Annotated in this window: 197 protein-coding genes, 3 pseudogenes and 3 riboswitches; of the genes and pseudogenes, 59 read left to right on the forward strand and 141 right to left on the reverse strand. The window is 73.7% G+C overall.

What is annotated here, in order from left to right; translation table 11 throughout:
• From ftsZ to mraZ, 13 genes are all read right to left on the reverse strand, one after another.
• A partial coding sequence (gene ftsZ / locus ABFX46_RS26725) for a cell division protein FtsZ (protein ID WP_346046209.1) occupies window positions 1–1,136 on the reverse strand: 1,136 nt, incomplete at its 3' end.
• Window positions 1,137–1,530: 394 nt separating this feature from the next.
• A complete protein-coding gene (locus ABFX46_RS26730; RefSeq protein ID WP_346046210.1) occupies window positions 1,531–2,274 on the reverse strand; it encodes a cell division protein FtsQ/DivIB in 744 nt (247 codons plus the stop codon).
• A gap of 61 nt (window positions 2,275–2,335) precedes the next feature.
• Window positions 2,336–3,745, reverse strand: a complete 1,410-nt coding sequence (gene murC, locus ABFX46_RS26735; RefSeq protein WP_346046211.1) for a UDP-N-acetylmuramate--L-alanine ligase — start codon at window positions 3,743–3,745, stop codon at window positions 2,336–2,338.
• A complete protein-coding gene (gene murG, locus ABFX46_RS26740; protein WP_346046212.1) occupies window positions 3,742–4,836 on the reverse strand; it encodes an undecaprenyldiphospho-muramoylpentapeptide beta-N-acetylglucosaminyltransferase in 1,095 nt (364 codons plus the stop codon). Before murG ends, murC begins: the two co-directional genes overlap by 4 nt.
• A gap of 40 nt (window positions 4,837–4,876) precedes the next feature.
• On the reverse strand, window positions 4,877–6,130 hold the full coding sequence (ftsW, locus tag ABFX46_RS26745) for a putative lipid II flippase FtsW (protein ID WP_346046214.1): 1,254 nt from the start codon (window positions 6,128–6,130) through the stop codon (window positions 4,877–4,879).
• A gap of 2 nt (window positions 6,131–6,132) precedes the next feature.
• The gene (gene murD, locus ABFX46_RS26750) at window positions 6,133–7,599 is read right to left on the reverse strand and encodes a UDP-N-acetylmuramoyl-L-alanine--D-glutamate ligase (protein WP_346046215.1); all 1,467 of its coding nucleotides are present in this window, start codon (window positions 7,597–7,599) and stop codon (window positions 6,133–6,135) included.
• Window positions 7,581–8,639, reverse strand: coding sequence for a phospho-N-acetylmuramoyl-pentapeptide-transferase (gene mraY / locus ABFX46_RS26755; RefSeq protein WP_346046217.1), 1,059 nt, complete (start codon window positions 8,637–8,639; stop codon window positions 7,581–7,583). The genes murD and mraY overlap by 19 nt, the downstream gene beginning before the upstream one ends.
• Window positions 8,636–10,018, reverse strand: coding sequence for a UDP-N-acetylmuramoyl-tripeptide--D-alanyl-D-alanine ligase (locus tag ABFX46_RS26760; protein ID WP_346046219.1), 1,383 nt, complete (start codon window positions 10,016–10,018; stop codon window positions 8,636–8,638). Before ABFX46_RS26760 ends, mraY begins: the two co-directional genes overlap by 4 nt.
• Window positions 10,015–11,565, reverse strand: coding sequence for a UDP-N-acetylmuramoyl-L-alanyl-D-glutamate--2,6-diaminopimelate ligase (locus tag ABFX46_RS26765; RefSeq protein ID WP_346046221.1), 1,551 nt, complete (start codon window positions 11,563–11,565; stop codon window positions 10,015–10,017). Before ABFX46_RS26765 ends, ABFX46_RS26760 begins: the two co-directional genes overlap by 4 nt.
• 81 nt (window positions 11,566–11,646) lie before the next feature.
• Window positions 11,647–13,365 carry a peptidoglycan D,D-transpeptidase FtsI family protein gene (locus ABFX46_RS26770; RefSeq protein WP_487046971.1) on the reverse strand — a complete coding sequence of 573 codons (1,719 nt, stop codon included), beginning with the start codon at window positions 13,363–13,365 and terminating at the stop codon, window positions 11,647–11,649.
• A gap of 828 nt (window positions 13,366–14,193) precedes the next feature.
• Complete coding sequence (gene ftsL, locus ABFX46_RS26775; protein WP_346046225.1) at window positions 14,194–14,856, reverse strand: cell division protein FtsL; 663 nt, start codon at window positions 14,854–14,856, stop codon at window positions 14,194–14,196.
• A complete protein-coding gene (rsmH, locus tag ABFX46_RS26780; RefSeq protein WP_346046227.1) occupies window positions 14,853–15,887 on the reverse strand; it encodes a 16S rRNA (cytosine(1402)-N(4))-methyltransferase RsmH in 1,035 nt (344 codons plus the stop codon). The genes ftsL and rsmH overlap by 4 nt, the downstream gene beginning before the upstream one ends.
• 244 nt (window positions 15,888–16,131) lie before the next feature.
• Window positions 16,132–16,563 (reverse strand): division/cell wall cluster transcriptional repressor MraZ, encoded by a 432-nt coding sequence (gene mraZ / locus ABFX46_RS26785; RefSeq protein ID WP_346046544.1) that lies wholly within the window; start codon window positions 16,561–16,563, stop codon window positions 16,132–16,134.
• 373 nt (window positions 16,564–16,936) lie between these two features.
• Here mraZ and ABFX46_RS26790 point away from each other — a divergent pair, with 373 nt between their 5' ends.
• From ABFX46_RS26790 to ABFX46_RS26800, 3 genes are read left to right on the forward strand one after another with little or no spacing between them, the layout of a single operon-like run.
• A complete protein-coding gene (locus ABFX46_RS26790) occupies window positions 16,937–17,983 on the forward strand; it encodes an AAA family ATPase (protein WP_338071188.1) in 1,047 nt (348 codons plus the stop codon).
• Between the two features lie 3 nt (window positions 17,984–17,986).
• A complete protein-coding gene (locus ABFX46_RS26795) occupies window positions 17,987–19,285 on the forward strand; it encodes a DUF58 domain-containing protein (protein WP_346046229.1) in 1,299 nt (432 codons plus the stop codon).
• A complete protein-coding gene (locus ABFX46_RS26800) occupies window positions 19,282–21,843 on the forward strand; it encodes a transglutaminase TgpA family protein (protein WP_346046231.1) in 2,562 nt (853 codons plus the stop codon). The genes ABFX46_RS26795 and ABFX46_RS26800 overlap by 4 nt, the downstream gene beginning before the upstream one ends.
• Before the next feature lie 106 nt (window positions 21,844–21,949).
• Here the strand turns inward: ABFX46_RS26800 and ABFX46_RS26805 are convergent, their stop codons facing one another.
• From ABFX46_RS26805 to ABFX46_RS26830, 6 genes are all read right to left on the reverse strand, one after another.
• Window positions 21,950–22,342, reverse strand: a complete 393-nt coding sequence (locus tag ABFX46_RS26805; RefSeq protein WP_346046233.1) for a DUF3040 domain-containing protein — start codon at window positions 22,340–22,342, stop codon at window positions 21,950–21,952.
• Window positions 22,343–22,489: 147 nt separating this feature from the next.
• Window positions 22,490–23,755 (reverse strand): DNA polymerase IV, encoded by a 1,266-nt coding sequence (locus ABFX46_RS26810; protein ID WP_346046235.1) that lies wholly within the window; start codon window positions 23,753–23,755, stop codon window positions 22,490–22,492.
• Between the two features lie 4 nt (window positions 23,756–23,759).
• Window positions 23,760–24,545, reverse strand: coding sequence for a methyltransferase domain-containing protein (locus ABFX46_RS26815; RefSeq protein ID WP_346046236.1), 786 nt, complete (start codon window positions 24,543–24,545; stop codon window positions 23,760–23,762).
• A gap of 42 nt (window positions 24,546–24,587) precedes the next feature.
• Window positions 24,588–25,004: a transcription antitermination factor NusB gene (gene nusB, locus ABFX46_RS26820; protein WP_131942914.1), complete on the reverse strand. Its 417-nt coding sequence runs from the start codon at window positions 25,002–25,004 to the stop codon at window positions 24,588–24,590.
• 1 nt (window position 25,005) lies between these two features.
• Window positions 25,006–25,563 carry an elongation factor P gene (gene efp, locus ABFX46_RS26825; protein ID WP_131942915.1) on the reverse strand — a complete coding sequence of 186 codons (558 nt, stop codon included), beginning with the start codon at window positions 25,561–25,563 and terminating at the stop codon, window positions 25,006–25,008.
• 31 nt (window positions 25,564–25,594) lie between these two features.
• A complete protein-coding gene (locus ABFX46_RS26830) occupies window positions 25,595–26,686 on the reverse strand; it encodes a M24 family metallopeptidase (protein ID WP_346046239.1) in 1,092 nt (363 codons plus the stop codon).
• A gap of 159 nt (window positions 26,687–26,845) precedes the next feature.
• On the opposite strand from ABFX46_RS26830, the gene ABFX46_RS26835 reads away from it, so the two are divergent.
• A complete protein-coding gene (locus tag ABFX46_RS26835) occupies window positions 26,846–28,324 on the forward strand; it encodes a flavin monoamine oxidase family protein (RefSeq protein ID WP_346046241.1) in 1,479 nt (492 codons plus the stop codon).
• A gap of 73 nt (window positions 28,325–28,397) precedes the next feature.
• On the opposite strand, the gene ABFX46_RS26840 is transcribed toward ABFX46_RS26835, so the two are convergent.
• Window positions 28,398–29,444, reverse strand: a complete 1,047-nt coding sequence (locus ABFX46_RS26840) for an LLM class F420-dependent oxidoreductase (RefSeq protein ID WP_346046242.1) — start codon at window positions 29,442–29,444, stop codon at window positions 28,398–28,400.
• Between the two features lie 62 nt (window positions 29,445–29,506).
• Window positions 29,507–30,172 (reverse strand): enoyl-CoA hydratase-related protein, encoded by a 666-nt coding sequence (locus ABFX46_RS26845; protein WP_346046244.1) that lies wholly within the window; start codon window positions 30,170–30,172, stop codon window positions 29,507–29,509.
• A 90-nt stretch (window positions 30,173–30,262) separates the two neighbouring features.
• Between ABFX46_RS26845 and ABFX46_RS26850 the strand changes: the two genes are divergently transcribed.
• Window positions 30,263–30,838 (forward strand): TetR/AcrR family transcriptional regulator, encoded by a 576-nt coding sequence (locus ABFX46_RS26850; RefSeq protein WP_346046246.1) that lies wholly within the window; start codon window positions 30,263–30,265, stop codon window positions 30,836–30,838.
• A gap of 35 nt (window positions 30,839–30,873) precedes the next feature.
• On the opposite strand, the gene aroQ is transcribed toward ABFX46_RS26850, so the two are convergent.
• From aroQ to aroC, 4 genes are read right to left on the reverse strand one after another with little or no spacing between them, the layout of a single operon-like run.
• A complete protein-coding gene (gene aroQ / locus ABFX46_RS26855) occupies window positions 30,874–31,326 on the reverse strand; it encodes a type II 3-dehydroquinate dehydratase (RefSeq protein ID WP_346046248.1) in 453 nt (150 codons plus the stop codon).
• Window positions 31,323–32,396 (reverse strand): 3-dehydroquinate synthase, encoded by a 1,074-nt coding sequence (gene aroB / locus ABFX46_RS26860; RefSeq protein WP_346046250.1) that lies wholly within the window; start codon window positions 32,394–32,396, stop codon window positions 31,323–31,325. Before aroB ends, aroQ begins: the two co-directional genes overlap by 4 nt.
• On the reverse strand, window positions 32,393–32,902 hold the full coding sequence (locus tag ABFX46_RS26865; protein WP_346046252.1) for a shikimate kinase: 510 nt from the start codon (window positions 32,900–32,902) through the stop codon (window positions 32,393–32,395). The genes aroB and ABFX46_RS26865 overlap by 4 nt, the downstream gene beginning before the upstream one ends.
• Window positions 32,903–32,910: 8 nt before the next feature.
• Entirely contained in the window at window positions 32,911–34,089 is a 1,179-nt protein-coding gene (aroC, locus tag ABFX46_RS26870) for a chorismate synthase (protein ID WP_346046254.1), read from the reverse strand.
• Between the two features lie 98 nt (window positions 34,090–34,187).
• Between aroC and ABFX46_RS26875 the strand changes: the two genes are divergently transcribed.
• The gene (locus ABFX46_RS26875) at window positions 34,188–35,195 is read left to right on the forward strand and encodes a DUF2332 domain-containing protein (RefSeq protein WP_346046256.1); all 1,008 of its coding nucleotides are present in this window, start codon (window positions 34,188–34,190) and stop codon (window positions 35,193–35,195) included.
• Here the strand turns inward: ABFX46_RS26875 and ABFX46_RS26880 are convergent.
• The 6 genes from ABFX46_RS26880 to ABFX46_RS26905 are packed head-to-tail and all read right to left on the reverse strand — an operon-like array spanning window position 35,192 to window position 41,694.
• Window positions 35,192–35,791, reverse strand: coding sequence for a nitroreductase family protein (locus ABFX46_RS26880; RefSeq protein ID WP_346046258.1), 600 nt, complete (start codon window positions 35,789–35,791; stop codon window positions 35,192–35,194). The genes ABFX46_RS26875 and ABFX46_RS26880 overlap by 4 nt on opposite strands.
• A gap of 14 nt (window positions 35,792–35,805) precedes the next feature.
• Window positions 35,806–36,573, reverse strand: a complete 768-nt coding sequence (locus tag ABFX46_RS26885) for an SDR family NAD(P)-dependent oxidoreductase (RefSeq protein WP_346046260.1) — start codon at window positions 36,571–36,573, stop codon at window positions 35,806–35,808.
• Window positions 36,573–37,502, reverse strand: coding sequence for a sulfotransferase family protein (locus ABFX46_RS26890; protein ID WP_346046262.1), 930 nt, complete (start codon window positions 37,500–37,502; stop codon window positions 36,573–36,575). The genes ABFX46_RS26885 and ABFX46_RS26890 overlap by 1 nt, the downstream gene beginning before the upstream one ends.
• Window positions 37,502–38,761 (reverse strand): DegT/DnrJ/EryC1/StrS family aminotransferase, encoded by a 1,260-nt coding sequence (locus ABFX46_RS26895; protein WP_346046264.1) that lies wholly within the window; start codon window positions 38,759–38,761, stop codon window positions 37,502–37,504. Before ABFX46_RS26895 ends, ABFX46_RS26890 begins: the two co-directional genes overlap by 1 nt.
• 33 nt (window positions 38,762–38,794) lie before the next feature.
• On the reverse strand, window positions 38,795–41,524 hold the full coding sequence (locus tag ABFX46_RS26900) for a type 2 lanthipeptide synthetase LanM family protein (RefSeq protein ID WP_346046266.1): 2,730 nt from the start codon (window positions 41,522–41,524) through the stop codon (window positions 38,795–38,797).
• On the reverse strand, window positions 41,521–41,694 hold the full coding sequence (locus ABFX46_RS26905; RefSeq protein WP_346046268.1) for a hypothetical protein: 174 nt from the start codon (window positions 41,692–41,694) through the stop codon (window positions 41,521–41,523). The genes ABFX46_RS26900 and ABFX46_RS26905 overlap by 4 nt, the downstream gene beginning before the upstream one ends.
• Window positions 41,695–41,889: 195 nt before the next feature.
• On the opposite strand from ABFX46_RS26905, the gene ABFX46_RS26910 reads away from it, so the two are divergent.
• Complete coding sequence (locus tag ABFX46_RS26910; protein ID WP_346046270.1) at window positions 41,890–42,786, forward strand: family 3 encapsulin nanocompartment shell protein; 897 nt, start codon at window positions 41,890–41,892, stop codon at window positions 42,784–42,786.
• Window positions 42,787–43,207: 421 nt separating this feature from the next.
• Here the strand turns inward: ABFX46_RS26910 and ABFX46_RS26915 are convergent, their stop codons facing one another.
• From ABFX46_RS26915 to ABFX46_RS26985, 15 genes are all read right to left on the reverse strand, one after another.
• The gene (locus tag ABFX46_RS26915) at window positions 43,208–44,647 is read right to left on the reverse strand and encodes an MFS transporter (RefSeq protein WP_346046271.1); all 1,440 of its coding nucleotides are present in this window, start codon (window positions 44,645–44,647) and stop codon (window positions 43,208–43,210) included.
• On the reverse strand, window positions 44,644–46,278 hold the full coding sequence (locus tag ABFX46_RS26920) for an AMP-binding protein (protein ID WP_346046273.1): 1,635 nt from the start codon (window positions 46,276–46,278) through the stop codon (window positions 44,644–44,646). Before ABFX46_RS26920 ends, ABFX46_RS26915 begins: the two co-directional genes overlap by 4 nt.
• 104 nt (window positions 46,279–46,382) lie before the next feature.
• On the reverse strand, window positions 46,383–49,379 hold the full coding sequence (locus ABFX46_RS26925) for a glycine--tRNA ligase (protein ID WP_346046546.1): 2,997 nt from the start codon (window positions 49,377–49,379) through the stop codon (window positions 46,383–46,385).
• Window positions 49,380–49,419: 40 nt separating this feature from the next.
• Window positions 49,420–50,172, reverse strand: coding sequence for a phytanoyl-CoA dioxygenase family protein (locus ABFX46_RS26930; protein WP_346046275.1), 753 nt, complete (start codon window positions 50,170–50,172; stop codon window positions 49,420–49,422).
• 41 nt (window positions 50,173–50,213) lie between these two features.
• Window positions 50,214–50,909 carry an SseB family protein gene (locus ABFX46_RS26935; protein WP_163064519.1) on the reverse strand — a complete coding sequence of 232 codons (696 nt, stop codon included), beginning with the start codon at window positions 50,907–50,909 and terminating at the stop codon, window positions 50,214–50,216.
• Window positions 50,910–50,977: 68 nt separating this feature from the next.
• Window positions 50,978–52,084, reverse strand: a complete 1,107-nt coding sequence (gene bar / locus ABFX46_RS26940) for a barbiturase (protein ID WP_346046277.1) — start codon at window positions 52,082–52,084, stop codon at window positions 50,978–50,980.
• 57 nt (window positions 52,085–52,141) lie between these two features.
• The gene (locus ABFX46_RS26945) at window positions 52,142–53,104 is read right to left on the reverse strand and encodes a carbamate kinase (protein ID WP_346046279.1); all 963 of its coding nucleotides are present in this window, start codon (window positions 53,102–53,104) and stop codon (window positions 52,142–52,144) included.
• Between the two features lie 78 nt (window positions 53,105–53,182).
• Complete coding sequence (locus tag ABFX46_RS26950) at window positions 53,183–54,307, reverse strand: CU044_5270 family protein (protein WP_346046281.1); 1,125 nt, start codon at window positions 54,305–54,307, stop codon at window positions 53,183–53,185.
• Window positions 54,304–54,855, reverse strand: a complete 552-nt coding sequence (locus ABFX46_RS26955; protein WP_346046282.1) for an RNA polymerase sigma factor — start codon at window positions 54,853–54,855, stop codon at window positions 54,304–54,306. The genes ABFX46_RS26950 and ABFX46_RS26955 overlap by 4 nt, the downstream gene beginning before the upstream one ends.
• A gap of 112 nt (window positions 54,856–54,967) precedes the next feature.
• Complete coding sequence (locus ABFX46_RS26960) at window positions 54,968–56,131, reverse strand: pyridoxal phosphate-dependent aminotransferase (protein ID WP_346046283.1); 1,164 nt, start codon at window positions 56,129–56,131, stop codon at window positions 54,968–54,970.
• 76 nt (window positions 56,132–56,207) lie between these two features.
• On the reverse strand, window positions 56,208–56,813 hold the full coding sequence (locus ABFX46_RS26965; protein WP_346046284.1) for a response regulator: 606 nt from the start codon (window positions 56,811–56,813) through the stop codon (window positions 56,208–56,210).
• The gene (locus tag ABFX46_RS26970) at window positions 56,810–58,075 is read right to left on the reverse strand and encodes a sensor histidine kinase (protein ID WP_346046286.1); all 1,266 of its coding nucleotides are present in this window, start codon (window positions 58,073–58,075) and stop codon (window positions 56,810–56,812) included. The genes ABFX46_RS26965 and ABFX46_RS26970 overlap by 4 nt, the downstream gene beginning before the upstream one ends.
• Window positions 58,076–58,275: 200 nt before the next feature.
• Window positions 58,276–59,070, reverse strand: coding sequence for an ABC transporter permease (locus tag ABFX46_RS26975; protein WP_346046287.1), 795 nt, complete (start codon window positions 59,068–59,070; stop codon window positions 58,276–58,278).
• Complete coding sequence (locus ABFX46_RS26980; RefSeq protein ID WP_346046289.1) at window positions 59,067–59,999, reverse strand: ABC transporter ATP-binding protein; 933 nt, start codon at window positions 59,997–59,999, stop codon at window positions 59,067–59,069. Before ABFX46_RS26980 ends, ABFX46_RS26975 begins: the two co-directional genes overlap by 4 nt.
• A 182-nt stretch (window positions 60,000–60,181) precedes the next feature.
• The gene (locus ABFX46_RS26985; protein WP_346046291.1) at window positions 60,182–60,823 is read right to left on the reverse strand and encodes an NAD(P)-dependent oxidoreductase; all 642 of its coding nucleotides are present in this window, start codon (window positions 60,821–60,823) and stop codon (window positions 60,182–60,184) included.
• 93 nt (window positions 60,824–60,916) lie between these two features.
• Between ABFX46_RS26985 and ABFX46_RS26990 the strand changes: the two genes are divergently transcribed.
• Window positions 60,917–61,492 carry a TetR/AcrR family transcriptional regulator gene (locus ABFX46_RS26990; RefSeq protein ID WP_346046293.1) on the forward strand — a complete coding sequence of 192 codons (576 nt, stop codon included), beginning with the start codon at window positions 60,917–60,919 and terminating at the stop codon, window positions 61,490–61,492.
• A gap of 89 nt (window positions 61,493–61,581) precedes the next feature.
• On the opposite strand, the gene ABFX46_RS26995 is transcribed toward ABFX46_RS26990, so the two are convergent.
• Both ABFX46_RS26995 and ABFX46_RS27000 read right to left on the reverse strand, forming a co-directional pair.
• Window positions 61,582–62,994 carry an acyl-CoA synthetase gene (locus tag ABFX46_RS26995; RefSeq protein ID WP_346046295.1) on the reverse strand — a complete coding sequence of 471 codons (1,413 nt, stop codon included), beginning with the start codon at window positions 62,992–62,994 and terminating at the stop codon, window positions 61,582–61,584.
• On the reverse strand, window positions 62,994–64,190 hold the full coding sequence (locus ABFX46_RS27000; RefSeq protein WP_346046297.1) for a CaiB/BaiF CoA transferase family protein: 1,197 nt from the start codon (window positions 64,188–64,190) through the stop codon (window positions 62,994–62,996). Before ABFX46_RS27000 ends, ABFX46_RS26995 begins: the two co-directional genes overlap by 1 nt.
• A 76-nt stretch (window positions 64,191–64,266) precedes the next feature.
• Between ABFX46_RS27000 and ABFX46_RS27005 the strand changes: the two genes are divergently transcribed.
• The 4 genes and pseudogenes from ABFX46_RS27005 to ABFX46_RS43585 form a co-directional block, all read left to right on the forward strand.
• Window positions 64,267–64,863 (forward strand): uridine kinase family protein, encoded by a 597-nt coding sequence (locus ABFX46_RS27005; protein ID WP_428831316.1) that lies wholly within the window; start codon window positions 64,267–64,269, stop codon window positions 64,861–64,863.
• 484 nt (window positions 64,864–65,347) lie between these two features.
• Window positions 65,348–66,595, forward strand: a complete 1,248-nt coding sequence (locus tag ABFX46_RS27010) for an HNH endonuclease signature motif containing protein (protein WP_346046303.1) — start codon at window positions 65,348–65,350, stop codon at window positions 66,593–66,595.
• Between the two features lie 40 nt (window positions 66,596–66,635).
• Window positions 66,636–67,451 carry a class I SAM-dependent methyltransferase gene (locus ABFX46_RS27015; RefSeq protein WP_346046304.1) on the forward strand — a complete coding sequence of 272 codons (816 nt, stop codon included), beginning with the start codon at window positions 66,636–66,638 and terminating at the stop codon, window positions 67,449–67,451.
• A gap of 310 nt (window positions 67,452–67,761) precedes the next feature.
• A pseudogene (locus ABFX46_RS43585) lies at window positions 67,762–67,887 on the forward strand (transposase); the annotation flags it as partial.
• A gap of 75 nt (window positions 67,888–67,962) precedes the next feature.
• On the opposite strand, the gene ABFX46_RS27025 reads toward ABFX46_RS43585, so the two are convergent.
• The 4 genes and pseudogenes from ABFX46_RS27025 to ABFX46_RS27040 all read right to left on the reverse strand — a co-directional run bounded on the left by ABFX46_RS27025 (window position 67,963) and on the right by ABFX46_RS27040 (window position 73,554).
• Complete coding sequence (locus ABFX46_RS27025) at window positions 67,963–69,081, reverse strand: ribonuclease H family protein (protein WP_346046305.1); 1,119 nt, start codon at window positions 69,079–69,081, stop codon at window positions 67,963–67,965.
• A gap of 258 nt (window positions 69,082–69,339) precedes the next feature.
• Window positions 69,340–69,551: pseudogene (locus tag ABFX46_RS27030) on the reverse strand (IS5/IS1182 family transposase); the annotation flags it as partial.
• 134 nt (window positions 69,552–69,685) lie between these two features.
• Window positions 69,686–71,518, reverse strand: coding sequence for a hydantoinase B/oxoprolinase family protein (locus ABFX46_RS27035; protein ID WP_346046306.1), 1,833 nt, complete (start codon window positions 71,516–71,518; stop codon window positions 69,686–69,688).
• Complete coding sequence (locus tag ABFX46_RS27040; protein ID WP_346046308.1) at window positions 71,515–73,554, reverse strand: hydantoinase/oxoprolinase family protein; 2,040 nt, start codon at window positions 73,552–73,554, stop codon at window positions 71,515–71,517. The genes ABFX46_RS27035 and ABFX46_RS27040 overlap by 4 nt, the downstream gene beginning before the upstream one ends.
• A 146-nt stretch (window positions 73,555–73,700) precedes the next feature.
• On the opposite strand from ABFX46_RS27040, the gene ABFX46_RS27045 reads away from it, so the two are divergent.
• On the forward strand, window positions 73,701–74,075 hold the full coding sequence (locus ABFX46_RS27045; protein ID WP_346046310.1) for an FKBP-type peptidyl-prolyl cis-trans isomerase: 375 nt from the start codon (window positions 73,701–73,703) through the stop codon (window positions 74,073–74,075).
• Window positions 74,076–74,217: 142 nt separating this feature from the next.
• Window positions 74,218–74,841 carry a Pr6Pr family membrane protein gene (locus ABFX46_RS27050; RefSeq protein WP_346046312.1) on the forward strand — a complete coding sequence of 208 codons (624 nt, stop codon included), beginning with the start codon at window positions 74,218–74,220 and terminating at the stop codon, window positions 74,839–74,841.
• 1 nt (window position 74,842) lies between these two features.
• Here the strand turns inward: ABFX46_RS27050 and ABFX46_RS27055 are convergent, their stop codons facing one another.
• Window positions 74,843–75,496, reverse strand: coding sequence for an SRPBCC family protein (locus tag ABFX46_RS27055; RefSeq protein WP_346046314.1), 654 nt, complete (start codon window positions 75,494–75,496; stop codon window positions 74,843–74,845).
• A gap of 204 nt (window positions 75,497–75,700) precedes the next feature.
• Between ABFX46_RS27055 and ABFX46_RS27060 the strand changes: the two genes are divergently transcribed.
• Window positions 75,701–76,543, forward strand: coding sequence for a polysaccharide deacetylase family protein (locus ABFX46_RS27060; RefSeq protein WP_346046316.1), 843 nt, complete (start codon window positions 75,701–75,703; stop codon window positions 76,541–76,543).
• Window positions 76,544–76,689: 146 nt separating this feature from the next.
• Here the strand turns inward: ABFX46_RS27060 and cutA are convergent, their stop codons facing one another.
• From cutA to ABFX46_RS27085, 5 genes are all read right to left on the reverse strand, one after another.
• Window positions 76,690–79,104, reverse strand: a complete 2,415-nt coding sequence (cutA, locus tag ABFX46_RS27065) for an aerobic carbon-monoxide dehydrogenase large subunit (RefSeq protein ID WP_346046318.1) — start codon at window positions 79,102–79,104, stop codon at window positions 76,690–76,692.
• On the reverse strand, window positions 79,105–79,590 hold the full coding sequence (locus ABFX46_RS27070) for a (2Fe-2S)-binding protein (protein WP_346046320.1): 486 nt from the start codon (window positions 79,588–79,590) through the stop codon (window positions 79,105–79,107). It lies immediately after the preceding gene.
• Window positions 79,590–80,453 (reverse strand): FAD binding domain-containing protein, encoded by an 864-nt coding sequence (locus tag ABFX46_RS27075; RefSeq protein WP_346046321.1) that lies wholly within the window; start codon window positions 80,451–80,453, stop codon window positions 79,590–79,592. Before ABFX46_RS27075 ends, ABFX46_RS27070 begins: the two co-directional genes overlap by 1 nt.
• A gap of 3 nt (window positions 80,454–80,456) precedes the next feature.
• On the reverse strand, window positions 80,457–81,932 hold the full coding sequence (locus tag ABFX46_RS27080; RefSeq protein ID WP_346046323.1) for a uracil-xanthine permease family protein: 1,476 nt from the start codon (window positions 81,930–81,932) through the stop codon (window positions 80,457–80,459).
• Between the two features lie 139 nt (window positions 81,933–82,071).
• A complete protein-coding gene (locus ABFX46_RS27085; protein WP_346046324.1) occupies window positions 82,072–83,817 on the reverse strand; it encodes a PucR family transcriptional regulator in 1,746 nt (581 codons plus the stop codon).
• Between the two features lie 213 nt (window positions 83,818–84,030).
• Between ABFX46_RS27085 and ABFX46_RS27090 the strand changes: the two genes are divergently transcribed.
• From ABFX46_RS27090 to ABFX46_RS27115, 6 genes are all read left to right on the forward strand, one after another.
• Entirely contained in the window at window positions 84,031–84,999 is a 969-nt protein-coding gene (locus tag ABFX46_RS27090) for an oxamate carbamoyltransferase subunit AllH family protein (RefSeq protein WP_346046326.1), read from the forward strand.
• Between the two features lie 102 nt (window positions 85,000–85,101).
• Window positions 85,102–86,556, forward strand: coding sequence for an AllF/FdrA family protein (locus ABFX46_RS27095; RefSeq protein ID WP_346046328.1), 1,455 nt, complete (start codon window positions 85,102–85,104; stop codon window positions 86,554–86,556).
• The gene (locus ABFX46_RS27100) at window positions 86,553–87,959 is read left to right on the forward strand and encodes a YlbE family protein (RefSeq protein ID WP_346046330.1); all 1,407 of its coding nucleotides are present in this window, start codon (window positions 86,553–86,555) and stop codon (window positions 87,957–87,959) included. The genes ABFX46_RS27095 and ABFX46_RS27100 overlap by 4 nt, the downstream gene beginning before the upstream one ends.
• A 29-nt stretch (window positions 87,960–87,988) precedes the next feature.
• Window positions 87,989–88,897: an aldose 1-epimerase family protein gene (locus tag ABFX46_RS27105; RefSeq protein WP_346046332.1), complete on the forward strand. Its 909-nt coding sequence runs from the start codon at window positions 87,989–87,991 to the stop codon at window positions 88,895–88,897.
• A gap of 55 nt (window positions 88,898–88,952) precedes the next feature.
• On the forward strand, window positions 88,953–90,173 hold the full coding sequence (locus tag ABFX46_RS27110; protein WP_346046334.1) for a DUF6986 family protein: 1,221 nt from the start codon (window positions 88,953–88,955) through the stop codon (window positions 90,171–90,173).
• Window positions 90,174–90,313: 140 nt separating this feature from the next.
• Window positions 90,314–90,721 (forward strand): MarR family transcriptional regulator, encoded by a 408-nt coding sequence (locus tag ABFX46_RS27115; protein ID WP_346046336.1) that lies wholly within the window; start codon window positions 90,314–90,316, stop codon window positions 90,719–90,721.
• Here ABFX46_RS27115 and ABFX46_RS27120 read toward each other — a convergent pair.
• The 4 genes from ABFX46_RS27120 to ABFX46_RS27135 are packed head-to-tail and all read right to left on the reverse strand — an operon-like array spanning window position 90,699 to window position 94,471.
• Entirely contained in the window at window positions 90,699–91,292 is a 594-nt protein-coding gene (locus ABFX46_RS27120; RefSeq protein WP_346046338.1) for a nucleotidyltransferase family protein, read from the reverse strand. The two genes, ABFX46_RS27115 and ABFX46_RS27120, sit on opposite strands and share 23 nt — an antisense overlap.
• Before the next feature lie 40 nt (window positions 91,293–91,332).
• A complete protein-coding gene (locus ABFX46_RS27125; RefSeq protein WP_346046340.1) occupies window positions 91,333–92,457 on the reverse strand; it encodes an XdhC family protein in 1,125 nt (374 codons plus the stop codon).
• A complete protein-coding gene (locus ABFX46_RS27130; RefSeq protein ID WP_346046342.1) occupies window positions 92,450–93,571 on the reverse strand; it encodes a vWA domain-containing protein in 1,122 nt (373 codons plus the stop codon). Before ABFX46_RS27130 ends, ABFX46_RS27125 begins: the two co-directional genes overlap by 8 nt.
• 3 nt (window positions 93,572–93,574) lie before the next feature.
• Window positions 93,575–94,471, reverse strand: coding sequence for an AAA family ATPase (locus tag ABFX46_RS27135; protein WP_346046344.1), 897 nt, complete (start codon window positions 94,469–94,471; stop codon window positions 93,575–93,577).
• A 159-nt stretch (window positions 94,472–94,630) separates the two neighbouring features.
• Between ABFX46_RS27135 and ABFX46_RS27140 the strand changes: the two genes are divergently transcribed.
• The 3 genes from ABFX46_RS27140 to ABFX46_RS27150 are packed head-to-tail and all read left to right on the forward strand — an operon-like array spanning window position 94,631 to window position 97,951.
• Window positions 94,631–95,905 carry a sulfite oxidase gene (locus ABFX46_RS27140; RefSeq protein ID WP_346046346.1) on the forward strand — a complete coding sequence of 425 codons (1,275 nt, stop codon included), beginning with the start codon at window positions 94,631–94,633 and terminating at the stop codon, window positions 95,903–95,905.
• A 10-nt stretch (window positions 95,906–95,915) separates the two neighbouring features.
• A complete protein-coding gene (locus ABFX46_RS27145; RefSeq protein WP_346046348.1) occupies window positions 95,916–97,316 on the forward strand; it encodes a selenium-binding protein SBP56-related protein in 1,401 nt (466 codons plus the stop codon).
• A complete protein-coding gene (locus ABFX46_RS27150) occupies window positions 97,313–97,951 on the forward strand; it encodes a hypothetical protein (protein WP_346046350.1) in 639 nt (212 codons plus the stop codon). The genes ABFX46_RS27145 and ABFX46_RS27150 overlap by 4 nt, the downstream gene beginning before the upstream one ends.
• Before the next feature lie 10 nt (window positions 97,952–97,961).
• Here the strand turns inward: ABFX46_RS27150 and ABFX46_RS27155 are convergent, their stop codons facing one another.
• The 6 genes from ABFX46_RS27155 to ABFX46_RS27180 all read right to left on the reverse strand — a co-directional run bounded on the left by ABFX46_RS27155 (window position 97,962) and on the right by ABFX46_RS27180 (window position 102,337).
• Complete coding sequence (locus ABFX46_RS27155; RefSeq protein WP_346046352.1) at window positions 97,962–98,408, reverse strand: PH domain-containing protein; 447 nt, start codon at window positions 98,406–98,408, stop codon at window positions 97,962–97,964.
• Entirely contained in the window at window positions 98,401–99,276 is an 876-nt protein-coding gene (gene hisG, locus ABFX46_RS27160; RefSeq protein ID WP_346046354.1) for an ATP phosphoribosyltransferase, read from the reverse strand. Before hisG ends, ABFX46_RS27155 begins: the two co-directional genes overlap by 8 nt.
• Window positions 99,277–99,367: 91 nt before the next feature.
• Window positions 99,368–99,874 carry a 6,7-dimethyl-8-ribityllumazine synthase gene (gene ribH / locus ABFX46_RS27165; RefSeq protein WP_346046355.1) on the reverse strand — a complete coding sequence of 169 codons (507 nt, stop codon included), beginning with the start codon at window positions 99,872–99,874 and terminating at the stop codon, window positions 99,368–99,370.
• Window positions 99,874–101,106 carry a bifunctional 3,4-dihydroxy-2-butanone-4-phosphate synthase/GTP cyclohydrolase II gene (locus ABFX46_RS27170; protein ID WP_346046357.1) on the reverse strand — a complete coding sequence of 411 codons (1,233 nt, stop codon included), beginning with the start codon at window positions 101,104–101,106 and terminating at the stop codon, window positions 99,874–99,876. Before ABFX46_RS27170 ends, ribH begins: the two co-directional genes overlap by 1 nt.
• A complete protein-coding gene (gene pnuC, locus ABFX46_RS27175; RefSeq protein ID WP_346046359.1) occupies window positions 101,103–101,747 on the reverse strand; it encodes a nicotinamide riboside transporter PnuC in 645 nt (214 codons plus the stop codon). The genes ABFX46_RS27170 and pnuC overlap by 4 nt, the downstream gene beginning before the upstream one ends.
• Entirely contained in the window at window positions 101,744–102,337 is a 594-nt protein-coding gene (locus tag ABFX46_RS27180) for a riboflavin synthase (RefSeq protein WP_346046361.1), read from the reverse strand. The genes pnuC and ABFX46_RS27180 overlap by 4 nt, the downstream gene beginning before the upstream one ends.
• Before the next feature lie 71 nt (window positions 102,338–102,408).
• A riboswitch (FMN riboswitch) is annotated at window positions 102,409–102,539 on the reverse strand.
• 155 nt (window positions 102,540–102,694) lie between these two features.
• Between ABFX46_RS27180 and ABFX46_RS27185 the strand changes: the two genes are divergently transcribed.
• Window positions 102,695–103,105, forward strand: coding sequence for a DoxX family protein (locus ABFX46_RS27185; protein WP_346046363.1), 411 nt, complete (start codon window positions 102,695–102,697; stop codon window positions 103,103–103,105).
• Window positions 103,106–103,191: 86 nt separating this feature from the next.
• On the opposite strand, the gene ABFX46_RS27190 is transcribed toward ABFX46_RS27185, so the two are convergent.
• Together ABFX46_RS27190 and ABFX46_RS27195 are read right to left on the reverse strand one after the other, a co-directional pair.
• The gene (locus ABFX46_RS27190; RefSeq protein ID WP_346046365.1) at window positions 103,192–103,836 is read right to left on the reverse strand and encodes a hypothetical protein; all 645 of its coding nucleotides are present in this window, start codon (window positions 103,834–103,836) and stop codon (window positions 103,192–103,194) included.
• Window positions 103,833–104,612: an ATP-binding protein gene (locus ABFX46_RS27195; RefSeq protein WP_346046367.1), complete on the reverse strand. Its 780-nt coding sequence runs from the start codon at window positions 104,610–104,612 to the stop codon at window positions 103,833–103,835. Before ABFX46_RS27195 ends, ABFX46_RS27190 begins: the two co-directional genes overlap by 4 nt.
• Before the next feature lie 179 nt (window positions 104,613–104,791).
• Here ABFX46_RS27195 and ABFX46_RS27200 point away from each other — a divergent pair, with 179 nt between their 5' ends.
• A complete protein-coding gene (locus ABFX46_RS27200; RefSeq protein ID WP_346046369.1) occupies window positions 104,792–105,649 on the forward strand; it encodes a helix-turn-helix domain-containing protein in 858 nt (285 codons plus the stop codon).
• A 6-nt stretch (window positions 105,650–105,655) separates the two neighbouring features.
• Window positions 105,656–105,853 carry a DUF397 domain-containing protein gene (locus tag ABFX46_RS27205; RefSeq protein WP_346046371.1) on the forward strand — a complete coding sequence of 66 codons (198 nt, stop codon included), beginning with the start codon at window positions 105,656–105,658 and terminating at the stop codon, window positions 105,851–105,853.
• Between the two features lie 155 nt (window positions 105,854–106,008).
• On the opposite strand, the gene ABFX46_RS27210 is transcribed toward ABFX46_RS27205, so the two are convergent.
• The 3 genes from ABFX46_RS27210 to ABFX46_RS27220 all read right to left on the reverse strand — a co-directional run bounded on the left by ABFX46_RS27210 (window position 106,009) and on the right by ABFX46_RS27220 (window position 107,921).
• Window positions 106,009–106,518, reverse strand: coding sequence for a GNAT family N-acetyltransferase (locus ABFX46_RS27210; RefSeq protein WP_346046373.1), 510 nt, complete (start codon window positions 106,516–106,518; stop codon window positions 106,009–106,011).
• A gap of 438 nt (window positions 106,519–106,956) precedes the next feature.
• Window positions 106,957–107,439 (reverse strand): hypothetical protein, encoded by a 483-nt coding sequence (locus ABFX46_RS27215; protein WP_346046375.1) that lies wholly within the window; start codon window positions 107,437–107,439, stop codon window positions 106,957–106,959.
• A gap of 8 nt (window positions 107,440–107,447) precedes the next feature.
• Window positions 107,448–107,921, reverse strand: a complete 474-nt coding sequence (locus ABFX46_RS27220) for a hypothetical protein (protein ID WP_346046377.1) — start codon at window positions 107,919–107,921, stop codon at window positions 107,448–107,450.
• Between the two features lie 543 nt (window positions 107,922–108,464).
• Between ABFX46_RS27220 and ABFX46_RS27225 the strand changes: the two genes are divergently transcribed.
• The 3 genes from ABFX46_RS27225 (at window position 108,465) to ABFX46_RS27235 (ending at window position 110,995) form a co-directional block, all read left to right on the forward strand.
• Complete coding sequence (locus ABFX46_RS27225) at window positions 108,465–109,322, forward strand: GntR family transcriptional regulator (protein WP_346046379.1); 858 nt, start codon at window positions 108,465–108,467, stop codon at window positions 109,320–109,322.
• A 439-nt stretch (window positions 109,323–109,761) separates the two neighbouring features.
• Window positions 109,762–110,064: a hypothetical protein gene (locus ABFX46_RS27230; RefSeq protein ID WP_346046381.1), complete on the forward strand. Its 303-nt coding sequence runs from the start codon at window positions 109,762–109,764 to the stop codon at window positions 110,062–110,064.
• Window positions 110,065–110,695: 631 nt separating this feature from the next.
• Window positions 110,696–110,995, forward strand: a complete 300-nt coding sequence (locus tag ABFX46_RS27235) for a hypothetical protein (protein WP_346046383.1) — start codon at window positions 110,696–110,698, stop codon at window positions 110,993–110,995.
• Between the two features lie 461 nt (window positions 110,996–111,456).
• Here the strand turns inward: ABFX46_RS27235 and ABFX46_RS43590 are convergent.
• Window positions 111,457–111,738: pseudogene (locus ABFX46_RS43590) on the reverse strand (NUDIX hydrolase); the annotation flags it as partial.
• 206 nt (window positions 111,739–111,944) lie between these two features.
• On the opposite strand from ABFX46_RS43590, the gene ABFX46_RS27240 reads away from it, so the two are divergent.
• Window positions 111,945–113,435, forward strand: coding sequence for a P-loop ATPase, Sll1717 family (locus ABFX46_RS27240; RefSeq protein WP_346046385.1), 1,491 nt, complete (start codon window positions 111,945–111,947; stop codon window positions 113,433–113,435).
• 15 nt (window positions 113,436–113,450) lie between these two features.
• Here the strand turns inward: ABFX46_RS27240 and ABFX46_RS27245 are convergent, their stop codons facing one another.
• The 8 genes from ABFX46_RS27245 to ABFX46_RS27280 all read right to left on the reverse strand — a co-directional run bounded on the left by ABFX46_RS27245 (window position 113,451) and on the right by ABFX46_RS27280 (window position 122,645).
• Window positions 113,451–114,086: an HAD-IA family hydrolase gene (locus ABFX46_RS27245; protein WP_346046386.1), complete on the reverse strand. Its 636-nt coding sequence runs from the start codon at window positions 114,084–114,086 to the stop codon at window positions 113,451–113,453.
• A complete protein-coding gene (gene rpe, locus ABFX46_RS27250; RefSeq protein WP_346046388.1) occupies window positions 114,083–114,760 on the reverse strand; it encodes a ribulose-phosphate 3-epimerase in 678 nt (225 codons plus the stop codon). The genes ABFX46_RS27245 and rpe overlap by 4 nt, the downstream gene beginning before the upstream one ends.
• A gap of 12 nt (window positions 114,761–114,772) precedes the next feature.
• Window positions 114,773–115,723, reverse strand: coding sequence for a phosphatase PAP2 family protein (locus ABFX46_RS27255; protein WP_346046390.1), 951 nt, complete (start codon window positions 115,721–115,723; stop codon window positions 114,773–114,775).
• 15 nt (window positions 115,724–115,738) lie between these two features.
• Window positions 115,739–117,145, reverse strand: coding sequence for an RsmB/NOP family class I SAM-dependent RNA methyltransferase (locus tag ABFX46_RS27260; RefSeq protein ID WP_346046392.1), 1,407 nt, complete (start codon window positions 117,143–117,145; stop codon window positions 115,739–115,741).
• On the reverse strand, window positions 117,145–118,071 hold the full coding sequence (fmt, locus tag ABFX46_RS27265) for a methionyl-tRNA formyltransferase (RefSeq protein WP_346046393.1): 927 nt from the start codon (window positions 118,069–118,071) through the stop codon (window positions 117,145–117,147). Before fmt ends, ABFX46_RS27260 begins: the two co-directional genes overlap by 1 nt.
• Window positions 118,072–118,617 carry a peptide deformylase gene (def, locus tag ABFX46_RS27270; protein WP_346046395.1) on the reverse strand — a complete coding sequence of 182 codons (546 nt, stop codon included), beginning with the start codon at window positions 118,615–118,617 and terminating at the stop codon, window positions 118,072–118,074.
• Window positions 118,618–118,705: 88 nt separating this feature from the next.
• Complete coding sequence (locus ABFX46_RS27275) at window positions 118,706–120,514, reverse strand: hypothetical protein (RefSeq protein ID WP_346046397.1); 1,809 nt, start codon at window positions 120,512–120,514, stop codon at window positions 118,706–118,708.
• A 16-nt stretch (window positions 120,515–120,530) separates the two neighbouring features.
• A complete protein-coding gene (locus ABFX46_RS27280) occupies window positions 120,531–122,645 on the reverse strand; it encodes a primosomal protein N' (RefSeq protein ID WP_346046399.1) in 2,115 nt (704 codons plus the stop codon).
• Between the two features lie 158 nt (window positions 122,646–122,803).
• On the opposite strand from ABFX46_RS27280, the gene ABFX46_RS27285 reads away from it, so the two are divergent.
• Window positions 122,804–124,474 carry an MFS transporter gene (locus tag ABFX46_RS27285; protein WP_346046401.1) on the forward strand — a complete coding sequence of 557 codons (1,671 nt, stop codon included), beginning with the start codon at window positions 122,804–122,806 and terminating at the stop codon, window positions 124,472–124,474.
• A gap of 55 nt (window positions 124,475–124,529) precedes the next feature.
• On the opposite strand, the gene metK is transcribed toward ABFX46_RS27285, so the two are convergent.
• The 13 genes from metK to pyrR all read right to left on the reverse strand — a co-directional run bounded on the left by metK (window position 124,530) and on the right by pyrR (window position 139,267).
• A complete protein-coding gene (gene metK, locus ABFX46_RS27290) occupies window positions 124,530–125,723 on the reverse strand; it encodes a methionine adenosyltransferase (protein WP_346046403.1) in 1,194 nt (397 codons plus the stop codon).
• 188 nt (window positions 125,724–125,911) lie between these two features.
• Window positions 125,912–127,132 (reverse strand): bifunctional phosphopantothenoylcysteine decarboxylase/phosphopantothenate--cysteine ligase CoaBC, encoded by a 1,221-nt coding sequence (gene coaBC / locus ABFX46_RS27295; protein WP_346046405.1) that lies wholly within the window; start codon window positions 127,130–127,132, stop codon window positions 125,912–125,914.
• Window positions 127,133–127,266: 134 nt separating this feature from the next.
• Window positions 127,267–127,521 carry a DNA-directed RNA polymerase subunit omega gene (rpoZ, locus tag ABFX46_RS27300; RefSeq protein ID WP_021597645.1) on the reverse strand — a complete coding sequence of 85 codons (255 nt, stop codon included), beginning with the start codon at window positions 127,519–127,521 and terminating at the stop codon, window positions 127,267–127,269.
• A gap of 26 nt (window positions 127,522–127,547) precedes the next feature.
• Complete coding sequence (gene gmk / locus ABFX46_RS27305) at window positions 127,548–128,135, reverse strand: guanylate kinase (protein ID WP_163056034.1); 588 nt, start codon at window positions 128,133–128,135, stop codon at window positions 127,548–127,550.
• Between the two features lie 94 nt (window positions 128,136–128,229).
• A complete protein-coding gene (gene mihF / locus ABFX46_RS27310) occupies window positions 128,230–128,556 on the reverse strand; it encodes an integration host factor, actinobacterial type (RefSeq protein WP_346046407.1) in 327 nt (108 codons plus the stop codon).
• An 807-nt stretch (window positions 128,557–129,363) separates the two neighbouring features.
• Window positions 129,364–130,068 (reverse strand): orotidine-5'-phosphate decarboxylase, encoded by a 705-nt coding sequence (gene pyrF / locus ABFX46_RS27315; protein ID WP_346046409.1) that lies wholly within the window; start codon window positions 130,066–130,068, stop codon window positions 129,364–129,366.
• Window positions 130,065–131,057, reverse strand: coding sequence for a dihydroorotate dehydrogenase (locus ABFX46_RS27320; protein WP_346046411.1), 993 nt, complete (start codon window positions 131,055–131,057; stop codon window positions 130,065–130,067). Before ABFX46_RS27320 ends, pyrF begins: the two co-directional genes overlap by 4 nt.
• The gene (locus ABFX46_RS27325; protein ID WP_346046413.1) at window positions 131,054–131,941 is read right to left on the reverse strand and encodes a dihydroorotate dehydrogenase electron transfer subunit; all 888 of its coding nucleotides are present in this window, start codon (window positions 131,939–131,941) and stop codon (window positions 131,054–131,056) included. The genes ABFX46_RS27320 and ABFX46_RS27325 overlap by 4 nt, the downstream gene beginning before the upstream one ends.
• Before the next feature lie 82 nt (window positions 131,942–132,023).
• Entirely contained in the window at window positions 132,024–135,371 is a 3,348-nt protein-coding gene (gene carB / locus ABFX46_RS27330; RefSeq protein WP_346046415.1) for a carbamoyl-phosphate synthase large subunit, read from the reverse strand.
• Window positions 135,371–136,489: a glutamine-hydrolyzing carbamoyl-phosphate synthase small subunit gene (carA, locus tag ABFX46_RS27335; protein WP_346046417.1), complete on the reverse strand. Its 1,119-nt coding sequence runs from the start codon at window positions 136,487–136,489 to the stop codon at window positions 135,371–135,373. Before carA ends, carB begins: the two co-directional genes overlap by 1 nt.
• Window positions 136,486–137,772 (reverse strand): dihydroorotase, encoded by a 1,287-nt coding sequence (locus tag ABFX46_RS27340; RefSeq protein WP_346046419.1) that lies wholly within the window; start codon window positions 137,770–137,772, stop codon window positions 136,486–136,488. The genes carA and ABFX46_RS27340 overlap by 4 nt, the downstream gene beginning before the upstream one ends.
• Window positions 137,769–138,710, reverse strand: a complete 942-nt coding sequence (locus ABFX46_RS27345) for an aspartate carbamoyltransferase catalytic subunit (RefSeq protein ID WP_346046421.1) — start codon at window positions 138,708–138,710, stop codon at window positions 137,769–137,771. Before ABFX46_RS27345 ends, ABFX46_RS27340 begins: the two co-directional genes overlap by 4 nt.
• A complete protein-coding gene (gene pyrR / locus ABFX46_RS27350; RefSeq protein WP_346046423.1) occupies window positions 138,707–139,267 on the reverse strand; it encodes a bifunctional pyr operon transcriptional regulator/uracil phosphoribosyltransferase PyrR in 561 nt (186 codons plus the stop codon). The genes ABFX46_RS27345 and pyrR overlap by 4 nt, the downstream gene beginning before the upstream one ends.
• A gap of 426 nt (window positions 139,268–139,693) precedes the next feature.
• Between pyrR and bldD the strand changes: the two genes are divergently transcribed.
• A complete protein-coding gene (gene bldD, locus ABFX46_RS27355; RefSeq protein ID WP_021597992.1) occupies window positions 139,694–140,188 on the forward strand; it encodes a transcriptional regulator BldD in 495 nt (164 codons plus the stop codon).
• Window positions 140,189–140,223: 35 nt separating this feature from the next.
• Here the strand turns inward: bldD and ABFX46_RS27360 are convergent, their stop codons facing one another.
• From ABFX46_RS27360 to ABFX46_RS27375, 4 genes are all read right to left on the reverse strand, one after another.
• Window positions 140,224–141,636 (reverse strand): MFS transporter, encoded by a 1,413-nt coding sequence (locus tag ABFX46_RS27360; protein ID WP_346046425.1) that lies wholly within the window; start codon window positions 141,634–141,636, stop codon window positions 140,224–140,226.
• A gap of 105 nt (window positions 141,637–141,741) precedes the next feature.
• Window positions 141,742–142,929, reverse strand: a complete 1,188-nt coding sequence (locus tag ABFX46_RS27365) for a CoA transferase (protein WP_346046427.1) — start codon at window positions 142,927–142,929, stop codon at window positions 141,742–141,744.
• Between the two features lie 227 nt (window positions 142,930–143,156).
• Entirely contained in the window at window positions 143,157–143,654 is a 498-nt protein-coding gene (locus ABFX46_RS27370) for an SAV_6107 family HEPN domain-containing protein (protein WP_346046429.1), read from the reverse strand.
• A 314-nt stretch (window positions 143,655–143,968) separates the two neighbouring features.
• Window positions 143,969–144,760 (reverse strand): L,D-transpeptidase family protein, encoded by a 792-nt coding sequence (locus tag ABFX46_RS27375; protein WP_346046431.1) that lies wholly within the window; start codon window positions 144,758–144,760, stop codon window positions 143,969–143,971.
• Between the two features lie 23 nt (window positions 144,761–144,783).
• Between ABFX46_RS27375 and ABFX46_RS27380 the strand changes: the two genes are divergently transcribed.
• Genes ABFX46_RS27380 through ABFX46_RS27400 form a run of 5 tightly spaced genes read left to right on the forward strand, consistent with a single transcriptional unit; the run spans window position 144,784 to window position 147,491 of the window.
• Complete coding sequence (locus ABFX46_RS27380) at window positions 144,784–145,248, forward strand: YbaK/EbsC family protein (RefSeq protein WP_346046433.1); 465 nt, start codon at window positions 144,784–144,786, stop codon at window positions 145,246–145,248.
• Window positions 145,249–145,599 (forward strand): arsenate reductase family protein, encoded by a 351-nt coding sequence (locus ABFX46_RS27385; protein ID WP_346046435.1) that lies wholly within the window; start codon window positions 145,249–145,251, stop codon window positions 145,597–145,599.
• Window positions 145,600–145,655: 56 nt separating this feature from the next.
• On the forward strand, window positions 145,656–146,528 hold the full coding sequence (locus ABFX46_RS27390; protein ID WP_346046437.1) for a hypothetical protein: 873 nt from the start codon (window positions 145,656–145,658) through the stop codon (window positions 146,526–146,528).
• Between the two features lie 17 nt (window positions 146,529–146,545).
• On the forward strand, window positions 146,546–146,878 hold the full coding sequence (locus tag ABFX46_RS27395) for a hypothetical protein (protein WP_346046438.1): 333 nt from the start codon (window positions 146,546–146,548) through the stop codon (window positions 146,876–146,878).
• Between the two features lie 10 nt (window positions 146,879–146,888).
• A complete protein-coding gene (locus ABFX46_RS27400) occupies window positions 146,889–147,491 on the forward strand; it encodes a GNAT family N-acetyltransferase (protein WP_346046440.1) in 603 nt (200 codons plus the stop codon).
• Here ABFX46_RS27400 and metF read toward each other — a convergent pair.
• Entirely contained in the window at window positions 147,428–148,363 is a 936-nt protein-coding gene (gene metF, locus ABFX46_RS27405) for a methylenetetrahydrofolate reductase [NAD(P)H] (protein WP_346046442.1), read from the reverse strand. The genes ABFX46_RS27400 and metF overlap by 64 nt on opposite strands.
• Window positions 148,364–148,545: 182 nt before the next feature.
• Here metF and ABFX46_RS27410 point away from each other — a divergent pair, with 182 nt between their 5' ends.
• From ABFX46_RS27410 to ABFX46_RS27425, 4 genes are all read left to right on the forward strand, one after another.
• Complete coding sequence (locus tag ABFX46_RS27410) at window positions 148,546–149,598, forward strand: polyprenyl synthetase family protein (protein WP_346046444.1); 1,053 nt, start codon at window positions 148,546–148,548, stop codon at window positions 149,596–149,598.
• Window positions 149,599–149,675: 77 nt separating this feature from the next.
• Complete coding sequence (locus ABFX46_RS27415) at window positions 149,676–150,239, forward strand: carboxymuconolactone decarboxylase family protein (protein WP_346046446.1); 564 nt, start codon at window positions 149,676–149,678, stop codon at window positions 150,237–150,239.
• Window positions 150,236–152,377, forward strand: coding sequence for a glycoside hydrolase family 3 C-terminal domain-containing protein (locus tag ABFX46_RS27420; RefSeq protein WP_346046448.1), 2,142 nt, complete (start codon window positions 150,236–150,238; stop codon window positions 152,375–152,377). The genes ABFX46_RS27415 and ABFX46_RS27420 overlap by 4 nt, the downstream gene beginning before the upstream one ends.
• Before the next feature lie 92 nt (window positions 152,378–152,469).
• Window positions 152,470–153,549: a serine/threonine-protein kinase gene (locus ABFX46_RS27425; RefSeq protein ID WP_346046450.1), complete on the forward strand. Its 1,080-nt coding sequence runs from the start codon at window positions 152,470–152,472 to the stop codon at window positions 153,547–153,549.
• A 14-nt stretch (window positions 153,550–153,563) separates the two neighbouring features.
• Here ABFX46_RS27425 and ABFX46_RS27430 read toward each other — a convergent pair whose 3' ends face one another.
• From ABFX46_RS27430 to ABFX46_RS27445, 4 genes are all read right to left on the reverse strand, one after another.
• Window positions 153,564–153,728 (reverse strand): hypothetical protein, encoded by a 165-nt coding sequence (locus tag ABFX46_RS27430; RefSeq protein ID WP_346046452.1) that lies wholly within the window; start codon window positions 153,726–153,728, stop codon window positions 153,564–153,566.
• A gap of 72 nt (window positions 153,729–153,800) precedes the next feature.
• Entirely contained in the window at window positions 153,801–154,469 is a 669-nt protein-coding gene (thiE, locus tag ABFX46_RS27435; RefSeq protein WP_346046454.1) for a thiamine phosphate synthase, read from the reverse strand.
• Window positions 154,470–154,635: 166 nt separating this feature from the next.
• Window positions 154,636–155,010 carry an Rv2175c family DNA-binding protein gene (locus tag ABFX46_RS27440; RefSeq protein WP_131943630.1) on the reverse strand — a complete coding sequence of 125 codons (375 nt, stop codon included), beginning with the start codon at window positions 155,008–155,010 and terminating at the stop codon, window positions 154,636–154,638.
• Window positions 155,011–155,091: 81 nt separating this feature from the next.
• On the reverse strand, window positions 155,092–156,306 hold the full coding sequence (locus ABFX46_RS27445; protein WP_346046457.1) for an NAD(P)/FAD-dependent oxidoreductase: 1,215 nt from the start codon (window positions 156,304–156,306) through the stop codon (window positions 155,092–155,094).
• Window positions 156,307–156,502: 196 nt separating this feature from the next.
• Between ABFX46_RS27445 and thiO the strand changes: the two genes are divergently transcribed.
• The 6 genes from thiO to ABFX46_RS27475 all read left to right on the forward strand — a co-directional run bounded on the left by thiO (window position 156,503) and on the right by ABFX46_RS27475 (window position 162,684).
• Window positions 156,503–157,627 (forward strand): glycine oxidase ThiO, encoded by a 1,125-nt coding sequence (thiO, locus tag ABFX46_RS27450; protein ID WP_346046459.1) that lies wholly within the window; start codon window positions 156,503–156,505, stop codon window positions 157,625–157,627.
• Window positions 157,624–157,824 (forward strand): sulfur carrier protein ThiS, encoded by a 201-nt coding sequence (gene thiS, locus ABFX46_RS27455; protein WP_346046460.1) that lies wholly within the window; start codon window positions 157,624–157,626, stop codon window positions 157,822–157,824. Before thiO ends, thiS begins: the two co-directional genes overlap by 4 nt.
• Window positions 157,825–157,946: 122 nt before the next feature.
• On the forward strand, window positions 157,947–158,717 hold the full coding sequence (locus ABFX46_RS27460; RefSeq protein WP_346046462.1) for a thiazole synthase: 771 nt from the start codon (window positions 157,947–157,949) through the stop codon (window positions 158,715–158,717).
• Window positions 158,718–158,863: 146 nt separating this feature from the next.
• Complete coding sequence (locus tag ABFX46_RS27465) at window positions 158,864–159,835, forward strand: DMT family transporter (RefSeq protein ID WP_346046463.1); 972 nt, start codon at window positions 158,864–158,866, stop codon at window positions 159,833–159,835.
• Window positions 159,836–159,871: 36 nt separating this feature from the next.
• Window positions 159,872–161,794: a Stk1 family PASTA domain-containing Ser/Thr kinase gene (gene pknB, locus ABFX46_RS27470; protein WP_346046465.1), complete on the forward strand. Its 1,923-nt coding sequence runs from the start codon at window positions 159,872–159,874 to the stop codon at window positions 161,792–161,794.
• 20 nt (window positions 161,795–161,814) lie between these two features.
• The gene (locus tag ABFX46_RS27475) at window positions 161,815–162,684 is read left to right on the forward strand and encodes a deoxyribonuclease IV (RefSeq protein WP_346046467.1); all 870 of its coding nucleotides are present in this window, start codon (window positions 161,815–161,817) and stop codon (window positions 162,682–162,684) included.
• A 647-nt stretch (window positions 162,685–163,331) separates the two neighbouring features.
• Here ABFX46_RS27475 and ABFX46_RS27480 read toward each other — a convergent pair.
• The 5 genes from ABFX46_RS27480 to ABFX46_RS27500 form a co-directional block, all read right to left on the reverse strand.
• The gene (locus ABFX46_RS27480) at window positions 163,332–165,044 is read right to left on the reverse strand and encodes a sodium:solute symporter family transporter (RefSeq protein WP_346046469.1); all 1,713 of its coding nucleotides are present in this window, start codon (window positions 165,042–165,044) and stop codon (window positions 163,332–163,334) included.
• Window positions 165,041–165,484 (reverse strand): hypothetical protein, encoded by a 444-nt coding sequence (locus tag ABFX46_RS27485; protein ID WP_346046470.1) that lies wholly within the window; start codon window positions 165,482–165,484, stop codon window positions 165,041–165,043. Before ABFX46_RS27485 ends, ABFX46_RS27480 begins: the two co-directional genes overlap by 4 nt.
• Window positions 165,474–166,268 (reverse strand): LytR/AlgR family response regulator transcription factor, encoded by a 795-nt coding sequence (locus ABFX46_RS27490; protein ID WP_346046472.1) that lies wholly within the window; start codon window positions 166,266–166,268, stop codon window positions 165,474–165,476. The genes ABFX46_RS27485 and ABFX46_RS27490 overlap by 11 nt, the downstream gene beginning before the upstream one ends.
• A gap of 76 nt (window positions 166,269–166,344) precedes the next feature.
• Window positions 166,345–167,712, reverse strand: a complete 1,368-nt coding sequence (locus ABFX46_RS27495) for a histidine kinase (protein WP_346046474.1) — start codon at window positions 167,710–167,712, stop codon at window positions 166,345–166,347.
• Between the two features lie 113 nt (window positions 167,713–167,825).
• Entirely contained in the window at window positions 167,826–168,449 is a 624-nt protein-coding gene (locus ABFX46_RS27500; RefSeq protein WP_346046476.1) for a sulfite oxidase-like oxidoreductase, read from the reverse strand.
• Between the two features lie 270 nt (window positions 168,450–168,719).
• Between ABFX46_RS27500 and aroF the strand changes: the two genes are divergently transcribed.
• Both aroF and ABFX46_RS27510 read left to right on the forward strand, forming a co-directional pair.
• A complete protein-coding gene (gene aroF, locus ABFX46_RS27505) occupies window positions 168,720–169,769 on the forward strand; it encodes a 3-deoxy-7-phosphoheptulonate synthase (protein WP_346046478.1) in 1,050 nt (349 codons plus the stop codon).
• 400 nt (window positions 169,770–170,169) lie between these two features.
• Window positions 170,170–171,054 carry a DUF5954 family protein gene (locus tag ABFX46_RS27510; protein ID WP_346046480.1) on the forward strand — a complete coding sequence of 295 codons (885 nt, stop codon included), beginning with the start codon at window positions 170,170–170,172 and terminating at the stop codon, window positions 171,052–171,054.
• Between the two features lie 36 nt (window positions 171,055–171,090).
• Here the strand turns inward: ABFX46_RS27510 and thiI are convergent, their stop codons facing one another.
• From thiI to ABFX46_RS27545, 7 genes are all read right to left on the reverse strand, one after another.
• A complete protein-coding gene (thiI, locus tag ABFX46_RS27515) occupies window positions 171,091–172,323 on the reverse strand; it encodes a tRNA uracil 4-sulfurtransferase ThiI (protein ID WP_346046482.1) in 1,233 nt (410 codons plus the stop codon).
• Between the two features lie 103 nt (window positions 172,324–172,426).
• Window positions 172,427–173,452 (reverse strand): 6-phosphofructokinase, encoded by a 1,026-nt coding sequence (locus ABFX46_RS27520; RefSeq protein WP_131940349.1) that lies wholly within the window; start codon window positions 173,450–173,452, stop codon window positions 172,427–172,429.
• Window positions 173,453–173,599: 147 nt separating this feature from the next.
• Window positions 173,600–174,034 (reverse strand): SCO6045 C-terminal-like domain-containing protein, encoded by a 435-nt coding sequence (locus ABFX46_RS27525; RefSeq protein ID WP_346046484.1) that lies wholly within the window; start codon window positions 174,032–174,034, stop codon window positions 173,600–173,602.
• Window positions 174,035–174,382: 348 nt separating this feature from the next.
• A complete protein-coding gene (locus ABFX46_RS27530; protein ID WP_346046486.1) occupies window positions 174,383–174,838 on the reverse strand; it encodes a TIGR04222 domain-containing membrane protein in 456 nt (151 codons plus the stop codon).
• Window positions 174,839–174,920: 82 nt separating this feature from the next.
• Window positions 174,921–175,559 (reverse strand): response regulator, encoded by a 639-nt coding sequence (locus ABFX46_RS27535; protein ID WP_346046548.1) that lies wholly within the window; start codon window positions 175,557–175,559, stop codon window positions 174,921–174,923.
• Window positions 175,560–175,583: 24 nt separating this feature from the next.
• Window positions 175,584–176,732: a MacS family sensor histidine kinase gene (gene macS, locus ABFX46_RS27540; protein WP_346046488.1), complete on the reverse strand. Its 1,149-nt coding sequence runs from the start codon at window positions 176,730–176,732 to the stop codon at window positions 175,584–175,586.
• Between the two features lie 2 nt (window positions 176,733–176,734).
• Entirely contained in the window at window positions 176,735–177,469 is a 735-nt protein-coding gene (locus tag ABFX46_RS27545; RefSeq protein WP_346046490.1) for a lysophospholipid acyltransferase family protein, read from the reverse strand.
• Window positions 177,470–177,836: 367 nt separating this feature from the next.
• Here ABFX46_RS27545 and ABFX46_RS27550 point away from each other — a divergent pair, with 367 nt between their 5' ends.
• Window positions 177,837–178,688 carry an ICP22 family protein gene (locus ABFX46_RS27550; protein WP_346046492.1) on the forward strand — a complete coding sequence of 284 codons (852 nt, stop codon included), beginning with the start codon at window positions 177,837–177,839 and terminating at the stop codon, window positions 178,686–178,688.
• Window positions 178,689–178,691: 3 nt separating this feature from the next.
• Here the strand turns inward: ABFX46_RS27550 and ABFX46_RS27555 are convergent, their stop codons facing one another.
• The 5 genes from ABFX46_RS27555 to ABFX46_RS27575 all read right to left on the reverse strand — a co-directional run bounded on the left by ABFX46_RS27555 (window position 178,692) and on the right by ABFX46_RS27575 (window position 182,532).
• Window positions 178,692–179,396: an endonuclease/exonuclease/phosphatase family protein gene (locus ABFX46_RS27555; protein WP_346046493.1), complete on the reverse strand. Its 705-nt coding sequence runs from the start codon at window positions 179,394–179,396 to the stop codon at window positions 178,692–178,694.
• A gap of 2 nt (window positions 179,397–179,398) precedes the next feature.
• Complete coding sequence (locus tag ABFX46_RS27560; protein WP_067631426.1) at window positions 179,399–180,367, reverse strand: ROK family glucokinase; 969 nt, start codon at window positions 180,365–180,367, stop codon at window positions 179,399–179,401.
• 158 nt (window positions 180,368–180,525) lie between these two features.
• Window positions 180,526–180,960 carry an SRPBCC family protein gene (locus ABFX46_RS27565; RefSeq protein ID WP_346046494.1) on the reverse strand — a complete coding sequence of 145 codons (435 nt, stop codon included), beginning with the start codon at window positions 180,958–180,960 and terminating at the stop codon, window positions 180,526–180,528.
• 65 nt (window positions 180,961–181,025) lie between these two features.
• Complete coding sequence (locus ABFX46_RS27570; protein WP_346046496.1) at window positions 181,026–181,793, reverse strand: metallophosphoesterase family protein; 768 nt, start codon at window positions 181,791–181,793, stop codon at window positions 181,026–181,028.
• A gap of 43 nt (window positions 181,794–181,836) precedes the next feature.
• Window positions 181,837–182,532: a copper homeostasis protein CutC gene (locus ABFX46_RS27575; RefSeq protein ID WP_346046498.1), complete on the reverse strand. Its 696-nt coding sequence runs from the start codon at window positions 182,530–182,532 to the stop codon at window positions 181,837–181,839.
• Between the two features lie 238 nt (window positions 182,533–182,770).
• Here ABFX46_RS27575 and ABFX46_RS27580 point away from each other — a divergent pair, with 238 nt between their 5' ends.
• On the forward strand, window positions 182,771–184,573 hold the full coding sequence (locus ABFX46_RS27580) for an AMP-dependent synthetase/ligase (protein WP_346046500.1): 1,803 nt from the start codon (window positions 182,771–182,773) through the stop codon (window positions 184,571–184,573).
• A 31-nt stretch (window positions 184,574–184,604) separates the two neighbouring features.
• On the opposite strand, the gene ABFX46_RS27585 is transcribed toward ABFX46_RS27580, so the two are convergent.
• The 13 genes from ABFX46_RS27585 to ctaE form a co-directional block, all read right to left on the reverse strand.
• On the reverse strand, window positions 184,605–185,264 hold the full coding sequence (locus ABFX46_RS27585; protein ID WP_346046502.1) for an NAD(P)H-binding protein: 660 nt from the start codon (window positions 185,262–185,264) through the stop codon (window positions 184,605–184,607).
• A 124-nt stretch (window positions 185,265–185,388) separates the two neighbouring features.
• Complete coding sequence (locus ABFX46_RS27590; RefSeq protein ID WP_346046504.1) at window positions 185,389–186,810, reverse strand: DUF1996 domain-containing protein; 1,422 nt, start codon at window positions 186,808–186,810, stop codon at window positions 185,389–185,391.
• Window positions 186,811–186,846: 36 nt separating this feature from the next.
• Window positions 186,847–187,452, reverse strand: a complete 606-nt coding sequence (locus tag ABFX46_RS27595; RefSeq protein WP_346046506.1) for a DUF4142 domain-containing protein — start codon at window positions 187,450–187,452, stop codon at window positions 186,847–186,849.
• A gap of 151 nt (window positions 187,453–187,603) precedes the next feature.
• Window positions 187,604–189,115 carry a ferredoxin gene (locus ABFX46_RS27600; RefSeq protein ID WP_346046507.1) on the reverse strand — a complete coding sequence of 504 codons (1,512 nt, stop codon included), beginning with the start codon at window positions 189,113–189,115 and terminating at the stop codon, window positions 187,604–187,606.
• On the reverse strand, window positions 189,112–189,969 hold the full coding sequence (locus tag ABFX46_RS27605) for a hypothetical protein (RefSeq protein ID WP_346046509.1): 858 nt from the start codon (window positions 189,967–189,969) through the stop codon (window positions 189,112–189,114). The genes ABFX46_RS27600 and ABFX46_RS27605 overlap by 4 nt, the downstream gene beginning before the upstream one ends.
• Before the next feature lie 50 nt (window positions 189,970–190,019).
• Window positions 190,020–192,026 (reverse strand): hypothetical protein, encoded by a 2,007-nt coding sequence (locus ABFX46_RS27610; protein ID WP_346046511.1) that lies wholly within the window; start codon window positions 192,024–192,026, stop codon window positions 190,020–190,022.
• 338 nt (window positions 192,027–192,364) lie between these two features.
• Complete coding sequence (locus ABFX46_RS27615; protein ID WP_346046513.1) at window positions 192,365–193,900, reverse strand: penicillin-binding transpeptidase domain-containing protein; 1,536 nt, start codon at window positions 193,898–193,900, stop codon at window positions 192,365–192,367.
• A gap of 549 nt (window positions 193,901–194,449) precedes the next feature.
• Window positions 194,450–195,226: a hypothetical protein gene (locus tag ABFX46_RS27620; protein WP_131943162.1), complete on the reverse strand. Its 777-nt coding sequence runs from the start codon at window positions 195,224–195,226 to the stop codon at window positions 194,450–194,452.
• A gap of 17 nt (window positions 195,227–195,243) precedes the next feature.
• Entirely contained in the window at window positions 195,244–196,371 is a 1,128-nt protein-coding gene (locus tag ABFX46_RS27625) for a glycosyltransferase family 4 protein (RefSeq protein ID WP_346046515.1), read from the reverse strand.
• Window positions 196,372–196,494: 123 nt separating this feature from the next.
• Window positions 196,495–198,123, reverse strand: coding sequence for a cytochrome bc1 complex cytochrome b subunit (gene qcrB / locus ABFX46_RS27630; protein WP_346046517.1), 1,629 nt, complete (start codon window positions 198,121–198,123; stop codon window positions 196,495–196,497).
• On the reverse strand, window positions 198,120–199,235 hold the full coding sequence (gene qcrA / locus ABFX46_RS27635; protein WP_346046519.1) for a cytochrome bc1 complex Rieske iron-sulfur subunit: 1,116 nt from the start codon (window positions 199,233–199,235) through the stop codon (window positions 198,120–198,122). The genes qcrB and qcrA overlap by 4 nt, the downstream gene beginning before the upstream one ends.
• Window positions 199,232–200,143, reverse strand: a complete 912-nt coding sequence (qcrC, locus tag ABFX46_RS27640) for a cytochrome bc1 complex diheme cytochrome c subunit (RefSeq protein ID WP_346046521.1) — start codon at window positions 200,141–200,143, stop codon at window positions 199,232–199,234. The genes qcrA and qcrC overlap by 4 nt, the downstream gene beginning before the upstream one ends.
• 36 nt (window positions 200,144–200,179) lie before the next feature.
• Window positions 200,180–200,866, reverse strand: coding sequence for an aa3-type cytochrome oxidase subunit III (gene ctaE, locus ABFX46_RS27645; RefSeq protein ID WP_428831317.1), 687 nt, complete (start codon window positions 200,864–200,866; stop codon window positions 200,180–200,182).
• 63 nt (window positions 200,867–200,929) lie between these two features.
• Here ctaE and ABFX46_RS27650 point away from each other — a divergent pair, with 63 nt between their 5' ends.
• Window positions 200,930–201,352, forward strand: a complete 423-nt coding sequence (locus ABFX46_RS27650; RefSeq protein ID WP_346046523.1) for a hypothetical protein — start codon at window positions 200,930–200,932, stop codon at window positions 201,350–201,352.
• A gap of 108 nt (window positions 201,353–201,460) precedes the next feature.
• Window positions 201,461–202,510, forward strand: coding sequence for an anthranilate phosphoribosyltransferase (gene trpD / locus ABFX46_RS27655; protein WP_346046524.1), 1,050 nt, complete (start codon window positions 201,461–201,463; stop codon window positions 202,508–202,510).
• Between the two features lie 3 nt (window positions 202,511–202,513).
• Here trpD and ABFX46_RS27660 read toward each other — a convergent pair whose 3' ends face one another.
• Genes ABFX46_RS27660 through ABFX46_RS27675 form a run of 4 tightly spaced genes read right to left on the reverse strand, consistent with a single transcriptional unit; the run spans window position 202,514 to window position 206,523 of the window.
• On the reverse strand, window positions 202,514–203,323 hold the full coding sequence (locus ABFX46_RS27660; RefSeq protein ID WP_346046525.1) for an ABC transporter permease: 810 nt from the start codon (window positions 203,321–203,323) through the stop codon (window positions 202,514–202,516).
• A complete protein-coding gene (locus ABFX46_RS27665; RefSeq protein WP_346046526.1) occupies window positions 203,323–204,255 on the reverse strand; it encodes an ABC transporter permease in 933 nt (310 codons plus the stop codon). Before ABFX46_RS27665 ends, ABFX46_RS27660 begins: the two co-directional genes overlap by 1 nt.
• Window positions 204,234–205,442, reverse strand: coding sequence for an ABC transporter substrate-binding protein (locus tag ABFX46_RS27670; protein ID WP_346046528.1), 1,209 nt, complete (start codon window positions 205,440–205,442; stop codon window positions 204,234–204,236). The genes ABFX46_RS27665 and ABFX46_RS27670 overlap by 22 nt, the downstream gene beginning before the upstream one ends.
• Before the next feature lie 34 nt (window positions 205,443–205,476).
• The gene (locus tag ABFX46_RS27675) at window positions 205,477–206,523 is read right to left on the reverse strand and encodes an ABC transporter ATP-binding protein (protein WP_346046529.1); all 1,047 of its coding nucleotides are present in this window, start codon (window positions 206,521–206,523) and stop codon (window positions 205,477–205,479) included.
• Window positions 206,524–206,602: 79 nt separating this feature from the next.
• Here ABFX46_RS27675 and ABFX46_RS27680 point away from each other — a divergent pair, with 79 nt between their 5' ends.
• A complete protein-coding gene (locus ABFX46_RS27680) occupies window positions 206,603–207,313 on the forward strand; it encodes a FadR/GntR family transcriptional regulator (RefSeq protein WP_346046531.1) in 711 nt (236 codons plus the stop codon).
• 9 nt (window positions 207,314–207,322) lie between these two features.
• Window positions 207,323–208,018 (forward strand): PDC sensor domain-containing protein, encoded by a 696-nt coding sequence (locus ABFX46_RS27685; RefSeq protein WP_346046533.1) that lies wholly within the window; start codon window positions 207,323–207,325, stop codon window positions 208,016–208,018.
• A 39-nt stretch (window positions 208,019–208,057) separates the two neighbouring features.
• Here the strand turns inward: ABFX46_RS27685 and ABFX46_RS27690 are convergent, their stop codons facing one another.
• From ABFX46_RS27690 to ABFX46_RS27700, 3 genes are read right to left on the reverse strand one after another with little or no spacing between them, the layout of a single operon-like run.
• Window positions 208,058–208,345 carry an Lrp/AsnC family transcriptional regulator gene (locus tag ABFX46_RS27690; RefSeq protein WP_346046534.1) on the reverse strand — a complete coding sequence of 96 codons (288 nt, stop codon included), beginning with the start codon at window positions 208,343–208,345 and terminating at the stop codon, window positions 208,058–208,060.
• A gap of 46 nt (window positions 208,346–208,391) precedes the next feature.
• Window positions 208,392–209,141 carry a rhomboid family intramembrane serine protease gene (locus ABFX46_RS27695; protein ID WP_346046535.1) on the reverse strand — a complete coding sequence of 250 codons (750 nt, stop codon included), beginning with the start codon at window positions 209,139–209,141 and terminating at the stop codon, window positions 208,392–208,394.
• Window positions 209,142–209,145: 4 nt separating this feature from the next.
• Window positions 209,146–210,939, reverse strand: coding sequence for a DEDD exonuclease domain-containing protein (locus tag ABFX46_RS27700; RefSeq protein WP_346046537.1), 1,794 nt, complete (start codon window positions 210,937–210,939; stop codon window positions 209,146–209,148).
• A gap of 348 nt (window positions 210,940–211,287) precedes the next feature.
• On the opposite strand from ABFX46_RS27700, the gene ABFX46_RS27705 reads away from it, so the two are divergent.
• From ABFX46_RS27705 to ABFX46_RS27715, 3 genes are all read left to right on the forward strand, one after another.
• Window positions 211,288–212,538: an NYN domain-containing protein gene (locus ABFX46_RS27705; RefSeq protein WP_346046539.1), complete on the forward strand. Its 1,251-nt coding sequence runs from the start codon at window positions 211,288–211,290 to the stop codon at window positions 212,536–212,538.
• A gap of 303 nt (window positions 212,539–212,841) precedes the next feature.
• Complete coding sequence (locus ABFX46_RS27710; RefSeq protein ID WP_346046540.1) at window positions 212,842–213,750, forward strand: C40 family peptidase; 909 nt, start codon at window positions 212,842–212,844, stop codon at window positions 213,748–213,750.
• Window positions 213,751–214,244: 494 nt separating this feature from the next.
• Window positions 214,245–214,444: riboswitch (cyclic di-AMP (ydaO/yuaA leader) on the forward strand.
• A gap of 150 nt (window positions 214,445–214,594) precedes the next feature.
• Window positions 214,595–214,740, forward strand: a riboswitch (cyclic di-AMP (ydaO/yuaA leader).
• A gap of 11 nt (window positions 214,741–214,751) precedes the next feature.
• Window positions 214,752–215,579, forward strand: coding sequence for a CHAP domain-containing protein (locus ABFX46_RS27715; protein WP_346046542.1), 828 nt, complete (start codon window positions 214,752–214,754; stop codon window positions 215,577–215,579).
• Window positions 215,580–215,715: the final 136 nt, after the last annotated feature.

Raw genomic sequence — 215,715 nt, forward strand, 5'->3', positions numbered from 1 at the left:
GACGGCTGCGCGCCCTGCTGGCCCGCGGGCCGGCCCGGCTGCTGGCCGCTCGCCGGCTCGGCCCGCCCGACCCGGCTCGGGATCGGGTTGGCCGGGGCCGCGGGCGGCGCGGACGCCGGCGGCGGCACCGGGCGGGGCGGGGGCGGCGGCAGCCGCTTGCTCTCCGGTTCGGGGACGGGCTTGGCGGGACGGCCCTCGTCAAAACCCGCCGCGATCACCGTGACCCGGACCTCGTCGCCGAGCGCGTCGTCGATGACCGCGCCGAAGATGATGTTGGCGTCCGGCGCGGCGGCGTTCGACACCAGCTGCGCGGCCTCGTTGATCTCGAACAGCCCGAGGTCGGAGCCGCCGGAGATGGACAGCAGCACGCCGTGCGCGCCGTCGATGCTGGCCTCCAGCAGCGGGCTGGAGATCGCCATCTCGGCGGCGGCGACGCTGCGGTCGTCGCCGCGCGCGGAGCCGATGCCCATCAGCGCCGAGCCGGCGCCGGACATGACCGACTTGACGTCGGCGAAGTCCAGGTTGATCAGGCCCGGGGTGGTGATGAGGTCGGTGATGCCCTGGACACCGGACAGCAGCACCTGGTCGGCGGCCTTGAAGGCGTCCAGCACGCTGACCTGCCGATCGGAGATCGACAGCAGCCGGTCGTTGGGGATGACGATGAGGGTGTCGACCTCGTCGCGCAGCGTCTCGATGCCGGCCTCGGCCTGCATGGCGCGGCGCTTGCCCTCGAAGCTGAACGGGCGGGTGACGACGCCTATGGTGAGCGCGCCGAGGGTGCGGGCGATGTTGGCGACCACGGGCGCGCCGCCGGTGCCGGTGCCGCCGCCCTCCCCGGCGGTGACGAACACCATGTCGGCGCCCTTGAGGACCTCCTCGATCTCCTCCCGGTGGTCCTCGGCGGCCTTGCGGCCGACGTCCGGGTTGGCCCCGGCGCCGAGGCCGCGGGTGAGCTCGCGGCCCACGTCCAGTTTCACGTCGGCGTCACTCATCAGCAGCGCCTGGGCGTCCGTGTTGATCGCGATGAACTCGACGCCCTTGAGACCCTCTTCGATCATCCGGTTGACGGCGTTGACGCCGCCGCCGCCGATGCCGACGACCTTGATGACCGCGAGGTAGTTCTGCGGTGCTGCCACGACGAGGGGCCTTTCCGCTCTCTCCGACCGCCCTGCCCGGTCCGACCGACCGTGCCGCCGCGGTGTTCCCGACCTGTGCACTGGGGCGGGGCCGAAACCCTCACCCTCAACTTGAGGCTTACAGTTATGTCAACCTGAAGACTGATACGGACAGTAGGGCGGCCTTACCGCCAGGGTCAACTAACCTCCCCCGAACTCCACCGGCGTGTCGCACCTGGCACAGGTTTGCCCTGGTTGTCGTCGGACGGCCGCCCGTCCGGCGGCCCGCGTGCACCGGCATGCCCCTCCCTCGTCCGCCTCGATCCGGCATGACCGTTCCAGCGTGCCCCATCGGACGGCCGGAAGCGCCGCGACACACGCACCCGGCCCACTTCCCCGGACCACTTCGCCGGAATCAGCTGGTCTTCAGGACCCCGGGGGAACTGATGTCGACGGTGCGGATGGCGCGGCCGGACGCGGTGCGCCGCACCGCGTCCAGCAGCCTGATCTTCTCTCCTGCCCGCTCGGCGGCGCCCCACACCACCGTCTGCCCGTCCTTCATGTGCAGGGTGACCGCCTCGGGGCCGGTGGCCTCCACCTCGCCCAGCCCGGCGCGCAGCCGCTCCGGCAGCCCGGCCAGCACGGACAGCGCCGCGCGGGTCGCCTGGTCGGACGGCCCCGGCGAGGCGGCCGTCAGCGTCGGCAGCCCGGACGGGCGGGACTCCCCGTCGGCCACGACCACCCCGTGCCGGTCGAGCAGGTGGTAGCGGCCGTCGCGCTGGAAGACCGCGACCGGCACCCGCTCGCGCACCACGATCCGGACCGTGCCCGGCCAGTGCCGCTCGATCTCCGCCGACTCGACCTCGCGGAGCCGCTCCACCCGCTGCGCGACCGCGCCGGTGCGCAGCCGCGCCATCGGCGTGCCGAGGTCGATCGCGGCGGCGGCGACGATCCGGTCGCGCGGCGCGAGGCCCGCGCCGGACACCTCCACGTGCCGCACCACCAGCAGCCGGGAGCCGAGCAGCACCCAGGTCACCAGGCCGAGCGCGCCGACGACCAGCAGCGTGACGAAGATCGCCTTCCACCGGTTCGGGCGGCCGCGCCCGTCCCCCGGCTCCCGCGGCGGGGCCGCGCGCCGGTCCGTCCGCGCCTCGGTCATGACCCAAGCTTGGCAGTCGCGTGCCCCGTCGCCGCCGACCGCGCGGGCGGCGGCGTGTCACTCACGGCGCGGCGAGGCGGTCCAGGACGAGCGGCCCGAGCTGCGTCACGTCGCCCGCGCCCAGCGTGATCACGACGTCGCCGGGCCGGGCCAGGGACGCCGCGATGCCGGGCACCTCGTCCCGGACGGGCGCGTACACGGTCTCGGTGCCGGCCGGGACGGCGTCGGCGACCAGCGCGCCGGTCACGCCGGGCTCCGGGTCCTCGCGGGCGCCGTACACGTCCAGCACGACGGCGACGTCGGCGAGGCCGAGCGCCGCGCCGAACTCGGCGGCGAAGAACCGGGTGCGGCTGTACAGGTGCGGCTGGAAGACCGCGATGATCCGCCCGCCCCGCGCCTGCTCGCCCAGGTAGTCGCGGGTGGCCTCCAGGTCGGCGGTCAGCTCGGTCGGGTGGTGGGCGTAGCTGTCGAACACCTCGACGCCGCCCGCCGCGCCCTTGCGCTCCAGCCGCCGCATCGCGCCGCCGAACGCGGCGAGTCCCGCCCGCACGGCCGCGCCGTCCACCCCGAGGGCCTGCGCGACCGCGACGACGGCGGCGGCGTTGAGGGCGTTGTGCCGCCCCGGCACCGCCAGCGCCACCTCGCCGGCCCCCGCGATCTCGAACCGGGACCCGAGGCCGCGCGGGGTGAACCCGGTCACCCGCAGGTCGGCGCCCTCGGCCTCGCCGTAGGTGCGGACGGTCAGCCCGCGGGCCCGGGCGAGGCCGGCGAGCTCCATCGCGACCGGGTCGTCGGCGCCCGCGACGAGCGTCCCGCCCGGCTCGACCCGGTCGACGAACCGGGCGAAGTTCTCCTTCACCATCTCGAAGCCGCCGTAGTTGTCGAGGTGGTCGGCCTCGACGTTGGTGACGACCGCGATGTGCGGCGTGTACATGAGGAACGAGCCGTCGCTCTCGTCGGCCTCGGCGACGAACACGTCGCCGGACCCCTCGTCCGCGCCGAGACCGGTGGTGACCAGCTGGCCCCCGATGCAGTAGGACGGGTCGGCGCCCGCGTGCTGGAGCGCGACCGTCAGCATCGAGGTGGTGGTGGTCTTGCCGTGCGTCCCGGCGACGGCGACGGCGCGCCGCCCCGCCATGAGGGACGCGAGCGCCGCGGACCGGTGCAGGACGCGCAGCCCCCGCTCGCGGGCGGCGACCAGCTCGGGGTTGGTCTCCCGGATCGCCGTGGAGACCACCACCGTGTCGGCGTCGCCCACGTACGCGGCGTCGTGCCCGACGAACACCTTGGCGCCGAGGTCGCCGAGCTGGGCGAGCAGCTCGGAGTCGCGGGCGTCGCTGCCGGACACGGCCATGCCGCGCCGCAGCATGATGCGGGCGATGCCGGACATCCCGGCGCCGCCGATCGCGATGAAGTGGACCCTGCCGAGCTCGCCGGCCGGCACGACCTCCCCCGGGTCGATCAGGCTCATCGCGCGGCGCCCGCCTGGCGGACCACGTCGTACACCATCCGGGCGAGCGCGACGTCGGCGTCCCGGCGGCCCATCCGGCCCGCGGCCTCGGACATGTGCGCGACCCGGGCCGGGTCGGCCAGGACCGGCAGCAGGTTCCGGGCGATCCAGTCGGGCGACAGCTCGGCGTTGTCGACGAGCATGCCGCCGCCCGCCGCGACGATCGGCTCGGCGTTGAGGCGCTGCTCGCCGTTGCCGATCGGGAGCGGCACGTACACCGCGGGCAGCGCGACCGCGGCCAGCTCGGCGCAGGTCATCGCGCCCGCGCGGCACATGGCCATGTCGGCGGCGGCGTAGGCGAGGTCCATCCGGTCGCAGTAGGGGATCGTGACGTACTGCGGGCCGCCGGTCGCGGGCTCGGGCTCCTCGGTGTTCTTCGGCCCGACGATGTGCAGCACCTGGATGCCGGCCTGCCGGAAGTACGGCGCGGAGGCCACCGCGGCCTGGTTCAGCGAGCGGGCGCCCTGCGAGCCGCCGAAGATCAGCAGCGTGGGCAGGTCGGGCAGCAGCCCGAAGTAGGAGCGGGCCTTGTCGCCCATGGCGAGCCGGTCCAGCGTCGCGATCTCGCGGCGCAGCGGGATGCCGACGAACGTGGGGTTCGGCAGCGGCGAGTCGGCGTGCGAGACGGCGACGTGCTCGGTGAAGCGGGCGCCGAGCTTGTTGGCGAGGCCGGGCTTCGGGTTGGCCTCGTGCACGATGATCGGCACCTTGCGCTTGCGGGCCGCGAGGTAGCCGGGGGTGGCGACGTAGCCGCCGAAGCCGACCAGGATGTCGGCCTGCGCCTGGTCGAGGACGGCCGCCGCCGCGTTGATCGCGCCGCGCAGCCGGCCGGGCACCGACAGCAGCTGCGGGGTCAGCGTGCGCGGCAGCGGCACCGGCGGGATCAGCGCGAGCTCGTAGCCCCGCTGCGGGACGAGACGGGTCTCCAGCCCCCGCTCGGTCCCGAGGCAGACGATCCCGGTGTTCGGGTCGTTGCGGCGCAGCGCGTCGGCGAGGGCCAGGGCGGGCTCGATGTGTCCGGCGGTGCCCCCGCCGGCCAGGACAACCCTCATGCTCGTTGACAACTCCTCAGCGTGTTCGAAAGGGGGGATTTCAACGCCGTGCCAGACCCAGCCAGCTTAGAGCCCTCACGACGGGTCCGGGGCCACGTGCGGAGAGTGCCTGCCGCGCGCCGGGCTCGCGCTTGGCGAACGACAGCAGCATCCCGAGCGCGAACAGCGTCGGGATGAGCGCCGACCCGCCGTAGGACACCAGCGGCAGCGGGATCCCCGTGATGGGTAGGACGGCGATGACGGCGCCGATGTTCACGACCGCCTGCACCACGATCCAGGCGGTGGCGCCCGCGGCGGCGAGCCGGGTGAACGGGTCCTTCACCCGCCGCGCGATCCGCAGCCCGGCGTAGGTGAGCATCCCGAACATGCCGAGGACGACGAGGGTGCCGACCAGCCCGAACTCCTCCCCCACGATCGCGAAGATGAAGTCGGTGTCGGCGTGCGGCAGGTAGTCCCACTTGGCGCGGCCCTCGCCGAGCCCGGTGCCGAACAGGCCCCCGGACGCGAGCGCGTACAGCCCCTGGGTGCCCTGGTAGTTGGTGCTGAGCTTGTTGCCGGACGGGTCGAGGTAGCCGGTGAGGCGCTGCAGCCGGTACGGCTCGACGATGATGAGGATCGACAGCAGCAGCGCGACCAGCCCGGCGATGCCGACGAACAGCCGTCCGGGCGCGCCGACGACCCACAGCAGCGCGAGGAAGATGGTGAGGAGCACCAGCGTGGTGCCGAGGTCGCTGCCGAGCATCACCAGCAGGACCAGGACGCCGGCGCCCGGCATCAGCGGGACGAGCAGCGGCCGCCACTCGGTGAGCTGGCCGAGCCGGTCCTTGCGGGCCAGCAGGTCGGCGCCCCACAGCACGAGGGCGAGCTTGGCGAGCTCGGACGGCTGGATCTGCACCGGCCCGAGGTCGACCCAGCGGGTGGCGCCGCCCGCGCTGCGGCCGAGCCCCGGGACGAGCACCAGCGCCAGGCACACGATCGACAGCAGCAGCATCGGGTAGGCGAGGGCGCGGAAGGTCTTCACCGGCAGCCGGGACGCCAGCCACATGCCCGGCAGCCCGATGGCGACCCACACGGCCTGCTTCTGGAACAGCGTGTACGCCGACCCGGTCGCCTGGAGCTGCTTCACGCTGGAGGCCGACAGCACCATCGTCAGGCCCAGCGCGAGCAGCATCATCGAGCAGCCCAGCACCAGGTAGTAGGAGGTGAGGGGCCGGTCGAGCAGCCCGACGGCGGCGACCACCTGCTCCCGTGGCCCCGGCCGCCCGCCGCCCTCCTCCTCGGCCGCGGCGGTCATGCCTATCCCGGGTTCCGGGGGTCGCTGCCCGGGCCGGCGGGGCGGGCGCCACCGGAGCCGGGCGCCCCGGCGAGGCGCTCGACGGCCGCGATGAAGGCGTCCCCGCGGGCCGGGTAGTTGGCGAACATGTCGAAGGACGCCCCGACGGGCGCGAGGAGCACGGTGTCTCCCGGGCGGGCGAGGGCTGCGGCTTCGCTGACGACGCGTTCCATGGCCCCAGTGTCGGTGTCGGGCACGTCGATGACCGGGACATCCGGCGCGTGTCGCGCGAGTGCCTCCGCGAGCCGGTGCCGGTCGCGGCCCATCAGCACGGCGCCGCGCAGCCGCCCGGCGCACGAACGCACCAGGTCGTCGACGTCCAGCCCCTTGAGGAGCCCGCCGGCGATCCACACAACGGACTCGTAGGCGGCGAGGGACGCGGCGGCGGCGTGCGGCTGGGTCGCCTTGGAGTCGTTGACGTAGGCGACCCCGGCGACGTCCGCGACGTGCTGGATGCGGTGCGGGTCGGGGACGAACGAGCGCAGCCCCTCCCGGACGGCCTCGGGCGGCGCCCCGAACGCGCGGGCCAGCGCGGCGGCGGCCAGCGCGTTCGCGACGTTGTGCGGCGCGTACGGGCGGACGTCGGCGAGCGCGGCCAGTTCGGCGGCGCTGCTCGCCGGGTCGTCGGTGAAGGCGCGGTCGACGAGGAGGTCCTCGACGACGCCGAGCTCGCCGGGCCGCGGGACGCGCAGGGTGAACCCGGCCCGCCGGCCGGCGCCCTCCGCGCGTTCGGCGAGCGCGGCGGAGGTGTCGTCGTCGGCGTTGTAGACCGCGGTGCCGCAGGCCGCGTAGATCTTGCCCTTGGCGCCGACGTAGGCGTCCATGGAGCCGTGCCAGTCGAGGTGGTCGGGCGCGACGTTCAGGACGACCGCCGCCTCCGGGGCGAGCGAGCTGGACCAGTGCAGCTGGTAGCTCGACAGCTCCACCGCCAGCACGTCGTACGGCTCGCCGACGGCCTCGACGATCGGCGTACCCACGTTGCCCACCGCGAGGGCCTTGTGGCCCGCGGCGGTGAGCATGCAGGCCAGCATCCGGACGACGGTCGTCTTGCCGTCCGTCCCCGTGATGGCGAGCCACGGCGCCGCGTCCGGTCCGCGCAGCCGCCAGGCGAGCTCCACCTCGCCGATGATCTCGATGCCGGCGGCGGCGGCCGCGGCGAGCAGCGGCGTGTCCGGCCGCCAGCCCGGCGAGGTCACGACCAGGCCGGTGCCCTCGGGGAGGCTCTCGCCGTCGCCGAGCCGGACGGCGACCCCGCGGGCCTCCAGCTCGGCCGCGTGGCCGCGCTGCTCGTCGCCGTCGCGGGCGTCCACGGCGATGACGCGGGCGCCGCGGCCGGCGAGGACGCGGGCGGCGGCGCGCCCGGACACGCCGAGCCCGGCCACGCACACGGTCGGGCCGTCCCAGGGCTGGTTCACTTCTTCGGCATCCATTCCAGATAGAACAGGCCGAGCCCGGCCGCGGTGAACAGCGCGGACATCAGCCAGAACCGCACGACGATCGTGGTCTCGGCCCAGCCGGACAGCTCGAAGTGGTGCTGCAGCGGGGCCATCTTGAACACCCGTTTCCCGGTCATCTTGAACCCGCCGACCTGGATCATCACCGACAGGGTGATCATCACGATCAGCCCGCACAGGATGGCGAGCAGGAACTGGGTGCGGGTGAGGATCGCCAGGCCGACCAGCACGCCGCCGAGGGCCAGCGAGCCGGTGTCGCCCATGAAGATCTTCGCGGGCGGGGCGTTCCACCACAGGAATCCGAACACGCCGCCGAGCACGGCCGCGGCGACCACCGCGAGGTCGAGGGGGTCGCGGACGCTGTAGCAGTTGGGGGCGAGGGCGGCAGCGCAGCTGTTGCGCAGCTGCCAGTTCCCGATGATCACGTAGGCGGCCAGCACCATGCCGGCCGGGCCCGCGGCGAGGCCGTCCAGCCCGTCGGTGAGGTTCACGCCGTTGGACATGGCCGCGATGAGCAGCAGCGCCCAGATGACGAACAGGTAGGGGCCGATCGAGGGGCCGAAGTCGCGCAGGAAGGACAGGTGGGGGTCGGCGGGGGTGATGTCGTAGCCGTTGGGGAAGTTCAGCGACGCGACGGCGAACACGACGCCGACGAGGATGATGCCGATCATCTTGGCGCCGCTGCGCAGGCCGAGGCTGCGCTGCTTGAACACCTTGATGTAGTCGTCCACGAACCCGACGAGGCCGAGGCCCGTCATCAGGAACAGCACCAGGACGCCGGAGATCGTCGGTTCCTCCCCGGTGAACAGGTGCGCCGCCGCGTAGCCGACGAGCGCGCCGACGATGAAGACCGTCCCGCCCATCGAGGGGGTGCCGCGCTTCTTCAGGTGCGCCTCCGGGCCGTCGTCCCGGATCATCTGGCCGTAGCCGAGCCGGTTGACGATCCGGATCCACACCGGTGTGCCGACCACCACGAAGACGAGCGCGACGCCCGCGGCGATGATGATGTTGGTCATCGGGCGTCCTCCGCGAGGAGCGCCTCGGCCGCCCGTTCCAGTCCCGCCACGCGAGAGCCCTTCACCAGTACGACGTCCCGCGGCGCGAGCCGCTCGCTGAGCGCGGCCACCGCCGCGCCGACGTCATCCACCTGCACGCACTCTCCCGTCCATGACGCCACCTGCCCGGCCCCTTCGGCCATCGCCGCCGCGTTCGCGCCGACGACGATGAGCCCGGCGATCCCGCTGCGCGCGACATGCTGCCCGATCTTGGCATGTTCCGCCACGGCGGAGTCGCCGAGTTCGGCCATCTCCCCCAGCACCGCGTAGGCGCGGCGCCCGCGCGCCATGTGCACGAGCACGTCGAGGGCGGCGCGCATCGAGTCGGGGTTGGCGTTGTAGGCGTCGTTCACCACGGTCACCCCGTCGGCCCGCTCGGTGACCTCCATCCGCCACCGGCTCTCCGGCACCGCCTCCGCCAGCGCGGCGGCGACCGCCTCGACCGGCAGGCCCGCAGCGCGGGCGGCGGCGGCCGCGGCGAGCGCGTTCGGGACGGCGTGCGCCCCGTGCAGGCGCAGCGCCACCGGCGCCGAGCCCTCCGGGGTGACGAGGGTGAACCTGCCCCGGCCCTGCTCGTCGAGGGTCTCCTCCACCGCCCGGACCACCGCGTCCGGCCCGCGGCCGAACGTCACGACCTCGCCGCGGGTGCGGGACGCCATCGCGGCGACCAGCGGGTCGTCGGCGTTGAGGACGGCGGTCCCGCCCGGCGGCACGGCCTCCACGATCTCGCCTTTGGCGCGGGCGATGTTCTCCCGGCCGCCGAACTCCCCGACGTGCGCGGTGCCGACGTTCAGCACCACGCCGACGTCGGGCCGCGCGATGCCGGTCAGGTAGGCGATGTGGCCGATCCCGCGCGCGCCCATCTCCAGGACGAGGTGGCGGGTCGCGGCGTCCGCGCGCAGCACGGTGAGCGGCAGCCCGATCTCGTTGTTGAACGAGCCCGGCGGGTGCACGGTCGGCCCGGCGCGGCTCACCAGGTGCGCGATGAGGTCCTTGGTGGACGTCTTGCCCGCCGACCCGGTCACCGCGAAGACGGTCGCGTCCGGCAGCCGCTCCAGCAGGCCGCGGGCCAGCCGGCCGAGCGCCTCCTGGACGTCGGGCACGACCACGCACGGCCCTTCGACGGCGCGCTGGGACAGCACCGCCGCCGCACCGGCGGCCAGCGCCCCGGCCGCGAAGTCGTGCCCGTCCGCGCGCTCGCCCTTGAACGCCGCGAACAGCGCCCCGGGCCGCACGGCGCGCGAGTCGATGACGACGGGGCCGCTCACCACGACGTCCGGAGGCCCCTGCGCGGTGCCTCCCGTGATCTCCGCGATCGTCGCCAGCGGAAGTGGGATCACGCCTGCGTCCCGTCCCCTCTAATCCCTTGTGTCGCGGCGCCGGGTGCCCGGCGCCGCAGCGCCGCGCGGACGACCTCGCGGTCGTCGAACGGATGCACCTCGCCCGCCACGTTCTGCCCCTGCTCGTGGCCCTTGCCCGCGACGACGAGCACGTCGCCGCGGCGGGCCCGGCCGACGGCCAGCCCGATCGCGGCGGCGCGGTCGGGTTCCACGACGATGTGCGCACGCTCGGGCTGCGGCACCTTGAGCCCGCCCTCGACCATAGCGGCGAGGATCGCGAGCGGATCTTCCGACCTCGGGTTGTCGTTGGTGAAGTAGGCGGTGTCGGCCAGCCGGGCGGCGGCCTCGCCCATCAGCGGCCGCTTGCCGCGGTCGCGGTCGCCGCCGCAGCCGAGCACCACCGTGAGCCGCCCCTCGGTGACGGGCCGCAGCGCGTTCAGCACGGCCTCGACCGCGCCCGGCTTGTGGGAGTAGTCGACCAGCGTGACGAAGTCCTGGCCCTCGTCGACGCGCTCCAGCCGGCCCGGGACGCCGGGCAGCGAGGCGACCCCGCGGACGGCGGCCTGCAGCGTGATGCCCGCCTCGACCAGCGCGACGATCGCGGCGAGCGCGTTCGCGACGTTGAACGGGCCGGCGAGCCGGACCTCGGCGTCGGCCTCGATGCCGCCCGGGCCGACGACGCGGAACACGCTGCCGTCGGCGCCGACGCGCACGTCCTCGGCCCGCCAGTCGGCCGCCGGGTCCCCGGACGCCGAGAACGTCGTCGTCGGCACCGCGGCGATCTCCAGCAGCTCCCGGCCGTAGTGGTCGTCCAGGTTGACCACGCCGACGCGCGAGTACTCCGGCGTGAACAGCCGCGCCTTCGCCAGGAAGTAGTCCTGCATGGTCGGGTGGTAGTCGAGGTGGTCCTGCGAGAGGTTGGTGAACACCGCGACCTCGTAGCGGGCGCCGCCGACGCGGCCCTGCACGAGCGCGTGGCTGGACACCTCCATCGCGGCGGCGCCGACGCCGCGCTCGCGCATCATCGCCAGCAGCGCGTGCAGGTCGGTCGCCTCCGGGGTGGTGAGCGCGCTCGGCACCCGCTCGCCGCCCACCCGGATCTCGACGCCGCCGACCAGGCCCGTCTCGATCCCGGCCGCGCGCAGCCCCGCGTCGATCAGGAACACGGTCGTGGTCTTGCCGCTGGTGCCGGTGACGCCGATGAGCGTGATGTCGCGCCCCGGGTCGCCGTACGCCCACGACGCGGCGTCGCCCAGCCGGGCGCGGACGTCCGGCACCACCAGCACCGGCAGGCCCGTCGCCGCCGCCCGGTCGTACCCGTCGGGGTCGGTGAGGATCGCGGCCGCGCCCGCGTCGGCGGCCTGGACGGAGAACTGGGCGCCGTGGGCGCGCGCGCCGGGCAGCGCCGCGTAGACGTCGCCGGGCCGCACCGCCCGCGAGTCGTGCGTGATCCCCGTGGCCGACGCGCCGTCCCGCCCGTCCCCTTCGATCCCGAGTAGCTCCGCGAGCCCGCTCAGCGGGCGGGCCGGATTGGTGGTCGGACGCATGGCTGTTCTTTCGGTGTGGGCGTAACGGGACTGGTGGGACGCGGGTGGTGGACCCACAGGCGAGGAGGGTACTCGCTGCGGTCAGTCTCCGGCGTGGATCTGGGCGATCGGCGGTCGGCTCCCCGTCGGCGGGATCTTCTCGGACTGAAGGGCGAAGCTCATCACGTCCTTGAAGACCGGTGCGGCCACATCGCCACCATAGTGGCTGCCCCGCTTCGGATCCTGCAGGACGACCTGCACGACGAGCCGCGGATCGTCCGCCGGGGCGAACCCGGCGAACGAGGCGGTGTAGCCGCCGCCGTCGTAGCAGCCGCAGCGCGGGTTGACGATCTCGGCGGTGCCGGTCTTGCCGGCGACGCGGTAGCCCTTGATCTGGGCCTTCGGGGCGGTGCCCTCGGCGGTGGCGACGCTCTCCAGCATGTCGCTGATCTGCCGCGCCGTCTTCGCGCTGATCACCTGCTTGCGCGGCGGCGCGGGCGCCGCGGTGAACCGGTCGTCCTCGCCGACCGTCCCGGCGACCAGGGACGGCGCGACGCGGACGCCGCCGTTGGCGATGGTCGCGTACACGCTCGCCATCTGCACCGCGTTCACCGACACGGTCTGCCCGAACGCGATCGGGTAGCGGTCGGTGCCCGACCACTTGTTCGGCGGGGTGAGCAGCCCGGGCGTCTCGCCGGGCAGCGGCAGGCCGGTCTTCTGCCCGAACCCGAAGTCGCGCAGGGTCCGGTAGAGCTGCTGCGAGGTGATGCTCTCGCTGGCCATGATGGTGCCGACGTTGCTGGACTTGGCCAGCACCCCGGTGAAGGTGAGCCGCTCCGGCGCGTGCGGGTGCGAGTCATGGAACACGACGTCGTATTTCTTGATCTTGTCGGGGACGGTGTAGGGCGTCTGCGGGGTGACGCCGCCGTACTCCATGACGGCGGCGGCCGTGACGACCTTGCCGGTGCTGCCCGGCTCGTAGGCGTCCTGCACCAGCGGGCTGCCCCAGCGGGACCGGTCGGAGTCGGCGTAGTGGTTCGGGTCGAACCCGGGCGCCGACGCCATCGCGAGCAGCTTCCCGGTGCGCGGGTCCATGACGATCACGCTGCCGCCGGCCGCCTTGCTGGCCTTCACCTGCTTCTCGATGGCCTCCTGCGCCATGAACTGCAGGTCGCGCTGGAGCGTGAGCCGGACGCCGCGGCCGGGCACGGACGGGCGCTTCTGGTCCTCGCCCATGGGGATGTGCTGGCCCTCCAGGCTGATCTCCACCCGCTGCCAGCCGGCGCGCCCGGCGAGCACGTCGTTCAGCGAGCTCTCCAGGCCCGCGGCGCCCTTCCCCGTGTCGTTCACGAAACCTATGACGCTGGCGGCCAGCGAATCGTTGGGGTATTCGCGGCGGTATTCCGGAAGTGTTCCGATACCGGGCAGGTCCCAGGACATGATGAGCCGGGCCTGGTCGGGCCGGACGCCGTGCGCGAGGTCGACGAACTGGGTGTCGGGCCTGCTGATCTGCTTCAGCAGCGTCGCCGGGTTCAGGCCGAGCGTCGGGGCGAGCGCGTTCACGACCTTCTGCCGCTTCGCCGGCTCGATCAGCGACGGGTCGGCGTAGATCTTGCGCGCCTCCAGCGTCATCGCGAGCGGGTGGCCCTGCGCGTCGGTGATGTCGCCGCGGACGGCGGGCAGCTCGATCTTGTGCATCCGCTGCCGCATCGCCTCCTCGGTGTACTTCCCGGACTCGATCGTCTGCAGCTGGACGAGGCGCCCGGCGAACAGCGACAGCACGAAGGCGACGGCGAGCAGGCCCACGTTGAGGCGCTTCATCGGGTCGCGGCGGTTGAACGGCACGCGGGCGAGCGGCCCCCGGCCCGGCGGACGCGGCCCCGAGCCGCCGGGGCGCGGCCCCGAGCCGGCCGGGCGGCCGCCCCGGGGCGTGCGCGGGCCGTCGGCGGGCGGCTTCGTGCGCGCGGGCCCGGTGGCCGTCGCCCGCGCCGCCCCCATCCGCGACGCGGTCGTGCGCTCGCCCGCCTTGCGCCCGCCGGCCTTGCCGCCGGACGCCTTGGCACCGGCGCCCTTGCGCCCGGCGCCGCCGCGAGAAGTCTCCTTGCGCAGGCCCTCCCTGCTCGGGCTCTCCTTGCGCGGGCTCTCCTTGCGCGCGGACCCCTTGCGCGCCGAGTCCTTGCGCACGGAATCCTCGTGCGCGGGCTTTTTGCGCACGGAGTCCTTACGCGTGGAGTCCTTACGCATCGAGTCCTTGCGCTTCGAGTCCTTGCGCGGGGAATCCTCGCGCGCGGGCTCCTTGCGCGCAGAGTCCTGACGCGCCGTCTCTTTGCGGGCCGTCTCCTTGCGCGGGGCGGGGGTCGTCCCGCCGCGCGCGGGACGGCGGGGCGCGCTGCCCTTCTTGCCCGGCCGTCCCGCGCCGTCCGCCCTCCCGCCCGGGGAGCGCGGACCGCCACCGGTCTGGTGCCCGGACGCGCGCGCCGCGCCCGGGCCGCTCTTGTCGTCCCGCCCGGCCGAGCCCCGGGGGGCCCGCCCGTCCGGTCCGCGGCGCCGGCCGGGCGGCGGGCCGGCGGTCCCGGGCCCCGGCCGCTTCGTCACCGTGCCCCCCGCTCCTTCGTCACCGTGCGCCCCGCTTCCGGGCGCGGCGCCCCGTCACCGCGTCCCGCCTCCCGGCCGCGCGCCGGCCGCGGAGCCGGCGGCGGGCCGGACGCCGTCGCCGGGCACCACGGTGCCGGGGACGCCGACGACGCCCGCGGCACCGGCCGACGCGGCGGCCGCGTGCGGCACGGGACGGATCTTCCCGCCGCTCGCCCGGCCGGTCTCGGTGTCGAAGAAGGCCGGGTCCTCGGCCTCCTTCATGCCGAGCGCCTTGGCCTTGCGCGACAGCCCCGCCGGGGAGCCCTCGCGCGCGTTCTCCTCCTCCAGCGCCTGGCGCTGCTGCTGGAGCTGCTTGTTGCTCTGCTGGAGCCGCGTCAGCGTGAACGCGTCCTTGGCGAGGACGGTGTTGAGCAGCAGCAGGCTCACCAGGGCGCCGCCGAGCAGCCCGATGATGAGCAGCACGAACGGCGCGCGCGGCGCGGCGCGGTGGGCCGCCGCCGGACGGGGCCGGACGGCCGCCGGCTTCGCGTTCCCGGCCGTGCCCTTGGCCGTGCCCTTGGGCGCGGCCTTGGCCGGCGCCTTCGGCGGGCTCTTGGGCGGCGCCTTCGGCGGGCTCGCGGGCGGGGCCTTCACGGCCGTCGCCGTCCCGCCCGCCGCCGCGGCCGTCCTCTTCTTCTTGGGCGCCCTAACCGGCGGGCGCCTGCTCGTCGTCGTCATGTCGCCTCCCGGACCCGCTCCGCGGCGCGCAGCCGCACCGATCCGGCCCGTGGGTTGGTCGTGGTCTCCGCACCGGACGGCAGCTCGGCCCCGCGCGTCAGGAGCCGGAACCTCGGCTCGTGCTCGGGCAGCGGGACGGGCAGGTCCGGCGGGGTGGTGTCGGCCGCCTGGGCGGCGAGGACGCGCTTGGTGATGCGGTCCTCGAGGGAGTGGTAGGACAGGACGGCGACCCGGCCGCCGACCGGGAGCGCGTCCAGGGCGGCGGGCAGCGCCCGGCGCCAGATGTCGAGTTCGCCGTTCACCTCGATGCGCAGCGCCTGGAAGGTGCGCTTGGCCGGGTTGCCGCCGGTGCGGCGGGTCGCGGCCGGGATGGAGGTGCGCACGAGGTCGGCGAGCCGGCGGGTGGTCTCCAGCGGCTCGCGCTCGCGCTCGCGGACGATGGCCGCGGCGATCCGCTGGGCGAACCGCTCCTCGCCGTACTCGCGCAGGATGCGGGCGAGCTCGGCGGGCGGGTAGCCGTTGACCACCTCGGCGGCGGTGAGCCGCTGGGTGCGGTCCATCCGCATGTCGAGCGGGGCGTCGTAGGAGTAGGCGAAGCCGCGGCCCGCCTCGTCGAGCTGCGGGGAGGACACCCCGAGGTCGAACAGGACGGCGTCCACCGCGGGCGCGCCGAGCCGGCGCAGCACCTCGGGGATGCGGTCGTAGACGGCGTGCTCCAGCGCCACCCGGTCGCCGAACGGGGCGAGCCGGCGCGCGGAGCGCTCCAGCGCGACGGTGTCGCGGTCGAGGCCGATGAGCCGGAGCCGCGGGACGGCCCGCAGCATCGCCTCGGCGTGGCCGCCCATGCCGAGCGTGGCGTCGAGGTAGACGGGGTCGCGGCCGGTGACGGCCTCCGCGGCGGGGACGAGGATCTCCAGGACGCGGTCGAGCATGACCGGCACATGGCCGGCGTCCGGCCCGGGACCCGCGGCCCGGCGGCCGGCGTCCTCGGACGCGTGGTCACCCGCGTCTGCGTGGTCGCCCACGTGCATGCTCCACCCCCTGTACTGCCACCTCGCTCGCGGACTTGTGGCATCGCCGGACCGGACCGTCCCGTGCCCCCGGCGGCGGCCTCGCCCGGCCAGGTCCCCATCCGCTGCCCTAGAGGAAGATCACCGCGTTTCCGCGGGGGGTCGCCGTCTGGCACCGGGGAAGCTGCGCCAGCTGGCTCGGAGAGCGGCTGGAGACCTGGCCGAACGTGGGCCATAGCCGGTCAACGGACCGACGAGTCTTCGCTCAGAGGATCCCTGGCAACACCTCCTCCGAGACGTCGGAGAACGTCTGCTCCTCCTGCTCCAGGTAGGTCTCCCAGGCCTGGGCGTCCCAGATCTCCAGACGCGTGTTGGCCCCGATCACCGCGCAGTCGCGGGTGAGCCCCGCGTACTTGCGCAGCGGCGGGGGAATCGTGACGCGGCCCTGCTTGTCCGGTACCTCGTCGGAGGCGCTGGCGAAGAAGACCCGGCTGTAGCCCCGGACCGCCTTCTCGGTGACCGGCGCGGCACGCAGAGCCTCGGTAATCCGCTGGAACTCCGCCATGGGGAAGACGTACAGGCAGCGTTCCTGGCCCTTCGTGATCACCAATCCCCCCGACAGCTCCTCGCGGTACTTCGCCGGCAGGAACAGTCGTCCCTTGTCGTCGAGGCGCGGTGAATGGGTGCCGAGGAACACCGGCCCCACCTCCCCGCGCCGCATGGGGTGCTACCGCCCCCACGGCGCCCCACTCTACTCCACTCTTCCCCACCGTCAACAAGAAAAACACCCTCCGTGCGCGAATTCGGGCCGCGAAACCGCAGGTCAGGAGGGGTGGTGCGGAGTGGGGCCCAGCGGCCGCCGGTCCGCGCGCCGAACCGCCCCCCGGCGTTCCGGGACGCGTTTCCGCGGGTTCTCGCGCGTCCTGGATGATCGTGGTGGAGCGGAGCGGGGCCCCGCGGGCGGCGTTTGCCGTCCTTCCCGTGGAGCACAATGGGCTCGCGTTCCCCATGAACATCGCGGCGGGCGTTGCGACGACGTACTGTCGGGTGGAACGGCTGAGGAGGGTTTGGTGGCAGTAGGCACGCACGGCGAGTCGTTCATGGAGACCGACCCCCCTGCATCCCGCCCTTCCCGGCGCCGCGCCGCTGGGGGCGAGGGGGCGGGCCGCGGGCTCGACGGCCTCGCCCACATCGCGAACAAGATCCGGGACGCGGTGGAGTCGGTCATCGAGGGCAAGCCCTCGGTGGTGCGGCTGGCGCTGACGGTGCTGCTGGCCGAGGGCCACCTGCTGATCGAGGACGTGCCCGGCGTCGGCAAGACGATGCTCGCGAAAGCGCTCGCACGCTCGGTCGACTGCTCGGTGCGGCGCGTCCAGTTCACCCCGGACCTGCTGCCGAGCGACATCACCGGGGTCAGCGCCTACAACCAGGAGCTGCGCGAGTTCGAGTTCAAGCCGGGCCCGGTGTTCGCCAACATCGTGGTCGGCGACGAGATCAACCGCGCGTCCCCGAAGACCCAGTCGGCGCTGCTGGAGTGCATGGAGGAGCGCCAGGTCACGGTGGACGGCACCACCTACGCGCTGGAGCCGCCGTTCATGGTGATCTCCACCCAGAACCCGGTGGAGATGGAGGGCACCTACCCGCTGCCGGAGGCGCAGCGCGACCGGTTCACCGCCCGCATCTCGATGGGCTACCCGGACGCGGCCGCCGAACTGGAGATGCTCGACACGCACGGGCAGACGTCCCCGCTCGACCGGCTCACCCCCGTCGCGCACGCCGCCGACGTCCGCGACCTCATCGAGGTGGTGCGGCGCCAGCACGTCGCGCAGCCGGTGCGGCAGTACGCGGTCGACCTCGTCGCCGCCACCCGCAAGCACCCCGAGCTGCGGCTCGGCGCGTCCCCGCGCGCGACGCTGCACCTGGTGCGGGCCGCGCGGGCGTACGCGGCGCTCGACGACCGCGACTACGTCGTCCCCGACGACGTCCAGGACCTCGCCGTCCCCGTCCTCGCGCACCGGCTGCTGCCGACCGCGGAGGCGCAGGTCGAGCGGCGCCGTCCCGAGCAGGTCGTCGCCGACCTGGTGAAGCGGCTGCCGGTGCCCTCCCCCGGCCGGTGACCGGTGCGACGCGCGCTGGCCGGCCTCACCACGCGCGGGCGGTCCTTCGTGGCCGCCGGCGCGACCGCGATCGTGTGCGCGGTCGTCCTCGGCGAGCGGGACCTGCTGCGGGCCGGGGTGCTCGTGCTGGTGCTGCCGCTGCTGTGCATGCTCGCGGTGTCGCGGACCCGGTACCGGCTGGCGTGCGCGCGGCGGCTCGACCCCGCGCGGCTGCCGGTCGGCCATGAGGCCCGCGTCGACCTGCGGCTGGAGAACGTGTCGCGGCTGCCGAGCGGGCTGCTCATGGTGGAGGACCGGGTCCCCTACGCGCTCGGCGGCCGGGCCCGGTTCGTGCTGGAGCGGATCGAGCCGCACGGCTCCCGCCGGCTCGGCTACCGGATCCGCTCGGACGTGCGCGGGCGCTACCGCGTCGGGCCGCTGACGGTCCGGCTCGCCGACCCGTTCGGGATGGTGGAGCTGGTGCGCTCGTTCAGCCTGTCCGACACGCTGACCGTGACGCCCGCGATCGTGCCGCTGCCGCACAGCCGGCTGTCGGGCGCGTGGACGGGCGGCGGCGACAGCGTCGCCCGCGCCGTGTCGGCGGCGGGCGAGGACGACGCCGCCCCCCGCGAGTACCGGCACGGCGACGACCTGCGCCGCGTGCACTGGCGGTCCACCGCCCGGCACGGGGAGCTGATGGTGCGGCGCGAGGAGCAGCACTTCCAGAGCAGCGGGACGCTGTTCCTCGACACCCGGCGCGCCGCGCACTGGGGCGAGGGGACGAGCGGCTCGTTCGAGCAGGCCGTGTCGGCGACCGCGTCGATCGGGGTGCACCTCGTCCGGACGGGGATGAGCCTGCGGTACGTCACCGACGCCGGGGAGGCGCTGCCGGCGGCGCGGTCCGAGGGCGCGTTCGAGGGGCTGCTGCTCGACGCGCTCGCCGTGGCGCGCAGGTCCAAGGGCGGCACGCTGGCGGCCGGGCTGGCCGCGCTGCGCGGCGCGTCCGGCGGGCACGGCGGCGGCCGGGAGGGCGACGGGCTGGTGGTCGCGGTGTTCGGCACCCTGTCCGCCGAGGAGGCCCGGTCGGTCGCGGCGGCGCGGCGCGGCGCCGGCACCCGCGTCGCGGTGCTGGTCGAGGGCGGCCCCGGCCGGGGCGCGCCGGCCGGCGGCGCGGAGACGGCCGAGCCCGGCGCCGGGACGGCCGCGGAGCTGCTGCTCGCGGCCGGGTGGCGGGTGCTGTCCGTCCGGTCCGCCGCGGATCTCGCGCATGCGTGGACGACCGCCGGGAAGGCCGGCGAGGACTTCGTCAGGGACGGTTCATGAGGATCCGGATGACGGTCATGGCCGGGCTGGCGACGCTCGCCGGCTCGCTCGGCCTCTACCCGCTGTTCGAGCGGGCCGGCTGGTTCTGGGCGGGGCTCGGCGCGGTGCTCGCGGTCGCCTGCGGCGGGCTGCTGGCCCGGCGGCTGCGGCTGCCCGCGCCGCTGAACCCGGTGTTCGGGCTGGCCGCGCTGCTGCTCTACCTCAACTTCGTCTACGCCGCCGACCGTGCCTGGCTGGGCGTCGTCCCGTCGCCGGAGTCGGTGCGGCACCTCGGCGACCTCGCCGGGGAGGGCTGGCGGGCCGCGAACCGGTACGCGGCGCCGGTCCCGCTGCTGCCCGGCATCGCGATGCTGACCGCCACCGGGATCGGCCTGGTCGCGGTCATGGTCGACCTGCTCGCCGTGCGGCTGCACCGCACCGCGCCCGCCGGGCTGCCGCTGCTCGCGATGTACAGCGTGCCCGCGGCCGTCCGGGAGGACGGCGTCGGCTGGCTGGCGTTCGGCGTCGGCGCGCTCGGCTTCCTCGGCCTGCTGATGGCCGACTCGCGGGAGAAGGTCGGCGGCTGGGGCCGCTCCGTCGGCACGCACCACCGGCCCCGGGAGGTCCCGCTCGCCGGGGCGGAGCCGCGTCCCGGCGAGGAGGCGGCGCGGCCCGACGCGGCGGCGCTCGCGGTGACCGGCCGCCGGATCGCGGTCGGCGCGATCGCCGTCGCGGTGGTGCTGCCCGCCGCTGTGCCGGGGCTGGAGCCGCGCGGGGTGTTCGACCTCGGCGGCGGCAGCGGCCAGAGCACCCGGACCGTGACCACGCCCGACCCGCTCGTCAGCCTGAAGCGGGAGCTGACCCGGCTGGACGACTCGGTCGTCCTCACCTACCGCACCGACGACCCCGAGGGCCCCGACTACCTGCGGCTCTACGCGCTCGACCGGTTCGACGGCGACCGGTGGACCTACAGCCCGCTGAAGAGCAGCGGCAAGGACCGGCTGGTCGCCGGGCAGACGCTCCCGCCGCCGCCGGGGCTGTCCATCGGACGCGTGCACAAGGTGACCACCAGGGTCCACGTGCGGCCCGAGGTCAGGAACATGACGTTCCTGCCGGTGCCGTACGCCCCGACCAGCGTGTCGATCAAAGGCGACTGGCGGGTGCACGCCTCGTCGCTGATGCTCTACTCGCTGCGCGACTCGGCGAGCGGACGCTCCTACACCGTGGAGAGCGTGCACGCCGACCCGACCGCCGCGCAGCTCGCCGCCGCGGGCGGCTACCCGGCCGACGTCGTCGCGCACTACACGGCGGTGCCCAAGAACGTCCCGCAGGAGGTCAGGAGGCTCGCCGAGCAGGTCACCGCCGGGTCGGCGACCGCGCTCACGCAGGCCGTGCGGCTGCAGCGCTGGTTCACCGTCGGCGGCGGGTTCAGCTACGACCTGTCCGCGCCGGCGCCGCAGAAGGGCAGCGACCTCGTCGACTTCCTGCTGCACAGCAAGCGCGGCTACTGCGAGCAGTACGCCGCGTCGATGGCGCTGATGGCGCGGATCCTCGGCATCCCGTCCCGGGTGGCGATGGGCTACACGCCGGGCAGCGAGGTCAGGCCCGGCGAGTGGGTCGTCCGGTCGCGGGACGCGCACGCCTGGCCGGAGCTGTACTTCCAGGGCACCGGCTGGGTGCGGTTCGAGCCGACGCCGTCCGGCGCGGGCGGGCAGGGCACCGCGGTCACGCCGTCCTACAGCCGTCCCGAGATCAGCACCGGCGGCGGGAGCGACTCCTCGTCCGCGCAGGCGCCGGACTCCTCGGCCGGCGGCGACGAGAGCACCGCCGCGCCGAGCCCCGGCGCCCGGCACCGCGACGACGAGGGCCCCGGCGCCGCCGCCGCGGCGCAGGGCGACGAGGAGAGCGGCACCGGCGCGGCGCCGTGGGTGGCGGGCGGGGTGCTGATCCTGCTGCTGCTGGCCGTGCCGATGGGGCTGCGGATGTTCACCCGCCGCCGCCGCTGGGCCGCCCTCGTACCGGCGCCCGCGCCGCCGGGGCCGCCGGCGTCCGACCTCCTGTCCCGCACCCTGTCCCGCAGGCGCGCACGCCGGTCGCGCAAGCCGGTGCCCGGCGCCCGGCGCCCTGCGGACGACCGGTCCGCACCGAGCCCGGCGGACGGGGCCGATCCGGCGCGGGCGGCGCACACCGCGTGGCGGGAGATGCGCGCCGACGCGCTCGACCACGGGCTCGAATGGCGGGCCAGCGACTCCCCGCGCGCCGCCGCGCGCCGACTCGGCGAGCAGCTCGACCTGGACGGCGCGAGCTCGCAGGCGCTCACCCGCATCGCGCGCGCCGAGGAGCTGGCCCGGTACGCGCGGTCCCGCTCCCCCGAGCCGGTGGAGCGGCTGCGCGCCGACGTCAAGACCGTCCGGGAGGCGTTCGCCGCGTCGGTGGGCCGCGGTGCCCGCTGGCGCGCCCGGCTGCTGCCGCCGTCGACGATGGCGCAGGTCGGCACCGCGGTCCGCACCGCCACCGACCGCACCCTGGACGCCGCCGCCCGGCTGAACGACCTTCCCGCCCGCCTCCGCCGCCGCTAGGGCGTCCGGCGCCGGGGAGGGCGCCCGCTCGAAGGGACCCCGGATACGCGTTCGTCCCGGCCCGCGTGGACGGCCCACGCACGGCCGGGACGATCACGAACGCCGGTCAGTCGCCCTCGGTGCGGCGGCGCCAGCGCTCCTCCATGCGTTCCATGAAGCCCGCCTTGGCCGGGCGGGACGAGCGGCCGCCGCTTCGGGCGGGCTCGTTCCCGATGCCGGTCATCCGCTTCCAGCTCGTCAACGCCCAGACGCAGCACGCCACCATGAGCAGGAAACCGGTCACGCTGATGGCGATGGTGACGGTGCCCTCGTTGATCACGAGACCGGCCATCAGCGCGCAGACGCCCACGACGAAGCCGAGGGCGGCCTTGATGATCCGGCGCTTGTAGTGGACCTGGGGGTTGGTCGAGCGAACCGCGTGAGCGAACTTCGGATCCTCGGCGTACAGAGCCGATTCGATCTGTTCGAGCATGCGCTGCTCGTGCTCAGAGAGCGGCACGGCACCTCCCAACGACAGCTCCGCGACGGGGTCTCCGATGCGGGACGCGAACGTCAACGGTGATATGCCCAGAATACGAGCACTGTCGAGCGTACGAAAGCGAACGGCCCGTCGAGGGCCCGGTGCCGGTCACCCCACCGCCTTCTTTCATTGTCTTCCGTCCCTGCCGTCACGTCCGTCACCATCGGTCGCACGCCGCACCAGCGCGGCGGGGCGGACCGCGCCGCGGCCGAACCGGTGCGCGACCTGGTCCATGGCTCGCTCGGCCTCACGCCAACCGCGTTCCGGCTCGTCGAAGGCGAGCTGACGGGGGGCCTCGCCGGCCGGGCCCAGGTTCTCCACCCGTACCCCGACCAGACGGAGTCGTACCCGTTCCAGCCCGGCCGCCTCATACAGCTCGCAGGCTGTGACATAGATCACACGGGCGAGATCGGTCGGCTCGCTCAGCGTCCGCGACCGGGTGATCGTCTTGAAGTTCGCCATCCGGAGTTTGACGCTGACCGTCCGGCCCGCGTTCCCGCTCGCGCGCAGGCGCTCGCCGGTCTTCTCCGCCAGCCGCAGCAGCGACCGGCGGATCACCTCGGGGTCGTCGACGTCGGTGTCGAACGTCTCCTCGGCGCCGATGCTCTTGTCGGGGGTGTGCGGGACGACCTCGCGCGGGTCGCGGCCCCACGCCAGCTCGTGCAGGTGCGCGCCCATCGCGGTGCCCAGCTCGCGCTGGAGCGTGGCGAGGGGCACACGGGCGAGCTGCCCGACCGTCCGCAGGCCGAGCCGGGTGAGGTGCTCCTCGGTCCGCTCCCCGACGCCCCACAGGGACGCGACGGGCAGCGGGTGCAGGAAGTCGACCGCGCCGCCGGCGGGCACCACGAGCAGCCCGTCGGGCTTGCACCGGGTCGAGGCCAGCTTGGCGATGAACTTGGTGCTCGCGACGCCGACGGAGCAGGTGATGCCCTGCTGGTCGCGCACCTGCTCGCGGATCAGCTGCGCGATCCGGGCGGGCCGGCCGAGCCGGCGCCGGGCGCCCGCCACGTCCAGGAACGCCTCGTCCAGCGACAGGCCCTCGACCAGCGGCGTGATGGAGCGGAAGATCTCGAACACCGCGGCGGACACCCGCGCGTACTTGCCGTGGCTCACCGGCAGCACCACCGCCCGCGGGCACAGCCGCCGCGCCCGCGTCATCGGCATCGCCGAGTGCACGCCGAACGTCCGGGCCTCGTAGGACGCCGCGGACACCACGCCGCGCGGCCCGGCGCCGCCCACGATCACCGGGCGCCCCCGCAGCTCGGGCCGCTCCAGCAGCTCGACGCTGACGAAGAACGCGTCCATGTCGACGTGCAGGATGTGGCAGCCGGTGTCGTCGGCGGGCGGCCCCGGCTGCGGCCCCGGCCGGTGCAGCTGCTGCTTGCGGCTCACGGCGCTACTCGGCCGGTTTGTCGGCCACCAGGTGCAGCTGGGCGGCCAGGTCCCGCAGGACGGGGTGGACGGCCGCGACCGACTCCAGCGCGATCAGCGCCTCGGCGGAGTCGGAGTCGCCGTCCAGCAGGCCGCTCGGCACCAGGTCGGCGAAGATCCGCACGCCCTGCAGCTCGGCGACCCGCAGGCCGGCGCCGCGGGCCAGCGCCGACAGCGTCTCCCGGGTGAACCGGCGCGGCATCCGGTCGCCCTCGCCCCAGCGCCCCGACGGGTCGGTCAGCACCCGCCGCGCGTCGTCGAAATGCCCGGACACGGCGCGGTGCAGCGCGGCGGCGACCTGCCCGGCGACCAGCACGCTGACCGAGCCGCCCGGCCGGACCACCGAGGTCAGCGCGGCCATCGCCGCGCCCGGCTCGTCGACGAACTCCAGGACGCTGTGGCACAGCACCAGGTCGGCGGCGTCCGGGCCCAGCAGGTCGGGCAGGTCGACGGCGTCGCCCTGGACCGCGCGGACCCGCACCCCCGACTCGGCGGCGCGGCGCTCCAGCGCGGCGAGGGCGTCCGGGTTGGCGTCGACCACGGTGACCCGGTGCCCGAGCTCGGCGAGCGGGACCGCGAACCCGCCGGTGCCGCCGCCGACGTCCACGACGTCGTGCGGGCCGGCCTCGGGGGTGATGCGGGCGAGCACGGTCCGCAGGGCGTCCCACAGGACCGCGCTGCGCACCCTGGTGCCGCCCCGCACCCGCTTCTGCTGCCGGCCGGTCACGGCCACTCCCCTAACGTTGGTCATCCCCGCCCAGCCTAGCCGCCCGGTGCCCCACGCCCCGCCCGTTTACAGCGTGAGGGAGGGCTTGAGCTGCTGGAGGCGGGCGAGGAGGCCGTTGACGAACCGGGGGGACTCGTCGGTGGACAGCTCGGTCGCGAGGCCGACCGCCTCGCTGACCGCGACGCCGTCCGGGACGTCGTCCACCCACAGCAGCTCGAACGCGCCCATCCGCAGGATGTTGCGGTCGACGGCCGGCATCCGCTCCAACGTCCAGCCGGTCGCGTAGGTGGAGATCAGCTCGTCGATGCGCTCCCGGTGCTCCTGGACGCCCTCGATCAGCCGGACGGCGTGCGGGAACTCGGCCAGCTCGTCCTGGTTCGGACGGCCCCGCGCCGCGAGCACCGCCGCCGGCTCCTCCTCCCGCAGCTCGGCCGCGAACAGGATGTCGAGCGCGAGTTTCCTGGCCTTGGTGCGTGCCGCCATCTCAGGCGCGGCCGAGGTACTCGCCGGAGCGGGTGTCGACCTTGACCTTCTCGCCGGTGGTGATGAACAGCGGCACCTGGATCTGGGCGCCGGTCTCCACGGTGGCGGGCTTGCTGCCGCCGGTGGAGCGGTCGCCCTGCAGGCCGGGCTCGGTCTCGGTGATCTCCAGCACGACGGCGGCGGGCAGCTCGACGTACAGCGGGTTGTCGTTGTTGAAGGCGATCACCGCGTTCTGCTCGGGGAGCAGGTAGTCGGCGGCGTCGCCGACGACGGCCGCGGGGATGTGCGGCTGGTCGTAGGTCTCGGTGTCCATGAAGACGAAGTCCTCGCCCTCGCGGTAGAGGTACTGCATCTCGCGCTTGTCGACGCTCGCCACTTCGACCTTGGTGCCGGCGTTGAAGGTCTTGTCGACGACCTTCCCGGACAGCACGTTCTTGATCTTGGTGCGGACGAACGCGCCGCCCTTGCCTGGCTTGACGTGCTGGAACTCCAGGACGGTCCACAGCTGGCCGTCGAGGTTCAGCGTCATGCCGTTCTTCAGGTCGTTCGTCGTCGCCACTGGCTGTTCTCCCGGTCGCGGGCCCGCGCGCCTACAGGACGAGCAGGTCCTTGGTCGTTGTGGTGAGGAGCTCCGGGCCGTCCGCGCGGACCACGAACGTGTCCTCGATGCGGACGCCGCCCCGGCCGGTGAGGTAGACCCCAGGCTCCGCTGTGATCGGAACTCGATCCATCAGCTTACCGGTCTCCTCGTACCCCATGAGCGGCGCTTCGTGGATCTCCAGCCCGACGCCGTGCCCGAGCCCGTGCGGGAACGCCTCGCCGTGCCCCGCCGCCTTGATGATCTCGCGGGCGGCGGCGTCGACGGCCGTGGTGTCCGCGCCGGGGACGGCGGCCTCCAGCGCGGCCCGCTGCGCCCGGTGGACGAGGCCGTACAGGTCGCGCTGCCAGCCGGCGGGCTCGCCGATCGCGACGGTGCGGGTCATGTCGGCGTGGTAGCCGCCGTACAGGGCGCCGAAGTCCATGGTGACGAGGTCGCCGGCCTGGAGCTCCCGGCCGCCGGGGTGGTGGTGCGGGACGGCGCCGTTCGGGCCGGACGCGATGATCGACTCGAACGCGGGCCGCTCGGCGCCGAAGTCCACCATGGCGCGTTCGAGCGCGATCGCGACGGCCCGCTCGGTGACGCCGGCGCGGATCTCGGGGAGGACGGCCTCGAACGCCCGGTCGGTGATCGCGCACGCCTCCCGCAGGAGCGCGATCTCCGCCTCGTCCTTGACCATGCGCAGTTCCTCGACGGGCCGGCCGAGCGGCACCAGCTCGACCGGGCGGTCGAGGCCGGCGGCCTGCTCGGTGAGCGCGGTGTGCTGCTCGACGGTCAGGTCGTGGGCCTCGAAGCCGAGCCGGGCGCGGCCGTCCTCGGCGGCCCGGGCCAGCAGCGCGGCCGCGACCCGCCGGTCGACGGTGACGGGCAGCTCCGGGCAGACCTCGGCGGCCATGCCGGCGTACCGGCCGTCGGTCGCGAGGACGGCCGGGCCGTCGGCCGGGACGAGCAGCGCCGCGCGGGAGCTGTCCAGGCCGGTCAGGTAGCGGACGTTGACGAGCCGGGTCACCAGCAGCGCGCCGGCGTCCCGCTCGGCGACGAGCGCGGCGAGCCGGGCGCGCCGCGCGGAATGCGTCTCCCCCATGTCCAGGACTCTAGATGATCGCCGGGACGGGCCGGGAGGCCGTCTCGACGCGGTCACGAAACATGAAGAACCCTCGACTTCGGCTTGAGGGCGGGCCTAGCGTGAGCTGCCGTGTGATCTTTCGTCCCCCGCACGGACGTCCCCCAGGAGGGATCCCCCTTGACCCGAGTCAGCCGCCGCAGACTGCTCGGCACGGGCGCGCTCACCGCCGCCGGAGCCGTCGCCTCCGCCGCCGCGGCGCCGTCCGCCGCCGCCCGCACCGCGCCGCTCAGCACCGACGTGGTGATCGTCGGGGCCGGCCTGTCCGGCCTGGCCGCCGCCCGCGACCTGGTCGCCGCCGGCCGGTCCGTGCTCGTCCTGGAGGCCCGGGAGCGGCCCGGCGGGCGCGTGTACGGGCTGCCGCTCGGCGACGGCACCACCAGCGAGGGCGGCGCCGAGTTCATCGGCCCGACGCAGGACCGGATCGCGGCCCTCGCGAAGGACATGGGCGTCGAGACCTTCACGACCTACAACGAGGGCAAGAACGTCTACTACCGCAACGGCAAGCGATCCCTGTACGCCACCGACGGACTGCTCGGCGCGGTCCCGCCGGACTGGGGCGTGATCGACCTGGAGCTGGCGCTGCTCAAGCTCGGGAACATGATCAAGGAGGTGCCGGTCGGCGAGCCGTGGAAGGCGGCGAAGGCCGACGAGTGGGACGCCCAGACGTTCTACACCTGGTCGCGGTCCAACTCGCTGAGCGGCGGCGCGCGGTTCCTGATGGACGCCTTCGCCTCCTCGACGCTGTCGATGCGCTCGCAGGAGGTCTCGCTGCTGTACCTGCTGAACTACGCGGCCTCGGCGGGCAACGAGAGCACCCCGGGGACGATCGACCGGCTGATCAACACCAAGGACGGCGCGCAGGAGTCCCGGTTCGTGGGCGGCTCGCAGGAGGTGCCCGTCCGGCTGGCGGCGCGGCTCGGCGACATCGTCCGCTACAACACGCCCGTGCGGTCGATCGAGACCGGCTCGGGCGGCGTCACCGTCACCGCGGACGGGCTCACCGTGACGGCCAGGCGGGTCGTCGTCGCGATGTCCCCCGCGATCGCCAACAAGATCGACTACTCGCCGGCGCTGCCGGCGAACCGGGCGCAGCTGATGCAGCGCTACCCGATGGGCTCGATCGCCAAGTTCGTCGGCGTCTACGACACCCCGTTCTGGCGGGCGGACGGCCTGACCGGGCAGGCGGTCGCCGACAGCGGCGCGATCGACGCGACGTTCGACAACAGCCCGCCGGACGGGTCGCGCGGCATCCTGATGGGCTTCATGAACCAGGCGAACATCCGCAGGCTGGACGGCGCGTCGGCGGAGGAGGTCAGGGCCGCGGGCCTCGCCTCGTTCACCACACTGTTCGGCGACAAGGCCGCCGACCCGAGGATCACGGCGTTCCAGCGCTGGGACAACGAGATGTGGAGCGGCGGCGGCCCGGTCGGCATCGCCCCGCCCGGCGCGCTCACCGCGTTCGGCCCGGCGCTGCGGGCCCCGTGCGGGCCGATCCACTGGGCGGGCACCGAGACGTCCGACTACTGGACGGGCTACATGGACGGCGCCGTCCGCTCCGGCGAGCGCGTCGCGAAGGAAGTCCACGCCGCCCTCTGACCGTTGACCTGCGGCGTGTTGTTGTTTTGGCAGCCTGCATAACAACAACACGCCGCAGGTCAACGAGAATCGGTCACAGGTCGGCGGCCATCTCCTTGACCTTCTCGATCAGGGCCAGGCGGCTCTTGTGGTCGCCGGCGATCGGGGCGACGTTCAGCGTCGTGACGCCGGACTCCTTCATCGCGGCGAGCCGCTCGCGGACGTGCCCCTCGGAGCCGATGAGGGACATCTTCTCCAGCAGCTCCTGCGGGACCTTCGCGGCGGCCTCGTCCTTCTTGCCGTCCAGGTACAGGTCCTGGATCTCCTCGGCCTCCTTCTCGAAGCCGTAGCGGCGGGCGAGGTCGTTGTAGAAGTTCTTGCCCTTGGCTCCCATGCCGCCGATGTAGAGCGCGGCCATGGGGCGGCCGAACTCCAGGAAGCCCCGCACGTCGTCGCCGATGGCGAGCGGCGCCTGGCCGACCACGTCCAGCTCGCCGAGGGCGGGGTCGCGCTTGGCCTTGCCCGCGGCGAGGGAGGCGCCCCACACGTCCGCGGCCTTCTCCGGCATGTAGAAGATCGGCTCCCAGCCGTTGGCGATCTCGGCGGTCTGCTCGACGTTCTTCGGGCCGATCGCGGCCACCAGGATCGGGATGTCGGCGCGCACGGGGTGGTTGATCAGCTTCAGCGGCTTGCCGAGGCCCGTGCCCTGGTCGGCGGGCAGCGGCAGCGTGTAGTACTTGCCGTCGTACTGGAGCCGCTCGCGGCGCCACACCTTGCGGCAGATCTCGATGACCTCGCGGGTGCGGCCGAGCGGCGCCGTGTACGGGACGCCGTGGAAGCCCTCGATGACCTGGGGGCCGGACGCGCCGATGCCGAGCGTGAACCGCCCGTCCGACACGTAGTCGAGGCCGGCGGCGGTCTGCGCCGTCGCGGTGGGCGTGCGGGAGTAGATGTTGAGGATGCCGGAGGCGATCTCCAGCCGCTCGGTCTTCGCCGCGATGTACCCCATCTGGCTCACCGCGTCGAAGCTGTAGGCCTCCGCGATGTAGACGATGTCGAGCCCGGCCTTCTCGTAGTCGGCGAGCTCCTCGACGGTCTCCTTGAAACCGCCCGAGTAGCTGAGCGCCATCCCGATGCGCATCGGCGTCCTCTCCCTAACCGAATCCGATTCCAGTCGAACGTAACCTACCCGCCGCCCCGGCGTCAGGGCAGCGCGGGACCGTGCAGCGCGTCCAGCACCGGCCGGTACAGGTCGCCGCGGATCTTGGCGACCGTCGCGCCGTTCTTGCCCGCCAGCGAGGCGGCCAGTTCGACGGCGGCCGGCAGCACCTCGTCCTCGGACGCGGTCCGCTGGACGATCCCCGCCTCCAGCGCCTGCTCGGCCGTGTACCGGCGGCCGGTGAGCACGGCCTCATGCGCGGTCGCCCTCGGCAGCCGCTCCTTGATCAGCAGGTTCATCCCGGGCGTGAAGCTCATGCCGAGGTCGACCTCGGGCAGGCAGAAGTAGCCGCGGCCGGTCCGCATGACGGCGTGGTCGTGGCAGAGCGCGAGCATCCCGCCGCCCGCGAACGCGTGCCCGTTCAGCGCCGCGACCGTGGGCATCGGCAGTTCCAGGACGCGCGCGAACAGGCCGTGGACGCGCCGCAGGTACTCCTCGAACCTGTCCTGGTTCGCTCCGAGCCAGTCGAGGTCGAGGCCGTTGGAGTAGAACTTGCCGGTGCCGACGGTGACGAGCGCGCCCGGCCCGTCGTTCTTCGCGACGCCGTCGAGCGCGCCCTCGACCGCGCCGAGGAAGTCGGGGCTGAACCGGTTCTCACCGGCGTCGTACCGCAGGACGTACACGTCTCCGTCGCGCTGGAGGTCGATCACGTGGCTCTCCTTCATCCGTGCCCTCACCCTCCTCTATGACGCCCGTCATGGGCAACGCGAGCACCCTATGATGAATGTCATAATCGAGCCATGGGGACGGACAGCCGGGAACGCATGGTGCGCAGCGCCGCCTACCTCTTCCGGGAGCGCGGCTACAGCGGCACCGGGTTCCGCGACGTCATCGCGCACAGCGGCGCCCCGCGCGGGTCGATCTACCACCATTTCCCCGGCGGCAAGGTGCAACTCGCGGAGGAGGCCGTCCGCTACGCCGGCGACTTCCTCAACGCGGGCATCCTCGCCGCCACCGAGGGCGGCGACGCCGCCTCCGCGGTGGACGCGTTCGTCGGCTGGTGGCGGCAGGTTCTGATCAAGAGCGAGTTCCGGGCGGGCTGCCCGGTCCTCGCCGTCACCGTCGAGTCCCAGGAGGACGCCCCGCAGCTCGCGGCGGCCGCCGCGGCGGTGTTCGGCCGCTGGCAGGACACCCTCGCCACCGGGCTCGGCAACGCCGGCGTCCCCGACGACCGCGCCGCGCGCCTGGCCCGCCTCATCGTCGCCGCCGTCGAGGGCGCGACCGTCCTGTGCCGCGCCCACCGCGACGTGGCCCCCCTGGACGACGTCGTCGCCGAGCTGAAGGACATCACCCGCCGGGCGGTCGAGAACGCCTGAGACCCGCGCCTAGGACCCGCGTATAGGACCTGCGGCTAGGACGCGGACTCCTCGGCGAGGAGTTCGGCGATCGCCTGGAGCGCCAGGACGTACGACATGGGGCCGAAGCCGGCGATGGTGCCGGTCGCGACGCCGGCGACGACGGAGGTGTGGCGGAACTCCTCGCGCGTCGCGGGGTTGGTGATGTGGACCTCGACGAGCGGGGCGGTCCGCTGGGCGAGCGCGTCGCGGAGGCTGTAGGAGTAGTGGGTGAACGCGGCCGGGTTCAGCACGATCGGGACGCGCTCGTCGGCGGCCTCGTGCACCCAGTGCACCAGCTCGGCCTCGTCGTCGGTCTGCCGGACCTCCACGCTCAGGTCGAGGCGGCGGCCCGTGTCGCGGCAGAGGGCGGCGAGGTCGTCGAAGCTGGTCGTCCCGTAGGTGTCGGGCTCCCGGACGCCGAGGCGCCGCAGGTTGGGCCCGTTGAGGACGAGCACGCGGTGCGTCATGGGGTGAGCTCCCGGTAGGCGGCGGCGAGCAGGGCCTCGTCCGGGCCTTCGAGGCGGCCCGGTGACGCGATGCCGTCCAGGACGACGAAGCGCAGCGTAGCGCCGCGCGACTTCTTGTCGATGGCCATCGTGGCGCGCAGGCCGGGCCAGTCGGCGGCGTAGGAGACCGGCAGGCCGACCGAGGTGAGGACGTCGCGGTGCCGCTGGACGATCTCGGCGGGCAGCCGCCCGGCGAGGCGGGCCAGCTCGGCCGCGTACACCATGCCGATCGCCACGGCGTGGCCGTGCCGGAACTTGTAGTCCTCGGCCTTCTCGATGGCGTGCGCGAGGGTGTGGCCGTAGTTGAGGATCTCGCGGAGGCCGCTCTCCTTGAGGTCGGCGGAGACGACGCGGGCCTTGACCCGGATCGCGCGCTCGACCAGCTCCCGGGTGTGCGGGCCGTCCGGGGACGCGGCGCCCTTCGGGTCGTCCTCGACCAGGTCCAGGATGGCGGGGTCGGCGATGAAGCCGGCCTTGATGATCTCGGCGAGGCCGCTGATGTAGTCCTCGTGCGGCATCGTCACCAGCGCGGTGAGGTCGCACAGGACGCCGGCGGGCGGGTGGAACGCGCCGACGAGGTTCTTGCCCTCGGGGACGTTGATGCCGGTCTTGCCGCCGACCGCCGCGTCCACCATGCCGAGCAGCGTCGTCGGGACGAGCACCGCGCGGACGCCGCGCAGCCACGACGCCGCCGCGAACCCGGCGAGGTCGGTGGTGGCGCCGCCGCCGACGCCGACGACGACGTCCGTGCGGGTCATGCCGGACCGGGCGAACGACGACCAGAGCCCGGCGAGCACGCCGACCTCCTTGGCGGCCTCGCCGTCGGGGACGGGCAGCGCGCGGACGGTGTACCCGGCCTGTTCGAGCGCACCGCAGACGGGGCGGGCGATCTCCGGGAGGCCCTCGGCGTGGACGACGGCGACGGTGCGGGCGCGGTCGCCGACCATGGCGGGCAGCTCGCCGAGGACGCCCGCGCCGATGACGACGTCGTACGGGTCGGCCCCGCCCACCCGGACCCTGGCGTGCGTCACGCGGCGCCGTCCAGGGCCTTGACGATCTCCTCCACGATGTCGGCGGGGTCGCGGCCGTCGGTGTCGACGCCGATCGTGCCGAGGCGCTCGTAGATCGGCAGCCGCTCCGCCAGGAGCGTGCGCATCTGGCTGCGCGGGTTCAGCACGAGCAGCGGCCGCGCGGAGTTGAGGCCGACCCGCTTGATCGCCTCGGCGAGGCCGGCCTTCAGGTAGACGACCGTGTGGCCGGCGAGGAGCTCCTGCGTCTCGGCGGCGAGGACGGCGCCGCCGCCGAGGGCGACGACGCCCCCGTGCTCGGCGAGGGCCGCGGCGACGGCGGCGCGCTCCAGCTCGCGGAAGCGCTCCTCGCCGTCGTCGATGAAGATCTCGCCGATCGGCTTGCCCGCGGCGGCCTCGACGTCGGCGTCGGTGTCGCGCAGCGCGACGCCGAGGCGCTCGGCGAGCGCGCCGCCGACGGTGGTCTTGCCCGAGCCGGGCGGGCCGATGATGACTGCCTTCGGTCGCATGGTCCCCTTCACTTGATCGTCAGGGAGGACAGGTATCCGCGCAGGTTGCGCGCGGTCTCCTCGGCGGAGTCGCCACCGAACTTCTCCAGCGCGGCGTCGGCGAGGACGAGCGCGGCCATCGCCTCGGCGACGACCCCGGCGGCGGGCACGGCGGTGACGTCGCTGCGCTGGTTGATCGCCTTGGCGGGCTCGCCGGTCTTCACGTCGATGGTGTCGAGCCGGCGCGGGACGGTCGAGATCGGCTTCATCGCGGCGCGCACCCGCAGCACCTCGCCGGTCGTCATGCCGCCCTCGACGCCGCCGGCCCGGTTCGTCCGGCGGCGGACGCCCTCGGGCGTGCCGTCGATCTCGTCGTGCGCCCGCGAGCCGGGCCGCCGCGCGGTGGTGAACCCGTCGCCGAGCTCGACGCCCTTGATCGCCTGGATGCCCATGAGGACGCCGGCGAGCCGCGCGTCGAGCCGCCGGTCCCAGTGGACGTGGCTGCCGAGGCCGGGCGGGAGCCCGTAGGCGAGGACCTCCACGACGCCGCCGAGCGTGTCGCCGGCCTTCTTGGTCTCGTCGATGTGGGCGACCATCGCGGCGGACGCCGCCTCGTCGAAGCAGCGGACGGGGCTCTCGTCCACCCGCGCGAGGTCGCCGGGCCCGGGCAGGACGCCGTCGGGCGCCGCCACCTCGCCGAGCGCGATCACGTGGCTGAGGACGTCCACGCCGAGGGCCTGGCCGAGGAACGCCTTGGCGACGGTGCCGAGCGCGACCCGCGCGGCGGTCTCCCGGGCGCTGGCCCGCTCCAGCACGGGGCGGGCGTCGTCGAAGCCGTACTTCTGCATGCCGACGAGGTCGGCGTGGCCGGGCCGGGGCTGCGACAGCGGCGCGTTGCGCGCCTGGGCGGCGAGGACGTCGGCGTCGACGGGGTCGGCCGACATGACCGTCTCCCATTTGGGCCACTCGGTGTTGCCGACCTCGATCGCGACCGGCCCGCCGAGCGTCACCCCGTGCCGGACGCCGCCGAGGATCCGCACCTCGTCCTGCTCGAACTTCATCCGGGCGCCCCGCCCGTGCCCGAGCCGGCGGCGGCGCAGTTCCTCGGCGATGTCCCCCGAGGTCACGCGCACGCCGGCCGGCAGCCCCTCCACGATCGCGGTCAGGGCCGGGCCGTGGGACTCCCCAGCGGTCAACCAGCGCAGCATGCCCACGATCCTATTGACTCCGCGCGCCCGCCCGTGACCGCGTCCACCATCTGAGAGGCTCGTCGCCGGAGTCGGGGGCGAGTCACCGGAGGTGCGCGATGAGGAGGGCGCTGCTGGCGCAGGCGCGGGCGTCCGCGGAGCTGGGGTCGCTGATGTACGCGGAGCTGCTCCTGCGGGCGGCGGACGACCCCGGCGAGGCGGTCGCCGATGTGCTCGGGGAGCACACCCGCCCGGGCTACATCCTGGGCATGCTCGGGACCGTGCACCGCATCGTCCTGGAGGGGCGGGCCCCCGAACTGGCCGCGTACTACCCGACGGCGGGCGGGACGCAGGATCCGCTGCGGGCCTGGCCCGCGTTCCGGGACGTCCTGGCCGAGCACGCGGCGGAGATCCGCGCGGGGCTCACCGCTCCGCCGCAGACCAACGAGGTCGGGCGGGCCGCACCGCTCGTCGGCGGCCTCCTCGCGGTCGCCGAGGCCACCGGGCTCCCGATCCGGCTGCTGGAGATCGGCGCGAGCGCGGGCCTGAACCTGCGCGCCGACCGCTTCCGGTTCCTGTACGAGGGCGGCGCGTACGGGCCCGAGTCGCCGGTCGTCCTGCCGGACGCCTGGCGGGGCCTCCCGCCGGTGGACGCGCCGCTCACGATCATCGAGCGCACCGGATGCGATCCGAGCCCCCTGGACCCGGCGTCGCCGGAGGCGCAGCGGCGGCTCCTGTCGTACGTGTGGCCCGACCAGGCCGACCGGGTCGCGCGGCTGCGCGCGGCGTTCGAGGTGGCGGCGCGGGTCCCGGCGGAGGTCGTCCGGGCGGGCGCGGCCGGTTTCCTGGAGGGCCTGGCCCCGGAGCCGGGCGCCGCCACCGTGGTGTGGCACTCGACGATGCGCGCCTACCTGTCGGAGGACGAGGCGGCGCGCGTCGACCGGCACATCGAGGACGCCGGCGCGGCGGCCACCGCGGACGCGCCCGTGGCGCACCTGTCGTTCGAGGGCCCGGACGCCTCCCGCCTCAGCACCGCGCACGTCGTGGCGCTGCGGCTGTGGCCGGGCGGGGAGCGCCGCGTCCTCGGCGAGGGCCCGTCGCACGGCCTGCCGACGACCTGGTCCTAGCGCGGGTCCGCCCACGACTCGCGGCGGACGAGGTCGCCGTAGGGCTTCGCCATCGACCGCAGCCGGGCGGTGTCGGCCGGCGGGACGGCGTCCTCCCGGGCGTGGCCGATCGTGACGACGCCGACGACGGCGATGTCGTCCGGGAGGCCGAGCAGCTTCTTGAGCCCGTCCTTGTGCCGGACGGTCGCGAACCCCGTCGCGAGGCCCTCGTTGATCGCGGCGAGCTGGATCAGCATGAGGAACGCCCCGGAGTCGACCCACCAGTAGGGGGCGGGCCACTCCATCTCCCTGCCGTCGATGAGCTTGTCGGGGCGGGTGTAGCGGTCGTGGTAGTCGTCCTCGCGGATGCCGAGCACCATCAGCACCGGCGCGACCGACAGCCACTCCTCCGGGTAGCGGGACTCCTCGGCGAGTTCGGCGACGCGCTCGCGGGTGGCGCGCTCGGTGACGACGACGAGGCGGTGGCCCTGGCTGAACCCGGCGCTCGGCGCCCGGCGCACCGTCCGGGCGATCTTCTCCACGGTCTCCGGCGGGACGGGGTCGGTGCGGTAGCGGCGCACCATCCGCCGCGCCGCGAGCACGTCGTCGAACTCCACTCGTGCCTCCGTTCTCAGATGCCCTGGGTGAGGCCGCCGTCGACCAGCAGCGTCGTCCCGGTGATGAAGCCGGCCCGCTCGCTCGCGAGGAACGCGGCGGCGGCGCCGAAGTCGGCGGGCGAGCCGAGCCGGCCGAGCGGGATGCCGGCGGCGATCCCGGCGAGGCCCGCCTCCCGGTCGTCGCCGAGCAGCGCCTCGACGGCGGGGGTGAGGTGGTAGCCGGGCGCCAGCACGTTGACGGTGATACCGGCCGGGCCCAGCTCGCGGACGAGCGCCTTGGCGAACCCGGCGAGCGCGGGCCGCGCGGTGCCGGACAGGGCGAGCTCCGGCGCCGGCTGCCGCATCGTCTCCGAGGCGATCATGAGGACGCGGCCCCAGCCGGCACCGCGCATGTGCGGGACGGCGGCCTGGACGAGCGCGATGTGCGACAGCACGCACAGCTCGACGGCGTCGCGGTAGGCGTCGAGGCCGAACCCGAGGGCGGGGCCGGCCGGCGGCCCGCCCGCGTTGGTGACCAGGACGTGGAGCCCGCCGAGGTCGGCGGCGGTGCGGTCGACCCAGGCGGCCGCCGCGTCGTGGTCGCGGACGTCGAGCCGGGTCGCGACGGCGCGTCCCGGCCCGGCCGCGTCGATCTCCTCGCGCGCCGCCTCCAGCCGCGCGCCGTCGCGCCCGCAGAACGCGACGTCGGCGCCGGCGGCGGCGAGCTCGCGGGCGGTGGCCAGGCCGAGGCCGCTGGTCGCGGCGGCGACCAGCGCGACCCGGCCGCGCAGTCCGAGATCCATCAGACCTCCGCGGGGGTGCGGGCGGCCGGCGTCGGCCGCAGCGGGTAGCGGTAGCGGGCCAGGAGCGGCAGGGCGAGGGCGGTGGCGACGGCGCGGGCGGGCGCGGGCTGGGCGCGCACCCACGCGTCGTCCTCCCGGATCCGGACCGGCCCGTGCCGCAGCCGGTCGGGGTTGCCGGTCACGGTGTGGTTGACGCCGAGCCGGGCGGTGCCGCCGCCGTCCACGGGCGGGTCGCCGGCGAGGCCGGCGTGCGCCATCACCCGCGCCAGTTCGGCGCGCGGGTCGGCGGTGAAGTCCTCGTAGCGCAGCCGCAGGCAGCGCTCGGGGAACGCGCGGGCGATCCGCTCGGACGCGAGGTTGAAGCCCGTCCAGTAGGCGGTGCTGCGGGCGGGGCCCATCGCCGGGATGTAGTCCTTCGCGCGGCGCCACGACTCGGCGGTGGCGCGCGGGTCCCGGACGACGTGCAGCACGCGGGCGTCCACGCCGGGCGCGCCGCACAGCGCGGCGGCCTCGGCGGGGAACTTGCCGGTGTCGACGATCAGCCCGGCGCCGGACTCCGCCGCGATGGCCTCGTACAGCCGGACCAGGTCGGCGACGGCCGGGTGCGCGGCGCGGGCGTGCCGCGCCTCGGCGAGCCTGCGGCCGGTGTGCCGGGTCCGCAGCGCGGCCTGCTGCCGGGCGACGGCGCGTTCGGCGTGCCCGGCGGGGTCGGCGCCGGCGAGCCGGGCGATGACAGCCCTCCACAGCGGGCATTCCGGGACGTCCCGCCCGCAGCCGCACAGGGTGTTGGTGCCGCGGCCGAGGACGCCGTTGGTCCACAGGTAGCGCAGCTCGCCGACGTGGACGGCGCCGGGCAGCTCGCCGAGCAGGTTGCCGAGCAGGGTGGTGCCGCTGCGGCACCAGCCCGTCACGTACAGGACGCGGACCATCAGCGGCGCCCGGCGCCGGAGCCGACGACCTTCCGGACGGCCTCGACGACGTGGTCGCGGTCGCGCGCGGTGAGGTTCGCCGACAGCGGGATGTCGACCGCCTCGTCGAGCCGCGCCGCCGTGGCGGGGTACTCGGCGCGGGCGCGCCCCGGGTCGGGGAACAGGAACCGCCAGTTCCAGAACGCGCGGACGTTGGTGTCGCCGGGGTCGCCGAGCGCGCGGGCGCCGATGCCCTCGGCGCGCAGCGCGGCGGCTGTCCAGGCGGTCCCGGCGGCGCCCGCGCCGGGCAGCCGGAACACCAGCGCCTCGCCGAGGTAGGCGCCGTCGGCGACGGGGCGGCGCAGCGCGAGGCCGGGCACGTCCGCGAGCCGTCCCGCGACGTCGTCGTAGTTGCGGCGGTGGGCGGCGAGCCGCTCGGGCAGGCGGCGCAGCATGGGGCGGGCGAGCGCGGCGCGGATCTCGTCCATCCGCAGCCCGTAGATCGGCAGGGCGAGGTCGTCGACGGGCGGCGGCGCGCCGTCGAAGTGCCGCGCCATCCGGCCCTCGTAGGCGCCGGAGTAGACGACCGCGCGGGCGTGCACGGCCGGGTCGCGGGCGAGCAGGAACCCGCCCTCGCCGGTGTTGAGCGACTTGTCGGACTGGGTGCTGAACGCGCCCGCGTCGCCGATCGTGCCGAGGAGGCGGCCGTTCAGCCGGGCGCCGAGCGCGGGCACGGCGTCCTCGACGACGGGGACGCCGCGCTCGCGGGCGAGCGCGCAGATCGCGTCCATGTCGGAGGCGAACCCGCGCATGTGCACGACGACGACCGCGCGGACGTCGCCGGTGAGGCGGCGGCGCAGGTCGGCGGCGTCCATGTGCAGGTCGTCGTCGCATTCGACGAGGACGGGCCGGTGCCCGGCGAGCAGGATCGCGCTGGGCGTCGCGGCGAAGGTGAAGGCGGGGCAGGCGACGCGGGAGCCGGGCGGCAGGTCCAGCGCGAGCAGCGCGAGCGCGATCGCGGCGGTGCCGCTGGCGCAGGCCAGCGCGTGCGGGACGCCGAAGTAGCCGCACAGGTCCCGTTCGAGCAGGCCGGTGCGGGTCTCGGCGTAGGGGCGGTGGTCGTAGCGGAAGTAGAGCCGGTCGCGGATCGAGTCGAGCGCGTCGCGCAGGTCGTCCTCGTCGATGAAGACGTCGCCCTTGTCGTAGGTCGGCCAAGGGTCGGTGCGCACCGGCGCGGCGCCGTCGATGGCGAGTACGCCGGGCTGGACGTCCACGGTCATGTTCGTCTCCTCCACGGGGAACGGGAGCTTCGCTCAGGAGTGCGGGGGCGCCAGGGCGAGCACGGCGGGCACGTCGGCGGAGCGGGCGCGGCGCAGCAGCCCGTAGCCGATGCCGGACAGGCCGGCGAGCAGGCCGGGGGCGGGGGCGGGCAGGGCGGTGCGCCACGGTCCCCCGGGCGGGTCGGGGGCGTCCTCGCCGAGGGCGGCGAGCAGTTCGCGGGGCCCGGACGTGCCGTGGCAGAGCGAGTCGTCGGGCGGGGCGGCGGGCGGGGCGGTCGCGGGCAGGGCGGCGGAGCGGGCCGCCGCGGCGGCGGCGTCGAGGGAACGCTCCAGTTCGGGAGCGGCGCATTCGGGCCTGGTCAGGAGGTCGATGAGGGCGAGGCCGGTGCCGGCGGCGCCCTGGCACCAGCCGGGCTCGGGGTCCTCCGGCGGGACGGCGAGCGCTTTCGCGCGGGCGGCGAGGCGGGGGCCGCCGAGCAGGCCGTGCAGGCGGGCGAGGGCGAGCGCCGCGCCGGGCGCGCCGTAGCCGAGGCCGGGCCCGGCGGGCTCCATGGCCATGAGCCGCTCCCCGGACGCCCGCGCCGCGTCGCGCACCCGCTCGCCGGGCAGGACGGCGTGCAGGGCGAGCGCGGACAGGAGCAGCCCCGCCTCGCCGTCCAGGACGTCCGGGCCGGGCGGGGCGGGGGCGGTGAGCAGCGCGTCGCGCGCCGCTTCGGCGAGGTCGGGGCGGCGGTGGACGGCGGCGGCGTGGGCCAGGTGGTAGACGGGGCCGAGCGCGGGGACGTCCGCGCCGGCGCGCAGGCGCACGGCGACCTCGTCGGCGACCCGTTCGGCGAGGCGGGCGGCCCGGGGCTCGTCGGTCACGGCGGACAGGTAGGTCAGGAACAGGCCGATGCCGGGCAGCCCGCCGTAGAGGTCGAGGCCGGCGGGCGCGACCCGGCGGGACGCGGCGTCGACGACCTCGATGGTCGGCCAGCCGACGCGGTCGCCGTCCCGGACGGCGGTCTCGTCCAGCCGCCGGGCGATGGCGAGGGCGCCGCGCACCGGGTCGCCGCCCGGCGGCGCGGGGACGCGGTGCCCGGCACGGGGACGGGTGTCCAGCGCGGCCAGGCTCGCGTCGATGATCTCCAGTTGGGCGGCGGCGCCCTCCTCGCGCAGCGCGGCGAGGCGGGCCGCGGTCTCCTCCAGCGGCGCGGCGGGCAGGACGCCGGGGAGGCGCGTGCCGTCCTCCAGCCACAGGTCGCGGTGCCCCGGGCGGATCTCGAACACGGGCACCTCGCCGCGCCGCAGCGCCGCCTTCTCCGCGGCGATGAGCGCGTCGCGGTGCGGGACGCCGGGCCAGCCCGCGTCGAGCCGGGCGAGGCCGCGCTCGTGGGCGGCGGGGTCGCGCGCCGCCTCCGGCCGCCAGCCCTCCAGCAGCAGCCGGACGTACAGGAACGTCGACAGCTGGATCAGCCGCACCGGGACGTCCGCGCAGCCGTCCAGGGGCCCGCCCGGCGCGAGCAGGCCGGTTCCCGCCTCGGCCAGCAGCCGGTGCGCGCGGGCGTACCCGGCGGTGAGCGCGTCGCGGTGCGCGCGGGGGTCGGGGGTGCCGCCGCCCGGCAGGCGCAGCCGCCCGGCGGGCGCGGGGACGTCCCGGTAGCCGAGCCCGGCGCGCATCCGGTCGGTGCCCGCGTGCTCGACGACCGGCGTCGGGATGAGGGAGCGGCGGCCGGGGGCGATGCCGAGCGGGCTGATGTCGGCGCCGAAGGGCAGTTCGGTGCCGGTGTCCGGCATGACGAGCGGGCCGGGGAGCAGGCCGGTGCGGAGCACCGATGCGGCCAGCCGCTCGGCGGCCGGGTCGCCGAGCCGCGCGCGGCGCGCCATCGGCTGCGTCCCCTCGGTGTGGAACAGGGCCTCCAGGTCGATCACCACGGGGTCGGCGCCGGCGGCGATCACGTTGTCGGCGTGCAGGTCGTAGCCGTGCACGGCGTGGGTGAGCGCGAGCAGCGCGCCCATCCGCCAGAAGAACTCCGGGAGCCGCGCGGGCGTGCAGGGGGCGGGCTCGACGTACTCGCTCCAGCCGCGGTCGCCGCGGTCCAGGAGCCGGATCCGGCGCAGCGGGTGCGGCACGCCGCCCGAGGCGTTGAACCAGTCGAGGAGGCGGTCGAAGCACTGGTCGACGGCCAGGCTGCGGGGCTTGTAGACGAGCGTGCCGCGCTCGAACCGGACGAGTGCGACCGTGCGTCCGCCCCGGTGCGTCTCCTCGGACCCGAAGCGGACGCCGGCGACGGCTCCGAGGTCGCCGAACACCGCGGTGAGGGCGGGCAGGTCGGCGGCGAGGTCGCGGGCGAACGCGGCGCGGGCGGCGGTCCAGGCGTCCAGGAGGCGGGCGGCCTGCCGGGCGAGGACGGGGTACTCCGCCCAGATCCGCCGGGCTTCCGCCGGGTCGCGCAGGGATTCGGTGAACGCGTCGTAGCGCCGCTCGGGCGTGTCGCCGGGGAGGCCGCGGCGGCGCGCGGCGGCGAGCTCCCGGGCCAGTGCCGGCTGGAGCGCCATCGTGAGCCAGCCGAGCGGCGGGTCGCGCAGCAGCAGGCCGTCCAGGCGGTCCAGGCCGTCCGGGAGCGGCGGGCCGGCGGTGAGGCGGTCCCGCAGGTCGTGCCGGGCGGCGTCGATCAGGGGCCGCGCGATCTCCAGCAGGCCGAGTCCGCCCAGGTCGGCAAGGTCGGTCAGGTCGGTCAGGTCGGTCAGGGCGCCGGGGCGGGACGCGGCCGGGATGCTCATCCGCCGTCACCCGGCGGATCGCCGTCCTTCTCCCGGGTGGCGCGGGCGGCGCGCAGCGGGCAGCCGGGGGCGGGCCGCGCGGCGGGCCGGGGGCCGGTCCCGCGCCGCGGATCGAGCACGGGGTCGGTGAATGCCGCCGCTCCCCCGGCCGCATTATCCGGCTCCGCCATGGCACCTCCCCAACCAATCCGTTACGAAGTTCTACCATGACCGATTTTTCGGAACAAGATCGAAGGAGGCCCTTTTAATTTCCGCGATCCCGTGCTTACTCTCTGGGTTGGCACGGTGCAGGATCGGCACCGCGCATTTGCCGGCCGAACCGAGATCCGGACGGCCGCGAAAGGTACGTCTGATGGGAGTTCTGCGTGCTGGACTACCTCATCGATGACCCCGGGCTGCGCGAGCGCGGCCCCGGCGAGGAACTGGCGGTCGCGGTCGCCAGGGCGGCCGGGGGCGACGCCGCGGTCCGGATCCGGGCGCCGCTGACGGCGCTGTTCCCGCTGGCCTCCACCCGGCCGCGCCCGACCGTCCGCGAGCAGACCAAGGGCGGCACGGTCACCGACCGGACCCTGCGCTACGTGCGGGAACTCCGCGACACCGGGCCCGGCGGCGAGGACGGCCGCTCCGGGACCCGCTACGGCGCGACGCCGGAGGCGGTGTTCCGCCCGGCGCTCGCCAAGGCCGAGCTGACCGAGATCTCCGTCTCCGTCCCGGTGCCCGCCGAGCTGTGCGCCGACCCCGCGCTGCTGGCGCGGTTCGTCGACCACCGCGTCATCGTCCGCCTGTGCACCGTGGAGAACGAGGTCCTGCTGCGCGGCAGCGACGACGGCGCGATCACCGGGCTGCTGCGCCTGGACGGGCTGCGCCGCCTCGAGGCCCCCCGGGCGGACGCCGCCGGCGCGGTGCTGGAGGCGCTGATGGCCGGCTGCGCCGAGGTGGAGGAGATGGGCGGCTCCTGCGACGGGATGGTCATGCACCCCTCCCTGTACTGGCGGCTCGTCGGCGGCGGGGCGCTGCCCGCGCTGGACGCCGCCGGGCTGCGCCTCACCCGCACCCGCATGATCGAGCCGGACCGGGTGCTGCTCGGCGACTTCCGCGCCGGCATCACGCTGCTGGACGGCGAGGAGTCCACCCTCGCCCTGCGCCGACCCGCCGGCGGGAACGGCGCCGGGGACGGCGCCGGCGAGGCCGCCATCACCGCCTCGATGCGCCTCGGCCTGGCCGTCCACCTCCCCCAGCACTTCCTGCTGCTGTCCCTCTGACCTGCTCGGACGCGGTCGTCCCGGCGCCCTCGGGCGCCCCGGCGGCCGCCCGCTCCCCCGGGCCCGGACGTCCGGGCCCGTGTCCGCCGAGAAGTGGAGGTGCCCCATGCGCACGCCCCCGTGGTGACCGTCCGCGACCGTCCGTCCCGTCCCGGCGAGAGCAGGAGGTGAACCGCATGCGCACGCCCCCGTGGTGATGTTCCGCGCTCCCGTCCCGCCCCATCGGACCAGGAGGTGAATCGCATGCGCACGACGCCGTGGTGATTTGCAGCGAAGAAAAGCGCACGACCCCGGGGTAAACCGGCGTGCGCGCTCCGTGAAGGGCCGGAAGGCGGCACAACAATGGCCGGTGCCAGTACCGCCCATGGCATTTGCGCCCAGGTAATTCGGTCGCACTAATTCACGGATGCGGGCGCCGAATTCACCGGTGGCGGCGCAGCGGCGCCCGCGGCGCCCTCCGGGGCCGCGGGCGCCCCCCGTCCCGGGCGGCGGCGCCGGCGAGCGCCGCCGCCGCGCCGCCCGCCGCGAGCCCCGCCCACGCGCCCCGGAACGCGACCCCGGACGGCTCGTGCAGCACCGCGGCCAGCCCGCCGATGCCGGCCGCCGCGCCGGCCGACCGGGCCAGCATGATCAGCGCGCTGCCGCTGCCGAACCGGGCGGGCGGGACGGCGGCCATCGCGATCGTCTCGATGGCCACGGCCGCGGCGGCCGCCCCGGCCGTCCCGACGACGAGGGCGGGCAGCACCACCACCGGGTAGCCGCGCCCGGCGCCGAGCGCCTCCGCGGCCAGCGGCCAGCACCAGCCCACCGCGCCCACCGCGCCGCCCGCGACCGTGACCGTCCGCGCACCGGCCCACCGCACCAGCGGCCCGCTCAGCCAGGACACGGCGGCCGAGGTCAGCGGTCCGGGCGTGAGCGCGAGCGCGGCGGCGAGCACCGAGTAGCCCCACCGCTCGGTGAGGAACAGCGCCACGCACAGCGCCACCGCGAACTGGGTGACGCTCAGCAGGACCATCGCCGCGTTGCCCACGGCGGTCGTCGCGGCGCGCAGCAGCGTGAAGTCGGCGGCCGGGCGCGGGTGCCGCAGCGACCGGCGGACCCCGAGGCAGGTCAGCGCGAGGCCGGCGGCGAGCGCGCCGAGGGTCGGCGCGGCCGTCCAGCCCCAGCCGGGGCCCTGCACGACGCCGAGCACCAGCGCGGCGACCCCGGCGGCGAGCAGCGCGGTGCCGAGCAGGTCGGGCAGGCCGCGCCCCGCGGCGGGCCGGGCCGGGACGCCCGCCGCCGCGCAGGCCAGCGCGAGCGCGCCGACCGGCAGGTTCACCAGGAAGATCCAGCGCCAGCCGCCGGCCGCGAGCAGCGCCCCGCCGAGCGCGGGCCCGCTCGCGCCGGCGATCCCGGACACGGCGCCGAGCAGCCCGAACGCGTGCCCGGCCCGGCCGGGGAACTCGCTCAGCCCGACCGAGATCGACAGCGCGACGACGGCGCCGCCGCCGGTCGCCTGGAGCATCCGCGCGAGCACCAGCGTCACCGGCCCGGCCGCGAGCGCGCAGGCGGCCGAGCCGAGCGTGAACACCGCGAGCCCCGCGAGGAAGATCCGCTTGGGCCCGAGCCGGTCGGCCATCCCCCCGGCGGGCAGCAGGACGGCCGCGAACACCACCGTGTAGGCGGTGATCGTCCAGGACAGCCCGGCGAGGGTGCTGCCGGGGAAGGCGCGCAGCAGCTGCGGGATCGCGACGCTGACGATGTTGTAGTCGACCACCGCCATGACGTTGGCGAGGACGACCGCGGTCAGTGCCAGCGCCCGGCGCCGGGACGGGCTGAGCGGCGCGGCGCGGCGGCGGGCGAGCGACCCGGCGCTCACTGCGCGGCGGCAGCGCGCGCCCTCCGGGCGAACTCCTCCTCGAGGACCCGTTTGCGGACCTTCCCCGTCGGTGTCCTGGGCAGCTCGGCGACGACCTCCAGCCGGTCGGGCTCGTAGCCGGGCGTCATGCCCGCGTCCGCGACGCGCTCGCGCAGGTCCTCCAGCGTCGGCGGCGGGCCGCCCGGCGCGGGCACGACGACGGCCACGACCGTCTCGCCGAGCAGCGGCTCCGGCTCCCCGACGACCGCGACCTCCGCGATCCGCGGGTCGGCGCGCAGGACGCCCTCGACGGCGGCGCCGGGGACGTGCAGCCCGCCCTTGTTGATCATGTCCTTGGTGCGGCCGATGATCTTGATGCCGCCGCGGCCGTCCGGCCGGGCGAGGTCGCCGGTGGCGAACCAGCCGTCGTGCAGCGCGGCGGCGAACACCTCGTCGGCGCCCTCGTAGCCCAGGCACATGTTCGCGCCGCGGATCTCCAGCCGCCCCGGGCCGTCGGCGACGACGGCGCCGTCCTCGCCGACGAGCCGCAGCGACATCCACTCGACGGGGCGGCCGTCGCTGCGGGCCGCCCAGTCGGGCGGGTCGCCCGGGCGGCCGATCGTGACGCCGCCGTTCTCGGTCATCCCCCACAGCGGCCGGACCGGGAACCCGAACGCCTCCAGGAACCGCCCCGGCAGGTCCGGCGGGATCGGCGTGGAGCCGGTGACCATGTGCCGCAGCGCGACCTTCCGCGGGTCCGCGCGCTGCTCGGCGACCAGTTCGTCCAGGACGAGCGGGGTGAAGTAGGCCGCGGTGATCCCGTACTCGACGGCGAGGTCGAGGAAGTCCCCGGGCTTGAACGCGTCCGCCCACACGGCGGTGGCGCCCGCGACGAGCGGCGCCAGCATCCCGTAGAGCCAGCCGCCCTGCCCGCCGACGATGCACGGCGTGGACAGCACGTCGTCCTCGCCGAGCCCCAGCGGGACGGTGTAGGAGCGCGCCATCGCGTACAGCGTGTTGTGCGAGTGCCGGACGCCCTTCGGCCGCCCGGTCGTGCCCGACGTGTACATGATCTGGAAGAGGTCGTCGCCGGACGGCCGGTGCCGGGGCGGCGGGCCGCCCGCCGCGAGCAGGCCGCTGTCGAAGCCGATCGCGCCGTCCGGCACGCCGTCCCCCACCACGATCTGGTGGCGCAGGCCGGGGAGCCGGTCCCGCATGCCCGCGATGGTGCCGGCGACGTCGAGGCCGCGCACCCCGTCCAGCGACACGACGGCGCGGGCGCCGGACTCGCGCAGGATCCACTCGGTGTCGGCGGCGCCCGTCGCGATGTAGTACGGGACGACGACGGCGCCCGCGCGCCCGCAGCCGAGCGCGAGGACGGTCGCCTGCCACTGGTTGACCAGCTGCATCGCGACCCGGTCGCCGGGCCCGATGCCGAGCGCGGCGAGCCCGGCCGCGCAGCGGTCCACCCGCTCGGCCAGCTGCGCGTAGGTGAGGACGGTGTCGGGCCCGCTCCCGGTCTCCCAGACGTGCCCGGCCACCGCCGGGCGGTCGGGGGCGGCGGCCGCCCACCGGTCGAGGTCGTCGAGGAACGTGCCGTCCCGCCACCAGCCCCGCCGCCGGAACTCGTGCGCGTCGTGGACGTCGGTCACGATCTGCCCCTTCCATGCCGGGATGACTTGATCATGACCACGGCGGGGCGCGCGCTGCAACGGCCACTGTTGACGAAGACCGGACGGGCCGGTCGGCATCCGCGTCAGGCGATCTCGCGCCAGTCGAGGACGGGGGCGGCCACGTCCCTGATGGCGGCGAGGAGGCCGAGGCGGTTGGCGCGGACGTCCGGGTCCTCGTCCATGACCATCACGTCGTCGAAGAACGCGTCGATGGGCGCGACGAGGGCGGACGCGGTCCCGGCGAACTCCGGCAGCGACGGCCGGGCGGTCAGCTCGGCCGTGACGCGGGTGAACGCCTCGTGCAGGTTCCGCTCGGCGGGCTCGGTGAAGCGGGCGGGGTCGTACCCGGCCTCGGCGGTGCCGGGCACGATGCGCAGGACGCGCTGCAGCGCCGTCGTGAGCCGCCCGAACGCCGCCGACCCGAGCAGCTCCGCCAGGTCGTCGGCGGCCCGCGCGGCGTGCGCGGGCGTTCCCGCGAGCGGCAGGACGGCCCGGACGATGTGCACCGGCCGCCCCTCGTCCAGCAGGTTCTGCTCCAGGCGCCGCGCGATGAACCGCTCGGCCTCGGCGAGCGCGCCGGGGGCGACGGCGACGGGCTGGTGGCGGGCGGCGAGGGCGAGTCCGTCCCCGACCGTGACCGGCGCGAGGCGCGGGACGTCCCGCAGGATCGCGGTCAGCGCGAGCGCGGCGCGGCGCAGACCGAACGGGTCGGAGCTGCCCGTCGGCGCCGATCCGACGGCGAACAGCCCGGCGAGCAGGTCGAGCCGGTCGGCGGCGGCGAGCACGGCTCCGGCGGCCGTCGCGGGCGGCGCGTCCCCGGCCGAGCGGGGCAGCTCCATCTCGTACAGGGCGCGGGCGACGGCCTCGTCCTCGCCGGCGCGGCGGGCGTACTCGCGGGCCATCGTCCCGGCGAGGCTCGGCAGTTCGATGACCATGGACGAGGCGAGGTCGAACTTCGCCAGCGCGGCGGCGCGGGCCAGCGCGGCCCGCTCCCCGGCCGCCAGGTCGAGGCGGCCGGCCAGGTCGGCGGCGATCGCGGCGATGCGGGACGACCGGTCGGCCATCGACCCGAGGCGCTCGGTGAACGTGAGCCTGCCGAGCCCCTCCTTGATCTGCTCGGGCGTGGTCCGGAGGTCTTGCCGGAAGAAGAACGAGGCGTCCTCGTAGCGCGCGCGGAGCACGGCCTCGTTCCCGGCCCGGACGGCGTCGTGGTCGCACTCTCCGTTGGCGACCGTGACGAAGTGGGGCAGCAGCCGCCCGGTCCCCCGCCGCACTGGCAGGTAGCGCTGGTGCTTGCGCATGACCGTGGTGAGGATCTCCTCGGGCAGCTCCAGGTACTTCGCGTCGAAGGAGCCGAGGATGGCGACCGGTTCCTCGACGAGGTCGACGATCTCCTCGACCAGGGCGTGCTCGGCGGCGGTGTCGACCGTCCCGTCGCGGTCCCGCGCGAGGGCCCCGGCGTCCTCGACGATGCGGGATCGGCGGCGGGCCCGCACGGGTTCGATCCCGTGCTCGCGCAGGACGCCGACGAGCGACGCGGCGTCCGGCACGTCGACCCTCGGCGACGCCGCCGTCCGGTGGACGCGCGTGGAGCGCCCGGCGGTCAGGTCCGCCGCGGTGAACGGGATCTCCCGGTCGTCCAGCAGGGCGAGCAGCCAGCGGATCGGGCGGGCGAACGACAGGCCGGGCGCCCTCCACCGCATGTTCTTCCCGGCGCGGAGCCCGGTGACGATCTCCGGGAGCAGCGCGGCGAGGACCTCGGCGGCGGAGCGCCCCACCACCGTCCGGGTGTATCCGGCGTACTCGCCGCCCGCGACGGCGACCCTCCCGACGTCCGAGACGTCGATGCCGTGCCCGCGCGCGAAGCCGAGCAGCGCCCGCGTCGGCTCGCCGGACGCGTCGTAGGCGGCGGCGATCCGGGGCCCCTTCACGACCTGCTCGGTGTCGGGCTCGCGGGCCTCCAGGCCGCGGGCGAGCATGATGATCCGTCGGGGCGTCGCACCCGTGTCGAGCGAGGACGCGTCCGTGAACAGCCCGGCCTCCTCCAGCCCGTCGCGCAGCCTTTCCGCGACGTGCTCGGCCGTCCGCGCGACCTCGTGCGGCGGCAGCTCCTCCACGCCGATCTCCAGCGCGAACGTCCCCGCCGAGGCGGCGTCCGGCAAGGCCGTCGGCTCGGCGCCCGGCTCGCCGCCCGGCTCGGCAGGGGCGGGCCGCACCGCCGCGTCGCCGAGCGGGTGTCCCAGTTCGGCGCGGCGCTCCACCCACAGGGCGGCGACCTCGTGCGCGAGGCCGCGCATCCGGGCGAACGCGCGGGCCCGTTCGGTGGTGCCGATCGCGCCGCGCGCGTCCAGCACATTGAACGCGTGCGAGCACTTCAGCACGTAGGTGTGGGCGGGGACGGGCAGCCGCGCGTCCAGCATCCGGCGGGCCTCGGCCGCGTACGCCTCGAACAGCTCCCGGTTCGCCGCGATGTCGGCGTCGTCCAGGTAGTAGCGGCTCATCTCGTACTCGGCCTGCCCGAACGCCTCCCCGTAGGTGATGCCGGGCGCGTACGCGATGTCCTTGAAGTGGGAGACGCCCTGCAGCGCCATCAGGATGCGCTCCATCCCGTAGGTGATCTCGACCGACACGGGGTCGAGGGTCAGCCCGCCGGACTGCTGGAAGTAGGTGAACTGGGTGATCTCCAGGCCGTCCAGCCACACCTCCCAGCCGAGCCCCCACGCGCCGAGCGCGGGCGACGCCCAGTCGTCCTCCACGAACCGGACGTCGTGGGCGCGCAGGTCGATGCCGAGCGCGGCGAGGCTGCCGAGGTACTGCTCCTGCGCGTCGCCCGGCTCCGGCTTGAGGATCACCTGGAACTGGGTGTGGGTCTGCAGCCGGTTCGGGTTGTCGCCGTAGCGGGAGTCGTCGGGGCGGACGCTCGGCTCGGCGTAGGCGACCCGCCACGGCTCCGGGCCGAGGACGCGCAGCGCCGTGGCCGGGTTCAGCGTCCCCGCCCCCACCTCGGTGTTCATCGGCTGCGCGACGAGGCAGCCGCGCCCCGCCCAGTAGTCGGTGAGCCTGATCAGGGCGTCCTGCATCGTCAGCACGGGAATCTCCAATGGGCGCGAAAGGACAAGCCTAGAAGCGCCCGAGACCTCGCTCGATCGCGACGCGCACGGGAGAGTCCGCCGGGAGCGGGCCGGACGGCGCGAGCGGCGGCTGCGCCATGAACCGGGGACGCGTCCCGCGGTGCTCCTGCGCCGCGTGGACGAGGAACGGGTGGCACAGGTACACGTCGCCGGCGCGTCCCGTCGCGAGGGCGAGCGGCCGGTGCTCGGTCGCCGGGACGGCCTTCCGCGCCAGGTCCATGAACGCCAGCCCGCCCTCCCCGGCGGGTTCCAGGATCGGCGGGACGTCCAGGTGGGAGCCCGTGCGGATCCGGGTCGGCCCGTCGTCGTCGCCGACGTCGGAGAACAGGAACAGCATCAGCAGCGCGCGGCCCTTCGACGCCGCGTTCACCCGGTAGGACATGAAATCGGCCGGGTCGTCGCCGGGGAAGCTCGCGTCGATGTGCCAGCCGTCGTCGCCGGGCGCGTCGTCGCTGGGGAACCGCACCGGGAACGTGCCGAGGCTGCCGCGCGCCAGCCAGGCGCCCTTCCCGACGACCGCGTCGAACGCCTCGTGCAGGCGCGGCGTGTTCGCGGCGGCCCGGAACGGCTCCTGGGCGTAGTCGCCGAGCCGCACGACCGGCCGCGTCCAGGTGGCGGGGTCGCCGGGGTCGCAGCCGGTGTCCCGCCACAGGATCGCCCGGCACTCGTCCGCCAGCTCCCGGGAGAACGCCCCCTCGACGCGGACGAACCCGTCGGTGATGAAGGAGTCAACGTCGATCATGGGCCCAGCCTGCCAAGGCGCCCCCGGCGGAAGCGAACGATTTACCGGCGCAGGACGTTCAGCTCCACGCCGCCGACGATGCGGCCGCGGAGCACCTCGGCGAGCCGGTCGGACACCCGCTGCACGGTGCCGCGCTCGTCGTGGCCCGGCACGACCGCGAACCGGACCGCGACCTCGGCGGACGTCCCCTCGGTCACCCGGACGCCGGTCACGGACGGGTCGGAGCCGAACGCGGCCTCGACGGCGGCGAGGACGTCCGGGTCCTCGTGCGGCGGCGGGACGGGGCGGCCCTCGGCGAGCAGGTGCAGGCGCAGCCCGTCCACGGCGAACGGGACCGGGCCCGCCACGTCCACGACCAGCGCGTCGGCGCCCTCGTCGAGGGTGGCGCGGCACGCGTCGCCGCCGCGCACCGTCACCGGGCGGGCGTCGGCGCGCCACGCCTTCATCGTCTCGGTGCAGGTGAAGCCGAGCACGCCGCGGCGGCCGTCGTCCCCGATCAGCGTCGGCAGCGCCATCTCGCTGTTCTTCTCGCGCCGCAGCTCGCCGGGCGCGACCTCCTCCTCCTCGGTGAGGACGGCGACGATCGGCACGAGCAGCCGGGCGCCCTGCAGCCGCCGCAGCACCGTGTGCGCGCCGACCCGCCCGGCCGCGTACCCGGCCAGCGCTTCGCACAGCCGGGGGTCGGCGCTCCCGTCGTCCCCGGGGATCAGTGGTTCGGGAATCGTCAGTCCGGACACGGCAGGAAGGCTATAGCCTCCGGCGACCGCCGCGCGTATCGATTCGGATACTGTCCGCGGTCGATCGGTCACCCGAGGTCGGCGATGGCGGCGACGGTGCCGCCGCCGGACGGGCCCTGGTGGACGGCGGCGACCGACACGAACACCGCCGGGTCGCCGGTGACGGACGCGGCGACGCCGCCGACGCACGCCTTGATCTGCCGGTGCCAGTGCACGTCGGAGTCGTCCAGCATGATGTTGCGGCGCCCCCGGACCGAGCCGCTCGGGTCGGCCTCGCACTTGATGAACACGTTGACGAGGCGGTCGCCGAGGTCGGAGGTGCGGGGCCGATCGGGCAGGTCGAGGCCGGCCGACCTGATCGCGTCCCAGACGCCGTCGGCGTCCAGTGCGTCCTTCATCACACCGTGGCCGGCCCGGTACCGGCCGCCGATGCCGCGCACGTTCCCGACGACGACGATCTGCGCCCGGTCGAGTTCGACGCCGGACGAGCACGACGCCACCGACGAGTACAGCGACAGGTCCCGGTGGATGTGCCCGGCGGACGGCATCGCGATCTCGCCGAGCGCGACGGCGATGCCGAGCGCGGTGGTCGAGTTGGAGATGTCCATCGACTTCAGCGTGTCCTCGGTGACGACGTCGCGGCCGCGCGACTTGGCGTCGTTGATGGTGTCGAGGGTGAGCAGCGGCGTCTTGGTCTGGACGTAGTGGACGTCGGCCGGGTCGTCGATCCCGGCGGTCTTCATCGCCTCGCGGACGCCGGCGGCGACGGTCTCGACCATCGCGGGCCGGCCGATGTCCTCGGGCAGGACGACGTCGCTCATCGCGACGCCGACCGACAGGCGGGGCTCGTCCGAGGCGGGCGCCTGCGCCGGGTCGAGGGTGGCGAACACGGTGGCGTGCGGGCTGAGGACGCCGTCGGTGCCGCCCGACCACACCAGCGGGACGCGCGCCACCTCGTCCGCGCTCCGGGTGCCCTTGGCGAGGAGCACCTCGCGGAACGCCCGGTCGGCCAGCAGCCGGGTGTAGTCGTTCACGCCGCCGTTGCCCTCGGTCTTGCCGACGACGGCGAGGACCCGGTCGGCCTCCAGGACGCCGTCGTCGATCAGCCGGGCCAGCCCGGACGCGTCGGTCACGGACTCGATGGGGATCTTGCGGACTTCGATCGGATCGGGCACGTCATCGCTCCTCAGCTGCTCGGTCGCATCGGTCTCTACCCTGCCGGGGTCCGTGGGTCACGCCTCGACGACCGTCCCGGCCCTGCCGCGGGCGGCGTCGCCGAGCCGGGCCAGCGACGCGATCGCGGCGCGGCGCCCGCCGGCCGCGACGAACCGCCGCACCGCCTCCACCTTCGGGCCCATGCTGCCGGCGGCGAAGTGCCCGGCGGCGGCCAGGCCGGCCAGCTCGGCGACCGTGGTGCGGCGCAGGGGGCGGGCCGCGGGCGTCCCGAACCCGGTCATCGCGTTCTCCACGTCCGTGGCGATGACCAGCGTCGCGGCGCCGAGGCGGCGGGCCAGCAGCTGCGCGGCCAGGTCCTTGTCGACCACGGCCTCGACGCCGCGCAGCGCCCCGTCCGCCCGGACGACGGGTGCTCCCCCGCCGCCCGCGGCGACGACGACGTGCCCGGCGTCCAGCAGCGCCGCCGCGGCGTCCGCGTCCAGGATCTCCAGCGGCTCGGGCGAGGCGACGACGCGCCGCCAGCCCCGCTCCCCGAACGGCCGCCACCTCTCCCCGCGCGCCATGGACAGGCGCGCCTGCTCCTCGGGGAAGTACCGGCCTATCGGCTTGGCGGGGGCGGTGAAGCCGGGGTCGGCGGCGTCCACGAGCGTCCGCGTCACCACCGTGGACACCGGGCGGGCGGCGCCCCGCGCGCACAGCGCCCGCTCCAGCGCATTCATGATCATCACGCCGACGGTGGCCTGGGTCTGCGCGCCGCACCAGTCCAGCGGGACGGGCGGCACCACGCCCGCCGCCAGCTGGTTCTTGATCAGCAGGTTGCCGACCTGCGGGCCGTTGCCGTGGGTGAGCGCGACCCGCGCGCCCGCCGCGACCAGGTCCGCGACGGGCGCCATCGCGGCCTCGATCGCCGCCGCCTGCGCGTCCGGCGCCGCGCTGCCGTCCGGCGCGGTCATGGCGTTGCCGCCGAGCGCGATCAGGATCCGCTCGCCGCTGAGCGATCCCCCGCCGTTCCAGGTCACGGGACGGACGCTAACCCGCGCGAAGGGCGGCGCTCACGGGCGAAATCCGCCCAACGAGCGCCGCTTCTTCGGCAACTTCTAGGGGCGCGCGCCGAGCGAGCCGACCCAGCCCATCTCCTCGTAGGTGGTCGCGACCGTCCCCTCCCCCTGCTCCCGCATCCGGTATTCGAGGAGGTCGGCGGTCGTCGCCGAGATGACCAGGCGGGACTCGGTCGCGCCCGCGCCGCCGTCCGGGGCGGACGTCGCGGCGACGGCCATGCCGGGGCGGCCGAGCCGGTCCGCGGTCTTCCCGATCAGCCGGATCCCGGGCTGCCCGGCGAGGACCTTGAACAGCGCCGACTTGGTGCCCGGCGTGATCGGCCCGCCGAGCAGGTCGTGCGCGATCCCCCACACGTAGGCGGTGAAGGTCCCCCTGTACGGGTTCTCCGGCGCCTTCAGGTCGCGCGCGTAGCGGGCGCGGAGCAGGGCCGACAGGCGCCCCGGGTCCGCGGGCAGGGCCGCGAGCTGCCCGGCGGTCATCTCCCCGTTGCCGAGGCTCAGCCGCGTCGGCCCCTCCCAGACCCGCTTCCCGTTCGAGCCGGACACGAGGCGGGGCGAGCCGTCCTTCTTCCAGAGGGCCCTGTCGGCGGCGGTCGGGAAGACGAGCTTCTCGGGGCCGCCGACCTTGCGTCCCTTGCCGCCGTCGCGCGCGAGCCAGACCTCCCCGGGGGTCTCGATGGACGCCTTGTAGGGGATCTTCTTGTCCACCTTGCGGGCGTCCGGCCCGGTGCCGGCGACGACCCTGCGGTGCCCGCCGACGTCCATCGTCGTCAGTTGCCGGTTGTACCAGTAGCGGCCGGTCGCGGCCGGCGCCTTCGCCGCCCTCGTGGCGCTGGCCAGCAGGAACGTCCGCGCATCGGCGGGCCCCTGTTCCGCCGTGGGCGGGTGCGGTGCCCCATCGCCGCCCGCGAGGACAACGGCCCCGGCCGCGGCGCAGGCGGCGGCCGCCACCCCCGCGGCGAGCAGCACGGGACGGCGGACGCGCGGGCGCGGGCGGGGCTCGGCGGCGGCGCTCATGGCGCGGGCCAGGTCGGTGTCGCGGCGGCGCGCGTGGCCGTCCTCGGCCAGCTCGTCGAGCACGGCCGGCCTCAGCGCGCGGAAGACCGTGTCGGGCCTGCTCTCTCCGGGCATCGTCTCTCCGGGCATCGTCTCTCCGGTGGTCATCGGGCCGCCTCCCGGGCGGCCGGGGCGGCGGGTACGGGGCGGGCCGGCGCGGGCCCGGCGGCGTCGAGGGCGCGGGCGAGGCGCCTGCGGGCCCGGTGCAGCCGGACGGCGAACGCGGGCGCCGAGCAGCCCATGACCGTCGCCGCCTGCCGCGCGTCCAGGCCGTGCCAGTTGACGAGCGCGAGGATCTCCAGGTCGCGGCCGGGCAGCGCGGCGATCGCCGCCAGCGCGGCCTCGCGTTCGACGACGTGCTCGGCGACGTCCCAGGCGGCGAGGTCGGCGGGTGTCGTCAGCGCGCGGATCCGCGCGGCGAGGACGTGGTCGCGGCGGCCCCGGTCCCGCTGCTTGTACAGCAGGTTGCGGGCGACGCCGAGCAGCCACGGCAGCGGCGGGTCGGCGACGGCGTCCAGGCGCCGCCAGGCGATCAGGAACGTCTCGCCGGCGATGTCCTCGGCCGTGTGCGGCTCGGCATGGGTGAGCGCGTAGGCGAGGACGCGGCGGTGGTTCTCGTCGTACAGGCGGGTGAACCGTGATTCGGGATCATCCACGAAGACCTCCCGTCGGGGTCGGTTGTCGTGTGGTAATCCCGCGGGGGCGGCGGCGTTTACAGGCCCGTCCGCGATTTCTCACCCGGACGGGCCTACCCGGCGGGCGGGCCGCTCAGCGGAGGCGGGCGAGGCGTTCCACGGCCTCGTCGATGACCTCGTCCTTCTTGCAGAACGCGAACCGGACGAAGTGGGCGCCGGCCTCGGCGTGGTCGTAGAACACCTGCGTCGGGATCGCGACGACGCCCGCCTTCTCCGGCAGGGCGCGGGCCAGCTCCATGCCGTCGGTGAACCCGAGCGGCCGGATGTCGGCCTGCACGAAGTAGGTGCCCTGCGGCCGGTACGTCGTGAACCCGGCGGCCTCCAGGCCGGTGATGAGCCGGTCGCGCTTGCCCTGGAGCGACTTGCGCAGCTCCTCCACCCACGGGATCTCGTTGCGCAGCGCGTACGCGGCGGCCAGCTGGTAGGGGGCGCCGACCGCGTAGGTGAGGAACTGCTTCACGGTCTGGACGGCCCGGACGTAGGGCGCGGGCGCGGTGACCCAGCCGGTCTTCCACCCGGTGACCGAGAAGGACTTGCCGGCGGACGACACCGACACCGTCCGCTCGCGCATCCCGTCGAGGGTGGCGAGGGGGATGTGCTCGGCCTCGTCGAACGTGAGGTACTCGTACACCTCGTCGGTGATCGCGACGAGGTCGTGCTCGCGGCAGACGCCGGCGATCGCCTCCAGCTCGTCCCGTGTGAAGACGGTGCCGGCCGGGTTGTGCGGCGAGTTCACCAGGACCGCCTTCGTGCGCGGCCCGACGGCGGCGCGCAGCTCGTCCGGGTCGAAGGTGAACCGGCCCTCCACCGGGCGCAGCATCACGGGCCGGCGCACCGCCCCGGCCAGCGCGATCACGGCCGCGTAGGAGTCGTAGTACGGCTCGAAGACGATGACCTCGTCGCCCGGCCCCGCCAGCGCGAGCACGGACGCGGCGATGCCCTCGGTGGCGCCGACCGTCACGTACACCTCGGTCGCCGGGTCGTACGACAGCCCGTACCGCCCCAGCCGCTGCACCGCCACCGCCTCGCGCAGCTCGGCCGTCCCCGGACCGGGCGGATACTGGTTCGCGCCCGACCGGATCGCGTCCACGGCGGCGTCCAGCACGCCCTGCGGGCCGTCGGTGTCCGGAAAGCCCTGCCCCAGGTTGATGGCCCCGGTCCGGAGTGCAAGGGCCGACATCTCGGCGAAGATCGTCTCGCCGTATCCCCGCATGCGCTCGACCAGTGGCTCACTCACGCCACAAGATTAAACGCCTCATCCCCGCGTGCGCGCGGAGCACGGCGATGGGAAGCGCATCAGTCGCTCACCGCGGTCAGAGCCAGCCCATCTGCTCGGCGGCGCGGACGGCGGCGAGGCGGGTGGGCTCGCCGAGTTTGGCCATGGCGGACGACAGGTAGTTGCGGACGGTCCCCTCGGACAGGTGCAGGGCGGCGGCGACGCGGGCGGTCTCGGCGCCGGCCCCGGTGAGGCGGAGGATCTCGCGCTCGCGCTCGGTGAGCGGGTTGTCCCCCGCGGCCATCGCGCCGGCGGCGAGTTCGGCGTCCAGGTAGCGGCCGCCGGCGTGGATCTTGCGGATGGCGGCGGCGAGCTCCTGGGTCGGGGCGTCCTTGGCGACGAAGCCGCGGACGCCGGCGGCCATCGCGCGGCGCAGGTAGCCGGGGCGGCCGAAGCTCGTCAGGATGCACACCGCGCAGCGGGCCCCGGCGGCGGTCAGCCGCTCGGCGGCGGTCAGCCCGTCCAGGCCCGGCATCTCGATGTCGAGGACGGCCACGTCCGGGTCGTGCGCGGCGACCGCGGCGGCGACCTCGTCGCCCCGCCCGACCTCGGCGACGACCTCCAGATCGGCCTCCAGGCCGAGCAGCGCGGCGACGGCGCCGCGGATGAGGTGCTCGTCGTCGGCGAGCAGGACGCGGATCACGCGCCGCTCCCCGCCGCTCCGGCCGGCTCGGGGGCGGCGCCCTCCCCCGGGGCGCGGAGCGGGACGGCGGCGCGCAGCAGGAAGCCGTCCCGCCCGTGCCGTCCGGCGGTGACCTCGCCGCCGAGGACGGCGGCGCGCTCGGCGAGCCCGGTGAGGCCCGAGCCGCCCGGGCCGCCCGGGCCGGCGTCGTCGCGGACTCCGTCGCCGCGGACCCCGTCGTTGCGCATCTCCAGCACCACGGAGCCACCGTAGACGGCGATCGCGATCGCGCAGTGCCGGGCCTCGCTGTGCTTGATCACGTTGGTGGCGCCCTCGCGGATCACCCAGGCCAGCACCGAGCGGACCTCCGGCGGCAGCGTCCCCGGCGGGTCGCCGGTCTCGCAGCGGACGCCGGCGGCCTCCAGCACCGCCCGGACCCCCGCCAGCTCGGTGTCCAGCTCCACGGCGCGGTACCCGCTGACGGCGGCGCGCACCTCGCGCAGCGCCTCCCGCGCGGCCCGCTGGACGTCCGCCATCTCGGCGCCGGCGCGCTCGGGGTCGGTGCCCGACATCCGGATGGCGAGCTCGCTCTTCACCGCGATCAGCGACAGGCTGTGGCCGAGCAGGTCGTGCAGGTCGCGGGAGAAGCGGAGCCGCTCCTCGGTGACGGCGAGCCGGGCGAGCGCGTCGCGGGCGGCGTGGGTCTCCCGGTGCATGTCCCACATGCGGCGCTGGTAGACGTTGACGAACGCGACCAGCCCGCACACGCCGGAGAAGATCACGAACACGAGCGGGAAGACCCCGTACCACGGCATGGTCCCGCTGGTGCCGAGCCGGCCCGCGCCGACCGTGGCGACCGCGGCGCAGTACGCGCCGGTGCCCGCGCAGAGGGCGGCCATGCGCTTGCGGCGGAGCGGCGACAGCACCACGGCCGAGAGCCAGAAGACGGGGACGACGGAGAACCAGGGGCTGATCAGCAGCAGGAGGCTGAGCACGGCGGCGACGGCGCCGCTGCCCACCAGGTCGCGCCGCGACGCGCCGCCCTCCAGGCCCGCGCGGACGAGCCGCGAGTAGTACCAGGTGAGCAGGCCCAGCCCCGCGATGGCCGCGACGATGAGGGGAATGCCGACGTCGCCCTCCGAGTAGGCCGCGGCGAGGCCCATGGGGACCGGCCCGACGAAGCCCGCGGCGGCGAACATGAACGAGCGGTAGGTGACCCGCCGGTAGCGCTCCAGCCGGCGGGCGTCCTGCTCCTCGAGATCCGCCGTGGTGGCGACCGTCATGTCCCGTTCCTCCTCTCGACGCACTGTAATACCGGGTTCACGCCGGCGGGTTCACACCGGCGGGGTCAGGCGTGGCGGGGTCAGGCGTGGCGGGGTCAGGCGTGGCGGGGTCAGGCGTGGCGGGGTCAGGCGTGGCGGGGTCAGGCGTGGCGGGGTCAGGCGTGGCGGGGTCACGCGTGGCGGGGTCAGGCGTGGCGGGGTCAGGCGTGGCGGGGTTCCCAGCGGAACCAGCGGGTGGCGAGCCCGCGGCCGAGCGCGGCCCAGAAGAGCAGGACGCAGAACGAGCGCAGGCACGTCCACCAGCCTTCCAGGACGCCCACGGGCGGGTGCGCGGCGTGGTCGTAGAAGTCCTGCCCGAAGTACCCGGTGCGGGCGATCTCCACGACGGGGCTGAGCGGGGTGAACCGGCAGAGCTGCCGGAGCCAGTCGGGCAGGCCGTCCAGGGGGAACATCACGCCGGCCCCCAGCATGCAGGCGAACATGATCGGCAGGACGGTGAGCTGCGCCATCTCCGCGTTCGGGGTGATGCCGGAGACCGCGAAGGCGAGGGCCGCGAACACGGCGGCGCCGCCCGCGAGGCCGGCGAGCAGGAGCAGCGGGTCGGCGGGGAACCGGCCGCCGAACGCGAGGCCGAGGACGGCCAGCAGCGCCAGCGCCTGGACCGCGTACATCGCGGTCGCGGTGAGGACGCTGCCGCCGGTGATCTCGGCGTCCGACAGCGCGGTGCCGCGCAGCCGCTTGAGCGTGCGGTCCTCGCGGCGGGCGGTGAAGACGGTGACGAGGTGCATGAACACGGCGAAGACCAGGAAGAAGCCGAGGTGGCCGGTGCCCTGCAGGAGGGCGCCGTCCACGCCGCCGATGTCCTGGCCCTTCATCGGCACGAGCATCGCGGCGAACAGGATCGGCAGGCCGAACACGGTGAACAGGGCCGTCCGGTTGCGCCAGAGCAGGGCGAGGTCGAGACGCGCGACGCGGAGCAGGGCGGAGAGGGTCATCGGGTCGCTCCTTCGGCGGCGGCGGTGCGGAGGAAGACGTCTTCGAGGGACGCGCTGCGCGCCTGCAGGCCGTCCAGCGCGATCCGCCGGTCGTCGGCCCAGCGCAGCAGGTCGTACAGGCAGGCCTGGAGCCCCTGCTCGTTGACGGTGTAGGTGGCGACGGTGCGGCCGCCGTCCACGGAGATGTCGGCGCGAGCGCCGCGCAGGCCGGGGAGCTCGGGGATCGGCACGTTCCCCGGCACCTGGAAGCTGATGCGGTCGCCGTGCCCGGCGACGACCTCGCCGACGGTCCCGGACATCTCGATCCGGCCGCGGTGCAGGATCGCCAGCCGGTCGGCGAGGTGCTCGGCCTCCTCCAGGTAGTGGGTGGTCAGCAGGACGGTCGTGCCGTCCGCCACCAGGTCCCGGACGATCGTCCAGGTGGCGTGCCTGGCCTCCGGGTCCATGCCGCTCGTCGGCTCGTCCAGGAAGAGCACCGCCGGGCGGCCGAGCAGCGCGAGCGCGAGGTCGAGGCGGCGCTTCTGCCCGCCGGACAGCTGCCGGACGCGGACCCCGGCGCGGTCCGCGAGCCCGGCGATGCCGATGGCCTCGTCGCGGTCGCGCGCGGCCGGGGTGAAGCCGCGCCAGTGGTCGACGGTCTCGGCGACGGTGAGGTCGGCGAAGAAGCCGCCGTCCTGCAGCATGATGCCGATCCGGGGGCGGACCTCGCGCCGCTCCCGGTGCGGGTCGCGCCCGAGGACCCGGACCGTGCCCTCGTGGACGGGCCGGTGCCCCTCCAGGGTTTCGAGGGTGGTCGTCTTGCCGGCGCCGTTCGTGCCGAGCAGCGCGAACAGCTCGCCCGGCCCGACGTCGAAGGAGATGCCGGCGACGGCCTCGAAGTCCCCGTAGCGCTGGCGGAGGCCGTCGACGCGGATGGCTGCGTTGTCCATGCCTCCAGCCTGGTGATCACGCGCGGGCGGCGGTAGAAGCGCGTGTCACCGGTTCCGGCGGCGCCTGTCAGGCGATCGGCATGACAGATGTCATGTGCCGCGATGCCGCCGCCGCAGCCGGAGACGCCGTCTCGGCCGAAGACGCCGTCTCGGCCGAAGACGCTGCAGCCGGAGACGCTGTCTCAGCCGGAGACGCTGACGACGTGCTCGACGGTGGACGGGTCGTCCACGGTGTCGAGGAGCGCGATGGCGAGGTCGGCGCGGGCGATCGAGGCGCCGCCGAGGACGTTGCGGTCCACGGCCCTGCGGTAGCGGCCGTTGCCGGCGCCGTTGGTGAGCCGGGGCGGGCGGACGATCGTCCAGCGCAGCCCGGAGGTGCGGGTCAGCTCCTCGGCGGCGCGCATGTCGGCGAACGCGTGCTTGAGGAGCCGTCCGAGGATCAGCGGCTTGACGACGAACCTGGTGAACGGGTCGTCGCCCGGCCCGGCGTGCAGCCCGGAGGCGCTGACCAGGACGAACCGGTCGGTGCCGGTCGCGGCCATGGCGGTGAGGACGCTGCGCGCGCCGTCCGCGCAGACGCTCGTCGGGGCGCGGCCCTCGCGGGTGCCGAGGGCGGACAGGACGGCGTCGCGGCCCTTCACCGCCTCCTCGATCGCGGCCGGGTCCATGACGTCGGCCTGGACGACGTCGGCGCAGGCGCGCAGGTCGGACGGCAGGCCCGCCGGGTCGCGGACGACCGCGGTCACCTCGTGCCCGGCGTCCAGCGCCCGCCGGACGGCCAGCACGCCGGTCCCGCCGGTCGCCCCGAAGATCGTGAGCCTCATCGGATTCCCCCCGTGTCGGTCGTAGAGTGAGTGAGTATTTACTAACCCCTATCTGGCATGGTAAGCGTTCACTCACCTGTCAAGGGGGCCTCATTGAGCGCGCGGGAACGGATCCTGGACGCCGCGGCGGACGTCATGCGGCGGCACGGCGTCGCCCGCGCCACGACGAAGGAGATCGCGAAGGCGGCGGGCTACTCCGAGGCGCTGCTCTACAAGCACTTCCGCGACAAGGAGGAGCTGATGCTGAGCGTGCTGAAGGAGCGGATGCCGCCGTTCGTCTCGATGGGCGCGCCCGGCGAGGAGACGGTGGAGGCGAACCTCGTCGCGGCCGTCCACGGCGGCCTGCGCTTCTACCGGCTGGCGTTCCCGATGATGGCGTCGATGGCGGCGCAGCCGCGGCTGCTCAACGCGACCCGCGAGTCGCTGCGCAAGTACGGCGCGGGCCCGCAGGAGCCGGTGCGGGCCCTCGCCCGGTACCTGGACGCCGAGCGCGACCTCGGCCGCGTCGCCGCCGGGGCCGACACCGCGGCGGTGGCCGCCCTGCTCATGGGGGCGTGCTTCCAGCAGGGCTTCCTGCTGTACTTCGCGGAGGGCGAGGACGGCCCGGATCTTCCCGAGTCCTTCGCACGGGAGCTGGTCCGGCCCGTCCTTGCGGAGTTGCTCCCCTGACCGTGGTCACTGAAGCTTGATCGTGGGCTCTGGAGCTTGATCGCGGGCTCTGAAGCTTGATCGCGGGCTCTGAAGTTCGATCGCGGGCTCTAGAGTTCGTTGAGGCGGGTCTTGACGACCTTGCCCATGGCGTTGCGCGGCAGCGAGTCGACCAGGTGGACGACGCGGGGCCGCTTGTGCACCGACAGGCGCTCGGCGACGAAGTCGATGAGCTGGGTCTCCGCGACGCCGTCGGCGACGACGTAGGCGGTCACCTGCTCGCCGAGGTCGTCGTGCGGGGTGCCGACGACGGCCGCCTCCCGGACCGCGGGGTGGGCGAGCAGCGCGTTCTCGATCTCGCCGGCGCCGATGCGGTAGCCGCCGCTCTTGATCAGGTCGGTGGACGCGCGGCCGACGATGCGGTGCCAGCCGTCCGGGCCGATGGTGGCGATGTCGCCGGTGCGGAACCAGCCGTCCTCCGCGAACGACTTCGCGGTCGCCTCCGGGCGGTTGAGGTAGCCCTTGAACAGCAGCGGCGCGCGGACGTGCAGCTCGCCGGGCGTCTCCCCGTCCGGCGGGACGGGCGTGCCGTCCTCGGCGACGAGGCGGGTCTCGACACCGGGCAGCGGGGTGCCGACGTACCCGGGGCGCCTGTCGCCGTCGGCGCGCGCGCTGAGCGTGATGAGGGTCTCGGTCATGCCGTAGCGCTCGACCGGGCGGTGGCCGGTCAGGTCGGAGAGCCGCTCGAAGACCGGGACGGGGAGCGGTGCGCTGCCGGAGACGAGCAGCCGGGCGGTCCGGAGGGCCTGCGCGGTGTCCGGATCCGCCGCCGTCCTCGACCAGACGGTGGGGACGCCGAAGAACAGGCTGCCGCGGTCGTTCCGCGCGGCCGCCGCGTACAGCTCGGGCTTGGGGCGTCCGGTGTGGATGAGCGGCGACCCGGTTCGGAGCGCCCCGAGCACGCCGAGGACGAGCCCGTGCACGTGGAAGAGGGGCAGGCCGTGCACGAGCACGTCGTCGGGTGTCCACGCCCAGGCTTCGGCGAGGGCGTCCAGGCCGGCGGCGATCGCGCTCCGGGAGATGAGCACGCCCTTCGGTGCGCCCGTGGTACCGCTCGTGTAGAGGATCAGCGCGGTAGCGTCGGCGGTCGCGTCGGCCGGGACGGCGGTCGTGGCGCTCGTGGTGCGCGGCAGCGCGTCGACCGGGAGGAGGGGCGGCTCGCCCTCCGCGAGCTTCGTGCCGGCGGCGGCGAGGATCATGGCCGCGCCCGAGTCGCCGAGGATGTGGGCGCGCTCCGCCGGGCCCGAGTCGGGCGGCAGCGGCACCACGGGGACGCCCGCGAGGACGCCGCCGACGACCGCCGCGACCGTCTCCGGCGACGCGGTGGCGTGCACGGCGACGGCGTCCGCGCCGGCGATCTCCGCGGCGACGGCGGACGCCCAGCCGAGCAGCTCGTCGCGCGGCAGCTCCCGGCCCGCGATCCGGATCGGGCCGCCGGCGTTCTCGTCGCCGAGGAGGTCCATCACTCGTCCCTCTCCTTCTGGTGTTCCTTCATGGCTTCCTGGTCTTCCTCATCCAGTTCGTCCAGCCAGGCCAGGACGGTGTCGTTGTGCTCGCCGAGCAGCGGGGGCGCGGCGTGGTCGCGCGGCGGGGCGCCGTCGAAGCGCAGCGGCGGGCCCGGCAGCTCGATGCGGCCGAGCTGCGGGTGGTCGACCTCGATGACGAGGCCCTGCGATCTCGTCTGCTCCCACTCGTACACCTCGTCGATCGACCGGATCGCGCCCGCCGGGACGCCCGCCTCGTCCAGGCGGGCGAGCCACGCGTCCCGTGTGTCCGTGGTGAGGACGCGCTCGATGTCGGCGGTCAGTTCGGCGCGGCGTGCCGCGCGGTCCGGGATCGTCGCGTAGCGGGCGTCGGCGGCGTCGAGGCCGACGAGCGGCGCGAACCGGCGCCACAGGTTCTGGTTGGCGACGCCGATCTGGATCTGCCCGTCCTTGCAGCGGAACGTCCCGTACGGGGCGATGGACGGATGGTCGTTGCCGACCGATTCGGGGGCGTCGCGGGCGACCGTCCAGCGCGTCCCCTGGAACATGTGCGCGCCGACGACCGACGCCAGCAGCGAGGTGCGGACGACCGTTCCGCGTCCGGTGCGTGTTCTCTCGTAGAGGGCGGCCAGCACCCCGGCGACGCCGTTGCCCGCCGCGAGGATGTCGGCGATGGACAGCCCGACCTTGCTCGGTGTGCCGGGCGGGCCGGTCACGCTCATGATCCCCGCCTCGCCCTGCACGATGGCGTCGTAGCCGGGACGTCCTCCCTCCGGCCCGTCGTGCCCGAACCCGGTGATGGACAGGACGATCAGTGCGGGGTTCAGGTCGTGCAACCGCTCGACCGGGAAGCCGAGCCGGTCGAGCACGCCCGGTCGGAAGTTCTCCACGAGCACGTCGGCATGGCGGACGAGCCGGGTGAGGGTCTCCTTGCCCTCGTCCGACTTCAGGTCGAGGGTGATCGACTCCTTGTTGCGGTTGATCGACAGGTAGTAGGTGCTGACCTGGTCGTCGCCCGCGAACGGCGGACCCCAGCCGCGTGTCTCGTCCCCGCCGCCGGGCTGCTCGACCTTGATCACCCTGGCGCCGAGATCGGCGAGCGTCATCGTGGCCTGCGGGCCCGCCACCACGCGGCTGAGGTCGACGATCACGATGCCTTCGAGCGGTCCGGGCAAGGACGTCCTCCTTCGCGCTTCGCACATCGCGCGTTGCGGCCGGTGGGTGCGGTTAGGGCGTGCGGCACCTGGAAGTATGCCGTTCGTGCCGGATTCCACCATGACCTACCCCGCGCTCGCGGCGCGGCTGCTCACTCTGCGGCCGTCCTGCGGGCCGGCGCGCCTGGTCGCGGTGGACGGTCCGAGCGGCGCGGGCAAGTCGACGTTCGCCGATCACCTGGCCGAGGTGCTGGTCGGTGCGCCCGTCATCCGGTCGGACGACTTCCGGGTTCCCTGGGATGCGGACCCGCTCACCTGGTGGGAGCCTCTGCGCAGGTCTGTTCTGAGCCCGCTCTGCGACGGACGGCCGGCCGTCCTGCGCCGCTATGACTGGCGCCATGACGCTTACGGGCCCGAGGAGGAGATTCCGCCGCCGCCCGTCCTCATCATCGAAGGCGTCGGCTCCGCTTGGGGCGGTTCGCCCGCGGCCTACCGCATATGGCTGGACGCCCCCTACGACCTGCGGCGTGCCCGAGCCTTGGACCGCGACGGCCCCGAGCATGCCGACGCCTGGGAGCGCTGGGCCGACCATGAGTCCGCTTTGTTCGCCGTGGACGGGACGCGGTTCCGCTGCGATCTCCACGTCGACGGAACCGCCTTCACGCCGTACCGCTTCACCCTTGCTGATCCATAACGGATACGGGTCTGGTGCTCGGGTTTGGCGTTCGGGTTTGGCGTTCGGGGCCTGACGTTCTGGGTTGGCGCTGGGGTTTGGCGCTGGGGTTTGGACTTGAGTTCGGCTTCGGAATTCGGAGTTCGGTCAATTGTGGTGGGGGCGGCGCTGCGTACGGGGCCGCCCCTCCAAAGTCAAGGGCGCTTCGCGTCGCTTCGCGATGGCCTTCGGCCACCCTTGACTTTGGAGCCTCTGCGGCCCCTGAGTGCAGCTTTTCGTCGGGCAGGCTCCGCCTGCCCTCTGCCCGACGCGCCGCCCCCACCCGTCCAAGAGAGCGTCAGGAGCCATCGCACCCTTGATATTCGCCGACGGATGCCTCCAGAGTCCAATCTGGGGAATACGGGAAATATGAGAGCTTTATGGTAACTGTCGCCGGGGCAATAATTCAGGGCTTGAATTTTGGGCGTTCGCTCGCACTGTGTGGGCGGTGAGGTACAATTCTTATATGGGTTCAGTTGCGGTCGATCTTGACGGGGCGTCCACCGTTGAATTGGTGAACGCCGTGTCCGCGATCGCCGCTGAACTCGCCCGTCGGGCCGCGCCCGAATCGGCGGCTGCGTGCATGGAGCTCGCCGAAACCCTCGCCGCCGCAGGCGATATGAGCGAAGCGGCCCTGTCCGGCTTGATCGATGTGGTCGACCGTCACAAGGAAGTCCAGCGGTGGGGCTTCCCGTCCACCAGGTCATGGTTGCGGTCGCGGCTGGGCATGCGCGAATCCCGCGCCAAGGAACGTCTGACCCTGGCGCGCCAACGGCACCGCCTCACCCAGGTCACCGGCCGCTGGTCCACCGGCGGTCTCTCCTTCGGCTACGCGTCCACCATCGCCGACGCCGTCGCTCGGCTCGACGCCGCCGACTGCCGGGAAGCGGAGCAGATTCTGCTCGAGATGGTCGACAAGGACTGCTCCGCCGGAAAGGTCGCCTCCTTCGGCAAGCGGATCCGTGACGTCATCGCCGAGCGCGACGGCAGCGAGCGCGCCGACGACGACACACGGCGCGGCTACGAGCGGTCCTGGATCGACTCCACCCGTTCCCTGGACGGGGGCCGCTACATCAAGGGCTGGCTGAACGCCGAGGACGCCGCCATCTGGGACGGCACCCTCGGGCCGCTGGCCAAGCCCGCAGGCGCCGACGACCACCGCGACCTGTCCGAACGCACGGCGGCCGCGCTCAGTTCCGTCCTCTCGGGCGGCCACGGAGCCACCAAGGTCACCGTCATCTGCGACCTCGACACCCTCACCGGTGGCCGGGCCCCCGCGCGCCTCACCGACGGCACCCCGATCCCCGCCGCGCAGGCCCGCCGCATCGCCCTCAACGCAGGTGTTTCGCCCCTGCTGCTGGGGCGCGGCCATACGCCCCTCTACCTCGGCCACAAGGTCCGGTTCGCCACCGGCCCCCAACGCCAAGTCCTGGAAACCCGCTACCCGACATGTGCGGTGCAGGGCTGCGAGGTCCCCGGGACGTTGTGCGAGGTCGACCACGTGGACGGCTGGGCACTCGGCCGCAGCCCCACCGACATCGACAAACTCTCGCTGTGCTGCGGCTGGCACAACCGCTACAAACACGCCAACCCGGATCGGCTCCGCATCACAACGGACGAAGAAGGCCGCTATATCTACCGCCTGCATCCGCCCGGGGCCGTCCAACCTGCGGAACCTGCCCACCACCCGCCACCGTGGCTCCAAGCCGCCTGAACATACACTCGCCCTACCCGGCGGGTTTACGCTCGCAGCCATGACTGGCGCAGACTACGTCGCGGTGAACAAGGCGCTCTGGGACGAACGAGTACCGATACACGTTGCCAGCGACTTCTACGACGTCGCCGGATTCAAGGCCGGGGGCCAGACCCTGCGTGACTTCGAGTTGGCCGAAGTCGGGGACGTCACCGGCCTCCACCTAGTCCACCTGCAGTGCCATTTCGGCCTCGACACACTCTCCTGGGCCCGCCGAGGCGCCCACGTCACCGGCTTGGACTTCTCCGAAAAGGCCATAGAGGCCGCCCGCGCGGTGGCGGACGAGACCGGATTGGAAGCCCGCTTCGTCGCCTCCGACGTCTACGAAGCGCCAACGGCCCTCGGCGACACCTACGACATCGTCTACACGGGCCTCGGCGCCCTGTGCTGGCTGCCCGACATCAACCGCTGGTCCCAGGTCGTCGCGTCCCTCCTGCGTCCGGGCGGGTTCGTCTACCTCGCGGAATTCCACCCCTTCGCCGACACTCTCGACGAGGACGAAGGCCGGACGGTCGCCTACGACTACTTCGCCGAAGGCCCCCAGATCTGGGACGAGCCCGACGCCGGCAGTTACGCCGACCCGCAGGCCTCCGTCCAGCACACCCGCTCGGTCGAGTTCGTCCACGGCCTGGGCGAAGTGGTAACGGCCCTGGCCAACTCGGGGCTGCGCATCGACTCCCTACACGAACACGACTACACCCTCTGGCAGCGGTACTCGACCCTGGAGCGGCACGGCACCGCCTACCGACTCCCCAACGGCCGCCCCCGCATCCCCCTGATGTACTCCCTCCGCGCCACCAAACCCGAAACCGCCTAAGCCAACCGCACTCCACCCAAAGGCTGTCCCGTAACATCGGCCGATCAAGATTGTTGATCTTGATGTGGAGCGGGTGATGAGTGCTGATCGGGACGAGTGCGTGCCGATGTTCACCACCCTGACGCTGTGGCAGTTCCGCCGCCTGGTAGGGATCGTTGCAGGTCGTGGCGGCGAGCAGACCGGTACTGAGCGGCGCTGGAGCCTGCCACTGGCCGACCGGTGGTCGCGGTGGGACGTCCGGTGCCGGGCGACCACAACGACCGCACGGCCTACCGCGACTCGGGCGCGAACCAGGCTTGCCGAGGTGCACATCGAGCACGTGTTCGCGCGCATGAAGTGGTGGAACATCCTGCGCAACCGCCGCCGCAAACGCGACGGCGTCCAGCACGCCACCCGCGGCATCGCCCTCATGCACAATCTTGCGCTGGCCAGCTGACCTGGCCCCAGAGGCGGCAGATCACCGTCAGCACACCCGGCCACTCTTCTCCACCATTACGGGACAGCGTTCAGGTCACGGATCACCGTTGACGACCTGACACAAGACCCATCGGCCTTCAAACCGAACGGCCGTCAGGAGGACCTCCCACCCACTCTCCGCCATTGCACACACGTCAGGCGGCAGCGGGACCGGGCCGATCGTGTGCTCATCCGTGTCCCGAAAAGTGATCGATGATGCCGTGACCTCGGTGATGGTCACGTAATCCTCGACGACCCGATCTTCCGGATCCAAGCTGAAAAGATCGAGATCCGGAAGATCGTCCTCGACACACCCACGGAGAGCGTTGACGAATCTCCGGACGGCGATGTAGTCGCCAATCCTCTCGGCAACATCGTCCGCGAGGGACGTCGCAGTCTCGGCATCGATCTGACCACTGTCCCGGAGGTGGCTCAGGAAATCCCGCATCACCCTCCCGGTGGTCTCCAACTCCTCCGGGTCCGCGAAGTTCTTGTGGACGACCACGTAGTAGAAGTCCGGAAGGTGATCGGCGATGTCGGCCGCGCGAACGGCACTCACCTTCTTGTCCGAGTACCAGCCGATGCTCCAGCGCAGTGTGTCGAGGACACTCTCGACCTCCTGGAACTCACGCCGCGAAAGGTGAGCGCGCTCGTCGGCAAGGAAACGCTTCAACGCGGTGTTGAGGGACGTCTTCCCAGACCGCCTCCTCCGTCCCTCCCCAATACGAGCCTCGGCCTTGACCAGCGACTCATAGGCAAGGTCGCCGACACGCTCGTACGGATGATCCGCATCCGGCTCCTCGAACTCGTCAAGGAAGTACTCGTCGTCCTCTTCCTCACCGACCAACTCGTTGAAATCGTCGACCCATTCGACCCGATGGGTCTCGACCATCGCCAGAAGCCGCCGGTACAGCTCCGCATCCGGGATATCCGACGGCACCGGCGCCCCATGCGCCGGCCTCGGCACCTCTGCACCCCCGCACCAGACCATGACCCGCACCGGCCGAGTCAAAGCCTCCAGCCCCTCGACAACCGCCGTTAACCCCATGAGCTCCGCAGTGGTCTCCACCCCGAAACCGCTGAGCTCCCTGGCATGTTCGCCGTACCTCAGCAAAACACCCCACCCGCCCGGCCCGGAGGCACTCTCCCCCATGACCCCCGCAATGAGCCGCACGATTCCGCTTCCCGCCCCCCGCCGCCCATCAACCACCCTGCACCCCTCCCACTACACCTCGCCGACACCGCCCACCATCATGGCGCCCCACCCCAACACCCGCCAGCAAAAGCAATAAACAGCTGCTCCCCCACTGCTACCACAACTGCTCCCACCAAATGGCCGAGGACGACAGTAAGCCTTTTCAGCCTGATCTGCCGTCGCGGAGCTACAGGGGCTTGACGGCCTTGGCATTCCGGGCACCGCGGCCGGGGGCAACAGCCTCCGCAGGATTCTCCATGATTTGAGCTGCGGATTTGCGCATTCGCCGGGCCCGCCAAACTCGGCGTATGCGCGGTTGGCGTCCCTTTGCGGCTCAGGCGGCCGCCAGATCGTGGACGGGGCCGCGCAGTAGCCTCGAAACCCACAGCAGGGCACCTTTCGGGGGCGGCAAGGACCTGGAGGTTCATGCCGCGACGGCGGTGTTGCCCGCGTAGCGACCCGGCCGATCGAGGCTGGGGGCGTTCGGACGCGGCCCCGGTCTCGGACGAGTCGGAATGGTGGGCGCGGTCGACGGTCGGCCCGCCCCGGGACTGGCTCGCGGCCGAGCTTGGTTGATGGGCGTCTACGGGGCTTTCGGGCTCCGTTCGATGGTGTCTACGTCGGCGGACGGGCGGCCGCCGGAGAGTTCCGGGTAGCCGGGGCCTCGGTCGAAGAAGGGAACGGGACCGCGCTCGGCGCGCAGGCGTGCGCGCAAGGTCGTCGTCGCCTCCTCGTCCACCGCGCCTTCTTCGAGGACTACGCCGTAGTCTTCGCGGGCGCCGTCCAGGGAGACCTTGCCGTCGCGGACGTCGGCGGCCACCCGGGACGGGTCGCGGTTCAGCGGGTCGCCCCAGCCGCCGCCGCCCGTGGTGCGGATGCGGATGGTCTGGCCGGCCTTGACCGGGTGGTCGTCCACCAGGCCGTCCATCTCATCGCCGTCGATGTCCACGCGGAACGGCCGCCCCGCACGGCCGCCGTTGACGCCCCAGCAGGACAGGATCGAGCGGTCGGCGATCGACATGTAGCGGGCGTCGCGGAGCATGCGGATGTGCTTGTCGTAGCCGAGGCCGCCGCGGTACTCCCCCGGGCCGCCGGAGTCCTCGGCGAGGCCGAGGCGCTCGACGATGAACGGCCAGCGGGCCTCCGCGAACTCGGCGGGGATGTTGCGGGAGTCGGGGACGACGTGGATGGTGTCCTCGCCGTCGGCGTAGTAGCGGCCGCCCGAGCCGCCGCCGAGGACCTCGCGCATCAGGTACGGGCCCCGGTCGTCCTCGCCGTAGACGCCGGTGTAGCGGATCGTCTCCTGGTCGGCGGGCATCCGGCCGTTCGTGGCCTTGGCCAGGACGCCCGCCAGGACGCCGAGGAGCCGCAGGATGACGAAGGTCCGGGCGTTGGTCGGGGCCGGGAAGACCGGGGTGAGCAGGGTGCCCTTCTCCGGGAAGCGCATCTCGATGAGGGGGACGACGCCCTCGTTCACGTCCAGTTCGGCGGCGCGTTCCGGGGTGTCGGCCAGGTTGCGCAGGACGGGTGCCAGCCACTTCTTCAGGAAGACGCCGCCCGAGTAGTCGCCCGCGTGGTTGATGGGGCCCTTGGCCTGGGGCGACGTGCCGGTGAAGTCGATGACGAGGGGGACGGCGGCCGCCTTGTCGACGGTGAGGGTGATGCGCTGGGCGTGCAGGCGGGGCGGGTCCACGCCGTCGTGCTCGGCGTAGTCCTCCCACACGAAGGTGCCGTCGGGGATCTTGGCGATCAGTTCGCGGCGGAACGTCTCGGTGGTGCGGTCGATGATCGCGTCGAAGCACGCCTCGACGTCCGCGCGGCCGTAGCGGGCGAACAGGTCGCCGAGGCGGCGGGCGCCCATCAGGCAGGCGGAGCACTCGGCGTCGAGGTCGCCGGCGAGGGAGTCGGGCATCCGGGAGTTGCGGGTCATGATCGTCAGCGCGGCCTCGTTCGGGACGCCCCGGTCCCAGAGTCTGATCGGGGGGACCATCAGGCCCTCCTCGAAGGCGCTGCGGGCGTGGCTCGGCATCGAGCCGGGGACGGCGCCGCCGATGTCGTCGTGGTGGCCGAACGCCTGGACGAACGCGACCACCTCGTCCTCGTGGAACACCGGGACGGTGACGCACAGGTCGGGGAGGTGCCCGATGCCGCCCTCCGACAGGTACACGTCGTTGTGGAAGAACACGTCGCCGGGACGCATCGTCTCCACGGGGAAGTCGCGTGCGACCGGCTGGACGAGCGCCGAGTAGGAGCGGCCGGTGAGCTTGCGGAGGCGGCGGTCGTGGATGCCGGCGCGGAAGTCGTGCGCGTCCCGGATCATCGGGGAGCGGGCAGTGCGGGCGATGGCCGTCTCGACCTCGCGCTCCACGGACGCGAGCGTCCCCTCGACGATCTCCAGCAGGATCGGGTCGATCACCGGGTCACCACCAGGTTTCCGTAGCCGTCGAGGGCGGCGGTGAAGCCGGGGTGGAGCGGGAGCGTCGAGCCGAACTCCTCGATGACCGCCGGGCCCTCGATAGTGTCGCCGGGGGCGAGCTTCTCGCGCCGGTAGATCGCCGTCTCCTCCCACGCGTCGAAGTAGACCGGGCGGGTGCCGGTCCGGGCGCGGGACGGGTCGCCGTCGCCCGGTGGACGTTCGGCCAGGCGCGGCCGGTCGATCGGGCCGATCCCCGAGACGCGCAGGTTCACCCATTCGACCGGATGGCGCGGATCGTCCCGGTAGCAGTAGCCGTAGAGGGCCTCGTGGGCGTCGTGGAACCGGCGGACGACCTCGGCGCGGAAGGCCCCGTCCGGCGGTCCGGCGGGCGCGGGCACCCGCACCTCGAACGCCTGGCCGTAGTAGCGCAGGTCGGCGGAGCGGGCGAAGCGGCGTCGATCGGCGGGGAAGCCCTCGCGGGCCAGGGCGCCGGCCGCCTCGGTCTCGAGGTCGGCGTAGACGGCGTCCAGGAGGGCGGGGTCCAGTTCGGCGTCGCGGACGACCCGCGTCCGGACGTAGTCGTTCTTCACGTCCACCGTGAGCAGGCCGAACGCCGAGAGGTTGCCGGGGTTCTCCGGGACGACGGCGGCGGGCAGCCCGAGGACGTCGAGCAGCCGGCACGCCAGCAGCGGCCCCGAGCCGCCGAACGCGACCAGCGGGTAGTCGCGGACGTCCAGGCCCCGCTTCACCGTGATCTGCCGGATCGCGTTGGCCTGGTTCCACGCGGAGATCTCCAGGATCCCGGCGGCGGCCCGTTCGAGCGGCAGGCCGAGGTCGCCGGCGAGGGCCGCGAGGCCGCGCCGGGCGGCGTCCACGTCCAGGGGGACTTCGCCGCCGAGCAGGTGCGGCGGGATCCGGCCGAGGACGGCGTGCGCGTCGGTCACCGTGGCCTCGGTGCCGCCGCGCCCGTAGCAGAGCGGGCCGGGGTCGGCGCCGGCGCTGCGCGGCCCGACCTTCAGCGCGCCCTCCGGCGACCGCCACGCGACCGAGCCGCCGCCCGCGCCGACCGTCACGATGTCGATCATCGGGATCTTGACGGGGTGGCGGCCGATCGAGCCCTCGGTCGTCAGGGTCGGCTCGCCGTCCAGGACGACCGCGACGTCCGTGGACGTCCCGCCGCCGTCGAGGGTGACGACCGAGCCGCGGCCGCTGTGCGCGACGACGAACGCGGCGCCGAGCGCGCCCGCCGCCGGGCCCGACAGGACGGTCGTGATCGGCTGCCGCGCGACCTCGTCCGCCGACAGGACGCCGCCGTTGCTCTTCATCACCAGCAGCGGGGCCGCGACCCGCTCGGCGATGCGCGCCAGGTAGCCGTTCATGGCGGGTTTCACGGCGGCGTCCACGAGCGTGGTCACCGACCGCTCGTACTCGCGGTACTCGCGCAGCACCTCGCAGGACAGCGACACGACGGCGTCCGGGTGCTCGCGGCGCAGCACCTCCCGCATCGCCAGCTCGTGCGACGGGTCGGCGTAGGAGTGCAGGAGGCACACCCCGATCGCGAGGACGCCCCGGTCGCGGAACCAGCGGGCCGCCGCGACCGCCGACTCCTCGTCGAACGGGCGGATCTCGGCGCCGGTGTGGTCGAGCCGCCCGCCGACCGCCCGCACCCGGTGCACGGGGACGATCCGGGGCGGCTTCACCCAGAAGTAGCTGTTGCCGTAGCCGTCCGGGACGCTCTGCCGCGCGATCTCCAGGATCGACTCGAAGCCCTCGGTCGTGACGAGGCCGAGGTCGTCGATCCGGTCTTCGAGGAGCCGGTTCGTCGCGACGGTCGTGCCGTGCGACAGCGCCGCGACGTCCTCCGGTCCGGCGCCGAGCAGGCCGAGGACCTTGCGGGCGCCGGTCGCGAAGCCCTCCGCCGGGTCGGCGGGGGTCGAGGGCGTCTTGGTGGTGACGAGCGCGCCGCGCTCGTCCAGCGCGACGACGTCGGTGAACGTCCCGCCCGTGTCGATCCCGATCCGCAGCCGCCTCGCCATACGCAAGGGTCTACCGGACGGCGGCCACCTGCGAAACCGTCGCAATCTGCCAACGGGCGGGTCGTTCTTTCGTGCAGGCGCGTGGGGCTAGGCTGGTCCCTTTCCCATCGCACGCCCCATCACGACGACATAGCTGGAGCCCTTCCATGGCGCTTGAACGCCCCGAGATCGACTTCCCCGAGGGACAGCCGCCGGAGTACCTCGACATCACCGACATCACCGAGGGCGACGGCCCCGAGGCCGCCAAGGGCTCGAACGTGTCGATGCACTACGTGGGCGTGTCGTGGTCCACCGGCGAGGAGTTCGACGCGTCCTGGAACCGCGGCTCCACGCTCGACTTCCAGCTCGGCGCCGGCCGCGTCATCAAGGGCTGGGACATGGGCATCGCCGGCATGAAGGTCGGCGGCCGCCGCAAGCTCGTCATCCCGCCGCACCTGGCCTACGGCGACCGCAGCCCGAGCCCGGCGATCAAGCCGGGCGAGACGCTCATCTTCGTCGTCGACCTCGTCGCGGTCGGCTGACCCGGCGGGCTCACCGAGCACAACGGCGGGCAATCCGGGGGTGAAAATCGGCCCGGATGCCCGCCGCAGCCGTGTCCGGGGCCGGTCCGTCCGGTAGTCAGGGCTTCATGATCGCTTCCCTGCCGGCCGGGCGGCGCGCGGCGTGAGCCGGGCCGGCGCCCCGAAGTCCGCGTGGCGGGCCGGCCTCGCGGTGTTCGCGCTGGCGGCCGTCGTCGCGGGGTACCGGGCCCGGCCGTCGCTCGGCGCCGTCGACTTCCTCAGCTACTTCACGACGCTGAGCAACCTCATCGGCGCCGCCGCGCTGCTCGCCGGCGCCGTCCCCGGCCTGCACGGGCGGCGCGCGGTCGACTGGCTGCGCGGCGCCGCCGCCCTCTACCTGGCGATCACCGGCACCGTGTACGCGCTGCTGATGGGCGGCGGGGTCGGCGGCTGGGCGGACTGGGCGCAGCACCGGATCATGCCCGTCGCCGTCCCGCTCGACTGGCTGCTGTTCGCGACCGCGCACCCGCTGCGCGTCTGGCGGACGCTGCTCGGCTGGCTCGCCTTCCCGCTCGCCTACCTCGGCTACACGATCGCGTACGGGAGCCTCACGTCCTGGTACCCGTACCCGTTCCTGGACGCGGCGCGGTACGGGTACGGCCTGTTCACCTCGTGCACGTCCCTCATCGCGGCGATGTCCGTGGCGCTCGCGGCGATGCTGATCGGCTGGGCCGACCTGTACCGGCGGCGCCGCCCGGCGGCGGTGGTGCTGGAGGCGCGGACGTGACTCAGCGCGGCCGGCGGGAGCGGCGGCCGAGCAGGTGGCCGAGGGCGACGCCGGCGAGCGCGACCGCGCCGCCGGAGGCGAACGCCGCCACCATCGGCCACGCCGCGGACGCCCGGGCCGGTGCCGCGGCGGCGGGTCCGGCCGACACCGCGCCGCCGCCCGCCCGCACGGCGGGTGCGGCCGCCGCGGGTTCCGCGGCCGGCGCCGGTCCGGCGGCGGGCGCGCACAGGTCGCGTTCGACGGCGGCGAAGAACTCGCCCGCGGTGCGCTTGGCGACGCTGCCGAGCATCCGCTGCCCGACCCCGCCGACCATGCCGCCGACGACCGCCTCCGCGTCGTAGTCGATGCGGGTCGCGCCGCCGCCGTCCGACAGCCGGACGCGGACGGTCGCGTCGACCGTGCCCGGCGCGCCCTGCCCGCGCGCCCTCAGCACGAACGAGCGCGGCGGGTCGGGCTCGGCGAGCTCCACCCGGCCCACATAGGTCCCCTGGATCGAGGCGACGCCCGCGGTGACCGTCATGCGGTACGTGCCCGGCCCCGTCTCCTCCAGGGAGCGGCATCCCGGGATCGTCCTGGCGAGGACGGCCGGGTCCTGGAGCGCGTCCCAGACGCGGTCGAGCGGCGCGGCGACGCCGGCACTGCCGTTCAGCTGCATGACCCGACTGTAGAGAACGCCGCCGCCGCGCCGAACGGCAACATCTGCCGAGTACACGCCGAGGATTGGGCAGATGCTCCCCGGAGACCCCGATGAAATGATCAGATATGTCCGGAGGTTCCGGTCGAGTGCGAACCCCGGCCCCGGCCGGTGCGTCAACCGATGCGGAACACGGAGACCCCCACCGAACGGAGTACGCGGCCGATGCGAGGGAAGACGCCCTGGATCGCCATGGTTGCCGCCGGCGTGTTCGGCGCGGCGGCGGGCGGCTGGCCCGTCGTGACGGCGCAGGCCGGCGATTCGGGCCCGTCCATGCGGACGCAGCTCGCCTCGGTGCTCGGCGACCAGAAGTGGGCGACGCCGAAGCCCGGCTCCTGGACGATGCCGAAGCCGGCCGCCAATGGCCTGCCCGCGGTCATCAGCCGCATCGAGACCCAGGACCGCGTCGTGTTCCTCACCATCGACGACGGCTACACCTACGACTCGGAGTTCGTGGACCTGGTCCGCAAGGAGAAGGTCCCGATCCTGACGTTCCTGACCTCGACCTACATCAAGGGCCAGGGGCAGTACTTCTGGGCGATGCGCAACGCGGGCTCGCCGATGGAGAACCACACCATCGACCACCCCAACATGGCGACGCTCCCCGCCGAGGCGCAGAAGAAGCAGATCTGCGGGGCCTCGGACGCCATCCAGACCCAGTACGGCCGCCGGCCCGAGATCTTCCGGCCGCCGTTCGGCAGCTACAACCAGACGACCCTGCAGGTCGCCAAGGAGTGCGGCATCAAGTCGGTGCTGCTGTGGTCGGCGGAGTTCTACAACGGCACGTCCGGGCCCGGCGTCGGCTACAACGGGTTCGCGCGCGGCGACGGCGGCAAGGGCTTCAAGCCCGGCGACATCATCCTGATGCACTACCGCAAGGGGCTCGCCGGGGAGCTGAAGATGATCCTCGGCTGGATCAGGCAGGCCGGGTTCCGGCCCGCGGCCGTGGAGAACTACCTGCCGAAGTCCCTCGGCGGCAACGCCCCCGACACCCCCTCCCACGGCTGATTCCCGACCTTCCCGGAGGAATCCCGGTTACGGCCAGGGCCAGGGCAGGGCTCGACTAGGGTCAACTCGCTGGCGGGGTTGAGGTCCCCCGCAACCCGAGCCGACCCCGCCAGCATCAGACCTCTCCGGCCCTCCGCCGGGCCGCCTCAGCCGGTGCGGGCGTCCTCCCGCACCCGCAGGGACGGGTCGCCCGCCGCCCGCTCCCGGAGCGTGTAGAGCGCGTCCGGGGAGAGCGGCATCGCGTCGACGCGGACGCCCTCCGCGTCCTCCACGGCCGACGCGATCACCGCCGACACCGGGATGACGCCCGCCTCCCCCGCGCCCTTGATGCCGAGCGGGTTCAGCGGCGACGGCGTCTCCAGGTGGTCGGTCTCGATGCGCGGGATCTCCGTCGCGTACGGCATGAGGAAGTCCATGAACGACGCGTTCAGCAACTGCCCCGACTCGTCGTAGACCATCCGCTCGTACAGGGCGCCGCCGACGCCCTGCGCGACGCCGCCGTGGATCTGCCCCTCCACGACCATCGGGTTGATGAGCCGCCCGCAGTCGTGGACGACGGCGTAGCGGAGGATCGCGATCTCGGCGGTGTCCGGGTCGACCTCGACGATCGCGGCGTGCGCGCCGGCGGCGAACGTCGACCGGACCGGCGAGTAGTAGTCGCGTCCCTCCAGGCCCGGCTCGTCGCCGGAGGCGACCGGCGGCTCGGTCACCGGCCCGCCCACCGCGAACTGCGTCGCCGCCGCGGCCTCCGCGTCGAACGCGTACCGCAGCGGGTTCGACAGGACCGCGACCGTCCGCAGCGGGACGGCCGCCGACCGGTCGCCGCGCACGTGGACGACGCCGTCGGTGATGTCCAGGTCGTCCGGGTCGGCCTCCAGGGCCTCCCCGGCGATGCGCAGCGCCTTGGCGCGGACCTTCCGGCTGGCGAGCGCGATCGCGTTGCCGCTCATCACGGCGGCGCGGGACGCGAACGTCCCGACCGCGTAGCCGAACCTGCGGGTGTCGCCGGTCGTGACGTGGACGTCCTCGATCGGGACGCCGAGCTCGGCGGCGGCGATCTGCGCGAACACCGTCTCGTGGCCCTGGCCCTGCGAGGTCAGCCCGGTCGACACGTGCACGCGCCCGGCGGTGTCGATCTCGACGTGCCCGCCCTCGTACGGGCCGACGCCCGTGCCCTCGACGTAGACGCCGAGGCCGATGCCGATGCGGCGGCCCCTGGACGCGGCGGCGGCGCGCTCGGCCTCGAACCCGTCCCAGCCGATCAGCTCCCTGGCCTTCCCGAGCAGCTCGGGGTAGTCGCCCGAGTCGTAGATGAGCGGGCGGCCGTCCTGGAACGTGAGGCCCTGGTCGTAGGGGAACTCGTCGGGCTGGATGAAGTTCGCGGCGCGGACGCCGGCGCGGTCGAGGCCGAGGTGGCGGGCGATGCGGTCCATCGTCCGCTCCATGCAGAACACGCCCTGCGGGCGGCCCGCGCCCCGGTACGGGGTGACGATGAGCGTGTTGGTGTAGAGGCTCGTCACCTCCGCCCGGTACGCGCCGATCTTGTACGGGCCGAGGAGCTGGGTGGACGTGACGATCGGGATGATGATCCCGTACGGGGTGTAGGCGCCGTGGTCGTGCCGGATCCGGACGTCGAGGCCGAGGACGCGGCCGTCGCCGTCGAACCCGACCCGGACGTCCTGGAGCTGGCCGCGCTCGTGGGCGGCGGACACGAAGTGCTCGCGGCGGTCCTCGGTCCACTTGATCTCGCGGTCCAGCAGCCGCGCCGCCCACGGGACGAGGATCTCCTCCGGCCACGGGTGGACGATCTTCACGCCGAACCCGCCGCCGACGTCCGGCGCGATCACCTCGACCTTGCCGTTCGGCAGCCCGAGCCGCGCGGCGATCGCGGCGCGCACGCTGGTGGACGCCTGCGTCGAGGAGTACACGCGCAGCGACCCGTCGTCGGCGTCCCAGCGGGCGTAGACGCCGCGGCCCTCCAGCGGCATGGACGCGCTGCGCTCGATGGACAGGCCGAACTCCAGCACGTGCGGCGCCGCCTCGATCGCGGCGCGCGCGTCCCCGTTCTCCTGGACGAGGACGGCCCCGACGTTGCCGGGCACGTCGCCGTGGACGAGGTGGTCCGCGCGCGCCGCCGCCTCGATGCCGACGACGGCGGGCAGCGGCTCGTACTCGACGCGGATGCGCTCGGCGGCGTCCTCGGCGAGGTAGCGGTCGCGGGCGACGACCATCGCGACGGGCTCGCCGACGTGCCGGACGACGTCGCGGGCCAGCGGGTACCCGGTGCGGCCGTGCGTCAGCGCGGGGTGCGGGATGAGCAGCGGCAGCGGCTCCCCGATCCGGCCGGGGAGGTCCTCGTGGGTGTAGATGGCGACGAGGCCGTCCACGTCGAGCGCCCCGGACACGTCGATGTCGGCGATCCGGGCGTGCGCGTGCGGGGACCGGACGAACGCGGCCGCGAGCGCGTTCTGCCCGAGGTCGTCGAGGTAGCGGCCGCGGCCGGTGATGAGCCGCTCGTCCTCCCGCCGCTCGACCCGTTCACCGAACACGCGCGTGCCCATCTACGACTCCTCGGCGAGCAGGTCGGCGGCGCGGTGCACCGATGTGACGATGTTCTGGTAGCCGGTGCAGCGGCACAGGTTCCCGGAGATGCCCTCCAGGACCTGGTCCTCGGTCGGGTGCGGCGTCTCGCGCAGCAGGGCCGTGACCGTGCAGAGGAAACCGGGCGTGCAGAACCCGCATTGCAGGCCGTGGCATTCGCGGAAGGCGCGCTGCACCGGCGACGGCGTGCCGTCCTCGGCGGCGAGCCCCTCGACGGTGGTGACCTCGCGCCCGGCGGCGGTGACGGCGAACATCAGGCACGAGCGCACCGGCTCCCCGTCCAGCAGGACGGTGCAGCAGCCGCAGACGCCGTGCTCGCAGCCGACGTGCGTGCCGGTGAGCCCGAGGTCGTGCCGGAGCAGGTCCGACAGCAGCCGCCTGGCCGGGACGCGGGCGGTGCGGTGCGTCCCGTTGACGGTCAGCGCGACCTCGAAGCCCTCCTCCATCAGTCCTCCGCCTTCCGCAGCGCCTCGGCCGCCGCCGTGCGCAGCGCGCGCTCGGTGAGCACGCCGGTCAGGTGCCGCCGGTACGCGACGCCGGCGTGGATGTCGGGTTCGGGGTCGATCCGGTCGCGGACGTGCGCGGCGGCGGCCGCCCAGTCGCCGTTCGGGCCGGCGGCGCCGGAGAGGTCGAGGACGAGCGGGGTCGCGGCGATGCCCAGGTACCCGGCGCGGGCCGCCGCCACCCGCAGGTCCTCGTCGAGGGTGACGACGGCGGCGACCCCGGCGAGCGCGTAGTCGCCGTGCCGCCGGGCCGTCTCGGTGAACGCGGTGCCGGTGCGCGGCGGCGCCGCCGGGAAGAACGCGGACACGGCCAGCTCGCCGGGCGCCAGCGCCGACTCCAGGGGGCCGGTGAAGAACGCGGCGGCCGGGATCGTGCGGCGCCCCGCCGCCGACGCGGCCTCGACCGTCCCGCCGAGGACGGCGAGCACGGCGGGCAGCTCGGCGGCGGGGTCGGCGTGCGCGAGGCTGCCGACGACCGTCCCCCGGTTCCGGATGACGGGGTGCGCGACGTGCCGCAGCGCCCGCCCGAGCAGCGGCTGGACGGCCGCCGCCTCCGCCGACCGCTCGACCCGCGCGTGCCGGGCGAGCGCGCCGACCCGCACGCCCTCGTCCCCGACGTGGAGGGTGTCCAGTTCGCCGATCCGGTTGATGTCGACCAGGTCGGACGGCGCGGCGAGCCGCATGTTCAGCAGCGGGATGAGGCTCTGCCCGCCCGCGAGGACCTTGCCGCCCGGCGCGGCGGCGAGCGCGTCGAGCGCCTCGCCGACCGTGCCGGGGGCGTGGTAGCCGAACGGAGGCGGCTTCACGCGTCAGCCCGCATCCGTGTTCGGGGCCGTGCCGGGGGCCGCGTTCGGGGCCGGGCGGACCGGCCCGCCGATCTCCTCCTCGGCCGGGGCGATGACGCCGCCGCCGTAGTCCTCCGGTCTGCGCATCACGTTCAGGACGTGGTAGCCGAGCAGGACGGCGATGGTGCCGAGCGCGATGCCCTGCAGCGGGAAGTCGTCGGTGATCTGGAGCGTCACGTTCCCGATCGCCAGGATGATCGCGGCGGCGACCGGGACGAGGTTGACCGGATCGGCGAAGTCGACCCGGTTCTCGATCCAGATCTTCGCGCCGAGCAGCCCGATCATCCCGTAGAGGACGACGGTGATACCGCCGAGCACGCCGCCCGGCGTCGCGGCGACGAGCGCGCCGAACTTCGGGCACAGCCCGAACAGGATCGCCACGACCGCGGCGACGTAGTAGGCGGCGGTGGAGTAGATCCGGGTGGCGGCCATGACGCCGATGTTCTCGGCGTAGGTGGTGGTCGGCGAGCCGCCGACCGCGCTGGCGAGGGTGGTGCCGATGCCGTCGGCGGTGATCGCGCGGCCGAGGACGGGGTTCAGGTCCTCCCCGGTCATCGCCGAGACGGCCTTGACGTGCCCGGTGTTCTCCGCGATCAGCGCGATGACCGCGGGCAGCGCCAGCAGGATCGCCGAGGTCTTGAAGTCGGGCCCGTGCAGGCTGGGGAACCCGAACCAGTCGGCGGCCTTCACGCCCGCGAAGTCGACCCGGTCGTGCGGGAACGCGGTGGCGACGCAGTAGGCGCCCTCCGCCGCGCAGGACTTGCCCGCGCCGTCCAGCAGGTTCTGGCCGGGGAGGACTGACGTGATCCGGCCGGCGGTGTTGTCGAGAATCCACGAAAGGACGAAGCCGAAGACCAGCGCCAGCAGGATCGTGATGCGCGCCCAGAACCCGCGCAGCAGCACCGCGCAGAGCACGGCGAAGCCGAGCGTGGCGAGCGCGACCCACTGGTCCTGCGGCCAGTAGACGGTCGCGACGACGGGCGCGAGGTTGAACCCGATGAGCATGACCACCGCGCCGGTCACCACGGGCGGGAACACCCGGTGGATGACCTCGGCGCCGGCGAAGTGGATGAGCACGCCGATCAGCGCGAGCACGGCGCCGGACACGAGGATCGCGCCGGTCACGGTCGCGCTGTCGCCGCCCGCCGCGCGGATCGCCGCGACCGCGCCGACGAAGGAGGCGCTGGTGCCCAGGTAGCTCGGCACCCGGCCGCCGACGATCAGCAGGAACAGGATCGTCGCGACCCCGGACATCATGATCGCGAGGTTCGGGTCCAGGCCCATGACGATCGGGAACACGAACGTCGCGCCGAACATCGCCACCACGTGCTGGGCGCCGATCCCGGCGGTGCGCGGCCACGACAGCCGCTCGTCCGGGCGGACGACCTCCCCTGGCGGCGGCGTCCGTCCGTCACCGTGCAGCTTCCAGCCGATCGCCATAGGGGTTCCTCCTGCTCAGCCGACCGCGTTCATGCGGGCAAGGTAGATCTACCCTGGCAGGCGGGCATCGGCGACATCTGCCAAACCCCCGCCGCGCCGATTGGGAGCACCGGCCGGTGTGACCCATCGTGCACTACGCTCAGATACCGCGCATGCGCAGTACGTGAAGGGCGAGGGTGAGGTTGAGCCGGAGATGCGCGTCCTCGGTGAAGGCGCCGAGCATCCGCTCCAGCTTCCCGATGCGGTAGCGGAGCGTGTTGTAGTGGAAGTGGAGCCGGCGGGCCGTCTCGGCGACGTTGAGGTTGGTCTCCAGCAGCACCTGCAGCGTGCGGCGCAGGTCGACCAGCTCCGGCTCGTCGTCGGCGGCGAGGTCGCCGAGCGTCTCCCGGACGAACGCGTGCAGCTCCCCCGGATCCGACACCAGGCTGAGCAGCCGGTACACGCCGAGCTGGTCGAAGTGGGCGCGCGCGCCGGCGCCGTTGAGCTGGCGGCCGACCCGGACGGCCTTCACCGCCTGCTCGTACGCCTCGGGCAGCGCCGCGGGGGACGCCACCGTCCGGCTGACGCCGGTGGAGAACGTCCGCCGCACCGGCAGGTGCTCGGCGAAGATCGACGACGCCTCCTTCATCATCGCCTGCACCGGCCCGGCCGCCCACTCGGCGGGGTCGTCGCCGTCGGCGCCGACGACCGCGACGACCTCGTGCGCGAAGCTCGCGACCGCCGCGCCCCGGTCGTGCCGGCGGACGGCCGTCGTCCACGCCGCGGCGAGCCGCTCCTGCGCGGTCCTCTCCTCCGCGCCGCGGCCCCGCCCGTCGGGGTCGGCGGCCTTCGCGCGGCCCTTGCCGTCGGGGTCGGCGCCGCGCTGGCGGCCGTCCAGCTCGGCGACGACCACCATCATCGGGCGGTCCAGGTCCCAGCCGAACCCGCCGCAGTGCGCGACGACGCGGTCGTCGCCGCCGGCGCGCCCCGCGAGGATGTCGCGCAGGAAGTCGGCGCGGTACTTGCTCTCCACCGCCGCGACCGCCTGCTGCTTGGTCACCACGAGCGCGGCGACGGTCGCGGCGCGCTCCAGGATGCCGAGGTCGGTGCCGCGCAGCGTGCCCGCGGGGCTGAACGCGACGATCCGGCCGTGGTCGAATCCGCCCGCCATCACCGGCACGACCAGGTGGTCGCCGGTGCCGTGCGCGCCGATGATGCCGCAGCCGCCGCGCCCGCAGGCCGCGTGCCGGCCCGCGTCGAACGCGCGCATCGCCTGGACGTGCTCGTCGGGCCCGGCGCCGGCGAGCACGCGCTGCTCGCCGTCCAGCACCACGACCGCGACGTCCAGCAGGGTCGCGACCTCGTCCACGACCTCCTGGAGGCCGCCGCCGCACAGCACGATCTGCACGAGCGCCCGGTGCACCTCCTCGGTGCGGGCGAGGACGGCCGCCTGCCGGTTCAGGATGTCGGTGAGGACCTGGTTCAGGATGTCGTCGAAGCCGACGTCGTTCGGGAGCAGGATCAGGGGGAAGCCGCGCCGGTCCGCCTGCGCGATCATCTCGGCGGGCAGGACGTCCAGGTAGCGGCCGAGCTTGATGGCGAGCGCCGCGAGGCCGCGCTCGTCGAGGTCGGCGACCAGGTTGTCGAGGGACTGGGGGGTGTTGCGCAGGGGGTAGCCGGTGGTGAGGAGCAGCTCGTTCGGTTTGACCCACGACAGGATGTCGGGGACCTCCATCACGTTGAGCCGCTGGACGACGCGCTCGAGTCCGGCGCGGCCGGCGATGAGGCGGGCGCCGTTCAGGGTGCTGACGCCGAGGACCTCGCCCACCGACAGGCCGTAGGTCAGTGTTCCGGTACTCGCGAGCCGGAGGGCCGGTGGGCCCGGGTCCGCAGTGGTGTAGCTCATGCCAGGGGTCACCTCGCTTTTGGTGCGTACATCGTCCGTGACGATGTGATCGCTACCGGTTCCTGATCAAAAATGACAACAAAGACGAACGATGACAACCATCCTTGGCAGCTTTCTCCATACGTCCGGTGCGGGGGCCGTTCTACCGTCGTCGCGGAGGCCGGGCCTTCCGCGCGCCGCGGGCGGCCACCGACACCGGTCTCGGGAGGATCCGTGACCGCACTCGTCCGCGACCCGATCCCGCTCCAGGCCCGGCCGAGGCGGCGGCCGCCCGCCGCCGGGGCCGCGAGCCTCGCGCTGCGGCCGCTGCTGGACCCGCCGCGCCGCGCGGCCCGCGTCATCGCCGTGTTCCCGTCGGCGCTGTACCTGGAGATGCGGGGCGGCCCCGAGCCGCGCGTGCTCGCCGTCGTCACCTCCGACGCCGGGCGGCTGCCCAACGCGGTGGTGGTCGTCGCGACGCGCCGCGAGCACCCGTTCCGGCCGGTCCGGGAGGGCGGGGACGCCCTCGTCGGCGAGGGGCGGGTGGAGGCGGACGGGCTGGCCGTGCGCGTCCGCCGCTGGTGGGACCCGTCCCCGGCGCTCGGCGTGATGCAGGCCGCCGCGCTCGCCCGCGGCGTCCGCGCGCTGGAGGACGAGCTGACCGCGGCCGGCGCGCTCACCGCCACCGGACCGGCGGGCGGCGGCCTGGCCGGGCACCCGGACCCGGGCGGTCTCGCCGCCGCCTGCGCGGCCGGCGACCTCGCGGGCGCGGTGGAGGCGGCCGAGCGGATCGTGGGGCTCGGGCCGGGGCTGACGCCGTCCGGCGACGACATCCTGTGCGGCCTGCTGGTGTCGCTGCGGCTGATCGGCGGCGCCGTCCGGCACGGCGACGCGGCGGTGCGGCTGGCCGACTGGCTCGGCGCCGCCGTCACCGCCGACGCCGGCACCCGCACGACGGCGCTGGCCGCGACGCTGCTGCACTGCGCGGCGGCGGGCGGCGCGGGCGCCGAGGTCGCGGCCGTGCTGCGCTTCGTCGCGGGCCATGAACCGCCCGGCCGGACGGGGCAGGGCGCCGTCCGGCGGCTGCTGTCGGTCGGGCACACCTCGGGCGCCGACCTCGCGCACGGCGTCCTCGCCGGCTGCCGCGCCGCCCTGGCCCTGACGGCGCCGGGTGTGCTTTCCGCTCCAAGGGCGACCGCATGAGCGCAGCGAACCGGGGGGTGTGGGGGGTCGCCCCCCACAGGAGGCACGCATGAGCGCAGCGAACCAGGGGGTGTGGGGGGCCGCCCCCCACAGGAGGCACGCATGAGCGATTGGGTCGAGGTCCGGCGGGGGGGCTACCACGATTCGGTCACGCTCATGCGGGTCAGCCGGCAGCTGGCGGAGCGGCCCGGCGTCGCGGGGGCGATGGTGGCGATGGCCACCGAGCTGAACCGGGAGATGTTCGCGCGGATGGGGTTCGGCGTCCCGGACGGCGCGGGCCCCGACGACCTCGTCGTGGCGATCCGGGTGGACGGCGGCGGGCTCGACGAGGCGCGCGAGGCCGTCGACGGGCTGCTGCGCGACGCGTCCCGCCCGCCGGCGGGCGGCGGTCCGCTCGGCGCGCCGGAGCCGCCGCGCACGACCCGGTCGGCGGCGGCGCGGGCGGACGCGACCGTCGCGCTGCTGTCGGTGCCGGGCCCGCACGTGTTCCCGGAGGCGATGGACGCGCTGGACGCCGGCCTCAACGTGATGATCTTCAGCGACAACGTGCCGCTCGGCCAGGAGATCGCGCTGAAGGAGGCGGCGGCGCGGCGCGGCCTGATCGTGATGGGCCCCGACTGCGGGACGGCGGTCGTCGGCGGCGCGGGCCTCGGGTTCGCGAACGCGGTCCGGCCGGGGCCGGTCGGCATCGTCGCGGCGTCCGGGACGGGCGCGCAGCAGCTGATGTGCCTGCTCGACGCGGCGGGCGCCGGGGTGAGCCATGTGCTGGGCGTCGGCGGGCGCGACCTGTCGCCGGAGGTGAGCGGCCGGTCGGCGCTGTCCGCGCTCGCCGCGCTGGACGCCGACCCGGGCACCGAGCTGATCGTTCTGGTGTCGAAGCCGCCCGCGCCGCAGGTGCTCGACCTGATCCGGGAGGCGGCCCGCCGGCTGGACACGCCGGTCGTGTTCGCGCTGCCGATGCCGGGCGAGGACGACCTGACGCGGGCGGCGGAGAAGGTGCTCACGGCGCTCGGGCGGACCGTCCCCGAGTGGCCGCGATGGACGGCGACGCGGCGGCCGGCCCCGGTGCCGGGGCGGGCACTGCGCGGGCTGTTCGCGGGCGGCACGCTGCGGGACGAGGCCGAGATGATCGTCCGCGACGCGCTCGGCTGGGACGTGTTCGTCCGCGACGGGGAGGCGCGCGGCCACCGGCTCACCGACTTCGGCGACGACGCCTACACGCGGGGCCGCGCGCACCCGATGATCGATCCGACGCTGCGGCTGGCGGCGCTGCGGGAGGAGGCCGCCGACCCCGGCTGCGGCGTCCTGCTCCTGGACGTGGTCCTCGGCCACGGCGCCGAACCGGACCCGGCCGCGGCGCTGGCCCCGGCCATCGCCGGCGCGGTGCGCGACCGCCCGGACCTCGCGGTCGTCGTGTCCCTGTGCGGGACGCCCGCCGACCCGCAGGACCGGGACCGGCAGGCCGCGGCGCTGTGCGCGGCGGGCGCCGACGTGTTCTGCTCCAACGCGCAGGCGACGCGGCACGCCCTGCGGATGGCGGAAGGGGCTTCGGCATGACCGATCAGCGGCTGGGCGGGCTGCTGTCCCGCGAACCGAGGGTGGTCACCGCCGGGGTGGAGGTGCTGGCCGAGGCGCTCACCGACCAGGCCGTCCCGGTGGAGGCCGTCGACTGGCGGCCGCCACCGGCCGGGACGGAGGCGGCGCTCGCGGCGGTCCTCGGCGACCCCGGCCACGCCGACGCCAACGCCCGCGCCGTGCGGCGCATGCTGACGGCCCACCCCCACCTGGTAGACGTCCGCCCGGCGCGGGACGTCCTCGGCCTGGAGCCCGGGACGTTCCTGCACGCGGGCCCGCCGCTGGAGTGGGACCGCGCGTCCGGCCCGATGCAGGGCGCGCTCATCGGCGCGATGCTCCTGGAGGGGCTCGCGGAGACGCCGCTCGGCGCCCGGCACGCGCTGGAGCGCGGGGCGGCGGTGCTGGAGCCGTGCCACCACCACGCGACCGTCGGCCCGATGGCGGGCGTCGTCAGCCCGTCGATGTGGATGTTCGTGGTCGAGGACGCCGAGCACGGCGGCACGTCGTACTGCTCCCTCAACGAGGGGCTCGGGAAGGTGCTGCGGTACGGGGCGTACGGGCCGGAGGTGATCGAGCGGCTGACGTGGATGGGCGAGGTGCTCGGCCCGGCGCTGCGAGCGGCCGTCCGGCGGCACGGGCCCCTCGACCTGATGTCGGTCATCGCGCAGGCGCTGCAGATGGGCGACGAGCTGCACAACCGGAACCGGGCCGCGACGTCGCTGCTGCTGCGCGAGCTGGCGCCCGACCTGGCCGCCGCCGAGGACGTCCCCCGCGACCAGGCCGCCGAGGCGCTGCGGTTCGCGGCGGGCAACGACCACTTCTTCCTGAACGCGGGCATGGCGGCGGCGAAGGCGTGCGCGGACGCGGCCCGGAACGTCCCCGGGTCGAGCCTCGTCGTGGCGATGGCCCGCAACGGCACCGACTTCGGCATCCAGGTGTCGGGCACGGGCGACCGCTGGTTCACCGCCCCCGCCGGCGTCCCGGACGGCCTCTACCTCGGCGACTACGGCCCGGACGACGCCAACCCCGACATCGGCGACTCGGCGATCACCGAGACGGCCGGGACGGGCGGGTTCGCGCTCGCCGCCGCGCCCGCGATCGTCCGGTTCGTCGGCGGCGAGGTCCCCGACGCGGTCGCCGCGACGCAGCGCATGTACGAGATCACCCTCGCCGAGCACCCGTCCCTGCAGATCCCGCTGCTGTCGTTCCGGGGCACCCCGGTCGGCGTCGACGTGACCCGCGTCGTCCGCACCGGGATCCTGCCCGTCATCGACACCGGCATCGCGGGCCGCGAGGCGGGCACCGGCCAGGTCGGCGCCGGCCTCGTCGAACCCCCGCCGACCGTGTTCACCGACGCCCTGCACGCCCTCGCGGAGATCGCGTAGCGGTGCCGCCAGGGGGTAGCGTCCCGGGCATGAGCGAGTCGATCACCGGGGAGCAGTACGCCCTGAGCGCCGGGCCGTACCAGGCCGTCGTCACCGAGTCGGGCGCGAGCCTGCGCGAGCTGACCCACGAGGGCCGCCCGCTGGTGCTGTCGCACGGCGCGGACGAGCCCGCGCCGGCCGCGTTCGGGCACCTGCTGATCCCGTGGCCGAACCGCGTCGACCGCGGCCGCTACTCCTACGGCGGCGCCGAGCACCAGCTGGACGTGTCCGAGCCCGCCCGCGACTGCGCGATCCACGGCCTGGTCCGGTGGGCCTCGTGGAAGGCCGCCGAGCATGAGCCGGACCGGGTGCGGCTCACCCACCGCCTGCTCGCGACGGGCGGCTACCCGTTCCGCCTCGACCTGGAGGCCGAGTACTCCCTCGACGCGTCCGAGGGCCTGCGGGTGCGGATGAGCGTCCGCAACCCCGGGTCGAGGACGGCGCCCTACGGGCACGGCGCGCACCCGTACCTGACGGTCGGGGAGCCCATCGACGCCTGCACGGTCCACCTGCTCGCCGACCGGTACGTCCCGGTGAACGACCGGATGGTCCCGTCCGGGCCGTCCGAGGACGTCACGGGCACCAAGTACGACCTGCGCACGGGCCCGCTGCTCAGCGACCGGCAGATCGACAACGCGTTCGCCGACCTGAACCGCGACGGCGACGGCCGCGTCTGGGTGGTCCTGTCCGGCGGCGGCCGGACGGTCCGCCTCTGGGCCGACGAGGCGCACCCGTGGATGGAGATCTACACCGCCGACGCCACCCCCGTCCCGCGCGAGGGGCTGGGGGTCGAGCCGATGACCTGCCCGCCGAACGCCTTCGTCTCCGGTGAGGGCCTCGTCCATCTGGAACCCGGCGCCGAGTTCACCGGGACGTGGGGCATCGTCGCGGGCGCCTGATCCGGTCGGTCCGGACCGGTTCCCCGACGGGCGGCGGTTGGGGGATCATTGCCGGGTGAACCTCAGTGTGTCCTCGTTCGACGACCTGTCCGCGCGCATCGCCGCCGCCCGTGACGCGCACGGCGAGCGCTTCCCCGGCGGCGCGGAGGGCCGGCAGCCGGTGCACACCGTGTACGTGCCCGCCGACCGGTTCTCCCGCTCGACGCCCGCCGAGTTCGGGGCCGAGGCGCTGCGGCTGCTGAACACCCACACGCCGGGCGCGGGGTCGTTCGGCGCCGCGTTCGGGCTCGACCCGGAGCTGGCCGAGCCGGTGCGCGCGCGGGTCGCGGGGAAGCTCGCGAACGAGCCGGTCGAGGACGTCCGGATCGACTTCGAGGACGGCTACGGCGTGCGCGGCGACGCCGAGGAGGACGCGCACGTCGAGCAGGTCGTCGAGGCCGTCGCCGCCGCCTACCGGGTGAAGGGCCTCCCCCACTACTGGGGGCTGCGGGTGAAGTCGTTCGCCGACGGCGGGCACGAGCGCGCCATGCGGACCCTCGACGGCTTCCTGACCGCGCTCCGCGACCGGCTCGGGCGGCTGCCCGGCGGGTTCACGATCACCTTCCCGAAGGTGGTGAGCGTCGAGCACGTCCGGCTGTTCACCGAGTTCCTCGACCGCCTGGAGACCTCGCTGGGGCTGCCGCAGGGCATCCTGCGGTTCGAGATCCAGGTCGAGACGCCGCAGTCGCTGATCGACCACGCCGAGCAGCGGGTCGGGCTCGGCCCGCTGGTGGACGCCGCGCAGGGCCGCATCACCGCCGCCCACTTCGGCGTGTTCGACTACACCGCCGCGCTGGGGCTGCCGCCGCACGAGCAGCGGCTCGACCACCCGGCGTGCGACTTCGCCCGGCACCTCATGCAGGTGTCCCTCGCCGGGACCGGCGTGCGGCTGTCGGACGGCTCCACCAACGTCATCCCGCGCAACGACGGCCCCGACGAGGTCAACGCGGCGTGGGCGGTGCACGCGGCGCACGTCCGCCACTCCCTCGCGCACGGCTTCTACCAGGGCTGGGACCTGCACCCCGCGCACCTGCCGAGCCGGTACGCCGCCGTGTACGCGTTCCACCTGACCGGCGCCGACGAGGTCATCGGGCGGGTCCGGGCGTGGCACGAGCAGGCGGCGGGCGACGCGAGCGGCTTCCTCGACGAGCCCGCCACCGTGAAGGCGCTCACGGCCCGGCTCCGCCGCGCGGTCGACTGCGGCGCCCTGGACGAGAGCGTCCTGCCCGCGTCCTAACCCTTCCGCCACAGCGGGACGACCACGTCGAGGACGGCGCCGAGCTGCTCCTCCTCGTAGGCGAAGTGCGCGTCGAGATCGGCGGTCATCCGGTCGAGCCCAGCGCGGACGCCGTCCGCCATGGAGCCGAGCGGTGTGGTGTGCCGCGGCTGGTCTCCGCCGCGAAGAAGATCAGGGTGCCCGCCGAGCTGGCGTCCTTCGACCTCGCGCCGCGGCACCTGTCGCTGCTGGCCTACCTGCTGTTCGACGGGCCGATGACCGTGAACGCGCTGGCCGGGCGGCTGGAGGTCGCGCCCGCCACGGTCGGCCTGATGGTCGGCGACCTCAGCCGGCAGGGCATCCTCGAACGCCGCGAGGACCCGGACGACCGGCGCCGCACGATCGTCAGCGTCGCGGACGCGCACCTGCCCGCCGTCAACGGCCGGCTCGGCCAGGGCGCGGGCGCCTGGCGGGCCGCCCTGGAACCGCTCGCGCCGGATCAGCGCAAGATGTTCATCGACACGCTGCTCGCCTACGAGCGCGCCGTCACCGAGGCTCGCGGCGGTTGAAGGCGTCCAGGTCGCCGGGGGTGTCGATGTCGTCCGGCGCGGCGACGTCGTCGCACGGGACCGGTGTGACCAGGTCGGGGTGGGCGCGCAGGTAGCCGCGTGCTCCCTGGTCGCCGGTCGCGGCCTCGGCGACGCCCGCGAAGTGCTCGGCGCGCAGGAGAACGGGGTTGCGGCGCGCTCTCCCGTAGGTGGCGACGGCGATGCCCGCGCCCGCCCCGTAGGCGGCGATCAGGCGCGCCACGGCGGCCGGGGTGACCAGCGGCTGGTCGACGAGCGCGATCACCACGGCGGGGCAGGCGGGCGGCAGCGCGGCCAGGCCGGCGCGCAGCGAGGAGCCCATGCCGTCCCGCCAGCCGGGGTTCGGGACGACGACGGCGCCGATGACCTCGATCTGCGCGGCGCCCGCCACCACCAGGACCGGCGAGCAGCCGCCGTCCCGCAGGGTCCGGACGCCCCGGTCGACGAGGCGCTCACCGTCCAGCTCCAGGGTCGCCTTCGGGCGCCCGAGCCGGCTGCCCTCGCCCGCCGCGAGCAGCAGGCCGGCCGGGGCCACCGCACCGTGCAACGTCATCCCGCGAGGGTAGTGCGGCCGGGCGCCCCGGCGTGGAAGGTCAGGGCGCTTCGGCGTGGATCCTGCCGCTGGTGTCGGTGAGCGGGCGCCCCGACCCGCCCCAGCGGAGCTGCACGAGCTCCGCCGCGATCGACACCGCGGTCTCCTCCGGCGTCCGGGCGCCGAGGTCGAGGCCGATCGGGGAGCGCAGCCGGCCCAGCTCGGCGGCCGTCAGGCCCGCCTCGCGCAGCCGGGCGAGCCGGTCGTCGTGGGTGCGGCGCGACCCCATCGCGCCGATGTAGCCGGCGTCGGTGCGCAGCGCCACCTCCAGCAGCGGCACGTCGAACTTCGGATCGTGGGTCAGCACGCAGATCGCGGTGCGCTCGTCGATGGCGCCGCGCTCCTCCTCCAGGAACTTGTGCGGCCACTTCACCACGACCTCGTCGGCCTCGGGGAACCGCTTCGGCGTCGCGAACACCGGCCGCGCGTCGCACACCGTCACGCGGTAGCCGAGGAACTTGCCGACGCGGGCGACGGCGGCGGCGAAGTCGATGGCGCCGAACACCAGCAGCTTCGGCGGCGGCGCGAACGAGTGGACGAACACGGTCAGGTCGTCCAGGCGCCGCTCCCCCTCGGGCCCGTAGTGGCGCTGGCCGGTGATGCCCTGCGCGAGCATGCCGCGCGCGTCGTCGTCGACGGCGGCGTCGAGGCGCTCGGCGTGCGGCTCGCCGGGGGCGAGGGAGCCGGAGGCGCGGTCGGCCCAGACCACGCGGCGGGCGCCGATCCGGCCGGGGCCGGCGATGACGGTGGCGACGGCGACCGGCTCGTGCCGCCCGATCGCGTCCGCGACCTCGGCGAACTCGGGGAACGTCGCGGGGCCGACCGGCTCCACCAGGACGTCCAGGATGCCGCCGCAGGTGAGGCCGACGGAGAACGCGTCGTCGTCGCTCACCCCGTACCGCTGGACGACCGGCTCGCCCGTCTCCAGCACCGACTGCGCCAGCTCGTAGACGGCGCCCTCCACGCAGCCGCCCGACACGCTGCCCGACACCTCCCCGCCGGCCGACACCGCCATCGCCGCGCCCGGCGGCCGCGGCGCGCTCCGGAAGGTGTGCACGACGGTCGCGAGCCCGAAGGTCTCCCCGGACGCGTACCAGCCGGCGATGTCGCCGAGGACGTCACGCATGAGCGCTCCCCTTTCCAGCGGTGCCCGCGACGATGCGGGCCAGCTCCTCCAGTGCCGCGAGGCTGTGGCCGGAGGTGAAGTCGTCGACGTGCGGCAGCGCCGCCGCCATCCCGGCGGTGAGCGGCTCGTAGCCGGGCCGCGCCTTGTGCGGGTTCGCCCACACGACCCGGTGCGCGAGCCGGTGCAGCCGCGCCATCTGCTCGCCGAGCAGGGCCGCGTCGCCGCGCTCCCAGCCGTCCGAGGCGATCACGACGATCGCGCCGCGGGCGAGGCCGCGCTGCCCGAACCGGTCGAGGAACTCCTTCAGCTCCTCGCCGAGGCGGGTGCCGCCGCTCCAGTCGGGGATGGCGGCGGTCGCCGCGGCCATCGCCGCGTCCGGGTCGCGGTGCCGCAGCTCGCGGGTGAGGCGGGTGAGGCGCGTCCCGGCGCTGAAGACCTCCACGTCGCGCCCGCCCGACCGGGCGGCGGCGTGCGCGAACCGCAGCAGCGCGTCGGCGTACGGGCTCATCGACCCGCTGACGTCCACGATCAGGACGGCGCGGCGGGGCCGGGTGCGGTGCGCGCGGTGCCGCAGCAGGGACATCTCGCCGCCGCGCCGCAGCGTCTCGCGGACCGTCCGCGCGGGATCGAGCCGGCCCGCCGACGCCGGGGTGAACCGGCGCGACCGGCGCTGCTCCGCGCTCGCGTCGAGCACGGCGATCAGCCGGGCGACCTCGGCGCGCTCGGCGGCGGTCAGCCGCGCCAGGTCGCGGTCGCGCAGCACCTCGACCTCGCTGGCGGTGGCCGCCTTCAGCTCCCCGGCCTCCTCGCTCCCGGCCTGCGCGCCCGGGTCGGGCATGGTGATCCGGCGGACGACGACGGGCGGCGGCCTGCGTCCCGTCCGCGCGGTCGCGCCGGAGAAGTACGCGGCGAAGCACCGGTCATAGCGGGCGAGGTCGTCGGGGTCGGCGCACAGTGTCAGCCGCCCGGCCCAGTACACGTCGTTCGGGTCGAGGACGTCGAGGTGGTCGAGCGCCGCCAGCAGCGCCTGGACGCGCTCGGGATCGGCGGCGCCGCCCGCCGCGCGCAGCGTCCGGGCGAACCCGACCATCGTCTCGGTGACGTCCCGCTCCACCGCTCATCCCCCGTTGAGCAGGGCTTCCAGCCCGGCGCCGAGGACGCGCTGCTGGTCCTCGCGGTACTTGAGCACGGCGCCGAGCGTCAGCGCGGCGGCCGCCGGGTCGAGCTCGCGGAGGCCGAGGGCGACCAGCGCCTCGGTCCAGTCGAGGGTCTCGGCGACGCCGGGCGGCTTCAGCAGGTCGGTCTCGCGCATCCGCTGCGCGGCGCGGGCGACCTGCCCGGCGAGCCGCTCGGCCGCGCCGGGCAGCCGCCGCCGGATGATCGCGACCTCCCGGTCGAACGACGGGTGCTCCAGCCAGTGGTACAGGCAGCGCCGCTTGAGCGCGTCGTGGACCTCGCGGGTGCGGTTGGAGGTGACCACGACGACCGGCGGGCGCTCCGCCCGGATCGTGCCGAGCTCCGGCACGGTGATCGTGAAGTCGCTGAGGACCTCCAGCAGGAACGCCTCGAACTCGTCGTCGGCGCGGTCGAGCTCGTCCACCAGCAGGACGCTCGGCGAGGTCTCCAGCGCCCGGAGCAGCGGCCGGGCCAGCAGGAACCGCCGGTCGTACAGCTCGCCCTCCAGGCGGGACACGTCGTTCACCCCGGCCGCCTCGGCGGCGCGCAGGTGCAGCAGCTGGCGCGGGAAGTCCCAGTCGTAGAGGGCCTGGGACGCGTCGAGGCCCTCGTAGCACTGCAGCCGGATCAGCGGCGCGCCGAGCCCGCGCGCGAGCGTTTTGGCGAGCTCGGTCTTGCCGACGCCGGCCTCGCCCTCCAGGAACAACGGCCTGCCCATGCGCAGCGCGAGGAAGCACGCCGTCGCGAGGCCCTCGTCGCACAGGTAGGCGTGCCGGTCGAGCAGGCCCGCGAGGTCCGCGGGCGATCCGAGCTGGTCCGTGGTCGTCTCCGTGGTCATCGGCGCCGTCTCCCCCACGGCTCTGAGGCTACTCGGCGCGAGACGCAACTCACATGCCCGGTCCCCCTTGCGTTTTCGCGGTTCCTCCGGGCCGCGAAAAAATATGCTAAACAGGTAGGGAAAGGTGACTTTTTGATCGTGACTGAGGAGCATCGGAGCATGCGACCCGGTGACCGCGAGGACCCCGACCTGACCGACGAGGCGACCTACCAGCGCGTCCGCTCACTGTCCCGGCGGGCCATGCTACGCCTGTCGGCGGGCGCCGGACTCGGTGCGGGGCTCGGAACCGGGCTCGGCGCGGGCCTCGGCACCGCCGCTGCCGGCGCCGCGGCCGACGCCGCCTCGGGCATCGTCAAGCCGCTGCCGCCCGAACTGCTCATCCCGCACGGCACCAACGCCGAGATGCGGTGGGAGGCCATGCGCGGCCAGGGCCTCCTCACCCCGGCCGACCGGTTCTTCGTCCGCAACCACGTCGCCACTCCGCTCATCGACGCCCGCACGTGGCGGCTCAGGATCTGGGGCAGCGGGCTGCGCGGCTCCCCCGGAGAGGACCGCGCGGTCGAGTTCACCTACGACCGCCTGCGCCGGCTCCCCGCCGAAACGGTCACGGCGTTCATCGAGTGCACCGGCAACGGGCGCGGGTTCTACACGTCCCAGCAGGGGCAGCAGGTCTCCGGCACGCCGTGGAGGCTGGGCGCGGTGGGCGTCGCGCGGTGGCGCGGCGTCCGGCTGTCGACCGTGCTGAGGCTCGCAGGTGTAACCCGTTCGGCCGTGGACATCCTGCCGCGCGGGCTGGACGCTGAGTACGTGGACAAGGGAGAGAACCTCGGCCGCGTGCGGCGCCCCCTTCCCGTCGCCAAGGCGATGAAGGACGTCCTGCTCGCCTACGAGATGAACGGCGCTCCCCTGCCGCCCGACCACGGGCATCCCGTCCGGCTGGTCGTGCCGTCGTGGACGGGCATCGCGTCCATCAAGTGGCTCGGCGACATCCAGGTGGCGGCCGAACCGCTGTACTCGCCGTGGAACACCCGCTTCTACCGGCTCTTCGGGCCCGGCTATCCGGACGAAGGCTCGGCTCCGCTGACGCGGACGAACGTCAAGTCCGCCTTCGAACTGGCGTGGGACGCGGCGCTGCCGGCCCGTCCGCACGTCCTGCACGGCCGGTCGTGGTCGGGCGGCGGCCGGATCCGGCGCGTCGAGGTCAGCGTGGACGGCGGCGGAACCTGGCGACCCGCCCGGCTGCTGGACCGCCACCCGAACCCGCGCGGCTGGGTCCGCTGGGAGTTCCCGTGGGCGCCGCGGGCGGCCGGACGCCACGAGCTGCTGGCGCGGGCGACCGACGAGACCGGCGCGTCCCAGCCCCTCACCGCCCCCTACAACACCCTCGGCTACCTGTTCGGCGCCGTCGTACGGCACCCGGTCACCCTCACCTGAAAGGACGATCATGGCATTGTGGAAGCCGGACCCGACCTTCTACGCGTCCCCGCGCGACGCGGCCTCCGCCCCGGCGGAGAAGCTCGCGTACGTGGCGGCGTTCGACCGCGCGGCCGAGAAGCCGGACGCGATCGCGGTCTTAGACGTGGACCCGGGCTCCGGCTCCTACGGCTCGGTCGTGGGCTGGACCGACCTGCCCTACCTCGGCGACGAGCTGCACCACTTCGGGTGGAACGCGTGCAGCAGCGCGCTGTGCCCCGGCTCGCCGCACCCGCACGTCGAGCGCCGGTACCTGATCGTGCCGGGGCTGCGGTCGTCGCGGGTGTACGTGATCGACACCAAGGACGACCCGACCGCGCCCAAGATCGTCAAGGTGCTGGAGCCGGACGAGCTGGCCAAGCGCGCCGGGTACTCGCGGCCGCACACCGTCCACTGCGGGCCCGAGGGGCTCTACCTGACGGCGCTCGGCGGGGCCGGCGGTGAGGACGGGCCGGGCGGCATCGCGCTGCTCGACCACACCTCGTTCGACGTCCTCGGGCGCTGGGAGGTCGACCGGGGGCCGCAGTACTTCGCCTACGACGCGTGGTGGCACATCGCACACGACGTCCTCATCACGTCGGAGTGGGGCACGCCCTCCATGGTGGAGGACGGCGTCGTCGGCGAACTCCTCCTCGGACGCAAGTACGGGCACTCGCTGAACTTCTTCGACCTGCGCAAGCGCAAGCACGTCCAGACCGTCGACCTCGGCGACGAGCACCAGATGGTCCTGGAACTGCGCCCGGCGCACGACCCGACCAAGCTGTACGGGTTCGCCGGCGTGGTCGTCAGCGTCGAGGATCTGTCGGCGTCCGTCTGGGTGTGGCACCGCGACGGCGACGCGTGGGCGGCGACGAAGGTCATCACCATTCCCGCCGAGCCCGCCGACGCCTCCGCCCTGCCCCCGGTGATCCGGCCGTTCGGCGCGGTGCCGCCGCTCGTCACCGACATCGACCTGTCGGTGGACGACCAGTGGCTGTACGTGTCGTGCTGGGGCACCGGCGAGCTGAAGCGCTACAACGTCAGCGACCCGTTCAACCCGGTCGAGGCGGGCTCGGTCCGCATCGGCGGCATCGTCGACAAGACGCCGCACCCCGCCGCACCCGACCGTCCGCTCGCGGGCGGCCCGCAGATGGTGGAGATCAGCCGCGACGGGAAGCGCGTCTACGTCACCAACTCGCTCTACGGCTCCTGGGACGACCAGTTCTACCCGGACGGCGTCGGCGCGTGGATGGCGAAGCTCGACTCCACCCCCGGCGGCTTCTCCGTCGACGAGCGCTTCTTCCCCAACGGCGACGCCTTCCGCGGCCGCCGCCCGCACCAGACCCGCCTGCAGGGCGGCGACGCCTCCTCTGACTCCTACTGCTACCCGTGAACGACGGCTCGCTCGCCGCTCTGGTGGCGCTCGGGGCCTTCCACGGCCTCAACCCCGCGATGGGGTGGCTGTTCGCGGTGGCCCGCGGCCTCCAGGAGCGCAGCAGGAAACTCGTCCTGCAGTCGCTCCCGGCGATCGCCGCGGGCCATGCGGCGTCGGTCGGCGCCGTCGCGGTCCTCATCGCGCTCACCCGCTCGGTGGTCGCGACGCAGGCGGTCGCGATCGGCGGCGGCGCCGTGCTCGTCGGGTTCGGCTTCTGGCACCTGCTGGCGCAGCGGCACTTCCGCTGGGTCGGCATGCGGATCTCGCTGTGGCAGCTCGCCGGCTGGTCGTTCCTGATGTCGTCGATGCACGGCGCCGGGCTGATGCTGCTGCCCGTGCTCACGGCCTCGGGGACGGCCCCGGCGCACCACGACCACGGGCTGACGTCGTCGTCCGGCAGCGCCCTGTCGACCGGCATCTTCGTCACCGCGGTGCACACCCTCGCGATGTTCGTCGTCGCGGGCGTCATCGCGGTGCTCGTCTACGAGATCGTCGGCCTGGCGATCCTGCGCCGCGCCTGGTTCAACCTCGACCGCGTCTGGGCCGTCGCCCTCATCGGCGCCGGCACCTTCACCCTCTTCACCGCCCTGTGAGATCCGGGGGTCAGACGGGGTCGGGGGCTTCGCCTCGGGTGCGCAGGAGGGCTTGGAGCTCGGACAGCTGGCGGGCGGCGAGGGCCTTCTCGGCGCCGTTGATGCCCATGGCGCCGATGGACGTGCCGTCCGACAGGTCGAGGGTGGGCCAGGGGTCGCCGACCGTCATGCTGACGTCCAGGATCTCCGGCCATTCGAGGCGGCGGGTCTTGAAGGCGTTCACGACGGTGACGCCGGACTCGTCGGCGGTGACGCGGCAGCGGGCGAGCATGTGCAGGATCCACGCCACGGCCGCGCCGAAGCCGACCATCAGCACCCGGTCGAACGTCTTGTACTGCTCCGGCACCACCACGGCGAGCGCGATCAGGCCGAGGACGACCACGCCCGCCGTGGTGTAGGCCACGATCCGGGTGGTGCGGGGACGCCACACGGTCGGCAGGGCCGGTGTCTCAGCCAACGATCTTCGTGATGGGGATCTCGAGGATGTCGTGGGCGCCGGCCGCCTTCAGGGCCGGGATCAGCGTGTTGACGCCGCGCTTGGCGACGACGGACTCGACGGCGTTCGACTCGCCGCCGGCGAGCGAGGTGACCGTCGGGGACGCCATCGCGGGCATGATGTCGAGGACCTTCCGCAGGTCGGCCTGCGCGACGTTCAGCTTCAGCAGCACCTTGCCGCGCGCGCGGATCACGCCCTGCAGCAGGAGGGAGATGTCCTCCATGGCGGCGCGCTTCTCGGCGTTCTCGTAGGCGTCCCGGTTCGCGACCAGCTCGGTGTAGCTGGTCAGGAGCGTGTCGAGGATGCGCAGGCCGTTCTTGCGCAGCGACGAGCCGGTCTCGGTGAGGTCGACGATCGCGTCCACGATGTCGGGCACCTTCGCCTCGGTCGCGCCGTAGGACGGGACGACCGTGGCCTTCACGCCGTGCTGGTCGAGGAACCGCTTGGTCAGCGCCGGGAACTCGGTGGAGATCCGGACGCCCTCCGGCAGGTCGGCCACCGACTGCCACGGCGCGCCGTCCGGCACCGCCATGATCACGCGGACCGGGTTGGCGGTCGCCTTGGAGTACTTCAGCTCGCCGAGGCTGACGACGTCGGCGTCGGTCTCGGTGATCCAGTCGCGGCCGGTGATGCCGAGGTCGAACAGCCCCTGCTCCAGGTAGGTCGGGATCTCCTGCGGGCGCAGGACCCGGACCCGGTCGATGCGCGGGTCGTCGATGGAGGCGCGGTAGTCGCGGTCCGACGAGCGCTGGACGGTGAGGTCGGCGGCGTCGAACAGCTGCATGGTCGCCTTCTCCAGCGACCCCTTGGGCAGGACGAGTGACAGCACGGAATTGCCTTTCGGTGAGGATGCGTACGGGATACCGGGTGCTCAGGAGCCCTGATGCGCGAGTCCTTCAGGGGCGGAACCCCTGTACTCGCTACAGATGCTCAGGGCCGTGCCCGGCGTGACCGTGATGCCGCAGACCTCGCAGGGTCAGTGCCGTGTCGAGTGCGGCCACAGTCGCCTCCCATCCCTTGTCCTCGGAGCTGCCCGGCAGCCCGCTGCGTTCCAGTGCCTGCTCAATGGTGTCACATGTGAGGACCCCGTTGCCCACCGGAGTCGACTCGTCGAGCGCGACACGGGTCACACCCGTGGTCACGGAGTCGCAGACATAGTCGAAATGGGCGGTGGCGCCCCGGATGACCGCGCCGAGGCAGACGACGGCGTCGAGGTCGCGGGCCATCTGCTGGGCGACCACGGACAGTTCGAGCGCGCCGGCGACGCGGGCCACGACGGGCTCGTCCACGCCGCACGCCTTCGCCGCGGCGAGCGCGCGGTCGAGCAGCTGGTCGGTGATGTGGCCGTGCCAGCGGGTGCAGACGATGCCGAGCGTCAGCCCGGCCGCGTCGACGGTGATGTCCTCGGGGCGTCCCGCGCCGCTCATCAGAGTCCCTCGATCCGGTGTCCGAGACGGTCGCGCTTGACCGTCAGGTAGCGCCGGTTGTGCTCGGTGACGACGACGGGCATGGACTCGCGTCCGCGCACGTCCACGCCGAAGCCGTCCAGGCCCTTGAGCTTGTCCGGGTTGTTGGTGAGCACCCGCACCGACCGTACGCCCAGGTCACGCAGCATATGCGCCGCGTTGGAGTACTCGCGCGCGTCGGCGGGGAGCCCGAGCTCCAGGTTCGCGTCGACGGTGTCGGAGCCGTTGTCCTGGAGCGCGTACGCCTTCAGCTTGGCCAGCAGGCCGATGCCGCGCCCCTCGTGCCCGCGCAGGTAGAGGACGATGCCGCGGCCCTCCTGCGCGATGCGCTCCATGGCGGCGTCGAGCTGGGTGCCGCAGTCGCAGCGCTCGGAGTGCAGGACGTCGCCGGTGAGGCACTCCGAGTGCGCCCGGACCAGGACGTCGTCGCCGTCGCCGAGGTCGCCGAGCACGAGCGCGATGTGCTCGCCGCCGTCGATGGCGCTGGAGAACCCGACGGCGCGCCACATGCCGAACCGGTTGGGCAGCCGGGTCTCGACGACGCGGGCGACCATGTTCTCGGTGCGGCGGCGGTGTTCGGCGAGTTGTTCGATGGAGATCAGCTTGAGCCCGTGCTCCTTGGCGAAGACCTGGAGTTCGGGCAGGCGCGCCATGGTGCCGTCCTCGTTCACCACCTCGGCGAGGACGCCGGCGGGCGCGAGCCCGGCGAGGCGGGCGAGGTCGACGGCGGCCTCGGTGTGGCCGCGGCGGCGCAGGACGCCGCCCTCCCGGTAGCGGAGCGGGAAGATGTGGCCGGGCCGGACGAGGTCGCGGGGCTCGGACGCCGAGTCGCACAGCGTCCGGATCGTCCGCGCGCGGTCGGCGGCGGAGATGCCGGTGGTGACGCCGAGGCGGGCGTCCACGCTGACGGTGTAGGCGGTGCGCATCCGCTCGGTGTTCTGCGCGGTCATCAGCGGGATCTGCAGCCGGTCGAGGTCCTCGCCCTCCATCGGGACGCAGATCACGCCGCTGGTGTAGCGGATCGTGAACGTCAGCAGTTCGGGCGTCGCCTTGGACGCCGCGAAGATGATGTCGCCCTCGTTCTCGCGGTCCTCGTCGTCGACGACCACGACGGGACGTCCCGCCGCGATGTCCTCGATCGCCGCCTCGATGGGGTCGAAGATGCCGTCGCCGTTGATGTCGTTGCCGCTCATGCGGTCACCGCCTTACCTGCCGTGGGGGTTTGCACGCCCCGGGACTCCCGGAGCCAGTTCCTGAACCCGGCCATCACCATCACGAAGAAGATCCCGTAGACCGCGCCGGAGACGTACAGCCCGGACTTGAGCGCCAGCGGCACCCCGACCAGGTCGACGAGCACCCACACGATCCAGAAGTCGACCAGCGCGCGGCTCTGCGCGAAGGTCGCGACGGCGCTGCCGACGAAGATGTAGGCGTTCGCCCACGGCGACCAGGCGATCTGCAGCCAGTCGAGGTGGGTGAACAGCTGGGCGACCACGGCCGTGCCGGCGAGCAGCGCGCCGATCAGGACGGCGCGTTCCCGGAGGGTCGCCTGCCGGACGACGAGGCCGCCGGTGTTCCGGCGTCCGCGCGTCCACATGACCCAGCCGTAGGCGGCGAGGCCGCAGAAGAGCACTTGCTTGAGGGCGTTGCCCGGGACGTTCGCGTGCAGCGAGGCGGCGAGCAGCAGCAGTGCGCCGACGAGCTGCACGGGCCACGTCCAGAGGGTCTTGCGCATGGCGAGCCAGACGACGGCGAGCGAGAGCACGTTGCCGACCAGGTCGGTCCAGAGGATGTGCTCGCCGAAGACCTCGAAACCCGCGCCGAGCCAGCTCACGACCGGTCGCCCATCATGCGTTCGACGTACTTGGCGACGACGTCCACTTCGAGGTTCACGGGGTCGCCGGGCTTCTTGTGGCCGAGCGTGGTGAGGGCGAGCGTCGTCGGGATGAGCGCGACGCTGAACCGGTCAGCGCCGGCCTCCACCACCGTGAGGCTGATGCCGTCGACGGTGATCGAGCCCTTGTTCACCAGGTAGCGGCTCAGGTCGGGGGGCAGGGACACCGTGACGACGTCCCACCGCTCCCCCGGCTCGCGGGAGATGATCGCGCCGACGCCGTCGACGTGGCCCTGCACGAGGTGCCCGCCGAGCCGGTCGGACAGCCGGACGGGACGTTCCAGGTTGACCTTGGAGCCGGGTTCCAGCGCGCCGAGGCTGGATTTGTCGAGGGTCTCCTTGATGGCGTCGGCGGTGAAGACACCGTCCTTGACGTCCACCACGGTGAGACAGACGCCGTTGACCGCGATCGACGCGCCGTGGACGGCGTCCTCGGTGACGAGCGGGCCGCGGATCGCGAGGGCGACCGAGTCCCCCCGAGGGTCGATAGCGACGATCTCGCCGAGCTCCTCGACGATGCCGGTGAACATCTCCCGGGCCTCCTAGTTCAGGGCTCCGGGGGACGTTCATACATCGTCGTACGCCCCTGGCCAGGGGCGTACCGCGCGCTGCCTCCCATCCGGACTTTAACCGTCGGTCCCGGAATTCCACCGGGTCAACCGGCCGATGGCTTCGGCCGGGTCGCGGACTATCACCGCCGGTTCGGAATTTCACCGACCCCGGAGCACGCGTTCATGCTTTGCCAACCAGTGTGCCACGCATTCCATTCCGAGCCCCATGTGACCATCGCCACTGCCGTCCACGGGTTGAACGTTCAACGATCTTGGAACGCGGGTAGACCCTGGGACACATGTGACGCATGACGACTTTTCCCCCTGGAGGCAGTCATGGACGTCGTCGCCCTCATCGCCCGCATCGCCTTCACCGCGATCTTCGTCGGCGCCGGCATCGGCCATCTCACCGCCACCGACGCCATGGCCGGGTACGCGGCCGCGAAGAAGCTCCCCATGGCCAAGCTCGCCGTACAGGTCTCGGGCGCCTACATCCTGCTCGCGTCGGCCCTGCTCGTCCTCGGCATCTGGCCCGACCTCGCCGCCATCGCCCTCGTCCCGTTCCTGCTCATCACCGCCGTCGTCTTCCACGACTTCTGGACGCAGGAGTCCCCGGAGGCCCGCCAGATGGAGCAGCAGCAGTTCCTCAAGGACATCGCCTTGGCGGGTGGTGCGCTCGCCCTGTTCGCCCTGTACGCCTCGGACAACCACCCCGGCCTGAACCTGGTGGGCCCCCTCTTCACCTGACCCCGTCGTTGATGGCCGCGCCGCCGAGCGGCCCCGGTGGCGCAGCCGTCGACGGCGGCACCCCCGTGAACGCGGCACGGCGCGCTTCACGGGACCGGGAAACTGCGGATCGTCCAAGCGCCCCTCTTGAAGAGCCGGGGGCGATGAGGCCGCTCCACGGTCGTCCGCTCGCCGAGGATCATCGGTTCACCGCGCAGGTAGCGCCGGTACAGGACGATCAGGTCGGCGTCCGGGAGCAGGGGCCATCGGCTCGTCCGGCCGCTCGCCTTGTCGATGAGCAGCACCGTCTCCGCGTCGGGCCCCGGACCCCGCGCCGGCTCTGGTGCGCCCGCCCGCACCTCCCTGGCGACGTAGAAGGCACCGAGGTCGGTGAGCGAGACGAGCCGACGCGCACGACCCGTGGACGCGCCGTTGAAGTGCGCGTCCGCGCGCGCCCACGCGGCACCACGGTCAAACGGGAGACCCAGGCGGGTCCCGTGCGGCAGAGGCGCGGCAGCGACACGATGCCTGGTCGGAGAGGGGGTCTCCGTCTGGCAAGCCGGGCACGCCGCCGCCCTCGCGGGACGATGCGCGTCCAGAAGATCGGCGAGCGCGACCACCGCACCGGCCAGGATCCGGCTCGGTTCGGCGGCCGGGTCGTCCCCCGCGAGGACGGCGAGGGCGGCGTCCCGCGCTTCACGGACGAGAGCCTCCGCCCGCTCTCGCAGATCACCATGGGAGCGAGCCGTCATCGGGCGTCACCTCCGGGGACGAGGCTGTGCTCGTGGTGGCTGACGACTTCGTCGGCGACATCGTGCAGATCCGCGAACGGCCGGCACGCGTAGGCGTCCCGGGTACCCGGCCGGACGCGCCACCTGAACACACCGGGCGGTTCTGACCACACGGTCAGGCCCCGCATCGTGACCACGGAGCGGTCGGACCCGTGATGGCAGCGCGTGCCGTCCAGTCCCCTGGCGAGCAGCAGCCGACGCAGCACCACGGCCGCCTCCCACGGAAGCGGACGAGGGTGGTGAGGCTGCGCGCACATCCGGGCGGACGGGACGCAGAACCAGGTCGCCTTGCCCGGCACCGGCAGCGGCCCCAGCCGGGACCGCGTCCGCTGCCAGCCCCACCCGGCCGAGAGGGCGTCGACGACCGCGATCCCCCGGCCGTTCTCCGCCCAGGCACCGTCCGTCCTCACGGGACGCGTCCACCGGGGCTTCGGGTCGAACACCTTGAACACGAACTGGCTCTCCGGCGTGACGCGGTGATAAGCCCAGAGCTCAAGGACGCGCCCGCCGGGCGCCGCCGCGCAGGCCGACGTGCCGCCGATGCCGTGCCGGAGACCATTCGTCACCAGTTCCGAGGCCGCCAGCGTGACGTCCTCGACGAGTTCATCCGACGCCTTGGCCGCCGTCAGCGCGGCGCGCAGATGCGCGCGGGCGACACCCGCACACGTCTCGTCGGCGGGCAACGGCCAGGCCGAACACCCGCCGAGCACCAGATCAGGGAGATGGCCGTGAGCCATGGGGGTCTCCTCACCGAGCGATCTATGTCGAAGCAGCAAGATCGTTTCCGTAATCGGCTGCGAACGCTGCGTTACGGGCTAGATAATGAACTCACTCGGCCATAGATCGCAAGGCTAAGTGAGATAGATAATCCAGATTCTTGAGATCATGATTTTCAAAACCCACAGACTGGAAGGGAATGGACATGGCGGACATTCGCGCCAGCGGCTACAGCCCGACGATCAAGAAGCGCGCCCTCAGCCGCAAGCTGGTCGACCTGCGAAAACAGTGCGGCTTGACGACAGCTCAGGTATGCAGGCAACTCAACTGGAGTCACACGAAGCTCAACTACATCGAGAAGGGCAAATGGGTCGAACCGAACAGCGACGCCGTCGCCGACCTCTGTGAGCTGTACGGCGTTGAGGGCAGCGACCGTGAGGCCCTGATCAAGCTCACCCGCGAGGCCCGCCAACGCGGCTGGTGGCGCAAGTACAACGACGTGTTCGTCAGCGAACTGCCCGGCTTCGAGGCCGGCGCATGCCATATCCGCACGTTCGAGAACACCGTCATCCCAGGACTGCTCCAGGTTCCCAGCTATGTCGAGCTCATCACCAGAGCGAATGGATACCAGGACGAGGCAGAGATCACCCGGCGAGTCGACGCTCGGCTGGAGCGGCAGAAGATCCTTACACACGAGAGGAGGCCCTGCCGCCTCCACGCGGTCATCGATGAGAACGCCATCTTGCGCATCAACAACGTGCAGGTACGAAGTGAACAACTACAGCACCTCATCCAGACGTCAGAACGCCGCAACATCGAACTGCAAGTCCTTCGTATGGCAGATGGCGTGTATCCAGAAGCAGGGGAGGTGTTCACTTACCTCACCTTCCCTGATGCGGCGGAGCGCGACATCGTCTACCTGGAGACCAGCGTCGACAACCGGCTCCTTGAGGAGAACGACGAACTCGCACGCTATATGGTCAGGTTTGACCGGTTGTGCGCTGCGGCACTCGACGCGGCGACGACGCACGCTTACCTGACCGAACAGCTTGAGTGAGGCGAGATGGACGAATCGCGGGTGACCTGGCGCAAGAGCAGCCGCTCGCTCGGCAACAACGAGCAATGCGTCGAAGTGGCGAGCGTCTCTGAGACCGTGCTCATCCGGGACAGCAAGGACGGTGATGGCCCGAGGCACATCATGACGCCAGCGGCGTTCCGGGAGCTGATCGGCCGGATCAAGAGCGGTGGGCTCAACCTGTAGGACGCGGCACGCCGACTTGCGGCGAACGCGTGGTCTCGCTTCTTTAGCCTTTGACCTGGGAAAACGAGACTACGCACCCGCCGGGACGAGTAGTTGGGCCGCGGGTGGCCCATCAATCGGGTTCGGCATCGCACGCGAGGACGGCCGCCGACTGCTCACGCCTCCCGCAGCCGTTTGGCGAAGACGATGGCGTGCCGTTCGTAGCCCATCCGGTCCTCATAGAACGGCACGGACACGGGGCTCGCCGCGAAGGTCTCCAGCGTGAGCAACTCGGCCCCGCGCTCGCGCCCCCAACGCTCCACAGCCTCCATCAGAGCCGTTCCCACCCCACTGCGCCAATGGCTGCGCTGCACCGCCAGCGCGTTCACGAACACACGGCGCATCCCGACATCCCGAGTCACCTGGCGATCGGCGTCCTCGTTCGGCGGCGACAGAGCCGCATGGACGAACCCGACAGCCTCACCGTCCTGGTCTGCGACGAGGGACAGCCTGTCCGCGCCGCCGCCCACCAGCTTGCCCTCCAGCCAGCGAGCAAGACCGTCACTACGCGGCGACCGAAACCAGTCCGGCGCGATCTGCCGGTAGAACTCCGCCGAGTCCTGCCAAGCCTCCGCCACACCGCTGCCGTCTCCCGAACGCGCCGGACGAATCTCAAAGGCGATCACCCCCGCAGTCTCTCCGGCCCCCGCCGCCAAAGGGAACCCCGCCCCGCGTCCTGCGCGGCTCAGAGCCGCCCGGATACCACCCCGGCGCACAGTAACTCCAGTCAAATCCCGCAACCCGGTCACTCCAACCAACGCCAGCAGGCCCTCCCAGCGCGACACGAAACGTTGATCTGCGGCGTGTTGTTGTTATGAGGCGCCTCATAACAACAACACGCCGCAGATCAACGAAGCGGACGGGCGGCTGGGACGGGCGTACGGGGCCTACCCGTGGGCGGAGGCCGAACGACGAAGGCGGCGGCGCGGTGCTGCTGCGCGGCTGGTGGTATACGGGGACCGGCTGGGGGATGCCGACCTGGCCGCCTCTCGACTGCCTGTCCCGCTCCAGCCGCGCATGCCCCGCGATCGGACTGGTGCAGTGCCCTTGAAGCCCGTGCAGCATCACCGCGCTCCGCTCTCACGCACCGCCGCGTGTCCCGGAGGTCCAGCAGCCGCACCAGATCCAATGTCGGGATCGGCACGCCGACAGTCCACCGCCGACACCCCCGCACCCACCGCCGGGATGATGTCCAGTGCCTCACCCGCCCGCTCGATGCCCAGCCGCGCCAGACTCGCCCGCGCCAACACGATGGCGTCGAACTCCTCACCCGCGTCCAGCCGCCCGAGCCGCGAATTGACGTTGCCGCGCCGGTACTCCACCCGAAGATCAGGCCGGACCTGCCCGAGCTGCGCACGCCGCCGCACCGCCGAGGTGCCCACCAGCGCCCCCGGCGCCAGATCGGCCAGACACTGCACCTTGCTCGCCATCGGGAACAGCACCACATCGGCGGTGTCGTCGCGTTCGACGTAGGCGGCGAACACCAGCCCCTCCGGACGCGGCACATCACCCGGCACGTCCTTGAGGCAGTGCACCGCGACATCCACCCGGCCCGTCAACAGCGCGCGCGGTCGATCTCCCGCATGAACGCGCCCTTACCGCCCAGCTCACCCATGTGGCCCCGATGCCGATCCCCGGCCGTCTGAATCCCCTCCACCTGGACATTCGCCAGCTCCTCCAGCCGCGCGGCCACCCCGCGCGCCTGCACCATCGCCAGGCGCCTGTCCTTTATCCAGATCCACGACGGCGTCTCGCCTTCGTGCCAGCACGCCAGAAACCGTTCCCGCGCCTCTCGCAGCAGCCGCCGGAACTGGCACGCCTGAATCTCCAACCGGGCGGCCGCCGGCTTGACGTCGCAATCGGACTCCATGAACACCGCCACCACTTCCCGATCACGCGACGTCAGCGCCTCGTCCACGATCTGCCGCGCCGCCAAATGATCGATTAGCAGTTCGGCGAAAGCCCCTTCCTCCCCCCGCCACCAGTAGCGCGCGAAGTTCAACCCCGGAACGGCGACCAGGGGCTTCATGGTGTTCCCCGTGCCGGCGCCACATCATCGGCCTGCACCCGGCGCTGGATCGCCGCCGCAGCCACCGCCCGCAGCTACCGCACCGAAGGCCGGTCATCCGACAGGCACACCCGCTCCATCATCGCCGACCAGGCGATCTCCAACCGGTCATCGAAACTCAGCTCGGTGCACCCACCACACATCCCGCGTGATGACCTGCACTGCGAGACCGTTGACCTCGCACAGCCGCCACCCGTGCCGTAACTCCGCGTCCGCGCCCAGCGTGCCGGCCGAAGGCGGCGCCCACGACGACGGGTCAGCGCCCGCCACCTTCTTCGCCTCACGTCCCGTCGTCCCCATGCTCAGGCCCACTCCCGAACCGGGAACGTGCGGTGCTTCAACAGCACGTCCAGAGCTTCCGCCGCCGCCTTGATGTCCCCGCACGGGGAGATGAACCCCGCCCGATTTGCTTCAACAAATCGCGGCTACGGGTTCACGGTGCCGGTAGACTGCGCGCCCGTCAATAAGATTCAACAAATCCGCCCTACATGAGGAGCTGAACACGTGGGGTCAGCGCGGTACAACGGGATCGCTGATGACTTGCTCCGACGTATCGATGCAGGTGAGTGGCAGTCCGGCGAGACTCTGCCGCAGATGGAGAAGCTCGCGAAGCACTACGGCGCCAGCCGGAACGCAGTGGCGCGCGCAGTCGGAAAGCTGGCGAAGGAAGGCCGTCTGGTCTCAGTACCCCGCCGTGGGACTGTTGTGCGGCCCAAGCACCGCAAGACCGTCATGCGGACCGATCTGGTCAAGCGCAACAGCCGGCACGTCAAGGACGGCGAGGAGTTCACGGGCGGCTACAGCTTCCCCGCCGCTGTGGGCAATGAGCTGTGGATACACCACGTTAAGCCGGATGTCCGCAAGGCCCCCATCGACGACCCCCGCCTTGCGCACATGCTGAACGTGCCAGTTGGTGAGCTGGTGATGAGACGCCTGCGGGTTACTGGGCCCGAGGGGGAACCAGCGTTCCAGATCTCCACGACGTGGATTCATCCCCGCATCACCGCCGAAGTGCCCGAGGTTGACGAGTCGTACGGCACAGGGCCGGGAGCTTGGATCAACGCCATCGAGGCCAAGGGACACGGCCCTCTGGAGTGGCTTGAGCGCCGACGAGTGCGTATGCCGACCACCGATGAGGCCAAGTTGCTCCTCATCCCCACCGAGCTGCCCGTTTGGGAGATCGTGCGGACCAGCTACAGCGCGAGGGACGAGAACGCGGTCGATGTCACACAGGTCATCATCGCGGGCGACCGTATGGAGGAGGTCTCCCGGTTGCGACGCGACGAGTCCGCCCAATGGCCCCACCGTCTCAACGGCCCGGATGGTCCTCCTGTGGCACCGGCCGAGGAGCGACGGGGGTAGCATCACGCTCCCCGTGTGGGGATTCTCCCTACGTAGGCCAAGGCGCGCGGCGCACCGCCGCGCGCCTTCGCTCATGATGAACCGATGCATGCCGGGCTGCGGCCACTTCGGATCGCGCTGACCGGACGGAGTTGCGGAGGCTCGGGACCGTTACCGGACGGCCCTCCCACCGTTCCCCACCGTGACGCGCTCCCAGTCCACTCCGGCCCCTGCCATCCGCGAACCGTGCGGTGTTCCGCGACCCGCGGCCGCAGGCTGCGGACCATTGTGCACGGCTCGCGGAGATCAGCACGCATCTGACTCCAGTCAGGGCTACATCCGTCCTCACGTGGCCGCCCCGTGTCGCTGTAACAGCGGGTCACCAGGAACCTCCGCCCCACTGCGGACGTCTCATCCACCGCCAGAAGTCGAAACTGTCATTTCGCGAGAGGACCCCGCAGTGGCCGACCCGGAGAAGCTGCACATTGACGTTGACGCCGATGAGATCCTCCTCCGCGTCATCTCTTGGGGACTGATGCTCTCTATTCCGTGGGTCTTCTATGTGACAACTCGCGTCGTATGGGCACTGGTGCCACCGGAACTCCTATCCGCGTTCAGCCACGTGTTGGGTCAAATCACCACTGAGCGGGTGACGGCCGCAAGCCTGGCCATGGGCGGGCTCGGCGGCCTTATAACCGGCATAACCGCTTGGCAGAGGCGACGTGAGGAGTTGCGCACGCGGCAGGATGAAGCGAGAGCTTAGCCGGACTAACCATGGGCTAGACCCCCACGGCCTTCAGTCACATCCATCGGAACCGGTCAGCGACCTGTAGGCAGCTCCCGATGCCCGCTCAACACACCCGGTAGGCGCGCAAGATTCGGCTACTTCGGTTCCCAACCAACCCCGGCCCCCACCCCTTGCAACGACCCAGCCCCAGCGTAGGGCTCTGCCCGTAAGTGCGTGTGCGGCTCGGTCACCGCGCTAAGCCGCCGTCGCGCAGACTAGAGGCAGGGGTGCGCACCTACGTAGGTCCCCACGAGGGTGAGGCAGGCGCAGGGTCGCCGGGCGCGGGCTTGGACGGGGACCCCTCCGGCGGGCCACCCCGGGCTGATGTGGGCAGCCGGTTAACAGCCCAGAGCCGTGCGAGGCTAGCAGCCCGCCGCCCCGCCCAAGCCCGCGCCCGACTCCCCACAACAGCCCACGCCAGCACACCCGAAGACGCGCACCGCGACCCCGCCCGTGCCCGTGCCGCTGGACCGGCAGCCGCCGCCACCCCACGCACCCACGGCACCGCGCGCGAGGCGGCCGCCGGCACGCTCCCCACCGCGATCACTTGGCACCCGCACCCGCACCGCGCCATCCTGGAGACGAACGCCAGGAGGGACCAGACCCGATGAGCGAAGACTTGGCCGCCGTCATCGCCGAGCAGCTAAGGCGATCCGGGCAGACCAGCACCGTCTACCACTCACCCGACGAGCGCGACCGCCTACGCGCCGCCGGACGCCAAGCCGGACGCCAGCTGAACCGCCCCGTCCGCACGTTCGACACCGCCGCCCGGCATCCACGCTGCGACGCCGACCAATGCGGCACAGTCCTCATCGCCGTCACCGATTGGGGCACCAACCCCCTAGAGCGCCAGCTCAGCGAGACCCGCGCCAACAAGGCCATAGACCGCGCCCTAGACGGCCCGTAACCAGCGACGACCGTTCCGGGCCGTGGCCCGCAGGTGGCCCGCGAACAGCGAGCACCAGCGGCAACCAGCGCGCCCCAGCGAGACAAGGTCAACGCCAGCGCCGGACGCCGAGGCAGTCAAACCCGCGGGTCAGCCCACATACCTGCATGTCACCGGGGCCCGATCTCTCGGATACCGCCCCGCCAGAGCACCGATTGATCTGCGGCGTGTTGTTGTTATGAGGCGCTCCATAACAACAACACGCCGCAGATCAACGAAGCGGACGGGTGGTCAGCGTGGGGCGGGGGCTTCGCGGGAGTCGTCGGCGTGGTCGAAGTACCTGGCGAGGTAGTGGCGGTACATCGCGCCGGTGGCGGGTGGCACCTCGCCCCCCGTGGAGAGGTCTTGCCGCTCGTGCTCCGTATTGAAGCGCCCGGTGTGCTGGTCGAAGGACCGCTTGCGTCCACATCGACGTCCAGGCCGAGTTCGTCCTCGGCGATGCGGGCGAGGGCGGCATCGATGCCCTCCGGCTTGAACATGCGTAGGCCGGGGAGCTCCCACTTGTTCTGGTACGGCGGGATGGTGCGCCGGACGAGCACGACGCCGCCGTCCTCAGGCTGTTCCACCACGAGGTCGAACGTGGGGATCACCGGTCGCCGTCGGGCATGGCGATGCCGATCAGTACCGGGTCGTGCGTGACGTGGGCGCGTATCTCGTCCTCGATCCGCAGACGCCCCGCTTGTTGGCCTCGTACTCCTCTTCATCTGATTGGACGCACGGACGACCCGGTCGCCAGGCCGGTGCTTCGGTCGCCTCGGATGTGTCTGGACGTTCAGACTTCCGTTACTCCGGCGTGGGTGTCCAGTGTGGTACCCGGTCGAGCCGAAGGCCGGGGCGGCGGGTCTTGCCGGGGGGTGGGGGGCGGGTGAACTCGTTTACGGAACGTACCGCCGCGGACTCGGGAAGGCCCATGGCCAAGTTGTCCTTGTCGCCCAAGATCCTCGACGTCCTCGACTTCGGGACTCCCTCGGCGGAACGCGACATCTCGCGCGGGCTGGAGAAGTACTTCGTGGAGTCGCCGGCGTACCAGCGCGTCCGGTCCGGGGCGAAGACGATCCTGATGGGCAACCGGGGGTCAGGGAAGAGCGCGATCTTCAAGGTGCTGGCCAGGCGGGAGCGCGCCGCCGGGAGCCATGTCATCGAGCTCTCCCCCGAGGACTACTCCTACGAGCTGCTCGGCTCGACGATGGAGGCCGAGCACGCCGGCTCGTGGGCGAAGACGGGCGCGTACGCCGCCGCCTGGAAGTACCTGATCTACGTCCTGGTCATGAAGGCCCTCGCCCGGAAGGGGATGCGGCTGACGAAGGGCGGCGGCCGGGAGATTCACCGGTACATCAGGGACAGCCACGGCGCGCAGCAGCTCGGCACGCTGTCCCTGCTGGTCTCCTACCTGAAGCGGCTGGAGGCCATCAAGATCGGCCCGATCGAGGCCGGGCTGCGGACGCGGGAGCTGGACCGGCTGTACAAGCTGGAGGAGATCCACAACCTGCTGCCGGCGCTGCAGCGGGTGCTGGACGGCCAGCGGGTGGCGGTGTTCGTCGACGAGCTGGACCGCGGCTGGGACTCCTCCGAGGACGCGAAGGCGTTCGTGTCCGGGCTGTTCCAGGCGTGCGTGTCGATCAACGGGCTGCACCGGAACCTGCGCGTGTACGTGTCGCTGCGGCAGGAGCTGTACGACGACATCCCGGCCCTGTACGAGGACGCGCAGAAGCACCGCGACCTGCTGGAGAAGATCCACTGGTCGGAGGAGTCGCTGCTCGAACTGATCGCCAGGCGGATCCGGTACTCCGCCCGCGAGAAGGGCTTCGACGTCGAGGCGCTCGAACGGGCCGGCGACCGTGCCTGCTGGTCGGCGGTCTTCTCCGGACCGCCGGGCCGCGAACCCGGCGCCTCGTTCGGCTACATGGTCGACCGGACCCTGTACCGGCCGAGGGAGCTCATCCAGTTCTGCTCGGAGGCCCTCGAACAGGCCAGGGGGCGCGTCTCGGCGCTGCCCGTCCCGTACTCGGCGATCGAGCGGTCCGAGTACGGCTACTCGGCGGAGCGGACCAAGGACATCGCCGCCGAGTACCGCTCCCAGTACCCGGGGCTGCTGAGCATCTTCGAGGTGTTCCGCAGCCGCCCCCACACGATGGGCCGGGAGGAACTCGAACTGCTGTGCTTGGAACTGGCCTTCGGCGACCTGCCCACGCACGGCACGGAGTCGTGGCTGCCGCTGCGCGATCCCAACGACCTCATCGAGATCCTGTGGCGGTCCGGCCTGCTCACCGCCCAGCCCACCGGCGGCGGGCCGTACCTGGGCAGCCACCAGGCGCAGCATCTCAACCTGGCGGCCGTCCAGCGCTTCCGCGTCCACGACATGTTCCGCGCCTCGCTCGGTCTCACGGCCGGGGACGCTTGAGCCCGCGCGGGCGCGTCACAGGCTGATGTGGACGCCCTCCGGGGTCGTGGTCACGGAGGCCAGGTCCGTGATGATGTGGTGGGCGGCCGTGAGGACGGAGCGGTCGTGGCTGGTGGTCACCGCCAGGACGGTGGCCCCTGCGGCGCGGCCGGCGGCTATGCCGGCGGGGGCGTCTTCGATGACCACGCAGGTGGCGGGGTCCACGCCCAGGTGCGCGGCGGCTTGGAGGTAGCCGGACGGGTCGGGTTTGCCGTCCTGGACGTCCTCGGCAGTGACGACCACCGGTGGCAGGGGCACGCCGGCCGCGGTGGTGCGGAGTTTCAGTTGGGGCCTGTCCATCGAGGTGACGAAGGCGTGGGGCAGGCCGTTCATCGCGGACAGGAGGGCCACCGCGCCCGGGAGCGCCGTTATGCCGTCGGTGCCCGTTGATTCGAGGGCGTCCAGGCGGGCGGTGGCGTCACCGACCCGGTCGGGTGGGAGGAAGTCGGCGACGCGGTCGCTCGTGCGGCGGCCGTGGGCATCGGACAGGAACGCGTCCGGGTCGATGCCGTACTCGGCGGCCCATTCGCGGGCCGCGCGCTCGACGAGGGGGGTGGAGTCGACCAGGGTGCCGTCCACGTCGAACAGGACGGCGGCGCAGCGCAGGATCACCAGTTCGCCTTGGCCGTGGCGTCCTCGGCCTGGGCGCGGAGGTTGCGGATCGCCTCGACCGGGTCGTCGGCGCCGTAGACGGCGTTGCCGGCGACGAAGACGTCCGCGCCGGCCTCGGCGCAGCGCTCGATCGTCTCGGCGCTGACGCCGCCGTCCACCTGGAGCCAGACGGGCAGGTCGCGGCCCTTGATGAGCTCGCGGGCGCGGCGGACCTTCGGCAGGACGACGTCCAGGAACTTCTGGCCGCCGAAGCCGGGCTCGACCGTCATCAGCAGGAGCATGTCGACCTCGCCGAGGAGGTCTTCGAAGCCGTCCACGGGGGTGGCCGGGTTGATGCCGAGTCCCGCGCGCGCGCCGGCGGCGCGGATGGCGCGCAGGGTGCGGATGGGGGCCTTCGCCGCCTCGGCGTGGATGGTGACGCTCTTCGCGCCCGCCTCCGCGTACTCGGGTGCCCAGCGGTCGGGGTCCTCGATCATCAGGTGGCAGTCGAGCGGCAGCCTGCTGTGCTTCAGCAGCGCCCGGACGACCGGCAGTCCGAGGGTCAGGTTGGGCACGAAGTGGTTGTCCATGACGTCGACGTGGACCCAGTCGGCGGAGTCGGCGATGCGCTCGACGTCCTCGGCCAGACGGGCGAAGTCGGCGGACAGGATGCTGGGTGAGATCTGCGGAGCCATGATGCCCAGAGTCTATTGGTGCAGTTCGGCCCGATCGTCACCCGGCCGGGTGAGACCGGGGGTGGGGCGGGCGGCCAGGCGGAGCCGGACGAACGTCTCGGGCGCGCCTGCGGTGACCCACAGCGCGAGGAGCGTCTGGACGGCGAACGCCTGGGCGAGGTCCGCCCCGTCCGGGAGCAGGTCGAGCGCGGCTATGGCGGCGGCGCCGGCGAGCCCGACGGGGAGGCGGGCGAGGCGCTGCCAGGCATGCCCGCCGGGGTCGAACCAGCCGCGTGCCGCGAGGAGCGACAGGCCCGCGAGGGCGCCGCAAAGTGCACCGGAGGCCCGGGCCGAGTCCGTCAGCGTGACGGGGGCGGTCTGGCCTCCGGCCGCTCTGATCGCATCCGCCCAGGCTTGGGGCCACTGCCAGTTCTCCAGCGGCTGCCACGCGCCCCAGGCCGCCGCCAGCAGCAGCAGGGAGATGACCAGTGAGAGGACCATCTGCACGGCCAGATGGCGGCTGGTCCACCACGGGACGACGATGGGTTCGAGCGCTAGGACGACCACCAGGAGGGTCAGGCCGATGGCCCAGCCGGCGAGGACCTGGCCGGTCGAGTGGACGCCCAGATAGACGCGGGACACCCCGATCAAGGCGATGACGACGGCGGCGCCCGCCCAGAGGAGCCGCCGCCTGGTCTGGGCGGCGAAGAACCCCCACGCGACGATCCCGTTCTGGGCGTGGCCGGACGGCATCCCGAACGACGACAGCGACTGCCTGCCCTTGACGGCGGGGTCCGCCCAGTACGGGCGCGGCTCGTGGAAGACCAGCTTGAGGAGCGTGTTGAGCAGCGCGCCGGACAGCAGGACGACCGACGCCCGCGCGGCGAGGCGCGGCGCCACGCACCAGAACAGCGCGATGAGCAGCGGGACGTAGAAGGCCGAGCTGCCCAGGTACGACATGAAGAGCATGAAGTCGGTCAGCACGCGTCTCCCAGGGGGCTAAGTGCGGCGCAGGAGGGCCAGGAACATCGCGTCCGTGCCGTGGCGGTGCGGCCAGAACTGGGCGTACGGGCCGTCGCCCACGCCGGTGAGGTCCGGGCTGAGCGACGTGAGGACCGCGGGTGCGTCGAGCCGTTCGACGTCGTCGCGCCTGCGCAGGACGTCGTCCACCACCACGCGGGTCTCGGCCAGGTGCGGCGAACAGGTGACGTAGGCGACGACACCGCCGGGCCGCACCGACTCCAGTGCGGTGGCGAGCAGCTTCCGCTGGAGTGGGCCCAGTTCGGCGACCGCTTCGGGGCCCCGGCGCCAGCGGGCCTCGGGGCGGCGGCGGAGCGCGCCCAGGCCGGTGCAGGGCGCGTCCACCATGACCCGGTCGAAGGCCCCGGGACGCCACGCGGGGACGGTTCCGTCGGCGGCGACCACGCCCGTACGGGCATCGACCGCCCGCTGGACGAGCGCGGCACGGTGCGGCTGGACGTCGGCGGCCAGAAGCCGTGCGTCGTGCTGGTTCGCCAGAGCGGCAAGAAGGCCCGCCTTGCCTCCGGGGCCGGCGCAGAGGTCCGCCCAACGGACGTCACGGCCGTCCAAGGGGGCCTTGGCCAAGGCCAGGGCGACCATCTGGCTGGCCTCGTCCTGGACGGCGGCGCGCCCGTCGCGGACGGCGGCGATGGCGGCCGGATCTCCTTCGGGCAGTACGGCGGCGTAGGGCGAATAGGGGGCGGGTTCCGCGCCCGCCTCCCGCAGCTCCTCCAAGGTGGCCCGGCCGGGACGCGCGACCAGCGTCACCCTGGGGCGGGCGTTGTCGGCGGCCAGGAGTTCACCGATCTCGTCCGGTCCGACGGCGTCGCGCAGGGCGGACACGATCCACTTCGGGTGGCTGTGCGCGACCGAGAGGCGGGTCGTCGCGTCGGCGTCGGGCGGCGCCACGATCTCCAGCCAGGCGTCCATGTCGCGGGTGGCGACCTTGCGGAGCACCGCGTTGGCGAACTTGGCCTGGCCGGGGCCGGCGACGGAGCGGGCCAGCTCCACGGCCGTCCCCACGGCCGCGTGCGGCGGGATGCGGGTGGCGAGGATCTGGTGCGTGCCGAGGCGCAGCACGTCCAGCAGCGGGGCGTCGACGCGGCGCAGCTCCCGGTCGCTGCACAGCGCGAGGACCGCGTCGTAGGTGCCGCGGCCGCGCAGCGTCCCGTAGGTGAGCTCGGTGGCGAGGGCGGCGTCGCGCCCGGTCAGGCCGCGGTCGTGCAGGCGCTTGGGCAGCAGGAGGTTCGCGTAGGCGTCGCGGGTCTCGACCGCGCGGATGACGTCGAACGCCGTGCGGCGGACGAGGTCCTGGGGGCGGCCCGTCTTGCGGGGGCCGCCCGGCCTGCGGTTCTGGACGTGTCGGCGGTTGCGGGTGGGCGGCATCAGTGCAGTGCGTCCTTGCCGGTGAGGGTGACCCCGCGGACCCAGTCGGCGGCGCCCATGCGCCGCTTGCCCTGCGGCTGGACGTCGCCGAGCGCGACGGGATGCGTGGCCGTTCCCACCAGTACCTCGTTCTTTCCGGGACGGATCTCGCCGGGCTCCAGCGCGTCCGCGCCGGGCGCGAGCCGGACCGGGCCCAGCTTCACCCGCGTGTCGCGGAAGCTCGTCCACGCGCCGGGGGCGGGCGTGCACGCGCGCACGAGGCGGTCGATGTGCAGTGCGGGGCTCCGCCAGTCGACGCGGCCGTCCTCGGGTGTCAGCTTCGCCGCGTGGGACACGCCCTCGGTCGGCTGCGGCCGGGGCTCCAGGACACCCGCCTCGATGCCGTTCATCGTGTCGAGCAGGAGGGTCGCGCCGGCGACGGCGAGGCGCCCCAGAAGCTCGCCGGAGGTGTCGGCCGGCTGGATCGGCTCGGTGAGGACCCCGTACACCGGGCCGGTGTCGAGCCCCTCCTCGATCTGGAACGTGGCCGCCCCGGTCATGTCGTCGCCGTGCAGGATCGCGCGCTGCACCGGCGCCGCGCCGCGCCACGCCGGCAGCAGCGAGAAGTGCAGGTTCACCCAGCCGTGCCGGGGGATGCCGAGGGCCTCGCGGGGCAGCAGGGCCCCGTAGGCGACGACCGGGCAGCAGTCGGGCGCGATCGCGCGGAGCCGGTCGAGGAACTCGGGGTCGCGGGCCTTGGCCGGCTTGAGGACCTCGATCCCCGCCTCGGCGGCCAGCGCGGCCACCGGCGAGGCGCTGAGATGCCGCCCACGGCCCGCGGGCCGGTCGGGGCGGGTCACGACCGCCGCCACCTCGTGCGAGGAGCCCAGCAGCGCCGTCAGCGCCGGGAGCGCGGTCTCGGGAGTGCCGGCGAAGACGAGACGCACCTAGATCGCCTTCCCGAGGGTCCGGTGCGGCGACTCCTTGACGACGGGGACCGGGTCGCCGAACCACTCGGCCTCCCGGATGGCCTTCATCGCGGCCTTGCGCTGCTCGGGGTCCATCCGGTCGATGAAGATGATCCCGTCGAGGTGGTCGGTCTCGTGCTGGACGCAGCGGGCGAGCAGATGCGTGCCCTCCAGGGTGATGGGCTCGCCGTGCATGTTGAAGCCCTTCGCCACGACGCCGACCGACCGCGGCGTGGGGAACGCGAGGCCGGGCAGGGACAGGCAGCCCTCGTCGTCGGTCTCCTGCTCGTCCGACAGGTCGAGGGTGGGGTTGACCACGTGCCCGAGCATGTCGTCGACGTAGTAGGTGAACACCCGCAGGCCCACGCCGAGCTGCGGCGCCGCGAGGCCCGCGCCGGGAGCGTCGATCATCGTGTCGGTGAGGTCCTTGACGAGCTGGCGCAGCTCCTTGTCGAAGTCCTTCACCGGCTCCGCGGGCGTGCGCAGCACGGGGTCGCCGAAGAGGCGGATGGGCTTGACGGCCAACGAGGACTCCGTTTCCTGTGGGGTTTCTAGCGAACGGGATGTATCAGTCCAGTCTACGGAGACATCCGCCCCTGGTTCACACGCCGCTTCACACGCCGCGGTGCGCGCTCTGGCGCGCCGAGCGCGCCTTGTAGGCGGCGGTCCGGGCGGCCTTGGCGGTCGCCTTGTCGGGGTGGTGCGCGCCCAGGGCCTCCAGGACGTCGGCCGCGCCCGGGTGGTCCGTGCGCCACAGCTCGTCGACCATGACCTTCATCTCCGCCTCGGGCGGAGCGTCGATCAGCGCGGCCTCGACCGCCTCGTCGGGTTCGGCGGTCTCCAGCATCCCGGAGACGGTGTCGACGAACACCCAGAGGTACTCCTCGCGCGCCAGCTCCCGGCCGGACGGGTCGCCGACGGCGTTCAGCCACATCGCGGCGTAGGGCGAGACGAGCGGGTGCTCCTGCGCGGCGCGCACGACGCCCGCGGCCTCCGGGCCGATGCGGTGCAGGACGGCCGCGGCCAGGTTGCGGGCGCCGGGGCCGCCGGTCCGCATCACGTCCAGCAGGTCGGCGGCGGCGTCCTTGGGGTCGTGGGCGGCCAGCCAGCCGTCGATCTCCTCGTCGGCGGCCTCCGGCCGGTACCAGGTGAGCCCGCCGATGAGCTCGGACGCGCGCGCACCGGCCAGCTCGCCGATGAGCGGTGCGGTGAAGCCGTCCGCCAGCAGCAGTTCCCGGACGGCCCACACGCCGAGCGGCGTCAGCGCGCGCCCGTCCCCGGACCGCTCGACGATCCCCCAGTCCTCAAGGGTCGCCAGCTCCAGGTGGAACGCGTCCCGGACGAGGGCCGTCATGGCATCGGCGTCGGACAGGTCGTACGCCTCCTCGACGTGACCCAGCAGCGCCCCGGCCAGGATCTCCGGCTCGGTCGGCTCCTCCTGCTCGTACAGGTGGATGAGGACGCCGGTCAGCTCATTCTGGACGAGTTCCAGGGCGTCCAGGCCGTCCGCGTAGTCGTGGCCGGGCACGACGACCGCCTCGAACAGCGGCAGCCACGCGGCGAGCACCGCCGCGTCGTCGTCGGACCGCAGGCCGCCGCTCTCCGGCCCCGGGGAGGCGCTGCCGTGCTCGGCCGTGATGACGTTCGCCTCCACGGCGGCCCACCACAGCCGTTCCAGCTCGCCCTCGTCCTCCATTTGGCCGTGGCGGCGCGGGGTGTCCAGGCCGAGGGCGGCGCCCGCGGCCTCGATGTCGGCGTCGGTCAGCGTGTCGTGCTCGGTGAGGGCGCGTTCGCCCGTCCAGTCGGCCAAGGCCAGGACCGCCGTGGTGAGCCGTGACCCGCGTGCCGCCGCCGCCACCTCGGCCAGGGGCACACCCCGGACCGGCGGCACGACCAGCTCGCCGGCCTGCCGCAGGTACTCCTCCGTGCGGGCGTAGCGCTCCGCCTCTGGCAGCGCCTCGAACGCGCGCACCCACGCGTCGACGGCCTCCTGGTCGTCCAGCGAGACCCCGTCGGCCTCCAGCAGCCCGCTGATCACCTCGGCGGCCGCCGCCCGCTCCTCGCTGTCGACCGCGGACACGACCTCGGCGAACTCGGGCCCGGCCCGGTCGATCTCCGCCGCCAGCGCGTCGGCGTCCGGCGCGGGGACGGCGGCGGTGTCGCGCAGGTAGGCGACGATCTTGCGGAGGGCGTCGAGGACGGTCGGGACGTCGTCGCCCGAGGCGACCACGGTCTCGGGGAAGACCTCCAGCAGCAGCCCGCGGATCCCGTCCGGGGTCAGCTCGCCCGGGCCCGCGAGCCCCATCTCCTCCCGCGCGAGACCGAGCAGGATGAGGACTCCCTGCCCGTCCACCGTCTCGCCGCGCTCGTCCGCCCACCGCCGCAGGTCGGCGGCGGTGCTCTCCACCCAGTTGTCGGCCACCCGAGAACCCTATTGGTCAGATCGGCTCCAGGGGGTCGATCTGGACCCTTACCGTGTCGGCGGCCTTGCGCGCGCTGCGCACGCCCTGGGCCTCCTTCAGCGCGCGCGCCAGAGCGTGCCCGGCGGCGCGGGGGACGCGTATCAGCGCGCGCTCCTTCTCCAGGGCGTCGGCCCCCGCCTGCGTGGCGCCCGGCGGCACCGGGACGGGAACCGGCCCCAGCACCTCGGCGCCGTCGGGCAGCCGGGCGTCGGCCAGCAGCTCCCGGATGGCCGCCGGGGAACCGGTGAGCGAGGCCATCCGCGCGGCGGGCGGGAACCCCGCCTCCCTGCGCTCGGCCAGCTCGCGCTCGGCGTAGGTGGCCGGATCCCAGCGGACGAGCGCCTGGACGGCGGGAAGCGACCCTTCGGCGGCCACGATCACCGGGCCCTGCGGGCGGACGAGCGACGCGGCGTTCATCCAGCGGCGCAGCGTCTCCTCGCCGGCGCGCAGATCCGGCCGGCCCAGCAGGACCCAGCCGTCCAGCAGCAGCGCGGCCCGGTACCCCTCCTCCGCCGGCGGCTCCGCCCCCGGTGTGGACACCACGAGGGCCCGTTCGGGGCCGATCCGTTCGAGGATCGCGTCGCGCCCGGACGTCCGCACGGGCACGCCAGGGAACGCCCTGCCCAGCTCCTCGGCGGTGCGCTTGGCGCCCACCACGACGGCGCGCACCTGGAAGAAGCCGCATTCGGGGCAGTGCCAGTCGCCCGCGATGCGGCCGCACCACCGGCAGTAGGGCGCGGCATGGGACGACGCCAGCGACAGGGGCCCCTGGCATGCCTCGCACCGGGCCGGTGTGCGGCAGCGTCCGCACGCGATGCCCGGCACGTATCCGCGCCTCGGCACCTGGACGAGGACGGGCCCGTCCTCAAGGGCGTGCCGGGCGGCCTCGAACGCGACGTTCGGCAGGCGGGCCGTGCGGGCCGCCGCGTCCCGCGCGAGCTGCGCGTCCTCCCCCACGTAGCGGACGCGGGGCATCGCCGTCCGGACCCGGTCCCGGCCGGCGGACAGGGCGTGCGCCCAGCCGGTCTCCACCAGCTGCGTGGCGTCGGTGGTCCTGGTGAATCCGCCGATCAGCGCCCCGGCCTGCGCCCTGTGCGCACGCAGGGCGAGGACGTCGCGGGGGTGCGGGTAAGGCGCGTGGGGTTCGGCGTGGACGTCGTCGCCGTCGTCCCACAGCACGACCAGCCCGAGATCGGCGACGGGCGCGAACATGGCGGCGCGTGTGCCCACGACGGCTCGTGCCCGACCGCGCAGGACGGCGAGCCATCTCCGGTAGCGCTCGGCCGGGCCGAGCTCCGCCGTCAGGGCGACGTGCAGGCCCTCGCCCAGTTCGGCCTTGAGGGCGGCGTCCACGCGGGCCACGTCGCGTCCGTCGGCGACCACCACGAGCGCGCCGCGCCCGCCGCTGAGCGTGGCGGCGGCGGCCCGCGCGATGGCGGCCGTCCAGCCGGGCCCCGGCAGCGCCGTCCAGACGGCGCGCGGCGCCCTTCCGCCGGCGAGGGCGGCCAGGAACGACGGCCCGGCCGGATAGTCAGCCCAGACGCCGGCGCCGGCCGCCGGCACCTCACGGTCTTCGGCCTCCGGAACGGGCTCGGCTTCGACGCGGGCGTGCCGGGGCGGGACGGCCAGCCGCAGCACGTCCGCGAACGTGCCCGCGTACCGGTCGGCCACCTCCCGGACCAGCGCGGCGATCTCCGGGGTCAGGACCCGTTCGGACGAGGTGACCCGCTCCAGGAACAGCAGCGTGCCGTCGTGGCCGCTCTCGGCGGCCCGCTCCAGCAGGAACCCGTCGACGAGCTGCCCGGCGAACCGCACCCGCACCCGGCACCCCGGCACGGCCGCGGCGTCCAGCTCGGCGGGCACCAGGTAGTCGAACGGCCGGTCCAGGTGCGGAAGGGACATGTCGACCGCGACCCGCGCCACCGGCAGCTCCTCCGCCGGGCGGCGCGCCCCCTTCCGCCCGGTCTTGCCGGCCTTCTTCGCCGCACCCGGCTTACCGCCCCTACCAGGCTTTTCGGGCTTGCCGGCGGGCGCGCGGGGCAGGTCGTCCAGCCCCGGGATCAGGTCCGTTCCCCCGCCGTCCTTCGTCACGCCACCCGTCCTACCAGACCGACCCGACAGCCGGACGCGCACGCTAGGGTTGATCAGGTTGAACGGGCGCGCGCCCGCCGGCCCATTGCCCGATGCCCCTCCGCGCCCCCGCCGTCCGACGAGCCCGTGCAGGCGAAGTGACCCCAGCGCATACCCAAGTGACCACAGCGCATACTCAGGAGCGGGCGGACGCCCCGGTCCGGCATGGATCGCCGCGCCGTCCCGCGAGTTCTCCGTCCGCCTGGACGCCATGGAAGAAGCGGGCCCGCCACCCGGTGGTGGCGGCCACGGTCGCCGCCGCCGTCCTCCACCTGGTGTGGGCGCTGTTCCTCGCCGCGGAGGGAGGCGACCTCGCCGCCCAGGCCGCGTGGACCGACTTCGCCTGGGAGCACCCCGGCGCGGCGTACAGCTTCGCCTGGTACGGCGGGATGCACCCGGCGTCCTACAGCGTCATGTCGCCGTATCTGATGGCGCTGTTCGGCATACGGACGGTCGCGGTGGTGACCGGCACCCTCTCGGCCACCCTGACCGCGTACCTGCTCAAGAAGTTCCGGGCCCCGGTGGCGCTGCCCGCGTCGCTGTGGGCCGCGTTCGCGCTGTCGTGCAACGCCGCCTCGGGCCGTGTCACGTTCGGCCTCGGCCTGGTGTTCGCCCTCATGGCGACGATCCTGGCGTTCACGCCGCGCGGCACGCCCGCGCTGCGCGCCGCCGGGATGGTCGCCCTCAGCGTGCTGGCCTCGCTCGCGAGCCCGGTCGCCGGCCTGTTCCTGCTGGTGCTGGCCGCCGCGCTGTTCCTGACCGGCCGCCGCCGCGCGGGCGTGTGCGTCGCCGTCGGCCTCCCCCTCGTGGTGGGGACGACGAGCCTGCTCTTCCCGTTCAGCGGCGTCCAGCCGATCTCGCTCACCGCGATCGTGCTGCCCGCCGTGACCAGCGTCATCGCGGTCCTGCTGTGCGCGCCGAAGAACTGGACGCTCGTGCGCATCGGCGCGGGCGTGTACCTGGCCGGGATCATCCTGACCTGGCTGATCCCCTCCCCCGTCGGCAGCAACGTCGAGCGCCTGTCGCTGCTGTTCGGCGGGATGTTCCTGCTGTCGGCGGTGGCCCGCGCGCAGGGCCGGGTCCGGATCGCGGTGCTCTCGCTGGCGTTCATCGTCACCGCGTCCTGGCAGGTCGTGAAGCCCGTCGACGACCTGATCCACACCGAGCCGGCGGCGTCCGCGGCCGACCACGCCCGCGGGCTCGTCGCCGAACTGGACGCCCTCGGCGCCGGCAAGGCCCGGATCGAGGTCGTGCCGCTGCGGTCGCACTGGGAGTCGTCCGGCCTCAGCCGCCACTTCGTCCTCGCGCGCGGCTGGAACCGCCAGGTCGACGCGGAGCGCCACGAGCTGTTCTACGAGGACGGCGCGCTGACGCCCGCGTCCTACCGCGACTGGCTGCACGAGTGGGCCGTGCAGTACGTCGTCCTGCCCGAGCAGGAGGTCGACTGGTCGGCGCAGGACGAGGCCGCGCTCGTCGAAGGCGGCCAGCCGTACCTGACGGAGGTCTGGCGGGACGAGCACTGGCGCCTGTTCCAGGTCGCGCGGCCGACGCCGCTGGTCGGCGCCCCCGCGTCCGTGCACGAGCTCAACGCGGGCGAACTCGTCGTCGACATGCCGGCCAGAGGGTCCGTGCTCGTGCGGGTCTCCTGGTCGCCCTGGCTGAGCGCCACCGGCGGGGACGCCTGCCTGGCCCGCGAGGGCGACTTCGTCCGGCTGACGGCGCGCGAGCCCGGCCGGTACACCCTCGCCGCCCGCTACGGCCTGCACCGCGGCAACCACTGCCCCTCCTGACCGGGCATGCGGAAGGGCCCCGGGGACGTCCCCGGGGCCCTTTCCGTGCGTGCGGTCAGAGACCGGCGGCGGAGGCCAGGGCCTTGGCGCGGTCGGTGGACTCCCAGGAGAAGTCGGGCTCCGACCGGCCGAAGTGGCCGTAGGCGGCGGTCTGCTGGTAGATCGGGCGGAGCAGGTCGAGGTCGCGGACGATCGCGGCCGGACGCAGGTCGAACACCTCGTCGATCGCCTTCTCGATCTTCTCCGGGGCGACCTTCTCGGTGCCGAACGTCTCCACGAACACCCCGACCGGGTGCGCCTTGCCGATCGCGTACGCGACCTGCACCTCGGCGCGGTCGGCGAGCTGCGCGGCGACGATGTTCTTGGCGACCCAGCGCATCGCGTACGCGGCGGACCGGTCGACCTTGGACGGGTCCTTGCCGGAGAACGCGCCGCCGCCGTGCCGGGCCATGCCGCCGTAGGTGTCGACGATGATCTTGCGGCCGGTGAGGCCGGCGTCGCCCATCGGGCCGCCGATCTCGAACCGGCCGGTCGGGTTCACCAGCAGCCGGTAGCCCTCGATGTCGAGGTCGAACTGGGCGAGCACCGGGTCGACCACGTGCTCCTTCACGTCCGGGGCGAGCAGTTCCTTCAGGTCGATGTCGGGAGCGTGCTGGCTGGAGACCACGACGGTGTCGAGGCGGACGCCGCGGTCGCCGTCGTACTCGATGGTGACCTGGGTCTTGCCGTCGGGGCGCAGGTAGGGCACGTCGCCGCTCTTGCGGACCGCCGACAGCCGCTGCGCGAGCCGGTGCGCCAGCGTGATCGGCAGCGGCATCAGCTCGGGCGTCTCGTTGGTCGCGTAGCCGAACATCAGGCCCTGGTCGCCGGCGCCCTGCCGGTCGAGGTCGTCGACGCCCTCGCCCTCGCGGGTCTCGTAGGCGTCGTCGACGCCCTGCGCGATGTCGGGCGACTGCGCGCCGATGGACACCGACACGCCGCAGGAGTGCCCGTCGAAGCCCTTCTTGGACGAGTCGTAGCCGATCTCCAGGATCTTCTCCCGGATGACGCCCGGGATGTCCACATAGGTCTCGGTGGTGACCTCACCGGCCACATGCACCTGACCGGTCGTGATCATCGTCTCGACGGCGACCCGGCTCTTCGGGTCGTCCTTGAGCATCGAGTCGAGGATCGCGTCACTGATCTGGTCCGCGATCTTGTCCGGGTGTCCTTCGGTCACGGACTCGGAGGTGAACAGGCGGCGAGACACGTACGTGAACTCCTTGCAGCGGCTGCTGACTGACGTCGCAGGACGGATATGTCATCGAGTTCGGCGGGGACGTCCCCCGCGCGTTGTCCAGTGGGTACAGGTGGGCGGTGTCCAAGTGGTAGGCCCGCAGTCTAGCCCGATCGCCGTCGGGCGCCGGTAGTGACTCGGTCGAGCCGGGCGGCCTCCGATCATTGCGCGGGCGAGCCGTCCAGGCGGGCGGCGACGAGATCCCAGACGACCTCGGCCAGGGCGTCCTTCGCGCCGCGCGGCACCTCGGTGTGCGAGCCGTCCGCGCCGAGGATCACCGCCTCGTTGTCGGGGCGCCCGAAGGTCAGGTTCTCGCCGACCTGGTTGACGACGAGCAGGTCGCTGCCCTTGCGGGCGAGCTTGGCGCGGCCGTTGGCGAGGACGTCGTCGGTCTCGGCGGCGAAGCCCACGATCACCTGCCCGGGGCGCCGGTCGCGGCCGAGTCCGGCCAGGATGTCGGGGTTCTTGAGGAGCCGGATGGGCTCGGGCTCCGCGCCCTCCGCCTTCTTGATCTTCGAGCCCCGGTAGCCGGCCGGCCGGAAGTCGGCGACGGCGGCGGCCATCACGACCGCGTCCGCGTCGGCGGCGGCCGCCACGACGGCCTTGTGCATCTCCTCGGCCGATCCGACGGGGACGACCTCGGCGCCGGCGGGGTCGGGCAGGGCGACGTTCGCCGCGATGAGCGTCACACGGGCTCCGCGCGCCACGGCGGTGCGGGCGAGCGCGTAGCCCTGCAGGCCGGACGAGCGGTTGCCGATGAACCGGACGGGGTCGATCGGCTCCCGGGTGCCGCCGGCCGAGACCACGACGCGGCGCCCGGCCAGGTCGCGGCCGTCGGCGCCGCGGGCCAGGACGTGCCGCGCGACCTCGAACAGCTCGGCCGGGTCGGGCAGCCGGCCGGGGCCGGTGTCCTTGCCGGTGAGGCGGCCGGACGCGGGCTCGACCACGATCGCGCCCCGGGACCGCAGCGTCGCCACGTTCGCCCGGGTCGCCGGGTGCTCCCACATCTCGGTGTGCATCGCGGGCGCGAACACCACCGGGCAGCGGGCGGTGAGCAGCGTGTTGGTGAGCAGGTCGTCGGCCAGCCCCTGCGCGGCCCTGGCGAGCAGGTCGGCGGTGGCGGGCGCGACGAGCACCAGGTCGGCGCCCTGCCCGAGCCGCACGTGCGGGACCTCGGAGACGCCGTCCCACACCTGCGGGGACACCGGGTTGCCCGACAGCGCGGCCCAGGTCGGCTCGCCGACGAAGCGGAGCGCGTCGGCGGTCGGCACGACAGTGACGTCGTGGCCGGACTCGGTGAGCCGCCGGAGCAGCTCGCACGCCTTGTACGCGGCGATGCCGGCGCTCACACCGAGCACCACGCGCGGCTTACGGGAGGTCATGCCCTCACGATCCCATCACGCCCCCGCGACGCACGCGCCGGGGCCCCCGGGTGCGCCAGGAGCCCGCCCCGCCCGGTGACCACATGCGGACTCGCGGAAGGCCGGGAGCGGCGCCGGGCGCCTTGCGGGGTCGTTCAGCCCTCGATGGGCTCGGCGTTCAGGAGGCCCTCGCGCGTCTCGCGGAGCGCGATCGACAGGGGCTTCTCCTGCACCTGGGTCTCGACGAGCGGGCCGACGTACTCCAGCAGGCCCTCGCCCAGCTGGGCGTAGTAGGCGTTGATCTGCCGGGCGCGCTTGGCCGCGATGCTGACGAGGCCGTACTTGGTGTCGACGACCTCCAGGAGCTCGTCGATCGACGGGTTGGTGATGCCCTCGTTGCTGGCTGCCACTCGGTGGCCTTCCACTGGTAGGTCGCTTACTGGTCAGCCATCAAGGCTAGCAGCTCGTCGCACACGTCCTGGACGGACGTGTTGACGAGCGTGACGTCGAACTCCTTCTCGGCGGCGAGCTCCACGCGGGCGGCGTCGAGGCGGCGCTCGATCACCTCGGGGGGCTCGGTGCCGCGGCCGGTGAGCCGGCGGACGAGCTCGTCCCAGCTGGGCGGGGCGAGGAAGACCAGCCGCGCCTGCGGCATGGTCCCGCGGACCTGGCGGGCGCCCTGCAGATCGATCTCCAGGAGCACCGGCTCGCCGCGGGCGAGGCGCTCCTCGACGGGCCTGCGGGGGGTGCCGTAGCGGTTCCCCGCGAACTCGGCCCATTCGAGGAGCTCCCCCTCGTCGACGAGCCGGTCGAAACCGGCGTCGTCGACGAAGAAGTACTGCACACCATCGGTCTCACCCGGGCGGGGGGCCCGGGTGGTCACCGAGACCGACAGCCACACCCGGGGGTGCGAGCGCCGGATCTCGGCGACGACCGTGCTCTTGCCGACGCCCGACGGTCCGGACAGGACCGTCAGCCGCCGCGCGAGCGGGCCATGCGTGCTGGAGCCGTCCGGCGCAGTGATGGGTGCGCCGGAGCCGGGCGGGATGGAGCCGGCCGCGGGTCGCCCCGCACCGGCCGCGGCGGCCTGACCGCCGCGCCCGTCCGTGAGTCGTGCGTCAGCGGTTCGCACTTCCGCCGAACTCACTCTCCAGGGAGGCGCGCTGGTTGGCACCGAGGCCCCGCACACGGCGGGACTCGGCGATGCCCAGACGCTCCATGATCTGCTTCGCACGGACCTTGCCCACACCGGGCAGTGATTCGAGGAGGGCCGACACCTTCATCTTTCCGATGACGTCGTCGGACTGACCCTCTTTGAGAACCTCGGCGAGCGAGGTTCCCCCGTGCTTGAGCCGGTTCTTAACCTCGGCCCGCTCCTTGCGAGCCTTGGCAGCCTTCTCCAGGGCTGCGGCGCGCTGTTCGGGGGTTAGGGGCGGAAGAGCCACGCCGGGTCACCTCAGGTTTCCACTCGACGGAGTCGGACGGGTTGGGAAACTAGCGAGTTCACCACCCATAAGGCAACGTGAAGTGCCGTTTAGCCCACCACAAATTCACGAAAATCACTCCCCGGAGTGTCCTGAATACAGAGTGTACCCAATCCGAGGGGGTCGGGGGCCCATCCCCTTGCCTTGCTGGGACTTTCGCATGATCGTGAAAATCCCCCCGTTCCGACCCCAAATACGGCACTCGGTACCCTTATGTCACTGCCGTTCGCGGTCCCGCGACGCGGTTCCGCCGGTCCGCCGGCGGCCCCGCGCGGCCCGCCGCCCCCCGCCCCTGTGAGGTCCCCCACAACCGATCCCGACCGCGTGACACTCGTCACGCCGGGCCGTTCCGCACGTCGCGGCGGCACCGTTACTGTCATCCTCGACAACACCCGACCCCGCCAAGATCGTCTCCCGCTCGGAGGGCCGCCGCACCGCCACTCAGCTCCCCCGCCCGCCGCCAGGGCGCCGACATGGACGCGGACGACCGGCGATCGCCGGAGCCGTCTCCGGCCGGAATCGCCACTCCGCGTGAACGAGTTCCTCGTTCGGCACGTACTCCCAATGCGAACACACCGACCCCTGCATTCGCATACGAGTAAAACCACAATGAGCGCTCCAGCACGCCCAAGAACCCTTCGAAACTTTCGAGGAATGAGCTTTTCCCGCGAGGCCGCCCGCGGCTCTCCCGCCGCACGCGGGGCGGCCCGGACGCACCGGTCACGGTGCGTCGCCGGCGCCCGCGGGTCAGGAGCCGGCGCCCGCGGGTCAGGACTCGCCGGGGGCGGTGCGGCGGAGCGCGGCGGCGATGGCGGCCGCGGCGGCGCCGGGGTCGGGCGCGCCGGTGATGGGGCGGCCGATGACCAGGAGGTCGGCTCCCGCCGCCAGGGCGTCCTCGGGGGTGGCGACGCGGGCCTGGTCCTGCGTGGCGGCGCCCGCCGGGCGGACACCCGGGGTGATCAGCGTGATGTCCGGGCCGACCTCGGCGCGGACGGCGGCGGCCTCCTGCGGCGAGCAGACGAGGGCCTGCGCGCCCGCCTCGACCGACAGCAGGGCGAGCCGGCGGACGGCGTCCGGGGCCGGCCCGGCGAGCCCGACGGCGGTGAGGTCGGCGTCGCCGAGCGACGTGAGGACCGTCACCGCGGCGATCTTCGTGCTCGGGGCGGCCTCCACCGCCGCGCGGATCATCGCGGGGCCGCCCGCGGCGTGCACGGTCAGGTAGGACGGCTTGAGGCGCGCCACGGCGCGGGCGGCGCCGCGCACGGTCGCCGGGATGTCGTGCAGCTTGAGGTCCAGGAAGACCTGGACGCGGCTGGCCCCGCGCACGCTGGCGACGACGTCCGGGCCGTACCGCAGGTACAGCTCCAGGCCCACCTTGACGGTGGAGACGTGCGGCGTGACCAGGGTGGCCCAGCGCGCGGCCGTCTCCAGGTCGGGCGCGTCCAGCGCGACGGCGATGGGGGCGGCGGTCACGGCTTCTCCTTCACGGGCTCTTGCGGGCGCACCTGCGGTGGGACGTACCCGGCGGGCTTGTGCGCGAGGCCGACGGCCTCGGCGAGGCGGCCGATCCGGCGGGCCGCGAGGGCCTCCTCCAGCTCGCGCAGGATGCGGGGCCCCGCCATGGGGTCGTGGAAGACGGCGGTGCCGACGGCGACGGCGGACGCGCCGGCGAGGACGAACTCCAGCGCGTCCAGGCCGGTGGCGATGCCGCCGACGCCGATGATCGGGGTGGTGGGCAGCGCGGCGTGCACCTGGTAGACGCAGCGGACCGCGATGGGCCGGATCGCGGGCCCCGACAGCCCGCCCGACACGCCGCTGAGCGCGGGCCGCAGCGTGCCCGGGTCGATCGCCATGGCCTCCACGGTGTTGATCAGGGTGAGGCCGTCGGCGCCCGCGTCGACGCAGGCGAGCGCGATCGTGGCGATGTCGGTCACGTCCGGGGCGAGCTTGGCGAAGATCGGGACGCCGGGCCGGGCGTGGGAGCGGACGGCGCGGACGACCGACGCGGCGGCGGCCGGGTGCCAGGCGAACACGCGCCCGCGGTCCTCGACGTTGGGGCAGGCGACGTTGACCTCGATCGCGGCGATGCCGGGGACGCCGCGCAGGCGGCGGGCCAGGTCGCCGAACTCCTCGACGCTGCCGCCGGCGATGGAGACGATCGTCCGGGCGCCCTGCTCGGTCAGCCAGGGCAGGTCGCGTTCCAGGAACGTCTCGACGCCGGGCCCGGGAAGGCCCACGGCGGTGAGGAGGCCGCTCGGGGTCTCGGTCACGCGGGGCGTGGGGCGTCCCGCGCGCGCCTGCGGCATGAGGGACGTGGTGACGAACGCCCCCAGGCGGCCGAGGTCGTAGAACTGGGCGAGCTCGCGTCCCGTCCCGCCGCACCCGGCGGCCGTCATGACGGGGTTGGGCAGCTCCAGGGGCCCGAGTGCGGTGCTGAGCCGGTCGCCGGCCCGGTCGCTCATTGCGAGCCCCCCTCGGAGACGCTCAGGACGCGCGGCGCGCCCAGCGCGTCGAACGGGATGGTGCCGAGGTCGCCCCAGCGGACGCGGTCGCCGCGCAGGACGGGCCCGTCCGCGCAGGCGCGCACCATGCGGGTCACGCCGTCCTCGCCGTGGACGGGGAGCATGCAGGTCATGCAGACGCCGATGCCGCACGCTCCGGTCCGCTGCAGGAACTCCTCGACCGACACCTGCGAGGGTAGGCCGAAGTCGCCGGCGACCTGGGTGACCGAGCGCAGCAGGCCCGTCGGGCCGCAGCCGTAGACGACGTCGGCGCCGGTCTCCTCGATGGCGCGGGGCAGCACGTCGCGGACGGTGCCCTTCTCCCCCATCGAGCCGTCCTCGGTGGCGACGGTGGAGCTGTCGCCGATGCGCTGCGCCATCCGGGAGCCGAACACCTGCCGGGCGGACGGCCCGCCGAGCACGAAGTGCACCTGGCAGCCGCGCCGCAGCAGCGTGTCGGCGAGCGCGAACACCGACGCGCCGCCGGGCCCGCCGCCGACGAGCAGGCACGTCACCGGGTCGCGGGGCAGCCGGAACGGGCGGCCGAGCGGCCCGACGAGGTCGATCTGGTCGCGGGAGCGGCGGCCCGCGAGCCACGCCGTGCCGGGCTCGGTGTCGGCGAACACCAGCTCGACGGTGCCGCCGTAGTCGGACTTGACCTCGTGCACGCCGAAGCACCGGCGGACCAGCCGGGACGTGTGCTCGCCGCCGACGGCGAGCGCCACGAACTGGCCGGGCCGGAACCGCTCGGCGATGGCCGGGGCCACCAGCGTCATCGCGTGGTAGTCCTGCACCTGGCGGACCGTCAGCACCGTCGCCGACGTCTGCACCGGCGTGTCGGACACCCGTCTCCCTCTCCTCGTCGTGCGCCGGGCGGGCCGGGCGGACGCGTCCGCCCGGCCCGCCCGGGCTGTCGTCACCCGGGCGTCACAGCGCGCCGTCCCCGCCGGCGCGCCCGCGGGCGCCGCCGATCCGCTCGGCGTGCTCCTGGAGGGAGCGGACGCCGACCTGGCCGCCGGCGACGGCCTCGATGCCCTGCACGGCCGCCGCGAGCCCCTGCACGGTCGTCACGCACGGTACGCCCCGCAGCACGGCCGCGGTGCGGATCTCGTAACCGTCGAGCCGCGGCCCGGACTGGCCGGGGCTGCCGAAGGGAGTGTTGACGATGAGGTCGACCTCGCCGTCCAGGACGCGCCGCACGATCGTGGGCTCGCCGGACGGGCCCGGACCCTCGCTGTGCTTGCGCACGATCTTGGCACGCACGCCGTTGCGGCGCAGGACCTCCGCGGTCCCTTCCGTGGCAAGAATCTCAAAGCCCAGGTCAGCGAGCCGCTTCACCGGGAACACCATGTGCCGTTTGTCGCGGTTCGCCACGGACACGAAGACACGCCCCTTCGTCGGCAGCGAGCCGCCGTAGGCGCCCTGCTGCGACTTGGCGAACGCGGTGCCGAACACCTCGTCGATGCCCATGACCTCGCCGGTCGACCGCATCTCGGGGCCGAGGACGATGTCGACGCCCTGCCCGCGCTCGTTGCGGAACCGGTCGAAGGGCAGGACGGCCTCCTTCACCGCGATCGGCGCGTCCAGCGGCAGGGTGCCGCCGTCGCCGGTCTCGGGCAGCATGCCCTCGGCGCGCAGCTCGGCGATGGTGGCGCCCATCATGACCCGCGCCGCCGCCTTGGCGAGCGGCACGGCCGTCGCCTTGGACACGAACGGCACCGTGCGGGACGCCCGCGGGTTGGCCTCCAGGACGTACAGGACGCCCGCGGCGAGCGCGTACTGGACGTTCATGAGCCCGCGCACGCCGACGCCGCGCGCGAGCGCCTCCGTCGACTCCCGGATGCGGCGGATGTCGTCGTGCCCCAGCGTGATCGGCGGCAGCGCGCACGCCGAGTCGCCGGAGTGGATCCCGGCCTCCTCGATGTGCTCCATGACGCCGCCGAGGTAGAGGTCCTCGCCGTCGAACAGGGCGTCGACGTCGATCTCGATGGCCTCGTCCAGGAAGCGGTCGACGAGCACGGGGTGCTCGGGGCTCGCCTCGGTGGCGCGGGCCATGTACGACTCCAGCGTGACGTCGTCGTACACGATCTCCATGCCGCGTCCGCCGAGCACGTACGAGGGGCGGACGAGGACCGGGTAGCCGATCTCGTCGGCGATCTCGCGCGCCTCCTCGTAGGACGTGGCGGTGCCGTGCTTGGGCGCGAGCAGCCCGGCCCGGTGCAGGACGCGCCCGAACGCGCCGCGCTCCTCGGCGAGGTGGATGCTCTCCGGGGAGGTGCCGACGATCGGCACGCCGGCGTTCTTCAGCTTCTGGGCGAGCCCGAGGGGCGTCTGGCCGCCGAGCTGGACGATGACGCCCGCGACCTCGCCGGACTGCTGCTCGGCGTAGACGACCTCGAGGACGTCCTCCAGCGTGAGGGGCTCGAAGTAGAGCCGGTCGGAGGTGTCGTAGTCGGTGGAGACCGTCTCGGGGTTGCAGTTGACCATCACGGTCTCGTAGCCGGCCTCGGCCAGCGTGAACGAGGCGTGGACGCACGAGTAGTCGAACTCGACGCCCTGGCCGATGCGGTTGGGGCCGCTGCCGAGGATGATGACCTTGGGCTTGCCGCCCGGCGGGACCTCGGTCTCCTCGTCGTAGGCCGAGTACAGGTACGGCGTCTGCGCCTCGAACTCGGCGGCGCACGTGTCGACCGTGAGGTACACGGGGCGGACGCCGAGCGCGTGCCGCAGCTCGCGCACGACCTCCTCCGACAGGCCGCGCAGCTCGCCGATCTGCGCGTCGGAGAACCCGTGCCGCTTGGCGCGCAGCAGCTTGTCCCTGGTGAGCGCGTCGTCGGCGGTGCGGATCTCCTCGGCGACCTCGTTGATGGCGGCGATCTGGTCGAGGAACCAGGGGTCGATGCCGGTCGCCTCGTAGAGGTCCTGGATGCCCGCCCCGGCCCACAGCGCCCGCTGGACGTCGCGGAGCCGCCCGTCGTGCGGCCGCCCGGCCGACTCGACGAGGGCCTCGACGTCGAAGTCGCCGGCCCAGCTGAACGAGGAGTTCTTCTTCTCCAGGGACCGCAGCGCCTTCTGCAGGGCCTCGGTGAAGCAGCGCCCGATGGCCATGGCCTCGCCCACGGACTTCATGTGCGTGGTCAGCGTGCCGTCGGCGCCGGGGAACTTCTCGAACGCGAACCGGGGCACCTTCACCACGACGTAGTCGAGCGTGGGCTCGAACGACGCGGGCGTCTCGCGGGTGATGTCGTTCGGGATCTCGTCGAGGGTGTACCCGATCGCGAGCTTCGCCGCGATCTTGGCGATGGGGAAGCCGGTCGCCTTGGAGGCCAGCGCCGACGACCGCGACACGCGCGGGTTCATCTCGATGACGATCATCCGGCCGGTGCCGGGGTGCACGGCGAACTGGATGTTGCAGCCGCCGGTGTCGACGCCGACCTCGCGGATCACCGCGATCGCGACGTCCCGCATGTTCTGGTACTCGCGGTCGGTGAGCGTCAGCGCGGGCGCGACCGTGATCGAGTCGCCGGTGTGCACGCCCATCGGGTCGAGGTTCTCGATGGAGCACACGATGACCACGTTGTCGGCGCGGTCGCGCATGACCTCCAGCTCGTACTCCTTCCAGCCGAGGATCGACTCCTCCAGGAGCACCTCGCTGGTCGGGGACGCGTCGAGCCCGGCGCCCGCGATGCGGCGCAGGTCGTCCTCGTCGTGGGCGAAGCCGGAGCCGCGCCCGCCCATCGTGAACGACGGCCGGACGACCAGCGGGTAGCCGAGCTCGCCGGCCGCCGCGAGGCAGTCGTCCATCGTGTGGCAGATGACCGACTTGGCGGACTCGGCGTTCAGGCCCTGCTCGCGCGCGACCTTGGCGACGACCTCCTTGAACCGCTCGCGGTTCTCGCCGGCCTGGATGGCGTCCACGTCGGCGCCGATCAGCTCGACCCCGTACTTCTCCAGGACGCCGCCCTCGTACAGCGCGATGGCGGTGTTCAGGGCCGTCTGGCCGCCGAGGGTGGGCAGCAGCGCGTCCGGCCGCTCCTTGGCGATGATCTTCTCGACGACCTCGGGGGTGATCGGCTCGACGTAGGTCGCGTCGGCGAACTCGGGGTCGGTCATGATCGTGGCCGGGTTGCTGTTGACCAGCGTCACCCGCAGGCCCTCGGCCTTCAGCACCCGGCACGCCTGGGTGCCGGAGTAGTCGAACTCGCACGCCTGGCCGATGACGATCGGCCCGGAGCCGATGACCAGGACGGACTTCAGGTCTTCCCTGCGCGGCATTACTTCGACGCCTCCATCAGCTCGCAGAAACGGTCGAAGAGCCCGGACGCGTCGTGCGGGCCGGCGGCGGCCTCCGGGTGGTACTGGACGCTGAACGCGGGCCGCTCCAGGAGCCGCAGCCCCTCGACGCAGCCGTCGTTGAGGTTGACGTGGCTGACCTCGGCGGGGCCGTAGGGCGTGTCGAACGGGCCGTCGGCGGGCGCGTCCACGGCGAACCCGTGGTTGTGGGCCGAGATGTGGACCCGGCCGGTGGCGCGGTCCTGGACGGGCTGGTTGACGCCCCGGTGGCCGAACCTCAGCTTGTAGGTGCCGAGGCCCAGCGCGCGGCCGAAGATCTGGTTGCCGAAGCAGATCCCGAAGAACGGCGTGCCGGCGTCGAGGACACCCTTCAGCGCGTCCACGGCGTAGCCGGCGGCGGCCGGGTCGCCGGGGCCGTTGGAGAAGAACACGCCGTCGGGGCCGAGGGCGAGGATGTCCTCGGTGGTGCTGGCCGCGGGCAGGATGTGCACCTCGCAGCCCCGCATCGCCAGCCGGTTGGGCGTCATCGCCTTGATGCCGAGGTCGACCGCGGCCACGGTGTAGCGCTTCCGGCCCTGCGCGGGGATGACGTAGGGCTCGGTGGTGGAGACGTCGCGGGCGAGGTCGGCGCCCTCCATCGAGGGGCTCTGCCGCACGCGCTCGACGAGCACGTCGGCGCCGGGGGCCACCGCGTCCGCCCCGCTGAAGATGGCGGCGCGCATCGCGCCCTTGTCGCGCAGGTGGCGCGTCAGGGCGCGCGTGCCGGACATGGCGATGCCCACGATCCCCTGCTCGCGCAGCGCGGAGCCCAGCGAGCCGGTGGCGCGCCAGTTGGACGCCACCCGGGCGGGCTCGCGCACCACGTAGCCGGCCACCTGGATGCGGCGGGACTCGGGGTCCTCGCCGTTGATGCCGGTGTTGCCGATGTGGGGGGATGTCATGGCCACGATCTGGCGGGCGTAGGAGGGGTCGGTGAGGGTCTCCTGGTAGCCGGTCATCCCGGTGTTGAAGACCATCTCGCCGAAGGTCTCCCCTTCGGCCCCGTACGCGGTCCCGTGGAACACCCTGCCGTCTTCCAGAACGAGCAGAGCAGGGGTCATTGGAGCTTCCCTTTCAGGACGGTCGGCCGGCCGCGCAGGAGCGTCGCGACGACCCGGCCGGGCAGCTCCAGCCCCGCGAAGGGGGTGTTGCGGCTCTTGGAGGTCAGGGCGAACGGGTCCACCGCGCGGCGCGGCGACGGGTCGTACAGCGTGATGTTGGCGGGCGAACCTGCCTCGAGCGGACGACCCTGTCCGGAAAGGCGGCCGATGCGGGCGGGGCGGGCGGACATGCGGTCGGCGACCCCGGCCCAGTCGAGCAGCCCGGTCTCGACCATCGCCTCCTGGACGACCGGCAGCGCGGTCTCCAGCCCGATCATGCCCATGGCGGCCACGGCCCACTCGGTCTCCTTGGCCTCGACCGGGTGGGGGGCGTGGTCGGTGGCGACGCAGTCGATCGTGCCGTCGGCGAGCGCGTGCCGCAGCGCGGTGACGTCGTCGGCGGTGCGCAGCGGGGGGTTGACCTTGAAGATCGGGTCGTAGGTGCCGGCCCGGGCGTCGTCCAGCAGCAGGTGGTGCGGGGTGACCTCGGCGGTCACCGGGCAGCCCTTGCTCTTCGCCCAGCGGATGATCTCCACCGAGCCGGCCGTGGACACGTGGCACACGTGCAGCCGCGACCCGACGTGCTGCGCGAGCAGCACGTCCCGGGCGATGATCGCCTCCTCGGCGACCGCGGGCCAGCCGCGCAGGCCGAGCGCGGCCGACATCTCGCCCTCGTTCATCTGCGCGCCCTCGGTGAGGCGCGGCTCCTGCGCGTGCTGGGCGACGACGCCGTCGAACGCCTTCACGTACTCCAGCGCGCGGCGCATGATGACCGCGTCGGACACGCAGTGCCCGTCGTCGGAGAACACCCGCACCCGCGCCGCGGAGTCGGCCATGGCGCCGAGTTCGGCGAGCTTCTCGCCGGCGATGCCGCGGGTGACCGCCCCGACGGGCTGGACGTCGCAGTACCCGGCCTCGCGGCCGAGGCGCCACACCTGCTCGACCACGCCGGCGGTGTCGGCGACCGGGTCGGTGTTGGCCATCGCGTGGACGGCGGTGTACCCGCCCATCGCGGCGGCCCGCGTCCCGGACTCGACGGTCTCGGCGTCCTCGCGGCCGGGCTCGCGCAGGTGGGTGTGGAGGTCGACCAGGCCGGGCAGGGCCACGAGCCCGCCGGCGTCGAGGACCTGGGCGCCGGCCGCGTCCAGGCCGCGGCCCACCTCGGCGATGGCGCCCTCGCGGACCAGGATGTCGGCGGGCTCGCCGCCGAGGATCCGCGCGCCCTTGATGATGTACGTCGTCACTTCGAGACCTCCTGGCCGATCGCGGGCTCGGAGCCGCCGAGCAGCAGGTAGAGGACCGCCATGCGGGCGCTGACGCCGTTGGCGACCTGCTCGACGATCGTGGAGCGGACCGAGTCGGCGACCTCGGCGGCGATCTCGACGCCGCGGTTCATCGGGCCCGGGTGCATGACGATGGCGTGCTCGGGGAGCTGCGCCATGCGGTCGCCGTCCAGCCCGTAGCGGCGGCTGTACTCGCGGACGGTCGGGAAGTAGGCGGCGTTCATGCGCTCCTGCTGGACGCGCAGCATCATGATGACGTCGCTCTTCGGGATGACGCCGTCGAGGTCGTAGGAGACCGAGCACGGCCAGGTGTCGATGGCGACGGGCAGCAGCGTCGGCGGCGCCACCACGGTGACGTCCGCGCCGAGCGTGTCCAGCAGCAGGACGTTGGATCGTGCCACGCGGCTGTGCAGCACGTCCCCGACGATCGTGACGCGGCGTCCCTCCAGGTCGCCGAGGCGCTTGCGCATCGTGAACGCGTCCAGCAGCGCCTGGGTCGGGTGCTCGTGCGTGCCGTCGCCTGCGTTGACCACGCTGCCCCGCACCCAGCCGGCGAGCCGGTGCGGCGCGCCGGAGGCGCCGTGCCGGATGACGACGCCGTCCGCGCCCATCGCCTCCAGCGTGAGGGCGGTGTCCTTCAGGCTCTCGCCCTTGGACACGCTCGACCCCTTCGCGGAGAAGTTGATCACGTCGGCGGACAGCCGCTTGGCGGCCGCCTCGAACGAGATGCGGGTGCGGGTGGAGTCCTCGAAGAAGAGGTTGACGACCGTCCGGCCGCGCAGCGTCGGCAGCTTCTTGATGGAGCGGCCCGCGATCTGCGCCAGCTCCTCGGCCGTGTCCAGGACGAGCAGCGCGTCGTCGCGGGACAGGTCGGCGGCGGAGATCAGATGGCGGTTCATTCGGCGCCTCCCGCCGGTCCCAGCAGGACCGCGTCGCGGCCGTCGTTCTCGTCCAGCAGGACCTTCACGGTCTCGCGCATCGAGGTGGGCAGGTTCTTGCCCACGTAGTCGGCGCGGATCGGCAGCTCCCGGTGCCCGCGGTCGACCAGCACGGCCAGCTGGACGGCGCGCGGCCGGCCGAGGTCGTTCAGCGAGTCGAGCGCGGCGCGCACCGTCCGGCCGGAGAACAGCACGTCGTCGACCAGCACGACGACCTTCTCGTCGACGCCGCCGGGCGGCAGCTCGGTGCGGCCGAGAGCGCGGGCGGGGCGCATCCGCAGGTCGTCCCGGTACATGGTCACGTCGAGCGAGCCCCAGGGCACCGGGCGCCCCTCGACCTCGCGCAGCGCCCCCGCCAGCCGCTCGGCCAGCGTCACGCCGCGGGTCTGGATGCCGAGCAGCAGGACGTCGTGGCCGCCCTTGGTCCGCTCGAGGATCTCGTGTGCGATGCGGGTCAGCGCGCGTCTGATGTCCGGACCCTCCAGAACGGCCTTGGGCCGGGGGTCACCGTCCGCCACGCGCTGCTCCTGTCCGGAGGCAGCATTCACCGCCGAAACCTCCTTCCCCGCCTCACGGGACGGGCCTTAAAGGACGTCGTGTCTCCCCCACGTTAGCAGCCGGCCCGGACCGCCCCGCACCCGGACCGGTCCACGTCTTCGCAGGTGAGAGGCGTCACATTCGGCGGCCGGACGCGCTCGGTGACGCGACCCGCGGCACGCGTGCGCACGGCGCGGGCGCGATCCGGACGGCCCGGATCGAGTCCTGCGGATTCGACCGCTTTTTTCCAATCAGCTTGACCTGGCGCCGTACCCGTTTTACCGTCACTGTCCGTAACCATCCCTGGAGACAGACTCTTGAGGCCCCCTGGCTTCGCGAATCTGTCTCCCCCCGGTGACACAAGACCGGGGTCCGACGACGCTGAAAGTGAGCCTGGGGGGCCGAGAATGCCGTCTGAATACGCTAAGGCTCTCGGCGCGCGCCTGCGCGCCATCCGCACCCAGCAGGGCCTGTCCCTGCACGGCGTGGAAGAGAAGTCACGTGGCCGCTGGAAGGCCGTCGTCGTGGGTTCGTACGAGCGGGGCGACCGCGCCGTCACCGTTCAGAAGCTGGCCGAGCTCGCCGATTTCTACGGCGTGCCGGTATCCGAGTTGCTGCCCGGCGGAGCCGCGCCGAGCCCGCTCGGGCCTACACCCAAGCTCGTGATCGATCTAGAGCGGTTGCAGCAGCTTCCGAAAGACAAGGCCGGTCCTCTCGCCCGCTACGCCGCGACGATCCAGAGCCAGCGGGGCGACTACAACGGAAAGGTCCTGTCCATCCGCCAGGAAGACCTGCGTTCACTCGCGGTCATCTACGACAAGTCCCCGACCGAGCTGACCGAGGAGCTGATCGGCTGGGGCGTCCTGGACCCGGAGGCGCGCCGCGCCGTCGAGTCCTTCTGATTCACCGCACGATCCGAAGCACCGCACCACCCGCTTCACTGAACGACCGAGACGGGGTCCGGCACCGCGCCGGGCCCCGTTCCGCGTCCGCGCGCCCGGCGGCGGCGCGGGGCGAGCAGCGCCAGGGGCAGCACGACGGCCATGGCGGCGGCGCTCATGGCGAAGCCCGCCGTGTAGCCGGCCTCGCCGGGGACGACCACGATGACGACCGCGCTGATCTGCGTCCCGAGGGACGCGCCGACCGTCCGGATGAGGGTGTTGATGCCGGTCGCGACGCCCGTCTCGCCCGAGGGGACGGCGGCGACCACCAGGTTCGCGACGGCCGCGTAGGCGAAGCCGAGGCCGATGCCCCGGGCCAGGCCGCCGACGTAGAGCTGCCACATGGCGGCGTGCTGGAGCACCACGAACGCGTAGCCGAGGCCGGTCATCAGCGCTCCGCCGAACAGCACCATGCGGGAGCCGATCCGCCGGTCGAGCAGGCCCGCCGTCATGCCGGCGGCGGTCATGCCGATGCTGGCGGGGAGCTGCAGGAGGGCCGCCTGGGTGGCCGTCCCGCCGAAGCCGTACCCGGTGTCGGCGGGGAGCTGGACGAGCAGCGGGAACAGCAGGCCGCCGGCCATGAGCGCGTAGCCCGACAGCAGCGAGGCGGCGTTGGCCGTCCAGACGCCGCGCACGCGCATCAGCCGCAGGTCGACGAGCGGGTCGGCGACGCGGCCCTCCACCCGCAGCCAGACGGCGGCCGTCACGGCCGAGAGGGCGAGCAGGCCGAGGACGCCGGGGGACGTCCAGCCCCAGTCCAGGCCCTCGGTCAGCGCGGTGAGCGCGGCCACCAGCCAGGCGGCGAACAGGACGGCGCCCCACCAGTCGACCCGGGCCGCCTTCGCGGGCGCCGACCGCGGCACGATCCACCAGGCGAGGACGAGGCCGGGCACGAGCCCGGCCACCGGCAGCCAGAGCAGCCACCGCCAGCCGAGGAAGTCGATGATCGGCCCGGCCAGGCACCAGGACACCGCGCCGCCGAGCCCCAGCATGGACGACATGAGGCCGACCGCGGACGCCGTCCGGGCGGGCGGGACGACGTCCCGGATGATCGTGTACGCGAGCGGGAACACGCCGCCGCCGACGCCGCCCAGCACCCGTCCCACCAGCATGACCGGGACGGTCGGGGCCAGCGCGGCGACGACCATCCCCGCGGTCGCGATCGCGAGCACGGCCAGCAGGACGCGCCGCGGCCCGTACAGGTCGCCCAGCCGCCCGACCACGGGCGTGGCGACCGCCGCGGACAGCGTCATCGCGGTCAGCGCCCACGCCGCGCCCGCCGGGGTGGTGTCCAGACCCTCCTGGATCTGCGGCAGCGCGGGCGTCACGACGGCCATGGACAGCGAGTAGGCCATCACGCCGAGGAACGCCAGCAGCGGTACCAGCCCGCGCCCGCCCTGCCCCGCCACCGCCCGTCCCTCCCGTACTTCGCCCTCCTAACAATCTCATATCAGGACATACCGCCACCGATACGCCCTACTCCCCGCACGGGGGAGGCCGCCCCCGGCGGCGGGTCAGGGGCCGGCGATGGCGCCGGTGTCGCGGAGGGCCTCGATACGTTCGGCGGGCAGGTGCAGGACGTCCCGCAGGACCTCGTCCGTGTGTTCGCCAAGGGTGGGGGCGGGGGCCGGGGGCAGGGAGGCGTCACCGAGGCGCAGCGGGGAGCCCGGAGCGAGATGCGGGCCTATGCCGGGCTGGTCGAGCAGGCCCATGAGGGGTTCGTCGTGCAGGGCGGCGGCCACTTCGGCGAAGCCGCGGTAGCGGGACCACAGGACGGACGTGCCCTCTAGACCGTCCCCGACCTGCTCGCAGGTGCGGGACGCGAACCAGGGGGCGAGGACGCCGCCGAGCGCCTCGCGGTAGGCGTAGCGGTCGCCGGCGCGGCGGAAATCGGCGCCGAGGGCGCGTTCCAGGGCGGCGCCCACCTCGCCGAGCCCGGTGGCCTCCACGAGGTCGCGCCAGTGGCGCGCGGTGAGCACGGCGACCATGACGCGGCCGTCGGCGGTGGCGAAGTCGCGTCCGAAGTCGCCGAACAGGTGGTTGCCCAGGCGCGGCCTGGGCTCGCCCAGTTGCGCCTCCGCGAGATACCCCAGGTTTCCCGCGGTGGCCAGGGCGACGTCTTGGAGGGCGATCCGGAGGCTCTGCCCCTCACCGGTGCGCAGGCGGTGCCGTTCGGCCGCCAGGAGCCCGATCGCCATGTAGAGGCCGCACGCCACGTCCCAGGCGGGCAGTGCGTGGTTGACCGGCTCGTCGCGGCCGGACGGCCCCGTGATCGCCGGGAAGCCCGTGGCGGCGTTCACCGTGTAGTCGACGGCGTTGCCCCCGCCGCGGGTGCCCTGGAGCCGGACATGGATCAGGTCGGGCCGCGCCGCCTTCAGCTCCTCGTAGGTGAGGCCCGGGCGCGGCGGCGCGTTGGTCAGGACGATGCCGCTCTCCGCGGCGAGCGCGGCGACCACCTCGCGGCCCTCCGGCGAGCGCAGGTCGGCGGTCACCGACCGCTTGCCCTTGTTCAGCCCCGCCCAGTACAGGCTCCGGCCCGACGCGGCGAGCGGCCACCGGTCGATGTCGGGGCCGCCGCCCACCTGGTCGACGCGGATGACGTCCGCGCCGAGTTGCGCGAGGGTCATCCCTCCCAGCGGCGTCGCGACGAAGCTGGACAGCTCCACCACGCGCATCCCGTCCAGCGGCAGCGTTCCCGTCATGCGGCGATGTCTATCAGGCCCCCGCCGCGCGCCTCCGGACGGGGCCGTGCGGGCAGGGGCGGGCCGGACGACGGGCACGGGCAGGGGCGGGCACGGGCAGGGGCAGGGGCGGGGGCGGGCGCGGGATCGCGCCGGCGGGGCCGGCTCGGGGGGGTTGCGGCCGCCGCCGGCGCGATCGTCCGGGGACACGCCGGGGCCGGGGAGGCGGGGCGGGCCTCCGGTGGGGGTCAGCTGGCCTCGGGGACCGGCAGGGTGGGCAGCCCGTCGATGCCGAGGGTGTCCTCGACGAGGGTGACGAACACCTCCGCGTCGTGCACGAGTTCCTCCGCCTCGCGCGGGGTGACGGCGCGCGGCAGGCCCGCCTCGGCGGCGGCGCGCTTGTCGGCGCCGGCGGCGAAGAACGCCGCCCACTCGCGCAGTGCGGGCTCGGCCTCGGGCAGCAGCACCCACACGCTGCGCGGCCGGCCGCGGCGGTGGGTCTCCAGGGGCTCCTTGGACGCCAGCACCGCGGCGGCCGCGCGCAGCGCGGCCAGGTGGGCGCAGACGTAGCGGACGGCGGGCGAGGAGGCCTCGGCCGCCTCGGCGAGGCCCATGCGGGCGGCGTGCAGCTGGCCGACGGCCGTGTGCGCCGGGCGCGGCGCGGGCATCGGGCGGTGGCGTGGGCTGGGTGGCGGGACGGACTGGGCGGCGGAGTGGACCCCGCGTGCGGTCATCGTTCCGGACATGTGTGCCTCCTTCCGGGCTCGGGCCGGCCGGGCGGAGAGCTTCCCCTCACTCCGCCCGGCCGTCCGTCCCGCCGAAACACCGCGATCGGCGGGGACGTCGCCCTGGCGCGGGCCGCGAGTCCCGCACCAACGTCGAACATAAGTTCGACGCATTCACAGTAAACCGCCCTGACGGCGATTCGTCAACGTGTTCGAACGTGTGTCGTGCGCCGCAGGTCAGCGGGCATGACGGCAGTACAACAGCGGGGTACGACAGTTCACCCGCGAAGCGCCGGGCGAGGGCCGGGCAAGGGCCGGGCGGGGCCGCCGGGAGGCTAGCGGGGCCGCCTGACGTGCACGGGGACGTTCGTTCCGAGGAGGTCCGGGAAGTACTCGGCGATGTGCATCGGCATCCGGACGCAGCCGTGCGACGCCGGGTACCGGGGCACGTCCAGGGCGCCGTGGAAGGCGATGCCGCCGTTGAAGTAGACCGGGTTGTAGAGGCGCCCCAGCGGCGAGGTCTCCCAGCCGGCGAAGCGGCGCCCCGTCCGGAAGTCGCCCGTGCCCGTCGTCGCGTAGCGGCACCGGGCGACGGTGGCGCCGCGGTCCTTGGCGCAGTAGTACTCCCCCGAACCGGACGAGATGTGCGAGATGAGGCGCGGCCTGCCGTCCTTGTAGAGGACGAGGTACTGCCGCTTCAGATCGACGTCGACGCGGTCCTTCTCGCGCTTCTTCGCCATCGGGCGCGGCTGCTTCGGCGCGTCCAGGGCCTCCCAGAACGACGCGCCCACCGTGCTCTTCTGCTTGAGGCGGTTGACCGCCTGGAACGCCCACACGGCCATCTGCGTGGACGGCCCGTACTTCCCGTCCGCCTTGCCGGGGTCGTAGCTGAGGTCCTTGAGGCGCTGCTGGAGGGCCTTGACGTCGGCCCCCTTCGCCCCCGGTTTCAGCGTGCGACGCGCGGGGGACGGCTCCGGCGTCGCGGAGGGCGCCGCCGGCGCCGTCGCGGCCGGTGAGCCCTCCTGCGCGCGGGGCTCCGCCCGCTCCGTCCCGCTGCACCCCGCCAGGGCGACGGCCGCGGCCAGGAGCACCGCGCCTCTCCGCACGTCGATCGGTATCCCGCGCATGCGGGAAGCTTAAAGTGCTTCCCATGCATCCGAATGCCGAAATCGTCGCGAAAGCCCTGCGCGACCAGGGCGCGACCGGGACCATCGTCGAACTCCCCGACTCCGCGCGGACGGCGCAGGCCGCGGCCGAGCAGCTGGGCTGCGAGGTGGGCGCGATCGCCAACAGCCTCGTGTTCGACGCCGACGGGGCGCCGCTGCTGGTGATGACCAGCGGCGCGCACCGGGTGGACACGGCGAAGGTGGCGGCGCTGGTGGGCGCGGCGAAGGTGCGGCGGGCGACGCCGGAGTTCGTCCGGGCGGCGACCGGCCAGCCGATCGGGGGCGTGGCGCCCCTCGGCCATCCGGCGCCGGTCCGTACGCTCGTGGACGTCTGGCTGAACAGGTACGGCGAGGTCTGGGCGGCCGGCGGGCACCCGCACACCGTCTTCCCCACGTCGTACGAGGAACTGCTGAGGATCACCGGGGGAACCCCCGCGGAGGTGGAGTAGATGGAGATCTGGCACAACCCGCGCTGCTCGAAGAGCCGGGCCGCGAAGGCCGCGCTGGACGAGGCCGGCGTCGAGTACACCGAGCGCCGCTACCTGGACGAGCCGCCCACGGCCCAGGAGCTGGACGAGGTGCTCACCCGCGTCGGCGCCGAACCGTGGGACGTGGCGCGGCTGAACGAGCCGGTCGCCAAGGAGCTCGGGCTCAAGGACATGGAGCACGACCGGGCCCGGTGGATCGAGGTCATGGTGGCGAACCCCGTGCTGATCCAGCGGCCGATCGTGCTGACCGGCGGCGCCGCCGTGGTAGCGCGCGACGAGGAATCGGTGCGCAGGGCACTCGACAGCCAGTGACACGGATGTGATTCTGGGGAGTCAGGGCATGACGACCGGTGACCTCCGGAGGGGCGATGACCGCGCAGATGCGCACGGGCCCGGCGGCGCGCGACCCCGAGTTCCGCGGGATCGACCCGCCCGCGCTCGACCGGGTCATCAGGCAGCTCCAGGACGCGCAGAACGCGATCCGGGGCTGGCTGAACGCGCACCGTCCCCCTCCGGGGGTGTCCGCGGCCGGGTACCGGCAGGCCGACCAGGTGGCGCAGTGGGCCGCCGACCAGCTCGGCATGCTGTCGCGCCGCTACAACTACGCGGTGACCCACCCCTCCCCCGGCGGCGGGGTGGACGCCCCGCCGCCGCCCGCCCCCGCACCGCGGCCGGGCGGGACGGCTCCGGTCCCGGTCGGAACGCCCCGGCCCACCGGGCCGCCGTCCCCAGGGGCGGCACCTCCGAAGTTCACGCCCGAGCCCACGCCGCGGGGTGCGGGCGACATCGGCGACTTCCCCACCCGGCAGGCCGCAGCCAAGGCCGCCCGGACCGACGCGCTGACCGTGGTGGCGGCCGTCCAGGACGGCAGGCCCGTCCCCGGCTCGGTCTGGACGCACCTCAGGGCCAACGCCGATGACCCCGACTACACCGAGAAGCTCTACGAGCGGCTCGGCCCGGCGGCCGCCGCCGACCTGCTGAAGGCCGCCGGCGGGGACGAGGTGCGGCTGGAGGCCGTCCGGGAGTCGCTCGGCATGTCCAGCCAGCACCTCGCGATGGACGTGAAGTGGCTGCGCGCCTTCCTTGCCGAGGCCGACCGCGCGGGTGTCCGGCCCGCCGCCGTCCAGGTGCTCACCGGGGCGGCCATGAGCGAGCGGACGCGCGCGGCCATCGCCGAGCTCGGCCTGCACGATGCGACCCGTCACGAAGCGACCCGTCACGAAGCGACCGGCGTCGCCTGAGAGCCTGAGAGGTCGCCATGGCCGCTCCACCGCCTCCCGGGAGCCTGCCCGTGCCGCTGACCGGCGCCGCCGCCGCGAAGCTGTCCCCGGCCGAGCAGCCCAATCCGGAGTACCAGCGGCTCTACCAGGCGTACGCGGACGCCTACGGCGGCATCGACCGGCTGCGGCAGGCGCTCGACCCGCCGGTGAAGACCCTGCGCGGCACGGACGCGTGGCTCGGCCCGGAGGCGCGCGCATGGGGCGGGCAGCTCGACGCCAACCGCGCCGACCTGAAGAAGGCGGCCGACCGCATCCTCTGGGACATCTACGATCGGCTCTCGGCGACGCAGCGGACCATCCCCCGGGTCTAGTCTCTGTCAAGTGAGGGACCCGAAGCTGCGCGAGATCGACCAACGCGCCTTCCTACGCAGGCTCAACCCCATGCTGGACGTGTACGCGGCGGCGATGGAGCCTCCCGGCGAGCAGCTCCCCGGCCGGCACACCATCATGGAGCGGCACGCCTCGTACCCGGGGTTCCGCGCCCTCGTGGCCGAGCGGCGCGGGGCGCTGCCCGTCCTGACGAGCCCCGTCCAGGGGTTCGCCTACGGGTTCCACGGGACGCGCGGCCAGTGGTGGCACGACGTCGTCCACCAGGCGCTGTCGGACCTGGAGGGCCCCGAGCACGCGGAGGCGTGGCTGGACGACGCGTTCGAGGTCGCCGAGCTGCACGTCCACCCGCAGGCGCAGGGCCGGGGCCTCGGCCGGAGCCTGCTCAACGCGCTGTGCGAGGGCCGGCCGGAGCGGACCGTCGTGCTGTCGACGCTCGACCGGCGGCCGGACACCCCGGCCCGCAACCTCTACCGCTCGGTCGGCATGGTGGACCTGCTGAGCGACTTCGAGTTCCCGGGCGGCGGGCCGCGCTACGCCGTCATGGGCGGGACGCTGCCGCTCGCGGCGTACGCGCCGGCGCCGAGGAGCGAGTAGACCTCCCGCGTCGCCGTCGACTTGTTGAACGTGATGAAGTGGATGCCGGGCGCGTCCTGGTCGAGCAGCTCGCGGCACAGTTCGGCGGCGTGCTCGACGCCGAGCCTGCGGACCGCCTCCGGGTCGCCGGCGACGGCGTCGAAGCGCGCCTTGACCTCGGGCGGGAACGGCGCGCCGGACAGCTGCTCGGACCGCTCGATCGTGCTCATCTGCGTCACCGGCATGATGCCCGGCAGGATCGGCACGTCGCAGCCGGCGGCGGCGACGCGGTCGCGGAGCCGGAAGTAGTCCTCGGCGCGGAAGAACATCTGGGTGATCGCGTAGTCGGCGCCGGCCCGGCACTTCTCCACGAAGTACCGGACGTCGCTGTCGACGTCGGGCGAGCGCGGGTGCTTGTAGGGGAACGCGGCCACGCCGACGCTGAAGTCGCCGTAGGAGCGGATCATCCGGACCAGCTCGGCGGCGTACTCGACGCCGTCGGGGTGCTTGACCCACTCCCCCATCGGGTCGCCGGGCGGGTCGCCGCGCAGCGCGAGGACGTTGCGGACGCCGGCCGCGGCGAACCGGCCGATCAGGTTGCGCAGCTCGGCCTGGGAGTGGTTCACGGCGGTGAAGTGCGCGACCGGGGTGAGCGTGGTGTCGGTCGCGATGCGCTCGACGATGTCGACGGTCGTGTCGCGGGTGCCGCCGCCGGCGCCGTAGGTCACCGACACGAACGTCGGGTGCAGGGACTCCAGCTCGCGGATCGTGCGCCACAGGTTCCGGGCGCCCTTGTCGGTCTTGGGCGGGAAGAACTCGAACGAGAAGGACCTGCCGCCCGAGGCCAGCAGCTCTCGGACGGTCGGGGCCCGGTCGGGGCGTGCACGTCGCATTCCCCAAGCCTACAGAAGGCCCCGGGGCGGTCCCTGGAAGGTCGCTGGAGGGCCGCCGGGACCGCCGATATGTGTGACCCTCACCACACCTCACGGCCGTTATGTCCTTATTTCCGACAATCCAGTGACTTCTCACGTTCCGGGGGCAAGGTTGAATCCCCCCAGGTGGATACGATCTCGGCATGTCGACCAGCCGTATCCGCAAGGAGGTCGACGAGGCCCTCCTCGGTTTCGTCGACCGGCAGCGCCCGGCGCTGCTGACCATCAGCGACGACCTCGCGCCGCTGCTGTCCGCCCTCGACGCCCTGCTCGGCGGCGGGAAGCGGCTGCGGCCCGCGTTCTGCTACTGGGGGTGGCGCGCCGCCGGCGGCGAGGACTGCCCCGGCATCGTGGCCGCCGCCGCGTCCCTGGAGCTGCTCCAGGCGAGCGCGCTCGTCCACGACGACGTCATGGACTCCAGCGACACCCGCCGCGGCCAGCCGTCCGCCCACCGCCGGTTCGAGGCGCTGCACCGCGCGCAGGGCTGGCCGGGCGACGCCGAGGCGTTCGGCGGCGGCGCCGCGATCCTGCTGGGCGACCTGTGCCTGGCCTGGTCGAGCGAGATGTTCGAGACGTGCGGGCTGGACCCCGAGCGCCGCCGCCGCGGCCGGGCCGTCTACGACCTGATGCGCACCGAGGTCATGTGCGGGCAGTACCTCGACATGCTGGAGGGCACCCGCGGCCGGGCGACCGTCGCGACGGCGCTGCGCGTGGTCGAGTACAAGAGCGCCAAGTACACGATCGAGCGCCCGCTGCACCTCGGCGCCGCGCTCGCCGGCGCCCGCCCGGACGTGACCGCCGCGCTCACCGGCTACGGACTCCCGCTCGGCATCGCCTTCCAGCTCCGCGACGACGTGCTCGGCGTCTTCGGCGACCCGGCCGCGACGGGCAAGCCGGCCGGCGACGACCTGCGCGAGGGCAAGCGGACCGTGCTGATCGCGCTGACCCTGGAGCGCGCCTCCGCCGCGCAGGCCGCCGCGGTGCAGCGCCGCCTCGGCGACCCCGCCCTCGACCGCCCCGGCGTGGACGAGCTGCGCACGATCATCGAGGAGACCGGCGGCCTGGCCGCCTGCGAGGCCATGATCGAGCGGTACCAGCGGGAGGCCGAGAAGATCCTCGCCGCCGCCCCGGTCACCGCCGAGTCCCGGCAGGCCCTGGAGGAGCTGGCCGTCGCGGCCACCACCCGGACCACGTAAGTGCTCAATGACACGATTCGGCCAAATTTCCCCGGTGGACTAGAACTTTCCCACTGATCAGTGGCAGAAATGTCGCCATGTGCGCCGACACCCCGGGGAACCGCGTCCCGCGCTTCGAACCGCTGCCCGAGGACGCGTGGGACGACGTCCTCAAGGCCGTGGCCGCCACGACCGGTCCGCTGAACATCTTCACCACGCTCGCCCGGCACCCGGACCTGTTCCACTCCTGGATCGGGTTCGGGTCGATGCTGCTCATGAAGGGCGCGCTGGGCGCCCGCGACCGCGAACTGGCGATCATGCGGACCGCGCACCACCGGTCCTGCGGCTACGAGTGGGACCACCACCGCGGGCTCGCGCTCGGCGCCGGGCTCACCGAGGACGAGGTCGCGGCGCTCCGGCTCGACATCGACGGGCACGACTGGAACGACGACGACCGCATGGTCCTCACCGCGGCGGACGAACTGCACGCGTCCGGCACCCTCTCCGACGCGACCTGGACGGAGCTGGCCACCCGGTTCGGCGAGCGCGAGCTGATCGAACTCGTCGTCCTCATCGGCCACTACCACATGGTCGCGTTCGCGCTGAACGCCCTGCGCGTCCAGAACGAGGAGCCGGCCGGGCACGGGGAGGGGCGCCGATGAGGGCGGGACGGTGGCTCCCGGCGGCGGGGGCGCTCACGGCCGTGCTGGCGCTGACGGCGGTCCCGGCGCCGCAGGACGCGCGGGCGGCCGCGGGCCGCTGCGGCGACCCGGCGCAGCGGCCCTGGTGCGACGCCTCGCTGACGCCCGACCAGCGGACGGCGCTGCTGCTGCCGAAGATGACCGACGACGAGAAGATCGCGCTGCTGGCGTCCGACGACCCGTTCGGCGGCCCGCTCGGCGGGTTCTTCGAGGACGCGCACGCCGACACCAACCGCGGGATCGACCGGCTCGGCATCCCGCCCGTGTACATGACCGACGGCCCGGCCGGCGTCCGGCAGGGCAAGGCGACCGCGCTGCCCGCGCCGATCGCGCTCGCCGCGGGCTTCGACCGGAACACCGCGAAGCTGTACGGCGGGACGGTGGCGTGGGAGGCGAGGCACCGCGGCAACGACCTGGTCTTCGGCCCGACCGTGGACGTCCTGCGCACGCCCCGCAACGGCCGGACGTTCGAGGGCCTCGGCGAGGACCCCTACCTGTCGGCGACCCTCGGCGTCCCGTGGATCAAGGGCGCGCAGGCGCAGGGCGTGATGACGTCGGTCAAGCACATGGCCGTCTACACGCAGGAGCAGGACCGGCTGTCGCTCGCCATGGAGGTCGATCCGCGCACGCTGCGGGAGATCTACCTGCCGCCGTTCGAGGCCGCCGTGAAGGAGGGCGGCGCGGCGACCGTCATGTGCGGGTTCGGCAAGCTGAACGGCCGGTGGGCGTGCCAGGACGACGGCGTCCTCAACAAGATCCTGCGGTCGGAGTGGGGCTTCAAGGGGTTCGTGCCGTCCGACCACACCGCCGCGCAGGACACCGCCGGGGCCGCCAACGGCGGGCTCGACATGGAACTGCCGATCGGCATGAAGTACAACGCGTTCATGCTGAAGAGGGCCGTCGCCCAGAAGAAGGTCACGCAGGCGGCCGTCGACGGGCACGCCCGCAACATCCTGCGGACGATGTTCGCGTTCGGGGTGTTCGACCGGCAGGCGTACCCGAACGACCTGTCCCGCATCGACCGGACGGCGAGCGAGACCGCCGCGCGGCGCATCGAGGAGTCGGGGATCACGCTGCTGAAGAACGACGGCGTCCTGCCGCTCGCGGCGCCGAAGTCGATCGCGCTGATCGGCCGGGCCGCGCAGGACGCCCCGAGCGGGTTCGGCTCGGCGAAGGTCGTGCCGTTCACGACCGTCAGCGCGCGGGACGGCATCGCGCGGCGCGCGGGATCCGGCACCACCATCACCTACACCAACGGCGACGACCGCGGCGCCGCCGCGAACGCGGCGCACAACGCCGACGTCGCCCTCGTGTTCGCCACCGACAGCCAGGGCGAGTTCTTCGACAAGTCGTGCCTGACGCTCCAGTGCGGCGAGCCGCTCCGCGGCGACCAGGACGGGCTGATCTCCGAGGTCGCCAAGGCCAACCCCAACACGATCGTCGTGCTGAACACGGGCGGGCCCGTGCTGACGCCCTGGGCCGGCCAGGTGAAGGGCATCATCGAGGCCTGGTATCCGGGGCAGGAGGCGGGGAACGCCCTCGCACGCGTCCTGTACGGGGACGTCGACCCCGGCGGACGGCTCCCGGTGACGTTCCCCGTGAGCGAGAACGACGCCCCGGCGTCCGGCAACCCCGCCCAGTACCCGGGTGTGGACAAGACCGTCAGGTTCTCCGAGGGCGTCATGGTCGGCTACCGGCACTACGACGCGAAGGGCATCGCGCCGCGGTTCCCGTTCGGGCACGGCCTGTCCTACACGACGTTCTCCTACAGCGGGCTCAAGGCGAGCACCAAGGCGGTCCAGGTGACCGTCACCAACACGGGCGGCCGCACGGGGGTCGCCGTCCCGCAGCTCTACATCGGCATGCCGTCGCCGGGCGTGGACGTGCGGCAGCCGCCCAAGCAGCTCAAGGGCTACAGCAAGGTCGCCCTCGCGCCGGGTGAGAGCACCACGGTGACGTTCCCGCTGTCCGCGCGGTCGTTCGCCTACTGGAACGAGGAGGCGAAGGCGTGGAAGGCCGCGGACGGCTGCTACACGGTCATGGTCGGGCCTTCGTCCCGAAAGATCACCCAGAAGGGGACACTGGGGACATGCCAGTAAAAACAAAGATCTCGGTTCCCCTGCCGTGCCCAGCCGCCACGCGGTACAAATAAGGAAATCTTCGTCCGCCCCCGCCGAGTCGGAGTCATCCAGTGCCGCACGACACCTCCCGCGGGAGGGCGAACCCCCATTCCCCGCGTCCCACCGGCGCCCGCACCGGGCGCCCGGCGCATCCGGGCCACGGCGGCCGCGCGGGCAAGCCGCGGGCCGGGCAGGGCCGTCCCGGCGGCGGGCCCCGCCCCGGGCACGGCCGCGACCGCCGGCACGGCGCGCCGCTCGGCCCCGACGACCCGCGCGGCCTCGGCGGCTACACGCTGCTCGGCCGGCTCGGCGAGGGCGGCCAGGGCATCGTGTACCTCGGCCGGGACGGCGACGGCGGCCTCGTCACGGTGAAGCTGCTGCGCGGCGGCGCGACGGCCGGGCACCGGGCGCGCAGCCGCTTCGTCAAGGAGGCGGACGCGGCCCTGCAGGTGTCGGGGCGGCACACCGCGCGGGTGCTGGACGCCGACATGAGCGGCGACCGCCCCTACATCGTCAGCGAGTTCGTCGAGGGCCCGTCCCTGCAGGACGTCGTCGCCGACCGCGGGCCGCTGCCCGCACCGCAGCTGCGCAAGGTCGCGCTGCGGACGGCGGCGGCGCTCGCCGCGATCCACCGCGCCGGGATCGTGCACCGCGACTTCAAGCCCGGCAACGTGCTGCTCGGCCCGGACGGCGCCAAGGTCATCGACTTCGGCATCGCCCGCACCGCCGACGCGGCCCCGCTGACCACCGGGCCGGTCGGCACGCCCGCCTACATGGCGCCCGAGCAGATCGAGGACGAGCCGGTCGGGCCGCCCGCCGACGTCTTCGCGTGGGGCGCCGCGATGGTGTTCGCCGCGACCGGGCGCCCGCCGTTCGGCACCGGGCCGAGCGCGGCGGTCATGCGGCGCGTCACCTCCCGGCCGCCCGAGCTCGGCGACATGCAGGGCCCGCTGCGCGACCTCGCGGCCCGCTGCCTGGACAAGAACCCGGCCGCGCGCCCGACCGCGCCGCAGCTCGTCCGGGCGCTGCGGGAGGGCCAGGGCCCCGCGCCGAGGCCGCGCCCGACCCGGATACCGCGCTACCGCTGGCGGATGATGGTCGCGCTCGGCGCGGTCGTCGTCGCCGGGTTCGCGCTCGGCATGATGTTCTGACGGCCCATCCGGTCCTACCAGTGGGGCGGGCGGTCCTCCAGGAGGCGGGCGTCGTTGTCGTCGGTCGCGCGCCAGTCGCCCCAGCCCGTGTCGGTGTCGTCGGACGTCTGGTCCGGCAGGATCTCCAGGTCGTCGTCCAGGTCGACGGTGCGGTCGTCGTCGTCAGGTCCCACGCTCATGATCCCCATTGTCGGTGATCGCCCGAGCGGCCCGCACCGCGGCCCCCGCCGAAACCGGCGGGTCGGCCCGCCTCAGCCCGCCAGGCGGCGCGCGAACTCGGCCGCCGCCGCGCCGGGGTCGTCGGCCTCGGTGAGTGCCCGCACCACGACGACCCGCGTCGCGCCGGCCGCGAGCACCTCGCCGAGGTTCCCGAGGTCGATGCCGCCGATCGCGAACCACGGCCGCGGCACCCGCTGCGCCGCCGTGTACTCCAGCAGCTTCGGGCCGGGCGCGGGACGGCCGGGCTTGGTCGGCGTGGGCCAGACGGGGCCCGTGCAGAAGTAGTCGACGCCCGGCTCCGCGGCCGCCGCCGACGCCTGCTCGTCGGAGTGGGTGGACCGGCCGATCAGCATGTCGCCGCCGACGATCTCGCGGGCGGCGGGCACCGGCAGGTCGTCCTGGCCGAGGTGCAGCACGTCCGCGCGGACGGCCTGCGCCACGTCGGCCCGGTCGTTGACCGCGAGCAGCGCCCCGTGCCGCTCGCAGGCCGCCCGGAAGATCTCCAGGTACGTCATCTCCTCGCGGGCCTCCAGGCCCTTCTGGCGGAGCTGGACGATGTCGACGCCGTTCGCGAGGACGGCGTCCAGGAAGTCCGGCAGGTCCCGCTGCCGCTCCCGCGCGTCGGTGCAGAGGTAGAGGCGGGCCCGGCTGAGGCGGGCGCGCAGCGCGACGGCGCGTTCGGAGGGGAGATGCCTGGACACGGCGGAGGAACGTCCTTTCGGCCTGCTCGGGTCGTACGAGTCGTGCGGGTCGTGCGGGTCGTGCGGTCGGGTCGTGCCGGACCGCGGGGCCGGGCGGCGGAGTCGTCCCGCCGCCCTGCCCCGCGATCGTGTCACGTGCGTTGTCGTCCGTTGATGGCGGTCGGTTCTAGAAGGCGAGGGCCTGGGCCCGGCGGCGGACCTCGGTCCCCCGGTTCTCGGTGAGCGCGTCCACCGGCGTCCCCGGGAGGGTGTCGTCGGCGGTGAACAGCCAGCGGATGGTCTCCACGTCGTCGAACCCGGCGTCCGACAGGAGGGTGAGCGTGCCGGGCAGGCCCTTGATGACCTGGCCGTCCTTGATGAAGGCCGCGGGCACCATCGGCTCGCCGCCCCGGCGCACCGCGAGGATCCGGTGCTCGTGGATGAGCTGCTTGATCCGGTGGGGCTTGATCCCGAGCCGTTCGGCGGTCTCGCGGAGGGTGAGCCATTCGCCGGCGAGGGCGTCGGTCCGGGGGTCGAGTGCGCTGTCAACGGTTGCGTGCATCTGCGTCACGCCCCCTTGCTACCACGCCTCCGGAACGCTCAAACCCCCTGGACAGCCGATCCGCTTCCGCGGCGATCGCCATCAGCGAACGGCCTGCCGGACGGGGACGTCCGGGTCGGCGATCGCGGCGGGGTCCACCGGCGTCCCGGCGGTGATCACCCGCCTCGCCTGCACCAGGTCGCGGGGCCGGTCGACGGTGAGGATCGCGTCGAGGCGGTCGCCGGTGAGCCACACCACCGACCACTTGCGGCCGGACGGGTCGCCGCGGTGGACGAGCCGCTCGGAGGCGGCGTGGCTGCCGGCGTACTGCACCATGCGCCCGAACTGCTCGGACCAGAAGTAGGGGGCGGCGTCGTAGGCGGCGTCCTGGCCGAGGAGCGCCGCGGCGGCGGTCTCGGGGGCGTTGAGGGCGGTGTCCCAGTGCTCGACGAGGAGCCGCCGCCCGTAGCGCGCCGACCACCAGGCGGCGCAGTCGCCGACCGCCACGACGTCCGGGCGGAGCGCGCCGGGCTCCTCCCCGCCCTGGTAGGCGCGGAACGAGCCGTCGGTGACCACGCCGCGCTCCACCAGCAGGCCCGAGCCGTCCAGCCAGGACACCTCCGGGCGGACGCCGACGCCGACCACGACCTCGTCGGCCTCGATCCGGCCGCCGCCGGCGAGGGCGAGGCCGCCCTCCTCGACCGCCGCGACCTTCACGCCGGTGCGCAGCTCGACGCCCGCCTCGGCGTACCAGGGGGCGGTGAGGGCGCCCACCTCCGGTCCGATCGCGTTGGCGACGGGGGTGTCGGCCGCCTCCACGACGGTCACCCGGCAGCCCTTCTTCGCGGCGGTGGTCGCGACCTCGGCGCCGATCCAGCCGGCGCCGACGATCACGATGCGGGCGCCCTCGGTGAGCCGGGACCGCAGGTCGCGGGCGTCGTCGACGGTGCGCAGGACGTGCTGGCGGCCGCCGCCCGGCAGCGTGACCGGGGTCGCGCCGGTCGCGATGACCAGCCCGTCGAACGGCAGGTCGCCCGCCGTGGACGCGAGCACGCCGCCCCGTCCGGGCGCGTGCAGGCCGAGCCCGGTGGCCCGCTCGCCGAGCAGCAGGTCGCAGCGCAGCGCGTCCCAGTCCGCGTCGACGGTCGTGTCGTCGGACTCGCCCGCGAGGACGGCCTTCGACAGCGGCGGCCGGTCGTAGGGGCGGTGCCGCTCCGCCGACACGAGCGTCAGCGCGCCCTCGAACCCCTTGCTCCGCAGGGCCTCCACGGCGCGCACGCCGGCCAGCCCGCCACCCACGACGATGACGCTCTCCATGAAGGGCAGCCTAATGTGCCGCGCTTTTCGGGTGGACACCTGTCCAGATGATGGACGGCTCCCCCGAGGTCGTATGGTGGGAACCGGGTAAAACGGCACAGAGCGCGGGAGTCCGGTGCGACCGGGCTGAGAGGGCGGCTGACCGGGCCGCCGACCGCCAGACCTGATCCGGATCATGCCGGCGAAGGGAGCGCGCATGCAGATCGCGATCGTGGGAGCGGGCGTCATCGGCCTCGCGACCGCCTGGCGCACCGCGGCGGCCGGCGCCGCGGTCACGCTGGTCGACCCGTCCCCCGCGAGCGGAGCCTCGTCGGTGGCGGCGGGGATGCTGACCCCGGTCAGCGAGCTGACCTACGGCGAGGAGCCGCTGCTGCGGCTCGGCCTCGCGTCCCGCGACCGGTACGGCGCGTTCGTCGCCGAACTGGAGGAGCTGACCGGCCTGGAGACCGGCTACCGCACGGACGGGCTGCTCCAGGTCGCGTTCGACTCCGACGACCTCGAGTACCTCGACGACCTGCGCCGCTTCCAGGAGAGCCTCGGCATCCCCGTCCAGGCGCTCACCGCCCGGGAGAGCCGCCGGGCGGAGCCGATGCTCGCGCCGGGCGTGCGCGGCGGGCTGCTCGCCCCGCGCGACGGCTCGGTCGACCCGCGCCGGCTCACCGCGGCGCTGCTCGCGGCGGCCGAGCGGCTCGGCGTCCGGCTCGTCCGGCGGCGGGCCGTGCGCCTGCTGACCGAGGGCGGGGCGGCGGCCGGCGTCGTCCTGGACGACGGGACGGCGGTCCGCGCCGACCGGGTGCTGCTCGCCGCCGGGTCCTGGTCGGGCGACCTGGAGGGCCTGCCGCCGGGGAGCGTGCCGCCCGTCCGCCCGGTGAAGGGCCAGGTGATCCGGCTCCGCACCCGGCTGCCGTTCCTCACCCGGACCACGCGCGGCCTCGTGCGGGGCTCGTCGGTCTACCTGGTGCCGCGCGCGGACGGCGAGATCGTCCTCGGCGCCACCCAGGAGGAGCTGGGCTTCGACACCCGGGTCACCGCCGGCGGGCTGTGGGAGCTGCTGCGGGACGCCCGCGAGCTGCTGCCCGGCATCACCGAGCTGGAGTTCGCCGAGGTCACCGCCGGGCTGCGGCCCGGCTCCCCGGACAACGCGCCGGTCATGGGCCCCGCCGGGCCGCCCGGCCTGTTCGTCGGCACCGGGCACTTCCGCAACGGCGTCCTGCTGACCCCGGTGAGCGCCGACATCCTGTCCGCGATGCTGCTGGACGCCCCCGTCCCCGAGGTCGCCGGGCCGTTCTCCCCGGCCCGTTTCTCCGAGGTGCAGGCATGAAGGTGACCGTCAACGGCGAGCCGCGCGAGCTGCCGGAGGGCACGAGCGTCGCCGAGGTCGTCGCGTCCGTCACCGCCGCCCGGACGGGCGTGGCGGCCGCGCTGAACGACGAGGTCGTCCGCCGTTCCGCGTGGGAGTCGACGACGCTGCGCGACGGCGACCGGATCGAAGTGCTCACCGCCGTCCAAGGGGGGTGACCGCCGCGTGGAACGGAGCGCGGCGGAGTGGAACGCGGCGGAGTGGAACGCGGCGGGCGGACCCCGCCCCGGGGGGCGTGGGGGGTCGTCCCCCCACAAGGACACCGTCCAAGGAGGCTGAAATGTCGGATGCGCTGGTCATCGCCGGGGAGGAGCTGGGGTCGCGGCTGATCATGGGGACCGGCGGCGCGCCCAGCATGCACGTGCTGCGGGAGGCGCTGGCGGCGTCCGGGACGGCGCTGACCACGGTCGCGATGCGGCGGGTGGACCCGTCGGCGCGCGGCTCGGTGCTGGACGTGCTGAAGGAGTGCGGCATCCGGGTGCTGCCGAACACGGCGGGCTGCTTCACCGCCGGGGAGGCCGTCCTCACCGCCAAGCTGGCCCGCGAGGCGCTCGGCACGAACTGGGTCAAGCTGGAGGTGATCGCGGACGAGCACACGCTGCTGCCCGACCCGATCGAGCTGGTCGAGGCCGCCGAGCAGCTCGTCGACGACGGCTTCGTCGTGCTGCCCTACACCAATGACGACCCGGTGCTGGCGCACCGCCTGGAGCAGCTCGGATGCGCCGCGGTGATGCCGCTCGGCTCCCCGATCGGCTCGGGCCTCGGCATCCGCAACCCGCACAACATCGAGCTGATCGTGGAGCGGGCGGGCGTGCCGGTGATCCTGGACGCCGGGCTCGGCACCGCGTCCGACGCCGCGCTCGCCATGGAGCTCGGCTGCGACGCCGTCCTGCTGGCGACGGCCGTCACCCGCGCGCGGCACCCCGAGCGGATGGCCGCGGCGATGCGGCGCGCGGTGGAGGCCGGGCGGCTCGCCAGGCTCGCCGGGCGCATCCCGAAGCGCCGCTACGCGCAGGCGTCGTCGCCGTTCGAGGGTCTCGCTACCTCGTAGAGTTCCTAAAGAGTCGCCTGTAGGAATATTCGCTAGACCTGAAACCAGCGGGTGCCCAGACTGGACCCCGGTCCACCTGGGCATGCCGCAACCCCGGCACGTTCCTTCGGTGTTCATGGAAATGACCCATACCTAAGGTGCGTGGCATGCAGCAGAAAAGCACGGGTCGCATCGACAGGGCGGCCGTCGCCGCCGCCACCGTCACGGTGGTGCTGTGGGCGTCCGCGTTCGTCTCGATCCGCAGCGCCGGGGCCGAGTACGGCCCCGGCGCCCTGGCCCTCGGCCGCCTCCTGGCCGGGACGGTCGTGCTGGGCGCCCTCTGGCTCGTCCGGCGCGAGGGGCTGCCGCCCAAGGCGGCCTGGCCGGGCATCATCACGGCGGGCGTCCTGTGGTTCGGCGCCTACATGGTCGCGCTGAACTGGGGCGAGCAGCTCGTGGACGCGGGCACCGCCGCCCTGGTCGTCAACATCGGCCCGATCCTGATCGCGCTCCTCGGCGGCTGGCTGCTGAAGGAGGGGATCTCGCCCCGCCTGATCGCCGGCATGGCGGTGTCGTTCGCCGGCGCCGCCGTCGTCGGGCTGTCGATGTCCGGGGAGGGCCGCGCGTCCGTCGGCGGGGTGCTGCTCTGCCTGGTCGCCGCCGTGACGTACGCGGCGGGCGTGGTCAGCCAGAAGCCCGCGCTGCGGCACGCCTCCGCACTGCAGTTCACCACGTTCGCGTGCGCGGTCGGCGCCCTGTTCTGCCTGCCGTTCGCCGGGCAGCTGGCGTCCCAGGCCGCGGACGCCTCCGCCGGGGCCACCCTCAACATGGTCTACCTGGGCGTCTTCCCGACCGCGATCGCCTTCACCACCTGGGGCTACGCGCTGGCCCGCACGACCGCCGGGAAGATGGGCGCCACGACCTACGCCGTCCCCGCCCTGGTCGTCGCGATGTCGTGGCTGTTCCTCGGCGAGGTCCCCGGGCTGATCACGCTCGCCGGCGGCCTGCTGTGCCTGGCCGGCGTGGCCGTCTCCCGCAGCACCCGCGGGCCCGGCCGCCGCGCCCCCGCGGCCCCTCCGGAACCGGGCGCCCCCGCGGCATCCGCCCCGGGGCTCATCGATGCTCATACTCGCGACTGATGAGATCCGCTGCGATTCGCCCGTAAACTCGCACCGATGGACACGACGGTCGCAGATCCACTCGTCGGGCGGGTGCTCGACGGGCGCTACCGCATTGAGTCCCGCATCGCACGCGGCGGCATGGCCACGGTCTACCTCGCGCGGGACCTCCGCCTCGACCGCACCGTCGCGATCAAGGTGATGCACGCCGGACTCGCCTCCGACGAGGACTTCGTCGCCCGCTTCATCGGGGAGGCCAAGGCCGCGGCCGCGCTGTCGCACCCGAACGTCGTCGCGGTGTACGACCAGCGCACCGACGGCGAGCACGTCTTCCTCGTCATGGAGTACGTCGCGGGCCGCACGCTCCGCGACACCCTCGCCGAGCGCGGCCGGCTCGGCCCGCGCGCGGCGCTGGAGGTCGTGCAGCCGGTGCTCGCCGCGCTCGGCGCCGCGCACCGCGCCGGCCTCGTGCACCGCGACGTCAAGCCCGAGAACGTGCTGATCACCGAGGACGGCCAGGTCAAGGTCGCCGACTTCGGGCTCGCCCGGGCCGAGACCGCGAGCAAGATGACCAAGACCGGCATGATCATCGGGACGGTCGGCTACCTCGCGCCCGAGCAGGTGCTGTCCGGCAACGCCGACGTCCGCTCCGACGTGTACGCCGCCGGGATCATGCTGTTCGAGCTGCTCACCGGGCAGCTCCCCCACCAGGCCGACACGCCCCTCGCGGTCGCCTACAAGCACGTGAACGAGGCGGTCCCGCCGCCGTCGCACCTGGTGCCGGGCATCCCCCAGCGGGTGGACGACCTGGTCACCGACGCCACCAGCCACGACCCGGCGCGCCGCCCGCAGGACGCGAACCAGTACCACGCCGAGGTCGCCGAGGTGCTCGGCGGGCTCCCCCGCGACTTCGACCGGCGCATCGAGGAGTCGACGCGCGGCACGACCAGCGTGATGGAGGCGCCCCGGCCGGGCCACACCGCCGTCCTCGACCCGCGCACGATGCCGGCCGAGGAGTACGCCCCGCAGCGCACCCGGGCCGACCGCGCCATCGGCGCGCTGACCGGCCGCTACGTCCTCGTCGCCATCGGCGCCGTGGCCGCGCTCATCCTCGGCTGGGCCGTCTGGTACCAGACGTCCGGCCAGTACGAGCACGTCCCGTCGTCGATCATCGGCATGAAGGTCGCCGACGCGCGCGACCAGCTGCAGTCGAAGGGGCTGGACGTCCAGACGGCCAAGGCGGTCTACGACGACCGCGTCCACAAGGGCGGCGTCGCCAAATCCGACCCGCCCGCCGGCGCCCGCGTCGCCAAGGGGCAGACGGTCACGCTCACGCCGTCCAAGGGCATCACGCCCCGCGAGGTCCCCGACGTCACGGGCAAGAGCCTCGCCGACGCCAAGAAGACCCTGGAGGACAAGGGCTTCACCGTGGGCGAGACGAGCACGAGCCCGTCCCAGACCGTCGCCAAGGACAGGGTCATCGGCACCGACCCGGACGCCGGCGAGAAGCGGTCGCCGGACGACCCGGTCGACGTCGTCGTCTCCAGCGGCATGTCGATGCCGGGCCTCCTCGGGCAGAACGGCGACGCCGCCGCGAACCAGCTGCGCTCCATGGGCCTGAACGTCACCGTCCAGAAGAAGCAGGTGGAGGGCAAGGAGCCCAACACCGTGATCAGCCAGGACCCGGCCGAGGGCACCGGCGTCTCGCGCGGCGACGACGTCACCATCGTCGTCAACAAGCGCGACTGCATCGTCGACGCGGGCCCGTTCCAGTTCGGCTGCGACGACGGCGGCGACAACCAGAAGATCCCCGTCCCCAACGTGACCGGGTACAGCGTCAACGACGCCAGGAAGGCCCTCAAGGAGTCCGGCTTCAAGGTCAACGTGACGGGGCTCGGCGGCGACGTCGTCCGGTTCCAGTCGCCGAACGGCGGCGAGGCCCCGCGCGGCTCCACGGTGACCATCGTCCGGGGCCCGTGACCGACTAAGCTGAACCGGCTATGACCTCACCGAACAGCCCCGTCGGGGCGCACGTCCCCGTGGCCGGCGGCCTCGCCACCGGCGGCCTGAAGTACGCCGCGCAGATCGGCGCCGAGGCGATCCAGGTGTTCGTCTCCAACCCGCGCGGCTGGGCGCTCCCCGAGGGCAGGCCCGCCGAGGACGCGAAGCTCCGCGAGCACGGCGTCCCCGTCTACGTGCACGCCCCCTACCTGGTGAACTTCGGCTCCCCCACCCCGGAGACCCTGGCGAAGTCGGTCGCGACCGTCCGCCACTCGCTGGAGAGGGGCCGCGCCATCGGCGCCCGCGGCGTCGTCGTCCACACCGGCTCCGCCGTGTCCCAGACCTACGACGAGGCCATGGCGCAGGTCCGCGAGCACGTCCTGCCCCTCCTGGAGGAGATCCCGGACGACGGCCCGGACCTGCTCCTGGAACCCATGGCCGGCCAGAACAACATGCTCTGCGCCAAGGTCCAGGACCTGGGCCCGTTCTTCGAGAAGCTGGAGCACCACCCGAAGCTGGGCGTGTGCTTCGACACCTGCCACGCCTTCGCCGCCGGCCACGACCTCGCGGCCCCCGGCGGCGCCAAGGACACGATCGACGCCCTGGTGGCCACCGTCGGCGAGGGCCGCCTGAAGCTGATCCACGCCAACGACTCGAAGGACCCCTGCGCCTCCGGCCGGGACCGCCACGAGAACATCGGCGCAGGCCAGATAGGCGAACACCCCTTCGCCGACCTCTTCAACCACCCGGCAGTACAGGGCCTCCCCTTCATCATCGAGACCCCCGGCCGAGCCCCCGAACCCCACGCCAAGGACATAGAAACCCTAAAACGCCTACGCGACACGAGCCACTACGCAGCAAGCCGCTAAGCGACCGCAGCCCCGCGACAAGGAACACCGTCGCAACTGCGACCAAGGCAGGTTCGAGCGAAGCGAGAACCCGACCGCGCAGCGAGCCGCCAGGCGAGCCGCTGAGCGGCCACAGCAACCGACTACTGCGCCGGCACCAGCCGACACCTCAGCCCCGCGACAAGGGACACCGTCGCGATTGCGACCGAAGGCAGGTTCGAGCTTGCGAGAACCTGATCGCGCAGCGAGCCGCTAGGCGAGTCGGATGCGATGCAGCAATCGCACCGCGTTTCTCGACGATGGAGGGCCCCCAGGGCCCGAAGGAGGAGAGAAAGGCAATAAACACGACTCGGGCGCCGCTGGACAACCCCCCGACTGTTCAGCGACGCCCGAGCCACAGGCCACCGGATCCCACCCCCCCGGTACGGGATCCGGCGACTCCGATCCGGCTTGCGCCGGATCTCCGGGATTTGCTCGTGTGGCTTGTGGTGCCACTGAGAACACTAGACGCGCCGCGCGGCTCGGCGGCACCAGGAAAACGCGACCGTCGATAAGCGGTACGTAGTCGTAGATGTGCGTAGCGTAGTCACGCGACGAGCGGTCGGTGCGGCGGGACGAGCGGTCGCGCGGGAACGGTCGCCGTGTCGGGGAGTCCGTTCGTGGATGAATCACGGGGCGAGCACCTCCTCGGGGAGGTGGAGCCGGCGCAGCGCGCGGTCGGCGCCGCGGGGGACGCGGCGGCGGGTCAGCAGCGACACGGCGACCATGGCGGCGAACGCGGCGGGCGCGATCAGCAGGACGGGCTCGGCGAGGACGGCCGCGGGCCAGCCTCCGGGGGCGTCCCGGAAGAGGCGGGCGACGCCGGCGCAGACGGCGAGGCCGCCGCCGGCGAGGAGTCCGGCGGCGGCGCCGGCGGCGGTCAGGCCGCGCCACCAGATGGCGAGGACGAGCAGCGGGCACAGCGAGCAAGCCGAGACGGCCAGGGCCATGGTGACGAGGTCGGCGGCGCCCCGCGGGCCCATGCCGGGCAGCAGGGCGAGCGGCGCGGCCAGCGCGACGACGACGCCGGCGCGGAACGCGGCCGGGCCGGTGCGGCGCACGCACTGCGAGAGCGTCCCGCCGATGGCGACGGCGAGGCCGCACGACGTGGAGATGAACGCGGCGAACGCGCCGGCGGTGACGAGGCCGGTGAGCAGCGCACCGGGCGCTCCGGGCATCATCCGGCGCGGGACCAGCAGGAGGGTCGCGTCGGTGTCGCCGGTCATGAGGAGCTCGGGGGCGTACAGGCGTCCGAGCGTCCCGTAGAGGGCGGGGAACACGTAGAACAGGGCGAGGAGGACGGGCACGAACGCGGCCGTGCGGCGGGCGGCGCCGCCGGACGCGTTGGTGTAGAAGCGCATCAGGATGTGGGGTAACCCCATCGTGCCGAGCAGGACGCACAGCATCGCCGAGTAGGTGCGGAAGAGCGCGTGCTCCTCGCCGCGGGCGAACGGCGTCGCCCAGGTGCCGCCGTCCTGGGCGGGCAGCCGGTCGGCGTGCGGCACCGCGGCGCCGCCGGGGAAGACGACGTCGGTCCCGTGGCCGATGGTGTGGGTGCCGGCGGCGAGCGGCACCGCCTCGCCGCCGCGGCGGACGCCGTCCACGCGGCCCCGCGCGGTGACGGTGACCGCGGCCGGGACCGTCACGGTGACGTCGGTGCGCACGTGCACCCGGGTGGCGTGCTCGAACCGGGGGACGCCGCCGAGCGGGCCGGGGCCGCCGGACATGTGCCACATTCCGAGCAGCGCGACCGCGGGCACCGCCACGGCGGCCAGCTTCAGCCAGAACTGGACGGCCTGCACCGCGGTGATGCTGCGCATCCCGCCGGACAGGACGACCGACAGCGTGACGGCGACGACCACCGCCCAGCCCGTCCAGACGGGGGCGCCGGTGAGCACCCGCAGCGTCACCCCCGCGCCCTCGAACTGCGGGAGCAGGTAGAACCAGCCGATGAAGCAGACGCAGGCGGTGACGAGGCGGCGGACGGCGGCCGACCCGAGCCGCCACTCGGCGAAGTCGGAGATCGTGTAGGCGCCGGAGCGGCGCAGCGGCGCGGTCACGAACGCCAGCAGGAGGACGTACCCGGCGGTCGCGGCGACCGGGAGCCACAGCGTGTCGGCGCCGTAGGCGAGCACCAGCCCGGCGGTGCCGAGGAAGGACGCGGCGGAGATGTACTCGCCGCCGATCGCGGACGCGTTCCACCAGGGGGTGACGCCGCGCGAGGCGACCATCAGGTCGGACGTGGTGGAGGCGGGCCGCCGGCCCCGCACTCCCCTGGCGGCGGACAGCCCGAGGACGACGGCGAGTGCGGTGAGCGCCGCCGCCACGGCCGGGACCGTCACCGGCCGCCCACCGCGCGCTCGGCGCGCTCGGCACGTCTCAGCTGCCGGAACGCGAGCGCGATCCAGACGGGGTGGACGCAGAACACGAGGACGAGCCAGCACAGCGGCACGCCGTGCACGCGGGCGCGCGCGACCGCCGGGACGAGCGCCGGCAGCGGCAGGCCCGCCAGGACGGCGACGACGGCCGCGCCGGTGCCGAGGGCGGTCCGCAGCTGGGTGCGGATGAGGGCGCGGGTCTCGGCGGGCCCCGGGCACCGGGCGGCGCCGGGGGCGTCGGGGGCGTCGGTTCGAGGCGGACCGGTATGGAGCGGGTCGGGGTCCGGGGGGTCGGCCCCCGGTGCGTCCGGGCCGGCGGCCCGGGTGCCGGGCGGCGCGCCGCCCTCTCCCGGCCCGTGCGTGCGGACGGCCGCCGACACCACGACCCGGCGTTCAGCGGCCATCGCCGGCCTCCTCCGCCCCGTTCCCGTTCCCGTCCGGCTGGTGGAACCTGCGGACCAGCCGGTCCCGCACCTCGCGGGTGTGCCGGCGGCTGACCTGCAGCAGTTCGTCGCCGATCCGGACGGCCGCGCGGCCGCCGTCGAAGCGGACCTCGGTGATGTGCGCGGACGCGACCAGGGTGCTGCGGTGGATGCGGATGAACCCGGCCGCCTCCCACCGCTTGGTCAGCGCCGACAGCGGCATCCGCACCAGGTAGCCGCCGTCCGCGGTGTGCAGCCGGACGTAGTCGCCCTGCGCCTCCACGTGCGTCACCGTCCGGCGGGAGACGAGCCGGGTGCGCCCGCCGAGCTCGACGGGGATCAGCTCGTCGTCGGGGTCGGCGGGCTCGGCGGCGGGCGGGCCCGTCCGGTGCACGGCCTCGGCGACCCGGCGGACCGACTCGGCGAGCCGCTCGGGCCGGACGGGCTTCAGCAGGTAGTCGAGCGCGCCCAGCTCGTAGGCGGTGACGGCGCAGTCGTCGTGCGCGGTCACGAACACCACGTGCGGGGGCGCGGCGAACCCGGTGAGCAGCCGGGTGAAGTCGAGCCCGTCGAGCCCCGGCATCCGGATGTCCAGGAACACCGCGTCGAGGCGCTCGCCCTCGACGAGCATGCGGCTCAGGTCGCGAAGCGCCGCCGAGGCGTCGCCCGCGCCGGTGACCCGCCCGATCCGCGGGTCCTCGCGGAGGAGATGGGCGAGTTCCTCCAGCGCGGGGCGTTCATCGTCGACGGCGAGGACGTGGAGCATGAGGGCGACTTTGCCGCGATTACCGTCCGTCCGCAATCGATTCCAAGAAGTGAGTACGGCGGCGACCGGTCGCGGGTCACTCCGGAAACACGCCCGGACGGTACTTCGGGACGCGCAAATTGACCTTGGTTCCGGCGCCGAGCGCTGTCTCGACGGTCAGCCCGTACTCGTCGCCGTAGACCTGGCGCAAGCGCTCGTCGACGTTGGCGAGGCCGATGCCGGGGTCGGCGTGCCCGTCCCGCCGGCGGGGCCGGGCCGCGACGCTCCCCCAGCCGGTCGGGCCGGGCCGGCCGAGCGGGGCGGACAGGATCTCCTGGAGCCGCTCGGGGTCCATGCCGACCCCGTCGTCCTCGACGCTGATCGCGGCCTCGGCGCCGGAGTCGCGGGCCCTGATCGTGATGTGGAACGGCCCGCGCCCGCCCGCCATGCCGTGCCGGACGGCGTTCTCGACGAGCGGCTGCAGCGCCAGGAACGGGACGGCGACCGGTAACACCTCCGGCGCGACGTCGACGCTGCACCGCAGCCGCTCGCCGAACCGGGCCCGCTCCAGCAGCAGGTAGCGGTCGATGGAGCGCAGCTCGTCGGCGAGGGTGGTGAAGTCGCGGGGGTTGCGGAAGGAGTAGCGGGCGAAGTCGGCGAAGTCCAGCAGGAGGCTGCGGGCGCGGTCGGGGTCGGTGCGCACGAACGAGGCGATCGTGGTCAGCGAGTTGTAGACGAAGTGCGGGGAGATCTGGGCGCGCAGCGCCCGCGTCTCGGCCTCGGCGAGCCGGACGCGGGCCGCGTCCGCCTCGGCCAGCTCCAGCTGGGCGGCCAGCAGCCGGGCCGCCTCCCCGGCGGCGCGGACCCGCGCGGCCGACGCGCCGCGCCAGTAGGCGGTCAGCGTGCCCTCCACCCGGCCCTCGACGGTGAGCGGCGCGGTCATCGCCACCCGGACGGGGCAGTGCGGGTCGCCGCAGCCGGCCGGGTCCGGCCGGGCGACCCGGGGGCGGCCGGAGGCCAGCACGGGCAGCGCCTGCCGGACGGCCTCCGCCGCGTGGACGCCGCCGCCCGCGCCGTCCCAGGCCAGCAGCCGCGGCTCGGCCCGTACCGGGCCGCCGCCCGGGCCCGCGGGGTCGCCCGGGTCGCCGGGGTCGTCCGGCGGGTCGGCGCCCGCCGGGGGGCGCACCGCGACCAGCGCGACCGCCTCGGCGCCGAGCAGCGGCAGCAGCCGCCGCGCCGCCTTGCCCGCCGTGTCGTCGGTGAGCCCGGCGCGCAGCGGCTGCGCGGCCCGCGCGAGCAGGTGCAGGGTCGCGAGCGCCGCCTGCTCGGCCGGGTCGCCGGGGACGCGGGAGGCGCGCAGGCAGCCGGACGGCAGGGGCAGCCACCGGCGCAGCGCCCAGAATCCAGAGGCGGCACCGGCGGCCGTGGCGTACACCACGGCATCCGCGACGGACGGTAGGACCATGACGACTTACGGTAACGTCTACCGTCCCCGGCGGTCCGGCCGTTGGCCATTTACGAATGTCTCGGATGGGCCACGGCCGGCCGCGCGCCCGCGGGCGCGGCGCGGCCGGGGCGTCACAGGGGCGGGGACTCGCCCTCGTCCTCCTGGTAGGAGTAGCGCTGCTCCCGCCAGGGGTCGGCGACGTTGTGGTAGCCGCGCTCCTCCCAGAAGCCGCGCCGGTCCTTCACCATGTACTCGATGCCGCGGACCCACTTCACACTCTTCCACGAGTACAGGTGCGGGACGACGATGCGGAGCGGGAAGCCGTGGTCGGGCGTCAGCCGCTCGCCGCCGTGGTGCGTGGCGAACATCGTCCCGTCGGCGAGGAAGTCGCTCATCCGGATGTTGGCGCTGTAGCCGTACTCGGCCCAGACCATCACGTGCGTGGCGTCCGCCGCGGGCGGGGCCAGCTCCGCGATCGCCGCGCCGGGGACGCCCTCCCACGCGTTGCCGGGGACGGTGAACTTGGTGACGCAGTGGAAGTCGGCGACCGACCCGACCCTCGGCAGCGCGTCGAACTCCGCCCAGGTCCAGCGGTGCTGCCCGCCGGACTCGGTGGCGCCGAAGACCCGGAAGTCCCAGTCCGCGGGACGGAACTTCGGCACGGGGCCGTAGTGGAGGACGGGCCAGCCGCGGGGGACGTACTGGCCGGGCGGCAGATCCCGGGGCTGCGGTGAAGAATGTTCGGGGTGGGTCATGACGCGGCCATCCTGCCATCCGGCGTGAGCTGAGCCATATTCGGGGGCGGTGCGAATGCGCGCACCGGACATCGGCTACGCTTGGGTCCGTGCGCAACGTCGTCTATTTCTTTTGGTACGGCCAGCCCGGGCGGCTGGTCTGCCAGGCGCTGCGCTGACAGACCACGGAACGAGAAGCCCCGGGCCCAGTGGCCCGGGGCTTTCTCTGTTTCAGGGGTCGTCCGCGGGATCCACCGGGGTTCCGGGCGAAACAGGAGAGGCAGCACACCAATGGTCGTCGTCATGGCCCCGGAGGCCAACGAAGCGGATATCAAGGCCGTCGTCTCACTGGTCGAGACGGCGGGGGGCGACGCCTTCGTCAGCCGCGGCGTGGAGCGCACCATCGTCGGGCTCGTCGGCGACGTCCAGCAGTTCGGCTCGCTGAACCTGCGCGGGATGCGCGGCGTCAGCGACGTCGTCCGCATCTCGGCGCCCTACAAGCTGGTGAGCCGCGAGAACCACGGCGAGCGCTCGGTCGTGCGGGTCGGCGGCGTGCCGATCGGCCCCGGCACCATGACGCTGATCGCCGGCCCGTGCGCGGTCGAGACCCCGGAGCAGACCCTCGGCGCCGCCCAGATGGCGCAGGCCGCCGGCGCGACGCTGCTGCGCGGCGGCGCGTTCAAGCCGCGCACCTCCCCGTACGCGTTCCAGGGCCTCGGCGAGGCGGGCCTGCGCATCCTCGCGGACGTGCGGGCGGAGACCGGCATGCCGATCGTCACCGAGGTGGTGGACGCCGGCGACGTCGACCTCGTCGCCTCCTACGCGGACATGCTGCAGATCGGCACCCGCAACGCGCAGAACTTCGCCCTCCTGCAGGCCGCCGGCGAGTCCGGCAAGCCGGTCATGCTGAAGCGCGGCATGAACGGGACGATCGAGGAGTGGCTGATGGCGGCCGAGTACGTCGCCCAGCGCGGCAACCTCGACATCGTGCTGTGCGAGCGCGGCATCCGCACGTTCGAGACCGCGACCCGCAACACCCTCGACATCTCCGCGGTGCCGGTGGCGCAGCGCCTCTCCCACCTGCCGGTCATCGTGGACCCGTCGCACTCGGGCGGCAGCCGCGACCTCGTCCTGCCGCTGACCCGCGCCGCGATCGCGGTCGGCGCCGACGGCGTGATCATCGACGTGCACCCGCACCCGGAGACCGCCCTCTGCGACGGCCCGCAGGCCCTGGTGGACGGCGACCTGCGCGAGCTGGCCAAGCTCGTGCGCGACCTGCCCCCGATCGTGGGCCGCTCCCTCACTCCGTCCATGGCGGTGCCCTCCTCCGTCGGGCCTTGACGGCCCTCCGTCGTCGGGAACCGCGGTGCGGTCGCCGCACCGCTCCGGCTCGCTGCGCGATCAGATTCCCGCAGGCTCGAACCCGCCTCCGGCCGCGATCACGATCCTCAAGGTCGCCCCGTGGCAGGGAGGCCGGTCGATGCGGCCTCCCCACCAAGGCCCACGCGGTGCGTTGATCTGCGGCGTGTTGTTGTTATGAGCACGTCGAAAACAACAACACGCCGCAGATCAACGACGGGCGACCCGGTCGACGTTCGTGGAGACCGCGCCGGCGACGCCGGCTCGGGCCGCCGGCTGCGAGCCTGGTCGTGCCGGTCGTGCCGAGCGGCCGCAAAACACGGCGGTAACGAAATGGTCTGGACCATTGGCCGGAACCGGCACGGCGAGGATGATGTCCGGCATGACGATGGGCGATGGTGACGCCGGCGGGCGGCTGTTCCCGGAGGATCTGGACGGTGTCGACCCGGTCGCCGCGGTGATGCTCGCAGACGCATGCCGCGCCCTGTCCGCCTACCCGGAGCTCGTGGTCGTGGGCGCGCTGTTCACGGCCGCCGAGCTCGTCCCGGGCGGCTGGCAGATCGTGTGCCCCTGCGACCCGCTGCCGCAGGGCGCGCGGGAGCTGCTCGCGGGCCGGCTGGACGACCTCGCGGCGCTCCAGGGAGGCGGGGCGGAGGGCGAACTGCTCGGGGCGGCGGACCGGCTGCGGCACACGCCGGTCGACGAGGTGGCCGCGGGCGGCCGGCGGTTCCGGATCGTGCGGATCGAGCAGCTCGTCCGCACCGGCCCGGACGGGCCCGAGCCGCCCCGCCCGACCGACCTGGACCCGCCGCCCGCGGGCCGCGGCTACGACCTGCTGCCCGCGGACGGCCCGGCGCCCGACCTGGTGACCGCCGAGCTGCTGTGCCAGGTGCTGGACGCGGCCGCCGCGGCGGGCAGCGAGCCGACCGGGGCGTTCCTCACCCCGGTCGCGCTGACGCCGGTGTTCACGGTGGCCGAGCGCAGCGAGCGGCGGTGGCGGCCGGTCGGCCGGCTGCACGACGCGCCGCAGCAGGCCCGCGAGGCGCTGATCACCTACTTCCGGCACGTGGTGCCGGCGGTGGAGAGCCCGGCCGACGCGGACGTCGCCCGGTTCGCCGAGGCGGCGGACCTGCTGGAGGACGAGACCCGCCGCAACGGCATCGCGGTCGCCGGCCGCCGCTTCCGCATCGTGCGGATCGAGCGGATCACCCTGATGGGCCCGGACGGCCCCGAGCCGCCCCGCCCGACCGACTTCGACGCCCGCTAGCCCGTCCGCGCGCGCCGGACGCGCGCGGGCGCGGGGTCACGAGGCCGGGTCGGCGTAGGCCGGGCGGTGCTCCTGGACGGAGTCGGCGAGGTGGTCGGCCAGCTCGTCGACGTCCAGGCGCTTCTCGATCCTGCGCAGGTCGTCGATCTTGGCCTTGGTCTCGGCGCGGCGGGGCGCCAGCATCGTGCAGCAGTCCTCGTCGGGCAGCTCGGAGATCGACAGGGTGCGGATGCGGCGCGCCTGGTCCATGATCTCGCTCTTGTCCATGCCGACGAGGGGCCGCAGGATCGGCAGCTCCACGGCGTCGTCCAGCGCGGTGATGTTGGTGAGCGTCTGGCTGGACACCTGGCCGAGCGCGTCGCCGGTGATGAGCGCGGTGTCGCGGCGGCGGCGGGCGAGGACCTCGCCGGTGCGCAGCATCAGCCGGCGCTGCGCGATCACCGCGAGCCGGTCGGCGCCGGACGACTTGATCTGCTGCTGCGCCTTGCCGAACGGGACGACGTACAGCCGCGACCCGCCCTGGAACTTGTCCAGCTCGCGGACCAGCGCGTACGCCTTGTAGATCGACTCGGGGCCGGTGAACGGCATGCCGGAGAAGTGCAGGTAGTCGACGCGCAGGCCGCGGCGCATCATCCGGTAGGCGGCGACGGGCGAGTCGATGCCGCCGGACATCAGCACGAGGGCGCGGCCGCTCATCCCGACGGGGAGGCCGCCCTGGCCGGGCAGTCCGCCGGAGTAGACGAACACCTCGTCGCGGTCGACCTCGATCGACAGGGTGTGCCGCGGGTCCTTCAGGCTGACGGGCTGGCCGTACCGCCGGGCGACGAGGGCGCCGATGTGCCGGTCGAGCTCCATCGAGGTCATCGGGAAGCGCTTGTCGCGGCGCCGGGACCGGACGGCGAACGTGCCGGTGCGGCCGTCCATGAGCTCCAGGGCGGCGCGCTCGACGCTGGCGACGTCCTTGCCGACCCGCCAGGCGCGGTGCGCCCACACGATTCCCATGACGTCGGTCACCCGCTGGGCGACGCGCTCCATGGTGGCGAGGTCGGCATCGTGCTTGCGGATGATGAACACGCCGTGGCGGCGGACGACGTCGACGCGGGCGATCGGCCGGACGGCCATCCGCACGTTGTCGGCGAGGCGCCGCTCGAACTGCTCGCGGTTCCTGCCCTTGAGGACGACCTCGCCCAGTTTGAGCAGCACGCACGGCTCGCCGTCGACCGGCGACTGCTCCCGGACGTCCGCCGGCGCGGTGTCGAGCGTGGTCATGCGTGGTCCTCCTGGCGGGAACAGGTCTGGGGTGCGTTTCTAGTGTGGCCCACAGTGGGCAACACCGCGACCCGGAAAGCGTGTTCCCGCCAGGAGGGCGCGGTCAGCCGAAGAAGACCTCGGCCTCGGCGTAGCGCTCCAGCGGGACGGTCTTCAGCTCCTTGGTCGCCTCGTCCAGCCCGACGCGGACGATGTCGGTGCCCTGGAGCGCGACCATCTTGCCGTAGTCGCCGTCCCGGACGGCGTCGATGGCCTGGAGGCCGAAGCGGGTGGCGAGGACGCGGTCGAACGCGGTGGGGGTGCCGCCGCGCTGGATGTGCCCGAGCACGGTGGCGCGGGCCTCCTTGCCGGTGCGCTTCTCGATCTCGTCGGCGAGGGCCTGGCCGATGCCGCCGAGCCGGACGTGCCCGAACGCGTCCTTCTCGCCGGTCTGCAGCTGCATCTGCCCGTCGACGGGGTGCGCGCCCTCGGAGACGACGATGATCGGCGCGTACCGGGTCTTGAACCGGCTCTCCACGTACTGGCAGACCTTCTCGATGTCGAAGGGCCGCTCGGGGATGAGGATGACGTTGGCGCCGGCGGCCATCCCGACGTGCAGCGCTATCCAGCCCGCGTGCCGGCCCATCACCTCGCAGATCAGCGCGCGGTGGTGGCTCTCGGCGGTGGTGTGCAGCCGGTCGACGGCCTCCATGCCGATGTTCACGGCGGTGTCGAACCCGAACGTGTAGTCGGTCGCGTTCAGGTCGTTGTCGATCGTCTTCGGGACGCCGACGACGTTGACGCCGTTGGCGTACAGCTCGCGCGCGACGCCGAGGGTGTCCTCGCCGCCGATGGCGATCAGGGCGTCCACGCCGAGGCCGGCGAGGTTGTCCTTGATCCGCTCTATGCCGCCCTCGACCTTGACCGGGTTGGTCCGGGACGAGCCGAGGATCGTCCCGCCGCGCGGCAGGATCCCGCGCACGGCCTGCACGTCCAGGGCCACGGTGTCGCCTTCGAGGGGCCCGCGCCAGCCGGCCCGGAAGCCCACGAACTCGTAGCCGAAGACCTGCACGCCCTTGCGGACGACCGCGCGGATCACCGCGTTCAGTCCGGGGCAGTCGCCGCCACCGGTCAGCACTCCGACGCGCATGCCGTCTCCTTCTCCCGCCACCGGGCTCCTCCCTCGATTCACCTGCTCGGGCCATGGCGGGCGCACGTCCGGAAGATCCCGGTGCGCCGCCATTGGTCTAGACCATAGCCGCTGCCGCGGGCGGCGGCATCTCGTTCCGCCGACGTCTCACGGTCGGCGGGACGCGCCCCGCCCGAAGACCCGGGCGTACCCGCGAACCAGCACGGCCACTCCCCCGGGCGTCCGCCGCGCGGCGAGCCTGCGGGGACGCGGCGGGGACTCGCCGTCATACGACCACCGGACCTCGGCGAGCGCCAGTTCCCGCGCCGCGTCCGGGCCGAGATCGCCGCGGTGGGCGCGCGCGAAGTCCCACCCGTCCCGGAATGAGCCGCGGGTGGGCCGCTCGGCGGCCCAGCCGGTGAACGCCGCCCGCCAGGACGTCCCGTAGGACGCGGCGAGCGCGGGCCAGGCGCGGGCGGCCTCGCCGGCCCGCTTGAGCAGGATGCCGTGCGCGGCGGCGTCGACCGCGGCGGCGTCGAAGCCGTCCGGGAGCGGCGCGCCGGAGGTCATGGCGAGCACGAGCGCCTCCTGCGCCGCCGCCACCGCAGCCGCTTCCGCACGAAATCGTCGAGCACACCGTCGCCGACGCCGCGCAGGACGTGCCCGAGGACCCCGACGACGCCGTGGTCCTGGACCGCCTCCGGTAGGGGCCGAGGCCCGCGGTCTGGGTGAACACCGGGTCGTACGCCAGGAGCGCCTCCCTCCCGAAGACCGCGACGCCCATCGCGACTGCGGAACCGTCCAGCTCGGCGTAGGACGGCACGGTGCCAGGGGCGAGATCCGCATTCACCTCCCTGGCCCGTGCGAGGGCCCGCTCGCCCTCCGCCGTCTGCTCGGTGAAGGCGCCGCCGAGCCCGAGGCCCATCAAGGCCAGGAACCCTCCGACGGGTATCAGCGAGAACACCGCGACGAGGCCCCCGTCGTACCCGGTGGAGCATCAGCCGCTGCTCGCCCAGCCCGTCGCGGAGCCGGTCGAGTTCGGCCCGGACGGCCGGCTCGCCGGTGAGTTCGCCGAGCGTCCGGCTCCGGCCGTCGGCGAGCACGCCCCGGGATCGCCGCGTCCAGGGGTTCGCCGGGCCCGCCCGAGGACGTCCCGGTCGCCGCGAGCCGGCCGTCGGCGCGGGCCTCGATCGCGCCGTCCAGCAGCAGCGCCGCGAGCGAGGCGGCGACCGCCCCGAGGTCCAGGCCGCCCAGGTAGGCGATCTCGTAGGGGCGCAGGTCGCGCGTCGGAGGGCGGCCCCGCACGAGCCGCCTCCGCACGCCCCACAGGATCATGAGCAGTGCAACGGCCACCAGGACGTGGACCGCGAAGATCCCCGCCGCGAGGGCAGATCCGCCTTCCTTCACCGTGCCCTCCCGTCCTCGGCGACCAGCCGCCGACGATCAGCCACGGGAGGCCGCGCCGCGGTTCGCGCCGGGGCGGGCCGGGCTAGTCCTCTTGGTCGAGGCCCTTCTCGATGGCGTAGCGGACGAGTTCGACGCGGTTGTGGAGTTGCAGCTTGCCGAGGGTGTTCTGCACGTGGTTCTGGACCGTCCGGTGGGACAGGACGAGGCGCTGCGCGATCTGCTTGTACGTCAGGCCCTTGGCGACGAGGCGCAGGACCTCGGTCTCGCGGTCGGTGAGGCGGGGCGCGTCGTCGTCCTCGCGGGCGGGCGCGGCGGCGAGGCGGCGGTACTCGCCGAGGACGAGGCCCGCGAGGCCGGGGGTGAAGACGGCGTCGCCCTCGCCGGTGCGGCGGACGGCGTCCAGGAACTCCTCGCGGGCGGCGGACTTCAGCAGGTAGCCGGTGGCGCCCGCCTTCACCGCCTCCAGGACGTCCTGCTGCTCGCCGCTCGCCGACAGCACCAGCACCCGGACGGGCGGGTCGGCGGCGGCCAGGTGCCGGGTCACCTCGACGCCGCTGATGTCGGGCAGCTGGAGGTCGACGACGGCGACCTCGGGGCGCGCGGCGGCCGCGATGCGGACGGCGGCGCGGCCCTCGCCGGCGGTCGCGACCACCGCGTGCCCGGCCTCGGTGAGGTCGCGGGCGACGGCCTCGCGCCACATCGGGTGGTCGTCCACGACCATGACTCGCAGGCTCACGCCCACACCCTAAGCCGGACGAACCGGGCGGCGCGGCACGGTCATCTCGATCTCGGTGCCCTCGCCGGCCGCGGAGAAGACCACCACGGTGCCGCCGAGGTCGGTCACGCGGCCCCGGATGGACTGCGCGACGCCGAGCCGGCCGCCGGCGGCGGCCTCGTCCAGCCGGCCGTCGGGCATGCCGGGGCCGTCGTCGCGGACGCTGACGGTGACCTCGCCGCCGCCGTCCTCCAGCAGGACCCAGGCGCGGGCGCCGTCGCCGCAGTGCCGCGCGACGTTGTCGAGGGCCGCCGCCACGGCGGCCGCGACCTCGCGGGCGGCGTGCGCGGGAAGCGGCACCTCCGTCGCGGGCGTCGAGACGGTGACGGACGTGGACGCGTGCGCGGTCAGCAGCGGCCGCAGGTCGGCGTCGGCGTCCGGGACGCGCGGCGGCGGCGCCGGGGCGGTGCCGATGAGGGCGCGCAGCGCGGCCTCCTGCTCGCCGGCGAGGCGGCCCAGCTCCGCCGCCTCCCCGCCGAGTTCGCCGCCGCGCCGCTGCACCATGGCGAGGACCTGCAGCACCGAGTCGTGGATGCGGCGGGCGAGCCGCTCCCGCTCCCGGTTCGCCGACTCCAGCTCCACGGCGCGCGCCAGCCGCGCCTCGGCCTCCCGCGCGAGCCGGACGACGTGCCCGACGACGAGCCCGGCGAGGAGCAGCAGCACGATGCCGTTGAACGTGGTGTCGCCGATGCCGCCGCTCGTCCCGGCGATCGCGTGGACCAGCAGGTTCGCCGCGGCGAGGACGAGCGCGGCGGTGAGGCCGAGCCGCCGCCCGCCCGCGACCGCCCACGACAGGACCGCCGCCGCGACCCACGACACCGGGAGCGTGGGGCGCCCGGCGGCGATGTTCGCGGCCGACTCCACCCACGCCGTCGCCAGCACGCACGCCGCGGCGACGGCGAGGTCCGCGGCCAGCAGCGGCCGGCCGCGCCGGCGCGGGTCGCCGAACGCCAGGGCGGCGTAGCCGGTCCAGACGGTCATGGCGGCGAGGACGGCCCAGCCGCCGGCCGGATGGGCGTAGCCGCCCGCGTTCATGGCGATCACGACCGCGGCGTAGACCAGCGCGAGGCCGCGGTAGACGGCCACGGCCCGCCACAGCGCGACCTCCAGGCCCGCCATCCCTAGCCCTGGTCGCTCAGGCCGCCGTCGTCCACCACCGGCCGCACCGTCTTGCCGGCCATCTCCGCCTTCACCTCGGCGGCGTACCGGTCGACGTACTCCTGCCCGGACAGCTCCCGGATCGCCATCATGATCTCGTCGGTGATCTCGCGCAGCACCTCGTGGTCGTCCTCGCGCCCGTAGAAGCGGGAGAAGTCCATCGGCTCGCCGAACCGCACGCCGGGCCGGACGCCGAGCCGCGGCAGCGGCCGGCCGGGCGGCATCAGCTCGAACGTGTTGATCATCGCCATCGGGATCACCGGGACGCGGGACTTCAGCGCCAGCCGCGCCACCCCCGTCTTGCCCCGGTACAACCGGTTGTCGGGCGCCCGGGTGCCCTCGGGGTAGATGCCGAGCAGCTTGCCCTCGCCGAGGATCCGCAGCCCCGTCTGCAGCGCCGCCTCGGCCGCGTCCCCGCCGGTGCGGTCGACCGGCACGACGCCCACCCCGGTGAAGAACCCTTTGCTGATCAGCCCTTTGATCCCCTTGCCGGTGAAGTACTCGCCCTTGCCGATGAAGAAGATCGGGCGCAGCAGGGGCAGCGGCCCGAAGAAGTGGTCGGCGAACGACAGGTGGTTGCTCACCATCAGCGCCGGTCCCCGCAGCGGGACGTTGCGCCGGCCCTTGTTCCGCGGCCACCAGCCGAGGTACAGGATCGGCGACAGGACGATCCTGAGCAGGATCCAGAACCACAGCATGCGGGCACCTTCCTCGGACCGGCGCCGTCAGGGCGGGCGCGGCCGGTCCTGGCCGACGGGGAGATGATGAGACATCCTCCCACTCCCCGTCCCGCCCTTCTACCGGCCGGTACCCCTGATCGGGACGCGGCCCGCGCGGCGGCGGGGGCCCGATTGAACGTAGGCTCTGAACGGTGAATCTCAATCGGGTGCGCCGGGGGGCTTGTCCCGCGCGGCGCAGCGAATACCGTGGGACACACGTTTCGGGGTGTCCGGGAGCGCCGCGGTCCGCCGCGCGCGCGACCGGGCACCGTACTGTCGTTGGGGGAGCGGAGGCCGCCATGCCGCTGCAGCCGGCCACGCCGGAGTCGTCGAAGGAGCCGGCCCCGTGAATCGCCGTGGCAATGGACTGACGGCCGACACCTACGCCCCGCTGGTCGACCTCGCCCCGCACCTGGCCGACGCCATGCTCACGGCGCTCGGCGAGGCCGGGGTGGCCGCCTACGCGACCTCGCCGTCCGGCCTGCCCGAGCTCGCCGAGCCGGCCGCCGAGCCCGTGTCGGGCGACGTCCTCGACCGGCTCTACGTGGACGTCGACATGAAGCCCACCGCCGAGGGCATCCTGCGGGTCCACCTCGCCCGGCTCCGCGACGCCTCCGCGCGCGGCTCCGACGAGGGGCGCGCCGAACCCGCCGAACCGGCCGGGCGCACCGGCACCGCCGACCGCGCCGACGCCGGCCTCGCCGGCTCCGGCGGCCCCGCCCCCGACGCCAAGGACGCGGGCGGCCCCGCCGAACTGGACGAGGACGCGATCTGGGCCGAGATCGTCGCCGGGTTCGACTCCGGGCCCGAGGGCGACGACGTCCCCTGGCCCGAGGAGGAGAACGTCCGCGAGCCCGCGGACCCCCCGCGGGAGGGCGACGACCGCACCGGCCGCCTCCCCCGCGTCCGCGTGATCAAGCCCGCGGAGACGCCCGAGTTCCCCGCGGACGACGGCGAGGAGGAGCACTACGTGCCGCCCCCTCCCCCGCCGCTGCCGGCCGCCGACCCGCTCACCCGCGGCGCCTGGCTCGCGCTGATCGGCGGTCCCGTCTACCTGCTCATCACCGTCATCCTCGACTGGGAGGTCCCCGGCTGGGCCGCCTTCCTCGCCGTCGCCGCCTTCATCGGCGGCTTCGTCACCCTCGTCCTCCGCATGGGCGACGAACCCCGCGACCCCGACGACGGAGCCGTCGTCTAGCGCTCAGCTGGGGACGTCCAGGTCGGCCGTGAGGGGGCGGTGGTCGGTCGCCGTCGGGTAGTCGCGTGCGATGGCCTCGTCGGCGGGGACGCCTGCGGCCTTGATTCGGATGGCGGGGTCGGTGAAGACGCCGTCTATCCGGCGGGTCGGGTCGCGGGACGAGAAGGTGAGTTCTCCGCCGGCGGGGGCCGTTTCGTAGGCGTCCTGGAAACGTTCGGTCAGGCGGGTCCAGGACGCGCCGCCCGGTTCCTCGTTGATGTCGCCGGCCAGGACGACGGGGGCGCCGTAGCGGGTGCGGGCGCGGTCGAGGTGGGTGAGGATCTCCTCGACGTGGCGGCGGCGGGGGCCCTTCTTCAGGTCCAGGTGGGTGCTCGCGACTATCAGGCGGGTGCCGTCCATTTCCAGGACGGCGATCGCCAGGGCTCGGCGGTGCAGGTCCGGGTCGGGGGTCAGCAGGTGGAACTCGCGGGCCTCGCGGCGGACGCGGGGGGCGGTGAGGACGGCGAGCCCGCAGGCCCGCCGCCCTGCCGCGATCTTCATGCCGCAGGCGTTCGCCAGGCGGCGGCGCCTCAGCCGCCAGGCCCCGAAGCGCGGGACCTCCTGGAGGCAGAGCACGTCCGGGGCCAGGGCGCGGACGACGCGGGTCACCGCGGCCGGGTCGTCGCGCAGCGACCGCACGTTGTAGCTCTGCACCCGGACGGCGGCCACGCCTAGACGACCACGTCCTGGAAGGGCCGGACGCGGGCGAGGTCGGCGGCGCCGACGATGCCCGCCGCCGAGCCCAGCTCGGCGATGCGGATGTCGGGCAGCGGGCGGTGGCCGCGTCCGGTCAGCGCGTCCTCGAACGCCGACCGGATCGGGTCGAGGAGCAGGTCCCCGGCGTCCGACAGGCCGCCGCCGATGATGAACGCGCCCGGGTCCAGGATGGCGGACAGGTCGGCGAGGCCCTGGCCCGCCCAGTGCGCGATGGTGCGGAAGCACTCCAGCGCCGCCTTGTCGCCCTCGCGGGCGGCCTGCGACACCTCGGGGCCGCTGATGCCCTCCGGCCGGCCGCCGCCGAGCTCCAGCAGCCGCCCCGCCATCGCGGGCGCCACCCGGGCCAGGTCGCGGGCCTCGTGCACCAGGGCGTTGCCGCTGGCGTACTGCTCCCAGCAGCCGCGGTTGCCGCAGCCGCAGCGGCGCCCGTCCGGGACGACCCGGAAGTGCCCCATCTCGGCGCCGATGCCGAACGCGCCCCGGTAGAGCTCGCCGTTGATGATGATGCCGCCGCCGATGCCGGTGCCGAGCGCCACCAGGACGAGGAAGTTCTCCCCGCGGCCGGCGCCGAACCGGGCCTCGCCCCAGGCGGTCGCGTTGCCGTCGTTCTCCACGACGACCGGCAGCCCGACCAGGCTCTCGACCTTCTCCTTGATCGGCTCGTCCCGCCAGGCGAGGTTCGGCGCGAACAGCACCGTGGCGCGGGCCTCGTCGACGAAGCCCGCGGTGCCGAGGCCGACCGCCGACACCTCGTCGTACTTGCCCTTCAGCAGTTCGACGACCTCGGCGATGGTCTCGGCGGTCTCCTTCGGGTTCGTCGAAGGCGTCGGCCGGCGGACCTTCTCCAGTATCGTCCCGCGGTCGTCGACGACCCCCGCGGCCACCTTGGTGCCGCCCACATCCACGCCGATGGTCAGGGCCATGTAACGCTTCCTCCTCCTCGCGCGCCCCGGCTGGAGCCACTACCCCACTACCCGATACCGGCGGTTTGGCACGGTCCCATGCCCCGCCGCCGCCTCCATCATCCCCCGGCACCGGCGTGCACGGTATCTCCTCTTCGGCCGGCCCCGGGACCGCGCGGTCAGCGCTCCATGTGGCGCTTGAGCCCCTTGAGGGCCGAGTCGATGATCCGCTTCTCGGCCTTGCGCTTCACCATGCCGATGAGCGGGACGCGGACGTCCACGGCGAGCTCGTAGGTCACCTCGGTGGCGCCGTCCCGCTCGGCGAGGGCGTAGGAGCCGTGCAGGCCGGTCACGACGTTGCCCGGCTCCACCAGCGTCCACGTCACCCGGTCGTCGCCCTCCCAGGTGTAGGCGAGGCCGACGGTGTCGCTGAACGGGCCGCCGTCGAAGGTCAGCCTGGCGCGCGCGGCGCGGCCGTCCTCGCCGGTCTCCTGCACGGTGAACCCGCGGATGCCGCTCGCCCACTCCGGGTAGGCCTCCAGGTCGGCGATCACCGCCATGATCTCGGCCTTCCCGGCCTTGACCGTGGTGGACGAACTCGTGCGGTCCGCCATCTGCGTCTCCCTCCGGCTCCTCGGGCCCGCGCGCGGGCCCGCTGTCGTACCGACGACGGTATCCGTCACACCGTGAGGACGTACGGAACGCCGCGGGCGCGGAAGTGGCCGACGTTGACGCATTCGGTGCGGCCGATCCGGGTGCGGCCCGCGAGCGGCTGGTGGACGTGCCCGAACAGCGCGTACCTCGGCTGCGTCCGGCGGATCGCCTCCAGGAGCGCCTCGCTGCCCCGCTCGAACCGGCGCGCCACCGTGTCGTACAGCAGGTCGGGGACGGCGGGCGGGATGTGCGAGCACAGCACGTCGACCTCGCCGACGGCCTCGACCTTGGCGGCGAAGGTCTCCTCGTCCAGCTCGTAGGGGGTGCGGTACTCGGTGCGGAGGCCGCCGCCGACGAACCCGAACCGCAGGCCGCCGATCTCGGCGGTCTCCCCGTCCAGGACGCGGTGGCCGTCGCGCAGGTGCGGGCCCCACATGCGCGGCACGTCGACGTTCCCGTACGTCAGGTACGCCGGGGACGGCATGGCCGCGAACAGCTCGGCGTACTGCCGGTCGACGGCGCGCTCGATGTGCGGCCACGCGTCGCCCTCCAGCGACGCCCACAGGCCGCGGGAGAACGCGCGCGCGTCGTCGAAGCGCTTCTCGGTCCGCAGCGCGATGAAGCGGTCGGCGTTCTCCTGGCCGAACAGGTCGGCGAAGATCCCCTGCCCGTGGTCCTGGTAGTCGATGAACAGGATCAGGTCGCCCAGGCAGACGAGGGCGTCGGCGCCGACGGCGGCGCTGCGCAGCGCGTCCGCGCGGCCATGGACGTCGCTCACCACGTGGATCCGCATGAACCGACTGTAATAGTGCGGACCGCCCGCAAGAGCGGGCGGGTCAGCCGGCGGCCGCGGACACCAGCGAGCGCCACTCGCGCACGAGCGCCGGGTCGACGGGGGCGTCCCAGGCGCCGTCCGGGCGGACGGCGGCGCCCACGTGGAAGGCGGTGACGCCGGCGGCGGCGAGGACCGCGACGTGCTTGCGGCGCAGCCCGCCCCCCGCCATGATCATCCCGGCCGCGTCCGGGTCCTCGGTGGCGCGCCGGACCAGCACGTCCACGCCCGCGTCGACGCCGCGCGCCGACCCGGCGGTGAGGACGGTGTCGAGCCCGCCGCCGAGGTGCCGGACCGTGCGCCACGCCTGGACGGGTTCGGCGGCGTGGTCGAGCGCGCGGTGGAACGTCCAGGGCAGCGGGGCTGCGACGGCGGCGAGCTTGCCGGTGGCGGCGGCGTCGATCTGGCCGGCGGAGTCGAGGAAGCCGAGCACGAACCCGTCCGCGCCCGCGGCGGCGAGGTCGGCGGCGGCGCGGCGGAGCCGGTCCAGCTCGGCTCCGGTGGTGCGGAAGCCGGCGTTGGCGCGCAGCATCACCCGCATCGGCAGCGTCGCGGCGGCCCTGATCGCGGCGACCAGGTCGGGGTCGGGGGTGAGCCCGTCGGCGGCCATGTCGGCGACGACCTCGATCCGGTCGGCGCCGCCGTCCTGCGCCGCCCGCGCGTCGTCCGCGGTCAGCGCGATCACTTCGAGCAGCGACATGGCCATCCCCCGAACCGTTCCCGTTGTGCGACCGGGTCAAGAGTAGGCGACGCGCGGCCGCCGCCACGGGACGGCGGGCGGTCTTTGCCGTGCCGTTAACCCGGGCGCCGAACGGCCCGCGCGACGGGCGGGCACGGCCAGGTGACGGGCGAAATCCCTACTCATGGGTATCATTCGTGTGCGGAGAAGCCTCCGCAGACTTCCCGCCGATCTGGAAGACCGACTACAGGAGTGGGCCGTGCGCGAGTTCAGCGTCCCCGCGATGGTGGAGGTCCCCGACTCCGCCAATCTGACCGACGCCCCCTTCACCAGGGCGGCCGAGGAGCCCGGCGCGATCGTCGCGCGCCGCCGGACCGGCGCGGGCGAGGGGAGCGCGTGGAGCGCGGTCACCGCCTCCGAGTTCGCGGCCGAGATCACCGCGGCCGCCAAGGGCCTGGCAGCGGCGGGGATCGAGGCCGGCGACCGGGTGTGCCTGCTGTCGCGGACGCGCTACGAGTGGACCGTCCTCGACTACGCGATCTGGACGGCCGGCGCCGTCTCCGTCCCCATCTACGAGACCTCGTCCGCCGAGCAGATCGAGTGGATCGTCGGCGACTCCGGCGCCAAGGCCGTGTTCGCCGAGACCGCCGAGCACGAGGCGCGACTCGCGGAGGTCCGCGGCGCGCTGCCGGGCCTCGCGCACGTGTGGGGCATCGACGCGGGCGGCGTGGACGAGGTCGTCCGGCTCGGCGCGGACGTCGGCGACGACGTGATCGAGGAGCGCCGCCGGTCCCGCACGGCCGCCGACGTCGCCACGCTCGTCTACACCTCCGGCACGACCGGGCGCCCCAAGGGCTGCGAGATCACCCACGGGAACCTCGTGTCGACCGCCCGCAACGCCGTGCAGGGCGCGATCGCCGAGGTCGCCGTGGAGGGCAGCTCCACGCTGCTGTTCCTGCCGCTCGCGCACGTGTTCGCGCGGCTGATCGAGGTCGCGACGATCGAGGGCGGCATCGTCCTCGGGCACAGCGACATCCCGAGCCTGCTGCCCGACCTCGCCTCGTTCCGGCCGACGTTCCTGCTCGCCGTCCCGCGCGTGTTCGAGAAGGTCTACAACGGCGCCGAGCAGAAGGCCGCGGCGGACGGCAAGGGCAAGGTCTTCAAGGCGGCGGCCGAGACCGCCGTCGCCTACAGCCGCGCGCTCGACGCGGGCGGCCCCGGGCTCGGGCTCAGGGCCAAGCACAAGGTCTTCGACGTCCTGGTGTACGGGAAGCTGCGCGCCGCCGTCGGCGGCAGGGTGCAGTACGCGGTGTCCGGCGGCGCCGCGCTCGGCGAGCGCCTCGGGCACTTCTTCCGCGGCGTCGGCATCACGATCCTGGAGGGCTACGGGCTCACCGAGACGACCGCGCCCGCCAGCGTCAACCGCCCCACCGCCATCAAGATCGGCACGGTGGGCCGGCCGATCCCGGGCGTGGACATCCGCATCGCCGAGGACGGCGAGGTCCTCGTCCGCGGCATCAACGTCCTGCGCGGCTACTGGAACAACGAGGCCGCCACCAAGGAGGCGCTGGAGGACGGCTGGTTCCACACCGGCGACCTCGGCTCCCTCGACGAGGACGGCTTCCTGCGGATCACCGGCCGCAAGAAGGAGATCCTCGTCACCGCGGCCGGCAAGAACGTGGCGCCCGCGCCGCTGGAGGACCGGCTGCGCGCGCACCCGCTGATCAGCCAGTGCCTCGTCGTCGGCGACGGCCGCAAGTTCATCAGCGCCCTCGTCACGCTGGACGAGGAGGCGCTCGGCCCGTGGAAGGCCCAGCACGGCAAACCCGCGGCGATGAGCGTGGACGACCTGCGCCGCGACCCCGACGTCATCGCGGAGATCGAGGCCGCGGTCGCCGCCGCCAACACGTCGGTCAGCCACGCCGAGGCGATCAAGAAGTACGTCATCCTCGGCGTCGACTTCACCGAGGAGGCCGGCCACATGACGCCGAGCCTGAAGGTGAAGCGCAACGTCGTGATGAAGGACTTCGCCGACGAGATCGAGTCGCTCTACACCGCGTAGCCGGCGGGGTCTCCCGGGGTCGCCGGGCGGGTCAGCAGAGGGACGCGACGGCGTCCTCGACCGGGGTGCCGCCGTTCAGCAGGTCGAGCGTGCGGCGGCGGACGCCGGGGGCGCCGAGCAGCGCCGCGATGACCGCCGCCACGTCGTCGCGGGTCACCGCGCCGTGCCCGATCGGCGGCTCCTCCAGCCGCACCAGCCCGGTGCCCGGGTCGTCGGTGAGCCGGCCGGGGCGCAGGATCAGCCAGTCGAGGGCGTCGCGGTCGCGCAGGTCGTCCTCGGCCTCGCCCTTGGCCCGGATGTAGGCGTTCCAGACCTCGCCGCGCCCCGGTGCCGTCTTCTCGCCGGCGCCCATCGCGGAGATCTGCACGAAGTCGCGCACGCCGGCGCGCTCGGCGGCGTCCGCCGTCAGCACGGACGCGGCCCGGTCGACGGTGTCCTTGCGGGCGGCGCCGCTGCCGGGGCCCGCGCCGGCGGCGAACACGACGGCGTCCGCGCCCGCCAGGTGGCCCGCGACCTCGGCCGTGCCCGCGGCCTCCAGGTCGCACACGACCGGCTCGGCGCCGGCGTCCCGGACGTCGGCGGCGTGGCCGGGGTTGCGGATGATGCCGCGTACGGTGTCCCCCCGTGCGGCCAGCAGCCGGGCCAGCCGCAGCGCGATCTGCCCGTGCCCGCCCGCGATCACGATGTCCATACCGCGATCGTAGGCCGCCGGGGCGCCGGACGCGCGCGGACGCGGCCGGTGAGGTCCGCCCTCACCGGCCGCGTTTGCGGAGTGCGCCCCGGCCGCCCGGACCCGTCCGGGCGCGGGGACGGGGTCAGCGGCGCCTGCCGGTCGTGCGCGCGCCCTTGTTGATGGCCGTGACGGCCTGCTGCATCAGCTGCTCGCCCATCACGTTGATGAAGTCGCCGTGGTCGGTCACCGGGTCGTGGCCCGACTCGGGGAAGCTGTCCAGCGCGAACGCGAGGGGCTTCGCGGGCACGTCGTAGGCCAGCGTCATCCGCAGTTGCGGGATGGCCTTGAACCCCTGCGGGCAGGCGCCCGTCCGCGCGTCGGCGAACGCGACGTGGTCGCGGTGGTTGGCGCTGTCGGTGTTCTGGCCGTCCCAGCAGCCGGGGAAGTTCAGCACGCGCTCCACCTTGCTGCCGGAGGGGCAGAGGGGGTACTTGTCGGTGAACGCCCGGTTCTCGAAGCCGCTGCACGTCCACGACGCGTGGGCGTTCTTCAGGCCGTTCGTCACGGCCTTGGCGTCACCGGTCGCGATCCGGATGAACTGCGGCGCCGCGGTCACCTTGCTGCGCGGGTTGCCGAGGAACTGGAGCTTCACGCTGGACGGGGTGACGATGCTGCCGACGTTGCCGTCCGCGGTGCTCTGCTCGGCCCGGTCGGAGGTGTCCTGGCCGTCGCGGAGCCGGATCACCGGCCAGAAGTAGGCCGACTTGTCGCCGTTGGTGCAGGTCGTCCCCGCCGCGGCGAACGTCTCGTCGGTGGAGAAGGCGTTCGTGTCGAGGTTGCCGACGTAGTCGTGGATGTGGTGCGCGCCGTTCACGACGCCGGGCGCCGCGAGCACGTTGTCGGGGTTGCTGTGCGCCTGGCCCTCGTTCACGCCGCACTCGGACGCGAACACGCCGGTGGACGCCTGCCGGGTGCGGCGCGGCTGCCGGACGCGGGGCGCCTTGCGGATGTCGACGAACTGGTCGGCGCGCAGTTCCGGGTTGGGCGGCGGCTGGTTGCCCTGGTCGCCGTTCTGACCGCCATTGCCCTGGTCGCCGTTCTGACCGCCGTTCCCCTGGTCTCCGTTCTGGCCGTCGTTCATCTGACCGCCGTCGTTCATCTGGCCGCCGTCGCCCATCTGACCGCCGTCATTCATCTGACCGCCGTCGCCCATCTGGCCGTCGTTCTGCTGGCCGCCGCCCGTGCCGTCGGTCGGCTGGGCGGTGGGCTCGGCGGTGGGCTCGGCGGTGGGCTGCGCGGGGGGCTGCGCGGTCGGCTGGCCGTAGTTCTGGCCGCCGTTCTGCTGCACGCCGCCGTTGTTCTGCTGCCCCCCGCCCTGGAGGTTGGGAATTCCGGAGCCGGCGTTGCCGTCGGCCGGCTGTCCCGGATAGGCGGCGGGACTGGCGGTCTTGACCGGCTGCGGGCCGCCCGGCTGCGCCACGGCGCCGGGGGTCTCCTGGCAGGCCGTCGCGGCGAGGGCGAGCGCCGGGATCAGCACGGCGAAGGCTTTCTTCTTTCGTCCCATGGAAGAGTGCTCCCTTTGCGGGGTGGGATGTGTGGGTCAGTGCAGCGCGCGCCGGGGAACCAGCCCGGTGCTCTCCAGCAGCGAGATATGCGTGTTCACGAATTTCATTCCGCTCTCGATGAACGTCCGCATCACGGTGTTCTCGGTCTGCGCGCGGGCCTTGGCGAGGAGCTGGAACACCTGCCCGTGCGCGGCGCGGAGCCTCAGCACGAAGGTCTTGTCGTAATCGGCGCCGAACTTGCCCGACATTTCTCTCAGCCAGCTCTTCTGCGACCCGTTGGGCTCGACGGGGAGGAGTACGCCCAGCTGCTGCGCGACGGCGCGGGTGGCGGCGTCCAGCTGCAGGTGCTGGGACGCGATGATCCCGGCGACCTCGCGCACCCGGGGGGACGCGGCGCGCTGCTGGGCCTGCTGGCCCGCGGGCATCTCCCACAGGTTGGCCTGCCTGACCTTGACGAGCACCGTCCTGTCCAGGGCGCTCAGCCGTCCCCACTTGGTGTTCACGGTGCCGCCGAGGCCGGCCGCGCCGCTGGCGGGGACGCCGACCGGATTCATGAAGACCACGAATGCGGCCGCCCCGGCGGCGACGACCGTCAGAATCAGGAGGAGACGCCCTCTGACCGGGCGCGGGATTCTGCGCATTCCAGCCATTCCGTATGCCTTCCCCATGATCACCTTCCTCCTCTCAGGATCGTTTCGACGGACGCGACGCGGGTCTGGCCGTCAATACGCACCGCGTTGGTTCGGGGGTTCAACCATGTCCACTTTTCGTCATTTCTTCTGCGCCCGCGCCTCACCGGCGCGACGGCGCTCCATGGACGCCGTCGACGACGCGAAGCGCCAATGCGGGGCACATCGCGACCGCCTTCTGCACGTCCTTCTCCATCCACGCGGGGATCTCGGTGCCGAGCACCACGGGGAAGCCGTAGCGGTCGAGCTGGATCAGCTCGGGGACGAGGTAGGCGCACAGGCCGTGCCCGTCGCAGCGGCTCCAGTCGATCGCTATCCGCCCCTCCGAGCCGTCCGGCACCGGGAGCGGCAGCACGCCGTAGGTCGACAGGCCGCAGCCGCCGCCCCACCGGTGCGCGTCGATGTCGGCGCCGAACGCCTCCATCGCCGACACCACGAACTTGGCGGTCCCGTCCGGGTGGGTGCAGGCGCCGCGGCCCCGACCCACGGCGGCGGCGCGGCGGACGTCCTCGACCGTCCCGGCGCCCTCGGTGAGCGCGTTCAGCGACCGGACGACGTCGGGCAGCCCGAGCCGGCACGGCCCGCACTGCCCGGACGACTGCGCCGCCATGTAGGAGGCGATCCGGGTGACCTCGCCGAGCGGGCAGGTGCCCTGCGTGAGCGGCAGGATGATGCCGGCGCCGACCGTCCCGCCGACGCGCCGCATCCCGGCGCGCGACAGCACGGCCCGCGCCACCGCGGCCGGGTCGAGCCACATGCCGTGGTACCCGCCGACGAGCACGCCCGGCGACGGCGGCACCTGGCAGTGGTCGAGGACGGCCTGCAGCGGCGTCCCGTACGGCGCCTCCACGACCTGGGTGCCGCCGACCGTGAGCAGCGTGGTGCCGGGCTCGTCCTCCGTCCCGGCCGAGGCGTACAGGTCGGGGCCGAGCGACACCAGCACCGCGAGCTGCGCGAACGTCTCGGTGTTGGACAGCAGCGTCGGGAAGCCGTCCACCCCGGAGTCGGACGCGCGGACCTTCACGCCCGGCGGGATCGGCGTCTCCCCGTTGATCGCGCGGATCACCGCGCCGCTCTCCCCGGAGATGAACCGCTCGGTCAGCCGGACGACGCGGGCCGGCATCCGCCGCTCGCTGATCGCGGCGCGGACCGAGCGGGCCGCCTCGTCGTCCTCGACGGCCACCACGATCCGCTGCGTGCCGAGCGCGGACGCGGCGATCTGCGCGCCGTCCAGGACGAGGTGCGGGGCGCGGCAGAGCAGCACCTTGTCCTTGGAGCTGCCCGGCTCGCCCTCCGCGCCGTTCACGACCACGACGACGTTCTCGCTGGAGCCGCGCTCGTCGGCCCGCTCGCCGGGCAGCAGCGCGGTCTGGTCGGCGGTCGGGTGCTTGATCCGCGCCGCGACCGCCATCAGCTTGCGGGCGAACGGGAAGCCGGCCCCGCCGCGCCCCCGCATGTCGACCTGCTCGGCCATGCGGACGAGGTCGTCCAGCCCCGGCGCGCGGAGCTTGCCGTGCACCGCCAGGTGCCGGTCGATGTCGAGCCGGTCGAACCGGTCGAACCCGAGCGTCAGGCGGGGGCCGCCGATGCCCGAGACGGTGACGGTCGACGTCATCGCATGACCTCGGTGTCACGTCCCTGCCCGGTGACCGGCAGGCCGCGCGGGTCGGAGACGGTGCGGCGCGGGTCGTCGTAGGCGTCGTCGTAGCCGTGCCGGTCGCCGAACCCGCGGCCGGCGGCGTCGCGGGCGGCCGCGGCGGCGCGGCCCTCCTCGTGCTCGCGCTCGGCCATCTGGCGCCGGTAGCGGGCGCGCCCGGCGCCGTCCGGCAGCGTGAACGCGTCGACCTCGTCGCCGGCGCGGGGCACGTCCCGCGGCTTGATCACCACGATCATGCGGGTGACGAGGGCCAGCACGACGAGCACCACGCTCATCACGTAGCTGAGCACCACCCAGTTCGCGGCGGCGCGGCCGGTGATGAGGCCGTGCACGATCGCCATCGGCCAGGCGATGTAGGCGAGCACGTGCATGGACCGCCACATCCAGGTCTTGCCGCGCCCCGCGAACCGCGCCCGCACCATCCCGGTGACCAGGACGAGCACCATCAACTCCGCCGCGATGGTGCCGAGCCCGACGGCGCCGCCGTCCGGGACGACGATGTTGAGCGGCTGCGCGAGCCCGTTCATCACCTTCACCGAGACGTGCGCGGCCAGCATCGCCGTCGCCACCACGGCGGCGGCGCGGTGCACCGCCTGCGCGAGCACCCGGTGCCGGATCTTCAGGATCAGCCGCTCGGTGGCGAGCAGCCCGCACATCACGGCGGTGGTGTAGGAGACGAGCGCGAAGACGCCCGCGTAGAAGTTGAGGAAGTACTGCACGTTCGCGACCGCGACCGCTCCCGGCGGGGTCGCCGCGCCGACGAGCACCAGCACCGCGCCGGCGAGCACGACGCGCAGTACCCAGGCGGGCACCGCGGGATCATCACTGCTGCGAGTTCGCACCGTTCGGACTCCTCTTCTTCCTAGGTTGCGGCCGGCGCCGGAGCGGCGGCCGTTCCCGCGCCGTCCGCCGGCGAGGGGCTGGGAGACGGTGACGGCGGAGCAGGTTCCTCGTCCGCCGCGGGGACCGGGCCGAGGTTGGCCATCAGGCCCCCGGGAAGCACTTGGAGGGCGCCGCGCTCGGCGAACCCGAGCAGCGGCTTGGCGCGCTCGCGGAACGTCCAGCCGCCGATCTCGGCGCCGTCCAGCGGGACCGCCCCGCCGCCGCCGCGCAGCGCGAACCCGACCTCCGCGCGGGGCGCCGCGGCGCCGCCGCAGGGCCGGGTGGTGCCGGTGCGGCCGATCGCGTCGCCCTGCTCGACGACGCTGCCGTCGCGCAGCTGCGGCACGCTCCGCAGCCCGTAGTAGGTCGTGGCGAGGCCGCTCGGGTGGATCAGCATGACCAGCGCGTTGCCGGAGGCGTTGCCGCAGAACCGGTAGAGGCGGCCGGTGCCGGACGCGAGGACGCGGCCGTCGCCGCCGGAGAACGCCAGCGAGCCGAGGGGGCGCGGGGACGTCGCGCCGTCCGAGGTCGTCATCGCCCAGACCTGGCCGATCTTCCACGGCAGCATCAGCCGGTCGCCGGCCCGCGTCCCGTTGACGAGGGCGGCGGCCTGGGCGGCGGTGACCGACCCGTACTTGCGCAGCAGCCGCATCTCCGACGCCGACATGACGGCCGCGGGCACGTCGGCGAGCAGGGCGGCGAACGCCCTGCCGCCCGACAGCCCGACCTGCCACTCCTCGCCGGTCCAGTGGGCGGCGTAGAACGCGACCTCCGGGTTGGCGGTGCTGGACGCCGGGACGGGGATCGCGGACGTGCCGAACACCCACGTCCGGTCGGCGCTCGTGCGGGTCGCGCCGACGATGGGCGGCTGCGTCGGCGCGGCGCCGTAGGCCTGCCGGGCGGCGGCGCCGCGCTCGTCCAGCGTCAGCTTCCGCACCTGCGCGGCGAGCACCCGCAGGCTCGGTCCGTTCTCGGTGGCGCCCGGACCGCCGCCGGCCGCGGGCTGCTGCGCGCCCGGCCGCTGGGGCTGCGCCGGCGTGCCCGTGCCCGGCTTCGGCGGCTGGATCGCGCGCTCCGAGCCGACCGGCCCGCCGGTCCCGCCGAGGGGTCCGCCGTCCAGCAGCGCCCGCTCGGCGATGCCCAGCAGGGACAGCCCGACCGCCGTGGACAGCACGATCGCGCCGATGCTCATCTTGTCGGTGGGCCGCCGCCCGCGGCGCGGCGTCGCCTTCGGCCCCGGACGCGGCGGCGCCTGGTGCCGGGACACCGCCCGGCTCGGCCGCCGGCTCTCCGACCGCCGGCCGGCCCGCGCCCGCTCCGGCCGCCGCCCCCGCGCGAGCCCTTCCGCACGCGCATCGAACCGCGCCGCCCGCGCAGTGCGCGCGTCGAACTCCCGCGTGCGGGCATCGGACTCCACCGTCCGCGCATCGAACTCACTCGTCCGCGCATCCGCCTCCCCCCTGCGCCCATCGAACCGACTAGCGCGCGCGTCCGGCTGGCCTGGGCGGGCGGTTCGTTGGGTCGGGCGGGGGGTGGTGGGGGGTGTCGTGGGCAGGTCGGAGCGCGTCGCGCGGGAGTCGGACGGCGGCGGGGTGCGGGTGTCCGTGCGCTCGTCCGTGCGGCCGGTGCGGCGGTTGCGGGCCTCGAACGGGTCCTCCCGTCCCGAGCCCCGGTTCCGCACGGCGAACGGGTCGCCGCGGCCCTTGCGCCGCTTGGCGGGCGGCGGCTCCTGCGGCTCCTTCCGCGCGCGGGCCCTGCCCTCGTGCCGCTTCATCTCGCGCCGGCTCGGCTCCCGCCGGGACGACTTGCGCCCGCGCTCGGACCAGTCCGGCTGCTCCGACCACCAGGACCCCTCGGGCCACTGGGGCTCCTCGGACCAGTTCCCCTGACCGGAGGCCGGTCTCGATGAGGGGCGCGCGGGCGTCTCCGCCCACGACGAAACATGCGTGTTGCTCCGGGACGCATGCCCGTTATCGCGTCGCGCCATGCCCTCTCCTGTGGAGGAGACGGAGGGCTCGGCGAACGCCGGTGGTTCCGTGCCGCCGGGCACGTCGCCCGGCGGCGGTTCCGCTGAGACATCACGGGTCCGCGGTGTCGGAGCCCGCTCGCTCCCACCGCGTTCCCCGAACGGATTCTCGGCGAACCCGCTCGATCACTCCGGGAGCATACGCCCCACGGGCCACTCTGGCGCGAATCGGCGCCAAAAAACCGGAGAAGCCTTATCCCGCCGGGCGTTGTGCTCACCGAAGCAGTACGCGGGAAAGCCGCGACATGTTCACCTGCCCGGCGATGTACTCCAGCACGCCGGCGCCCTTGCGCCGGCCGTCAGTCCGCGGCCTTCAGGAAGCGGGCGGCCAGCGGCGCGGCCACTTTCGGACCCGATCCCCCGGCGTGGACGAAGACCGCGAACGCGACGTCGTGCCGGTAGCCGATGAACCACGCGTGCGTCCCGCCGGCGGACTCGGCGGTGCCGGTCTTGCCCGCGGTCCCGTCCGGCAGCCCCGCGCCCGCCGCGGTGCCCTCGGTGACGACGGCCCGCATCATCGTGCGCAGCGCGGGCGCCCCGGGCACCGGGCTCGGGTCCGGCGTCCGGCCACCGCCCTCGCGGACCACCTTCTCCGGCACCAGCCGCGGCGAGCGCCACGAGCCATCCGCCACCGCCGCGGCGACCGAGGCCATCAGCAGCGGGCTCGCCTGGACGCGGCCCTGCCCGATCCCGTCCTCGGCCAGTTCCGCACCGCTCTCCGGGCTGGGGACGCTCCCGTCGGCCGCGTCCAGGCCCGGGGTCAGCGTGGCGCCGAACCCGAACCGGCGCGCGCCCGCCAGCAGCTTCGCCGCGCCGAGCCGCTCCACCGCCAGCCGCGCGAACGTGGTGTTGCAGGACGCGGCGAACGCGCCGCGCAGCGTCGTCCGCCCGAGCGCGTGGTCCTCGTCGTTGCGGATGGTGCGCTGCGCGGTCACCACCGACGCCGGGCAGTCGGCGCCGGTCCCCGCGCCCGCGCCGTCCGCGATCAGCGCGCCGGCGGTGACCACCTTGAACGTCGAGCCCGGCGGGTAGAGGCCGGTGAACGCGCCGCGGGCGCCGAGGCCGTCCGCCACCGCGAGGACCTCCCCGCTGGACGGCCGGACGGCGACGATCGCGGCCTGGCCGGGGGCGGAGCCGACCGCCGTCTCCGCGGCCGCCTGCAGCCGCCGGTCCAGCGTCGTCCGGATCGTGCGGCCCTTCGTCCCGCCGAACAGCTTCACCCGCTGCGGCGGCCCGCCGCCGTCCCGCAGCACGACCGCCCACCGGACCTGCTCGGAGTCGGCGTCGAGCCGGTCGACGATCCCGGCGAGGTAGGGCGCGAGCAGGCCGTCCTCGTCGAGCGCCTTCCCGTCCCGCGCGACGAGCCGCACCGCGGGGGTGCGGACCTGCCCCAGCGTCCACCGCCCCGACCCCTTCAGCCCGGGATACAGCGTCGCGGGCGTCCACAGCACCCGCCACCGCCCGCCGGCGCGCCCGAGCCGGAGCACCGACGCGAACGACCATTCGCCGTGCCCTGCCAGCGAGCGGGTGACGGTGAAGTCGGCGCGCGCCGCGTCGTCCCCGGACCGGACGACGGGCCGCGGCTCCAGCCGGACGGTGCCGACCTGCAGCCCGCGCGACAGCGCCCGGTGCTGCGCGGCGAAATCGGCCGGCGGGTCGGCGACGAGCTCCCGCATCTCCTCCAGGTCGCCCCGGGACCAGGCCTGGAAGTAGCTCGCGGCGACCTCCTCCGCGCTCTTGCTCCGGGCGCGCCGCAGCGCCCACCCCGCGGCGAGTCCGCCGACGAGCACCACCGCCAGAACGGCGGCCAGAACCGCCAAGCCGCGAGACCGCATGCACCCTCCCACCCGCCCGACGCTTGATCATCCCAGTGTCCGGTCGCGCCGTACATGCGGTGGACGGCCGTCTTCGTGGCCGGAACTGGAAGGCGGCTTAGCGACGGCTGATCCGCTCCTTAAACGCGCTTTAACCGCATGGACCCGCGGTCCCGGGGCGTCCTAGCGTCGTGGACGTCAGCGACCGCGGACGCGAGCGGCAGGAGGTGGCCCCGATGAAACGATCACCGCGACACGGGATCGGCCCGGGGGCCGCCGCCCGGCCGCCGGCGCCCGCGGCCGGGCACCGCCGAGGTCCGAGCCGCGCGGTGCCGGATGACCGGGGTCGTGCCCCGCGCTCCCGTCCACGCGGACCCGATCCGGCCGGACCGGCCCACCCACCCCGCGCGCCCCACCTCCAGGTTCTCCCCCCGAGGGCGCCGGGCCGGCCGAGGCCGATCACACCCACCCCCTCGGCAGGGGCGGCCCGCGCGGAACCGGTCTCCGGGCCGGGGCACGACTCCCCGCAAGCAGGGGGACCCCGCCTACGGCGCGGGGGCGGGGTCCTCTTTACGTGGTCCAGGGGAGGCGGAGGGCTTCCAATGACGGGTCGGTGAGGACGGCCTCGATCAGAGGTGTCGGGCCCACGACCTTCGTGCCCCACAGGTCCCAGTCGCAGTAGACGACCCAGGAGCGGTCCTCGGGCCACAGGTCGGACGGGCAGCTGCCCAGGCCGGGGTGGTCGTAGAGGGCGCCCGCGTCGCCGAGGCGGCCCGCGAGGACGGTGTCGTCGTCCCAGTCGGCGGTGACCAGCGGGCAGTAGTAGGCCAGGCAGCGGGTGCCCGCGCCGGACGGGCTGTGCCGCAGCAGCAGGCCGATCAGCCGGTACCAGCTCTCCCGGTCCAGGCAGCCCTCCGCGGGCGGCCGGACCGCCGCCGACCAGCTCCCCGCCGGATGCCCCTGGCGCAGGCAGCGGCTGCCCGGCAGGGCGCCGTCGGGGACGACCGGCTCACCGAAGCCGCGCGCCAGCTCCCGCCAGCGCAGCCGCCGCCACCCGGCGCCCGGGTCGCCGCTGCGGCCGATGTCGACGCCGGTGACGATCGCGCCCTCCAGCAGGTCGCCCACATCGGGCTGGGAGGTGAGGCCCGCCGCCGTCACCGACTGGTGGACATCGTCGTGGGTCGTGGTGACCAGGCCCTCCTCCCACACGTACATCGCGTGCAGGAGCCAGGCGGCGTCGGGGCGGCGCGGCGGCTCGAACCCCGAGTGCCCGTGGCCCGGATCTAGCTCGCGCAGCCACCGGGCGGCCTCCCCCGGAACGCGGGCCCATGCGTCCTCGATGTCCATAGCCGCATCCTGCCATCTCAGGGCGCGATCAGGCTCCCCAGCCGGGCGGCCTGGATCTCCCACCGCCATTCGCGCTCGACCCACGCGCGGCCCCTGTCGCCCATCGCGCGGGCGCGGGACGGGTCGGTCAGCAAGGCCGCGAGGGCGTCGGCGATCCGGGCGACGGAGCGGCCCGGGACGACCAGGCCCGTCTCGCCGTCCAGGACGGCGTCGGGCGCGCCGCCGGAGTCGCCCGCGATGACGGGCAGCCCCGTCGCCGACGCCTCCAGGTAGACGATGCCGAGGCCCTCCACGTCGAGGCCGCGGCGCCGGGTCCGGCACGGCATCGCGAAGACGTCGCCCGCGTCGTAGTGGGCGGGCAGTTCCTCCCAGCTCACGCCGCCGGTGAAGACCACGGACCCCCGCACCCCGAGGGACGAGGCCAGGCGCTCCAGGTCGGCCCGGTAGGGGCCGCCGCCGACGAGGAGGAGTGCGGCGTCCGGCTGCCGCCGCAGGACGCGCGGCCACGCGTGGATCAGCGCGTCCTGCCCCTTGCGCGGGACGAGGCGGGAGACGCAGACCGCCACCGGGCGGTCCCCCAGCCCGTGCCGGGCGCGGACCTCGGCGCCGCCGCCGTCCCGGTGGAAGGCCTTCTCGTCGACGCCGGGCGCGAGCCGGGACATCCGCGCGGCGGCGGACGGGCTCAGCGCCCGCGCCATCCGGGAGCGGGTGTACTCGCCCAGGTAGGTCAGGACGTCCACGTCGTCGCCGATGCGGCGGAGCAGCCGCCGCGCCACCGGCAGCGCCGCCCATCCCGCCTCGTGCCCGTGGGTGAGGGCGACGAGGCGGTGCGCGCCGCGCCGCGCCAGCGCCGGGGCCAGCAGGCCGAGCGGCGCCGCCGCGCCGAACACCACCGAGTCGCAGCCCTCCGCGCGCAGCACGTCGGCGGCGCGGCGCAGCACGCCCGGCTCCGGCAGCATCAGCGTGCCCGGATGCCGGACGACCGGGAACGGCTGCCGCGCGTCGAACTCGGCGGCGCCCTTCCACGCGGGCGCGTACACGACCACCGAGCCCGGCGGGCGGCGGGCCGCGAGGCCGTGCACGAACGCCTGGATGCCGCCCGGGCGGGGCGGGAAGTCATTGGTGACGAACAGCGTCTTGGTCATCGTCCGGCCAGGATACGGAGGGTGCGGAACGCCCCGTCGCCGGAACGGCGGGGGCCCGCCACCGCGGGTGCGGTGGCGGGCCCCTGTGCGCGCGGTGCGCCGCGTGCGGTGCGCCGTGTGGCGTCAGTGGCTGATCTCCTGCGACGCGCGGTCGCCCTCGATCTCCTCGTGTCCGCCGTGCGCGTGCTCCTCGACGGGGATGTCGTCGTAGGTCCACGCGCGGTTGAGGCGGGCGCGCAGGTGGCCGATCGGGCCCTTCGCGCCGGGCGCCGGGATGCCGCGGGCGTCCCGGTCCGGCGGCTGGAGCCGCGCGTTCTCCTTGGACAGGATGACGTGCTTCTCCTCGTCGCGGGCCGCCTCGTGCCGCTCGGCGAACTTGCCCTCCGGCGACATCGTGATCACGCCGCTCTCCACGCCGTGCCCGATGACGTCGGCGTCCTTGCGCTGCAGGCCGAGGCAGATCCGCTTCGTGACGATGAAGGCGATGATCGGCCCGAGGAAGAACGTCACCCGGAAGAACCACGTCGTGGCGAACAGCGAGATGTGGAACTTCTCGGCGAGGACGTCGTTCGCGCCGGCCAGCCACAGCAGCCCGTAGAAGGTGACGGCGGCGATGCCCGTCGCGGTGCGGACCGGGGCGTTGCGCGGCCGGGTGTTGACGTGGTGGTGGCGCTTGTCGCCGGTCACCCACGCCTCGACCCACGGCCAGGCCGCCGCGCCGCCGAACACGATGCCGAGCGGCAGCGCCGCCGGGATCAGCACGCTCAGGCTGAGCGTGTGCCCGAGGAAGTTGTACTCCCAGCCCGGCATGATGCGCAGCGAGCCCTCCAGGACGCCCATGTACCAGTCGGGCTGGGACGCCGAGGAGATCGCCCCGGGGTCGTACGGGCCGAACAGCCAGATCGGGTTGACCTGGGCGAACGCCCCGAGCAGCGCCAGCACACCGAAGGTGAACAGGAAGTAGGCGCCCGTCTTGGCCATGAACACCGGGTAGAACGGGTAGCCGTACACCTGCTTCTCGGACTGGTTCTTGACCGGCATCGCGGTGTGCTTCTGCACCCACATGATCATCATGTGCGCGGTGACCATGCCGAGCAGCAGCGCCGGGATCAGCAGGATGTGCACCATGTAGAGGCGCGGCACGATGTCCTGGCCGGGGAACTCACCGCCGAACAGGAACATGTAGAGGTACGTCCCGACGATCGGGATGCCCTCCGCGACGCCCTGGGTGATGCGCAGGCCGGTGCCGGACAGCAGGTCGTCCGGCAGGGAGTAGCCGGCGAGGCCCTCCAGCATGCCGAGCGTGAACATGCCGATGCCGATGAGCCAGTTCAGCTCGCGCGGCTTGCGGTAGGCGCCGGTGAAGAACACCCGCAGCATGTGCGCCAGGATCGACGCCATGAACAGCAGCGCCGCCCAGTGGTGGATCTGCCGCATCAGCAGTCCGCCGCGGACGTCGAAGCTGATGTGCAGCGTCGAGGCGTACGCCTCCGACATCTTCACGCCGTTCAGCGGGTGGTAGGAGCCGTCGTAGACGACCTCGACCATGCTGGGCTTGAACCAGAGCGTCAGGAACACTCCGGTCAGCAGCAGGATGATGAAGGAGTACAGGGCGATCTCGCCCAGCATGAAGGACCAGTGGTCCGGGAAGACCTTCTTCAGGTTCCGCTTGAGGAAGGTCGTGGAGCCGAGACGGTCGTCGAGGAACGTCAGCGGAGCCTCGACCGCCTTCGGAGCTGTCGCCTCGCTCATCCACGCTCCCAGAAGCTCGGGCCGACCGGTTCGTGGTAGTCGCTCGTCGCGACGATGTACCCGTCCTCGACGGCCAGCGGCAGCTGCGGCAGCGGCCGGGCGGCCGGGCCGAAGATGACCTTCGCCGCGTCGGTGGCGTCGAAGGTCGACTGGTGGCACGGGCACAGGATGTGGTGCGTGGTCTGCTCGTACAGGGCCGCCGGGCAGCCGACGTGCGTGCAGACCTTGGAGTAGGCCACCACACCGTTGATGTGCCAGTTCTCGCGCCCCTTGGCGGGCTTGAACTCGTCCGCGGGGACGTTGATGAGGATCGTGACGGCCTTCGCGACCTGGGTGAGCACCTGGTTCTCGGGGAGGTGCTCCTCCATGCCCTCGGGCAGCACGGTGATCATCGCGCCCGGGGTGGCGAAGTCGCTGACCCGCAGCGGCTTGTTGGTGCCGTCCACGACCAGGCGGACGCCCCGCTTGCCCTCGGCCTGGGCGCGCTTGACCGCCTCGCCCCAGAAGGTGTGGCGGAGCTTCTTCTCCGGCAGCGGGCCGAGGTCGCGCAGCAGCACCAGCGGCGCCAGGCCGAGCGGCGCGGCGGCCAGCAGCAGGGTGCGGCGCAGCAGCGGGCGCTTGGTGATCCCGCTGTCCTCCGCCCCCTCCATGAACTCCCGGTTGAAGGTCTCCCGGGTCTGCTCGTCGGCGGCGAGCTCGTGCCGCTCCTGGACGATCGGCTTGCTGGTCATCAGCCGGCGCACCCAGATGGTGACGCCGATCGCCATCGACAGGAAGGCCAGCGCCATCGTGCCGCCGAGCCAGAAGTTGACCTCGCGGGCGTCCCAGATGCCGTGCATCCCGCCGTCGCGGCCGCTCCAGCCGATGAAGTAGGCGATGAACGTCACGCTGGCCAGGAACGCGAGCAGGAAGAACGCCGCCACGATCCGCTCGGCGCGCTTGGCCGACTGCTCGTCGAGCTGGTCCCCCACGCCCGCGGGCGCCGAGATGTCGTCCTCGGCGAGGAGTGCCTTCTCCCTCGCCGGGGACGGCGTGCCGATCACGCGTTCGCGCCGGCCGCCGTCCTCGCGCGGGCCCGTCGAGCCCGCGGTGTCCTTGTTGTCGTCGCTCATGACTTCTTCAGCTTCTTCGGCTTCTTCGCGGTGATCCACGCGGCCGCCATCACCAGCAGGCCGACGCCGACCAGCCAGGCGACCAGGCCCTCGCTCACCGGGCCGATGCGGCCGAGGCCGTTACCGCCCGGGTTGGGCTCCTCGCGCGTCTGGACGAGGAAGGCGATGATCGCCTGCTTGTCCTGCGGGGTGAGCGTGGTGTCGTTGAAGACCGGCATCGCCTGCGGGCCGGTCAGCATCGCTTCGTACATCTGGGTGGGCGTGACGTCGCTGGTCGACAGCTTGGGCGCGTACTTGCCGCCCGTCAGGGCGCCGCCCTGCCCGGTGAAGCTGTGGCACTGCGCGCAGTTGGTGCGGAACAGCTTCCCGCCGAGCGCGACGTCGCCCTTCGCCGGGTCCACGGCCGACGCCGGCGGGACCTCGGGGCCACCGCCGAGCGAGGCGATGTAGGCCCGCAGGTCGGCCAGGTTCTTCTCGGCCTGGGCCTTCTGCTTCTCGGCCGCCTCCCGCTTGTCCTTCTCCTCGTAGTCGGTCTTGATCGAGGTGTCGAAGGTGGGGATCGGCTTCTTGCGCGGTACCTGCGCGCCGGGGTTCATCGCGGGCATGCGGCCCGTGCTGACCTGGAAGTCGACGGAGGCGGCGCCCACCCCGATGAGGCTCGGGGCGATCGGGTTGCCCTTGGCGTCCTTGGTGCCCTCGGCGTTCAGCCCGTGGCAGCTCGCGCAGTTCTTGTTGAACAGCTGCTGCCCGTGCCGAAGGTCCTGCGCGGCCTGCGCGGTGCTCTGCGCCTCGGCGCGGTCGGTCTGCGGCGAGAAGCCGGCGTAGACCACGCCGATCGCCGCCAGGGCCGCCAGCACGACGGCGTAGCCCGCCCACGGGCGCCGTCGCCATGCGGTGATCCTATTCACGAAAATCCCCGTTCGGGTCATGTCGTCGGGATGGGGTCAGAGGTCGAGCAGGTAAACGACCGAGAACAGGCCGATCCACACCACGTCGACGAAGTGCCAGTAGTAGGACACGACGATCGCGCTCGTCGCCTGCTCGTGCGTCCACCGCTTGGCGGCGTAGGTGCGTCCGAGCAGGAACAGGAACGCCACGAGGCCGCCGATCACGTGCAGGCCGTGGAAGCCGGTGGCCAGGTAGAACACCGAGCCGTAGGCGGAGGACGCGAAGGTCAGCCCGTCGTGGACGACGAGGTTGTAGTACTCGTAGCCCTGGCCCGCGACGAAGTACGCGCCCATGAGGAAGGAGAGGACGTACCACTCGCGCAGGCCCCAGCGCGCCGGGTTCAGCAGGCTGCCGTCACGCCCGACCTTGCCCGCCTCGGCCTTGAACACGCCCATCTGGCACGTCACCGAGGACAGCACCAGGATGGTGGTGTTGGCCGCCGACAGCGGCAGGTCGAGTGGGGCGCCCGGCCATGCGCTCTCCCCATGCTGGCCGATCGTCACGGAGCGGATCGTGAAGAACATCGCGAACAGCGCCGCGAAGAACATCAGCTCGGACGACAGCCAAACGATCGTCCCCACGCTGACCATATTGGGACGGTTCGCCCGTGCGTGAGGTGTTGTCTCTATCGCGGATGCTGTCACGGGCAGCATTATTGCGCCCCCATCCGGTGAGTGACGCATGACCCCCCATCTAGGGTTCCCCGAGCGTGTTGCGGGGGTTCGCGACCCGGTACCCTCACGTGCATGAGCACCGCCCCGGAGACCACGATGAAGGTCCTCGTCTACAGCGACGACGCGAACACCCGCGCCCAGATCCGGATGGCGATCGGGCGCCGCCCCGCCGCCGACCTGCCCAGGGTCGAGTTCGTGGAGATCGCCACCCAGCCCGCCGTCGTGGCCCGGCTGGACGAGGGCGACATCGGCGTCGCGATCGTCGACGGCGAGGCGCAGCCCGCAGGCGGGCTCGGCGTGTGCCGGCAGGCCAAGGACGAGGTGTACGACTGCCCGCCGGTCCTCGCCCTCATCGCCCGCCGCGACGACGGGTGGCTCGCCACCTGGTCGCGCGCCGACGCCGTGGCGAGCCTGCCGATCGACCCGATGGCGCTCGCGGACGCGCTGGCCGGCCTGATGCGCCACCGCCTCGAGAACCGCCTCACCACTCTCTAGGACCGGACTTCTCCAGGACCGGACTCCCCGGCAGGACCTCACGCCGCGGGGCCTCACCGTCCCGCGGCGCACCGCAGCACACCGACCCGCGACGACCCGGTAGGGGACATGGACGCGCGCACCAGCTGGCCCGCACTGCTCAACGCCCTGCTCTCGGGCGACTCGCTGTCCAGCGAGGAGACCTCCTGGGCCATGAACAGCCTCATGGCCGGGGAGGCCACCGACGTGCAGATCGCGGGCTTCGCGGTCGCGCTGCGCGCCAAGGGCGAAACGGTCGAGGAGGTCACCGGGCTCGCCGAGGGCATGATGGACAACGCCACCCGCATCGAGGTGCCGGGGCCCATCGCCGACCTCGTCGGGACGGGCGGCGACCGCGCCCACACGGTCAACATCTCCACGATGGCCGCCATCGTGGCCGCCGCGTCCGGCGTCCGGGTCGTCAAGCACGGCAACCGCGCGGCCTCGTCCTCGTGCGGCGCCGCCGACCTGCTGGAGCACCTCGGCGTCGCCATCGACCTGCCGCCGGAGGCCACCGCACGGGTCGCCGCGGAGCTCGGCATCACGTTCTGCTTCGCGCCGCTCTACCACCCGGCGCTGAAGTACGCGTCCCGGACGCGCAGCGAGCTCGGCACGCCGACGGTGTTCAACTTCCTCGGCCCGCTGACGAACCCGGCGCGCCCGTCCGCGCAGGCGGTCGGGGTGTTCCACCCGCGGATGGCGGGCGTCATCGCCGGGGTGTTCGCCGCGCGCGGCTGCTCGTCGCTGGTGTTCCGCGGCGACGACGGGCTGGACGAGCTGACCACGACCGGCACCTCCACGGTGTGGGTGGTCCGCGAGGGGACGGCGACCGAGACGGTGTTCGACCCGTCCGACCTCGGCATCCCGCCCGCGCGCCCGGAGGACCTGCGCGGCGCCGACGCGGCGTTCAACGGCCGGGTGGCGCGCGAGACGTTCGCCGGCGCGCGGGGGCCCGTCCGCGACATGGTGCTGCTGAACGCCGCCGCGCTCATCACCGCCTACGAGGGCGCCCCGCCCGCGGGCGAGCTCACCGCGGCCCTCCGCGACTCCTTCGAGCGCGCCGCGGCCGCCGTCGACTCCGGCGCGGCGAGCACCCTGCTCGACCGCTGGGTCGACACCTCCCAGGCCCTGCGCGGCTGACGCTCACACCACGTTCCGGGCGCCGCTCGACACGCGCTGCGCGATGTAGATCGGGACGACCGACAGCACGATCAGGGCCGCGGCGAGGACGTTGACGACCGGGGCCTGGTTGGGCCGGAACAGGTTGTTGAAGATCCAGATCGGCAGCGTCGTGGCGCCCGGCCCGGCGGTGAACGTGGTCACGATGATCTCGTCGAAGGACAGCGCGAACGACAGCAGGCCGCCGGCGAGGAACGCCGAGCGCAGCGCCGGGAGCGTCACGTGGCGGAACGTCTGGAAGGTGTCGGCGCCGAGGTCGGCGGACGCCTCCTCCAGGCTCGTCCCGGTGCGGCGGAGCCGGGCGAGCACGTTGTTGTAGATGGTGACGACGCAGAACGTGGCGTGGCCGACGATGACGGTGAACAGGCCGAGCCCGATCCCGAGCGGCTTCAGCACGACCTGGAAGGCGTTGCTGAGCGCGATGCCGGTGACGATGCCGGGCAGCGCGATCGGCAGGATGACGACGAGCGACACGGCCTCGCGTCCGAAGAACCTGTACCGCGACACGGCGAACGCGGCCATCGTCCCGAGGACGAGCGCGATCGCCGTCGCGCCGAGCCCCGCCTTGAGGCTGGTGAGGACGGCCTGCCGGGCGCCCTCGTTGTCGAGCGCCCGCGACCACCAGCGGCCGGTGAAGCCGGGCGGCGGCCAGCCGAACGTCGTGTCGGCGTTGACGGAGTTGACCAGCACGACGAGCAGCGGCACGTAGATGACGGCGAGGCCGAGCGCCATGACGGCGCGCAGCGCGATCCGCGCGGCGGGCGAGAAGGTCATCACAGCTCCCTGAGCGCTCCGGTGCGGTGCGCGGCGGCGAGGTAGCCGAGCATCACCACCACCGGGATCGTGGCGACGGCCGCGGCGAACGGCAGGTTGTTGGCGGCGCCGATGTTGTCGTAGACGACGTTGCCGAGCAGCTGCTGCGAGCCGCCGACGATCTTGACGGTGAGGTAGTCGCCGAGCGACAGCGAGAACGTGAAGATCGACCCGGCCACCAGCGACGGGAACACCAGCGGCAGCAGCACGGCGCGGAACGTGCGCAGCGGCCGGGCGCCGAGGTCGCCGGAGGCGTCCAGCAGCGAGTCCGGGAGCCGCTCCAGGCCGGTGTAGACGGGCAGGATCATGTACGGCAGCCACAGGTAGGCCAGGACGAGCACGGTCGCGGTGAGGCCGTAGCCGGGGCTGCCGAGCCCGACCGGCTTCAGCACCTCGTCGAGCAGGCCGCCCTGCTGCAGCATCACCCGCCACGCGTACGCCTTCACGAGGTAGGCGGCCCACAGCGGCGCGAGGATCGCGATCATCAGGTACGGCCGGTACCGGGGCCGCGCGACCTTGGCCATGTACAGCGCCATGGGGAAGCCGATGGCGGTGTCGATGAGGGTGACGGCGGCGGCGACGCCGAGGCTGCGCAGCGCGACCGTCCGGTAGACGGGCTCGTCCAGCAGCGTCGCGAAGTTGGCCAGGGTGAACCGGCGGACGACCTCGCCGGTGAAGACGTCGGTCGTCCAGAACGCGGTGAGGAAGATGGCGGCGAGGGCGCCGAGGTAGACGGCGACCAGCCAGGCGAGCGGCGCCGACAGCAGCAGCGACAGCCGCAGCCGGGGGCGGCGGTGCAGCAGGGCCGCCGCCCGGCGCCGGGGTCCCGGCGCCGGGCGGGCGTCCGCGCCGCCGGTCGCGGCGGGGGCGGTCATCCCTTGATCGCGGTCCACGCCTGGGTCCACTTGGAGTAGTCGACGCACTTCACGTTCGTGCGCCCGTCGAGGCACTGCGCGATCGGCGTCGTCCAGAAGTGCACCTTGGAGAAGTAGCTCTCGTCGGTGGCGTGGAAGGTGTCGCAGAACTTCTTGTCGGAGGTCTCCCCGCACGCCTTGGCGTTGGCCGGCGCCTCACCGAACCACTCGGCGACCTGCGCGTTCGCCTTCGGCGACACGATCCAGTCCAGCCACTTGTAGGCGCAGTTCGGGTGCTTGGCCTTGGCGGCGACCATCCACGTGTCGGACCAGCCGGTCGCCCCCTCCTTGGGCAGCGCGACCTTCACCGGCGCCTTCTCCGCCTCGGCGAGGTTGGCGATGACCTGCCACGTCGTCCCGAGGACGGAGTCGCCGCTCTTGAACGCCTGGACCTCCTTGGTGTAGTCGGACCAGTACTCGCCGACGAGCCCGCGCTGCGTCTTCAGCAGGGCGACGGCGGCGTCGAACTGCTTCTGGTCGAGCGCGTACGGGTTCTTGATGCCGAGTTCCGGCTTGGCCGACATCAGGTAGAGGGCGGCGTCGGCGATGTAGATCGGCGAGTCGTAGGCGGTGATCTTCCCCTTGTACGGGGAGTTCGCGTCGAACACCGCGCCCCACGAGTCGGGCGCGGGCTTCACCGTGTCGGTGCGCCACATCAGCAGGTTGGCGCCGCGGCCGTGCGGGATGCCGTAGGAGACGCCGTTCACCGAGTTCCACGGCTGCATCTTCAGCCCGGCGAAGACGTCGGCGTAGTTCGGGACGAGCCCCGTGTTGACGGGCGCGACCGTCCCGGAGGCGATGAGCCGCAGCGAGGCGTCGCCGGACGCCGAGACCGCGTCGTACTCGCCGGTCTTCATCAGCGTGACCATCTCGTCGGACGTCCCGGCGACCTTGGTGTTGACCTTGCAGCCGGTCTGCTTCTCGAACGGGGTGACCCAGTCGACCTTCGGGTCGTTGGAGCCGTCCTCGGCGTACCCGGCCCAGGCGACCAGGTTGACCGCGCCCTCGCCCGCGCCCAGCGACTGCTGCATCGGGATCTTCGGGACGGGGAAGCCGCCCTGCCCGCCGGACGCCGTGCCGCCCGAGCCGTCGTCGCCGCACGCGGCGGCCGTCAGTCCGATCGCCAGCGTCGCCGCGGCGGCGAGCGCCATGCGCGTGGACCACATGGGGAACTCCTTATTTTCGGGGGTTGGGGGTGAATCAGGAGGCGGACGCCGGCTCCGGGTCGGTGCCCGTGCCGCTGCCCGAGACGTGGAACTCGTGCGCTTCGTGCCAGCCGATCCGGACGCGGGCGCCGCGGCGGCCCAGCACGTCCAGGGAGGAGGTCCGCAGGTTCTGCTGGAGCGCCACGACCCGGTCCCCCGACTCCAGGTCGATGACGAAGCGGGTCACCGCGCCCGCGTAGACGACCTCCGCGATCGTGCCGGCGGCGTGCCGGTCCCCCGGGCCCGGCTCCTCCGCGCCGGGCCCGCCGCCCTCGACCGCGACGTGGATCTTCTCCGGCCGGACGCAGACGCCGCCGATCCGGTTGGAGGTCCCCACGAAGCCCGCGACGAACTCCGTCGCGGGGCGCTCGTACACCTCGGCGGGCGTGCCGACCTGCTCGACCCGGCCCGCGTTGAGGACGGCGACCCGGTCGCTCAGGGTCAGCGCCTCCTCCTGGTCGTGGGTGACGAACACGAACGTGATGCCGGCCCGCCGCTGCAGGCTCTTCAGCTCGACCTGCATCTCCTCGCGCAGCTTCAGGTCGAGCGCGCCGAGCGGCTCGTCCAGCAGCAGCACCCGCGGCTCGTTGACCAGCGCGCGGGCGAGCGCCACCCGCTGGCGCTGGCCGCCCGACAGCTCGCCGGGGCGGCGCGCCTCCATCCCGTCGAGCCGGACGCCGTGCAGCGCCTCCAGCGCCCGCTCACGCCGCTCCGCGCGCGGCACCCGCCGCACCTTGAGCCCGTACTCGACGTTGCGGAGCACGTCCATGTGCGGGAAGAGCGCGTAGTCCTGGAAGACGGTGTTGACGTCGCGGTCGAAGGGCGGAAGCCCGGTCACGTCCCTGCCGCCGAGCTCGACCGTGCCGGACGTCGGGCGCTCGAAGCCCGCGATGAGCCGCAGCACGGTCGTCTTCCCGGACCCGGACGGGCCGAGCATCGAGAAGAACTCGCCGTCCCCGATGTCGAGGTCGACGCCCGCCACCGCCTCGACGGAACCGAAGGCCTTGCGCAGATCGCGGATCCTCACCGCTGTCACCGGCATGACCGAAAACATATGGATTCATAGGTTTCAGTTCAAGTGATGTTCCGGTATCACTGTGAGCGACACCGGGAGGGGGCCCATGAACAGCGCGCATCTCGTCGTGTTCGCGCCCGTGGACAACACCGCGCGGGTGCACGCGGTGGTGCGGCGGCTCAGCGACGCGATCGCGCTCGGCCTCCTCGGCGACGGCGAGCAGCTGCCGAGCGAGACCGACCTCGCGGCGCATCTCGGTGTATCCACGGTCACACTACGCGAAGCACTGATGGCCTTGCGTCAGCAAGGGCTCATCGAGACCCGGCGCGGACGGGGCGGCGGCAGCTTCGTCCGGGCCCCCGCCAGGCCGTTCGACCTCGACGAGCGGCTCCGTTCGCTCAGCGCGGAAGAGCTCCGCGACCTCGGCGACCACTACGCCGCCATCGCCGGCGCCGCCGCGCGCCTCGCCGCGCTGCGCTCGCTGCCCGGCGACGTCCGGCGGCTGCGCCGCTCGCTGGCCGAGATGTCCGACGGCGACGCCGACATGTGCCGGCTGGACGGCCGGCTCCACCTGGAGGTCGCCGCCGCCTCCCAGTCCGGCCGGCTCACCCGCGAGGAGATCCGGCTGCAGGCCGAGATCGGGCCGCTGGTCTGGGCCGTGCACGACCTGCCGGACCGGCGCGGCCGGGTCGACGCCGAGCACGCCGGGATCGTCGACGCCATCGAGGCCGCGGACGACGCCCGAGCCCGCGATGTAGCTGAAAGTCACGTCCTGAATGCGGTAGAACGTCTCATTGAACGACGGCTCGCACTCTGAGGGGGTCCCATGCCCGCCGAGCCACCGGCCGTCGGCGCGGCGGCGGCGCACGTCCGCGCGACCCTGGACGGCGTGTTCACGACCGTGGCCCGGGTCCGCGAGGCCGCGGCCCGGTGCCTGGCGGACGTCCACCGCACCGGCCGGTCCCCCGTCAGCGCCGACCTCGCCGCCCTGCGCCCGCTGCTGTTCGCGCGCCTCGGCCCGCTGGTCTGCGGCCTCGGGTTCATCGCCGCGCCGCAGCTGCTCGCCGACGCCGCCTGGTACATGGAGTGGTGGCAGACCGGCCCGGCCGGGCGCCCGTCCCAGCTGCTCCGCGACCTGGATCCCGAGCGCAGCGCCCTCTACGACTACACCCGCTGGGAGTGGTTCACCGGGCCGGAGAGCGGCGCCGAGCGGACGGTCTGCGGCCCCTACGTCGACTACCTGTGCAGCGACGAGTACGTCCTGACGTTATCGGCGCCCGTGCACGTCGCCGGGGCCTTCGCCGGCGTCGCCGCCGCGGACGTGTTCGCCCGGACGTTCGAGAACGAGGTCGTCCCCGCGCTGCGCGAGATCCCGGCGCCCGCGTTCGTCGTCAACGCCCCCGGCCGCGTCATGGCGTCCAACACCGCGAGCTGGCCGCCGGGCGCCGTCTACCGCGAGAGCCCCGGCTACGCGGCGCGCCCGTGCGGGGACCTCTCCCTCTCCGTGGTCACCGCGGGCTGAGCCTGTTCGAGGGGACGCCCCACGCCCCCGGAGAAGCCTTCAGTCGGCGTCGGGGAGGCCGAGGGCGAACGCCTGCTCCAGGTCGTGCTGGGAGTAGGTGCGGAAGGCTATGTGCGTCTCGGTGCCGACGATGCCGGGGACCTTGTTGATCCGGCCCGGGATGACGTCGTTCAGCTCCTCGTGCCGGCGCACCCGGACCATGGCCATCAGGTCGTGGTCGCCCGTGACCGAGTAGACCTCGCTGACGCCGTCCAGCGCGGCGATCGTCTCGGCCACCTCGTGGATGCGCGCGACGTCGGCCTTGACGAACACGATCGCAGTGACCACTTCACCCTCCCCATCGGATTCGGACCCTCCGACCCTATCGGCAGGGTCATCCCCGGCTGAGCGCGGCCAAGCGCCCCGCCGTGCCGGCGCGCCGGGCGAGGAGGGCGAACACCACCCCGGCCGCGAACCCGTAGATGTGCGCCGTGTAGGCCACGTTGCTCTTCTCGTCGCCGAGCGAGAGCCACTGCAGGACGAACCAGTACCCGAGCACCACCCACACCGGCAGCCGCACCACGATGACCGGCGGCACCCAGCTGACGATCCGCCCGCGCGGGTTCAGGATCACGTAGGCGCCCATCACCCCGGCGATGGCCCCGGACGCGCCGATCAGCGGGACGGTCGAGTCGGGCGACGTCCAGGCGAACCCGTAGACGGCGACGAGCCCGAACAGCAGGTAGCTGAGCAGGTAGCGCCAGCGTCCGAGCCGGTCCTCGACGCCCATGCCGACGACGAACAGCGCCACCAGGTTGCCGAGCAGGTGCAGCGCGCCGGAGTGCAGGAACATCGAGGTGAACGCCGACGTCCAGGGCGCCTTCTCGAAGGACGCGGGCCCGCACTGGCGCACGATGCCGCCCGGGATCGGCTGCTGGTCGCCGGTCGTCAGCTCCTTCGGCACCGCGCCGTACTCGTAGGTGAAGTGCGCCGCCCTGCACTCGCGGACCCCGTCCTCGCCGTACCAGGCGGCGAAGTTCGACATGGGGGTCAGCAGGAAGACCACGACGTTGACCGCCACCAGCAGGTAGGTCACCCACGGGACGCGCCGGGCCGGCTGGCTGTCGTAGAGGGGCAGGGCCACATCGTCACCTTAGTGGTCGGCCGGCCCTCGGATGGGACGGCTCGTGCCGCTCGTAGCCCTTGTCGATCCATTCGCGCAGCCCCTCGGCGCCGTGCGCCGGGCACGTCCACGGGCCGTCGACCTCGACCAGCCGGACGCCGGGCAGGTCGAGCCAGCGCAGCACGCACTCCATCTCCTCGGCGGTGGCGCCCGCCGACGGCGGCGCGCCGAGCGCGACCCCGCCGGGCGCCTCGCCGGCCGGCGGGAACACCGTCTCGGCGGTGGCGATGAGCGCGTCCACGTACGGGCGGGGCCGCGCGTTCGCCGGGACCGTCCCGGCGGCGGCGAGCCGCCCGTACCGCACGACCGACAGCTCCCAGCCGCCGTCGAACGCGGGCCGCGCCGCGACCAGCTGCGGGAGCCGGGCCAGCGCGGCGAGCCGCTGCCCGCGCGCGGCGGCGCGGACGAACGCGGCGATCCGGTCGCGCTGCGCGGCGGCCTCCTCGTAGCGCAGCTCGGACGCGAGCCGGTCGATGCGCACCTGCGCGGCGGCGACGACCGGGCGCACGTCGCCCTCCAGCACCGAGCGCGCGGTGTCGGCGTGCACGGCGTAGGCGTCGGGGGACTCGCGGCCGTCGCAGGGCGCCCCGCAGCGCCCGATCTCGGCGAGCGCGCAGGCGCGGGCCGTGCCGCGCTCGATGATGCGGAGCGTCAGCCGCTGCGTGCACTGGCGCAGCGGGACGGCCTCGTGCAGCGCCGCCCGCGCCTCCTCGGCCTGCCGCCGCGAGGAGATCGGGCCGAGGTAGCGGGCGCCGTCGGCGCGGCACTCCCGGACGATCGACAGCCGCGGGAACGGCTCGGCGGTCAGCTTCAGCCAGATCGCCCGCTCGGGGAACTTCGACCGGCGGTTGTAGCGCGGCTTGTGCTCGGCGATCAGCCGCAGCTCGCGGACCTCGGCCTCCAGCCCGGTGGCGCACACGATCGTCCGGACGTTCTCGGCGAGCCCGACCATCTCGCGGACCCGCCAGCGCGTCTCCGAGCCGGTGAAGTAGCTGCGCACCCGCGAGCGCAGGTCGCCGCTCTTGCCGACGTAGAGCACCTCGCCGGCGCGGTCCTCGAAGAGGTAGACGCCGGGCGTGCTCGGCACGTCGTCGGCGAGGTGCCGCTTGCGGCGCTGCTCGGGGGTGGGCGCCTTGGCGAAGCCGCGCATCTCCTCCAGCGAGGTGACGCCGAAGGAGCCGAGCCGCTCGATGAGGCCGTGCAGGACCTCCACGGTGGCGCGGGCGTCGGCGAGGGCGCGGTGCGTCGGCTCGCTGGAGGTGCGGAAGAAGCGGGCGAGCGTGCCGAGCTTGCAGTTGGGCACCTCGTCCCTGGACAGGACGCGGCGCGCCAGGTCGACGGTGTCGACGACGGGGAAGGCCGGCCACGCGTAGCCGTTCGCGGCGCAGGCGCTCTTCAGGAAGCCGATGTCGAACGGCGCGTTGTGCGCGACGAGCACGCAGCCGCGCGCGAACTCCAGGAACGCGGGCAGCACCGACTCGATGCGCGGCGCGGCCGTCACCATCGCGGTGGTGATGCCGGTCAGCGCGGTGATGAACGGCGGGACGGGCCCGCCCGGGTCGACCAGGGTGCCGAGCTCGCCGAGCTCCTCTCCCCCGCGCACCTTCACCGCGCCGATCTCGGTGATGGCCGAGTCGGCGGCCGATCCGCCCGTCGTCTCCAGGTCGACCACCACGAAGGTGACCTCGGCGAGCGGGGTGCCGAGGTCGTCCAGCGTGCCCTGGATCCCCGCGCCCTGCGCACCCTGCGGACTCGTCATGTCCGCGACCGTAGAGGACCCCACCGACAGAAGCCTGGGCCGCTAGGGTTGGGGGGCGCCGGCGCGTCCCGCCGGGCCGGGGGGCCGCGGGGACGTTCGGGGGAGCCCGGCGCGATCCGACATTGCGCACGTCCGCCCTGGTCGAACGCCGATTAAGACCCGGGGCGGTAGGGAAGACACAGCCCACCGGCGTACCCCGGAAGGAGCGGGATCATCGACAGCGGCCCCGAAGCGACCCCCGGCTGCGCGGAGTCCGAAGAGAAGGCGCTTCCTCCCGAGGGGACGACCTCCGAGCCCCCCCGGGAAGAGAACCTCAGCCGGCCCCTCCCCGAACCCGTCCGGCAGTCCGTGGTCGAGGCCGCCGCGGAGCTGATCGGGTCGCTGCCCCCCGACGAGGTCCCCGCGCCGCTGCGCCGGTTCGCGCGGTTCGAGCGCCGCAAGCGCGCCAAGCTCGCCGGCCAGCACATCGCCGCGGTCCTGGAGAAGGACCCCGGCTTCCGCGAGCGGGTCGCCGGGCCGCTGCGCGAGGCGGAGGCCGACCTGGTGGAGGCCGTCGAGGAGGGGCGGGTGCCGCCCGCCGCCGACCCGGTGCGGGTCGCGGTGCTGGCCTACCTGCTGCGCCCCGCGGGCTGGACGGAGCTGGTGGAGTCGGCCCGCGCCGAGCTGGAGCGCTCCGCGACCGCGTCGGAGGAGGAGGCCGCCGAGCGCCGCGTCGCCGCGCTGAAGGAGGAGCTGGCCGCCGCCCGCGGCGCGCGCTCCGCCGAGCTGGACAAGCTGCGCGCCGAGCTGCGCGAGACCAAGGCCGAGGTGGCCGAGCTGCGCCGCAAGCTGCACGACGCCCGCACCCGCTTCCGGGCGGCGGAGGAGCGCTCGAACGCGGTCGCGGCCGACAGCGAGCGGGAGCTCGCCGCCGCGCGCGAGTCGACCGCCGCGTCCGAGAAGGAGCTGCGCCGGCTGCGCGCCCGCGCCGCGCAGGCGGAGGCCGCCGCGGAGGTCGCCAAGCGCGCCGCGCGGGAGGGCCGCAACGTCGACGACGTCCGGCTGCGGATGCTGCTCGACACGCTCGTGGACGCGGCGCAGGGCGTCCGCCGCGAGCTGGCGCTGCCCTCCACGATCGGCCGCCCCGCCGACCTGGTCGGCGGGCAGGCGCACCGCGCGATGCCGGGCCGGGCGCTGTCGGACGGCGACCCGCAGCTGCTCGACCGGCTGCTCACGCTGCCGCAGGTGCACCTGGTGGTGGACGGCTACAACGTCACGAAGACAGGGTACGGCGAGCTGCCGCTCTCCGACCAGCGCGCCCGGCTGGTGTCCGGGCTCGGCGGGCTGGCCGCGCAGACCCGCGCCGAGGTGACGTGCGTGTTCGACGGCGCCGAGCTGGACGCGCCGGTGGCGATCGCGGCGCCGCGCGGCGTCCGGGTGAAGTTCAGCGCGCCGGGCCAGACCGCGGACGAGCTGATCGGCGAGCTGGTGCGGGCCGAGCCGCCCGGCCGTCCCGTCGTGGTGGTGTCGTCGGACCGGGAGGTCGCCGACGCGGCCCGCCGCGCGCAGGCCCGCCCGTGCCCGTCCACCCTGCTGCTGCGGCGGCTGGGCCGGTCATAAGGAAGCCATAAGGCTCCGATAAGGGACGCGTCGCTCCCCGTGATCAGAATGTCACGAAAAAGAGACAATGATCGCCGATGTCAATCAAAGAGTGACGAATCGGTTGTGACGGTTGTTGCCCGTCGCTAGTGTCGTCGGCTGACGTCGTGGACGAGAGGGGCGAGACCGACCGTGGCCAAAGATCTCATCGGGGCACCAGCACAGGGGCGCGACCGGAGAGGCGGCCTGGCGAGCAGAGCCGTCTCCCGACGCCTGGCGGCCGTCGCCGCCCTGAGCCTGACGGCCTCCCTGGCGTCTCCCCCGATGGCGGCGCACGCAGACCCCAAGCCGACCAGGGCCCAGGTCCAGAAGAAGCTCGACAAGCTCGCCGAGCAGATGGACCACATGGTCGAGCAGTACAACCAGCTCGAAGAGAAGCTCAAGGTCGCGAAGAAGAAGTTCGACAACGCGGCGAAGGCCGCGAAGCAGGAGCAGACGGCCTTCGAGCAGCAGCGCTCCAAGATCGCCCAGATGGCGGCCGCCGCCTACAAGAACGGCGATTCCGCCGACGTGACCGGCTTCGTGGGCAGCAATGACCCGCAGGCGATCCTCGACCAGGCGGCGGTCTTCTCCCATCTGTCGCACGAGCGCAGCTCCCAGCTCACCCAGTTCCTCGCGACCGCGCAGCGCCTGCGCCGCGAGGAGGCACAGGCGAAGACCGCCCTCGAAGAGGTGAAGGGCAAGACCACGGAGCTGAAGGACAAGCAGAAGAAGCTCGACAAGGAGGTCGACAAGCAGAAGAAGCTGCTGCGCAGCCTCGGCGGCGGCAGCACCGGCGGCTCGGCCGGCCGGGGCGGGACCTACAACGGCCCGGCCAGCGGCCCCGCACGCGTCGCACTCAACTTCGCCTACGCCCAGATCGGGGATCCCTACCACTACGGCTCCGAGGGGCCGGACCAGTGGGACTGCTCCGGCCTGACGATGAAGGCGTGGGCCGCGGCGGGCGTCGGCATCACCCGCACGACGAACTCGCAGTACGCCGCCACCAAGCGAGTGGCCAAGAGCGACCTCCAGCCGGGCGACCTCGTGTTCTTCAGCGGTCTCGGTCACGTCGGCCTGTACGTGGGCGGCGGCAAGATGGTCCACGCTCCGCGCACCGGCAAGACCGTCGAGGTCGTGAGCATCACCTCGGGCTACTACCTGAACAACTACTACGGCGCCGGGCGTCCCTGACGCCCCGCCGACGTGCCCCGCAGGGGGGCGCGCCGCGGCTCTCATCGGCAACGGACCAGGGTTGACCTGGTCCGTTGTTGATTTTGTGGGGGTTTGCCTTCTGTTGGGGCTTTGGTACCTTGTCACCACCCCGGCGCCCTCCAGACGCCGCGGCCCCGCGGCACCCACCAGGCGCCTCGGTCCCACGCGGCGCATCCAGCCGCCGCGTACCGGCGGCGCGAGCCACGCGCCGCTCCCCCCTGGGCGGCACGCTCCACGCGCCGCCCCGCGGCACCAGGCGGTGCCGCAGCGGTCCGCACGAGGACCGCGGCCGGCCCGGCCACCGTGCGCACGCCCGCAGCGTGCATGGCGCTGAGAGCGCGTCCACGGCGGACCTCCCGGGTCGGGCTCCGGACGCGCCCGGCGACGGGCCGCGTCCGCCGACAACATCAGGCGCCGCTCGTTCGCACGCGGGAGACAGGTCCCGCGCCGGGCCCCATCTCGCCCCCAGGATCGCAGCGGCAGCGCCGAATCCGCCTCAGCGCGGAACCGGGGACCCACACCGCCGGAGTCCGGGACACGTCTCGGACGGGCATTCCGGCACCCGGGGTGAATCGGTGCGTCTCTTCCGGCCCCGTTCCGGCAGAGCCCGCCGTAGGGCCACTTCCTCGCCCGAACCCGTCAGCTAACCCGGTAGGCGTCTGGAAGAGCGAAGGAGTGAGTTCCGCAGCGTTCCGGGGCGTGGCCGCCCATCGTGCGGCCGCGCCCGGAACACCCCTGCCCTCCGCGGACGCGACCGTCCGCCGGAGACCCCATCCGAACCGGCGTGCCCGCACGCGGCACGCCACCGCCGAGTCCGCGGACGGCCGCGCGCACGCGCGCTCCGGACGCGGAGCCGGGGACCCACCGTGTCCTTTTTCGGGGTGAATCGGCCTGCCCATGGGCGGCCGTAGGGCGGCTTCCACGCCCGAACCCGTCAGCTAACCCGGTAGGCGGCATGGAAGTCGAGGAGAGATCCCCCCGTGCCAGGCGCGCATCGCAAGAAGGTCCCGGGCAAGCACCGCAAGCCGGGCTCCCTGTCCATCACCTGGCGGACGACCGGCGGCGTCATCGTCGGCGCCGCCGTTCTCGGGACCGCCGCGGCCACCGCGCAGGCGTCCGTCCTGCCGTTCGGGCCCGCCCCGGCGACGGCCACGGCGGCCGGCGTCACCACCGCCGGGAAGCCGGGCAAGGAGCCGTCCAAGAACGCGTCGAAGGGTTCGTCCAAGGGCTCGTCCAAGGACGGCTCGGGCGGCGCGTCCAAGGCGGCGCCCAAGAAGGCCGAGCCCCGCAAGGCCGCTCCGGCCGAGACCGGGGCGTCGCGGCCGACCGCCGCGGAGGCCATCAAGATCGCCAAGTCCCAGGTGGGCGTCACCGAGGACGGCGGCGGCGAGACCAAGTTCCAGAAGTGGTACATGAGCACCGCCCGCGCCCAGGAGACGGTCGCCCGCGACGGCGGCTCCATCGGCGGCTACAGCGACGCGCAGTGGTGCGACATGTTCGTCTCCTGGGTCGGCGAGCAGATCGGCTTCACCGACCAGGTCGGCAGCGACGCCTGGACGGTCGCGCACGCCCGGTGGTTCCAGGAGCACGGCCGCTGGGGCACCGAGCCGAGGCCGGGCGCCATCGTCTTCTACGCCTGGGACGGCAGCAAGGACGTCTCGGACATCAGGCACGTCGGCATGGTGGTCGAGAAGATCGACGACGGCACCATCGAGGCCGTCGAGGGCAACACCGGCAACGCCGTCAAGATCAAGAAGCGCTCCACCGACGACATCGTCGGCTACGGATACCCCGACTACAGGTCGTGATGGCGCCTCCGGCGGCGCGGGCTGCATAGGATCGCGCGCATGGAGGACGATCCGGAGCGCGGCGGCCCCGTGACGCGGCCCGTGGCGCTCGTCCTGGGCGCGGGCGGCGCCGCCGCGCGGGTCGCGGGCGGCGCCT

The organism is Actinomadura chokoriensis (assembly GCF_039529475.1).
Lineage (GTDB): Bacteria > Actinomycetota > Actinomycetes > Streptosporangiales > Streptosporangiaceae > Spirillospora > Spirillospora bangladeshensis.

Bases quoted from the DNA above. Each gene is read 5' to 3' on its own strand.
- ABFX46_RS26840 (WP_346046242.1), bottom strand. From the start codon at position 29,444: ATGCGCATCGGGATGGCGCTCAGCTACTCGGGCGGTTTCAAGGAGACC.
- ABFX46_RS27045 (WP_346046310.1), top strand. From the start codon at position 73,701: ATGGCGCTTGAACGCCCCGAGATCGACTTCCCCGAGGGACAGCCGCCG.
- ftsW (WP_346046214.1), bottom strand. From the start codon at position 6,130: ATGACCGCCGCGGCCGAGGAGGAGGGCGGCGGGCGGCCGGGGCCACGG.
- ABFX46_RS26985 (WP_346046291.1), bottom strand. From the start codon at position 60,823: ATGAGGCTCACGATCTTCGGGGCGACCGGCGGGACCGGCGTGCTGGCC.
- ctaE (WP_428831317.1), bottom strand. From the start codon at position 200,866: ATGCGTCACTCACCGGATGGGGGCGCAATAATGCTGCCCGTGACAGCA.
- ABFX46_RS26925 (WP_346046546.1), bottom strand. From the start codon at position 49,379: ATGCAGGACGCCCTGATCAGGCTCACCGACTACTGGGCGGGGCGCGGC.
- metF (WP_346046442.1), bottom strand. From the start codon at position 148,363: ATGCGACGTGCACGCCCCGACCGGGCCCCGACCGTCCGAGAGCTGCTG.
- ABFX46_RS27495 (WP_346046474.1), bottom strand. From the start codon at position 167,712: ATGGTCCTACCGTCCGTCGCGGATGCCGTGGTGTACGCCACGGCCGCC.
- rsmH (WP_346046227.1), bottom strand. From the start codon at position 15,887: ATGCACGTGGGCGACCACGCAGACGCGGGTGACCACGCGTCCGAGGAC.
- ABFX46_RS27590 (WP_346046504.1), bottom strand. From the start codon at position 186,810: ATGGGACGAAAGAAGAAAGCCTTCGCCGTGCTGATCCCGGCGCTCGCC.
- ABFX46_RS26875 (WP_346046256.1), top strand. From the start codon at position 34,188: ATGAGGAGGGCGCTGCTGGCGCAGGCGCGGGCGTCCGCGGAGCTGGGG.
- ABFX46_RS27650 (WP_346046523.1), top strand. From the start codon at position 200,930: ATGAGCACCGCCCCGGAGACCACGATGAAGGTCCTCGTCTACAGCGAC.
- ABFX46_RS27485 (WP_346046470.1), bottom strand. From the start codon at position 165,484: ATGGCCGCTGAACGCCGGGTCGTGGTGTCGGCGGCCGTCCGCACGCAC.
- ABFX46_RS27560 (WP_067631426.1), bottom strand. From the start codon at position 180,367: ATGGCCCTGACCATCGGCGTGGATGTGGGCGGCACCAAGGTGGCCGCG.
- ABFX46_RS27390 (WP_346046437.1), top strand. From the start codon at position 145,656: ATGACCGCGCAGATGCGCACGGGCCCGGCGGCGCGCGACCCCGAGTTC.
- ABFX46_RS27380 (WP_346046433.1), top strand. From the start codon at position 144,784: ATGCATCCGAATGCCGAAATCGTCGCGAAAGCCCTGCGCGACCAGGGC.
- ABFX46_RS27660 (WP_346046525.1), bottom strand. From the start codon at position 203,323: ATGACCTTCTCGCCCGCCGCGCGGATCGCGCTGCGCGCCGTCATGGCG.
- qcrA (WP_346046519.1), bottom strand. From the start codon at position 199,235: ATGAGCGACGACAACAAGGACACCGCGGGCTCGACGGGCCCGCGCGAG.
- ABFX46_RS26800 (WP_346046231.1), top strand. From the start codon at position 19,282: ATGAGGATCCGGATGACGGTCATGGCCGGGCTGGCGACGCTCGCCGGC.
- nusB (WP_131942914.1), bottom strand. From the start codon at position 25,004: ATGGCGGCACGCACCAAGGCCAGGAAACTCGCGCTCGACATCCTGTTC.
- ABFX46_RS27445 (WP_346046457.1), bottom strand. From the start codon at position 156,306: ATGGAGAGCGTCATCGTCGTGGGTGGCGGGCTGGCCGGCGTGCGCGCC.
- coaBC (WP_346046405.1), bottom strand. From the start codon at position 127,132: ATGACCTCCCGTAAGCCGCGCGTGGTGCTCGGTGTGAGCGCCGGCATC.
- ABFX46_RS27475 (WP_346046467.1), top strand. From the start codon at position 161,815: ATGACCTCACCGAACAGCCCCGTCGGGGCGCACGTCCCCGTGGCCGGC.
- ABFX46_RS26730 (WP_346046210.1), bottom strand. From the start codon at position 2,274: ATGACCGAGGCGCGGACGGACCGGCGCGCGGCCCCGCCGCGGGAGCCG.
- ABFX46_RS26900 (WP_346046266.1), bottom strand. From the start codon at position 41,524: ATGAGCATCCCGGCCGCGTCCCGCCCCGGCGCCCTGACCGACCTGACC.
- ABFX46_RS27565 (WP_346046494.1), bottom strand. From the start codon at position 180,960: ATGGCGGACCGCACGAGTTCGTCCACCACGGTCAAGGCCGGGAAGGCC.
- ABFX46_RS27195 (WP_346046367.1), bottom strand. From the start codon at position 104,612: ATGGCTCACGGCCATCTCCCTGATCTGGTGCTCGGCGGGTGTTCGGCC.
- ABFX46_RS27615 (WP_346046513.1), bottom strand. From the start codon at position 193,900: ATGCGGTCTCGCGGCTTGGCGGTTCTGGCCGCCGTTCTGGCGGTGGTG.
- ABFX46_RS27005 (WP_428831316.1), top strand. From the start codon at position 64,267: ATGCCGTTCGTGCCGGATTCCACCATGACCTACCCCGCGCTCGCGGCG.
- ftsL (WP_346046225.1), bottom strand. From the start codon at position 14,856: ATGACGACGACGAGCAGGCGCCCGCCGGTTAGGGCGCCCAAGAAGAAG.
- ABFX46_RS27625 (WP_346046515.1), bottom strand. From the start codon at position 196,371: ATGACCAAGACGCTGTTCGTCACCAATGACTTCCCGCCCCGCCCGGGC.
- ABFX46_RS27080 (WP_346046323.1), bottom strand. From the start codon at position 81,932: ATGGCGATCGGCTGGAAGCTGCACGGTGACGGACGGACGCCGCCGCCA.
- ABFX46_RS27610 (WP_346046511.1), bottom strand. From the start codon at position 192,026: ATGGCGCGACGCGATAACGGGCATGCGTCCCGGAGCAACACGCATGTT.
- ABFX46_RS27135 (WP_346046344.1), bottom strand. From the start codon at position 94,471: ATGACCACGGAGACGACCACGGACCAGCTCGGATCGCCCGCGGACCTC.
- ABFX46_RS27010 (WP_346046303.1), top strand. From the start codon at position 65,348: ATGGGTTCAGTTGCGGTCGATCTTGACGGGGCGTCCACCGTTGAATTG.
- ABFX46_RS27320 (WP_346046411.1), bottom strand. From the start codon at position 131,057: ATGAGCGACCGGGCCGGCGACCGGCTCAGCACCGCACTCGGGCCCCTG.
- ABFX46_RS27220 (WP_346046377.1), bottom strand. From the start codon at position 107,921: ATGAAGCCCCTGGTCGCCGTTCCGGGGTTGAACTTCGCGCGCTACTGG.
- ABFX46_RS26980 (WP_346046289.1), bottom strand. From the start codon at position 59,999: ATGGACAACGCAGCCATCCGCGTCGACGGCCTCCGCCAGCGCTACGGG.
- ABFX46_RS27410 (WP_346046444.1), top strand. From the start codon at position 148,546: ATGTCGACCAGCCGTATCCGCAAGGAGGTCGACGAGGCCCTCCTCGGT.
- ABFX46_RS27575 (WP_346046498.1), bottom strand. From the start codon at position 182,532: ATGTCGCTGCTCGAAGTGATCGCGCTGACCGCGGACGACGCGCGGGCG.
- ABFX46_RS27595 (WP_346046506.1), bottom strand. From the start codon at position 187,452: ATGCGCAGAATCCCGCGCCCGGTCAGAGGGCGTCTCCTCCTGATTCTG.
- ABFX46_RS26770 (WP_487046971.1), bottom strand. From the start codon at position 13,365: ATGAAGCGCCTCAACGTGGGCCTGCTCGCCGTCGCCTTCGTGCTGTCG.
- ABFX46_RS27180 (WP_346046361.1), bottom strand. From the start codon at position 102,337: ATGTTCACCGGCATCGTCGAGGAGCTCGGCGAGATCGTCGCTATCGAC.
- ABFX46_RS26895 (WP_346046264.1), bottom strand. From the start codon at position 38,761: ATGACCGTGGACGTCCAGCCCGGCGTACTCGCCATCGACGGCGCCGCG.
- ABFX46_RS27125 (WP_346046340.1), bottom strand. From the start codon at position 92,457: ATGCGTGACGTCCTCGGCGACATCGCCGGCTGGTACGCGTCCGGGGAG.
- trpD (WP_346046524.1), top strand. From the start codon at position 201,461: ATGGACGCGCGCACCAGCTGGCCCGCACTGCTCAACGCCCTGCTCTCG.
- murG (WP_346046212.1), bottom strand. From the start codon at position 4,836: ATGAGGGTTGTCCTGGCCGGCGGGGGCACCGCCGGACACATCGAGCCC.
- ABFX46_RS27040 (WP_346046308.1), bottom strand. From the start codon at position 73,554: ATGGCGAGGCGGCTGCGGATCGGGATCGACACGGGCGGGACGTTCACC.
- ABFX46_RS27060 (WP_346046316.1), top strand. From the start codon at position 75,701: ATGCGAGGGAAGACGCCCTGGATCGCCATGGTTGCCGCCGGCGTGTTC.
- thiI (WP_346046482.1), bottom strand. From the start codon at position 172,323: ATGACCACGCTCGACACCGCGCCGGCGGACGTCCGGGAGCAGTCGCCG.
- ABFX46_RS27685 (WP_346046533.1), top strand. From the start codon at position 207,323: ATGCCCGCCGAGCCACCGGCCGTCGGCGCGGCGGCGGCGCACGTCCGC.
- ABFX46_RS27120 (WP_346046338.1), bottom strand. From the start codon at position 91,292: ATGACGTTGCACGGTGCGGTGGCCCCGGCCGGCCTGCTGCTCGCGGCG.
- ABFX46_RS27545 (WP_346046490.1), bottom strand. From the start codon at position 177,469: ATGCTGTGGTTCTGGATCCTGCTCAGGATCGTCCTGTCGCCGATCCTG.
- thiO (WP_346046459.1), top strand. From the start codon at position 156,503: ATGCAGATCGCGATCGTGGGAGCGGGCGTCATCGGCCTCGCGACCGCC.
- ABFX46_RS27500 (WP_346046476.1), bottom strand. From the start codon at position 168,449: ATGACCCACCCCGAACATTCTTCACCGCAGCCCCGGGATCTGCCGCCC.
- ABFX46_RS26865 (WP_346046252.1), bottom strand. From the start codon at position 32,902: ATGCGACCGAAGGCAGTCATCATCGGCCCGCCCGGCTCGGGCAAGACC.
- ABFX46_RS26850 (WP_346046246.1), top strand. From the start codon at position 30,263: ATGGGGACGGACAGCCGGGAACGCATGGTGCGCAGCGCCGCCTACCTC.
- ABFX46_RS27535 (WP_346046548.1), bottom strand. From the start codon at position 175,559: ATGGTCGTGGACGACCACCCGATGTGGCGCGAGGCCGTCGCCCGCGAC.
- ABFX46_RS26815 (WP_346046236.1), bottom strand. From the start codon at position 24,545: ATGACCAACGTTAGGGGAGTGGCCGTGACCGGCCGGCAGCAGAAGCGG.
- ABFX46_RS26830 (WP_346046239.1), bottom strand. From the start codon at position 26,686: ATGGGGGAGACGCATTCCGCGCGGCGCGCCCGGCTCGCCGCGCTCGTC.
- ABFX46_RS26930 (WP_346046275.1), bottom strand. From the start codon at position 50,172: ATGATCGACGTTGACTCCTTCATCACCGACGGGTTCGTCCGCGTCGAG.
- ABFX46_RS27370 (WP_346046429.1), bottom strand. From the start codon at position 143,654: ATGTCCGGAACGATGACCGCACGCGGGGTCCACTCCGCCGCCCAGTCC.
- ABFX46_RS27105 (WP_346046332.1), top strand. From the start codon at position 87,989: ATGAGCGAGTCGATCACCGGGGAGCAGTACGCCCTGAGCGCCGGGCCG.
- ABFX46_RS27170 (WP_346046357.1), bottom strand. From the start codon at position 101,106: ATGAGCGGCAACGACATCAACGGCGACGGCATCTTCGACCCCATCGAG.
- ABFX46_RS27680 (WP_346046531.1), top strand. From the start codon at position 206,603: ATGAACAGCGCGCATCTCGTCGTGTTCGCGCCCGTGGACAACACCGCG.
- ABFX46_RS27070 (WP_346046320.1), bottom strand. From the start codon at position 79,590: ATGGAGGAGGGCTTCGAGGTCGCGCTGACCGTCAACGGGACGCACCGC.
- rpe (WP_346046388.1), bottom strand. From the start codon at position 114,760: ATGGCTCCGCAGATCTCACCCAGCATCCTGTCCGCCGACTTCGCCCGT.
- carB (WP_346046415.1), bottom strand. From the start codon at position 135,371: ATGCCGCGCAGGGAAGACCTGAAGTCCGTCCTGGTCATCGGCTCCGGG.
- ABFX46_RS27675 (WP_346046529.1), bottom strand. From the start codon at position 206,523: ATGCCGGTGACAGCGGTGAGGATCCGCGATCTGCGCAAGGCCTTCGGT.
- ABFX46_RS26975 (WP_346046287.1), bottom strand. From the start codon at position 59,070: ATGACCCTCTCCGCCCTGCTCCGCGTCGCGCGTCTCGACCTCGCCCTG.
- ABFX46_RS26905 (WP_346046268.1), bottom strand. From the start codon at position 41,694: ATGGCGGAGCCGGATAATGCGGCCGGGGGAGCGGCGGCATTCACCGAC.
- ABFX46_RS27670 (WP_346046528.1), bottom strand. From the start codon at position 205,442: ATGTGGTCCACGCGCATGGCGCTCGCCGCCGCGGCGACGCTGGCGATC.
- ABFX46_RS27420 (WP_346046448.1), top strand. From the start codon at position 150,236: ATGAGGGCGGGACGGTGGCTCCCGGCGGCGGGGGCGCTCACGGCCGTG.
- ABFX46_RS26950 (WP_346046281.1), bottom strand. From the start codon at position 54,307: ATGACCACCGGAGAGACGATGCCCGGAGAGACGATGCCCGGAGAGAGC.
- macS (WP_346046488.1), bottom strand. From the start codon at position 176,732: ATGGCGGGCCTGGAGGTCGCGCTGTGGCGGGCCGTGGCCGTCTACCGC.
- ABFX46_RS27140 (WP_346046346.1), top strand. From the start codon at position 94,631: ATGCGACCCGGTGACCGCGAGGACCCCGACCTGACCGACGAGGCGACC.
- ribH (WP_346046355.1), bottom strand. From the start codon at position 99,874: ATGAGCGGCGCGGGACGCCCCGAGGACATCACCGTCGACGCGGCCGGG.
- ABFX46_RS27365 (WP_346046427.1), bottom strand. From the start codon at position 142,929: ATGACGGGAACGCTGCCGCTGGACGGGATGCGCGTGGTGGAGCTGTCC.
- ABFX46_RS27520 (WP_131940349.1), bottom strand. From the start codon at position 173,452: ATGCGCGTCGGAGTGCTGACCGGTGGCGGCGACTGCCCCGGACTGAAC.
- qcrB (WP_346046517.1), bottom strand. From the start codon at position 198,123: ATGAGCGAGGCGACAGCTCCGAAGGCGGTCGAGGCTCCGCTGACGTTC.
- ABFX46_RS27460 (WP_346046462.1), top strand. From the start codon at position 157,947: ATGTCGGATGCGCTGGTCATCGCCGGGGAGGAGCTGGGGTCGCGGCTG.
- cutA (WP_346046318.1), bottom strand. From the start codon at position 79,104: ATGGGCACGCGCGTGTTCGGTGAACGGGTCGAGCGGCGGGAGGACGAG.
- ABFX46_RS27235 (WP_346046383.1), top strand. From the start codon at position 110,696: ATGAGCGAAGACTTGGCCGCCGTCATCGCCGAGCAGCTAAGGCGATCC.
- ABFX46_RS27395 (WP_346046438.1), top strand. From the start codon at position 146,546: ATGGCCGCTCCACCGCCTCCCGGGAGCCTGCCCGTGCCGCTGACCGGC.
- ABFX46_RS27600 (WP_346046507.1), bottom strand. From the start codon at position 189,115: ATGACGTCGACCGTCACCGTCTCGGGCATCGGCGGCCCCCGCCTGACG.
- ABFX46_RS27095 (WP_346046328.1), top strand. From the start codon at position 85,102: ATGAGCGATTGGGTCGAGGTCCGGCGGGGGGGCTACCACGATTCGGTC.
- ABFX46_RS27085 (WP_346046324.1), bottom strand. From the start codon at position 83,817: ATGAGCTACACCACTGCGGACCCGGGCCCACCGGCCCTCCGGCTCGCG.
- ABFX46_RS27345 (WP_346046421.1), bottom strand. From the start codon at position 138,710: ATGAACCGCCATCTGATCTCCGCCGCCGACCTGTCCCGCGACGACGCG.
- ABFX46_RS27620 (WP_131943162.1), bottom strand. From the start codon at position 195,226: ATGGACATCGAGGACGCATGGGCCCGCGTTCCGGGGGAGGCCGCCCGG.
- ABFX46_RS26765 (WP_346046221.1), bottom strand. From the start codon at position 11,565: ATGCGTCCGACCACCAATCCGGCCCGCCCGCTGAGCGGGCTCGCGGAG.
- ABFX46_RS27015 (WP_346046304.1), top strand. From the start codon at position 66,636: ATGACTGGCGCAGACTACGTCGCGGTGAACAAGGCGCTCTGGGACGAA.
- aroQ (WP_346046248.1), bottom strand. From the start codon at position 31,326: ATGACGCACCGCGTGCTCGTCCTCAACGGGCCCAACCTGCGGCGCCTC.
- ABFX46_RS27240 (WP_346046385.1), top strand. From the start codon at position 111,945: ATGGCCAAGTTGTCCTTGTCGCCCAAGATCCTCGACGTCCTCGACTTC.
- ABFX46_RS27700 (WP_346046537.1), bottom strand. From the start codon at position 210,939: ATGACGAGTCCGCAGGGTGCGCAGGGCGCGGGGATCCAGGGCACGCTG.
- ABFX46_RS27260 (WP_346046392.1), bottom strand. From the start codon at position 117,145: ATGCCGCCCACCCGCAACCGCCGACACGTCCAGAACCGCAGGCCGGGC.
- carA (WP_346046417.1), bottom strand. From the start codon at position 136,489: ATGACCCCTGCTCTGCTCGTTCTGGAAGACGGCAGGGTGTTCCACGGG.
- ABFX46_RS27570 (WP_346046496.1), bottom strand. From the start codon at position 181,793: ATGCGGATCCACGTGGTGAGCGACGTCCATGGCCGCGCGGACGCGCTG.
- aroF (WP_346046478.1), top strand. From the start codon at position 168,720: ATGGTCGTCGTCATGGCCCCGGAGGCCAACGAAGCGGATATCAAGGCC.
- ABFX46_RS27100 (WP_346046330.1), top strand. From the start codon at position 86,553: ATGACCGATCAGCGGCTGGGCGGGCTGCTGTCCCGCGAACCGAGGGTG.
- ABFX46_RS26970 (WP_346046286.1), bottom strand. From the start codon at position 58,075: ATGACGGTCGCCACCACGGCGGATCTCGAGGAGCAGGACGCCCGCCGG.
- ABFX46_RS27375 (WP_346046431.1), bottom strand. From the start codon at position 144,760: ATGCGCGGGATACCGATCGACGTGCGGAGAGGCGCGGTGCTCCTGGCC.
- ABFX46_RS27385 (WP_346046435.1), top strand. From the start codon at position 145,249: ATGGAGATCTGGCACAACCCGCGCTGCTCGAAGAGCCGGGCCGCGAAG.
- pknB (WP_346046465.1), top strand. From the start codon at position 159,872: ATGGACACGACGGTCGCAGATCCACTCGTCGGGCGGGTGCTCGACGGG.
- ABFX46_RS27430 (WP_346046452.1), bottom strand. From the start codon at position 153,728: ATGAGCGTGGGACCTGACGACGACGACCGCACCGTCGACCTGGACGAC.
- ABFX46_RS27200 (WP_346046369.1), top strand. From the start codon at position 104,792: ATGGACATGGCGGACATTCGCGCCAGCGGCTACAGCCCGACGATCAAG.
- ABFX46_RS26885 (WP_346046260.1), bottom strand. From the start codon at position 36,573: ATGGATCTCGGACTGCGCGGCCGGGTCGCGCTGGTCGCCGCCGCGACC.
- ABFX46_RS27510 (WP_346046480.1), top strand. From the start codon at position 170,170: ATGACGATGGGCGATGGTGACGCCGGCGGGCGGCTGTTCCCGGAGGAT.
- ABFX46_RS27465 (WP_346046463.1), top strand. From the start codon at position 158,864: ATGCAGCAGAAAAGCACGGGTCGCATCGACAGGGCGGCCGTCGCCGCC.
- ABFX46_RS27440 (WP_131943630.1), bottom strand. From the start codon at position 155,010: ATGCACGCAACCGTTGACAGCGCACTCGACCCCCGGACCGACGCCCTC.
- ABFX46_RS27185 (WP_346046363.1), top strand. From the start codon at position 102,695: ATGGACGTCGTCGCCCTCATCGCCCGCATCGCCTTCACCGCGATCTTC.
- mraY (WP_346046217.1), bottom strand. From the start codon at position 8,639: ATGACCAACATCATCATCGCCGCGGGCGTCGCGCTCGTCTTCGTGGTG.
- thiS (WP_346046460.1), top strand. From the start codon at position 157,624: ATGAAGGTGACCGTCAACGGCGAGCCGCGCGAGCTGCCGGAGGGCACG.
- ABFX46_RS27205 (WP_346046371.1), top strand. From the start codon at position 105,656: ATGGACGAATCGCGGGTGACCTGGCGCAAGAGCAGCCGCTCGCTCGGC.
- aroC (WP_346046254.1), bottom strand. From the start codon at position 34,089: ATGCTGCGCTGGTTGACCGCTGGGGAGTCCCACGGCCCGGCCCTGACC.
- ABFX46_RS27490 (WP_346046472.1), bottom strand. From the start codon at position 166,268: ATGCTCCACGTCCTCGCCGTCGACGATGAACGCCCCGCGCTGGAGGAA.
- ABFX46_RS27415 (WP_346046446.1), top strand. From the start codon at position 149,676: ATGTGCGCCGACACCCCGGGGAACCGCGTCCCGCGCTTCGAACCGCTG.
- ABFX46_RS27190 (WP_346046365.1), bottom strand. From the start codon at position 103,836: ATGACGGCTCGCTCCCATGGTGATCTGCGAGAGCGGGCGGAGGCTCTC.
- murD (WP_346046215.1), bottom strand. From the start codon at position 7,599: ATGGATGCCGAAGAAGTGAACCAGCCCTGGGACGGCCCGACCGTGTGC.
- murC (WP_346046211.1), bottom strand. From the start codon at position 3,745: ATGAGCCTGATCGACCCGGGGGAGGTCGTGCCGGCCGGCGAGCTCGGC.
- ABFX46_RS26995 (WP_346046295.1), bottom strand. From the start codon at position 62,994: ATGGACCTCCTCGGCGACGAGAACGCCGGCGGCCCGATCCGGATCGCG.
- ABFX46_RS26890 (WP_346046262.1), bottom strand. From the start codon at position 37,502: ATGGTCCGCGTCCTGTACGTGACGGGCTGGTGCCGCAGCGGCACCACC.
- ABFX46_RS27585 (WP_346046502.1), bottom strand. From the start codon at position 185,264: ATGGACATCGTGATCGCGGGCGGGCACGGGCAGATCGCGCTGCGGCTG.
- ABFX46_RS27710 (WP_346046540.1), top strand. From the start codon at position 212,842: ATGGCGGCGCACGCAGACCCCAAGCCGACCAGGGCCCAGGTCCAGAAG.
- ABFX46_RS27145 (WP_346046348.1), top strand. From the start codon at position 95,916: ATGGCATTGTGGAAGCCGGACCCGACCTTCTACGCGTCCCCGCGCGAC.
- ABFX46_RS27055 (WP_346046314.1), bottom strand. From the start codon at position 75,496: ATGCAGCTGAACGGCAGTGCCGGCGTCGCCGCGCCGCTCGACCGCGTC.
- bldD (WP_021597992.1), top strand. From the start codon at position 139,694: ATGCCGTCTGAATACGCTAAGGCTCTCGGCGCGCGCCTGCGCGCCATC.